Origin of the sequence: Pseudonocardia alaniniphila (assembly GCF_022524485.1) — a bacterium.
Taxonomy (GTDB): Bacteria; Actinomycetota; Actinomycetes; order Mycobacteriales; family Pseudonocardiaceae; genus Pseudonocardia; species Pseudonocardia alaniniphila.
This window is the reverse complement of sequence record NZ_JAKXMK010000017.1, coordinates 1-225,840: the sequence shown is the minus strand read 5'-3', so window position 1 is coordinate 225,840 and position 225,840 is coordinate 1. Positions and strand designations below refer to the sequence as shown.

At 70.8% G+C, this 225,840-nt stretch carries 229 protein-coding genes, 1 tRNA gene and 1 riboswitch (1 of these 231 only partly in view); of the genes, 101 read left to right on the top strand and 129 right to left on the bottom strand.

The features are described 5' to 3' along the window. The 4 genes in view from MMF94_RS21315 to MMF94_RS21300 are tightly spaced (at most 35 nt apart) and all read right to left on the bottom strand, a layout consistent with a single transcriptional unit that may run on beyond the window. A protein-coding gene (locus tag MMF94_RS21315; RefSeq protein ID WP_241038870.1) for a RecB family exonuclease crosses the window boundary here: on the bottom strand, positions 1-286 show its 5' end (the start). Its footprint begins 560 nt before the window's first position; 286 of the gene's 846 nt are visible here — the first part of the coding sequence; the start codon lies at positions 284-286; the stop codon falls past the left edge of the window. Between the two features lie 35 nt (positions 287-321). Beyond that, the gene (locus MMF94_RS21310; protein ID WP_241038869.1) at positions 322-1,194 is read right to left on the bottom strand and encodes a PHP domain-containing protein; all 873 of its coding nucleotides are present in this window, start codon (positions 1,192-1,194) and stop codon (positions 322-324) included. A 20-nt stretch (positions 1,195-1,214) separates the two neighbouring features. Further along, a complete protein-coding gene (locus MMF94_RS21305; protein WP_241038868.1) occupies positions 1,215-1,754 on the bottom strand; it encodes a PH domain-containing protein in 540 nt (179 codons plus the stop codon). Between the two features lie 4 nt (positions 1,755-1,758). Next, positions 1,759-1,998 (bottom strand): hypothetical protein, encoded by a 240-nt coding sequence (locus tag MMF94_RS21300; protein ID WP_241038867.1) that lies wholly within the window; start codon positions 1,996-1,998, stop codon positions 1,759-1,761. Between the two features lie 23 nt (positions 1,999-2,021). Between MMF94_RS21300 and MMF94_RS21295 the strand changes: the two genes are divergently transcribed. Continuing rightward, on the top strand, positions 2,022-2,417 hold the full coding sequence (locus MMF94_RS21295) for an NUDIX hydrolase (protein ID WP_241038866.1): 396 nt from the start codon (positions 2,022-2,024) through the stop codon (positions 2,415-2,417). Between the two features lie 16 nt (positions 2,418-2,433). On the opposite strand, the gene MMF94_RS21290 is transcribed toward MMF94_RS21295, so the two are convergent. Further along, positions 2,434-2,937, bottom strand: a complete 504-nt coding sequence (locus MMF94_RS21290; RefSeq protein WP_241038865.1) for a MaoC family dehydratase — start codon at positions 2,935-2,937, stop codon at positions 2,434-2,436. Positions 2,938-3,213: 276 nt separating this feature from the next. On the opposite strand from MMF94_RS21290, the gene corA reads away from it, so the two are divergent. Both corA and MMF94_RS21280 read left to right on the top strand, forming a co-directional pair. Next, entirely contained in the window at positions 3,214-4,308 is a 1,095-nt protein-coding gene (gene corA / locus MMF94_RS21285) for a magnesium/cobalt transporter CorA (protein WP_379660232.1), read from the top strand. A 77-nt stretch (positions 4,309-4,385) separates the two neighbouring features. Then, complete coding sequence (locus tag MMF94_RS21280; protein ID WP_241038864.1) at positions 4,386-5,378, top strand: Rieske (2Fe-2S) protein; 993 nt, start codon at positions 4,386-4,388, stop codon at positions 5,376-5,378. 4 nt (positions 5,379-5,382) lie between these two features. Here MMF94_RS21280 and MMF94_RS21275 read toward each other — a convergent pair whose 3' ends face one another. From MMF94_RS21275 to MMF94_RS21265, 3 genes are all read right to left on the bottom strand, one after another. After that, the gene (locus MMF94_RS21275) at positions 5,383-6,993 is read right to left on the bottom strand and encodes an AMP-binding protein (RefSeq protein ID WP_241038863.1); all 1,611 of its coding nucleotides are present in this window, start codon (positions 6,991-6,993) and stop codon (positions 5,383-5,385) included. Between the two features lie 372 nt (positions 6,994-7,365). Next, the gene (locus MMF94_RS21270) at positions 7,366-8,283 is read right to left on the bottom strand and encodes a DMT family transporter (protein WP_241038862.1); all 918 of its coding nucleotides are present in this window, start codon (positions 8,281-8,283) and stop codon (positions 7,366-7,368) included. 236 nt (positions 8,284-8,519) lie between these two features. Further along, positions 8,520-9,356, bottom strand: coding sequence for a class I SAM-dependent methyltransferase (locus MMF94_RS21265; protein WP_241038861.1), 837 nt, complete (start codon positions 9,354-9,356; stop codon positions 8,520-8,522). Positions 9,357-9,455: 99 nt separating this feature from the next. Between MMF94_RS21265 and MMF94_RS21260 the strand changes: the two genes are divergently transcribed. Next, on the top strand, positions 9,456-10,298 hold the full coding sequence (locus tag MMF94_RS21260) for a ParB N-terminal domain-containing protein (protein WP_241038860.1): 843 nt from the start codon (positions 9,456-9,458) through the stop codon (positions 10,296-10,298). 30 nt (positions 10,299-10,328) lie between these two features. Here MMF94_RS21260 and MMF94_RS21255 read toward each other — a convergent pair whose 3' ends face one another. The 8 genes from MMF94_RS21255 to MMF94_RS21220 form a co-directional block, all read right to left on the bottom strand. Beyond that, the gene (locus tag MMF94_RS21255) at positions 10,329-11,585 is read right to left on the bottom strand and encodes an ABC transporter ATP-binding protein (RefSeq protein WP_241038859.1); all 1,257 of its coding nucleotides are present in this window, start codon (positions 11,583-11,585) and stop codon (positions 10,329-10,331) included. Positions 11,586-11,591: 6 nt separating this feature from the next. Beyond that, positions 11,592-12,440 (bottom strand): carbohydrate ABC transporter permease, encoded by an 849-nt coding sequence (locus tag MMF94_RS21250; RefSeq protein ID WP_379660237.1) that lies wholly within the window; start codon positions 12,438-12,440, stop codon positions 11,592-11,594. Then, entirely contained in the window at positions 12,437-13,399 is a 963-nt protein-coding gene (locus MMF94_RS21245) for a carbohydrate ABC transporter permease (RefSeq protein WP_241038857.1), read from the bottom strand. Before MMF94_RS21245 ends, MMF94_RS21250 begins: the two co-directional genes overlap by 4 nt. Continuing rightward, positions 13,396-14,754: an ABC transporter substrate-binding protein gene (locus MMF94_RS21240; protein ID WP_241038856.1), complete on the bottom strand. Its 1,359-nt coding sequence runs from the start codon at positions 14,752-14,754 to the stop codon at positions 13,396-13,398. Before MMF94_RS21240 ends, MMF94_RS21245 begins: the two co-directional genes overlap by 4 nt. Before the next feature lie 170 nt (positions 14,755-14,924). Continuing rightward, the gene (locus MMF94_RS21235; RefSeq protein ID WP_241038855.1) at positions 14,925-15,443 is read right to left on the bottom strand and encodes a general stress protein; all 519 of its coding nucleotides are present in this window, start codon (positions 15,441-15,443) and stop codon (positions 14,925-14,927) included. 191 nt (positions 15,444-15,634) lie between these two features. Further along, a complete protein-coding gene (locus MMF94_RS21230) occupies positions 15,635-16,828 on the bottom strand; it encodes an acyl-CoA dehydrogenase family protein (RefSeq protein ID WP_241038854.1) in 1,194 nt (397 codons plus the stop codon). 154 nt (positions 16,829-16,982) lie between these two features. Continuing rightward, positions 16,983-17,945 (bottom strand): HpcH/HpaI aldolase/citrate lyase family protein, encoded by a 963-nt coding sequence (locus tag MMF94_RS21225; RefSeq protein WP_241038903.1) that lies wholly within the window; start codon positions 17,943-17,945, stop codon positions 16,983-16,985. 170 nt (positions 17,946-18,115) lie between these two features. Beyond that, positions 18,116-18,988 (bottom strand): PhzF family phenazine biosynthesis protein, encoded by an 873-nt coding sequence (locus MMF94_RS21220; protein ID WP_241038853.1) that lies wholly within the window; start codon positions 18,986-18,988, stop codon positions 18,116-18,118. A gap of 267 nt (positions 18,989-19,255) precedes the next feature. Between MMF94_RS21220 and MMF94_RS21215 the strand changes: the two genes are divergently transcribed. Together MMF94_RS21215 and MMF94_RS21210 are read left to right on the top strand one after the other, a co-directional pair. Further along, on the top strand, positions 19,256-20,548 hold the full coding sequence (locus MMF94_RS21215; RefSeq protein ID WP_241038852.1) for a magnesium transporter MgtE N-terminal domain-containing protein: 1,293 nt from the start codon (positions 19,256-19,258) through the stop codon (positions 20,546-20,548). Beyond that, positions 20,541-21,143, top strand: a complete 603-nt coding sequence (locus MMF94_RS21210) for a DUF1003 domain-containing protein (protein ID WP_241038851.1) — start codon at positions 20,541-20,543, stop codon at positions 21,141-21,143. Before MMF94_RS21215 ends, MMF94_RS21210 begins: the two co-directional genes overlap by 8 nt. Here the strand turns inward: MMF94_RS21210 and MMF94_RS21205 are convergent. After that, positions 21,121-21,609, bottom strand: coding sequence for a MarR family winged helix-turn-helix transcriptional regulator (locus MMF94_RS21205; protein WP_241038850.1), 489 nt, complete (start codon positions 21,607-21,609; stop codon positions 21,121-21,123). The genes MMF94_RS21210 and MMF94_RS21205 overlap by 23 nt on opposite strands. Positions 21,610-21,719: 110 nt before the next feature. Between MMF94_RS21205 and MMF94_RS21200 the strand changes: the two genes are divergently transcribed. After that, positions 21,720-22,871: an Mrp/NBP35 family ATP-binding protein gene (locus tag MMF94_RS21200; protein WP_241038849.1), complete on the top strand. Its 1,152-nt coding sequence runs from the start codon at positions 21,720-21,722 to the stop codon at positions 22,869-22,871. 3 nt (positions 22,872-22,874) lie between these two features. Here MMF94_RS21200 and MMF94_RS21195 read toward each other — a convergent pair whose 3' ends face one another. The 8 genes from MMF94_RS21195 to MMF94_RS21160 form a co-directional block, all read right to left on the bottom strand. Continuing rightward, positions 22,875-24,197 (bottom strand): MFS transporter, encoded by a 1,323-nt coding sequence (locus tag MMF94_RS21195; protein ID WP_241038848.1) that lies wholly within the window; start codon positions 24,195-24,197, stop codon positions 22,875-22,877. Between the two features lie 71 nt (positions 24,198-24,268). Then, a complete protein-coding gene (locus MMF94_RS21190) occupies positions 24,269-25,321 on the bottom strand; it encodes an MBL fold metallo-hydrolase (RefSeq protein WP_241038847.1) in 1,053 nt (350 codons plus the stop codon). Between the two features lie 10 nt (positions 25,322-25,331). Further along, a complete protein-coding gene (locus MMF94_RS21185; RefSeq protein WP_241038846.1) occupies positions 25,332-26,585 on the bottom strand; it encodes an aspartate aminotransferase family protein in 1,254 nt (417 codons plus the stop codon). A 74-nt stretch (positions 26,586-26,659) separates the two neighbouring features. After that, a complete protein-coding gene (locus tag MMF94_RS21180) occupies positions 26,660-27,037 on the bottom strand; it encodes a cupin domain-containing protein (protein ID WP_241038845.1) in 378 nt (125 codons plus the stop codon). A gap of 43 nt (positions 27,038-27,080) precedes the next feature. Further along, entirely contained in the window at positions 27,081-27,809 is a 729-nt protein-coding gene (locus MMF94_RS21175) for a GntR family transcriptional regulator (RefSeq protein WP_241038844.1), read from the bottom strand. A gap of 12 nt (positions 27,810-27,821) precedes the next feature. Further along, positions 27,822-28,592: a maleate cis-trans isomerase family protein gene (locus MMF94_RS21170; RefSeq protein WP_241038843.1), complete on the bottom strand. Its 771-nt coding sequence runs from the start codon at positions 28,590-28,592 to the stop codon at positions 27,822-27,824. Continuing rightward, the gene (locus MMF94_RS21165) at positions 28,589-29,356 is read right to left on the bottom strand and encodes a maleate cis-trans isomerase family protein (protein WP_241038842.1); all 768 of its coding nucleotides are present in this window, start codon (positions 29,354-29,356) and stop codon (positions 28,589-28,591) included. The genes MMF94_RS21170 and MMF94_RS21165 overlap by 4 nt, the downstream gene beginning before the upstream one ends. Before the next feature lie 6 nt (positions 29,357-29,362). Continuing rightward, positions 29,363-29,869 carry a DUF3830 family protein gene (locus MMF94_RS21160; protein WP_241038841.1) on the bottom strand — a complete coding sequence of 169 codons (507 nt, stop codon included), beginning with the start codon at positions 29,867-29,869 and terminating at the stop codon, positions 29,363-29,365. 105 nt (positions 29,870-29,974) lie between these two features. Between MMF94_RS21160 and MMF94_RS21155 the strand changes: the two genes are divergently transcribed. From MMF94_RS21155 to MMF94_RS21145, 3 genes are read left to right on the top strand one after another with little or no spacing between them, the layout of a single operon-like run. Then, complete coding sequence (locus MMF94_RS21155) at positions 29,975-30,937, top strand: D-2-hydroxyacid dehydrogenase (RefSeq protein WP_241038840.1); 963 nt, start codon at positions 29,975-29,977, stop codon at positions 30,935-30,937. Continuing rightward, the gene (locus MMF94_RS21150) at positions 30,934-32,373 is read left to right on the top strand and encodes an amidase (protein WP_241038839.1); all 1,440 of its coding nucleotides are present in this window, start codon (positions 30,934-30,936) and stop codon (positions 32,371-32,373) included. Before MMF94_RS21155 ends, MMF94_RS21150 begins: the two co-directional genes overlap by 4 nt. Before the next feature lie 58 nt (positions 32,374-32,431). Then, positions 32,432-32,875 (top strand): nuclear transport factor 2 family protein, encoded by a 444-nt coding sequence (locus MMF94_RS21145; protein WP_241038838.1) that lies wholly within the window; start codon positions 32,432-32,434, stop codon positions 32,873-32,875. Between the two features lie 23 nt (positions 32,876-32,898). Here the strand turns inward: MMF94_RS21145 and MMF94_RS21140 are convergent, their stop codons facing one another. From MMF94_RS21140 to sigE, 4 genes are all read right to left on the bottom strand, one after another. Continuing rightward, positions 32,899-33,306, bottom strand: coding sequence for a sec-independent translocase (locus tag MMF94_RS21140; RefSeq protein WP_241038837.1), 408 nt, complete (start codon positions 33,304-33,306; stop codon positions 32,899-32,901). A gap of 66 nt (positions 33,307-33,372) precedes the next feature. Then, positions 33,373-34,893 (bottom strand): S1C family serine protease, encoded by a 1,521-nt coding sequence (locus MMF94_RS21135; RefSeq protein WP_241038836.1) that lies wholly within the window; start codon positions 34,891-34,893, stop codon positions 33,373-33,375. 103 nt (positions 34,894-34,996) lie between these two features. Next, positions 34,997-35,734 carry an anti-sigma factor family protein gene (locus MMF94_RS21130; RefSeq protein ID WP_241038835.1) on the bottom strand — a complete coding sequence of 246 codons (738 nt, stop codon included), beginning with the start codon at positions 35,732-35,734 and terminating at the stop codon, positions 34,997-34,999. Then, positions 35,731-36,363: an RNA polymerase sigma factor SigE gene (sigE, locus tag MMF94_RS21125; protein ID WP_241038834.1), complete on the bottom strand. Its 633-nt coding sequence runs from the start codon at positions 36,361-36,363 to the stop codon at positions 35,731-35,733. Before sigE ends, MMF94_RS21130 begins: the two co-directional genes overlap by 4 nt. Positions 36,364-36,603: 240 nt before the next feature. Here sigE and MMF94_RS21120 point away from each other — a divergent pair, with 240 nt between their 5' ends. Beyond that, a complete protein-coding gene (locus tag MMF94_RS21120) occupies positions 36,604-37,263 on the top strand; it encodes an O-methyltransferase (protein ID WP_241038833.1) in 660 nt (219 codons plus the stop codon). Between the two features lie 10 nt (positions 37,264-37,273). Here MMF94_RS21120 and glgC read toward each other — a convergent pair whose 3' ends face one another. Then, entirely contained in the window at positions 37,274-38,524 is a 1,251-nt protein-coding gene (glgC, locus tag MMF94_RS21115) for a glucose-1-phosphate adenylyltransferase (RefSeq protein WP_241038832.1), read from the bottom strand. Positions 38,525-38,697: 173 nt separating this feature from the next. On the opposite strand from glgC, the gene glgA reads away from it, so the two are divergent. Further along, positions 38,698-39,855, top strand: a complete 1,158-nt coding sequence (glgA, locus tag MMF94_RS21110; protein WP_241038831.1) for a glycogen synthase — start codon at positions 38,698-38,700, stop codon at positions 39,853-39,855. An 11-nt stretch (positions 39,856-39,866) separates the two neighbouring features. Here the strand turns inward: glgA and MMF94_RS21105 are convergent, their stop codons facing one another. Continuing rightward, a complete protein-coding gene (locus MMF94_RS21105) occupies positions 39,867-40,436 on the bottom strand; it encodes a CGNR zinc finger domain-containing protein (protein WP_241038830.1) in 570 nt (189 codons plus the stop codon). Positions 40,437-40,509: 73 nt separating this feature from the next. Between MMF94_RS21105 and MMF94_RS21100 the strand changes: the two genes are divergently transcribed. Beyond that, positions 40,510-40,683 (top strand): hypothetical protein, encoded by a 174-nt coding sequence (locus MMF94_RS21100; protein ID WP_241038829.1) that lies wholly within the window; start codon positions 40,510-40,512, stop codon positions 40,681-40,683. A gap of 121 nt (positions 40,684-40,804) precedes the next feature. Here the strand turns inward: MMF94_RS21100 and MMF94_RS21095 are convergent, their stop codons facing one another. The 9 genes from MMF94_RS21095 to dapE form a co-directional block, all read right to left on the bottom strand. After that, on the bottom strand, positions 40,805-40,972 hold the full coding sequence (locus tag MMF94_RS21095) for a DUF3117 domain-containing protein (RefSeq protein ID WP_084211001.1): 168 nt from the start codon (positions 40,970-40,972) through the stop codon (positions 40,805-40,807). A 143-nt stretch (positions 40,973-41,115) separates the two neighbouring features. After that, on the bottom strand, positions 41,116-41,682 hold the full coding sequence (locus MMF94_RS21090; RefSeq protein WP_277398780.1) for a DNA-3-methyladenine glycosylase I: 567 nt from the start codon (positions 41,680-41,682) through the stop codon (positions 41,116-41,118). After that, positions 41,675-42,157, bottom strand: a complete 483-nt coding sequence (locus tag MMF94_RS21085) for an SRPBCC family protein (protein WP_241038828.1) — start codon at positions 42,155-42,157, stop codon at positions 41,675-41,677. The genes MMF94_RS21090 and MMF94_RS21085 overlap by 8 nt, the downstream gene beginning before the upstream one ends. Positions 42,158-42,192: 35 nt before the next feature. Then, positions 42,193-42,537, bottom strand: coding sequence for a DivIVA domain-containing protein (locus MMF94_RS21080; protein ID WP_241038827.1), 345 nt, complete (start codon positions 42,535-42,537; stop codon positions 42,193-42,195). 27 nt (positions 42,538-42,564) lie between these two features. Next, positions 42,565-43,494, bottom strand: a complete 930-nt coding sequence (locus MMF94_RS21075) for a glucosyl-3-phosphoglycerate synthase (protein ID WP_241038826.1) — start codon at positions 43,492-43,494, stop codon at positions 42,565-42,567. Positions 43,495-43,727: 233 nt separating this feature from the next. Beyond that, positions 43,728-44,585, bottom strand: a complete 858-nt coding sequence (gene folP / locus MMF94_RS21070) for a dihydropteroate synthase (RefSeq protein WP_241038825.1) — start codon at positions 44,583-44,585, stop codon at positions 43,728-43,730. Position 44,586: 1 nt separating this feature from the next. Then, complete coding sequence (locus MMF94_RS21065) at positions 44,587-45,240, bottom strand: LOG family protein (protein WP_277398779.1); 654 nt, start codon at positions 45,238-45,240, stop codon at positions 44,587-44,589. Next, positions 45,237-46,016: an LOG family protein gene (locus tag MMF94_RS21060; protein WP_241038824.1), complete on the bottom strand. Its 780-nt coding sequence runs from the start codon at positions 46,014-46,016 to the stop codon at positions 45,237-45,239. The genes MMF94_RS21065 and MMF94_RS21060 overlap by 4 nt, the downstream gene beginning before the upstream one ends. A 55-nt stretch (positions 46,017-46,071) precedes the next feature. Then, on the bottom strand, positions 46,072-47,136 hold the full coding sequence (gene dapE / locus MMF94_RS21055; protein ID WP_241038900.1) for a succinyl-diaminopimelate desuccinylase: 1,065 nt from the start codon (positions 47,134-47,136) through the stop codon (positions 46,072-46,074). Between the two features lie 70 nt (positions 47,137-47,206). On the opposite strand from dapE, the gene dapD reads away from it, so the two are divergent. Beyond that, positions 47,207-48,166 (top strand): 2,3,4,5-tetrahydropyridine-2,6-dicarboxylate N-succinyltransferase, encoded by a 960-nt coding sequence (gene dapD / locus MMF94_RS21050; RefSeq protein ID WP_241038899.1) that lies wholly within the window; start codon positions 47,207-47,209, stop codon positions 48,164-48,166. A gap of 4 nt (positions 48,167-48,170) precedes the next feature. Here the strand turns inward: dapD and MMF94_RS21045 are convergent, their stop codons facing one another. Genes MMF94_RS21045 through fdxA form a run of 3 tightly spaced genes read right to left on the bottom strand, consistent with a single transcriptional unit; the run spans position 48,171 to position 50,828 of the window. Continuing rightward, positions 48,171-49,376 carry an MFS transporter gene (locus MMF94_RS21045; RefSeq protein WP_241038823.1) on the bottom strand — a complete coding sequence of 402 codons (1,206 nt, stop codon included), beginning with the start codon at positions 49,374-49,376 and terminating at the stop codon, positions 48,171-48,173. Then, a complete protein-coding gene (gene dapC / locus MMF94_RS21040) occupies positions 49,373-50,470 on the bottom strand; it encodes a succinyldiaminopimelate transaminase (protein ID WP_241038822.1) in 1,098 nt (365 codons plus the stop codon). Before dapC ends, MMF94_RS21045 begins: the two co-directional genes overlap by 4 nt. Positions 50,471-50,501: 31 nt before the next feature. Continuing rightward, entirely contained in the window at positions 50,502-50,828 is a 327-nt protein-coding gene (gene fdxA, locus MMF94_RS21035) for a ferredoxin (RefSeq protein WP_169396823.1), read from the bottom strand. A 113-nt stretch (positions 50,829-50,941) separates the two neighbouring features. Between fdxA and MMF94_RS21030 the strand changes: the two genes are divergently transcribed. Continuing rightward, on the top strand, positions 50,942-51,907 hold the full coding sequence (locus tag MMF94_RS21030; RefSeq protein ID WP_338104279.1) for a GNAT family N-acetyltransferase: 966 nt from the start codon (positions 50,942-50,944) through the stop codon (positions 51,905-51,907). A gap of 10 nt (positions 51,908-51,917) precedes the next feature. Here the strand turns inward: MMF94_RS21030 and MMF94_RS21025 are convergent, their stop codons facing one another. The 15 genes from MMF94_RS21025 to MMF94_RS20955 all read right to left on the bottom strand — a co-directional run bounded on the left by MMF94_RS21025 (position 51,918) and on the right by MMF94_RS20955 (position 71,092). After that, positions 51,918-52,667 (bottom strand): hypothetical protein, encoded by a 750-nt coding sequence (locus MMF94_RS21025; protein WP_241038821.1) that lies wholly within the window; start codon positions 52,665-52,667, stop codon positions 51,918-51,920. Continuing rightward, a complete protein-coding gene (locus tag MMF94_RS21020) occupies positions 52,660-53,058 on the bottom strand; it encodes a hypothetical protein (protein ID WP_241038820.1) in 399 nt (132 codons plus the stop codon). Before MMF94_RS21020 ends, MMF94_RS21025 begins: the two co-directional genes overlap by 8 nt. After that, on the bottom strand, positions 53,051-53,959 hold the full coding sequence (mshB, locus tag MMF94_RS21015) for an N-acetyl-1-D-myo-inositol-2-amino-2-deoxy-alpha-D-glucopyranoside deacetylase (protein ID WP_241038819.1): 909 nt from the start codon (positions 53,957-53,959) through the stop codon (positions 53,051-53,053). Before mshB ends, MMF94_RS21020 begins: the two co-directional genes overlap by 8 nt. Positions 53,960-54,043: 84 nt before the next feature. After that, positions 54,044-55,099, bottom strand: a complete 1,056-nt coding sequence (locus MMF94_RS21010) for an ABC transporter ATP-binding protein (RefSeq protein WP_241038818.1) — start codon at positions 55,097-55,099, stop codon at positions 54,044-54,046. Further along, positions 55,096-56,142, bottom strand: coding sequence for an ABC transporter ATP-binding protein (locus MMF94_RS21005; RefSeq protein ID WP_241038897.1), 1,047 nt, complete (start codon positions 56,140-56,142; stop codon positions 55,096-55,098). The genes MMF94_RS21010 and MMF94_RS21005 overlap by 4 nt, the downstream gene beginning before the upstream one ends. 68 nt (positions 56,143-56,210) lie before the next feature. Then, positions 56,211-57,164: an ABC transporter permease gene (locus MMF94_RS21000; RefSeq protein WP_241038817.1), complete on the bottom strand. Its 954-nt coding sequence runs from the start codon at positions 57,162-57,164 to the stop codon at positions 56,211-56,213. Beyond that, complete coding sequence (locus MMF94_RS20995) at positions 57,157-58,137, bottom strand: ABC transporter permease (protein ID WP_241038816.1); 981 nt, start codon at positions 58,135-58,137, stop codon at positions 57,157-57,159. The genes MMF94_RS21000 and MMF94_RS20995 overlap by 8 nt, the downstream gene beginning before the upstream one ends. Positions 58,138-58,276: 139 nt before the next feature. Continuing rightward, the gene (locus MMF94_RS20990) at positions 58,277-60,025 is read right to left on the bottom strand and encodes an ABC transporter family substrate-binding protein (RefSeq protein WP_241038815.1); all 1,749 of its coding nucleotides are present in this window, start codon (positions 60,023-60,025) and stop codon (positions 58,277-58,279) included. A 227-nt stretch (positions 60,026-60,252) separates the two neighbouring features. Further along, positions 60,253-62,151, bottom strand: a complete 1,899-nt coding sequence (locus MMF94_RS20985; protein WP_241038814.1) for an ABC transporter substrate-binding protein — start codon at positions 62,149-62,151, stop codon at positions 60,253-60,255. Positions 62,152-62,234: 83 nt separating this feature from the next. Beyond that, positions 62,235-64,163, bottom strand: a complete 1,929-nt coding sequence (gene typA, locus MMF94_RS20980; protein ID WP_277398778.1) for a translational GTPase TypA — start codon at positions 64,161-64,163, stop codon at positions 62,235-62,237. Between the two features lie 1,057 nt (positions 64,164-65,220). Further along, positions 65,221-65,532: a hypothetical protein gene (locus tag MMF94_RS20975; protein WP_241038813.1), complete on the bottom strand. Its 312-nt coding sequence runs from the start codon at positions 65,530-65,532 to the stop codon at positions 65,221-65,223. A 609-nt stretch (positions 65,533-66,141) separates the two neighbouring features. Further along, positions 66,142-67,023, bottom strand: coding sequence for a DUF559 domain-containing protein (locus MMF94_RS20970; protein WP_241038812.1), 882 nt, complete (start codon positions 67,021-67,023; stop codon positions 66,142-66,144). 705 nt (positions 67,024-67,728) lie between these two features. Continuing rightward, entirely contained in the window at positions 67,729-68,589 is an 861-nt protein-coding gene (locus MMF94_RS20965; RefSeq protein ID WP_241038811.1) for an NUDIX domain-containing protein, read from the bottom strand. Positions 68,590-68,997: 408 nt separating this feature from the next. Continuing rightward, on the bottom strand, positions 68,998-70,392 hold the full coding sequence (locus MMF94_RS20960) for a sensor histidine kinase (protein WP_241038810.1): 1,395 nt from the start codon (positions 70,390-70,392) through the stop codon (positions 68,998-69,000). A 16-nt stretch (positions 70,393-70,408) separates the two neighbouring features. Continuing rightward, positions 70,409-71,092 (bottom strand): response regulator transcription factor, encoded by a 684-nt coding sequence (locus MMF94_RS20955; RefSeq protein ID WP_241038895.1) that lies wholly within the window; start codon positions 71,090-71,092, stop codon positions 70,409-70,411. 74 nt (positions 71,093-71,166) lie between these two features. On the opposite strand from MMF94_RS20955, the gene MMF94_RS20950 reads away from it, so the two are divergent. The 4 genes from MMF94_RS20950 to MMF94_RS20935 all read left to right on the top strand — a co-directional run bounded on the left by MMF94_RS20950 (position 71,167) and on the right by MMF94_RS20935 (position 74,429). Further along, positions 71,167-72,237 (top strand): LolA family protein, encoded by a 1,071-nt coding sequence (locus tag MMF94_RS20950; protein ID WP_241038809.1) that lies wholly within the window; start codon positions 71,167-71,169, stop codon positions 72,235-72,237. After that, positions 72,234-73,208 carry an ABC transporter ATP-binding protein gene (locus MMF94_RS20945; protein WP_241038808.1) on the top strand — a complete coding sequence of 325 codons (975 nt, stop codon included), beginning with the start codon at positions 72,234-72,236 and terminating at the stop codon, positions 73,206-73,208. The genes MMF94_RS20950 and MMF94_RS20945 overlap by 4 nt, the downstream gene beginning before the upstream one ends. Beyond that, positions 73,205-74,065, top strand: coding sequence for an ABC transporter permease subunit (locus MMF94_RS20940; protein ID WP_241038807.1), 861 nt, complete (start codon positions 73,205-73,207; stop codon positions 74,063-74,065). The genes MMF94_RS20945 and MMF94_RS20940 overlap by 4 nt, the downstream gene beginning before the upstream one ends. A 67-nt stretch (positions 74,066-74,132) precedes the next feature. Next, a complete protein-coding gene (locus MMF94_RS20935) occupies positions 74,133-74,429 on the top strand; it encodes a 4a-hydroxytetrahydrobiopterin dehydratase (protein ID WP_241038806.1) in 297 nt (98 codons plus the stop codon). Positions 74,430-74,435: 6 nt separating this feature from the next. Here the strand turns inward: MMF94_RS20935 and MMF94_RS20930 are convergent, their stop codons facing one another. Beyond that, positions 74,436-75,629, bottom strand: a complete 1,194-nt coding sequence (locus tag MMF94_RS20930) for an MFS transporter (RefSeq protein WP_241038805.1) — start codon at positions 75,627-75,629, stop codon at positions 74,436-74,438. 88 nt (positions 75,630-75,717) lie between these two features. Between MMF94_RS20930 and MMF94_RS20925 the strand changes: the two genes are divergently transcribed. Both MMF94_RS20925 and ppk2 read left to right on the top strand, forming a co-directional pair. Continuing rightward, positions 75,718-76,038 (top strand): ArsR/SmtB family transcription factor, encoded by a 321-nt coding sequence (locus MMF94_RS20925; RefSeq protein ID WP_241038804.1) that lies wholly within the window; start codon positions 75,718-75,720, stop codon positions 76,036-76,038. A 26-nt stretch (positions 76,039-76,064) separates the two neighbouring features. Then, positions 76,065-76,859 carry a polyphosphate kinase 2 gene (ppk2, locus tag MMF94_RS20920; protein ID WP_241038803.1) on the top strand — a complete coding sequence of 265 codons (795 nt, stop codon included), beginning with the start codon at positions 76,065-76,067 and terminating at the stop codon, positions 76,857-76,859. A 9-nt stretch (positions 76,860-76,868) separates the two neighbouring features. Here ppk2 and MMF94_RS20915 read toward each other — a convergent pair whose 3' ends face one another. Further along, positions 76,869-77,657 (bottom strand): carbon-nitrogen hydrolase family protein, encoded by a 789-nt coding sequence (locus tag MMF94_RS20915; protein ID WP_241038802.1) that lies wholly within the window; start codon positions 77,655-77,657, stop codon positions 76,869-76,871. Positions 77,658-77,688: 31 nt separating this feature from the next. Between MMF94_RS20915 and MMF94_RS20910 the strand changes: the two genes are divergently transcribed. Then, the gene (locus tag MMF94_RS20910) at positions 77,689-78,345 is read left to right on the top strand and encodes a GntR family transcriptional regulator (RefSeq protein WP_241038801.1); all 657 of its coding nucleotides are present in this window, start codon (positions 77,689-77,691) and stop codon (positions 78,343-78,345) included. Here the strand turns inward: MMF94_RS20910 and MMF94_RS20905 are convergent. After that, complete coding sequence (locus MMF94_RS20905) at positions 78,317-79,675, bottom strand: MFS transporter (protein WP_241038800.1); 1,359 nt, start codon at positions 79,673-79,675, stop codon at positions 78,317-78,319. The two genes, MMF94_RS20910 and MMF94_RS20905, sit on opposite strands and share 29 nt — an antisense overlap. Positions 79,676-79,777: 102 nt before the next feature. Between MMF94_RS20905 and MMF94_RS20900 the strand changes: the two genes are divergently transcribed. After that, positions 79,778-80,467, top strand: a complete 690-nt coding sequence (locus tag MMF94_RS20900; protein WP_241038799.1) for a DUF2848 domain-containing protein — start codon at positions 79,778-79,780, stop codon at positions 80,465-80,467. Positions 80,468-80,626: 159 nt separating this feature from the next. Beyond that, entirely contained in the window at positions 80,627-81,685 is a 1,059-nt protein-coding gene (locus MMF94_RS20895) for a 3-deoxy-7-phosphoheptulonate synthase (RefSeq protein WP_241038798.1), read from the top strand. Positions 81,686-81,862: 177 nt separating this feature from the next. Here the strand turns inward: MMF94_RS20895 and MMF94_RS20890 are convergent, their stop codons facing one another. The 4 genes from MMF94_RS20890 to gad form a co-directional block, all read right to left on the bottom strand. Further along, positions 81,863-82,561, bottom strand: coding sequence for an alpha/beta fold hydrolase (locus MMF94_RS20890; protein WP_241038797.1), 699 nt, complete (start codon positions 82,559-82,561; stop codon positions 81,863-81,865). Between the two features lie 117 nt (positions 82,562-82,678). Next, positions 82,679-83,287, bottom strand: coding sequence for a DsbA family protein (locus MMF94_RS20885; protein WP_241038796.1), 609 nt, complete (start codon positions 83,285-83,287; stop codon positions 82,679-82,681). 39 nt (positions 83,288-83,326) lie between these two features. Next, positions 83,327-84,712: a chloride channel protein gene (locus MMF94_RS20880; RefSeq protein WP_241038795.1), complete on the bottom strand. Its 1,386-nt coding sequence runs from the start codon at positions 84,710-84,712 to the stop codon at positions 83,327-83,329. 69 nt (positions 84,713-84,781) lie between these two features. Then, the gene (gad, locus tag MMF94_RS20875) at positions 84,782-86,170 is read right to left on the bottom strand and encodes a glutamate decarboxylase (RefSeq protein WP_241038794.1); all 1,389 of its coding nucleotides are present in this window, start codon (positions 86,168-86,170) and stop codon (positions 84,782-84,784) included. Between the two features lie 572 nt (positions 86,171-86,742). Here gad and MMF94_RS20870 point away from each other — a divergent pair. The 7 genes from MMF94_RS20870 to MMF94_RS20840 all read left to right on the top strand — a co-directional run bounded on the left by MMF94_RS20870 (position 86,743) and on the right by MMF94_RS20840 (position 93,904). Then, complete coding sequence (locus MMF94_RS20870; RefSeq protein WP_241038793.1) at positions 86,743-87,930, top strand: LLM class flavin-dependent oxidoreductase; 1,188 nt, start codon at positions 86,743-86,745, stop codon at positions 87,928-87,930. A gap of 21 nt (positions 87,931-87,951) precedes the next feature. Beyond that, positions 87,952-89,319 (top strand): NtaA/DmoA family FMN-dependent monooxygenase, encoded by a 1,368-nt coding sequence (locus MMF94_RS20865; RefSeq protein WP_241038792.1) that lies wholly within the window; start codon positions 87,952-87,954, stop codon positions 89,317-89,319. Continuing rightward, entirely contained in the window at positions 89,316-90,452 is a 1,137-nt protein-coding gene (locus MMF94_RS20860; RefSeq protein WP_241038791.1) for an LLM class flavin-dependent oxidoreductase, read from the top strand. Before MMF94_RS20865 ends, MMF94_RS20860 begins: the two co-directional genes overlap by 4 nt. Beyond that, a complete protein-coding gene (locus MMF94_RS20855) occupies positions 90,449-90,847 on the top strand; it encodes a rhodanese-like domain-containing protein (protein ID WP_241038790.1) in 399 nt (132 codons plus the stop codon). The genes MMF94_RS20860 and MMF94_RS20855 overlap by 4 nt, the downstream gene beginning before the upstream one ends. A gap of 135 nt (positions 90,848-90,982) precedes the next feature. Further along, positions 90,983-91,294 carry a hypothetical protein gene (locus tag MMF94_RS20850; RefSeq protein ID WP_241038789.1) on the top strand — a complete coding sequence of 104 codons (312 nt, stop codon included), beginning with the start codon at positions 90,983-90,985 and terminating at the stop codon, positions 91,292-91,294. 698 nt (positions 91,295-91,992) lie between these two features. Continuing rightward, on the top strand, positions 91,993-92,715 hold the full coding sequence (locus tag MMF94_RS20845; protein ID WP_241038788.1) for a glycoside hydrolase family 25 domain-containing protein: 723 nt from the start codon (positions 91,993-91,995) through the stop codon (positions 92,713-92,715). A 271-nt stretch (positions 92,716-92,986) separates the two neighbouring features. Then, on the top strand, positions 92,987-93,904 hold the full coding sequence (locus tag MMF94_RS20840; RefSeq protein ID WP_241038787.1) for a Vgb family protein: 918 nt from the start codon (positions 92,987-92,989) through the stop codon (positions 93,902-93,904). A gap of 26 nt (positions 93,905-93,930) precedes the next feature. On the opposite strand, the gene MMF94_RS20835 is transcribed toward MMF94_RS20840, so the two are convergent. Further along, complete coding sequence (locus MMF94_RS20835) at positions 93,931-94,680, bottom strand: SDR family oxidoreductase (protein ID WP_241038786.1); 750 nt, start codon at positions 94,678-94,680, stop codon at positions 93,931-93,933. Between the two features lie 65 nt (positions 94,681-94,745). Beyond that, positions 94,746-95,060 carry a DMT family transporter gene (locus MMF94_RS20830; protein WP_241038785.1) on the bottom strand — a complete coding sequence of 105 codons (315 nt, stop codon included), beginning with the start codon at positions 95,058-95,060 and terminating at the stop codon, positions 94,746-94,748. A gap of 13 nt (positions 95,061-95,073) precedes the next feature. Beyond that, positions 95,074-95,143, bottom strand: a riboswitch (guanidine-III (ykkC-III) riboswitch). 320 nt (positions 95,144-95,463) lie between these two features. Between MMF94_RS20830 and MMF94_RS20825 the strand changes: the two genes are divergently transcribed. The 3 genes from MMF94_RS20825 (at position 95,464) to MMF94_RS20815 (ending at position 97,107) form a co-directional block, all read left to right on the top strand. Then, entirely contained in the window at positions 95,464-96,324 is an 861-nt protein-coding gene (locus MMF94_RS20825; protein ID WP_241038784.1) for an arylamine N-acetyltransferase family protein, read from the top strand. Positions 96,325-96,520: 196 nt separating this feature from the next. Further along, positions 96,521-96,718 (top strand): type II toxin-antitoxin system HicA family toxin, encoded by a 198-nt coding sequence (locus MMF94_RS20820; protein WP_241038783.1) that lies wholly within the window; start codon positions 96,521-96,523, stop codon positions 96,716-96,718. After that, the gene (locus tag MMF94_RS20815; protein ID WP_241038782.1) at positions 96,715-97,107 is read left to right on the top strand and encodes a hypothetical protein; all 393 of its coding nucleotides are present in this window, start codon (positions 96,715-96,717) and stop codon (positions 97,105-97,107) included. The genes MMF94_RS20820 and MMF94_RS20815 overlap by 4 nt, the downstream gene beginning before the upstream one ends. Before the next feature lie 83 nt (positions 97,108-97,190). Here MMF94_RS20815 and MMF94_RS20810 read toward each other — a convergent pair whose 3' ends face one another. The 6 genes from MMF94_RS20810 to MMF94_RS20785 all read right to left on the bottom strand — a co-directional run bounded on the left by MMF94_RS20810 (position 97,191) and on the right by MMF94_RS20785 (position 101,697). Further along, positions 97,191-97,562, bottom strand: coding sequence for a hypothetical protein (locus MMF94_RS20810; RefSeq protein WP_241038781.1), 372 nt, complete (start codon positions 97,560-97,562; stop codon positions 97,191-97,193). 2 nt (positions 97,563-97,564) lie between these two features. Continuing rightward, positions 97,565-97,825, bottom strand: coding sequence for a type II toxin-antitoxin system CcdA family antitoxin (locus tag MMF94_RS20805; protein ID WP_241038780.1), 261 nt, complete (start codon positions 97,823-97,825; stop codon positions 97,565-97,567). A gap of 104 nt (positions 97,826-97,929) precedes the next feature. Further along, positions 97,930-98,718, bottom strand: coding sequence for a GNAT family N-acetyltransferase (locus tag MMF94_RS20800; RefSeq protein ID WP_241038779.1), 789 nt, complete (start codon positions 98,716-98,718; stop codon positions 97,930-97,932). A 57-nt stretch (positions 98,719-98,775) separates the two neighbouring features. Next, positions 98,776-99,849, bottom strand: coding sequence for a redox-regulated ATPase YchF (gene ychF, locus MMF94_RS20795; RefSeq protein WP_241038778.1), 1,074 nt, complete (start codon positions 99,847-99,849; stop codon positions 98,776-98,778). 22 nt (positions 99,850-99,871) lie between these two features. Continuing rightward, entirely contained in the window at positions 99,872-100,546 is a 675-nt protein-coding gene (locus MMF94_RS20790) for a LuxR C-terminal-related transcriptional regulator (protein WP_241038777.1), read from the bottom strand. Continuing rightward, positions 100,477-101,697: a sensor histidine kinase gene (locus MMF94_RS20785; RefSeq protein WP_241038776.1), complete on the bottom strand. Its 1,221-nt coding sequence runs from the start codon at positions 101,695-101,697 to the stop codon at positions 100,477-100,479. The genes MMF94_RS20790 and MMF94_RS20785 overlap by 70 nt, the downstream gene beginning before the upstream one ends. A gap of 135 nt (positions 101,698-101,832) precedes the next feature. On the opposite strand from MMF94_RS20785, the gene MMF94_RS20780 reads away from it, so the two are divergent. The 4 genes from MMF94_RS20780 to MMF94_RS20765 all read left to right on the top strand — a co-directional run bounded on the left by MMF94_RS20780 (position 101,833) and on the right by MMF94_RS20765 (position 104,345). Then, positions 101,833-102,429 (top strand): class I SAM-dependent methyltransferase, encoded by a 597-nt coding sequence (locus MMF94_RS20780; protein WP_241038775.1) that lies wholly within the window; start codon positions 101,833-101,835, stop codon positions 102,427-102,429. Further along, complete coding sequence (locus MMF94_RS20775; RefSeq protein ID WP_241038774.1) at positions 102,372-103,058, top strand: DedA family protein; 687 nt, start codon at positions 102,372-102,374, stop codon at positions 103,056-103,058. The genes MMF94_RS20780 and MMF94_RS20775 overlap by 58 nt, the downstream gene beginning before the upstream one ends. Before the next feature lie 81 nt (positions 103,059-103,139). Next, the gene (locus MMF94_RS20770) at positions 103,140-103,829 is read left to right on the top strand and encodes a hypothetical protein (RefSeq protein ID WP_241038773.1); all 690 of its coding nucleotides are present in this window, start codon (positions 103,140-103,142) and stop codon (positions 103,827-103,829) included. 60 nt (positions 103,830-103,889) lie between these two features. Continuing rightward, complete coding sequence (locus MMF94_RS20765) at positions 103,890-104,345, top strand: hypothetical protein (protein WP_241038772.1); 456 nt, start codon at positions 103,890-103,892, stop codon at positions 104,343-104,345. Between the two features lie 4 nt (positions 104,346-104,349). Here MMF94_RS20765 and MMF94_RS20760 read toward each other — a convergent pair whose 3' ends face one another. The 3 genes from MMF94_RS20760 to MMF94_RS20750 all read right to left on the bottom strand — a co-directional run bounded on the left by MMF94_RS20760 (position 104,350) and on the right by MMF94_RS20750 (position 107,104). Beyond that, complete coding sequence (locus MMF94_RS20760) at positions 104,350-105,009, bottom strand: response regulator transcription factor (RefSeq protein WP_241038771.1); 660 nt, start codon at positions 105,007-105,009, stop codon at positions 104,350-104,352. Between the two features lie 150 nt (positions 105,010-105,159). Continuing rightward, a complete protein-coding gene (locus MMF94_RS20755) occupies positions 105,160-106,785 on the bottom strand; it encodes a sensor histidine kinase (RefSeq protein WP_241038770.1) in 1,626 nt (541 codons plus the stop codon). Next, entirely contained in the window at positions 106,772-107,104 is a 333-nt protein-coding gene (locus MMF94_RS20750; protein WP_241038769.1) for a hypothetical protein, read from the bottom strand. Before MMF94_RS20750 ends, MMF94_RS20755 begins: the two co-directional genes overlap by 14 nt. Positions 107,105-107,216: 112 nt before the next feature. Here MMF94_RS20750 and MMF94_RS20745 point away from each other — a divergent pair, with 112 nt between their 5' ends. The 4 genes from MMF94_RS20745 to MMF94_RS20730 all read left to right on the top strand — a co-directional run bounded on the left by MMF94_RS20745 (position 107,217) and on the right by MMF94_RS20730 (position 111,558). Then, the gene (locus MMF94_RS20745; RefSeq protein WP_241038768.1) at positions 107,217-108,776 is read left to right on the top strand and encodes a DNA-3-methyladenine glycosylase 2 family protein; all 1,560 of its coding nucleotides are present in this window, start codon (positions 107,217-107,219) and stop codon (positions 108,774-108,776) included. After that, entirely contained in the window at positions 108,773-109,270 is a 498-nt protein-coding gene (locus MMF94_RS20740) for a methylated-DNA--[protein]-cysteine S-methyltransferase (protein ID WP_241038767.1), read from the top strand. The genes MMF94_RS20745 and MMF94_RS20740 overlap by 4 nt, the downstream gene beginning before the upstream one ends. 195 nt (positions 109,271-109,465) lie before the next feature. Further along, positions 109,466-110,992 (top strand): DNA recombination protein RmuC, encoded by a 1,527-nt coding sequence (locus tag MMF94_RS20735; protein ID WP_241038766.1) that lies wholly within the window; start codon positions 109,466-109,468, stop codon positions 110,990-110,992. Beyond that, positions 110,989-111,558: a DUF6542 domain-containing protein gene (locus tag MMF94_RS20730; protein ID WP_241038765.1), complete on the top strand. Its 570-nt coding sequence runs from the start codon at positions 110,989-110,991 to the stop codon at positions 111,556-111,558. Before MMF94_RS20735 ends, MMF94_RS20730 begins: the two co-directional genes overlap by 4 nt. Here the strand turns inward: MMF94_RS20730 and MMF94_RS20725 are convergent. Further along, positions 111,470-112,444 (bottom strand): 4-hydroxy-3-methylbut-2-enyl diphosphate reductase, encoded by a 975-nt coding sequence (locus MMF94_RS20725; RefSeq protein WP_241038764.1) that lies wholly within the window; start codon positions 112,442-112,444, stop codon positions 111,470-111,472. The two genes, MMF94_RS20730 and MMF94_RS20725, sit on opposite strands and share 89 nt — an antisense overlap. A gap of 100 nt (positions 112,445-112,544) precedes the next feature. Here MMF94_RS20725 and MMF94_RS20720 point away from each other — a divergent pair, with 100 nt between their 5' ends. From MMF94_RS20720 to MMF94_RS20710, 3 genes are read left to right on the top strand one after another with little or no spacing between them, the layout of a single operon-like run. Beyond that, complete coding sequence (locus tag MMF94_RS20720) at positions 112,545-113,138, top strand: lipid droplet-associated protein (protein WP_241038763.1); 594 nt, start codon at positions 112,545-112,547, stop codon at positions 113,136-113,138. Beyond that, positions 113,135-114,463 (top strand): exodeoxyribonuclease VII large subunit, encoded by a 1,329-nt coding sequence (xseA, locus tag MMF94_RS20715; protein WP_241038762.1) that lies wholly within the window; start codon positions 113,135-113,137, stop codon positions 114,461-114,463. The genes MMF94_RS20720 and xseA overlap by 4 nt, the downstream gene beginning before the upstream one ends. Continuing rightward, positions 114,460-114,675 (top strand): exodeoxyribonuclease VII small subunit, encoded by a 216-nt coding sequence (locus MMF94_RS20710; protein ID WP_241038761.1) that lies wholly within the window; start codon positions 114,460-114,462, stop codon positions 114,673-114,675. Before xseA ends, MMF94_RS20710 begins: the two co-directional genes overlap by 4 nt. Before the next feature lie 12 nt (positions 114,676-114,687). Here the strand turns inward: MMF94_RS20710 and MMF94_RS20705 are convergent, their stop codons facing one another. Continuing rightward, entirely contained in the window at positions 114,688-115,344 is a 657-nt protein-coding gene (locus MMF94_RS20705; RefSeq protein ID WP_241038760.1) for a DUF4245 domain-containing protein, read from the bottom strand. Positions 115,345-115,516: 172 nt separating this feature from the next. Between MMF94_RS20705 and glpX the strand changes: the two genes are divergently transcribed. From glpX to MMF94_RS20665, 8 genes are all read left to right on the top strand, one after another. Beyond that, a complete protein-coding gene (glpX, locus tag MMF94_RS20700) occupies positions 115,517-116,593 on the top strand; it encodes a class II fructose-bisphosphatase (RefSeq protein WP_241038759.1) in 1,077 nt (358 codons plus the stop codon). Positions 116,594-116,747: 154 nt separating this feature from the next. Continuing rightward, complete coding sequence (locus tag MMF94_RS20695; RefSeq protein WP_241038758.1) at positions 116,748-117,305, top strand: L,D-transpeptidase; 558 nt, start codon at positions 116,748-116,750, stop codon at positions 117,303-117,305. 77 nt (positions 117,306-117,382) lie between these two features. Next, complete coding sequence (locus MMF94_RS20690) at positions 117,383-118,795, top strand: class II fumarate hydratase (RefSeq protein WP_241038757.1); 1,413 nt, start codon at positions 117,383-117,385, stop codon at positions 118,793-118,795. Positions 118,796-118,923: 128 nt separating this feature from the next. Next, complete coding sequence (locus MMF94_RS20685; protein ID WP_241038756.1) at positions 118,924-120,126, top strand: EAL domain-containing protein; 1,203 nt, start codon at positions 118,924-118,926, stop codon at positions 120,124-120,126. 182 nt (positions 120,127-120,308) lie between these two features. Continuing rightward, on the top strand, positions 120,309-121,445 hold the full coding sequence (locus tag MMF94_RS20680) for an ABC transporter substrate-binding protein (protein ID WP_241038755.1): 1,137 nt from the start codon (positions 120,309-120,311) through the stop codon (positions 121,443-121,445). Positions 121,446-121,454: 9 nt separating this feature from the next. Next, entirely contained in the window at positions 121,455-122,357 is a 903-nt protein-coding gene (locus MMF94_RS20675; RefSeq protein ID WP_241038754.1) for an ABC transporter permease, read from the top strand. Further along, positions 122,354-123,145, top strand: coding sequence for an ABC transporter permease (locus tag MMF94_RS20670; RefSeq protein ID WP_241038753.1), 792 nt, complete (start codon positions 122,354-122,356; stop codon positions 123,143-123,145). Before MMF94_RS20675 ends, MMF94_RS20670 begins: the two co-directional genes overlap by 4 nt. Beyond that, positions 123,142-124,143, top strand: a complete 1,002-nt coding sequence (locus MMF94_RS20665) for an ABC transporter ATP-binding protein (protein WP_241038752.1) — start codon at positions 123,142-123,144, stop codon at positions 124,141-124,143. The genes MMF94_RS20670 and MMF94_RS20665 overlap by 4 nt, the downstream gene beginning before the upstream one ends. A gap of 195 nt (positions 124,144-124,338) precedes the next feature. Here the strand turns inward: MMF94_RS20665 and MMF94_RS20660 are convergent, their stop codons facing one another. Next, complete coding sequence (locus MMF94_RS20660) at positions 124,339-125,142, bottom strand: phosphate/phosphite/phosphonate ABC transporter substrate-binding protein (RefSeq protein ID WP_241038751.1); 804 nt, start codon at positions 125,140-125,142, stop codon at positions 124,339-124,341. Between the two features lie 237 nt (positions 125,143-125,379). On the opposite strand from MMF94_RS20660, the gene MMF94_RS20655 reads away from it, so the two are divergent. The 5 genes from MMF94_RS20655 (at position 125,380) to MMF94_RS20635 (ending at position 130,073) form a co-directional block, all read left to right on the top strand. Next, positions 125,380-125,586: a ribbon-helix-helix domain-containing protein gene (locus tag MMF94_RS20655; protein ID WP_241038750.1), complete on the top strand. Its 207-nt coding sequence runs from the start codon at positions 125,380-125,382 to the stop codon at positions 125,584-125,586. Beyond that, on the top strand, positions 125,583-125,978 hold the full coding sequence (locus tag MMF94_RS20650; protein ID WP_277398776.1) for a type II toxin-antitoxin system death-on-curing family toxin: 396 nt from the start codon (positions 125,583-125,585) through the stop codon (positions 125,976-125,978). Before MMF94_RS20655 ends, MMF94_RS20650 begins: the two co-directional genes overlap by 4 nt. A 40-nt stretch (positions 125,979-126,018) precedes the next feature. Next, on the top strand, positions 126,019-127,536 hold the full coding sequence (locus MMF94_RS20645; protein ID WP_241038748.1) for an ATP-dependent DNA ligase: 1,518 nt from the start codon (positions 126,019-126,021) through the stop codon (positions 127,534-127,536). A 148-nt stretch (positions 127,537-127,684) separates the two neighbouring features. Continuing rightward, positions 127,685-128,524: an SAM-dependent methyltransferase gene (locus tag MMF94_RS20640; protein ID WP_241038747.1), complete on the top strand. Its 840-nt coding sequence runs from the start codon at positions 127,685-127,687 to the stop codon at positions 128,522-128,524. A 109-nt stretch (positions 128,525-128,633) separates the two neighbouring features. Beyond that, the gene (locus MMF94_RS20635) at positions 128,634-130,073 is read left to right on the top strand and encodes a GuaB1 family IMP dehydrogenase-related protein (RefSeq protein WP_241038746.1); all 1,440 of its coding nucleotides are present in this window, start codon (positions 128,634-128,636) and stop codon (positions 130,071-130,073) included. A gap of 40 nt (positions 130,074-130,113) precedes the next feature. Here MMF94_RS20635 and MMF94_RS20630 read toward each other — a convergent pair whose 3' ends face one another. Then, positions 130,114-130,707, bottom strand: coding sequence for a TetR/AcrR family transcriptional regulator (locus MMF94_RS20630; RefSeq protein ID WP_241038745.1), 594 nt, complete (start codon positions 130,705-130,707; stop codon positions 130,114-130,116). A gap of 85 nt (positions 130,708-130,792) precedes the next feature. Between MMF94_RS20630 and MMF94_RS20625 the strand changes: the two genes are divergently transcribed. Further along, entirely contained in the window at positions 130,793-131,758 is a 966-nt protein-coding gene (locus MMF94_RS20625) for a quinone oxidoreductase family protein (protein WP_241038744.1), read from the top strand. 59 nt (positions 131,759-131,817) lie between these two features. Here MMF94_RS20625 and MMF94_RS20620 read toward each other — a convergent pair whose 3' ends face one another. Then, positions 131,818-133,155, bottom strand: coding sequence for a PhoH family protein (locus MMF94_RS20620; protein ID WP_277398774.1), 1,338 nt, complete (start codon positions 133,153-133,155; stop codon positions 131,818-131,820). Between the two features lie 1,081 nt (positions 133,156-134,236). Here MMF94_RS20620 and MMF94_RS20615 point away from each other — a divergent pair. The 3 genes from MMF94_RS20615 to MMF94_RS20605 all read left to right on the top strand — a co-directional run bounded on the left by MMF94_RS20615 (position 134,237) and on the right by MMF94_RS20605 (position 136,430). Further along, a complete protein-coding gene (locus tag MMF94_RS20615) occupies positions 134,237-134,629 on the top strand; it encodes a hypothetical protein (protein ID WP_241038743.1) in 393 nt (130 codons plus the stop codon). Positions 134,630-135,161: 532 nt separating this feature from the next. Next, entirely contained in the window at positions 135,162-135,554 is a 393-nt protein-coding gene (locus MMF94_RS20610; protein WP_241038742.1) for a hypothetical protein, read from the top strand. Positions 135,555-136,040: 486 nt separating this feature from the next. Next, positions 136,041-136,430, top strand: coding sequence for a hypothetical protein (locus MMF94_RS20605; RefSeq protein WP_241038741.1), 390 nt, complete (start codon positions 136,041-136,043; stop codon positions 136,428-136,430). 182 nt (positions 136,431-136,612) lie between these two features. On the opposite strand, the gene MMF94_RS20600 is transcribed toward MMF94_RS20605, so the two are convergent. Beyond that, positions 136,613-137,386 (bottom strand): isoprenyl transferase, encoded by a 774-nt coding sequence (locus MMF94_RS20600; RefSeq protein WP_277398773.1) that lies wholly within the window; start codon positions 137,384-137,386, stop codon positions 136,613-136,615. 122 nt (positions 137,387-137,508) lie between these two features. Between MMF94_RS20600 and trhA the strand changes: the two genes are divergently transcribed. Next, the gene (gene trhA, locus MMF94_RS20595) at positions 137,509-138,180 is read left to right on the top strand and encodes a PAQR family membrane homeostasis protein TrhA (RefSeq protein ID WP_241038892.1); all 672 of its coding nucleotides are present in this window, start codon (positions 137,509-137,511) and stop codon (positions 138,178-138,180) included. A gap of 60 nt (positions 138,181-138,240) precedes the next feature. On the opposite strand, the gene MMF94_RS20590 is transcribed toward trhA, so the two are convergent. The 4 genes from MMF94_RS20590 to mca form a co-directional block, all read right to left on the bottom strand. Continuing rightward, entirely contained in the window at positions 138,241-138,849 is a 609-nt protein-coding gene (locus MMF94_RS20590) for a hypothetical protein (RefSeq protein WP_241038891.1), read from the bottom strand. A 209-nt stretch (positions 138,850-139,058) separates the two neighbouring features. Further along, positions 139,059-141,077, bottom strand: coding sequence for a thioredoxin domain-containing protein (locus MMF94_RS20585; protein ID WP_241038740.1), 2,019 nt, complete (start codon positions 141,075-141,077; stop codon positions 139,059-139,061). A 13-nt stretch (positions 141,078-141,090) separates the two neighbouring features. Then, positions 141,091-141,504, bottom strand: coding sequence for a hypothetical protein (locus MMF94_RS20580; protein WP_241038739.1), 414 nt, complete (start codon positions 141,502-141,504; stop codon positions 141,091-141,093). Positions 141,505-141,525: 21 nt separating this feature from the next. Further along, entirely contained in the window at positions 141,526-142,437 is a 912-nt protein-coding gene (gene mca, locus MMF94_RS20575) for a mycothiol conjugate amidase Mca (RefSeq protein ID WP_241038738.1), read from the bottom strand. A gap of 590 nt (positions 142,438-143,027) precedes the next feature. Between mca and greA the strand changes: the two genes are divergently transcribed. Next, on the top strand, positions 143,028-143,513 hold the full coding sequence (gene greA / locus MMF94_RS20570; protein WP_241038737.1) for a transcription elongation factor GreA: 486 nt from the start codon (positions 143,028-143,030) through the stop codon (positions 143,511-143,513). A gap of 42 nt (positions 143,514-143,555) precedes the next feature. Here the strand turns inward: greA and ilvA are convergent, their stop codons facing one another. Then, entirely contained in the window at positions 143,556-144,806 is a 1,251-nt protein-coding gene (ilvA, locus tag MMF94_RS20565) for a threonine ammonia-lyase (protein ID WP_241038736.1), read from the bottom strand. 92 nt (positions 144,807-144,898) lie between these two features. Between ilvA and MMF94_RS20560 the strand changes: the two genes are divergently transcribed. Then, positions 144,899-145,126, top strand: coding sequence for a hypothetical protein (locus MMF94_RS20560; protein WP_241038735.1), 228 nt, complete (start codon positions 144,899-144,901; stop codon positions 145,124-145,126). Positions 145,127-145,152: 26 nt separating this feature from the next. Here MMF94_RS20560 and MMF94_RS20555 read toward each other — a convergent pair whose 3' ends face one another. Both MMF94_RS20555 and MMF94_RS20550 read right to left on the bottom strand, forming a co-directional pair. Continuing rightward, the gene (locus MMF94_RS20555) at positions 145,153-146,301 is read right to left on the bottom strand and encodes a cystathionine gamma-synthase (RefSeq protein WP_241038734.1); all 1,149 of its coding nucleotides are present in this window, start codon (positions 146,299-146,301) and stop codon (positions 145,153-145,155) included. Positions 146,302-146,410: 109 nt separating this feature from the next. After that, on the bottom strand, positions 146,411-147,775 hold the full coding sequence (locus MMF94_RS20550) for a cystathionine beta-synthase (RefSeq protein WP_241038733.1): 1,365 nt from the start codon (positions 147,773-147,775) through the stop codon (positions 146,411-146,413). A gap of 281 nt (positions 147,776-148,056) precedes the next feature. Between MMF94_RS20550 and shbA the strand changes: the two genes are divergently transcribed. Then, entirely contained in the window at positions 148,057-148,686 is a 630-nt protein-coding gene (shbA, locus tag MMF94_RS20545; RefSeq protein WP_241038732.1) for an RNA polymerase sigma factor ShbA, read from the top strand. Here shbA and MMF94_RS20540 read toward each other — a convergent pair. The 3 genes from MMF94_RS20540 to MMF94_RS20530 all read right to left on the bottom strand — a co-directional run bounded on the left by MMF94_RS20540 (position 148,683) and on the right by MMF94_RS20530 (position 150,897). Beyond that, positions 148,683-149,945 (bottom strand): RNA polymerase sigma factor, encoded by a 1,263-nt coding sequence (locus MMF94_RS20540; protein WP_241038731.1) that lies wholly within the window; start codon positions 149,943-149,945, stop codon positions 148,683-148,685. The genes shbA and MMF94_RS20540 overlap by 4 nt on opposite strands. Continuing rightward, entirely contained in the window at positions 149,942-150,292 is a 351-nt protein-coding gene (locus tag MMF94_RS20535; RefSeq protein WP_379660236.1) for a YciI family protein, read from the bottom strand. Before MMF94_RS20535 ends, MMF94_RS20540 begins: the two co-directional genes overlap by 4 nt. Positions 150,293-150,441: 149 nt before the next feature. Next, a complete protein-coding gene (locus MMF94_RS20530; protein WP_241038729.1) occupies positions 150,442-150,897 on the bottom strand; it encodes a pyridoxamine 5'-phosphate oxidase family protein in 456 nt (151 codons plus the stop codon). A 136-nt stretch (positions 150,898-151,033) separates the two neighbouring features. On the opposite strand from MMF94_RS20530, the gene MMF94_RS20525 reads away from it, so the two are divergent. Continuing rightward, on the top strand, positions 151,034-152,254 hold the full coding sequence (locus tag MMF94_RS20525) for an acetyl-CoA C-acetyltransferase (protein WP_241038728.1): 1,221 nt from the start codon (positions 151,034-151,036) through the stop codon (positions 152,252-152,254). Positions 152,255-152,338: 84 nt separating this feature from the next. On the opposite strand, the gene MMF94_RS20520 is transcribed toward MMF94_RS20525, so the two are convergent. After that, complete coding sequence (locus MMF94_RS20520) at positions 152,339-153,157, bottom strand: Bax inhibitor-1/YccA family protein (RefSeq protein WP_241038727.1); 819 nt, start codon at positions 153,155-153,157, stop codon at positions 152,339-152,341. Positions 153,158-153,256: 99 nt separating this feature from the next. Continuing rightward, positions 153,257-153,838: a hypothetical protein gene (locus MMF94_RS20515; protein ID WP_241038726.1), complete on the bottom strand. Its 582-nt coding sequence runs from the start codon at positions 153,836-153,838 to the stop codon at positions 153,257-153,259. Between the two features lie 118 nt (positions 153,839-153,956). On the opposite strand from MMF94_RS20515, the gene MMF94_RS20510 reads away from it, so the two are divergent. The 12 genes from MMF94_RS20510 to MMF94_RS20455 all read left to right on the top strand — a co-directional run bounded on the left by MMF94_RS20510 (position 153,957) and on the right by MMF94_RS20455 (position 164,620). Next, the gene (locus MMF94_RS20510) at positions 153,957-156,230 is read left to right on the top strand and encodes a xanthine dehydrogenase family protein molybdopterin-binding subunit (protein WP_379660226.1); all 2,274 of its coding nucleotides are present in this window, start codon (positions 153,957-153,959) and stop codon (positions 156,228-156,230) included. Positions 156,231-156,241: 11 nt separating this feature from the next. Further along, entirely contained in the window at positions 156,242-156,697 is a 456-nt protein-coding gene (locus MMF94_RS20505) for a (2Fe-2S)-binding protein (RefSeq protein ID WP_241038725.1), read from the top strand. A gap of 92 nt (positions 156,698-156,789) precedes the next feature. Then, entirely contained in the window at positions 156,790-157,032 is a 243-nt protein-coding gene (locus MMF94_RS20500; RefSeq protein WP_241038724.1) for a hypothetical protein, read from the top strand. A gap of 4 nt (positions 157,033-157,036) precedes the next feature. Further along, positions 157,037-157,729, top strand: coding sequence for an alpha/beta fold hydrolase (locus MMF94_RS20495; protein WP_241038723.1), 693 nt, complete (start codon positions 157,037-157,039; stop codon positions 157,727-157,729). Positions 157,730-157,747: 18 nt separating this feature from the next. Then, positions 157,748-158,224, top strand: coding sequence for an OsmC family protein (locus MMF94_RS20490; RefSeq protein ID WP_241038722.1), 477 nt, complete (start codon positions 157,748-157,750; stop codon positions 158,222-158,224). Continuing rightward, complete coding sequence (locus MMF94_RS20485) at positions 158,224-158,625, top strand: hypothetical protein (protein ID WP_241038721.1); 402 nt, start codon at positions 158,224-158,226, stop codon at positions 158,623-158,625. The genes MMF94_RS20490 and MMF94_RS20485 overlap by 1 nt, the downstream gene beginning before the upstream one ends. A 55-nt stretch (positions 158,626-158,680) precedes the next feature. Continuing rightward, positions 158,681-159,079, top strand: a complete 399-nt coding sequence (locus MMF94_RS20480; RefSeq protein ID WP_241038720.1) for a DUF4180 domain-containing protein — start codon at positions 158,681-158,683, stop codon at positions 159,077-159,079. 555 nt (positions 159,080-159,634) lie between these two features. Then, positions 159,635-160,678, top strand: a complete 1,044-nt coding sequence (locus tag MMF94_RS20475; protein WP_241038719.1) for an ABC transporter substrate-binding protein — start codon at positions 159,635-159,637, stop codon at positions 160,676-160,678. Next, entirely contained in the window at positions 160,675-161,427 is a 753-nt protein-coding gene (locus tag MMF94_RS20470; RefSeq protein ID WP_241038718.1) for an ABC transporter ATP-binding protein, read from the top strand. Before MMF94_RS20475 ends, MMF94_RS20470 begins: the two co-directional genes overlap by 4 nt. Positions 161,428-161,500: 73 nt before the next feature. Further along, complete coding sequence (locus tag MMF94_RS20465) at positions 161,501-162,367, top strand: ABC transporter permease (RefSeq protein ID WP_241038717.1); 867 nt, start codon at positions 161,501-161,503, stop codon at positions 162,365-162,367. A 14-nt stretch (positions 162,368-162,381) separates the two neighbouring features. Next, positions 162,382-163,590, top strand: coding sequence for an amidase (locus MMF94_RS20460; protein WP_241038716.1), 1,209 nt, complete (start codon positions 162,382-162,384; stop codon positions 163,588-163,590). Positions 163,591-163,621: 31 nt separating this feature from the next. Continuing rightward, positions 163,622-164,620 (top strand): acetamidase/formamidase family protein, encoded by a 999-nt coding sequence (locus MMF94_RS20455; RefSeq protein ID WP_241038715.1) that lies wholly within the window; start codon positions 163,622-163,624, stop codon positions 164,618-164,620. A gap of 9 nt (positions 164,621-164,629) precedes the next feature. Here MMF94_RS20455 and MMF94_RS20450 read toward each other — a convergent pair whose 3' ends face one another. Then, the gene (locus MMF94_RS20450; RefSeq protein WP_241038714.1) at positions 164,630-165,427 is read right to left on the bottom strand and encodes a putative protein N(5)-glutamine methyltransferase; all 798 of its coding nucleotides are present in this window, start codon (positions 165,425-165,427) and stop codon (positions 164,630-164,632) included. Between the two features lie 219 nt (positions 165,428-165,646). On the opposite strand from MMF94_RS20450, the gene MMF94_RS20445 reads away from it, so the two are divergent. Next, on the top strand, positions 165,647-166,129 hold the full coding sequence (locus tag MMF94_RS20445) for a nuclear transport factor 2 family protein (RefSeq protein ID WP_241038889.1): 483 nt from the start codon (positions 165,647-165,649) through the stop codon (positions 166,127-166,129). 20 nt (positions 166,130-166,149) lie between these two features. Here MMF94_RS20445 and MMF94_RS20440 read toward each other — a convergent pair whose 3' ends face one another. Both MMF94_RS20440 and MMF94_RS20435 read right to left on the bottom strand, forming a co-directional pair. After that, the gene (locus MMF94_RS20440) at positions 166,150-166,302 is read right to left on the bottom strand and encodes a hypothetical protein (protein ID WP_241038713.1); all 153 of its coding nucleotides are present in this window, start codon (positions 166,300-166,302) and stop codon (positions 166,150-166,152) included. A 13-nt stretch (positions 166,303-166,315) separates the two neighbouring features. Beyond that, positions 166,316-167,830 carry an FAD-binding oxidoreductase gene (locus MMF94_RS20435; protein WP_241038712.1) on the bottom strand — a complete coding sequence of 505 codons (1,515 nt, stop codon included), beginning with the start codon at positions 167,828-167,830 and terminating at the stop codon, positions 166,316-166,318. A gap of 100 nt (positions 167,831-167,930) precedes the next feature. On the opposite strand from MMF94_RS20435, the gene MMF94_RS20430 reads away from it, so the two are divergent. Together MMF94_RS20430 and MMF94_RS20425 are read left to right on the top strand one after the other, a co-directional pair. After that, a complete protein-coding gene (locus MMF94_RS20430) occupies positions 167,931-169,892 on the top strand; it encodes a S9 family peptidase (protein ID WP_241038711.1) in 1,962 nt (653 codons plus the stop codon). 23 nt (positions 169,893-169,915) lie between these two features. Continuing rightward, entirely contained in the window at positions 169,916-171,508 is a 1,593-nt protein-coding gene (locus MMF94_RS20425; protein WP_241038710.1) for a GMC family oxidoreductase, read from the top strand. A 90-nt stretch (positions 171,509-171,598) separates the two neighbouring features. On the opposite strand, the gene MMF94_RS20420 is transcribed toward MMF94_RS20425, so the two are convergent. The 7 genes from MMF94_RS20420 to MMF94_RS20390 all read right to left on the bottom strand — a co-directional run bounded on the left by MMF94_RS20420 (position 171,599) and on the right by MMF94_RS20390 (position 177,435). Next, entirely contained in the window at positions 171,599-172,663 is a 1,065-nt protein-coding gene (locus MMF94_RS20420; RefSeq protein WP_241038709.1) for a hypothetical protein, read from the bottom strand. Positions 172,664-172,771: 108 nt separating this feature from the next. Beyond that, on the bottom strand, positions 172,772-173,572 hold the full coding sequence (locus MMF94_RS20415) for a MerR family transcriptional regulator (protein WP_241038708.1): 801 nt from the start codon (positions 173,570-173,572) through the stop codon (positions 172,772-172,774). Between the two features lie 48 nt (positions 173,573-173,620). Beyond that, the gene (locus MMF94_RS20410) at positions 173,621-173,863 is read right to left on the bottom strand and encodes a helix-turn-helix domain-containing protein (RefSeq protein WP_241038707.1); all 243 of its coding nucleotides are present in this window, start codon (positions 173,861-173,863) and stop codon (positions 173,621-173,623) included. A 145-nt stretch (positions 173,864-174,008) separates the two neighbouring features. Beyond that, complete coding sequence (locus tag MMF94_RS20405) at positions 174,009-174,809, bottom strand: class I SAM-dependent methyltransferase (protein WP_241038706.1); 801 nt, start codon at positions 174,807-174,809, stop codon at positions 174,009-174,011. Positions 174,810-174,872: 63 nt separating this feature from the next. Then, a complete protein-coding gene (locus MMF94_RS20400) occupies positions 174,873-175,508 on the bottom strand; it encodes an SAM-dependent methyltransferase (protein ID WP_241038705.1) in 636 nt (211 codons plus the stop codon). 128 nt (positions 175,509-175,636) lie between these two features. Further along, positions 175,637-176,155 carry a GNAT family N-acetyltransferase gene (locus MMF94_RS20395; RefSeq protein WP_241038704.1) on the bottom strand — a complete coding sequence of 173 codons (519 nt, stop codon included), beginning with the start codon at positions 176,153-176,155 and terminating at the stop codon, positions 175,637-175,639. Positions 176,156-176,193: 38 nt separating this feature from the next. Continuing rightward, positions 176,194-177,435, bottom strand: a complete 1,242-nt coding sequence (locus tag MMF94_RS20390) for an MFS transporter (RefSeq protein ID WP_241038703.1) — start codon at positions 177,433-177,435, stop codon at positions 176,194-176,196. Between the two features lie 130 nt (positions 177,436-177,565). Here MMF94_RS20390 and MMF94_RS20385 point away from each other — a divergent pair, with 130 nt between their 5' ends. From MMF94_RS20385 to MMF94_RS20370, 4 genes are all read left to right on the top strand, one after another. Next, on the top strand, positions 177,566-177,970 hold the full coding sequence (locus MMF94_RS20385) for a GNAT family N-acetyltransferase (RefSeq protein ID WP_241038702.1): 405 nt from the start codon (positions 177,566-177,568) through the stop codon (positions 177,968-177,970). Positions 177,971-178,057: 87 nt separating this feature from the next. Continuing rightward, positions 178,058-178,843: a GNAT family N-acetyltransferase gene (locus MMF94_RS20380; RefSeq protein WP_241038888.1), complete on the top strand. Its 786-nt coding sequence runs from the start codon at positions 178,058-178,060 to the stop codon at positions 178,841-178,843. A 363-nt stretch (positions 178,844-179,206) separates the two neighbouring features. Further along, positions 179,207-180,076 carry an MIP/aquaporin family protein gene (locus MMF94_RS20375; RefSeq protein ID WP_241038701.1) on the top strand — a complete coding sequence of 290 codons (870 nt, stop codon included), beginning with the start codon at positions 179,207-179,209 and terminating at the stop codon, positions 180,074-180,076. An 88-nt stretch (positions 180,077-180,164) separates the two neighbouring features. Next, entirely contained in the window at positions 180,165-181,616 is a 1,452-nt protein-coding gene (locus tag MMF94_RS20370) for a DUF2252 domain-containing protein (RefSeq protein ID WP_241038887.1), read from the top strand. A 52-nt stretch (positions 181,617-181,668) separates the two neighbouring features. On the opposite strand, the gene MMF94_RS20365 is transcribed toward MMF94_RS20370, so the two are convergent. After that, positions 181,669-182,028, bottom strand: coding sequence for an MmcQ/YjbR family DNA-binding protein (locus tag MMF94_RS20365; protein ID WP_241038700.1), 360 nt, complete (start codon positions 182,026-182,028; stop codon positions 181,669-181,671). Between the two features lie 276 nt (positions 182,029-182,304). Between MMF94_RS20365 and MMF94_RS20360 the strand changes: the two genes are divergently transcribed. Continuing rightward, positions 182,305-182,787: a VOC family protein gene (locus MMF94_RS20360; protein ID WP_241038886.1), complete on the top strand. Its 483-nt coding sequence runs from the start codon at positions 182,305-182,307 to the stop codon at positions 182,785-182,787. Between the two features lie 10 nt (positions 182,788-182,797). On the opposite strand, the gene MMF94_RS20355 is transcribed toward MMF94_RS20360, so the two are convergent. Next, on the bottom strand, positions 182,798-183,229 hold the full coding sequence (locus MMF94_RS20355) for a GNAT family N-acetyltransferase (protein WP_241038699.1): 432 nt from the start codon (positions 183,227-183,229) through the stop codon (positions 182,798-182,800). Positions 183,230-183,583: 354 nt separating this feature from the next. On the opposite strand from MMF94_RS20355, the gene MMF94_RS20350 reads away from it, so the two are divergent. From MMF94_RS20350 to MMF94_RS20330, 5 genes are all read left to right on the top strand, one after another. After that, positions 183,584-184,177: a nucleotidyltransferase family protein gene (locus MMF94_RS20350; RefSeq protein WP_241038698.1), complete on the top strand. Its 594-nt coding sequence runs from the start codon at positions 183,584-183,586 to the stop codon at positions 184,175-184,177. 198 nt (positions 184,178-184,375) lie between these two features. Then, on the top strand, positions 184,376-184,651 hold the full coding sequence (locus tag MMF94_RS20345; RefSeq protein WP_241038697.1) for a hypothetical protein: 276 nt from the start codon (positions 184,376-184,378) through the stop codon (positions 184,649-184,651). A gap of 470 nt (positions 184,652-185,121) precedes the next feature. Continuing rightward, positions 185,122-186,414, top strand: a complete 1,293-nt coding sequence (locus MMF94_RS20340) for an IS110 family RNA-guided transposase (RefSeq protein WP_338104286.1) — start codon at positions 185,122-185,124, stop codon at positions 186,412-186,414. Between the two features lie 444 nt (positions 186,415-186,858). After that, complete coding sequence (locus MMF94_RS20335; RefSeq protein ID WP_241038695.1) at positions 186,859-187,062, top strand: hypothetical protein; 204 nt, start codon at positions 186,859-186,861, stop codon at positions 187,060-187,062. 154 nt (positions 187,063-187,216) lie between these two features. After that, positions 187,217-188,047, top strand: a complete 831-nt coding sequence (locus tag MMF94_RS20330) for a tyrosine-type recombinase/integrase (protein ID WP_338104285.1) — start codon at positions 187,217-187,219, stop codon at positions 188,045-188,047. Here the strand turns inward: MMF94_RS20330 and MMF94_RS20325 are convergent. The 5 genes from MMF94_RS20325 to MMF94_RS20305 all read right to left on the bottom strand — a co-directional run bounded on the left by MMF94_RS20325 (position 188,007) and on the right by MMF94_RS20305 (position 192,253). Continuing rightward, positions 188,007-188,080, bottom strand: a tRNA-Leu gene (locus tag MMF94_RS20325). The two genes, MMF94_RS20330 and MMF94_RS20325, sit on opposite strands and share 41 nt — an antisense overlap. Before the next feature lie 11 nt (positions 188,081-188,091). Further along, complete coding sequence (locus MMF94_RS20320; RefSeq protein WP_241038694.1) at positions 188,092-189,399, bottom strand: FAD-dependent oxidoreductase; 1,308 nt, start codon at positions 189,397-189,399, stop codon at positions 188,092-188,094. A gap of 70 nt (positions 189,400-189,469) precedes the next feature. After that, the gene (locus MMF94_RS20315) at positions 189,470-190,042 is read right to left on the bottom strand and encodes a TetR/AcrR family transcriptional regulator (protein WP_241038693.1); all 573 of its coding nucleotides are present in this window, start codon (positions 190,040-190,042) and stop codon (positions 189,470-189,472) included. 94 nt (positions 190,043-190,136) lie between these two features. After that, a complete protein-coding gene (locus MMF94_RS20310) occupies positions 190,137-191,555 on the bottom strand; it encodes an NAD(P)/FAD-dependent oxidoreductase (protein ID WP_241038692.1) in 1,419 nt (472 codons plus the stop codon). A 56-nt stretch (positions 191,556-191,611) separates the two neighbouring features. Then, positions 191,612-192,253 (bottom strand): uracil-DNA glycosylase, encoded by a 642-nt coding sequence (locus MMF94_RS20305; protein ID WP_379660225.1) that lies wholly within the window; start codon positions 192,251-192,253, stop codon positions 191,612-191,614. A gap of 61 nt (positions 192,254-192,314) precedes the next feature. On the opposite strand from MMF94_RS20305, the gene MMF94_RS20300 reads away from it, so the two are divergent. Next, positions 192,315-193,772, top strand: coding sequence for a S10 family peptidase (locus MMF94_RS20300; protein WP_241038691.1), 1,458 nt, complete (start codon positions 192,315-192,317; stop codon positions 193,770-193,772). A gap of 45 nt (positions 193,773-193,817) precedes the next feature. Here the strand turns inward: MMF94_RS20300 and MMF94_RS20295 are convergent, their stop codons facing one another. Then, positions 193,818-194,771, bottom strand: a complete 954-nt coding sequence (locus MMF94_RS20295; protein WP_241038690.1) for a Ppx/GppA family phosphatase — start codon at positions 194,769-194,771, stop codon at positions 193,818-193,820. A gap of 150 nt (positions 194,772-194,921) precedes the next feature. Between MMF94_RS20295 and MMF94_RS20290 the strand changes: the two genes are divergently transcribed. Then, positions 194,922-196,562 carry an acyl-CoA dehydrogenase family protein gene (locus tag MMF94_RS20290; protein ID WP_241038884.1) on the top strand — a complete coding sequence of 547 codons (1,641 nt, stop codon included), beginning with the start codon at positions 194,922-194,924 and terminating at the stop codon, positions 196,560-196,562. A gap of 33 nt (positions 196,563-196,595) precedes the next feature. Here MMF94_RS20290 and MMF94_RS20285 read toward each other — a convergent pair whose 3' ends face one another. The 3 genes from MMF94_RS20285 to eno all read right to left on the bottom strand — a co-directional run bounded on the left by MMF94_RS20285 (position 196,596) and on the right by eno (position 198,995). After that, on the bottom strand, positions 196,596-197,120 hold the full coding sequence (locus MMF94_RS20285; protein WP_241038689.1) for a DUF501 domain-containing protein: 525 nt from the start codon (positions 197,118-197,120) through the stop codon (positions 196,596-196,598). Then, entirely contained in the window at positions 197,117-197,521 is a 405-nt protein-coding gene (locus MMF94_RS20280; RefSeq protein WP_241038688.1) for a septum formation initiator family protein, read from the bottom strand. The genes MMF94_RS20285 and MMF94_RS20280 overlap by 4 nt, the downstream gene beginning before the upstream one ends. Positions 197,522-197,699: 178 nt before the next feature. Next, positions 197,700-198,995 (bottom strand): phosphopyruvate hydratase, encoded by a 1,296-nt coding sequence (eno, locus tag MMF94_RS20275; protein WP_241038687.1) that lies wholly within the window; start codon positions 198,993-198,995, stop codon positions 197,700-197,702. Between the two features lie 204 nt (positions 198,996-199,199). Between eno and MMF94_RS20270 the strand changes: the two genes are divergently transcribed. Next, positions 199,200-199,598, top strand: coding sequence for a tetratricopeptide repeat protein (locus tag MMF94_RS20270; RefSeq protein WP_241038686.1), 399 nt, complete (start codon positions 199,200-199,202; stop codon positions 199,596-199,598). Between the two features lie 11 nt (positions 199,599-199,609). Here the strand turns inward: MMF94_RS20270 and efeB (MMF94_RS20265) are convergent, their stop codons facing one another. From efeB (MMF94_RS20265) to efeU (MMF94_RS20255), 3 genes are all read right to left on the bottom strand, one after another. Beyond that, on the bottom strand, positions 199,610-200,845 hold the full coding sequence (gene efeB / locus MMF94_RS20265; protein WP_241038685.1) for an iron uptake transporter deferrochelatase/peroxidase subunit: 1,236 nt from the start codon (positions 200,843-200,845) through the stop codon (positions 199,610-199,612). A gap of 6 nt (positions 200,846-200,851) precedes the next feature. After that, on the bottom strand, positions 200,852-201,994 hold the full coding sequence (gene efeO, locus MMF94_RS20260; protein WP_241038684.1) for an iron uptake system protein EfeO: 1,143 nt from the start codon (positions 201,992-201,994) through the stop codon (positions 200,852-200,854). A gap of 67 nt (positions 201,995-202,061) precedes the next feature. Next, positions 202,062-202,913 carry an iron uptake transporter permease EfeU gene (gene efeU, locus MMF94_RS20255; protein ID WP_241038683.1) on the bottom strand — a complete coding sequence of 284 codons (852 nt, stop codon included), beginning with the start codon at positions 202,911-202,913 and terminating at the stop codon, positions 202,062-202,064. A 463-nt stretch (positions 202,914-203,376) separates the two neighbouring features. On the opposite strand from efeU (MMF94_RS20255), the gene efeU (MMF94_RS20250) reads away from it, so the two are divergent. The 4 genes from efeU (MMF94_RS20250) (at position 203,377) to MMF94_RS20235 (ending at position 208,303) form a co-directional block, all read left to right on the top strand. After that, complete coding sequence (gene efeU, locus MMF94_RS20250) at positions 203,377-204,210, top strand: iron uptake transporter permease EfeU (RefSeq protein WP_241038883.1); 834 nt, start codon at positions 203,377-203,379, stop codon at positions 204,208-204,210. A 43-nt stretch (positions 204,211-204,253) separates the two neighbouring features. Continuing rightward, the gene (efeO, locus tag MMF94_RS20245) at positions 204,254-205,402 is read left to right on the top strand and encodes an iron uptake system protein EfeO (RefSeq protein WP_241038882.1); all 1,149 of its coding nucleotides are present in this window, start codon (positions 204,254-204,256) and stop codon (positions 205,400-205,402) included. Next, entirely contained in the window at positions 205,399-206,661 is a 1,263-nt protein-coding gene (gene efeB, locus MMF94_RS20240; protein WP_241038682.1) for an iron uptake transporter deferrochelatase/peroxidase subunit, read from the top strand. Before efeO (MMF94_RS20245) ends, efeB (MMF94_RS20240) begins: the two co-directional genes overlap by 4 nt. Before the next feature lie 148 nt (positions 206,662-206,809). After that, complete coding sequence (locus MMF94_RS20235) at positions 206,810-208,303, top strand: alkaline phosphatase family protein (protein WP_241038681.1); 1,494 nt, start codon at positions 206,810-206,812, stop codon at positions 208,301-208,303. 73 nt (positions 208,304-208,376) lie between these two features. On the opposite strand, the gene MMF94_RS20230 is transcribed toward MMF94_RS20235, so the two are convergent. From MMF94_RS20230 to MMF94_RS20200, 7 genes are all read right to left on the bottom strand, one after another. Then, positions 208,377-209,156, bottom strand: a complete 780-nt coding sequence (locus MMF94_RS20230; RefSeq protein ID WP_241038680.1) for a lytic murein transglycosylase — start codon at positions 209,154-209,156, stop codon at positions 208,377-208,379. Between the two features lie 60 nt (positions 209,157-209,216). Further along, the gene (locus MMF94_RS20225; RefSeq protein WP_241038679.1) at positions 209,217-210,170 is read right to left on the bottom strand and encodes a nucleoside triphosphate pyrophosphohydrolase; all 954 of its coding nucleotides are present in this window, start codon (positions 210,168-210,170) and stop codon (positions 209,217-209,219) included. 3 nt (positions 210,171-210,173) lie between these two features. After that, positions 210,174-211,109 (bottom strand): hypothetical protein, encoded by a 936-nt coding sequence (locus MMF94_RS20220; protein ID WP_241038678.1) that lies wholly within the window; start codon positions 211,107-211,109, stop codon positions 210,174-210,176. 81 nt (positions 211,110-211,190) lie between these two features. Beyond that, positions 211,191-211,652 (bottom strand): RDD family protein, encoded by a 462-nt coding sequence (locus MMF94_RS20215; protein WP_241038677.1) that lies wholly within the window; start codon positions 211,650-211,652, stop codon positions 211,191-211,193. Between the two features lie 145 nt (positions 211,653-211,797). Further along, on the bottom strand, positions 211,798-215,370 hold the full coding sequence (gene mfd, locus MMF94_RS20210) for a transcription-repair coupling factor (RefSeq protein ID WP_241038881.1): 3,573 nt from the start codon (positions 215,368-215,370) through the stop codon (positions 211,798-211,800). A gap of 140 nt (positions 215,371-215,510) precedes the next feature. After that, entirely contained in the window at positions 215,511-216,743 is a 1,233-nt protein-coding gene (locus MMF94_RS20205) for a M23 family metallopeptidase (RefSeq protein WP_241038676.1), read from the bottom strand. Positions 216,744-216,910: 167 nt separating this feature from the next. Further along, positions 216,911-220,270: a S41 family peptidase gene (locus MMF94_RS20200; RefSeq protein ID WP_241038675.1), complete on the bottom strand. Its 3,360-nt coding sequence runs from the start codon at positions 220,268-220,270 to the stop codon at positions 216,911-216,913. Between the two features lie 115 nt (positions 220,271-220,385). Here MMF94_RS20200 and MMF94_RS20195 point away from each other — a divergent pair, with 115 nt between their 5' ends. Then, positions 220,386-221,624: a PQQ-dependent sugar dehydrogenase gene (locus MMF94_RS20195; RefSeq protein WP_241038674.1), complete on the top strand. Its 1,239-nt coding sequence runs from the start codon at positions 220,386-220,388 to the stop codon at positions 221,622-221,624. Between the two features lie 138 nt (positions 221,625-221,762). Beyond that, positions 221,763-222,647 (top strand): phytanoyl-CoA dioxygenase family protein, encoded by an 885-nt coding sequence (locus tag MMF94_RS20190; RefSeq protein WP_241038673.1) that lies wholly within the window; start codon positions 221,763-221,765, stop codon positions 222,645-222,647. A 19-nt stretch (positions 222,648-222,666) separates the two neighbouring features. Here MMF94_RS20190 and MMF94_RS20185 read toward each other — a convergent pair whose 3' ends face one another. From MMF94_RS20185 to MMF94_RS20170, 4 genes are all read right to left on the bottom strand, one after another. Beyond that, entirely contained in the window at positions 222,667-222,939 is a 273-nt protein-coding gene (locus MMF94_RS20185) for a DUF2277 domain-containing protein (RefSeq protein ID WP_241038672.1), read from the bottom strand. Between the two features lie 76 nt (positions 222,940-223,015). Next, a complete protein-coding gene (locus MMF94_RS20180) occupies positions 223,016-223,714 on the bottom strand; it encodes an endonuclease domain-containing protein (protein ID WP_241038671.1) in 699 nt (232 codons plus the stop codon). A 273-nt stretch (positions 223,715-223,987) separates the two neighbouring features. Further along, on the bottom strand, positions 223,988-225,013 hold the full coding sequence (locus tag MMF94_RS20175) for an NAD-dependent epimerase/dehydratase family protein (RefSeq protein WP_241038670.1): 1,026 nt from the start codon (positions 225,011-225,013) through the stop codon (positions 223,988-223,990). Between the two features lie 34 nt (positions 225,014-225,047). Continuing rightward, positions 225,048-225,722, bottom strand: coding sequence for a PIG-L deacetylase family protein (locus MMF94_RS20170; protein ID WP_241038669.1), 675 nt, complete (start codon positions 225,720-225,722; stop codon positions 225,048-225,050). Positions 225,723-225,840 lie beyond the last annotated feature (118 nt).

Genomic DNA, 225,840 nt, shown 5'->3' with positions numbered 1-225,840 from the left:
CGGCATCGCGGAAGCCCTCGCTCGTCCAGTGGCGGCTGACGAGCGCCGCCGCCACCCGCGGCGTGCGCTCGGCCGCCGGCAGCGCGAACAGCGCCCGCAACGCCAGGTGCACGACGGCACCGAGCGTGTTGTTCGCCCACGCGCCGCCCCGGGGCGGGGACGGGCGGTCGAGATAGGTCATCCGATACCGGCGGGGGCAGTCGCGCCAGGTGGCGAGGCGCGACGGCGTCACCCGCACGAGCCGGGTGGCCGCGAAGTCGAACCCGAGCTGCACACCGCCGTTCACGCCGAGCACCGTAAACCTCTCCTCGCCCAGCGCGGTCAGCCGGTGAGGATCTCGGCCCCGGTGGCCAGGGACGTCAAGGTCGCGAAGGCGTCCTCGCCGGTGGTCTCGGCGCCGATCGGGATGGTCTTGTTGGTGCCGTGGTAGTCGCTGGAGCCGGTGGGCACGAGCCCGGTGTCGGCGGCGAGGCCGCGTAGGAGGTCGCGGTCCTCGTGCGCATGGTCGGGATGATCCACCTCGACGCCGGTGAGCCCGACGGCCGACAGCTCGACGAGCACCGACGGCTCCACCACCCGTCCACGCTTGCGGGCAAGCGGGTGCGCGAACACCGTGACGCCGCCCGCGGCTCGCACCATCGCGATCGCGGTACGGATCGGGGTGTCGGCCTTGGGCGCGTAGTAGGGGCTCCCGTTGTAGAGCAGCGTCGCGAACGCCTCGTTCACCGACTCCACCACGCCGGCCGTGACGAGTGCGCGCGCCAGGTGCGGCCGTCCGGCGCTGGCACCGGTGGGCAGCAGCGCGAACACCGTCTCGACGTCGACCGGGTAGCCGTCGGCGGCCATCTTCTCGATCATCTTGCGGAGCCGCTCGACGCGCTCCGCCCGCAGACGGGTCTGCTCGGCGACGATCGCGGGGTGCTCCGGGTCGAAGAGGTAGCCGAGGAGGTGCACCGACACGTCACGGTCGCCCCGGCCGGTTGGGCTGATGCACGAGAACTCTGCCCCGCGTACCAGCGTCAACCCCTTGGGTAGGGCGGCTGCCGCCTCCGCCCAGCCCCCTGTGGTGTCGTGATCGGTGATCGCCACGACGTCGACACCCCCGGCCGCCGCGGCCGTGACGAGCCCCGCAGGGCTGTCCGTGCCGTCGGAGGCTGTCGAGTGGGTGTGCAGGTCGATGCGAAGGCTGGCCACGCCCGAGGCTAACCCGCTGGCTACCGCCGCCAGCCCCGCGGTCGGGACAGCATGCCCGTGGCCCGCGTCTTGCCCTTCTCGCCGAACACCAGCTCGGAGAGCGCCTCGTAGACCTCCTCGGGGCGAGGCATGTAGTCGATGCGGTTGAGCGCCTGGATCTGACCCGCGGACTCGACGATCAGAGTGCCGTAACCCATGATCCGGCCGCCGAGCGAGCGCTCGAAGGTGAGGTCGGTGACCTTGCCGAGCGGCATCATGCCGACGCTGTGCACGACGATGCCCTGGGCGAGCATCACGCGCTTGTCGGTGATCACGATGCGCTCGATCCACCACAGGATGGTGAGCACCGTGAACCGCAGCACCGCCACGAGTGCCAGGTAGAACGTCAGGTTGTCGATGAGCACGCTGTCGGGCAGGAAGCGCTCCAGCACGACCATCGCGACGAGGAACAGTGCGGTCTGGGTGACGGGCTTCCACATGAAGGCCCAGTGCTGCCGCACACGGATGACCCGACGTTCGGTCGGGAGCAGGTACTCGTCGATCTCACGGGGGGCGAGCATCGGACTACTGGACGAGCCGGTCGAAGAAGCGGATGCACGCATCCGCACCGTTACGGAGGGTGGTACCGATGCTCTCCAGCGAACCGGCAGCGTTATCCGGCTGGGTGAAGATATAGAAGACGACCAACGCGATCACCAGGAACCCGACGATCTTCTTGAGGTTCACCACACCCACCGTTCTGGCGTAGAAGGACCGGTTGCCACTGATTTGTACCGCACCCGCGTGTCCCAGGGTATCCGGCACGCGGGGCCGTATGGTCGATGGCGATGACCCGAGAAGGTGAAGAAATCCCCTGTGTGGGGGGCTTGACTTTTGACGCCGATGGCAGGCTGCTGCTGATCCAGCGGCGTAACGAGCCAGGACGTGGGTTGTGGTCCCTCCCTGGTGGCCGGGTCGAGCCCGGAGAGGATGACGCCGCCGCGCTCGTGCGTGAGATGGCGGAGGAGACCGGGCTCGTAGTGTGTCCAGGAACACTCGTCGGCCGGGTGCAGCGGGGCCGCTACTCGATCGCCGACTACCTCTGCACCGTGGTCGGCGGCGAGCTACGAGCCGGAGACGACGCGCTCGACGCCCGGTGGTGCGACGCCGCGACGTTCGCCGAACTGCCGCTGGCCGAGCTGCTCATGGAGACACTGGCCGAATGGGGAGTTCTGCCCCGCTGACTTTTCTGCCCGGCACTCAGGTCTGCGGATCCGGCCGTCCCGGCTGCTCCCCGCCGCGCGCCTCGCCGTAGGAGCGCTTCGGCACCATCACCTTGCGCCGGAACGTGCAGACGACCGTGCCGTCCTGCTTGTAACCCCTGGTCTCGACGTGGACGACGCCGCGATCGTCCTTCGACCGCGACTCCGTCTTGCCCAGCACCTCGGTCTCGCCGTAGATCGTGTCGCCGTGGAACGTCGGGCGGGTGTGCTTGAGCGACTCCACCTCGAGGTTGGCGATCGCCTTGCCTGAGACGTCGGGCACAGACATGCCCAGCAGCAGCGAGTAGATGTAGTTGCCGACCACGACGTTGCGCTTGAACTCCGTCGTCTCCTCGGCGTAGTTCGCGTCCAGGTGCAGCGGGTGGTGGTTCATCGTCAGCAGGCAGAAAAGGTGGTCGTCGTACTCGGTGACCGTCTTGCCCGGCCAGTGCTTGTACACGGCCCCGACCTCGAACTCCTCGTAGTACCGACCGAACTGCAACGCCGCCGCCTCCGTTGTCGATATCAGTACGGGAGTAATCTAGCCGTACGGCCGGCCGCGAGCCCCCCGTCGACCCGAAGGGTCGAGGCGCGGACGGTCACCACCACCGGCTAGCAGAGGACCAGGAGGTGAGCGCGGTGCCGACGGCACCCGGTTGTAGTAGTCGCCGCGTTCCCGACATGGCGACCTGCTGACGGTCACCCCGGTCGGGACGCACGCTCCACGCCCGCGCGTACGAGCAATGCACGCGCGTCCCGAACTTCCCGGAGGTACCTCGTGCCGCCCTTGTCCTCACTGCGGCCCGCCATCCGTGCGGCCGGCCGTCTGTCGTCCGTGAAGGGCGGCGAGTCGCTGCTGCCCAAGCTGCACGTCCCGATCTCGGCCTACGTCGTCGACTGTGCCGTCTACGTCGACGGCAAGCGCCTCCCCGGCCGCTGGACGCACGAACGTGCGCTCGACGAGGTCCGCATCCGCGACAACGCCTTCGTCTGGATCGGCCTGCACGAGCCCGACGAGGAGCAGATCACCGGCATCGCCGACGTCTTCGGCCTGCACGAGCTCGCCGTCGAGGACGCCGTGCACGCCCACCAGCGCCCGAAGCTGGAGCGCTACGACGACATGCTCTTCATGGTGCTCAAGACGGTCTGTTACACACCGCAGCACTCACCGGAGCACGAGATCGTCGAGACGGGCGAGGTGATGGTCTTCCTCGGGCCCGACTTCGTGATCACGGTGCGCCACGGCGAGCACTCGTCCCTGAGCGACGTGCGCGCACAGCTGGAGGCCGATCCCGAGCAGCTGGCGCTCGGGCCCGCCGCGGTGCTGCACGCGATCGCCGACCACATCGTCGATGCCTACCTCGAGGTCACGGAGGCGATCGAGACCGACATCGAGGAGCTCGAGACCGAGGTCTTCGAACCCCGATCGGCGGTCGACTCCGAGCAGATCTACGTCATGAAGCGCGAGGTGCTCGAACTGCGGCGCGCCGTCGTGCCGCTGGGGGCGCCGGTGCGGAAGCTGACCGAGGGCTACAGCTCACTCGTGCCGCACGACGTGCGGTCCTACTTCCGTGATGTAGACGACCACATGGTCACGGTCACGGAGCGGATCGCGGGCTTCAACGAGCTGCTCACCACGCTCGTCGACGCGGCGCTGGCGAAGATCACCATGCGGCAGAACAACGACATGCGCAAGATCACCGCCTACGCCGCCATGATCTCGGTGCCCACGATGATCGCCGGCATCTACGGGATGAACTTCGAGTTCATGCCCGAGCTGCACTGGCGCTTCGGCTACCCGCTCGTGCTGCTCGTGATCGGCTTCACCTGTCTGGGGCTCTTCCGGGTGTTCCGCCGCAACGAATGGCTGTGAGACCACCACACACCCACCACTCGACCGGGCCGGGCGATCGACCGGCGGGCTCGGCCTGCCCGTCCTAGCCTGAGGCGGTGAACGAGCACCGTTCCGTCAACCCGCTGCGCCGGCTGCACCGCCCCCCGTGGGCCGAGCAGCGGCCGACGTGGAGCGACGCGGCGCCCGGGCTCATCGCTGCCGCGCTGCAGCGGGCGCAGCGCCGTTCGCCCGGCGGGTGGTTCGTGCTCGCCGGCAGCCGTGAGATCCGTCCGGGGCGCGCGTTCGGCCGGTTCGTCGCCGGTCGCGAGCTCGTGGCGTGGCGCGACGACGCGGGAGCACTGCACGTCGGACCGGGAGCCTGCCCGCACCTGGGAGCCCCGCTGTGTGACGCCCCCGTGCACGAGGGGCGGCTCGTCTGCCGCTGGCACGGGCTTGCACTGGGCGCGTCCGGACGGCCCGGCTGGCGACCCGCACCGGCCCACGACGACGGCGTCCTCGCCTGGGTGCGCCTGGACGACACTCTCGGCCCCGACGATCACCCGTCGGACGCCCCTGTGCTCGGCCCCCGTCCTGCCGACCAGGGGCTCGCCGCCGTGGCCACCGTGATCGGCCGGTGCGAGCCGGAGGACGTCATCGCCAACCGGCTCGACCCGTGGCACGGGGCGTGGCTCCACCCGTACTCCTTCACGGCGTTGCGCGTGCTCAGCGCGCCGCCGCTCGACGCTCCGCCTGCCGAGGACCGTTTCCTCGTCGAAGTGACGTTCACGGTGGGCAAGCGACTCGGTGTTCCGGTGCGCGCGGAGTTCAGCTGCCCTGACGCGCGGACGATCACGATGGAGATCGTCGACGGCGAGGGCGCCGGTAGCGTCGTCGAGACGCACGCGACACCGTTGCGGCCGGATGCCGACGGGCTCCCCCGTACCGCCGTGATCGAGGCCGTGGTCGCCCACTCCGACCGTCCCGGGTTCGGCCACGCACGCCACGTCTTCGGGGCGCTTCGCCCGCTCATCTCCGTGGCCGCCCGCCGGCTCTGGCGCGACGACATCGCCTATGCCGAACGCCGCTACACGCTGCGGGCGCGCAGCTGATTCGCTACTCGGACCCGCGGGAAGCGGCGCGGAGCGCCTTCCGAAGGATCTTGCCCGCCGCGGACCTCGGGATGAGGTCGACGAACTCGACCGCGCGCACCTTCTTGTAGGGCGCCACACGGCAGGCGACGAAGGTCATCACGTCCTCGGCGAACTTCTCCGGTGGGAGCTGCTCCGCGCACTCCCGGCGGACGACGAACGCCTTGGGCCGCTCCTCGCCGTCCGGGCCGGGCAGGCCGACCACCGCCGCGTCCGCGATCCCCTCGTGCCTGAGCAGGAGAGCCTCCAGCTCCGCGGGCGCGACCTGGTAGCCCTTGTACTTGATGAGCTCCTTGACCCGGTCGACTACGTGGAACACGCCGTCCTCGGAGACCGTCACCACATCCCCCGTGTGCAGGTACCCGTCCGCATCCACCGTGGCCGCCGTGGCCTCGGGATCGTTGCGGTAGCCGCGCATGATGTTCGGGCCACGGCAGATCAGCTCGCCCGGCTCGCCCGCCGCGACGTCCGTGCCCGTCATCAGGTCGACGACCCTGGCCTCGACGTTCGGCATCACCACGCCGATGCTCCCGCGGTCGATGTCCGGCCGGTCCACGGGAATGCCGTGTGTGCAGGGACTGGACTCGGTCATGCCGTAGCCCTGCAGGACGGTGACACCCAGCCGGTCGGCGACCGCACCCGCGAGGTCCCGGTCGAGCGGCGCGGCGGCCGAGACGACGATGTCGAGGCTGCTCAGGTCGTAGGAGTCGACGAGCGGGCTGCGCGCGAGCGCGAGCATGATCGGCGGAACCACGTGGATGTGGTCGATGCGGTGCTCGGCGATCGCCTGGAGGAACGCCGCCAAGTCGAACCGTGGCACGGTGACGACGAGGGCTCGGTGCCGCAGCCCTTGGTTCATGATCGCGGTGATCCCGTAACTGTGCGACAGCGGCACCACCGCGAGCAGACGTGCGCAGGGCCCGATCCGGCCGATCGGATCCGACTGCAGCAGGTTGACGGCGAGGTTGCGATGGGTCAGTTGCACACCCTTCGGCAGTCCCGTCGTGCCCGAGGAGTAGGGCAGGGCGGCGAGATCGTCCGGCGCCACCGCCGCGGCGGCCCGGCTGGTGTCGGCACCGCCGACCATCTCGTCGAGCGACGTCTCCGGCACCGCTCCGCGACGCCCGGTCGCTTCACCGAACACGACGATCTCGCTCACCTGCACGCCGTCGTGCACCACGGCCGCCCGGGCCCGGTCCAGGTGCTCAGGCGTGGTGAACAGGATGCGTGCCGCCGAGTCGCGCAACTGGTGGGCGAGCTCGCCCGGCGTGTAGAGCGCGTTGGCCGGGGAGGCCACCGCACCCGCCCCGAGCACCCCGTGGAAGGCCGCTGGGTAGTCGGGCGTGTTCGGGGCGAAGATCGCAGCGACGTCGCCGCGTCCCAGTCCCCGCTCACCGAGGGCAGCCGCCACTCCCGAGACGGTGCGGGTGAGTTCCCCGAAGGTGTATCCCCGCCCGGTGTCGGCGGCGAGCACGGCCGGGCGGTCCGCGTCGGCGGGGTCGAGCTGCCCGAACACGAACTCGTGCAGCGGGACGTCCGGGATGTCCACGTCGGGATAGGGGCTGCGGAAGATCACTGCTGCTTCCTCCTGGGATCGAGCCGGTCCGGGGTCCTGGCCTCGCCTGCGACGTCGTCCAGGACGTCGTCTGGGGCACAGGAGGTGCGGCGGCGATCGGCCTCGGCCCTCGCTGACGGCGACGCTGGTCTCCCGGTGCAGACGACTCCGGCACCCACGGGTTCGGCGCCGGTTCGGAGAGGGCTGTCCGACCGGAACCCGTAGGTTCCGACCCCCTCTGGACAGCCCCCTCTCGCACTGAGAGTCCTGTAGATAGACCCGGGCGTCAATACCCCATGCACAACACAAAGTGCAGGTCAGAGCGGTGCCAACTCCACTTGAACGTCCCGCCGCGTGACCTCAACCCGTCGCGACGAGGCGACGCCGCACGCCTCACGCGCCGCCGCGCTGCGGCTCCGCTCGGTTCCGGCTCCCTGCTCCCGCCAGCACGACCGCGGCCCCGAGGAGCAGCGCCCCCGCGATTCCGGAACCACCCAGCCGATCACCGAGAAGGACCGCGGCCAGCACCGCGGCCGTCAGCGGTTCCAGCAGTGCCATCAACGCGCCGAGTGCAGCCGGCGCGGTGCGCAGCCCGCGGAAATAGCACGTGTAGGCGACCGCGGTGGGGACGAGGCAGAGCGCGAGGAGGAGGCCGACGGACCGGGCGTCGGGCACGAACGACAGGCCTGACGTGGCGAGGGTGACGGGGACCAGCAACGCCCCACCGATGGTGAACGCGAGACCGGCGGTGGCCGCGTCGTCCAGGTCCGGAACCGGCCGCTCCGCGATGAGCGTCATCGCGCTGAAGCCGGCTGCGGCGAGCACCGCGAACGCGACGGCGATCAGCGCGTGGCCTGCGGGCGTCGTGCCGTGGCCTGCGGGCAGCCCGACGAGCATGGCCAGACCCAGCATCGCCAGAACGACCCCCGTCACCTGACGCCGGCCCGCCGAGCGGCGGCGGGCCAGCAGCACCAGCACCGGCGACGAGCCGATCGTCACGAGCGTGGCGAGGCTGACCGAGGTCAGGGTGACGGCCGTGAAGTAGGCGGCCTGGAAGAGGGCCGCGAGTCCAGCGGTGACGGCGATGCGCCGCCACGCGGCGCGGCTGCGAGGCAGCGGGCGCCCGCTGACCCGGAGGTATCCGACGATGAGCAGCCCTCCGATGCCGAGCCGGTAGGTCGCCACCGCGAACGACGAGAGGCCTGTGGTGTCGGCCAGCATGCGACCGAGCAACCCGCCGGTACCCCAGAGGACCCCGGAGAGAACGAGAAAGGACACCCCGGAAACCGGGGTGGTGCGAACGATGGGCATGACTGTGCTGCGCTCCTGCGACAGAGGAAGGAAGGGGTCGCGGAAGCGGGGCCGATCCAGGCGCGTTGCCGGCGCGAGGCGCCGGTGGCCGGACGACCGTGGAGCGCACGTCGCCCCGGCGGGGCGAGTGCGGAGGCGGCCCCGCTAGGAGCGGGGCGGCGGGGTGATCGGGAACATGCGATGCACGGCCCCCACGCTAGTGATGCCGATCCGCAGGAGGCACGCCGATTTCGGCCTCAGGCGCCCGTCGCCGGCGGCGTCGCCTCGATGCCTGCGGGCGGCGTGGCGGCGTCCGGATCGATCGATGGGGCGGCGGGGGCATCGTCGATCGCCGTGTCGTCGACGGCGGGTCGCCGTCCGAGGAACGTGTACACGATGTGCTGCTGCCAGCCCGGCACGGTCTGCACCCGCAGGTCCTCGAAACCGGCCGCGGCCAGCCGCTGGCAGAGAGCCGGCACGCTGTCGAACTGCATGACGCTGCGCCACAGGTACCGGTACAGGTCGGCGGAGCCCGCGCGGATCTTCCCCATCGGGATGATCACGCCCCAGCAGACCGCGGTCCAGACCGCACGGCTGCGCAGCGAGTCGCGCACCGAGTACTCGTGCACGGCGATCGGCGCGCCCGGTCGGAGCAGGCGGTAGAACTGGCGCAATGCGGCGTCGCGGTGCACGAGGTTGCGCACCAGGTAGGCCGCCAGGATGCCGTCGTAGGGCCCGATGATCCCGGTCATCGCCAGGTTCTCGACGTTGCCGTGCACGAACTCCACATTGGACGGCCAGGTCTTCGCGCGGGCCTGCGCGAGCATCTCGGCCGACGCGTCCACGGCGGTGATCTGGGCCTCCGGTGCCCCCTCGAGAAGCGCCGCCGTGGATGCGCCGGTGCCGCAGCCCAGGTCGAGCAGCCGCAGCCCGGCTCCTTGATTGGGAATTCCCATCCGTCTCACCGACATCCGCAGGTGCTCGTGGTAGCCGCGGTTGGCGGCGACGAGCTTGTCGTAGGACCGGGCATGGGCGTCGAACGAGCGCGGTACACCTCCGCGCTCTACGGGACTCGGCTTCGACGAGGAGGACACACTCAGCATCTTCGTGCATACGGCCCCACCGTGGCCACGACCCGTACGCTGCCGGCGTGGTCCGCGCTCCGGCAGCGACCCCCGCGTGAGGAGGCGTGCATGCCCGCCACCGGCTTCCCCACCGCCGACGCCGAGAACGACTTCCTGCGGGTCCGCCGGAGGCAGGTGCTCTCCCGGCTCGCGGCATGGCTGCGGCGCGAGCCGGACGACGTCAACGAGATCCTGCCCTTCGACGAGGTCGTGGCGGCGTTGGGCCGCACCGGCGAACGCCGAATCGGTCTGCAGGTCGTGCCCCTGGACGCGATCGTCGGCAGCGTCGACAGGACGCGTGACTTCGATCGCTTGTTCCGGCCACGGTCGCAGCGCACCCGGGAGCGATGGGAGCGGCTGGCACGGGCGCAGCGGCGCGGCGAGGCGATCCCGCCGATCGACGCCTACAAGGTGGGCGAGCTGTACTTCGTGCGCGACGGCCACCACCGCGTCTCGGTGGCGCACGCGCTGGGACTGCGGTCGATCGACGCGTTCGTCACGGAGGTGACCACCACGATCGACGCGACCGGGATCTCGCGGCGCGGTGATCTGATCACGAAGGACCTCCGCCGCGTCTTCCTCGATCGGGTTCCCCTGCCGGGCGCTGCGCTCTGCACGATCCTCGTCACGGACGCGTGGTCGTACGCCGAGCTCAGCGAGACCGTCGAGGCGTGGGGCTTCCGGCTGATGCAGCAGGAGGCCCGCTACCTCGACCGCGAGACCGTGGCCCGCCGCTGGTACGCCGAGGAGTACCGCCCGGTCGTGCGGATGCTCGGGCAGGCCGACCTCATCGGCGACCGCACGGAGGCTGAGGCGTATCTGCACCTGGCGTGCCAGCGCTACCGCCTGATGCGCACGCACCGCTGGGACGACGACGTGGTCGACCGGCTGCGGGCCGACCCGGGCAAGTGACCGGGCCGGCCGCTCCGCCGTGTGGCGGCCTCAGCTCCCGGCGTCGGAGGCGACCGTGCTCTCGGCAGCGGCCGTGCTCGCCGCCGGCTGCGCCGTGCCCGTGCCCGTGCCCGAGGTCAGGTTCTTCCCGCTGGACGGGTCGAAGACCTGGATCTTGGCCGTGTCCACCCACACCTCGGCCCGCTCGCCCTCACGGACGCCGGACGTGGCCGCCAGGCGGGTGACCAGCGTGCCGGTGTCGCCGCCGGGCACGTCGGCGGTGCCGGCATCGGCGGCGAGGTCGGCGAGGTCGTCGGACATCGCCTGCTCGCCCTCGATGCTGAAGTAGGCGAACTTGTCCGAGCCCATGGACTCCAGCACGTCGACCTGGGCGGTGAATACCGACCCGCGGGCGCGCTGGTGGTCCTCGACCAGCGACGCGTCCTCGAAGTGCTCGGGCCGGATACCGACGATCACCTCGCGCGCCGAGCCGGCGTCCTCGAGGGTGCGGCGCAACTCGTCGCTGAGGACGAAGTCGCCCAGCGCGGTGCGGAACGACCCCTCCTCCAGCTTCGCGGGCAGGAAGTTCATGGCAGGCGAGCCGATGAAGCCCGCGACGAACAGGTTGGCCGGCGTGTCGTAGAGCGTCTGCGGTGACCCGACCTGCTGCACGATCCCACCGCGCATCACGACGATGCGGTCGCCGAGCGTCATGGCCTCGGTCTGGTCGTGCGTGACGTACACGGTGGTGGTCTCCAGCCGCTGCTGGAGCTTGGAGACCATCGTGCGCATCTGCACGCGCAGCTTGGCGTCGAGATTGGACAGTGGCTCGTCCATGAGGAACGCCTTGGGGTTGCGCACGATGGCGCGACCCATCGCCACGCGCTGGCGCTGACCGCCGGACATGTTGGCGGGCTTGCGGTCGAGGTGCTGGGTGAGGTCGAGGATCTTCGCTGCCTCCTCGACCTTGCGGTTGATCTCGGCCTTGTCCACCTTGGCGATCTTGAGCGGGAAGCCCATGTTCTCGCGCACGGTCATGTGCGGGTAGAGCGCGTAGGACTGGAAGACCATCGCGATGTCGCGATCCTTGGGCGCACGCTCGTTCATGCGCTCGCCGCCGATCCGCAGTTCGCCCTCGCTGATGTCCTCCAGCCCGGCGATCATGTTGAGCGCCGTGGACTTCCCGCAGCCGGACGGCCCGACCAGGATGATGAACTCGCCGTCGGCGATCTCGATGTTGATGTCGTCCGCGGCGACGGTGCCGTCGGGATAGCGCTTGGTGATGTGGTCCAGAACGATGTCAGCCACGAGATCTCAGCCCTTCACTGCGCCGGAGGTCAGGCCGGCGACGATGCGCCGCTGGAACAACAGGACGAAGATGATGATCGGAATGGTGAGCAGCACCGCCGCAGCCGCGATCGACCCCGTCGGCTCGGCGAACTGCGAGGCACCGGTGAAGTTGGCGATCGCCACGGTGGCGGTCTGGGACCGCAGCGTCGAGGTCAGCGAGATCGCGAAGAGGAAGTCGTTCCAGCAGAAGATGAACACCAGGATCGCCGTGGTGAACACGCCCGGCGCGGCCAGCGGGACGATCACCGAGCGAAACGCCTGAAGCGGAGTGGCACCGTCCATCTTGGCGGCCTTCTCGAGCTCCCACGGGATCTCGCGGAAGAACGCCGAGAGCGTGTAGATCGCGAGCGGCAGCGCGAACGTGATGTAGGGCAGGATCAGTCCGGGCCAGGTGTCGAAGAGCCCCACCGCACGCTCGATGTCGAACAGCGGTGAGACCAGCGAGATCTGCGGGAACATCGCGATCAGCAGCGACACTCCGACCAGCACCTTCTTGCCGGGGAAGTCGAGTCGGGCGATGGCATAGGCCGCCATCGTGCCGATCACCACGGCGAGCACCGTGGCGATGATCGAGATGCCGATCGAGTTCACCAGCGCCCTGGTGAAGATGTCGAGCGAGAAGATCTGCGCGTAGTTGTCCAGCGTCCAGCTGCGCGGGATGAAGTTGCCGTCGGTGATCGTGTCGGTGGTCTTGAACGAGAGGCTCAGGATCCACAGCACCGGGATCAGCGCGTACAGCACGACCACGAAACCCGCGATCCCCCACCAGACCCTCGCGCGCGGATCGCCCGTCGTCGTGGTGGCCATCTCTATCGCCTCCCGCTGGGCTCGGAGCCCGGCGCCGCGGCGCCGAAGAGCTTGATGAACAAAAGGGCGATCAGAGCGACACAGATGAAGATCAGCACGCTGATCGCCGATCCGATGCCGAGGTTGAAGGCCTTGAACAGGTTGTCGTAGCCGAGCATCGACACCGATCCGGTGCCGTTCGAGCCCTGGGTGAGGATGTAGATGTTGTCGAACACCCGGAACGCGTCGAGGGTGCGGAAGAGCAACGCCACGAGGATCGCGGGCTTCATCATCGGCAGGATGATCTGCGTCAGCCGCTGCCACGGGCCTGCGCCGTCCACCTGAGCGGCCTTGAGCAGGTCGTCGGGCACGAGCGCCAGGCCTGCGAGCAGCAACAGCGCCATGAACGGGGTGGTCTTCCAGACCTCGGCGAGGATCACGATCGCCAGCGCCGACCCGAACTCGGTGAGCGGTGCGCTGCCGCCCGGCAGCAGGGCCGCCAGGTAGCCCTTGTCCGGCGTCCAGGCGAACTGCCAGCTGAACGCCGCCACCACCGTGACGATCCCGTACGGGATCAGGACGACCGTGCGCACGAGGCCACGGGCCACGAGCGTGCGGTGCATGATCAGCGCGAGCGCGAGCCCCAGCACGAACTCGATCGCCACCGAGACCACCGTGATCAGCATGGTGACGCCGAACGCCTGCCACCAGTAGCCGGACGTGAGGACGGTGACATAGTTGGCCAGCCCCACGAAGGCCTGCTCGGCGGGGAACCGCAGGTCGTAGCGCTGCAGCGAGAGCCACAGCGCGTACCCGATCGGGTAGGCGGCGACCAGCACGATGATGATCACCGCGGGGGCGCACAACAGCAACCCGAGATTCTGCTCCGCCCGCTTGCCCTCCGACAGCTGCGCCTTGGTGGGTTTCTGCGGGCGGCGCGTCTCCTGCTCGGTGGCCGCCGCGAGAGCACCACTCTGGATGGTCATGGCACCAGCCCTTCGGAGTTGGCCGCGCCCCGGACCTGGTCGACGAGCTCCGGCACGGCGGTGGCCGGGTCGATCGCCGCGGGCGGGTTGAGCAGGTCCGAGAGCACGATCGAGATGCTCGTGTATCCCGGCGTCAGCGGGCGGACGCTCGCGTTGTCGAGCGAGTTCTTGATCGCCTCCCACGCGGGGTACTCGGCCTGGAACGCGGGGTCGGTGTAGAGGTCGGCGAGGGTGGGGGGCACCCCGCCGTCCACGGCGTTGCGCAGCTGGTTGTCGCGGTTGCGCAGGCACTGGATGGCCTCGAACGCCAGATCGGGGTGCTCACCGGTGGTGCTGGCGGCGAGGTTGATGCCACCGATCGTGGGCTTGGCCGGCCGGCCGGGATCGACACTCGGGTAGGGGGCCCAGGCGAACTCGTCGACCACACGGCGGCCGGTGTCGGCGGTGGTGGGCTTGCCCTGTGCGTCGATGAAGGTGCCGCCGCCCCCACCGTCGGGTGGCGGGGTGTGGATGGAGGCATAGACGAACGGATAGTTGACCTGGAAGGCGGCCGTGCCCGCCTCCATGGCCAGCCGTCCGTCGTTCTCCTTGTTGACCGACAGCGACGGGTCGGAGCCGGGCGCCGATGCCACGCGCTGCATGATCGACAACGCCTTCTGCGCCGCGTCGCCCTGGCCGAGCAGCACGTTGCCCCCTTCGTCGACGATCTGGCCCCCGGCACTGGCCAGCAGCGTGTTGAACCAGACCACGAGGCCTTCGTACTGGGCGGCCTGCACCTCGATGTAGGACGGGAGGCCCTGCTGGGCGAGCCGCTCGGAGGCGGCGATCATCTCGTCCCAGGTGGCGGGCGGTGTGGGCGAGAGATCCTTGCGGTACCAGAGCACCTGCGTGTTGGTGTTCAGCGGCGCGGCCCACAGTGCGCCCTGGTAGGTGGCCGTCTGCAGGGGCCCCTCGAGCGTGCCCTGGCGCACCTGCGCGGCGACGTCCTCGGGGAGCTTCTCGATCCACCCGGCCGCCGCGAACTCCGCGGTCCAGGTGACGTCGATACCGACGATGTCGACCTCGGGGTCGCCTGCGACCAGGCGCCGTGCGAGCTGGAGTCGCTGGTCGTCAGCGCCCTTGGCGAGCCCGTTGTAGACGACGGAGTAGCGGCCTCCGGACTGGGCGGTGCAGTCCTGCGCCGCCTCGCTGTACTGCGTGGCGCCGTCGGCGGGACCGTAGAAGTTCAGAACAGGGGGGCCGGTCGATCCCGAACCGCACCCCGCGACCGCGGCTGCCGCCAGCACAGCGCAGACCCCGGCGATGAGTGGTCGGCGCCGTGATCGTCGCGACTCCGGACGCACCGGATCCCGCATTCGTGCTCCCGTCCCGGCCGACGGTCGAGGTCGGCCACGTCGCCCATCGTGTGATGCCGGTCACCCTGCGCACCGGATGATCCGAACCTAGGCGCGTGACGCGCAGCCCGCAAACGGGGGATGCGCTCCGAGACGGGAACGAGATGTAGTGCTCTGGCGCCCGCCAGAGGTCAGGCGGGCTTGGTGCCCATCGCCAGTTTGGCCAGGAGTTCGCGGGCCTTCTCGGCGTTGCGCGGCTGGCACAGGACGTCGTACCGGCCGGCCACCATCTGGCTGGCCGAGGTGAAGTCGCGGCGTCCCTTCGAGGCGCCGTAACCGACCGCCGCGAAGACGAGGCCGAACACGATACCGCTGGCCAGACCCACGAGGATCGGCCCGAAGGACGAGCCGCCTGCGGTGAACAGGCTGAGCAGCAGGCCGACGAACAGACCGAACCACGCACCGGACGCGGCGCCGGAGACCAGTACGCGGCCCCAGGTGAGACGGCCGATCACCCGCTCTACGAGCATCAGGTCGACACCGACGATGGTGACGTCCCGGACAGGGAAGTCCGCATCGGCGAGATGGTCGACGGCCCGCTGTGCCTCCTCGTACGTGGCGTAGGAACCCACCGGCCATCCGGTGGGCGGGGTCGGCAGATTGGGCAGGCCGGGCGCGGTGCGCGCGGGGCCGCCGAACGGTGTGGTCACGGGGCCTCCTCTAGCTCGATGTCGGGACTCCTGGCGGTCATGGGTCCACAGCATGCCAACGCCAGAACCAGGGACGAAGTGCCCGTTCCCCGGATGATCACACGAAACCGGGGCTACCGGTGCCCTGGAGTGTCACGACGTGGTCTCGACGACCACCTCAAGTCTCCGCCGACCCTGCCGCAACTGCAGAATCAGCGGAGTTTGTACTCCTTCAGCAGCCCCCTGCTGATGATCGTCTTCTGGATCTCCGACGTGCCCTCGCCGATCAGCAGGAACGGCGCCTCCCGCATGAGCCGCTCGATCTCGTACTCCTTGGAGTACCCGTAGCCGCCGTGGATGCGGAACGACTCCTGCGTGACCTCCGCGCAGTACTCGCTGGCCAGCAGCTTGGCCATGCCGGATTCGACGTCGAACCGCTCCCCGGAGTCCTTGAGCCGTGCCGCGTTGACCATCATCAGGTGCGCGGCCTCGACCTTCGTGGCCATCTCGGCCAGCTTGAACGCGATGGCCTGGTGCTCGGCGATCGGCTTGCCGAAGGTGCTGCGCTGCTGCGCGTACTCCACGGCGAGCTCGAAGGCACGGATCGAGATGCCGCACGCGCGGGCCGCGACGTTCACCCGGCCGACCTCGACACCGTCCATCATCTGGGCGAAGCCGCCGCCGCGTTTGCCACCGAGGATCTGGCCGGCCGCCACACGGTGGCCCTTGAACACCAGCTCTGTGGTGTCCACGCCCTTGTAGCCCATCTTGTCGATCTTGCCCGGCACGACGAGCCCGGGAGCGACCTCGCCGTAACCCTCCGGCTTGTCGACGAGGAAGCAGGTGAGGTTCTGGTGGGGGCGGTCAGCGCCCTCGTCGGTGCGCACGAGCACGGCCGTGAGGTTGGACGTGCCACCGTTGGTGAGCCACATCTTGGCGCCGTCGATGACGAAGTCGTCACCGTCGGCCACGGCCTTGGTCTTGATCGCCGCCACGTCGGAGCCCAGATCCGGCTCCGACATCGAGAACGACCCGCGCACCTCGCCCGTGGCCATCCGGGGCAGGTAACGCTGCTTCTGCTCGTCGGTGCCGTGATGGGTGATCATGTGCGCCACGATGAAGTGGGTGTTGATCACTCCGGAGACGCTCATCCACCCGCGGGCGATCTGCTCCACCACCAGCGCATACGTCAGCAACGACTCACCGAGCCCGCCGAACTCCTCCGGGATCGTGAGCCCGAACAGGCCCATCTCCTTCATCCCGTCGACGATGTCCTGCGGGTAGGTGTCGTCGTGCTCGAGAGCGGTGGCGTGCGGGATGATCTCCTTGTCCACGAACGTCCTGACGGTGGACAGGATCTCCTGCTGGATCTCGGTGAGACCGGCGGTCTGGGCGAGCCGGGCCATGGCGTTCCTCCTGGCAGGCGTCTCGGGCCACCGGGGATGCAGACGTCCCGGCGCTGGACTGGTGGTGAAGAAGTATCCCCCTGCATGACATACCGAGCACATGGTCGGGATGTGAACGTCCTCACCAGAGTCCGGATGAGGACGGCCGGCCTGGTCAGGACTCCGGCGGGGTCCAGCGGTCGGTGCGCTGCATGCCGGCGGCGCGGCCCTTGCCGGAGATCACGAGCGCCATCTTGCGGGACGCCTCATCGATCATCTCGTCGCCGATCATCGCGGCCCCCCGCTTCCCGCCCGCCTCCGAGGTGTACCAGTCGTAGGCGTCGAGGATGTTCTCGGCGTGGTCGTAGTCCTCCTGCCGTGGGCTGTAGGTCTCGTTGGCCGCGTCGATCTGGCCGGGGTGCAGCACCCACTTGCCGTCGAACCCGAGCGCGGCGGACCGCCCGGCCACCCGGCGGAACCCGTCGACGTCCTTGATCTGCAGGTACGGGCCGTCGATCGCCTGCTTGTCGTGCGCCCTGGCAGCCATGAGGATACTCATGAGGATGTGGTGGTAGGCGTCGCCCACGTCGTAACCCGGGGGCTGCTCCCCCACCACCAGTGACTTCATGTTGATCGACGCCATGAAGTCGGCCGGGCCGAAGATGATCGTCTCCACCCGCGGCGACGCCGTGGCGATCGCGTTGACGTTGGTGAGGCCGAGCGCGTTCTCGATCTGCGCCTCGATACCGATCCGCCCGACCTCGTAGCCCATGGTCTTCTCGATCTGGGTGATCAGCATGTCGAGCGCCACGATCTGCTGGGGCGTCTGCACCTTCGGCAGCATGACGGCGTCGAGGTTGGCGCCCGCCCCCTCGACGACCTCCGTGACGTCCCGGTAGGTCCATTCGGTCGTCCAGTCGTTCACCCGGACCACACGCAGCCGCTCACCCCACCCGCCCTCGTTGAGGGCCGCGACGATGGTCTTGCGGGCCTCCGGCTTGGCCAGGGGCGCACACGCGTCCTCCAGGTCGAGGAACACCTGGTCGGCGGGCAGTGTGCGGGCCTTGTCAATGAACTTCTGGCTGGAGCCGGGCACGGCGAGGCAGGACCGGCGGGCCCGGATCCCCGTGCCGGCCACACCCTCGCCGGACCGCGCAGGAGTGGCTGCTGCGTTCGCGGGCTCGTTCACGGGCGACTCCTTGTCGACGTCGGCATCGAGACGGCCGGGTTCCGACGATGCTGGCACGTCGCCGCCGGATGTGCGGGGTGGGGTGATCCGGTTCTCACCGGTCGGGTGGCTGACCCCCGTCAGGGAAGGGCGAGCAGCTCGCCACGCGCGATGGCAACCACCCCGCCGCGCACCGACGTCGCCTGCGCCACACCACCGGCTGCCTGCACGACGACCGCCAGGTGCGACGGTCGTCCGATCTCCGCTCCCTGCGCCACGAGGAAGCCGGACTGCCCGTCGGCCGGGAGCACCCCGCGGTCGACGAGGAACACACCGAGCGCCACGGCCGCCGACCCCGTGGCGGGGTCCTCGGTGACGCCGGCTTCGGGGGCGAACATCCGCATGTGGGCCTGCCAGGCCGTGCGGTCGTAGGACACGACCGCGACGCCCACGAGATCCGATGCGAGTTCGCGCAGGGCCGCGGGGTTCGGCACGACGGCACGCGCCACGGCGTCCGCGCGCACGGGAAGAACGGCGTAGGGCACGCCTGCCGCGGCCACGCCGGCCGGCACCCCGGGCTCGACGTCTTCGGGGCGCAGGCCGACCGCGACCGCGAGCGCCGCACCGTCCAGCACCGGCCCGACGACGGGGGCGCCGCCGCTCACCTGCGCACCGTGCGTGTCCACGTGCACCGGCAGCAGCCCGGCCCCGCACTCCTGCACGACGTCGCCGGTGCTGATGAGGCCCTTCTGCGCGAGCAGCCATGCCGCGCCCACGCTGGGGTGACCTGCGAAGGGCAACTCCTTCGCGGGCGTGAAGATGCGCAGCCGGTAGTCGGCCTCTGCGGTGGTCGGCGGGAGCGGGAACGCGGTCTCCGAGAGGCCGAACTCCGCGGCGATCGCCTGCATCTGAACGGACGAGAGGTCGACGCCGCCGTGCACCACCGCGAGGGGGTTGCCGGCGAACGCGGCATCGGTGAAGACGTCGAGCACGTCGTACCGCATGGGGATCATGGGTGCAGTCTGGCCGACGCCCGCCCGGCGCCGACGGAAAGCCCGGTGGGCCGAATACAGCGCGGGCGACGCCGGTCGACGAAGAGATCGGCAATCAAAACCCGCCGAAATGTGATGGCGGCAGGCCTTATGCCCGTCTACCAATCGTAATATTCGAGCCCACCGCGCCAGGTCCGGGGTGCTCGACCACGCACTCGAGCCCTGTCGAGACGCACCGAGAGCACGTCGTACCGAAACGGGATCCGGAATCCGCCCTAGTCTTTCCCTGTGAGCACCGAACGCATCTTCGTCGCACGCCTGAGCGGGCTGGCCGTTTTCGGGCCCGACGGCGAGCGCATCGGCAAGGTGCGCGACCTCGTGGCCTCGTTGCGCGTCGATGCCGGCCCGCCGCGCGTGCTCGGCATGGTGGTCGAGCTTGCCACCAGGCGGCGGATCTTCGTCCCGATGCTGCGGGTCACCACTATCGACCCGAGCGCCGTCACACTCGCCACGGGGCGGGTCAGCCTGCGTCGCTTCGCCCAGCGCCCGAACGAGACGCTGCTCGTCGGCCAGTTGATCGACGCCCCGGTCAAGCTGGCCGAGAGCGGCGAGGAAGCCGTCGTCGTCGACGCCGCGATCGAGCCCAACCGCAGGCGGGACTGGGTGGTCGGGCGGCTCGCTTTGCGCGCGCGCCGCCACGGCTTCGCCCGGCGTGGACCGGTCCAGGTCGTGGAATGGAGCGCTGTCACCGGTCTGTCGCTCTCGGACCGGCAGGGCACCGCCGGGCTCCTGGCCGTTTTCGAGACGATGCGTCCCGCGGACGTCGCGACCGCGCTCTCCGAGCTGCCCGCGAAACGCCAGCACGAGGTGATCGACGGCCTCGACGACGAACGGCTCGCCGACGTGTTCGAGGAGATGTCCGAGCATGAGCAGCGCAAGCTGCTCGGGCACCTCGACTCCGAGCGCGCCGCCGACGTGCTCGAGGCGATGTCACCCGACGACGCCGCCGACCTGCTGCACGAGCTGCCCGACGCCGACGCCGACGCGCTGCTGGCGCTGATGGAGCCCGACGAGTCGGCCCCCGTGCTCAGGCTGATGAGGTACTCGTCCGACACCGCGGGTGGTCTCATGACCCCGGAACCGATCATCCTGCGCCCGGACGCCACGGTGGCCGAGGCACTGGCCCGGATCCGCAACCCCGACATTCCGCCCGCGCTGGCGAGCATGGTGTTCGTCTGCCGCTCCCCCTCCCAGACCCCGACAGGGCGCTACCTGGGGTGCGTGCACGCGCAGCGCCTGCTGCGGGAGCCTCCGTCCGAGCTCGTCGCCGGGGTGGTGGACGCCGAGCTGGCGCGGCTCACCCCGGACGCGACACTCGGCGAGATCACCCGCTACTTCGCCGCGTACAACCTGGTGGCGGGGCCCGTGGTCGACAGCGAGGACCACCTGCTCGGGGCCGTCACCGTCGACGACGTGCTCGACCACCTGCTCCCGCCCGACTGGCGCGACCGGCTGAACGACCCCGACGTGGCGTCGGACCGGGAGCCCGACGACGCTGAATCCGAGGTGGCGGATGCCTGAGATCATCACGTCCCGCAGGCTCGACCAGCCGCGCAGCAGCAGGACCCGCTTCGAGGTCGACCCGGACTGGTTCCCCCGGCTGTCGGAGCGCATCGCCCGCTTCCTCGGCACCGGCCGTTTCCTCGTGATCCAGAGCCTGATCGTGCTCGTGTGGATCGCGTTGAACCTCTCCGCCGTCGCCTGGCGCTGGGACCCTTACCCGTTCATCCTGCTCAACCTGGCCTTCTCCACGCAGGCGGCCTACGCGGCGCCCCTGATCCTGCTGGCGCAGAACCGGCAGGACGACCGTGACCGCGTGTCACTCGAGGAGGACCGCGCTCGCGCGGCACAGACGAAAGCCGACACCGAGTACCTCGCGCGAGAGCTCGCCGCCCTGCGGATCGCGTTGGGCGAGGTGGCCACCAGGGACTACCTGCGTAGCGAGCTGGAGCGGCTCGCCGACAGGATCAACGGGAAGACCCATCCGGACAGGGCTGCGCCGGACAAGGCTCGCCCCGACAAGGCTCGCCCCGGCCGGACGAGCACGGATCGGTCCCGGCGTGGCCAGGACACCGATGGGGCCGCGGCCACGGTCACTCAGCCAGCCGACGACTGATCCGTTCCAGGGCGCCGAGCTCCTCACCGTCCAGTTTCTCGACGAAGTACCGCACGATCCCGTAGAGATGGGTGCGCGACGCCGTGCGCAGGCGGAGCAGGCCGGCCTGGGTGAGCTCGGCGGCGACGCCGCGCCCGTCGCTCTCCACCGGGCAACGCGCGACCAGGCCGGACTTCTCCAGCCTGTCCACCAGCCGCGTCACGCCGGAGCGCGACAGGAGCACGGCATCGGCAAGCTCCGTCATCCGCAGCCGCCGGTCGGGAGCCTCGGCGAGCTGCACCAGCACGTCGTACGCCGCGAGCGAGAGCTTCTGCTCCGCTACCAGCTCGGTCTCCAGAGCGCGGGTGATCGTGGCGTGTGCCCGAAGGAACGTGCGCCACGAGTCGAGCTGCTCGCGGGTGGGTGAGTGGCGTCCCGTCCGCGCAGGGGTTTGGGCGGGCGGCGCGTGGGCGGCGGTGTCCGTCACGGCGGACGATGCTACGGACGTCGCACCGCAACAGCACAGACGTAACATGGAAACGGTCGTGGCAAGGTCACGTGCAAGCAAAGTCGCAGGAAGGTGCAGCGGAACCTCTGATGTCCACCACCGGCAACACCACCACCACCGAGCAGGCCGTGCATGCGGCGCTCGCCACCGTCGACGACCCGGAGATCCACCGCCCGATCACCGAGCTCGGCATGGTGAAAAGCGTCGTGGTGCTCGCCGACGGTCGTGCGCAGATCGGGGTGTACCTCACCGTCGCGGGCTGTCCGATGCGCGACACGATCACCAAGCGGGTCACCGCAGCGGTGTCCGCCGTCGAGGGCATCACCGGTGTCGACGTCGAGCTCGACGTGATGAACGACGAGCAGCGCACCCAGCTGCGCCGCGGCCTGCGCGGCGACTCCGCCGAGCCGGTCATCCCGTTCGCGCAGCCCGGCTCGCTCACCCGCGTCTACTGCGTGGCTTCCGGCAAGGGCGGCGTCGGCAAGTCGTCCGTCACCGTCAACCTGGCGGCTGCGATGGCGGCCAAGGGCCTCTCCGTCGGTGTGGTCGACGCCGACATCTACGGCCACTCGGTGCCCCGGATGCTCGGCACGTCCGCGCGGCCCACCAAGGTCGAGAACATGATCATGCCGCCGCAGTCCCACGGCGTGAAGGTCATCTCGATCGGCATGTTCACCCCTGGCAACGACGCCGTGGTGTGGCGCGGCCCGATGCTGCACCGCGCGCTGCAGCAGTTCCTCGCCGACGTGTTCTGGGGCGACCTCGACGTCCTGCTGCTCGACCTGCCGCCCGGCACGGGTGACATCGCGATCTCCACGGCCCAGCTCGTGCCGAACGCGGAGCTGCTCGTGGTCACCACACCGCAGATGGCTGCGGCCGAGGTGGCCGAGCGGGCTGGGTCGATCGCCCTGCAGACCCGCCAGCGGCTCGCCGGCGTCGTCGAGAACATGTCGTGGATGGAGCTTCCGGACGGCACCCGCATGGAGGTCTTCGGTGCAGGCGGCGGCCAGACGGTGGCCGACTCCCTCACCCGCACCCTGGGCGCCCCGGTACCGCTGCTCGGTCAGGTGCCTTTGGAGACGCGCCTGCGCGAATGCGGCGACTCCGGCACCCCGATCGTGCTGTCCGAGCCGGAGTCACCGGCGGCCGTGGCCCTGCGCGGGGTGGCCGACAGGCTCACCACGCGTGCGCGCGGGCTCGCGGGAATGAGCCTGAACATCAGCCCGGTCCGCAAGCAGTAGCCCTCAGACCGGAGCAGATGCCGGCACCGTGCCGTCCAACACCTCGTCCTTCGTCTCGGGAAGGACGAGGACGCACAGCACGCTGAGCAGGCCCAGTGCTGCCAGGTAGATCCCGACACCGATGCCACCGAACGCCGCGGTCAGCGGCGGCGCCACGATCAGCGGAATGGCGCCGCCGACGATCCCCGCGAGGTTGTAGCCCATCCCGGCCCCGGTGTAGCGGTACCGGGCGGCAAAGATCTCCGGCAGGTAGGCGGCGGCGGGCCCGTAGGGGATGCCGACCACCACCATCAGCAGCACCATCCCGGCCACGAAGGACACGGCGTTGCCCGGCTGCATGATCACGAAGGCCAGCGGCCCGGCCACCACGGCCAGCACGTTGCCGACGAGGATCACGCGCCGCCTGCCGTACCGGTCTGACCACAACGCCGAGAGCACACACGTCGCGGCGAACACGAGAGCGCCGATCAGGGCGCCGACGAGCACCGTCGGCCGGGAGAGCCCGAGCACACCGTGACCAGGGGTGGAGCTCGCATAGCTCATGAGGTACACCGAGCCGATGTAGAAGAACGCGAAGATCATGGTCAGCGTGCCGCCGGTCAGCAGGACCTCGCGCCACTGGTGGCGCAGCGCCGTCGCGAACGGCAGGCGCACCTGTTCGTTGCGTGACTCGACCTGACGGAACACCGGCGTCTCGTCGACCTTCAGCCGGATGTAGAGCCCGACGGCGACAAGCAGGATGCTGATCAGGAACGGAAGCCGCCAGCCCCACTCCCGGAACGCCTCCGGGCTCAGGGTGAGAGTGGTGGCGAGGAAGGTCACCGAGGAGAGCGCCAGCGCGATACCCGGGCCCAGCTGCGGGAACATGCTGTAGAGCCCGCGCTTGTGCGCGGGGGCGTACTCCGTGGTGAGCAACGCGGCACCCGCCCACTCGCCGCCCACGGCGAGACCCTGCAGGGCACGCAGCACCACGAGGACGACCGGCGCGAGCACGCCGATCATCTCGGCGGAGGGCAGCAGGCCGATGGCGAACGTCGACAGCCCCATCAGCAGCAGGGTGGCGACCAGGGTGCGCTTGCGCCCGAGCCGGTCGCCGAAGTGGCCGAAGAGGATGGAGCCGACCGGCCGGAAGAAGAACGCGACGCCGAACGTCGCGAACGCAGCCACCGTGCCTGCTGCCGCCCCGAGCGCCGGGAAGAACACCGGCGCGAACACCAGAGCGGCGGCGGTGCCGTAGATGAAGAAGTCGTAGAACTCGATCGTCGTGCCCGCGAACGACGCGATCGCGACCCGGTGCATCGGCACCGCGGTGTCCTTGCGGGTCATCGGGCACCTCCCGGAGTGGAAGCGCCACCGTAACCGAGCAAGTGTGATCTACACCACAGCTGCCGAGATGCTTACGCCGCGAGGCGGTACGTGCTTCCGCTGCTGCTCGGCAGCCAGGCGTCGGGCAACGCCGCGGCCAGCGCGTGCTGCGCCCGCCAGCCCGTGCAGTGGCCCGGCGCCACCATCGCCGGGGCCAGCTCGATGAGCGCGGCGACCGTCGGCGGGATCACCGGCTCGAAGAACGGGCCGCTCAGGTGCAGGCCGCCGAGCAGCGCGTGCAGGCGGTCCACCCCGGTGAGCCGTTGCGCGTGCCGCACGATGTTGATCGCGCCGGCGTGCCCGCAGCCGGTGAGCACCACGAGCCCGCGGTCACGGACGTTCACCACCAGAGCCTGGTCGTCCGGCACCAGGGCGTCGTGCTCCCAGCCGGAACCCGTCCACGCCTGGTGGGGCGGCGGCATCCCGCGCTCGTACTCCGTGGTGCGGTCGACCTCCCCGGTGATCAGCACGCAGTCGTCGACCAGCAGCGACGGCTCCCGGCGCTCGACCACCTCGAAACCCTCTCCTTCCAGGGCGCGCCTGCTCAGCGTCGGCATCTCGAAGATGTGGTTGTTCGGCAGGGACAGCCGTCTGCGCGTCCAGGCGCCGGGGTGCAGCACCATCGGCAGTGCCCGCGCCCCGCGCCGCCCGGCGAGCCCGACCAGGCCCCCGGCGTGGTCGAAGTGGCCGTGACTGAGCACCACGCCGTGCACGTCGGACAGGTCGATGTCCATCCGCGACGCATTGGTGACCATGCCGTCGACGCTCAGCCCGGTGTCGAACAGCAGGGTGGTGGTGCTCGTGCCACGGCGCACCGTGACGAGCGCGGCGAACCCGTGCTCGGCACGCAGGCCCGGGTCGGTGCGGCTGCCCTCGAACTGTGCGGCGGGCTCCCAGGCGAGACCAGGGCTCACCCGGGAAACCCGCTCGTCGCTGCCCAGCAGTGCGTCGAACATGTTGTCGACGAGCGTGGTGATCCGCACCTCGTCCACCGGCTGCAGCGCGATCGGATCGACCGCGGCTCCCTCGGCGAGCCGCGGAGCGGCAGCGAGCGCCTCCGCCGGACCCCCATGTTCGTCACACATGCAGGAAACGCTACGCGGCGGCGCGCAGCGCCTCAGCCCACATCCCGATCGCGTCGTCGACCTGCGCGGCGGTGACGATCAGCGGCGGGATCATCCGTACAACGTTCGCGTACGGCCCACACGTCAGCAGCAGCAGCCCGAGCTCGGCGGCCGCGGCATGGGCACGGGTGGCGGCGGCGGTGTCGGGCGAGCCATCCGGCGTGCAGAACTCGTTGCCCACCATGAGGCCCAGTCCGCGGACGTCGGCGACCCGTGTGTGGTCGGCAGCCACCTTGCGTGCGCCCTCCAGCAGGCGCACCCCCTGCTCGGCGGCGTTGGCGACGAGACCCTCCTCCTCGATCACGTCGATGGTGGCGAGCGCCGCGGCGCAGGCCACCGCGTTGCCGCCGTACGTGCCGCCCTGCGAGCCCGGCCACGCCTTGCTCATGAGCTCGGTGGAGGCCGCGATCCCGGAGAGCGGGAAGCCGCTGGCGAGGCCTTTCGCCGTGATCAGGATGTCGGGACGGACGCCCGGCGTGTGCTCGTGGCCCCAGAACCGGCCGGTCCGGCCGAAACCGGTCTGCACCTCGTCGGCGATCAGCAGGATCCCGCGTGCGTCGGCCCGTTCCCGCAGGCCGGCGAGGAAGGCGGGTGGGGTGGGCACGTAACCGCCCTCCCCGAGCACCGGCTCGACCAGGAAGGCCGCGACGTCGGCAGCGGGGGCCGCCGTGACGAGAAGCCGGTCGAGCTCACGCAGGCAGAACGCGACGGTCTCCTCCTCGTTCCAGCCGTAGCGGAAGGCATAGGGGAACGGGGCGAACTCGACGCCGCCCATCATGGGCCCGATGCCGGCCCGGATCTTCGCTCCGGACGTCGTGAGCGCGGCCGCGCCCATCGTGCGCCCGTGGAAGCCGCCCTCGAAGGCGACGATCAGCGGCCTGCCGGTGGCCTGGCGGGCCAGCCGCACCGACGCCTCGACCGCCTCGCTGCCCGAGTTCGCGAAGAACAGGCTGTCCAGTCCTGCCGGCAGCACGTCTCCCAGGCGCTCTGCGAGCCGCAGCAGCGGCTGGTGCATGACGGTCGTGTACTGGCCGTGGATGAGGGTGGCCACCTGCTCCTGAGCCGCCGCAACCACACGGGGATGGCAGTGGCCCGTGCTGGTGACGCCGATGCCGGCCGTGAAGTCCAGGTAGCGACGCCCCTCCGTGTCGATCAGATGGACGCCCTCACCTCGGGCTGCCAGCACCGGTGTGGCCTGCGTCAGAGCCGGGGACAGCTGAGCCATGCGCCCTCCTCAAGGATTGTCAATTGTCGACAATCAGGGAGCATAGTCCCCCCGCCCGGAATCCGGGAGCGCTGCTACAGCCACTCCGTGATGAAGTGATCGTTCGCGTGGATGTTGGTCATCACCAACCGCGCGGTGCCGATGTTGGTGAACTTGTGCGGGGTCATCGGCGGGACGACGACGACCTGGCCTGAACGGACGACCTGCACCCGGCCGGCCACGGTGAACTCCGCCTCGCCACCATGCACCACGAACGTCTCGTCGTAGGGGTGCTGGTGCAGCGCAGGCCCGGCCCCTGGCTGGTCGGTGCTGACGAGGATGACGGAGACGGTGCCGCCGTGGTCGCGGCCCTCGAACTGGCCGGTCATGGCCCCGTCCACGAGAAAGGTCATCGGCGCTGCGGGAGCTGGGACGGCGTCGGAGATGCTCATGCCCGAGTTGACCACGGCCACCGCCGGAAGTCATCGACCGCCGGACGCCCCGCGGTGGTGCGGGTCAGGCGGGAACCGCGGGCGGCGGCGTGGCCGTGGCGATCGACGGCGGTTTGGCCGGGGTGAGCGACGGCGCCGCGGCGCGCGGCGCGAGGATGCGCTCCACCGCGTCGGCCATGTGTTCCTCCAGCACCACGGCCAGTCGCTCGGCGTCGCCGTCGCGCACGGCATCGCGCAGCTCGCGGTGCTCGGCCAGCAGCGCGTCGGCCGGTGGCGCGGTGTCCTGCAGCGCGGCCAGGCACATCCTGGTCTCGACGAGCAGCGCGTCGGCCATCCTCAGCAGCCGCGGGCTGCCCGACGCCGCGACGAACTCGGCGTGGAACGCGTGGTCGGCGTCCGCCAGGGCGACGGGGTCGTCCGCGACCTCCTCCATCGCATCGAGAGCCGCGGTCAGGCGGTCGGCGGCAGCGGCGCGGTCACCGGCCATCACGAGCAGGCCGGCGGCGCGCTCGACGGCGGTGCGGGCCGTGTAGACGTCGCGCACGTCCGCCTCGTCGAGGTCACGGACGAAGAGCCCGCGGTGCCGTTCGCTGCGCAGCAGCCCCTCGGCGACCAGCCGCTGCATCGCCTCTCGCAGCGGACCCCGGCTCACGCCGAGCCGCGTGGCGAGCTCGACCTCACCCAGCTGGGCGCCTTGCGGCAGGGTGCCGCGCATGATCGCTTCCCGGATCCGGTCGGCGACGATCGCGGCGGTGGAGCGGCGCTCCACCGGCTCCAGATCACTCAGGTCCACCCGGTCCTCCCATCACGCCCGGCTGGTCGAACCGGTGGCGGTGTGGGCGAACAGGCTACCCAGCCCGGCGCGCGGGGTGTCGGCACCCGCGAGCCGCAGACCCTGCCAGATGCTCACCTGGTTGGCCGTGAGCACCGGTTTGCCGACGCGGTCGTCGAGCGCGTCGAGCTGCGCGATCGTGTGCAGCGCGGTGTCGGGCAGCAGCACGGCCTCCGCGTCGGCATGGTCGGCGGCCGCCGCGAACTCCAGCACGGCGGCGGGCGGGAGCGTGCCGACCTCGGCCGCTGTGACGATCCCGCGCGTCGACAGCGAGAGCACGTCGATGCCTGCGCCGGCGAGGAACACCACGAATCGCTCCGCCACCTCGTCGGGATAGGTGGCGCCGATCGCGACCCTGGTGACGCCGAGGCGCGCGCAGGCGTCGACGAAGGCGAACGAGGTGCTCGACGCCGGCACCCCCGCCACCGCCTCCAGCGCAGCGACCTGCGCGGCTGCACCTTCACGACCGAACACGAAGCTCCCGCTGGTGCATGCCCACATCACCGAGTCGAGCGGGCCCGCCCCGCTCTGCTGCAGCGCCCTGACCCCCGCGGCGAGGACGTCGTCGGCGCCGATGCCCAGCAGCGCGTCGACGCGATGGGCGTCCTCGCGCATCTCGGTGTGGACGAGCGGCAGCCGCACCGCCGGTGTACCGAGCAGCGTCTCCGCGCACGGGTAGTCGTCCTCGGCGGAGTAGCCGGGGTAGAGGATGCCGACAGCCACTGTCGGTGCAGGTGAGGTCATGCCGCTCCCGGTTCCAGGTGGGGCACCCCGGCGCGCAGCAGACGTCCACCACCGATCGCCTCCCGGCCCATCGACCGCAGCGCAGCCCACATGGTGACCTGGTTGGCGGTGAGCACCGGCTTGTCGAGCGCCAGCTCGAGCGGCTCGATGAGGTCGTAGCTGGGCAGGTTGGTGCAGCTGATGAACAGTCCCTCGGCGTCGTCGGCGTCGACGGAGCGCACGATCTCGACGATCTCGGCGTAGCTGACCCGCCAGATGTTGCCGAGCAGCCCCAGCCCCTCGCAGGACACCGTCTGCACCCCGTGCTCGACGAGGTAGTTCACGAGCCTGCGCGTGACCGGCTCGACGTACGGCGTGGCGATCGCGAGTCGCGTGATTCCGAGGACCTTGAGCGCGTCGATCAGCGCCCCGGACGTGGTGCAGGCCAGGGGCGCTCCTGCACCCACCATCGTGCGGCGGAGCACCTCCTCGCCCGCGGCGCCCTCGACGAAGCTGCCCGACGTGCACGCATAGGCGACCACCGCCGGTTCCGGTGTGAGGACATCACGCGTGGCACGGCGCAGTGCGCGCCGGTCGCCACACGCCACCGCCATCTCGACGGTGACCGGTGTGGTGAAGAACGGGAGCCTCGTGAGGTAGAGCGAGACGTCCTCGGGGACCCATCGCCACAGTTCGCGGTCGAGCGCGAAGTCGAAGGGTGCGACCACGCCGATGCCGTGCTGATGAGCAGGCTCGGCGAGCCCCACCGACAGCTCGGTGGGCATGGCTGCCTACCGGATGTCCGGATCGAAACGTTCGTACGTCAGCCGTTCGCCGGCGCTGCCCGAGCGCCACACGTCGTGGCACGCCTCGGCCATCGGGGCGAGGTCCTCGACGATCGTGGCGAAGACGTTGCCGGGGACCCAGCCGACGTCGCCGTTGATCAGGAGGTTGTTGCGGCCGTAGAAGATCGCGAGGTCGATGGCGCCGTCGTCGGCGTCGATTCCCTGGTCGGCCTTGAACGCGGCGTCGAGCATCCCGCCTGCGAAATCGAACAGGCAGACGTCGCCCGGGATCGGGGTGACCGTGGGGTTCTCGCGGCCGATCTGCGCGAAGCGAGGCACCATCGTGTACACCTCGTTGCGCGCGTACTTGGCATGCTGGGCCTCGCCGCCGAGCGGCCCGTCGGCCAGCGCGTCCCAGACCGCGGCGCAGGTGCGCGGAGCATCCTTCTCGAGCAGCTCTGCCACACACGAGACGCCGCGGCGAGCCAGAGTGATGCGGAGGAACTTCGGCATGAGCGACTCCATCCGACGGGTCCCGCAACACCGCGGATTGTTGACAATAATACGAGAGCTTCCTAGCGTGTCAACAGTCGGCCTCCGACTGGGAAGGTATCCGTTTTGCCCGTTTCCCCAGGTCAGCGGTCGCACCCGACGATCACGGTACTGCACGCGGGGGATCGCCCGCCCGGCCTCGAAGGCGACGAGGTTCGCTTCGCGACCGACAAGACGCTCAGCGACGCCCTTCCCGGCTCCGAGGTGCTACTCGTCTGGGACTTCACCTCGGACGCGGTGCGTCACGCGTGGCCCGCGGCGGACGCGCTGCGCTGGGTGCACACCGCCAGCGCCGGCGTCGACCGGCTGATCTTCCCCGAACTGCTCGACTCCGCGGTGACGCTCACCAACTCCCGCGGCGTCTTCGACGGGCCCATGGCGGAGTACGTGCTCGGACTCGTGCTGGCGATGGCCAAGGACCTCCCCACCACCTTCGCCGCCCAGCAGCGGCGCGAGTGGCGCCACCGCGACAGCGAGCGCGTGGCAGGCACCTGCGCGGTCGTCGTGGGCGGCGGACCGATCGGACGCGCGATCGCCCGGATGCTCACGGCCGTCGGCATGCGGGTGGAGCTGGTCGGCCGCAGCGCGGCGGAGGGGGTGCACGAGGCGGGTGCGCTCCCCGGTCTGCTGCCCCGTGCCGACTGGCTCGTGCTCGCGGCGCCGCTGACGGATGCCACCCGCGGCATGCTCGACGCGGCCGCGCTCGCCGCTCTGCGCCCGTCGGCACGCGTGATCAACGTGGGCCGCGGCGGGCTCGTCGTCGAATCCGACCTGGTGGACGCGCTGCGCGGCGGACACATCGCCGGCGCCGCCCTCGACGTCTTCGCGGGCGAGCCGCTCCCTCCGGACAGTCCGCTGTGGGATCTCCCCGGCGTGATCGTCTCGCCGCACATGTCCGGCGACGTGCTCGGGTGGCGCGAGGAGCTCATGGAGGTGTTCGCCGAGAACCTCGCCCGCTACCGCGCGGGAGAACCGCTGCGCAACGTCGTCGACAAGACCTTGGGCTACGTGACCGGAGGAACGTCATGAGTGGAGCGACCGCGGGCGCCGTCGGCGGTGGGGCGATCGGTGATCGGTCCCGCTCGGCCGCCGACCTCACCGCCACCGAACTGCTGGCCGCCTACCGGGCGGGCGAGCTGTCCCCGGTGGAGGCGACCAGGGCGGTCCTCGACCGTGTGGCGGAGCGGGACGGCGAGGTCAACGCCTTCTGCCTGATCGACGAGAACGCGGCGCTCGCGAGTGCCGCCCGGTCCGAGGAGCGGTGGGCACGGGGCGAGCCCGTCGGCTTGCTGGACGGCGTACCGGTCTCGATCAAGGACGTCCTGCTCACCGACGGTTGGCCGACGCTGCGTGGTTCCCGCACCATCGACCGGAACGGACCGTGGAACGTCGACGCGCCCTCGGTGGCCAGGGTGCGCGACCACGGCGGCGTGCTGTTCGGCAAGACCACCACGCCGGAGCTGGGCTGGAAGGGCGTCACCGACAGCTCGCTCACCGGGGTGACGCGCAACCCGTGGAATCCGGACCGCACCGCGGGCGGCTCCTCCGGCGGCAGCGCCGCAGCGATCCAACTCGGTATGGGACCGCTCAGCCTGGGCACCGACGGCGGCGGCTCGGTGCGGATCCCGGCCGGGTTCTGCGGCATCACCGGGCACAAGCCCACCTACGGGAGGGTGCCGGCCTACCCGGCGAGCCCGTTCGGCACACTCGCCCACATCGGGCCGATGGCCCGCACCGCTGCCGACGTGGCGCTGCTGCTCGACGTGATGTCGGGCGTCGACACACGGGATCCCTGGGCACTCGCGCCAACCGACTCGGCGGTCGCCGCGCTGGACACACCCGTCGCCGGGCTGCGGGTGGCGGCCAGCCCCACGCTCGGGTACGTCGACCTGCACCCCGAGGTCGCGACAGCCTTCACCGCCGCGGTCGCGGTGTTCCGTGCCATGGGAGCCGAGGTCGACGAGGCCGACCCGGGATTCGGCGACCCGGTGGAGGCCTTCGAGCTGCTCTGGTTCGTCGGCGCCGCGAAGTCCATGGCGCACCTGGGGCCGGCGGAGCGGGCGACGATGGACCCCGGGCTGGTCGAGAGCGCCGAGCGGATGGCCGGTGCCACAGCCCTGGAGTACGTCGACGCCATGGCCGTGCGCAACGATCTCGGCACGCTGATGGGCGAGTTCCACTCGCGCTACGACCTGCTGCTCACCCCGACGCTGCCGATCCCGGCCTTCGAGGCGGGCGTGGAGGTCCCATCGGGGTGGCCGCGCAAGCGCTGGACGTCGTGGACGCCGTTCACCTACCCGTTCAACATGACCCAGCAGCCGGCGGCGAGCGTGCCGTGCGGATTCACCTCGGACGGCCTGCCCGTCGGACTGCAGATCGTGGGACCGCGCCACGCCGACAACGCGGTGCTCGCGGCCGCCCATGCCTTCCAACAGGCAGCCGGGCCGGGCCGGGCCGCCGGCTGACCGGCGCGACGTCCGATTACCGCCGGATCCGTCCGGCGCGAGCGGCCACGCTGGCGCCATGAGTGCCACGGCGACCAGCGAGGCGATGACCGTGTTGACGGGGATGTACGCGGCCGAAGCGGAGTATCTCGCCGCAGGCGGAGCAGGCGCGGCGAGCTTCGAGCCGCTCGCACCGTTCTTCGCCCCGGACGTCGTCCTGCATCAGGCCGAGGCGCTCCCGTACGGCGGCACCTGGCGCGGCCACGAGGGCATCGAGCGGTTCTTCGTCGCGATGAGCAGGACGTGGGAGGTGTTCGAGATGCTCCAGCAGGACTACCTGGCCGTGGACGTACCGGTCGTCGTGCTCACGCAGGTCAAGGCGCGAGCCCGCGCCACCGGCCGCGAACTCCGCTTCCCGATCTTGCAGACCATCGCCGTGGAGGCGGGCCGCATCACCGAGATCCGCCCGTTCTACTGGGACACCGCCGCTATCGCTGACGCAGTCGCCCCGCAAGGGAGATGACGCTCAGCTCATCAACGGGGTGATCAGGTGGCGTCCGGGTCGATCGGGGGCCGCTCGTTCTTCGACAGCATGGGACGCGACGGAGGCGCGGCCGGATGAGGCTGCGGGGTGCCGTTGCTCGCCGACAGGCCCGGTGCGGGCGCGAATCCATTGGGCTTGGGATCCGGGTCGTCCAAGAGCGCGCGCCGCACGGCGTTGCGGGGATGGAGATCCCTCAGCCCACGCAGTTCCTCGAGCGGTTTGCGCAGCTCGTCGAACTCCGGGCCGAGCTCGCCACGGAGCTGATCACGCGCCCCGTTCGCGAACTCCCTGACCTGCCGCACCGAGCGGCCCACCCAGGCCGCGGCGGACGGAAGCCGCTCGGGACCGAGGATGAACAGCCCGGCCACGACCAACACGAGGATCTCGCCCCAGCCGACGCTGTCGAACACGAGACCATCGTACGGGCGCCATACGTCCGGTGGGCGAACACGATATGAGCAGCGCGGCCTTTACGGTCAGTCGGAGGAGAGAACCACTGACACGGTCAGCGGCCTGCCCTCCCTGATCAGCTCGACCGGCACCGAGTCGCCCGGGTTGTGCTCCCGTACCGCGACGACGAGCTCGTCCGCGCCGGCGATCGGCCGGTTCCCCACCTTGACGATCACGTCGCCCTCGACGATCCCGGCGGCGGCCGCCGCCCCGCCCTGCTGCACGTTCTGCACCTGAGCACCGTCGGTGGTGCCGTCGGTGACCGACCGGGCGTTGATCCCGATCTCGGCGTGGGTGACCACGCCCGTGCGGATCAGCTCGTCGGCGATCGCGCGGGCATCGTCGATCGGGATGGCGAAGCCCAGGCCGATCGACCCGCCCTCGCCAGTCCCGACGCTCCGGATCGCTGTGTTGATGCCCACGACGGCGCCGGTGGAGTCGACGAGTGGACCACCCGAGTTGCCGGGGTTGATGGCGGCGTCGGTCTGGATCGCGTCGATGACCGCGTTGGCGTCGGCTCCGCTGCTGTCGAGCCGCACAGGGCGGTTGAGCGCGCTCACGATGCCGTCCGTGACGGTGCCGACGAGCCCGAACGGCGAGCCGATGGCGATCACGCCGTCGCCGACGACCAGCCCTGCCGACGAACCGATCGTGGCGACGACGGGGTTCGCGACGTCCACCTTCACGACGGCGAGGTCGGTCTTCGGGTCCCGCCCGACGATCCGCGCAGGGCTACGCGTGCCGTCGTGGAAGATCGCCTCAATCTGCGCGCCGTTCGCGTCGGCGGCAGGGGCGACCACGTGGTTGTTCGTGAGCACGTAACCCGCCGGGTCGATGACGACGCCGGAGCCCGTGCCGCCCTCCTGGCCGACACGAATCTCGATCGACACGACGGCGGGCACGGTGCGGGCCGCGATGTCGGCCACCGAGCCGGGCGGACGTTCCTTCGCCTGGAGGGTCTGCGTGATCGTCGGGTCGGGATCGGTGAGGCCGTTGGCACCTTCGGCCGTCAACCGGCCCACGAACCCGCCCGCCGCACCGATCAGCACCGCGACGATGGCGAGGGCCGCCAGTGCCCGTGGATCCACCCGCTTGCCGAACAACAGCTCCCGCACGCTGAGCCGCGCACCCTCACCGGCAGGCGCGGAAATCGGCGCCTGCTCCGATGCGGCGGGCGGACCGAGCGCGACGGGGCTCTCCGGGTCGCGCCACGGGTCGCGGTCGGCGCCGTCGGCCCAGAAGGCATCGTCCGGTCCTGAACCGTTCCCACCAGCGCCCGGCGGCCGCTGCAACGCGGGCGTGTCCGGTGCCGGCCGGCCGAAGGCGCTGGCCAGAGCGGCGGGCGGAGGTGTGGCGAGAGAGGGGGACGAGCCGTTCGACGACTCGGACAGCGGGGCGGCGAAACCGCCGTCGACGCCGTCCGGGCGCCCGAACACCGCGGCTGCGCCGGGATCGACGGGGACGCGTTCCAACGGGCGTGGCCCGAGCCGTGGGGGCTCGTCGCCCGCGCGATCATTCGAACGCGTCACCGGGCTGCGTTCGTCCATCGCGCTGCAGGCTCCTGAGGTGTGCCGACCGTACCGCTCACCACCCTGCCCCAGCGGCGGTGAAGTCCGCGTAGCCAGGACGGGTCACGTCGCCGAGTACCGGTCAGGGCAGGCCGTGGAACGAACGCGGAAGCACGTCGAGCCGGTTGCGGAGGTAGTCGCTGTCGGTCTCCGACGTCTTCTCGGGACCCAGTGGAACAGCGCGCTCCAGCCGCATCTGAGCGTCCAGGACTCCGGCGCCCTCCGTGTCGACGACGCTCGCGGTGCCGCCGCTGAGCACTGTGCCGCCGAAGGCACCGCTCGCCGGGGGTGTCGCCGGGCCGCTGGACGCGGAGGGCAGGCCGTAGGCGAGCGCACCGAGGGCGAGACCGGAGACCGCCACGCCGGTGCCGACGCGGATGCGGCGTTGGACCGGGGAGCGTCCGGATGACCTGCGATGCACGCTGTGTGCGGTGGCCGTGCCCTGGGCAGGGTCGGCGTCGACCGCCATCTGCGTGGGGTCGGGCACGGGGCGCAGTACAGAGACGAACTGGCCGTCAGAGGTGACGGCGAGCCCGGGCGGCGCCGGCGGGAGCGTGGCACTCTCCGGGATCGAGCGCAGGGTGCGCAGCAGCGCGGACGGCAGCATGGGCCCGCCCGCGGTGCGCAACGCCGAACGGATCTGCATCTGGGCGATGACCTGGGCCTCGCACTCTGCGCACCGGGCGATGTGCTGGGCTGCCCGCGCGTGAGCACCGTGGGAGAGCTCGTCGTCCACGTAGGCGACGATGGCGTCCGACGACAGATGATCCTGCCCCCAGTTCGGGGGCGTCACCGTGATGCGCCAGCGCCCTTCACTCACCCGTGAACCTCCTCCAGCACTCCTGCGTTGGAGCCTCCCGCGACAGCGGCACCGTCACGCACCCCGAGCGCACGGTGGCGTTCCAAGGCGCTGCGGAGAGCGGCCCGTCCACGGTGGATCCTGCTTCTCACCGTACCCAGCTTTACGCCCAAGGTGGCACCGATCTCCTCGTACGACAGCCCCTCGACGTCACACAGGACGACGGCGGCGCGGAACTCGGGCGGCAGCTCATCGAGCGCGGCCTGCAGTACCGGGTCGAGGTGGGTCTCGGAGAAGACCTGCTCCGGCTCCGGGCCACGGCCGGGCAGCCGGTCCGAGTCCTCGGGCAGGGCCTCCATGCGGATGCGCGAGCGACGCCGCACCATGTCCAGGAACAGGTTGGTGGTGATGCGGTGCAGCCAGCCCTCGAACGTGCCGGGCTTGTAGGCCGCGAGCGACCGGAACACCCGGACGAACGTCTCCTGGGTGAGGTCCTCGGCGTCGTGCGGGTTGCCGGTGAGCCGGTAGGCGAGGCGGTAGACCCGATCCGCGTGCTCCCGGACGACGTCATCCCAGCTGGGCGGGGTCCAGTCGACACCTTCACCAGGCAGCACCGTACCGCTCATCAGCGTGGCGGAGCCGTCGGTCATCGTGGGTCAACCTCCTGCGGCGGGTGTGCCTCCGACCAACGAAGCGCCGGACGTGTGCATTCCCCGGCCCCCCATCGGTCGACGACCCCGACCGATGCAACCTACCGTGCCTGATGGCCTTGAAGAGGGTGTGAGAGTCGACTGAGAGAAACCTGTGAAACTTCAGGCGACCCGGAGGCCGACACACCCGACGGTCGGGCCCACACTGCGGGAAAGAGCCAGCACAGTAGCCTCTTGACCATGACCGGCCGCCCGGACAGCGCTCCCGACCCGTGGGCGTTGCGCGAGCACGTCGAGGGGTACCTCACGGAGGACGACGTACTCGTCGCCACGCGGGCTTCTGCGGCACGCCGGGGGAGCGCCCCTGTCGGGCCCGGAGCGGGCGCCGGGTTGCGCTTCCTCGCTGCCAGCACCGCCGCGCGAGCGGTCGTCGAGATCGGCACGGGGGTCGGCGTCAGCGGGCTGTGGCTGCTGCGCGGAATGTCCTCCGACGGTGTCCTCACCTCGATCGACATCGATCCGGAGAGCCAACGTGCCGCCCGGCAGGCGTTCACCGCCGCCGGGTACGGGCCGTCCCGGCTCCGGCTGATCAACGGGCTCGGCCTGGAGGTGCTGCCCCGGCTCACCGACGGCGCGTACGACCTGGTGTTCGTCGACGCCGGCACCGCCGACCAGCCGCGCTACCTCGACGAGGCCGTCCGCTTGCTCCGCGGCGGTGGCATCGTCGCACTCCACGGCGTGCTCACCGCGGGCGTGCTCGAACCTGACGCCTCCGACGCTGCCACCGTGGCGCTGCGCGAGGTGGCCCGCCAGGTCCGCGACGACGACCGCCTGGTGCCGGTGCTGCTCCCCCTCGGCGCAGGCCTGCTGGCCGCGGTGAAGGCCACGCCGCACGCCTGAGCGCTGAGGATCAGAGGGCGGTGGCGCCCTTGCCCAGCACGACGACGCCGCCCTGGCTGACCGTGTACCGGGCCCGGTCCAGGCCGAGGTCCACGCCCACGAGCGCCCCGTCGGGGATCACGACGTTCTTGTCGAGGATCGCTCCCCGCACTACGGCTCCGCGCCCGACCCGCACCCCGGGCAGCACCACGGAGTCGGACACCTCGGCGCCGGCGTCGATGCGCACGCCGGGACTGATCACCGAGCGCCGGACGATGGCGCCGGAGATGATCGTGCCCGCGCCGACGATCGAGTCCTGGGCGATGCCGCCCTCCACGAACTTGGCGGGCGGCAGGGGCGCCATCGCCGTGCGGATGGGCCACCGGTCGTTGTAGAGGTTGAAGATCGGGTGGACCGAGACGAGGTCGGTGTGCGCCTCGTAGTACGCGTCGACGGTGCCGACGTCACGCCAGTAGCCGGAGTCGCGGTCGGTGGCACCCGGCACCACGTTGTCGGCAAAGTCGTAGACCGCTGCGTCACCCTGGCCCACCAGCCTCGGGATGATGTCGCCGCCCATGTCGTGGTCGGAGTCGCCGTCCTCGGCGTCGGCACGGAGGGCGTCGAGCAGCACCTCCGTGGTGAAGATGTAGTTGCCCATCGAGGCGAACGTGACGTCCGGGTCGCCCGGTACCGACGGCGGGTCGGACGGCTTCTCCAGGAAGTCGGTGATGCGGCCGTCGGGGTCGGACTTGATCACGCCGAACGCCTTGGCCTCGGCGCGCGGCACCCGGATGCCCGCGACCGTGACCCCGGCACCGCTCTCGATGTGGCGGGCGAGCATCTGGCCCGGGTCCATCCGGTAGACGTGGTCGGCGCCGAAGACCGCGATGTAGTCGGGACGCTCGTCGTAGACGAGGTTGAGGCTCTGGAAGATGGCGTCGGCGCTGCCGGTGTACCAGCGCCGGCCGAGTCGCTGCTGCGCCGGCACGGTGGTGATGTACTGCCCGAGCACGCTGGACAGGCGCCACGTCGTGGAGATGTGGCGGTCCAGCGAGTGTGACTTGTACTGCGTCAGCACGCAGATGCGGTGCATGCCCGCGTTCACCAGGTTCGAGAGCACGAAGTCGATCAGCCGGTAGTGGCCCCCGAACGGGACGGCGGGCTTGGCACGGTCGGCGGTGAGCGGCCAGAGCCGCTTCCCCTCGCCACCGGCGAGCACGATCCCGAGCACATTGGCGGCCATCGCGCGCGGCGAGGCGAGTGACAGGCGGGCGGCGGTCATTTCGGCGCTCCGTGGGAGGGCACAGGGCCCTGGCCTGCCGGCAGCATCGTCACGCCGCCGACCCTAGTGCTCTCCCACCGTGGCGGGCCACCGGAGGAAGCGTCCAAAGAGCGAACATTCATGCCTCGGATGGACCCATTCCGATTGCCGGTGAATGGCCTAACGTCCCGGGTGTGCGCATTGGCCTGCTCACCCGCGAGTACCCCCCTGACGTCTACGGAGGAGCCGGCGTGCACGTCGAGCACCTCGTGCCGGCGCTGCGCGAGCTCGTCGGCGTCGACGTGCACTGCTTCGGCGAGCCGCGCGCCGGCCGGCCGGACACGTACGCGCACGAGGTGCCGAGCGTGCTCGCCGGAGCGAACCCCGCCCTACAGACGCTCGGCGTCGACCTGTCGATGGTCGCGGCCCTCTCCGAGGTCGACCTCGTCCACTCCCACACCTGGTACGCGAACATGGGCGGGCACCTGGCCAAGGTGCTGCACGAGGTGCCGCACGTGGTCACCGCGCACTCGCTGGAGCCGCGCCGGCCGTGGAAGGCCGAGCAGCTCGGGGGCGGGTACCGGCTCTCGTCGTGGGTGGAGCGCACGGCCTACGAGAACGCCGACGCCGTGATCGCGGTGAGCGACGGCATGCGCCGCGACGTGCTCGACTGCTACCCGGCACTGGACCCGGCGCGGGTGCATGTGGTGCACAACGGCATCGACACCGTCTTCTACCACCCCGATCCCGGCCGCGACGCGGTCCGCGCGGCCGGCGTCAACCCGGACCGGCCCAGCGTGGTGTTCGTCGGGCGCATCACCCGGCAGAAGGGTCTCGCCCACCTCGTGGCCGCGGCTCATGAGATCGACCGCGACGCCCAGATCGTGCTGTGCGCCGGAGCCCCCGACACGCCGGAGATCGCCGAGGAGACCGAGAAGGCCGTCGCCGAACTGAGCGCAGCACGGTCCGGGGTGGTGTGGGTGCGCCGGATGCTGCCCACCGCCGACGTGCGCCAACTGCTCTCCGCCGCCACGGTGTTCGTCTGCCCGTCGGTGTACGAGCCGCTCGGGATCGTGAACCTGGAGGCGATGGCCTGCGGCACCGCCGTGGTGGCCTCGGACGTCGGCGGTATCCCGGAGGTCGTGGCCGACGGCGAGACGGGCCTGCTCGTGCACTTCGACGAGCACGAGGTCGAGAAGTTCCGCACCGGTCTCGCCGGGGCGGTGAACACGCTGCTGGCACACCCGGACCGGGCCGCGGCGATGGGAGCGGCGGGGCGGGCGCGGGCCGAGCGGCAGTTCTCGTGGGAGCAGGCCGCCGCACGCACCGTGGAGATCTACCAGGGGCTGTAGGCCGGTCGCCGTCAGCGCGAGCGGGTGCCGGCGGCGCGCGCCCTGGCCCGGTGCGCGGCCACCGCGGAACGGTTGGCGCACGCCGGCGAGCAGTAGCGGCGGGCGGCGTTGCGAGACGTGTCGGCGAACACCTTCATGCATCCCTCCGCAGCGCAGCGCCCGTGCCGGTCGATGCCGTACTCGGACACGAGCATCGCCAGCGCGAACGCGGTGCTGGCGCGCAACCGGTCCACGACGTCCGCCTCGGGCGGCGAGTAGTGCAGATGAAAGCCCTGTCCGTCGTGGTTGGACAGGTGTGGCTCGACCCGGACGTCGGCGAGCAGCGCGTTGACCGCCACGGCGGCCTCCTCGACGTCCGACACGTCGAACACCGTGCGCAGCCTGCGTGCCCACGCGCGCAGGGCGGGCTCCACCGATGCCGGCGCTCCCCCGGCGAGGTAGCCGTTGGCCACCAGCACCGTCCTCATCCGGTCGGGCGACTCCTCGTCGACCTCCGGCTCCTCGACCCGGCTCGCGGAGACCTCGTTGACGAGCTCGACGGCTGCGCCCAGCGCGTCACTGCGGTAACCGATGAAGTTCACTGGCCTATTACACCCCACCCGAATCCGCTGTAACCTCTCAAACGAGGATACCTATTACAGGAGGGCGGCGCCGATGCGGTGCGAACGCTGTGGATGGCCGGTCGACGAGGCGGTGATCCTGTCCACCCACTCCACGTCTCAGGGGTGGGTGCGCTACCGGCGCTGCGTCTGCGGCACAGTCTCGATCCAGCTCGTCACGCTCGACGGGCAGAGCGGCACGCTGGCCGAGGCGGCGGGCCGGCGGTAGCGCGCTGCATCCAGGGTCGCCGACACGCACAACGCAAACGGCACCGGCGGACGGGTGCGGGACCGTTCGCCGGTGCCGTTCGAGAGAACCGGGCACCCCCCTCGCGCGGGGCTCGTGCTCGTCAGCCAGAGGCGGCCTTCAGCGCGTCGCCGAGGTCGCTTGCCTCCTCGGCAGACATCTCGACGACCAGGCGGCCGCCACCCTCCAGGGGGACGCGCATCACGATGCCCCGACCCTCCTTGGTCACCTCCAGGGGACCGTCGCCGGTCCGGGGCTTCATCGCCGCCATCTCCTGCTCCCTCCGTCGTCGTTTGCAGGGTGCGCCGCTGCGCCGGGGGAAGCGCGCGGCGGGGATGCTGCGAACATCTTTCCTCATCCGCCGGACAGGGGTGTAACCGGAGCGATCAACTCCCCGATGTGTGCCCGGAGTGGTCACAGGGACGAGGCACGCCAACACCCTGCGACATGATCGTCGACGAGCCCGGCCGCCTGCATCAGCGCGTAGCACGTGGTGGGCCCGACGAACCGCATTCCGCGCCTCTTGAGCTCCTTGGCCATCGCCGTGGACTCCGGCGTGGTGGCGGGCACCTCGGCGAGCGTGGCCGGGCGTGCACGGACGCCCGGATCGGGTGCGAACGACCACAGCAGCTCGTCGAGCGGCCGGTCCAGTTCCAGCACCTGACGTGCGTTGTGCACAGTGGCCTCGATCTTCGCCCGGTTGCGGACGATGCCGGCGTCGGTCAGGAGCCGGGCGACGTCCGCGTCGCCGAATCGCGCCACCACAGCGGGGTCGAAGTCGGCGAACGCGCGGCGGAACGCGGGCCGTTTGCGCAGGATGACGAGCCAGGACAGCCCGGACTGGAACGCTTCGAGGCTCAGCCGCTCGAACAAGGCGTGGACGCCGTGGAGCGGGCAGCCCCACTCGTCGTCGTGGTAGGCGATGTACTCCGGGGCGCTGCCGGCCCAGCCACAGCGAACCCGTCCGTCCAGCTCAGGCACCGGCGCGATACCTCGCCTCGCATAGCCGCGCCAGCCGCTGCAGGGAGTGGGCGACACCTGCGCGGAACGCGGGCCGCACGAGCGGCCAGCCCCACCGGCCGAGGGAGCCCAGCGGCAGGTCGAGCAGCTCCGACCACAGGACCCTGGACCGGGTGGGTGACAGCTCGATGACCTCGAACACCCCGTCGCCACGCACCACCTTGCCGGTGTGCCGCACGACGCAGCGCCGGGGCCCGTTCCCGGGGGGCTCGGTCCACTCGACGATCTCCATGGTGTCAGTGAACCCGAGGGGTCCGACACCGGTGACCGCGCGCAACCGCGCACCCTGCTCCCGGCCGTCACCTCCGCTGATGACGTGGACCCTCGTGCCGAGCATCCACTCGCCCTGCGCCTCCCAGTCCGTGACGGCACGCCACACGGCCTCGGCCGGCGCCTCGACGTCGACCGGCACCGTCAGCTCTCTCCGGGAACTCACCGCGCGCCCAGGCGCTGTATCAACCGCAAGTTCGCTCACCGGTCCCCGTCGCGCCACAGCCCGGTGCCGGCCAGCTCCGCCTCCAGCTCGGCGACCCGGGCCAGCAACCCGTCGCGTTCCACCCCGGCGCGGTCCAGCTCGTCGGCCAGCCGGTCGAGCACCCAGTCCACCTCGTCCATCCGGTAGCCACGCAGCGCCTGTTGGAACCTCAGCTCGCGGACGTCCTCACCGTCGAGTTCACCGGCCGGCAACCGGGTGGGCGTGGCGCCCGGAGGCAGCGGGGCCAGCTCCTCGCCACGCCCGAACACGACCGCGGCCAGCCCGAACACGGCCGCAGCCACCGCCGCGACGACCAACAGATAGATGAGCGCGGTCCCCACTCGGGCAATCAGACCACGGAGGCCCGGTCAGCGCACGAGCACCTCGCGCATCGGGGGTCGCTCGGTAAGGCCGATTTCCGTAACGGACGGCAACCATTCGCGGTCCACCTGCAGAAACTGCGTGATCGCCGCACCCGTGTCGGGCACTCCGCAGCGGGTGAGCGCGGCCGCGAGGATCTGCCGCGCCATCACCCCGAGCTGCAGCAGCGACCGGTTGCGGTGCTTGCGCACACCCAGATTGACCTGCGCCAGCGCATCGAGGCCCGCCGTGGCGTAGGTGTCGAGCAGCAGCCCGATCTCCACGCCGTACCCGGCGGCGAACGGCACCGACTCGAGCAGTTCCCGCGTACCGGCGTACTCCCCGCCCAGCGGTTGGACGACACCGGCGAGCTCCGGTCGCAGCGCCGCGAGCAGTGGCCGCACGAGAAGCTCGGTGACCCTGCCGCCGCCGCTGTCCACCTCCGTGGTCTCCAGCCGCAGCGGACGCCGGTAGAAACCCTTGACCAGCGCGACGCCGGGCTCGGTGAGCAGCGGGCCGAGGAGCGCCGGGACGAACCCGGCGTCGAAGTCGACCAGATCGGAGTCGAGGTAGCAGATGATGTCGCCCGTGGTGGCGGCCAGCGATCGCCACAGCACCTCACCCTTACCGGGCACGGGCGTCAGGTCCGGGAGCACGTCGGTGCGCAGCACCACCGTGGCGCCTGCCGCGGCCGCGACCTCGGCCGTGCGGTCGGTCGACCCGGAGTCGGCGACCACCAGCTCGTCCACCAGCGGCCTCGGGCCCAGTGTCAGCGGCACGATCGCAGCGACGATCGCTCCGACGGTGGCCTCCTCGTCGAGCGCGGGCAGCACGACGGAGACCCGCCTGCCCTCCTTCGCGGCCACCAGCTCGTCGACGCGCCAGGCCGGTTCCTGCCACGTTCGACGGACGAACCACTCCTCGGTGATGCGGTCCATTGGACCCTCCTGCACGGTCGAAGGGGCAGCCTCGTTGCCATGACGCGGTCGGTGCCGGTCGGACGGCCGGTTGCGGACGACGCGGGCCGGTCGCGCGGCGCGCGAGCACTTCGAACCAACGGGTTGATACCCCGCGATCGGCGCGGTCATGCCGACGGTAGGTGGCGAAACCGCAACCTCGTGCTACGAACACGTTTCCGGTTGAGGCAGGTTTGCGATCTGCTGGTGGTTGCCTAGGCGAACGTCCGGGTGACCCGTTCCGGCACGCGATGACCGGTGATCGAGGCGACCATGTCGACGGTGCGCCGCGCCTCCATGACGTTGTGCACCCGGAAGATCTGCGCTCCGTGCCATGCGCAGATGGCCAGCGTGGCGAGCGTGCCTTCCAGGCGCTCGTACTTCGGGAGCCCGAGGGTCTCGCCGATGAAGTCCTTGTTCGACGTGGCCACGAGCACCGGCCTGCCCAGCGCCACCAGCTCGTCGAGCCGGCGGGTGAGCTCCAACGAGTGCCAGGTGTTCTTGTTGAAGTCGTGGCCCGGGTCGAGGATGATCCCGTCCTCCCGGACCCCTGCGGCGCGGGCGCGCTCGGCAAGGCCGACGAGGTAGCTCGTGACATCGCCGACGAGATCGGGGTAACGGACCCGGCGGGCATAGGTGCGCGGGGTGAGACCACCCGTATGGGTGCAGACGACCGCCGCATCGAACTCCGCCACGACGTCCACCAGCTCGGGGTCGTACCCACCCCAGGCGTCGTTGATGAGGTCGGCACCCGCGGGCAACGCGACACGTGCGACCTCGGCCCGCCAGGTGTCGACGCTGATCACGATGTCGGGATGAGCCGACCGCACGGCGGAGACCAGCCTCTCGACACGTGCGATCTCCTGGCTGGGCGTCACGTCCTCGCCCAGGCCGGCCTTGACCCCACCGATGTCGATGATGTCGGCGCCCTGCCCGACCATCTCCTCGACGTGGTCGAGCGCGCGTTCGAGCTCGTAGTCGCGCCCGGCGTCGTAGAAGGAGTCGGGGGTGGCGTTCACGATGCCCATGACGAGCCGCGCGGAGCTGTCGACGACCCGTGAGCCGAGGCGCATGTCAGGTCTCCTCAGGCTTCCAACAGGCGTCGAGGGCGGTGGTCACGTCGGTGGCGACCACGAGCCGCGACAGCGCCTCCGGCCGCACGAACCCACGCTCCCCCAGCCCGCGCACCCAGTCCAGGAGCCCTGTGTAGTGGCCGTCCGGGTCGAGCAGCACCACGGGTTTGGCATGCATCCGCAGATAGCCCGCGGTCCAGACCTCGAAGAGCTCCTCGCACGTCCCGATCCCGCCGGGCAGGGTGAGGAACGCGTCGGCGTGCGCCTCCATGAGCGCCTTGCGCTCACGCATGGTGTCGACCAGCAGCAGCTCGTCGGAGTCGTGGTCGGCCCACTCGAGCTCCACCAGCGCACGCGGAATCACCCCGGTGGTGCGTGCCCCGCCCGTTCGTGCCGCCGCACCGACCGCGCCCATCATGGCCGATCGCCCACCGCCGGACACCAGTTCCCAGCCGCGCGTGGCGATCTCCCGGCCCACCTCCGCGGCGAGCTCCAGGTAGTACGACGGGATGCCCTCGATCGAAGCGCAGTAGACGCAGACGGCGAACGAACCCTGCTTACCCGGTGTCGACCTTTCGCTCGCAAGCTCGCCCGGTGCCGACGTCTCGCTCGCAAGCTCGCCCGGTGCCGACGTCTCGCTCGCAAGCTCGCTCAATGCGCTTCCTCCCACGCCCGCCACGCCTCCTGAACGATCTTCACGGCGTCGTCGACGTCGTCGGTGACGTGCAGGAGGGACAGGTCCTTCTCACCGACCTTGCCGCTCTCGTGCACGGTGCCCGAGATCCAGTCGTAGAGCCCGCCCCAGTACTCGCTGCCCAGGAGCACCACGGGGAACTTGGTGACCTTCTTCGTCTGCACCAGGGTGAGCGCCTCGAACAGCTCGTCGAGGGTGCCGAAGCCGCCCGGCAGGCAGACGAACGCCTGCGAATACTTGACGAACATCGTCTTGCGGGCGAAGAAGTAGCGGAAGTTGATGCCGACGTCGACCCAGTCGTTGAGCCCCTGTTCGAAGGGGAGCTCGATGCCGAGCCCGACGGAGAGGCCGCCCGCCTCGGAACAGCCCTTGTTCGCGGCCTCCATCGCACCGGGGCCTCCCCCGGTGATCACCGCGAACCCGGCCTCCGCCAGCGCCGCACCCAGCTCCTGGCCCTGGGCGTACTCGGGATGGTCGCGAGGGGTGCGGGCGGACCCGAACACGGTGACGGCCCGAGGCAGCTCGGCCAGCATGCCGAAGCCTTCGACGAACTCGGCCTGGATGCGCAGCACCCGCCACGGGTCGGTGTGCACCCAGTCGCTGGGGCCGCGGGAATCCAGCAGCCGCTGGTCGGTGGTTGAGCTCTCGTTGCGGTACTCACGTCGCAGTACCACGGGGCCCCGTTGCTTCTGCTCGGGCTGCGTCCTGTCGGAGCTCCCGTTCCCCCTCGCGGTCATGTCAGTCAGAGTAATGAGATCCGTACCGTCCGCGCCCGCACCCGCCCACCGGCTCTCAGGGAGCCAGGAACCGCCGCAGGACGGCCACGGCGTCGGTGATCTGCCGCGTGTCGACGTGCTCCTCGCGGGTGTGCGCGAGGTTCGGGTCGCCGGGCCCGTAGTTCACCGCGGGGATGCCGAGCGCAGCGAAGCGCGACACGTCGGTCCAGCCGAACTTCGCCGACGGCGTGGCGCCGGTCGCCGCGATGAACTCGGCGGCGGCGGGCTCCGTCAGGCCGGGCAGCGCACCGGGCGCGAGATCGGTGACGGCCAGCTCGAACCCGTCGAACACCTCGCGCACGTGCGCCTCTGCGGCCGCACCGTCCCGGTCGGGTGCGAAGCGGAAGTTCACCGTGACCACGCACTCGTCGGGGACGACGTTCATGGCCACGCCACCGTCGATCCGGACGGCCTGCAACCCCTCCCGGTAGACGCAGCCGTCGATGTCGACCTCACGCGCGGTGTAGGCGTTCAGACGCTCGAGCACCGCGGCCGCGGCGTGCACCGCGTTGCTGCCGTGCCACGACCGTGCCGAATGGGCGCGCCGCCCGCGCGTGGTGATCTCGGCGCGCAGAGTTCCCTGGCAGCCCGCCTCCACGCCCGCGTTTGTCGGCTCGGCCAGGATCGCGAGGTCGGCGCGCAGCCAGTCGCGGTGCTCGCGCTCGATCCGGTTCAGCCCGTTGCGGGCGGCCTCCACCTCCTCGCAGTCGTAGAACACGAGCGTGAGGTCGTGGCGCGGGTCGGTGAGGGTGGCCGCGAGGTGTGCGAGTACCGCGTCCCCGGACTTCATGTCCGTGGTGCCGCAGCCGTAGAGCAGCTCGCCCTCGCGCCTGCTGGGCACGTTGTCGGCGATCGGCACGGTGTCGAGGTGACCGGCGAGCAGCACCCGCCGCTCGCGCCCGAGGTTCGTCCTGGCCAGCACCGCGTCGCCGGAGCGGAGCAGTTCCAGATGGGGAGCCTGCTTCTGCAACGCCAGCTCGACGGCATCGGCCAGCGTGGCCTCGTCGCCGGAGACGCTCGGCACGTCGACCAGCGCGGCGCACAGGTCGATGGGATCGGAGGTGAGGTCCAGCACGGGGATCGTCACGAACGGCGACGCTACCTCCAGAGCCGTCGGGCGGCCCGCGGTCACCGCCCCGTGCCGGATACCGTTGGCCGCTGTGAGCACCGCACCGCGCCGGGAGGGCGCCTCCGGTACCGGCCTCGCCACCGTCACCGTGCCCACCGACGGCACCGAGGGCGTCGTCCTCGACACCTGGTTCCCCGCGCCGGCACTCGGCGGGCAGGCACCGGACGTCGCGGCCGACCTCGAGCACCTCGTGGGCACCGACGAGGCACGCCGGGTACGCACCGTCGTGGTCCGCACGGCCATCGAGTCGCTCGCCGACCCGCCTGCCGACCCGCACGACGTGTACCTGCGGCTGCACCTGCTCAGCCACCGCATCGTCGCACCCCGCGAGGCGAACCTCGACGGGGTCTTCGGGCTGCTCGCCAACGTCGTGTGGACCGACCAGGGTCCGTGCGCGGTGCCGGGCTTCGAGCTCACCCGCGCCCGCCTGCGCGCCCGCGGGCCGGTCACCGTGCTCGGTGTGGACAAGTTCCCCCGGATGGTCGACTACGTGATCCCCACGGGCGTCAGGATCGCCGACGCCGACCGGGTGCGGCTGGGAGCGCACCTGGCCGAGGGCACCACCGTCATGCACGAGGGCTTCGTCAACTACAACGCGGGCACGCTCGGTGCGTCGATGGTCGAGGGGCGGATCTCGGCGGGCGTCGTCGTCGGTGACGGCTCCGACGTCGGTGGCGGCGCGTCGATCATGGGCACCCTCTCCGGGGGCGGCAAGGCGGTGGTGTCGGTGGGCAAGCGGTGCCTGCTCGGGGCCAACGCCGGGATCGGCATCTCGCTGGGTGACGACTGCGTGGTCGAGGCCGGGCTGTACGTCACCGCGGGCACCAAGGTGGTCCTCCCGTCCGGGGAGACGGCTGCCGCCCGCACCCTGTCCGGGCAGGACGGCATGCTGCTGCGCCGCAACTCGGTGACCGGCGCCGTCGAGGTGCTGGCCCGCACCGGTGAGGGGATCGCACTCAATACCGCCCTGCACCACAACTGACGGGTCAGGCGACCGGTCGGTCGCCGATCCGCCAGATCGCCCAGGCCTGGAGCGCGGCCGCGGCCAGCAGCACCGCGATCGCGGCGGGGAAGCCCTTCGTGAGGTCGATCAGCACTCCCATCAGCAACGGGCCGAGGCCCGCGCTGATGTACCCGACACCGAGCGCGAGCCCGCTGGTGGCCGCGTTCGCCGCACCGTCGGGTGTGCGCCAGGCGATCACGGTGAGGCCGAGCGGGAATCCGGCCCCGACCCCGATGCCCAACAGCACCGCCCACATCCACGGGACGGCGGTACCCGGCATCGGAAACAGCATCACGCCGAGCGTGCCGACCGCGACGCAGCCGAGCGTCAGCCCGGCCCAGAACCGCCAGCGCCGGTGCCGCTCCGCGAGGGTCGGGGCGATGAGAGCAGCGGGGATCTGCGCGACGCTCCACACGGCGAGCAGCAGGCCTGCGCGTTGCGGGCTCCAGCCGTGCGACTCGTAGTACGGCGGCAACCAGGTGATCCAGCCGTAGAACAGCAGTGATGTACCGGCCTGGTAGCAGGCTGCGATGCGGGCGAACCCGTGGCGCCATGGCAGCGGATGACGTACGGCGGTCCGGTCGGGCGCGCCCACGCGCCGCGCCACCGGCACCCAGATCACCACGGCGAGCGCAGCGGGCACGGCCCACACCGCGAGCGAGAACGACCAGCCCCCGAGCGCCGCTGCCAGCGGCACGGCCACGGCGCTCGCGACCGTGGCGCCGATCGCCATCGAGACCACGTAGCCGCCGGTGACGGCGCCTGCCCGCTCCGCGAGATGTTCCTTGACGACACCGGCGAGCAGCACGCCGGCAAGCCCGATACCGAGCCCGACCAGCAGGCTCCCCACGATCAGCGAGGCCAGCGCCGGAACGCCGCGCACCACGCTGCCCAGCGCGAGGATCACGACGGAGACGCCCAGAGCACGTTCCCGGCCGAACCTGGCGCCCAGCGCGGAGCCTGCGAAGGAGCCGACAGCCATCATCAACACGGCGGAGGCCTGCACGAACCCCGCGACACCCGAGGACGTCCCGAGATCTTCGCGGACGGTCTCCAGAAGGGGTGGGTAGCCCGCCAGGGCCGCACGGAGGTTCACCGCGAGGGCGAGCAACCCGAGCAGCACGACGGCCGGCCGGACTGTTCCCGCTCCGGCCCCGCTGGACGACGTTGTCCCGGAGCCGGTGGTCACGCCGCTGGTAACCGCTCCGCCGCCGCCGCGATCCGCTCGTCGGACGCGGTGAGGGCGACCCGCACGTGCTGGGTTCCGGCCGGCCCGTAGAACTCGCCTGGCGCCACCAGGACACCCTGCTTCGCCAGCCTGTGCACCGTCAACCGGGAGTCCTCCCCCGCGGTGGCCCACAGGTACAACCCGGCCTCGGAGTGGTCCACGCGCATGCCGGCGGCCTCCACCGCGGCCCGCAGCGTGGCCCGGCGCCGGACGTAGATCTCGGCCTGCGCCGTCACGTGCGCGTCGTCGGACGTCGCGGCGGCCAGCGCCGCCTGCACCGGCCGCGGGACCATCATGCCGATGTGCTTGCGCAGCTCCAGCAGGCTGGCGACCAGCGCTGGGTCACCCGTGACGAACGAGGCGCGGTAACCGGCCATGTTCGAGGTCTTCGACATGGAGTGCAGGGCCAGCAGGCCCTCGTGGGAGCCACCGCAGACGTCGGGATGCAGCACCGACACCGCACGCTGTTCGGCGGGCGCGAGCGAGAGGTAGCACTCGTCGGACGCCACCACGGCTCCGCGCTCGCGGGCCCACTCCACGACCTTGCGCATGTGCTCGGCCGGCAGCACCCGCCCCGTCGGGTTGGAAGGAGAGTTCAGCCAGACCAGGGCAACCCGCTGCGGACCCAGCGCGATGGTGGAGTCCGAGCGGACGAAGTCGGCACCGGCCAGCCGGGCACCGACCTCGTAGGTCGGGTAGGCCAGCTCCGGGATCACGACCGTGTCGCCCGCACCGGCGCCCAGCATCGTCGGCAGCCAGGCCACGGTCTCCTTGAGACCGATCGTGGGCACGACCGCGACCGGATCGACCGTGACGCCGAACCGGCGGGCCATGGCGCCCGCGATCGCCTCGCGCAGTGAGTCGGGTCCGTGGGTGGTCGGATAGCCGGGGACGTCCGCAGCCGGGCCGGTGAGCGCTGACCGCACCACGTCCGGAACGGGGTCGACGGGAGTGCCCACCGACAGATCCACGATCCCGCCGGGGTGGGCCTTGGCGAGCTTGGTGTCCTCGGCGAGGGAATCCCAGGGAAAGTCCGGGAGGTCGATCTTCACCATGCTGCAGCGGCTGTCACAGGTTCGAGTCTCCTCACTCGTCGTGCTGCTGCGGCGGCAGGCTCAGCGCGGGCTCGACGTCGCGCTCGACCTTGCCGATCTTCGACGCACCGCCGGGCGAGCCCAGCTCGTCGAAGAAGTCGACATTCGCCTTCGTGTACGCGCTCCACTGCTCGGGGACGTCGTCCTCGTAGTAGATCGCCTCAACGGGGCAGACCGGCTCGCACGCTCCGCAGTCGACACACTCGTCAGGGTGGATGTAGAGCATCCGGCCGCCCTCGTAGATGCAGTCCACCGGACACTCCTCGATGCACGCCTTGTCCAGTAGGTCGACGCAGGGCTCGGCGATCACGTAGGTCACGGGTGGTCCTCCACTCGGGCGTTCAGATGGGTTCCAGTATGTCCCGGCTGCCGTTTCGAGCGGGAGTCGGGGGAGTGTGACGAGGCTCGTACCGGCAGGCGGATCCTGGACAGATGGCGCTGGTGGAGATAGCGAGCGAGCTCATCGGCGAGCGGGTGTCGCTGCGGTACCGGATCGGCGACCGCGACGGCAGGCCGCTCTACACCGACGCCGTCGGCGAGCTCCGTACGGACGGCCCTGGTGCGGTGCTGGTGGAGACCCGGCGCGGCCCCGTCCGCGTCGAGCGCGCCGCCGTGGTCGCCGTGCGCGTCGTGCCACCCGCGCCACCACGACGGGCCCCGCTTGCTGCGGTGACACGGCTCGAGGCCCTCTGCGCGGACGCCTGGCCCGCCGTGGTGGACCGGCCGCTCGGTGCCTGGCGCCTCCGCGCCGCGGACGGCTTCACCGGCCGGGCCAACTCCGCGCTCGCGATCGGGGACCCGGGGATGCCCGTCCCGGCGGCCCTCGACGCCGTGCGCGCCTTCGCCCGCGAGCACGGGATACGGGCACGCGTGCACGTCCCGGTGGGCTCGCCGTGGGACAAGGCGGTGGCGGCCGAGGGCTGGGGGCTCGACGTGGCACACGAGAGGGGCGCTGAGGTCGCGGTGCTGGTGGCGCCGCTGCGGGGCACCCTCGACCCGCGTGTGGAGCTGCCCGAGCGTCCCTCCGACGGGTGGTGGCGGCTGGCGCTCGGCGCCCTCCCGACGGCTGCGCAGCGGCACGTCCTGGATCCGGGCGGCGATCCTCGCACCGCGTTCGGCCAGATCACCGGCCCGGACGGGACGGTCATCGGGTCGGTGCGGGCGACCGTGGTGGAGGACCACCTGCACGTGTCCGTGCTGGAGGTGGCACCGGCGGCACGGCGGCAAGGGCTCGCGACGGTGTTGCTCGCCTCGGCGGCGGAGTGGGGCCGCGAGCACGGCGCGCGCTGGGCAGTGCTGCAGGTGGCGCTGCACAACACGGGGGCGGTGGCGCTCTACGACCGGCTCGGCTACGTGGAGCATCACCAGTACCGCTACCTCGTGCCCCCGGCCGGCTGAGGCTGCCTGGTCACCTGCTCTGCAGGCGCTTCTCGGCCTCACGCGCCGCCCGCTTGAGCCCCGACCACTCACCGAGGTACTTCCCCACCGCTCCGACCACCGGCAGCATCCCGAGGCCCTCGTGCAGGAAGTTCCCGTGCGGGCGCTTGTCCAGCTCGTCCTCCACGGCGAGCAGGGCTCGCCCGAGCCGCCATACCGCGTTCGCTACGCGCCTCACCGTGGGCGGTCGCCCCGGATCGTCGAGGTCGCCGGTCAGTTCGGCGGCGCGCGCGTCGGCAGCGACGTCATCCGCCGTGCTCGGCGGCCGCACCGTCAGATCGCGCTGGAACATCACCCCGCCCAGCAGCTTCACGAGCTCTTCCTCGTCGTGGACGCCGTGCTCACCCGCGATCGCGACGAGCAGCAGCCCCTGCCCCGCGGCGCCGAGCACCTTCGACAGCGGCAGCCGGCTCAGCCACGCTCCGCCCAGCCCGGGAACAGCGGCGACCAGGGTGGTGAACCGGCCGACGCGATGCACCCACCAGCGCGAACGGGCCGGGACGCCCATCGCAGCCCATGCCGCGGTGCCGGGCACCTCGACGGCGGCCACCATGTCGAGCAGCTTCTCCCCCAGTCCGCGCTCGCCGTTGTCGGAGGACAGCACGCGCGCCCGCAGATCGAACGGGTCGGACTCGCGCAGGCCCGTGAGCACCGGACGGGTCGCGCGCACGAACGGCCGTAGCACCGCGACGATCGCCGAGTCGGGGATCGCCTCAGCCACCGTTCCTCCCGTGCTCCGAGTTGAGCACGCTCCGCAGGGCCCACAGCCCCGCCCCGATACCACCGATGACCAGCAGGAGCGATTGCCACGTGGCGGGCAGCATCACGTCACCGCCCGGACCGGTGAGACCGAGTACCGCGACTGCGACCACCCACGCCAGCAGCGGCGCCCCCGCCCGTGACGGCCGTGGGTCGACCTCGGCGGCCCGGAACACGAGCCACGGCACGATCAGCACCGAGAGCACCACGCCCACCGGCACCGGCACACCACCTGCGTAGAGCGGCGTCAGCACCAACCCCAACGCGCCCAGCAACACGCCGTCGAGGACGAGCAGCCCGAGCACGGCGCCGTCGGACGTCGTGGGCGGCCCAGGCTTCACGGGCTCACTCATCGCCGTCGCCGGACCCATCGCCGGCACCGGCATCGGCGAAGAGGTCCTCGATCAGATCCTTCGCGGGCCCACCGGCGTCGTCGGCCGCCACGTACTCCTCCACGTCGAGCAGCGGTTGGGCAACGAGGTTGCTCATGGCGAGCGCGATGACGTCGCCGCTGTCCCAGAGCGCGATCTGGGTGGCGTGGGCCCGCATGGCCGCGATTCGTGCCCGGCGCTGCCCACTGACGTCGACGCGCGCGCTGATCGCCTTGTCGGGCACGCTGGGCAGCTCGTCGGGCACTGGCAGGCGGAACGGCAGCCCGGTGGCCGTGGCGAGTGTGGCCAGCCCGGCGTCGAGTGTGGAGCGGGCGATCACGCTGAAGTACAGTTTGGCCGGCACGCGCGCCACCGCGGCCACGGTGATCTCGTGGGCGCGGACGTGGTCGGGATGGCCGTAGCCGCCGTCGGCCGCGTACGTCACCACCACCTGGGGGCGCACCTCGTCCAGCACCGCGACCAGCGCGTCCACCTGTTCTGCGAACGACTCCGGGCGCGCGAACGCCCGCGGATGCAGGTGCTCCGGTGTGGCGGCACGGACACCGTGGCCTGCGAGTGCCATGCCCGAGTCGCGCCAACGCCCCACGCCGCCGAGGAACCGGTGGTCCCGCACGCCCAGTGCGGCGCAGGCGCCGGCGAGCTCACCGATCCGGTAGCCGCCGAGCTGGTCGGACTCGTCGGGGGCGAGCAGTGCGAGCTCCGGCGGGATCACCTCGCCCTGCTCGCCGAGAGTGCAGGTCACCACGGTGACCGAGGTGTCCGCCTCGGCCGCGTAGCGCGCGATCGTGCCGCCGGTGGCGAGCGTCTCGTCATCCGGGTGGGCGTGCACCAGCAGCAGCCGGCGCCGGGGAACGAGCGTCACGAGCGCACTCTACGGGCGGCCCCGGCGGTGCGCTGATCACGCCGCCCGCCGGGCCCCGTCGCCGGTCGAACGCTCGCTCCCACGTCAGATCAGGCTCTTGCGCTCCGCGTAGTGGCACGCAGCCGGGTGGCCCTGGCCGCGGTCCACCAACTGCGGGATCTCGTCCACACACCGGCTGCGCTCGGCGTCGCTCAGCTCAGCGGCGAACTTCGGGCAGCGCGTGCGGAACCGGCACCCGCTGGGCGGGTCGGCCGGGCTGGGCACGTCGCCGACCACCGTGATCCGCTCCCTGGCCCGCTGCTTGCGCGGGTCGGGCAGCGGGATCGCCGAGATGAGCGCCTGGGTGTAGGGGTGTGCGGGGCCCTCGAACAGCTCGCTCGCCGTGCCCGTCTCCACGATCCGCCCCAGGTACATGACGGCGATCCGGTTGGCGATGTGGCGCACCACCGACAGGTCGTGCGAGACGAACAGGTAGGACAGGCCCAGCTCGGCCTGCAGCTCGTCGAGCAGGTTGAGCACGCCCGCCTGGATCGAGACGTCGAGGGCGGACACCGGCTCGTCGAGCACGAGCACCTTGGGCCGCAGGGCGAGCGCACGGGCCACCCCGATCCGCTGGCGCTGCCCGCCGGAGAACTCGTGCGGGAACCGGTTGCCGTGCTCGGGCTTGAGCCCGACCGTGCGCAACAGGTCCTGCACCGCGGTGCGTCCGCCCCGGTCGTACCGGTCGTGGATGCGCAGCGGCTCGGCCACGATCTCGTTCACCGGCATCCGCGGATCGAGCGACGCGTAAGGGTCCTGGAACACGATCTGCAGGTCCTGGCGCAGCGCGCGCATCTTCTTCGGCGGCAGCGTGGTGAGGTTGGTGCCGTCGTAGAGCACCTCGCCCGACGTGGCCTCGATGAGATTCAGGACCATCCGCGCCGTGGTCGACTTGCCACAGCCCGACTCGCCGACCAGCCCGAGCGTCTCGCCACGACCGAGGTCGAACGACACGTCACACACGGCGTGCACCGTGCCGACCTGGCGGCGGATGAGACCCGTCGAACGGATCGGGAAGTGCTTGACCAGGTTGCGGGCCGACAGGATCGGCTCGGAACCGGCAGGGGACGAACCACCCTGGTCTATCGCCGGCGCTGTCATGCTTGCCCCTCGTCCTCGCTCACGAAGTGCGCGAGCGCCTCCGTGTCGACCACCTCGGTCTCGAACACGTCGCCAGGGCTCGCGCCGACGAGGGCGTCGGAGCGGTGGCAGGCAGCGAGGTGACCGGGCCCCGTGGTGATCTCCAGGTTCGGCTCGACCTCGTCGCAGATGGCCACGGCCAGCGGGCAACGCGGGGTGAACGGGCACCCCGGCGGCATGTTGACCACGGAGGGCGGCGAACCCTCGATCGGGGTGAGCCGCTCGCTGGGCCGGTCGAGCCGTGGCAGGCTGCCCAGCAGCCCGAACGTGTAAGGCATCCGCGGGGTGTAGAACACGTCCTCCGCGGTGCCGACCTCCACCAGCTTGCCCGCGTACATCACCATCACGCGGTCGGCCTGGCCTGCGATGACGCCGAGGTCGTGCGTGATCAGCACCATCGCGGCGCCGGTCTCCTGCTGCGCGAGCTGCAGGGCGTCCATGATCTGCGCCTGCACCGTGACGTCGAGCGCGGTGGTGGGCTCGTCGGCGATGATCACGTCGGGGTCGTTGGCCATCGCGATCGCGATCACCACGCGCTGGCGCATCCCGCCCGACATCTCGTGCGGGTAGTTCTCCAGGCGCTGGCGCGGGTTCGGGATGCGCACCGTGTCGAGCAGTTCGGCGGCCCGGTCAAGGGCGGCGGCCTTGCTGACGTCGTGGTGCGCGCGGACGGCCTCGGCGATCTGGTAGCCCACCGAGTACACCGGGTTCAGCGACGTCATGGGGTCCTGGAAGATCATCGCCACGCTGCGCCCGCGCACCGTGTTCAGTTCCGACTCCGGCGCGCCCAGCAGCTCCTTGCCCCGGAAGCGCACCGAACCCGACACCTGCGCGTTGCCCGGCAGCAGCCCCATCACCGCGAGCGAGGTGACGGACTTGCCGGAGCCGGACTCCCCGACGATCCCGAGGACCTCTCCGGCGCGCAGCCCGTAGCTGACTCCGCGCACCGCCTGCACCAGGCCGTCGTCGCTCGGGAAGCCGACGGTGAGGTCGCTGACCTCCAGTACGAGCTCGTGTGCGGCACCGTTTCGCCGAGTGGTCGCGGTGGTCGAGACGGCGAGGGGGTCCTCCGTCACTGGCGCACCTTCCTCTGCTGCGGGTCGAGCGCGTCGCGCAGACCGTCACCGATGAAGTTGATGGTGAGGGCGATCAGGATGATGAACAGCCCGGGGAAGTAGAAGAGCCACGGCCGGGTGGTGAGCGCCGTCTGTGCCTGGCTGACGAGCAGGCCGAGCGACGTGTCGGGGGTCTGCACGCCGAAGCCCAGGTAGGACAGCGCCGTCTCCAGGAGGATGGCGAGCGCGACGAGAATCGTCAGGTTGACCAGAATCGCGCCGAGCGCATTGGGCACGAGGTGACGCACGATGATGCGGGTGTTCGTGGCACCGAGCGCTCGGGCGGCTTCGATGTACTCCTTCTCCCGCAGCGACAGCACCACTCCGCGGGAGACGCGCGAGACGTACGGGGCGTAGAGCACCGCGATGACCAGCGCGATGAGGTACCAGGTGCCGCCGAAGTTGTGCGCGAGCATCGCCGCCACCGCGATCAGCGGCAGGGTCAGCACAAGGTCGGCGAGACGCATGAGCAAGGAGTCGGTGCGGCCACCGAAGTAGCCCGCGAGCGAACCCCAGATGGTGCCGACCACCGTGGCGAACACCGCGACGGACACCGCCACCTGCAGGGAGATCCGGGTACCGCGCAGAACCTCCGCGAACTGGTCCTTGCCCACGGAGTCGGTGCCGAAGGGGTGGTCGAGCGACGGGGGCTGGGAGTTGTCCGGGGTGATGTCACCCGCCTGGTAGTGCCAGAGCCACCCGCCCACGTAAGCGAGCAGCACCAGGAACACCAGGACGACGAGGCTGATCATCGCTGCCCGGTGCTGCAGGAACCGCCGCAGCACCAGCTGCGCCTGGCTGCGCTCGGCCACGGTGAACTCGCGCTCGGCCGCACGCTCCCGGCCGGGGCCGGGGCCGGGGCCGGGGGCCGGCACGGGCGGTGTCTCCGGCGTCGGGGCTACCTCACGCATAGCGGATCCTGGGGTCGAGTACGCCGTAGAGCAGGTCGGCGATCAGATTGAACAACACGACGATGACTCCGGTGAGGAGCAGCCACGACGAGGCGGCGTAGACGTCCTCGGTGCGGATGGCGTTCAGCAGGAAGTCGCCCATGCCCTTCCACTGGAAGACGGTTTCCGTGACGACCGCGCCACCGATGATGGAGGCGATGTCCAGCGCGGTGACCGTGGTGAGCGGGATGAGCGCCGTCCGCAGAGCGTGCTTGACCATGACCGTGCGGCGCGAGAGCCCCTTCGACCGGGCCAGCCGCACGTAGTCGCTGTTCATCACCTCGAGCATCGAGGCGCGCGTGAACCGGCTCCAGGACGCGTAGGAGATCAGGGCGAGCGCGATGGTGGGCAGCACCATGTGCCCGAGCACGTCGACGATCTGCGCGCCGGTGCCCGCTGGTGGTGGGATCGACGTAGCGCCGATCGTGTAGATCACCTGGGCGTCGACGGCCTTGTTGAACTCGATCCCGCCCTGCTTGAGCAGGATGGCGAGCCAGAACGACGGCATGGCGAGGAACAGGAAGCCGAGGAACGTGGTGGTGTAGTCGGTGGCCGTGTACTGCTTCACGGCGCTCAGCACACCTACGACCACGGCGAGGATCAGCGCGATCACCATCGCGAGCGCGATCAGCCGGATCGTCACCCAGAACCGGGTGCCGAGCTCGGCACCGATGTTCTGGGTGGAGATGACCGACGGGCCGAAGTCTCCGTGGAGCAGACCGCCCAACCAGGAGAAGTAGCGAGGGATCAGCGGCTGGTCGAGGTGCAGCCGCGCCGTCTCGGCGGCGATGACGTTGGGGGGCGCCGGTGGGTTCCTCTCCAGGAGCGGCGCCAGTGGGTTGCCGGAGCTGACGCCCAGCGCGAACACGATGAACGAGGCGAGCAGCAGGATCGGGATCGATATGAGGATCCTGCGCACGGCGAAAGCGAGCATGGAGGTCGTCCTGCTTCTTCCGGGCGGGAGGGCGGCCGGTGGGCGGCTGCAGGTGAGCACCGCCCTTGTTGACTAGTCAAGGCTACGACCCGGTGGGGTACCCGTGACGGCCGGCCGTCACGGGTACCCCACGGGTAGGTCAACTGGAGGTCTTGATGCCCCACTCCGACAGGTTGTAGGTGATGCCGTCGAGCGAGGAGTTGTTGCGGACGTTGCCGATATTGTTCTGCACCGCGGCCAGCGTCGGCTTCTGGTACAGCGGCAGCACGTACGCGTCCGCGGACAGCATCTCGTCGGCCTGGTTGAGCTTGGCCGTGGCCTCGGACGGGTCGGTGGACGCCGCCGCCTCGTTGATCAGCTGGTCCATCGCGGGGTTCTGGTACTTGCCGTAGTTGCTGCCCGAGTTCGACAGCCACAACTGCTGCGCACCGCCGAAGGGGTACGGCGACTGGATCCAGCCGAACACGATCACGTCGTAGTCACCCGACGAGGTCGTGTCACCGAGCGAGTCGGTGGTGGTGATGTCGATATTCACACCCAGCTGCTTGGCGTAGCCGGCGAAGAGCTCGCACTCGTTCTGCCGCACGGCGTTGCCCGTGGTGTAGCGCATGCGCAGCGCCGGGACGGCCTGGCCGTCCGGGGCCACCAGCGCGGTGCCGACGCCGGTGTAACCCGCGTCGGTGAGGATCTTCTTCGCCGCCTCGATGTCACCGGTGCCCTGGCCGGTGGCGGTGATGTTGTCCTGGTAGCCGTCCTGCTGCGGGATGAACATGTGGTTGTTCAGGGGCTTGATGTCCTTGTTGAACTGCCCCACCGTCTTGTCGATGATCTCCTGGCGGTTCACCGCAGTGAACAGGGCCTGGCGCAGCGCCTTGTCGGCCAGGAACTTGTTCTGCAGGTTGAAGTCGAAGTGCTCCCAGGACAGACCCTGCCCCTGGTACTGCGAGACGTTCGGGATCTGCTGCAGCTGCGACACGAGGTCAACCTGCGGCTGCGGGAACAGCACCTGGACCTCGTTGTTCTGCAGCGCGATCGGCTCCTGTGTGGCGTCGGTGATGACCCGGAGGATGACCTGGTCCAGCTTGGGCTTGGTAGCGCCGTACCACTTCGGGTTGGGCACCAGCGTCAACGCCACGTTGTTCTGCCAGTTCTGCACCTGGAAGGCACCGCCGGACCAGTTCGGCACGGTCGCACCGAAGTAGTCGAACGCCGCCTTCAGGCCGGCCGGGGTGTTGAGGTCACCCTGCTGGGCACCGATGTGCGCGGGGAAGAGCGGGGCGTTCGAGCCGAAGAGGCTCTGCCAGTCGGTGTAGGGCTTGCTGTACGTGACGGCGACCGTCTTGCCGCCGTCGGAGCCGACGACACTGGTGACGAGGTCGTACCCGCCGTTGCCCGCCGTCTCGCAGTCGGGGCAGTCCCTGGTGTTCTGCCACTTCCAGTTCATCACGAAGTCGTCGGCCGCGATCGGCGTGCCGTCGTTCCAGACGGCCTCCGGCTTGATCTTGTACGTGACGGTGAACGGGTTGTCGCTGGTGACCTCGGCCGACGAAAGCAGGTCGGCGTTCATCGTCGACTTGAGGTCGGGCGCCGTGTAGAACGTGTACGGGGTCAACGGCCTGGTGGCCATGCCCGTCCAGTCGACGTTGCCCTCCGAGGAGATGACGTTCCAGTTGTCGATGTTCTTCTCGGACGCAACGGTGACCGTCCCGCCCTGCTGCAGCTGGTCGGCCGGCACCGAGTTGCAGGTGTTCGGGCTCGTCGCGCAGTCGGCGTAGACCCCGCCCTCCGAAGCGTCCTCACTCCCCCCGCCACCGCCACCGCACGCGGCGAGCACCAGCGCCGCCGCCGCGACCACCGCGGCAAGGGACGCAGCCCTCGTTCTGCTCATCGATTCCTGACCTCTCATCTACGGGACCGTCCTGGTCGGACGCTCGCATGCGCCAGGCGACTGACCCGGGTCATGTCGTCGAACCGGGCGTACCGACCCAGGGCACGGTAGGAACCGAGGTCTCACCCGTCACCCGAGGTTCACTGATCGTGATGAAAGGGTGATCAGGGCTGAACACACCGACACAATCAGATTACTTAGCGGTAACCCGTTCGGGGCGCATCATGTCACCCGTTCGTGGCACGCCAGCGCTGGGCCCCCGTCAATGGACCAGTGGACAGCGGCCCCGGAGTGACGCCAGTAGCCGCATCGGCCGCAGGTGTGCTGACGACCAGATTCTCGGGCTGGAAGAGCGGAAGAGCAGGCAACTGTGCCCACAGCACTCGTTCCACAACCGCCGCCGTGGTGGGCCGCGGGTCGGCCGACACCAGCTCGTCGAACAACGGCTGGAGCGCCGGGAAGCAGAAACCTGTCGGTGAACGGGGTGGATCGGGCACGAGCGCCGTGGGGTTCGGGCAACCGAAGTCCGACGCCAGTTCGGTGCCCAGATCGCCTCCGACCGTGCGCGGAAGGATGATCATGTCCGCCTCGACACTCCCGCCCGACGACGACGGCGACGGCGTCGATGTAGGCGACGAGGTCGGGTCGGACGCCGAAGTCGTCGGCGCGGCCGGAGTCGTCGGCGCGGCCGGAGTCGTCGAAGGAGTCAGCCGCGCGGCCCGCGGCACCGGCTGCAACTGGGTCGGGGCGGAGGTGGCGGATTCCGGCGTCGAGGTGGGCGTCGGGGTCGGGGTCGGGGTCGGCGTCACGGCCGGCACCTCCGACTGCCCGAACAGCTGCACGCCGGGTGGGGCGATCACCGTGACGTCGATCCCGGCCGCGTTCAGTTGCGCCGCGATCACCTGCGCCACACCCACGTCCTCGGGCCGTTCGGCAGCGGCCGCCAGCACGAGCTGGACCGGCTCACCGGCGAGGTCCCAGCGCCCCGTGGACGCGTCGCGCTTCCAGCCCGCCGCAGCGAGCAGCTGGGCCGCCGCCACCGGATCCGGGCGGAGCGGGGCGTCGGGAGGTGCGGTGGACGCGTAACCCGGCTCGGAAGGCGCGAGCCCGAAGGAGTCGGCCGGTAGCGCCTCTGGGGCCACGGTGTTGCGTAGCGCATCGCGGTCGACGAGGAACGCGATGCCGCGTCGTGCTCGCGGGTCGGACAGCGGACCGGAGTCTCCGCGCATGCCGAGCTGCGTGACGACGGGCTCCGGCGCGGGCTGCAGGTGAGGGGCGGGCTGCAGCCCCTGGAGGGCCGTCCGGATCGCCGGGGTCGATTCGGGCAGGGCCACGTCGACCTCGCCGCTCGCCAGGCCGGCGGCCAGCACCGGCCCGTCCATCCTGCGCAGCACGAGCCGGTCGAGCACCGTGGGCGTGTCCCAGTAGAGGTCGTTGCGATCCAGGACGATCTCACCGCGCGCCCGGTCCACCGACGAGATGCGGAACGGCCCGCCCGAGGCGGGTAGCCCGTCGCTGGTGGCTCCCGTCCACGAGCCCGGCGCGTCCTTGAGGATCGCCGCGGGCAGCAGGCCCGAGAAGAGGGTCTTCCACGCCGGGTAGGGCTGGGAGAACACGACGTCGACGGCCTTGCCACCGGCGCGCGAGCGCACGTCGGTGATCAACCGGTAGCCGGCGGCGTCGGCGACGCCCGGCTCACTGCGCATCCGCTCCCAGAGATAGACGAAGTCCTCCGCCGCGATGGGGGCGTTCGACGACCAGGCCGCCTCGAGGTTGAGCTCGTAGTTCACCGTGAACGGCGCGGTGGAGATCACCTTCGCGCTCGTCGCCACCGTGGTGTCGAGCTGCAGGACGCCGTTCGCGTCCGGGCGGAACACCGACGGCAGCACGAGCGTGGACAGCGCCGTGGTGACCGGCGACTGGTCGGCGAGCAGGTGCGGGTTGAACCCCGCACCCAGCTCGCTCACCCCGACGACGAGCTTGGTGGGCTCGGGCTGCGGCGACGGGACCGGCGCAGGCGGAGGTGGGGGCGCGACGGGGCTGTTCGTGCACGCCGCCAACAACACGGCGAGCAGCAGGAACAGCCCCACCCCCGTACGCCGTGCGAGCGGAACGTGCACCGACACCCTCGACCTCCACCTGGTCCGGCGAGCACTCCGCCCGCGGGCGGCCATCCTCGCACCGTCGCCGGGTGGCGCCGACCGGGCGGTCAGGAGACCGACCGGGCCCGCGAACGCTGCCGGGCCCGTGTGTGCGAATCGAGTTCGACCTTGCGGATCCGCACCGACTCCGGCGTGACCTCCACGCACTCGTCGTTGGCACAGAACTCGAGCGCCTGCTCGAGGTTGAGCACCGTCGGCGGGGTGAGCTTCACGAGCTCGTCGCCGGTGGAGGAGCGCATGTTCGTCAGCTTCTTCTCGCGGCAGATGTTGACCTCGAGGTCCTCCGCACGCGTGTACTCACCGATGACCATGCCGTTGTAGACGAGCGTGCCCGGCCCGACGAACAGCACGCCTCGGTCGGCCAGCTGGTCCACCGCGTAGGCCGTGACGGGCCCGGAGCGGTCGGAGATCAACGATCCGCGCAGCCGGGTGCGCAGCTCGCCGACCCACGGGCCGTAGCCGTCGAAGACGTGGCTGGCGATGCCGGCGCCGCGGGTGATCGTCAGGAACTCGGTGCGGAAGCCGATCAGGCCCCGCGACGGCACCCGGTAGTCCATGCGGACCCGCGTCTCGCCGTGGACCATCTGGTTCAGCTCGCCCTTGCGGCTGGCCAGAAGCTGGGTGACGGCGCCGAGGTGTTCGGTGGGCACGTCGCAGGACAGCTGCTCGAACGGCTCGTGCAGCTTGCCGTCGACCATCCGCGTGACGACCTCGGGCTTGCCCACGGTCATCTCGAAGCCCTCGCGGCGCATCGTCTCCACGAGCACGGCCAGCGCCAGCTCGCCGCGGCCCTGCACCTCCCAGGAGTCGGGACGCTCGGTGGGCAGGATGCGCAGGGAGACGTTGCCGACCAGCTCGGAGTCGAGCCTGCCCTTCACCTGGCGGGCGGTGAGCTTGGTGCCCGGGTGCTCGTCACGGCCCACGAGAGGCGAGGTGTTGATGCCGATCGTCACCGAGATCGCCGGCTCGTCCACGTGGATGCGTGGCAGGGCCACGGGGTTCTCGGGGTCGGCGAGGGTGTCGCCGATCGTGACGTCCGGGATGCCGGCAACGGCCACCAGATCGCCTGCGCTCGCCGACTCGGCCGGGACGCGGGTGAGCGCCTCGGTCCGCAGCAGCTCGGTGATCTTGACGCGCGTGACCTTGCCGTCGGAGGTGCACCACCCGACCTGCTGGCCCCTACGGATCACGCCCGCCCGGACCCGGCACAGCGCGATGCGGCCGAGGAACGGGGTGGCGTCGAGGTTGGTGACGTGGGCCTGCAACGGAGCGTTCGGGTCGTCAGCGGGCGGCGGGACCGTGGCGGCGATCACGTCGAAGAGCGACTCGAGGCCGGGCTCGTCGGGCAGGTCGCCGTCGGCCGGCCGCGTGCGCGACGCACGGCCCGCGCGCCCGCTGGCGTAGACGACCGGGAGGTCGAGCAGGAGGGCGGTGGTGGCCTCGTCGAGGTCGAGCTCGTCGGCCAGCTCCAGGAGGAGCTCGAGGCTCTCGTCGACGACCTCGGCGCACCGGGCGTCCGGCCGGTCGGTCTTGTTGACGACCAGCACGACGGGCAGGCCTGCGGCGAGCGTCTTGCGAAGCACGAAACGGGTCTGCGGTAGCGGGCCTTCGCTCGCGTCGACGAGGAGCACGACGCCGTCGACCATGGACAGCCCGCGCTCGACCTCGCCGCCGAAGTCGGCGTGGCCGGGGGTGTCCACGACGTTCACGGTCATGCCGTGCCAATTGATCGCCGTGTGCTTGGCGAGGATGGTGATGCCCTTTTCCCGCTCCAGGTCGCCGGAGTCCAGGACCCGGTCGACGAGTGCGGCACGCTCACCGAACGCGCCCGAGGCGCGAAGCATGGCGTCAACGAGAGTGGTCTTGCCGTGGTCGACGTGCGCGACGATGGCGACGTTGCGGAGCGAGGAGCCCGTCCCGCGGGTCTCGCGAGAACTGTCCGCGGGGGCCGCGAGAGTAGATGCTGCTGTGCTCACGATTCAGGATAGCCCGGCCGACACCCTGGTCCGCCGCGGGAGTGAGCGCAGCCTCAGCTGCCCTGGGCGGCCCCGATCCGCGATCCCCACCCCCTCGCAGCACCGCGCGCCGGCGCAGTGCCGCGCCGAGCGGCCGCAGCGGCACACGTCAGCTGAACCGATTCGGCCGCCAACGCGCCGAACGGCCACGGCCGGAGGCCGGACGGTCCCCACCGGGCGTCGCGGCGTGCGGGCGCCGGGACACGGTGACCGGCCGACCGGCCGCGGTCGCCGCGGAAGGCCGGCACCCGCGGGCTCGATTCGCCGCTCCTCGGGGTGCAAGACGTGTCGGATATCACCCTTTGGCGAGGCTGCCGGGGCCGCATCGGGTGTGATCCACACGCCGCCTCGCGGCGATCAAGCGTGCGGCCCTTGCGGCCGACCCCGAGCCGGAATCGCCCTCCGAACCGACGCATCCCACGAGCTCTCGCACGTGGGCGGGCTCATGATCAACGTTTCGGGCCATGCAACGGCACTAAAACCGGTTCCCGACCCCCAACCGGTGATCATGAGAAGAACGAGGCCAGGCCGGTGATCCGCCGGCCAGGGCCGGGAACTCAGCAACCCCCAACTCAGGCCCCGCCTGCCCAGCACCGCCCGTGATCAACGTTTCAGGCCCCGCAACGACACATGACCCGGTTCCCGACCCCGAACCGGTGATCATGAGAAGAACGAGGCCCGGCCGGTGATCCGCCGGCCAGGGCCGGGAGCTCAGCAACCCCCAACTCGGGCCCCGTCTGCCCTGTCCAGCCCATGATCAACGTTTTGGGCCCCGCAGCAGCACATGACCCGGCGTGTGACCCCCAACCGATGATCATGAGAAGAACGAGGCTCCCTGCCGGTGATCCGCCAGCCGGGGCCAGCAGCTCAGCAACCCCGAACTCAGGCCCCGCCTGCCAGCACCGCCCGTGATCAACTTCCCAGAACCCGCAGCAGTGCACGACCCGCCTTCCTCCGTTGATCAACACTTCGGGCCCCGCGGCAGTGCATGACCCGACAGCCGGTCCCGAACCGATGATCACGAGGAACGGAGCGCGCTGCCCCGGCCGCCGTGGGCGCGCTCATCGGCGATGCGCGCAACATCGGGCACACGCCCGAGCGGGGTCTTCTTGATCAACCCTTCGGGCCCGGCAGCAGCAAATAACCCGGCCGCTGCTCCCAAGCCGATGATCACGCGGAATCCACCTGACCCCGGCCGGCGGTGCAGCGTTCGAAATGGACGGCGACCGGTCGCCAGCAGGACCTCGCACAGCTCGCGGGCGGCCGTGTCGCGACCGTCGCGGATCTCGCCCACGACCGTGGCGATCGCCGCCTCGAGCCAGGGACGCAAGCACCCTGCTCATCGTCGGAGCCGTCACAGCCTCCTCGCGCGCGAGCTCCGAGAGCCGCAGCGGCCCGTGCTGTTCCACCCCGCGGGCGACATCGAGCCGGCCATCGCCCTCCGAACCGATGCGCCCCACCAGCTCCCGCACGTGGCGGCCCCGTGGTCAACCCTTCGGGCCCGGCAGCAGCAGATAACCCGGCCGCCGCTCCCAAACCGATGATCACGAGGAATCCGCCCGACCCCCGACCGGCGGTGCAGCGTTCGACATCGACGGCGACCGATCGCCACCGGCAGGCGACATCGAGCCGGCCATCGCCCTCCGAACCGATGCACCCCACCTGCTCTGGCACGTGGGCGGCCCCATGATCAACGTTTCGGGCCCTGCAGCAGCACATGACCCGGTTCCCGACCCCCAACCGGTGATCATGAGAAGAATGGGCGTCCGAGGCCCCGGCGAATGGACCGGCGCCGTGCCGAGCCGGGGTCGTCCCGCTGACATTCCGCCGGCCACCCGAGATCTCCTCCATATCGACCCCGCCCGTCCGGTACAACCCATGATCAACGTCTCGGAACGCTCAGCAGTGCACGACCCGGTTCCCGGTACCGAACCGATGATCATCCGGGCACAGCGAGGGCGCGCTCGACCTCGTGAGCGATCTCGGCGAGCACGGCCTGCGGCCTGCTGGAGAGGTCGTGCCAGGTGTAGCGCAGGATCGTCCAGCCGTTGCGGACCAGGGTGTTCTGGCGGCGCTTGTCGCCCTGGCTCCGTTCCGCGTCCATGTGCCACGCCCACCCGTCCACCTCGATCGCCACCCGGGAAGCGGGGAAGGCCACGTCGATCAGGTAACCGGCGGCCGGGAAGCTGCACTGCCATCCCGTGGCGCCCGACTCGCGCAGCATCGCCACCAGCAGACGTTCCGCCGCGGACGCCGACCGGTCGGCGGCGGCCACCAGCATCCGCCTGGCGCCGGCCGAGCCGTGGGAGCCGAGGTTGCGGCAGTAGGCCCGGTACACCGCCGGGAACCCGACCCGGCGCTGCAGCGCCCGGTCGAGCAGCAGGCTCCCCCGGTCGCCGAGCTCGACGGCCGCCTCGAGCGCGGTCAGCGCGCAGGCGGTGACGGCGAGGCCGCGCTGCTCGACGACGTCCTCCGCCGCGAGCTCGCGGCGCCGCACGTTCACCCCGGGGCGCCGGCGCGGGTGCCGCAGCCGTGGCACCGTGACGGCCACCGTCATCGGTGGCTGCTCGACCATCCCGTGCCACCAGGCGGCGGCGAGGCCGCAGAGGACGGAGCCGTCACCTGCCCAGAGCGCCGCCGCACGGACCCTCACCTCGTCGTCGTAACGATGGCCGCTCGCGAGGTAGATCCGGGGATGCAGCGGCCGCCAGCGCCGCAGCCGCAGCCGGTGGTCGACGGCTTCGCGGGAGAGCCCGGCGAGCAGTGCCTGGTCACGGGCGATCACTCCGGCCTGCCGGGCGAGGATGCTGTCGATGGACATGCCGCCACCGACGCCGGCCGCCCCGCGCCGGTTCCGGATGTGGCCACGCCCGTTGCCATCGGGAACACGCCGGCTTCGGGACACGACCGCAGCCTCGGTCTCGCACGATCTGTCGCGCCGCGGCTGCATCCATCCGAGCGCGCGCCGAATCGGCGGTGGCGCCCGCGGCGCTGTCCTCGCCGGTCGGACACCCTTCAACGCGGAGCTGCCCCCGCCAGCCAGATGCCCGCAGACCGCGGCAGCGTCTCCCGCAGGTCAGGCACCCAAGACACAGCGCTGTCCTCGCCGCTCAGCGCTGCCCACGCTGCGCCGCCCCTCGCCTGTCAGGCGCCCTCCGCCACGGCGCTGCCCCCGTTGGCCCGCCAACTGCGGCAGCGTCCCGCAAGTCAGGCACCCAAGACACAGCGCTGTCCTCATCGCTCGGCGCTGCCTACGCTGCGCCGCCCCTCCCGTACCAGACGCCCTCCGCCACGGGCCGTCCCCGCCAGCCAGAGGCCCTCTGCATGCCCTGTCTTCGCAGGTCAAGCTGCCCGACCGCGGTGCTTGACCGCGGGTCCCACGCCCCCACCGCGGCACTGGCCCGCAGTCAAGCGCCCTCCACCGCTGCCAGGTCAAGCGCCCGCTCAGCACCCGCCCAGGCCAGTCAGCCGCCACCCGCGCGGCACAGCCCCCGCCAGGCGACCCCACGCGCCACTGTCCCGCCGGTCAGGCACCCTCCACCGCGGCGACGCCCGAGCGCAGGAGGGCGGCGAGGTCGGTGAGGACGGCGCGGTCGGCGTCCACCCAGTCCACCTCCGCCAACTCGTCCTCTCCTACCCAGCGCACAGCGGCGTGCTCCAGCGCCTGCGGGTCGGGCGCCGCGGCGTCGAGTTCGGCCGTGTGCACCCGGAGCACCCCGGCGTCGATCGGCAGGTCGGTACCGAGCCGCCCGGTCACGCGGACCGCGGTGGCCAACTCCTCGCGGCACTCCCGCACCACGGCGTCCGGCTCCGTCTCCCCCGGCTCCACTCGCCCACCGGGTAGCTCCCACCGGCCGACGAGGGCCGGCGGACGGGTCCGCTGGGCGATGAGCAGCAGACCATCCCGCAGTAGGGCGGTGGCGACGACCACCGGTGCGGCGACGAGGTCAGCCGCCCGCTCGACGAGCACCTCCGAGCGCACGGCGAGGATCCGCAGCATCAGCCTGCGCAGCAGCACCACGTCGGCGACGCGGCCCAACAACCCGAGCGGCGACGTCCACTTCAGCTCGTCGAGGACGAGGGTGCCTGCCCCGGTCGGGGTGAGGGCGACGGTGTGGGTCAGCTCCCGCAGGGGGCCTGCGACCAGCGTCGACGTCATCCCGGCGGGCGAGACCGCCTCGATCCTGGTTCGTACCGGGACCCGGACACCCGGCCCGATGCGCGTGCCGACCCGGATCACGTCGCCCGGGGCCAGTAGTCGTACAGGCGCGCCGAGGCGGTGGCCACAGCGTTGCAGGGCGGCCGCGGCCACGTCGGCGTCCCTGAGCAACCCAGCCACCGTGCGGGCAGGAGCGTCGATGAGAACGGTCGACCGGAGTACGGGCACCCTGCGATGTTCCCAGCGACCGGGTAGGCGTGTCCGGGCCGCCTGCCTCTGCTCCGAGCTTGTCCGGGCTCCCGGCGCCCGGGAGCAACTCACCCTCCAGAACCGCGACTCGCGGAGTCTCCAACCGGCCACCCGCCCCACCCCGAACCCACCCGGGCTCCCAGCGCCCGGGAGAACACACCCTCCGGAACCGGCGACCGCGAGATCTGCGGCCCGCCACCTGCCCCTGCTCCCGATCTGACGGGGCTCCCGTCACCCGGGGCAACTCACCCTCCAGAACCGGGCGACCCACGAGATTCGCGGCCGGCCCCCTGCCCCTACCCCGGGTCAGTCCGGGCACCCAGCGCCCGGGGCAGCTCACCCTCCGGAACCGGGCGACTCACGAGATTCGCGGCCGGCCCCCTGCCCCTACCCCGGGTCAGTCCGGGCTCCCGGCGCCCGGGGCGGTTCGTCCTCCGGGCGCCGGGAGCTCGCGGGGTCCGGGGCCGGCCAGCGGACCTCGATGCGGGCCCCGCCGGACGACGACGCACCGGCCATGACGGAGCCGCCGCGGCCTCGCACGAGCGCCGCCACCAGCGCGAGCCCGAGCCCGGCGCCCCCGCCCGCCTCCGGGGACAGGCGCAGGAACCGGTCGAAGATCCGCTGCCGATCGGCCTCGGGGATGCCCGGGCCGTCGTCCTCCACGAGCAGCCGCACCGACCTGCGCGCCGGCAGCACGCCGATCCGCACCAGCGAGCGGGCATAACGACGTGCGTTGGCGATGAGGTTGTCCAGCACCAGCGCCACCTCCGACGGGCTGGCGAGGGCGTGGGCCGGGGTCGGGGCGACGAGTTGGAGGACGGGTTCGTCGGCGCCGCTGCCCTTCGTCCGTTCGATCGCCGCGCGCGCGGCGGCCACCAGATCAACCGGCTCCGCCGCCGGCCGCTGCCCTGCGTCGGCGCGGGCCAGCGCGAGCAGGTCCGAGAGCAGCGTCGAGAGGCGTGCCGCCTCCTCCGCCACCGACTGCAACGACTCCTGGGAGAACTCGGGGTCGGGGTGTGCGACCGCCACCTCCGCTTGCGCGCGGATGGCCGCCACCGGCGACCGGAGCTCGTGGGCGGCGTCGCCGGTGAACCGCTCCATCCGGGCGACGGCCTCGTCACGCCGGGCCAGGAGGAGGTTGATCTCCTCGGCCAGGGAGCGCAGCTCGTCGCGCGGCAGGGGAACGGGCAGCCGCTCACCCGGGGGCAGCACGGCAGCGGCGGTGCGCATCCGGTCGACCGGCCGCAACGCGGCTCTGGTGGCCACCCACGCGGCGAGCACGACGACGGCCGCCACCAGAAGGGCGCCCACCACGAAGCCCACAGCGGCATGCGCCAGCAGGGTCACCCCACCCACGATGTCGGCTGTCACCACGACGAGGCGGGTGGAGCCGTCGGGTGTCACGGCGCTGATCGCGAGCCAGCGGCGCAGCTCCTCGAGGTGCCCTGCGGTGATGGCCTTACCCGCCGCGAGATCCCGGATCTGCGCTGGGCGCAGAGGCAGGGGTGGGCCGCCGTCGACCGGCTCACCTGCGCTGTCGACGACCCGCACCTCCGGGGTTCGCACCGCGGTGGCGGGAGTCCCGGTCGCCAGCTGCACCGCGGTGCCGTGGGCCACGCCCCGCAGCTCCGCGTCGGCCGCGCCGATCATCGTGCCGTAGAGCAGGCCGACGCCCAGCCTGCTCAGGCCCAGCAACGCGATGAGGGCGACGACGCCCACGACGGTGGTGATCCGGAACTGCAGAGTCCGCGAGCCCCACCACTGCCGCAGTCGCCGGCTCACGGTGGCCCGCCGGCGTTCATGGCGATTCGACGATGTAGCCGAATCCGCGCACCGTCTTGAGGACGTGCCCGGCCCCGACCGCGTCGAGCTTGCGGCGCACGTACCCGACGTACACCTCGACGACATTGCGGCTGGCCGCCTGCTCGTCACCCCAGACCAGGCGCAGCAGCTCGTCCTTCGCCACGGCCGTGTCGGGCCGGCAGGCGAGCGCGTGCAGGAGGGCGAACTCCCGCGGTGAGAGCTCGACGACAGCTCCCTCCCAGCTGACCGCCCTCGTGATGGGGTCGACGATCAGCGGCCCCAACCGGACGCGCTGCCCGGTGCGCCCGAGGGTGGCGTTGCGCCTGCGCAGCATCGCGCGCAGCTGCGCGACCAGCACCACGAAGGCGAACGGCTTGACGAGGTACCCGTCGGCGCCGAGGTCGAGGCCGTCGGCCTGGTCGAACTCACCGTCCTTCGCCGAGAGCAGCAGCACCGGCGTGTCGACGCCGGCCGCACGCAGCTGCTCGAGCACCCGATACCCCGACAGCCCCGGAAGGATGATGTCGAGCACGACCGCGTCGAAACCTCCGGTGAGCGCGGCGCTGAGGGCGGACGGACCGTCCGCGAGCGCCACGACCTCCATGCCTTCGGCCGTCAGTCCGCGTGCGAGGGCCGTCCGGATACCCGGTTCATCATCGACCACCAGCACGCGTGCCATCACTGTCCGACGCTACCGGGCGGCGAGACCATCACCTCAGAACACTCTCAGCACAAATGAGTCACGCTGTACGCATGTCAGATCGGAGCAGGACGGGTCGCCGGGGCGGAGGTCACGCCAGGACGACCGGCCGCGTGGCCGGGGCGGTCGTCGCGGTAGCCGGGGCGGTGGGGCTCGCGTTGCTGGCCCTGCCCGCCGGTGCGGGGGCGGCGCCCGAGTTGCCGCCGGTCACGCCGGAGGAGTTGGTCAGCTCGGTGCTGAAGGCCCGCCCGGGCCCGTTCGACGGCACCGTCACGCTGGACAACCAGCTGGGCCTTCCGGCCCTGCCGAACATGCCCGCCGCCAGCAGCGGCACGAGCACCGTGCGGGTGTGGTCCGACGGCGACGGTCGGGGCCGGGTGCAGGTGCCTTCCGACTCGGGTGAGCGCACGCTCGTCTCCGACGGCTCGACGCTCTGGTCCTGGAATTCCGCGGACCGCACTGTCGTCCGGTCCACCGAGCACGCGGAGCGGCACACCAGCGGGCCCGACACCACCACCGACCCCACGGCGGCCGCCACCATGGCGCTCGCCGCGCTCCGGCCCAGCAGCACGATCGACGTCGACGGCACCGCGGAGGTCGCGGGCCGTCCTGCCTACGAGCTCGTACTCGCCCCGCTGCCGTCGGAACGGACGTTGCTGCGCGAGGTGCGGATCGCCGTCGACTCGGCCACGCGCGTGCCGTTGCGGCTCACCGTGCTGGCCAACGGCTCGTCCGACCCGGCGCTGCAGCTCGGCTTCACCGACGTCTCATTCGGCGCGCAGGACGGCTCGCTCTTCACGTTCACCCCGCCGCCCGGCGCCACGGTCGAGGATCGGGAGCCCCGAGCCGAGCACGAGAAGGCGAACGGCACCCGGCCCACGGTCGTCGGCGACGGCTGGGACTCCGTCATCGTCACGAAGGCGCCGGCACGCGACTCCGCCCGAGCGGAGGACCGCCGCCCCGGCGCTCCCGACCTGTCCACGCTCGGCACGCCGGTCAGCGGACCGTGGGGCAACGGACGGTTGATCACCACGACGGTAGGCGGGGCGATCATCACGGATGACGGCAGGGTCGCCGCCGGTGCCGTGCCGGAGCAGGTCCTCTCCTCGGCTCTCTCCGCGTGACGAGCGCCCCCCGACTCGACGCTGCGCCGGTCCGTCCCACCGCCGAGCTTCCCGTGGCCGCGCGCGCCGTCGGGCTGCGCAAGGTTTTCGGCCGCACGGTCGCCGTCGACGGGATCGACCTGGAGGTCCCGGCCGGTTCGGTGCTCGGGATGCTCGGACCGAACGGTTCGGGCAAGACCTCGCTGATCCGCATGCTCCTCGGCCTCACCCGGCCCACCGCCGGCACCGCCGAGCTGCTGGGCCACCCGATCCCGGAGGCATCGGATCACGCATTGCCGCAGGTGGGCGCGCTCGTCGAGGGGCCGGGCTTCCATCCGTTCCTCTCCGGCCGCGAGAACCTACGCCGGGTGGCAGCGGCCGAGCCCCTGCTCAGCAGCGGACAGATCCGTGGAGCGGTCGACGCGGCACTGGAGCGCGTCGGGCTGGCAGGCGCAGCGGACCGACGGTTTCGCGCCTACTCACTCGGCATGAAGCAGCGCCTCGGCCTGGCCTCCGCGCTGCTGCTCCCCCGCGCCCTCGTCGTGCTCGACGAGCCGACCAACGGCCTCGACCCCGCCGGCACGCGCGACGTCCGGCGCATCATCGCGGAGCTGCACTCCGGTGGGGCCACAGTGATCGTTTCCTCGCACCTGCTGGCCGAAGTGGAGGCCACCTGCACGCACGTGGCCGTTCTGCAGGCGGGCTCGCTGGTCGCCGCGGGAGAGCTCGGCAGCCTGCTGCAGGCGGGCACGGGCGGGCTGCTGATCGCCACGCCGGACGTCGATCTCGCGCTGCGCACACTGCGCGGCGCCGGTGCCACGGCCTACCGGGCCCAGGGCGACGAGCACGCGGTGATGGTGGACGACGGCGGGCCGCCTGCACAGGACGTGATCGCCCTGCTGGTGCGCGCCGGTGTCGCTGTGCACGAGGCTCGCCGTGACCGCGCCAAGCTCGAGGAACTGTTCGCCCGGCTGACGGAGGAGCCGGCATGACCGGAGCCGTTCTCACCGCCCTCCCCGGGGACGCTCCGCGGAGCGCCCCCTTGGGCCGGCTGCTCGGGGCGGAGCTGCGCTGGGTGCTGCGGCGCCCGCGCACCCTCGTGATGCTCGCGATCTTCGCGCTGGTGCCTGTGCTGATCGCGATCGGTGTCACCGTCGCCGACCGCAACACCGGCGGGGACGACGGCCTCATCAGCGCGGTGGCCGGCAACGGGCTGGTGCTCCCGGTCGTGGCGATGACACTGACCCTGGCGCTCCTGCTGCCCCTTGCCGTGGCGATGGCGGCGGCCGACGCGATCGCGGGCGAGGCGGCACAGGGCACGCTGCGCGGGCTGTTGATCGCCCCGGTCGGACGGCTGCGGCTGGTCACGATGAAGGCGTTCGGCGTACTCGTCGTCGCCACGCTCGCGACGCTGGCGCTCGCTGTCGTCGGTGTGGTGGCCGGGCTGGTCGTGGTCGGAGGGGCGGACGGTCAGCTCGTCACGCTCTCCGGCACCACCGTCGGCATCGGGGAGGCGCTGGCCCGGGTGGCCCTCGTGGTCGTCTGGACGGTCGTGCAGCTCGCGGCGGTGGGCGCGGTCGCGCTGGCGATCTCGTCGTACACCGAGCACCCGCTCGTCGTGATGGCGTCGGTGCTCGGCGGGCTGATCGTCTTCGGGGTCCTCTCGGCGATCCCCGCCCTGGACTGGCTGCAGCCCTACCTGCTCACCAGCGGCTGGAGGGCCGGCGCCGACGCCCTGCGCGACCCCCTCCCGTTCGGCGACCTGGTGCGGAGCTCGCTGCGTGCCCTCTGCTACATCGCGATCGGCGCCGGCCTGACCGTCCATCGGATGCTGCGCCGCGACGCCTGACAGCCCACCCGCACGAGTCGCCCGTTTCCCGCGCGCGAGTCGCACCGCGGCGGGCAGGATGCTCGTCATGGCCGAACTCCTGGACGACTCCGCGATCACCGCCGCCCTGGCCGACCTGCCCGGATGGGAACGGGAGGGCAACGCGATCGTGCGCACCGCGAAGCTGCCGTCGTTCCCGGCCGCGATCACGGTCGTGGACTGCGTGGCGGAGATCGCGGAGACCCGTGACCACCACCCGGACATCGACATCCGCTGGCGGACGCTCACGTTCCGCTGCTCGACACACTCGGAGGGCGGGATCACCGAGAAGGACACGGCGCTGGCCGCGTCGATCTCGGAGCAGATCGACGCGGCCGGCACCTGAGCTCCGCTATTCGGCAGTGGCCAGCCCCGCGCGGGCGGGCACCCGTTCCGTCCCCGCCACGGTGCGCCGGCGGCCGAGCTGCAGTGACAGCAGCAGGACGATCACGACGAGCACGAGAGCGGCGGCCACCAACGGCAGCAGCAGCATGCCGCCCATGCCGATCACGGTGCCGCCGACCACGCCGGCGAGAGCGGTACCGAGGTAGATCGCCGAGGCGTTGAGCGACAACACCAAGCCGCCGGTGGGCGCGAGCTCCAGCAGCAGTGACTGCACCGGGGGGTTGAAGGCCCAGCAGAACACGCCCCACAGGGCGAGGACCACGGCGGCGCCCACCACGGTGCTCGCCGTGAGCGACAGCACCGCGACCGTGACGCCGATCCCGGCGAGCACCGCGAAGAGCGTGGGCACGGTGCCGAACCGGTCGGCGGCACGACCGCCCCACGTGTTCCCGACCATCGCCCCGATGCCGTACACGAGCAGCAGGAGCGCGATCGTGGCGCCGTGGATGCCGGCTGTGGCGTTCAGCAGCGGCGTCACGTAGATGAAGACGACCATGGCGGACAGCACACCGATCACGGTCATCGCGAGCACGGTCAGTACGCGCCGGTCGGCGGCGACGGCGAAGCGCTCGCGCAGCGGCACCGCCTGCGGTGGCGCGATCCGGGGCAGGCAGAACGGCACCGCCGCCGCGACCAGCGCGCTGACCACGGCCACCGCTGCGAACACACCGGCGTAGCCGATGCTGGAGCCGAGCAGATCCCCCGCCGGAACGCCGATGGCGAGCGCCAGCGTCAGGCCACCGAACACGAGTGCGACGGCACGGGCGCGCTGGGCGGGCGGGAGCAGCGCGGTGGCGACGAGGGTGGCGGCCGGCGTGTAGGCGGCCGCGCCGAGCGCGGCGATGATCCGGCCGGCGATCAGCACCGGGTACGTGGTGGCCAGGGCGGAGAGCCCGTTGCCGACCGCGGCGACGACGAGCGCGGCGAGCAGCACCGTGCGGCGGTCCCAGCGCGCGGTGACGGTGGCGAGCAACGGGGCTCCGACGGCGTAGGCGAGCGCGAAGGCGGTGGCGAGCTGGCCGGCGGCGGAGAGCGAGACGCCGAGCTCCCCGCTGACGGCGGGCAGCACGCCCGAGACGACGTAGGCACTCGTGCCGACGGCGAACGCCCCGGCAGCGAGCAGGTAGGTACGTGCGGACATCTAGCGGGCCTTCCCGGCAAGCGGATAGTTCGACGGAGAACGTACTACGAAACTCGTCGAACTACGACGCTCGTCGTACTATTCCCGCATGCCCACCGTCGAGCACGCGCTCCTCCCGCAACCCTCGCGCCACGAGATCCGGATCGAGCAGGTGTTGCAGGCACTCGGCGACCCCGTGCGGCTGATGCTCGTGCGCGCGCTCGCCGCCGCACCCGAAGGCGTAGCCTGCGGCGCCATCCCGCTGCCCGTCACGAAGTCCACCCGCACCCATCACCTGCGGATCCTGCGCGAAGCCGGTGTGATCAGCATGCGCGCGGAGGCCACGCGGAGGATCACCACCTTGCGCCGCGACGACCTCGACGCGCGTTACCCCGGACTGCTCGATGGAGTGCTCAGCGCTTCGCACTGAGGCCCGTGACCTGGCACGATGCCCTGATGACGCGCCTGCCTCGCAAGCCGTACGAGAAGGAGCTACTACGCCTGCAGGGTGAGCTGGTACAGATGCAGGAGTGGGTCCGCACCAGCGGCGCCCGGCTCGTCGTGATCTTCGAGGGGCGCGACGCCGCCGGCAAGGGCGGGGCGATCAAGCGGGTGACCGAGTTCCTCAACCCGCGGATCTGCCGCATCGTCGCCCTGCCTGCGCCGTCCGAACGCGAGCGCACGCAGTGGTACTTCCAGCGCTATATCGAGCACCTGCCCGCCGCCGGGGAGATCGTGCTGCTCGACCGCAGTTGGTACAACCGCGCAGGCGTCGAGCGCGTGATGGGCTTCTGCACCCCCGAGGAGTACACCCGCTTCCTGCGTCAGTGCCCCGTGTTCGAACAGCTCCTCGTCGAGGACGGGATTCTCCTGCGCAAGTACTGGTTCTCCGTCAGCGACTCGGAGCAGGAACGCCGCTTCCGTGGCCGGATGGAGGATCCGATGCGGCAGTGGAAGCTCTCGCCCATGGACCTCGAATCGATCACCCGATGGTCGGAGTACTCCCAGGCCAAGGACGAGATGTTCGCCCACACCGACGTCGCCGCCGCTCCGTGGCTGGTGGTGGAGGCCGAGGACAAACGCCGCGCGCGGATCAACATGATCGCGCACCTGCTCGGGAGCGTCCCGTGGCAGCCCGTGCCCCCACGCGTCCTGGACTTCCCGGACCGGCCACCGCTGCGCGGCTACCGGCGTCCGCCGCGCGAGCTGTTCCGCGAGGTGCCCGACCACGCGGCCAAGCTCGTCAACTGAGGGCCGCCGTCAGAATCGGCGGTTGGCGAGCACCGGCACGGTGCGCCGGGCCTGGTGCACCTGCTCGATGTCGAGGTCCGCGACCAGCAGGCCGGGCTCGGCACCGATCTGGTCGACGACCGCTCCGAGAGGGCCGGCCGCGAGGCTCGCCCCGATCCCCGTCGGCGCGCTGCCCGGGTCGCGTCCCGCCGTGACCGGATCGGCCTGGTCGCACGCGGCGACGAACGCGGTGCTGTCGAGGGCCCTGGCCCGGACCAGCAGGTCCCACTGTTCGCGCTTGCCGGGACCGGCACCCCACGACGCCGGCACGACGATCACCGAGGCGCCACTGCTCGCGAGCTCCTGGAAGAGCCCGGGGAAACGCAGGTCGTAGCAGGTGGCGAGGCCGACCGTCACGCCGTCGACGGTGATGCTCACGGGCTTCGTGCCGGGCGCGACGGTGCGTGACTCGGCGAACCCGAACGCGTCGTACAGGTGGATCTTGTCGTAGGAGGCCTCGACGCCGTTGCCGGTGGCGATCAGCGTGTTGAAGACGCGGCCGTCGTCGGCGGGGGTGAACATCCCGGCGACGACGGTGATGGCGGAGTCGGCGGCGATCGCCCGCACCCGCTGCGCCCACGGACCGTCCAGCGGCTCGGCGATCGGGCCGAGCGGCACGCCGAAGCAGCACATGGAGGCCTCGGGGAAGACAACGAGGTCGGCCCCCTCCTCCTCCGCCTGGCGGGTGCCGTCCTCGATCAGGCCGAGATTGTGCGCCGGATCGGGTGTCGACAGGATCTGGGCGAGCGCAATGCGCACAGGGAACCTCCGATTAATGTATACATGTTGCATGCAAGCTGCGTCGGCGCCCCTCGAGTCGGGGCGCGAACGCGCCTACCGCTACCTGCGGGAGACGGTGCTGGTCGATCCGGCGGTGCAAGGAACCTTCCTCAACGAGGTAGGGCTCGCCCAGGCCGTCGGCGTTTCGCGCACACCGGTGCGCGAGGCCCTGCTGCTGCTCGTCTCCGAGGGTCTGGTCGAGATGGTGCCCAAACGCGGAGCGTACGTGCCTCCGCTGTCCGGGCGGCAGATCAAGGAGCTGATGGAGCTCCGCGCCCTGCTGGAACGACATGCGGCGTCCGTCACACTCGTCACGGGCACGGTGCCGCTCGCCGCCATGCGCGAGGCGCTCGCGGAGCAGGAGCAGCTCGTCGACCCCATCGACGCCGACACCGCGAAGGTGTTCATCGAGTGGGACCGGCGCTTCCACCAGTCGCTCATCGACGCCGCCCGCAACGACCTCATCGCACGCACCTACGCGGGCCTGCGCACCCGCCAGATGCGGGTCGGGGTGGCGGCCCTGTTCCGGGCCACCGACCGGCAGCATGCGGTGTGCGTGGAGCACCGTCAGATCCTGGACGCGCTCGAGTCCGGCGACGAGACGGCCTCCCACGCGGCGATCGAGGACCATCTGCAGATCACGTTGCAACTCTTCCTGGAGGCGTGACCGGGGAGCCGGGCACGAGGTAGGCCTCCTCCTCCGCCCGGTCGGGATCGCGGCCCATGGCCAGCCCCGCCAGCGTGAGCAGCGACGCCACCAGCACGTACACCGCCACCGGCACCCACGTCCCCCAACTGCTGAGCAGGGCCGTGAACACGAGCGGCGCAACGGCACCGCCGAACACCCCGGCGATCGTGTACGCGAGTGAGCTGCCCGTGTACCGCAGCCGGACGGAGAACTGCTCAGTGATGAACGCGGCTTGCGGCCCGTACATGAACGAGTGCAGCGCAAGGCCGACGACGACGCCGATGATCAGCAGCAGCTCGGAGCCCCCGCTGATCGCGGGGAAGAACACGAACGGCCAGACGGCCGCCCCCGCCGCAGCGATGCCGTAGACGAGCCTGCGGTTGACCCGGTCGGAGATCGCGCCCGCCAGCGGGATCGTCGCGAGCTGGCACGCGGAGCCGATGAGGATCGCGGTCAGCACCGAGCCGCGGCTCATGCCGAGCACGGTCGTGGCGTAGGTGATCACGAAGACGGTGAAGAGGGCGTAGCTGACGTCCGGACCGATCCTGCTGAGCACGCCGGCGAGCAGCGGGCGCCCCTGGGTGCGGAACACGTCGCCGATCGGGGCCGCGGGCTGGTCACCGCGCTCCTTGATGGCACGGAAGACCGGGGTGTCCTCAAGCTTGAGCCGGATCCACAGGCCGAAGGCGACGAGCACCGCCGACAGGAGGAACGCGATCCGCCAACCCCAGGAGAGGAACGCCTCGTCGGACATCGAGACGGTGAGCAGGGCGAGGACGCCGTTCGACATCAGGTTGCCTGCGGGCGGCCCGATCTGGGCGGCCGAGGACCAGAACCCCCTCCTGCGCGGATCGCCGAACTCGCTGGAGAGCAGTACCGCGCCGCCCCACTCGCCGCCGACGCCGACGCCCTGGGCGAACCGCAGCAGCACCAGGATGATCGGCGCGGCGGCTCCGATCGTGGCGTAGGTCGGCAAGAGGCCGATCAGGAACGTGGCGACGCCGATCAACAGCAGGGTCAGCACGAGCACCTGCTTGCGACCGATGACGTCGCCGAGGCGGCCGAACACGAAGCCGCCGAGGGGGCGCGAGACGTAGCCCACCGCGTACGTCGAGAACGCCAGGAGCGTGCCGGTGAGCGGGTCGGAGCCGGGGAAGAACAGCTGCGGGAACACCAGGGCCGCGGCGGCGGAGTAGACCGCGAAGTCGTACCACTCCAGGGACGTGCCGGTGAGGCTCGCGATGAAGGCCTTCGCGAGCGAGCGCCGGTCGACCTCGGGTGCTTGTGACCCGGGCCTCGGATCGGGCATGGGGTTCTCCTGTCCGTGGGGGCGGTGACGGGCGACACGGTCGCGGGAGCCGCAATACTTGCTGTATACAAGCGGCATGCGCAAGCCCTCCGAGGATCTTCGATGAGCGACCTCGTTTTCGACCTGCCCGACGGCACCACCGTTCCTGTCACCGTCACCCGGCTGCTCAACGCCGGCTATGCGGGCCGCGAACAGGAGGAGGTCGCGGCCCATGTCGCCGAGCTGGCGGAGCTCGGGATTCCTGCTCCAGCGGTCACGCCCGCCATGTATCCGGTGGCGCCCTACCTCGCCGCGCAGGCCGACAGCGTGCCGGTGCAACACGGGCGGACGTCCGGCGAGGCCGAGTGGGCGCTCGTCGTGGCGGGCCCGGCGCCGGAGGACCTGTTGCTCACCGTCGCGTGCGACCACACCGACCGGGAGCTCGAGGTGCACGGCGTCGCATGGAGCAAGAACGCCGGGCTCGACGTGCTGGGCCGCGGCGCGTGGCGGCTCGTCGACGTCGAGGACCATCTCGACGAGCTGCATCTGCGGGCGTGGGTGGCGAATGAGGACGGTGCCGAGCAGCTGATCCAGGACGCGAAGCTCGCCGCTCTGCTGGCGCCGCGGTACTGGCTCGACGAGCTGGCCGAGCTCCTGGTGCCCGGCACGGTGCTCCTGTCCGGGACCGTGGCGATGTTGCCTGGCGTCGACCAGTTCGCCGACCGCTGGCGGGTGGAGCTCGCCGACGCGAGCACCGGCAGCACGCTCGAACTCGCCTACCGGGTGGAGCGGATGCCGGAGCCGATCGGCTAGAGTCGCGCCCGTGCAGCGCCAGTACTGGTTTACCGCTCCGGCCCGTGACGGGTCGGCGGGCGAACCGCTGCGCTGACCTTTTCCCCACGAGCCGGACGACGAACCGGCTCGGCGCGAGATCTCGGCGGGGCGGTTCGCCTGAGAGAGAGCGCCCACGTCATGCCCCTCACCGCCGTCCCCGCCCTGGACGAGCATCGCACCGCCCACATCAGCCCGCTGCTGTCCCCGTCCCTGCTGCGTCACGAACTCCCGATCGACGACGCCGTGGCCGAGACGGTGACACGCAGTCGGGCCGAGGTCGTCGACATCCTCGACGGCCGGGACGACCGCCTGATCGTCGTCGTGGGCCCGTGCTCGATCCACGACCCCGAGGCCGCACTCGACTACGCCCACCTCCTCGCCGAGCACACCGAGAAGGTCTCCGGCGAGCTGCGCGTCGTGATGCGCGCCTACTTCGAGAAGCCGCGCACGACCGTCGGGTGGAAGGGCCTGATCAACGACCCGGGCCTGGACGAGACGTTCGACGTGAACACCGGCCTGCGCACGGCACGGCGGCTGCTGCTCGACGTCTCGGCGCTCGGCCTCCCCGTCGGGTGCGAGTTCCTCGACCCGATCACCCCGCAGTTCCTCGCCGACGTCGTGAGCTGGGGCGCGATCGGCGCCCGCACGGCCGCGAGCCAGGTGCACCGCCAGCTGTGCAGCGCGCTGTCGATGCCCGTGGGCATCAAGAACTCCACCGAGGGCGACGTCCAGGCCGCGGTGGACGGGATCCGCGCCGCCGCCGCGAGCCACGTCTTCATGGGGATCAACCGCGACGGCCTCGCCGCCCTCATCACCACGACCGGCAACCCCGACTGCCACGTCATCCTGCGCGGCGGCTCCCCCGGCCCGAACTACGACGCCGCCTCCGTGGCGGCCGCCCTCGGCCGGCTGCGGTCGGCCGACCTGCCCGAGCGCGTGATCATCGACGCGAGCCACGGCAACAGCGGCAAGGACCACGTCCGGCAGGCAGAGGTGGTGCGGGACATCGCAGGCCGGATCGCCACGGGTGAGCCGGGCGTGGTCGGCGTGATGATGGAGAGCTTCCTCGTCGCCGGCCGGCAGGACCTCGGCCCGAACATGACCCGCGGGCAGAGCATCACCGACGCCTGCCTGGACTGGGGCACCACGGCGAACCTCCTCGACGAACTGGCGGAGGCGGTGGCGGCGCGGCGCTGACCTGCCGTGAGATCGACGCCAGCGCTCTCCGGCGTGTCCTGGAGCGCGCTGGCGTCGATCTCACCTCGCCGTCACTTTCGTCAGGCGGCGTTGTAGGAAGCGGGGTCGTCCGGCCTGGCCTGGATCAGTACTACGACAACCGGGGAACGCCAGGATCGACACGCCCGGCCGGAAATCTCAGGACAGATATCCCTCCAGCCGGTCGGCCAGCTCGCGGGGCCTGCTGAGGGCGAGAAGGTGGCCGCCGGGCATCTCGTCGACGGCGATGCCGAGCCGCTCCCGCACCAGCCGCCGTTGGAACTCCAGCGGGAAGAAGCGGTCGTCGCGGCCCTGCAGAAACCGGGTCGGAACGTCCGGCCACTTCTCGAGCGGCCACGGCTTCTCGAACGGGGTGCCCGACTGCTCCGGCTGAGGCTCCGCGAACACGACTGTCCTCACCTCGTCGGGGACGTCGTGGAAGAACTCGACGAGCGGGTCGAACGCGCCCCCGGACGGGCGCCCCTCGCTCGCCGCGTACGCAGCCGCTGCGGCGGGCTGCCCGGTGTTCTCCCACCACTGCCCCGGTGACTCGCCCGGTGCGGGCACCATCGCGTTGAGCAGCACCACCAGCTCGACCGGCGCCCGCTCGCAGACGAGCGGGGCGGTGAATCCGCCCATCGACTGGGCCACCAGGACGATCCGGTTCCGGTCTCCGATGGCGGTCACCACGGCGTCTGCGTACTCCGCGAGCCCGGCCGAGTCGTCGGCGGCGGGCAGGCCCACGGCGATGGCATCGCGTCCCCGCTGACGCAGCTCCTCGACCAGCCGGTACCAGTAGGTGGCGCTTCCACCCGCGCCCGGGATGAGGACGAAGGTGGGGCTCGATCGATCGTTCATGCACGTTCCTCGCTGTCGGGCTGCTCGTCCGGTCCGCTGAAGAGACAACCGAAGCAGCGAGAACTCATCGGTCCCGCACGCGGATCGAGCTCACCGGCTCGTCCAACGGTGCAGCGGTCAGCGCGGGATCGACGTGTGCTTGAACTCGTTCAGCTCGGGCCAGCCCGTGAGCATGTCGACCACCCGCTCCACCGCCCGTACGGAGACGGCAGGGTCCGCGCCGGCCGGGGCCCGGTCCATCAGCCGGACGAACGCCGCCTGGTCGCCCGCGACGAACGTCGGCACGCCCCACACCGAGTGCGACTTCGCGAACTCCTCGTGCTCGGCACGGACCGTCGCGATCGCCGTCCCGGAGTCGATGCGCTCGAACACCTTGTCAGCGGCGACGCCGTGCTCGTTCAGGGTGCGCGCCACGACCTCGCGGTCGTTCAGATGCAGGGCCTCGTCGTGGCGCACCGCGAAGAGAGCGCGATGGACCTCGGGGAACCGCTCGGGGAACTCGTCGCGAACGACGACACCCGCCTGCAGCGCGAGCAGTCCTGAGTCCTCCTCCCACCTGTCCCAGACGTCGGGCTCGCCTTCCTCCACGTGCACCTGGCCGAGCGAGAACGCCAGGTACCGGACGTCCCAGTCGGCGCCGGCGGCCAGGCCGGTGAGGATGTGCTCGTGCGCGTTGCGCGCGAACGGGCAGCGGTAGTCCCAGGTCACGGCGAATACAGAGCTCATGACGGGGGATCGCACGTTCATGTCCCGCGTATTCCCGGTTCAGGTGGATCCGGACCGTTCGGGCGCGCTCTCCGCGGTGGGTCCGTCCACGGCAGGCTCACCGGTGGAGGGTGCTGCCGACGCCGGTGGAGTGAGCCTGGCTGTCACCACGTGCGCGACCACAACCGCGACGATGACCAGCGGCATCGCGGCGATCCCGTCCGATCCGAGCAACAGCGTGGCCAGCAGGACCGACGTCAGCGGGAGCCTCAACATCGCCACGCACATGGCTCCGATGCCGACGGCCACCCCGGCGACGAGCGGGAGACCCGGCAGATGGGACAACGCGATGCCGGCCGCAGCTCCCATGTACATGGCGGGGAACGTCGGGCCGCCCCGGAAAGCGCTCAACGACACGCTGTAGGCAAGCCCCTTACAGGCCAGCAGTAGCAGGAGGCTGCCCACCGTGTAGCCGGCGTGGTTCCCGAGCAGCGGGCCGAGCTGATCCTGCCCGGAGAACAGCACATCGGACCAGCTCTTGCCGGTGACCGCCGTGTACAGCACGGCGCAGCCCGCCACGACGAGACCGGCCACGGGCGTCAGGAGCAGCAGTCGCCGCTCGATGTGTGGCCGCATCAGCAAGGCCAGCCGGCGGATCCCGGTGGCGGTGAAGGCGGCCGCGACTCCGATGGCGATCGCCCAGCCGAACGCGGCGCCGGTCGGCCGGTCGAACGGGGGGAGGTCGGGCAACGCCAACGAGAACGTCCCGAGCCCGGTCAGCGAGTCCAGCCCGATGAAGATCAGCGAACCGACGCCGGCGGCGAGCAACCCCGGGACGAGTACGAGCCCGAGCATGGCTCCGCCGAGCCCGGAGGCCTCCATCAGCAGGAACGCCCCCAGCAGCGGTGAGCCGAGCAAGGTACTCACCGACGAGAAGCTGCCCGCTGCGGCGACCACAGCGGCGGTCTGCGCGGGTGCTCCGCGGCGGACCAGGCGGACCGCGCAGACCCCGAGCCCGCCGCCGAGGGCGATGAGCGGGGCCTCGGGCCCGAGTACGACACCGAAGACCAGGGTGGCGAAGGCGGCGGCCAGGACGCCGGGCAGCTCCCGCGGGTCGGGGGCACCGCCGGCGTGGAAGCCGTCGGCGGGCGAACGGCCACCGCGCCCGGGTAGGTAACGGATCACGACGGCGACCAGCACGGCACCGATCAGTAGCGGTGGGATCGGCCACCACAGCGGCGCCTGGCCGAGACCCAGCGCGGGTGGCAGATCCCGGAACAGCCACCGTTGCAACGCCGAGACGAGCGCCAGGAAGCCGTAGGCTGCCGCGGAGATCGGGATCCCGACGAGTGCGGCCAGCCCGAGGAGCTGTACGTAACTGCGGCTGCGCAGGAGCTCCGTGGGGTCAGGGGACGCCGCGGGGGTGGCAGGTCCGGATGACGCCATCTCCACCTCCTCGCCTCGCCGGCTGTGCGACCGCCTGGCGCGCCGTGCCTCCCGGCAGACCTGCCGCCGTCAGGTGTGGCTGAAGCCGCCTTGGGTAGCGGTGGTCCGTGGTGGGTCCGCCGCGAGGTGGTCGGTGGCGCCCTTGACGGCGCCGACCAGGGCTTCGGCCAGGTCGTAGCTGAAGCCTTCGCGCACCACGACCCGCATGACCGCGATATCGGCAGCGGCGTCGGGCATCGTGTACGCGGGCACCTGCCAGCCCCCGGTCCGGAGCCGTTCGGAGACGTCGAAGACGGTGTAGGGCGCGGAGCCCGCAAGCCGGAACGCGAACACCGGGATCGCGCTGCCGTCGCTGATGAGCTCGAACGGCCCGAGCGCCGCGATCCGGGACGAGGTGTGCACGGCGAGGTCGCGCAGCGACTCCATCACCGTGCGGTAGCCGGAGCTGCCCAGCCGCAGGAAGTTGTAGTACTGGCCGATGATCTGGTTGCCGGGCCGCGAGAAGTTCAGGGTGAACGTAGGCATGTCCCCACCCAGGTAGTTCACGTGGAAGACAAGGTCCTCGGGCAGGTCCCGCCGGTCGCGCCAGACGACGAAGCCGACCCCGGGATAGACCAGCCCGTACTTGTGCCCCGAGACGTTGATCGATTTGACCATCGGCAACCGGAAGTCCCAGACCAGGTCGGGATGCAGGAACGGTGCGACGAAACCGCCGCTGGCGGCGTCCACGTGCACCGGGACGTCCTGACCGGTCGCGTCGTTGTGGGCGACCACGGCGTCGTGGATCTCCTGGATCGGCTCGAACTCACCGGTGTAGGTGGTGCCGAGGATGGCGACGACGCCGATGGTGTTCTCGTCGATCCGCGCGACCACCTCGCCGGGGGTGATCACGTACCGGCCGTGCTGCACGGGGATGTAGCGGGGCTCGACGTCCCAGTACCGGCAGAACTTCTCCCAGACGACCTGGACATTGGACCCGAGGATCAGGTTGGGCCGATCGGTGGACTGGCCCGCGGCGGCTCGGCGCGCCCGCCACCGCCACTTCAGCGCCATCCCGGCGAGCATGACGGCCTCGCTGGACCCGATGGTCGACGTGCCGACGGCGTCGCCGTCCTCCGGCGCGTTGAACAGGTGCGCGACCATGTTCACGCAGCGCCGCTCGATCTCGGCGGTCTGCGGATACTCGTCCTTGTCGATCATGTTCTTGTCGAAGGCCTCGGCCATCAGCCGGTCGGCCTCGGGTTCCATCCACGTCGTCACGAACGTGGCCAGGTTCAGCCGCGAGCTGCCGTCCAGCAGCAACTCGTCATGGATCAGCTGGTAGGCGGCCTCCGGGCGGGCCCCTCGTTCGGGCAGCCGGTACTTGGGGATGGGCTCCAGGTCGAGCCGATGACTGTAGGGCGGTGCCACCGCCGACTCGGCCTCCGGGTCCTTTCGCGACAGATGCCGATGAACCATGGGTCCTCCTGCCAGGCGTCGGAGAGCGCTGCCGGCGGCCGCCCCTCCGCCAGGCTCACCGCTCGTACGGCACGGTCAGGCGCCCATCGTGAGTGCCCGACGGCCCGGTGCCGACACCCGAGGCGGGTGAGTGACGCGCGGAGCGCGGGTCCGCAACGTCGAGGCAAGCCCGGTCTCCCCGGAGAGCCCGCCCCGACCGATCACGTGTGACGCGGGCAGCCCGTGGTTGAAAGCACCGGGCCGAGCTACTTACAGTCGTTGTACGGCCATGACTGGCCGCCCATCCGGATTGTCGGACCACCCGGCTCGGCATCGCGCAACCCGCACGCCGGGGTGCGGGAGTCCCACACCGGGAGCGACGGAGGCTGTGGTGCGCGCACGCCTGTCCTTCTGCGCGGCTCACCGGTTGCACGTCGACCTCCTCCGGGTGGCCAGCGCGAGCTGTCGGAGCTGACTGCTCCGCCCATCCGCTCATCGAGCCCGTGGGCGACGACCAGGACCTTGTTCCAGTGCGCGTCGCACGACCGCGGCATTCCGGCCGGCTCGTGGGTGCGCCGCATCGCGGAGGAGCGATGACCACCTTGGCACCGTCCACACTGCATCTCGCCGTTGCGCTCGACGGCACCGGCTGGCACCCGGCCTCGTGGCGGGAACCCGGCGCGCGGCCGTCCGAGCTGCTCACGGCCGCGTACTGGACCGACCTGGTACAGGAGGCCGAGCGCGGGCTGCTGGACTTCGTGACGATCGAGGACTCGCTCGTCCTGCAGTCCGATCACCGGTTCAGGCCGGACGAACGCACGGACCACGTCCGGGGGCGGCTCGACGCGGTGCTCGTCGCGGCCAGGGTCGCACCGCTGACCTCTCACATCGGGCTCGTCCCGACCGCGGTCGCCACTCACACCGAGCCGTTCCACCTCTCCAAGGCGATCGCCACCCTCGACTACGTCAGCACGGGCCGCGCCGGGGTCAGGGTCCGCGTCTCGGCCCGTCCCGACGAGGCCGCGCTGTTCGGCCGCAGGGGGTTCCCACCCGTCCGGCTCGAGGACGACGCGCTCGCCGGGCTGTTCGACGAGGGCGCGGACTACGTCGAGGTCATGCGCAGGCTCTGGGACAGCTGGGAGGACGACGCGGAGATCCGCGACGTCGCCACCGGGCGGTTCATCGACCGGGACAAGCTCCACTACATCGACTTCACAGGCGCGCAGTTCTCCGTCCGCGGGCCGTCGATCACGCCGCGGCCACCGCAGGGCCAGCCGATCGTCAGCGCACTCGCCCACCGGACCGTCGCCTACCGGCTGCTCGCCCGCTCCGCCGACCTCGGCTTCGTCACCCCGCAGACCTGGACGGACATCGACGCGATCCTGCGGGAGATCCGCACCGAGCAGGCCGCCGCGGGCCGCGCGGACGACACCGTGCACGTGCTCGGCGATGTGCTGGTCTTCCTCGACGAGGACCCTGGGGAGGCCGCCGCCCGCAGGGCTCGCCTCGACGACCTGGACGAAGCCGTGCTCCGCAGCGACGCGCGGATCTTCACGGGCACCCCGGTCCAGCTCGCCGACCTCGTGCAGGAGTGGCACGAGGCGGGGCTGAGCGGCGTGCGCCTGCGTCCGGCCGGTGTCGCGCACGACCTGCCGCTGATCACGGGTGGCCTGGTCCCGGAACTGCAGAGCCGCGGTGCGTTCCGCACCGCCTACGAGGCGGACACCCTGCGCGGGTTGCTCGGCCTGCCCCGTCCCGCCAACCGGTACGCGGTGGCCTGAGGCCACGTGGAGAGGACAACGATGAACCGGCCCCGCAAGCAGATCCACCTCGCCGCCCACTTCCCCGGCGTCAACAACACCACTGTGTGGAGCGATCCGGACGCAGGAAGCCACATCGACTTCAAGTCGTTCGTCCACTTCGCACGTACGGCGGAGAGGGCGAAGTTCGACTTCCTCTTCCTCGCCGAAGGGCTGCGGCTGCGCGAGCAGAACGGGGTGATCTACGACCTCGACGTGATGGGCCGCCCGGACACCTTCACGATCCTCGCCGCCGTGGCCGCCGTCACCGAGCGGCTCGGGCTCGCGGGCACCATCAACTCCACCTTCAACGAGCCCTACGAGGTCGCCCGCCAGTTCGCCTCGCTCGACCACCTGTCGGGGGGCCGGGCGGCCTGGAACGTCGTGACGTCGTGGGACGAGTTCACAGGCGAGAACTTCCGCCGCGGTGGCTTCCTCCCCCAGGACAAGCGGTACCTGCGCGCGAAGGAGTTCCTGGCCGCGGCCAAGGAGCTGTGGGACTCGTGGTCGGGCGGGGAGATCGTGGCCGACGCGGCGTCGGGCACCTTCCTCTCCGACCCCGACGCCGGGCGCTTCCTGATCACGTCCGACCAGTTCGACATCGGCGGCCGGTTCAGCGTCCCGCGCAGCCCGCAGGGCCACCCGGTGATCCTCCAGGCCGGCGACTCGGAGGAGGGGCGCGAGTTCGCCGCGTCCGACGCCGACGCGATCTTCACGCGGCACGGCACGTTGGAGGCCGGTCGGGCCTTCTACAGCGACGTCAAGAGCAGGCTCGCGAAGTATGGCCGATCCCCGGAGGACCTGAAGATCCTCCCCGCCGCGACGTTCGTGCTCGGCGAGACCGACGCCGAGGCCCACGAGAAGGCCGACGTGATCCGCCACCAGCAGGTGAGCGGGCAGACCGCGATCAAGTTCCTCGAACAGCTGTGGAACCGCGACCTGTCGGCCTACGACCCGGACGGCCCGCTGCCGGAGATCGACCCGCTCGTCAGCGAGAACCACATCTCCCGCGGGCGGGCGAGCGTGCGCCAGCACCGCGACCCGATCACCACCGCGCGCGAGTGGCGTGCCCTCGCCGAGGAGAAGGGGCTGTCGATCCGGGAACTGATGGTCCAGGTCACCGCACGGCAGTCGTTCGTCGGCACGCCTGCGCAGGTGGCCGACGCGCTCGACGAGTTCGTACAGACCGACGCGAGCGACGGCTTCGTGCTCGTCCCGCACATCACGCCGGGCGGGCTCGACGAGTTCGCCGACACCGTCGTTCCGCTGCTGCAGGAGCGAGGGGTGTTCCGCACCGAGTACGAGGGCACCACGCTGCGCGAACACCTGGGGCTCCGTCCCGTCCCCGCCCGAGAAGGAGTCCGGTCATGAGATTCCAGATCCTCGACATCGTCCCGCACACGCCGCACCCGGTGACCGGGGAGATCATCAGCGTTCACGAGCGGCTCGAACGCGTGGTGGAGACCGCGGTGCTGGCCGAGCGCCTCGGCTTCGACTCCTACGCCGTCGGCGAGCGGCATGCCGGCGAGTTCGTGTCGTCGGCCCCCACGGTGCTGCTCGGGGCGCTCGCCAATGCCACCGACCGCATCCTGCTCAGCACTGGTGTCACGGTGCTCTCGCTGCTCGACCCGGTGCGCGTCGCCGAGGACTACTCCACGATCGACCAGCTCTCCGGTGGGCGGCTGGAGATCGTCATCGGCAAGGGCAACGAGGACAAGCACTTCCCGCTGTTCGGGCTCCAGTTGGAGAGGCAGTACGAGTACCTCACCGAGAACTACGAACTGCTGCGCCGGCTGCTGCGTGAGGAGAACGTCTCCTGGACGGGCACCCACCACGCCGACCTCGACGGCGTCACCACCTACCCGCGGCCGTTCTCGGGCCCGTTCCGCATCTGGCACGGCTCCGCGACCTCGACGGCAGCGGTGGACCTCGCGGCCAAGTGGGGCGACCCCCTCTTCTCCGCCAACGCGCTGCAACCCCGCGAGAACTACCTCGTGCTGATCAACCGCTACCGCGAGCAGCTGGAGGCCAACGGGCACGACCCAGCCGTGGGTTACGTCGGCTCGGGCTCGGGCGGGCTCTTCCTCGCGGACACCGACGCGAAGGCGATCGAGCAGTACCGCCCCATCTACGAGGGCATCGCCGCCAAGATGCGGGCCAAGCACGCAGGGGACAACCGGCCGGGCAAGGCCACCTCGTTCGCGACCATCGAGGAGGCCATCGCACACGGCCCCGCGCTCGTCGGCACCCCGGAGCGGGTGGCGGCGAAGATCCTCGATTACCACAAGGCCTACCACCACGACGTCCAGTCGGTCTCGGTGTTCCCGATGCTGCCCTACGCGCAGCAGCACGAGGTGCTCACACGGTTCGCCGAGGAGGTGGCACCGCTGGTGCGCCGCGAGGTCTCGACCACTCTCTGGGGACCCGACGACCCCGGCCGCGCGGCGGGCTTCACGGCCGTCGACCACAGGCAGGCCGCTGACCAGCAGGGAGCGGGAGCATGACCGACACAGCCCCCACGCTCGAGGAAGCCGGTGCGCTGGCTCCGCTCGTCCCGCCCGCCGAGGCTGCGAAGCGGGTCGAGGCGGGCGCCCTCCTCGTCGACGTCCGCAGCGCCGGGGGACGGGCCGGCGCCGGCGAGATCCCCGGTGCGACGGTGGTGGACAAGGCCGCGATCGACACCGCGTTCGATCTCGGCTCCGCCACCCACCTTCCGGCGGTCACGTCGCTCGACACCCCGATCGTCGTGATCTGCGGTTCGGTACTCGGGTCCGGCCCCTCTGCGGCTGCGCTGCTGGCCAAGGGCTTCCACGACGTCGTGCACGTCGAGGGCGGGTTCCCGGCGTGGAAAGCGGCCGGCCTGCCCGCGCAGGAGCCGGTGACTCCGCAGGAGAGCTGACCCCGGCCACCGCAGCCGCGCTCGAAACAGCGCGGTGATCGGTACGTTGGCGGTCCTCTCACCCGTACCCGGAGGCCGCAGTTGCACTCACCGAACGTTCTCGTCGTCGGCATCGATCCGCGTGCGGTACCCGGGATGGACGCCGACGCCATAGAAGCCGCCCTCGAACAGGGGAAGAGCGAGTTCGAGAAGCGAGGAGTTTCGGCGGATCTCTGTCTGGTCGGTCTCGACGGGACTGCCGAGGCGAAGATCGTGGACCAGCTGACCCGGAACTCCTACGCCTGCGTCGTCGTGGGCGGTGGAATTCGAAAGCCGGAACCGATGCTCCCGTTCTTCGAAAAGGTGGTCAACCTGATTCGGCAGCATGCGCCCGACGCAGCCATCGCCTTCAACACGAGTCCGGTGGACAGCGCCGAAGCGGCGGCGCGCTGGATCGCTGTTCCATAGGCCGCGCTCCGCTGCGCGATCTCCGCGGCCGCCGCTCACTCGGCCCACTCGGCGCGCGGCGACGATCCAGACCGCGAACCCCCGTTTTCCGCAAGACTTGCAGCGGCCGATGATTTTCAGTTCGAGACATTTTCGAATTGAAAAGAATGAAGGCTACAGCTGCGTTCGATATGTCCATCCTGCGCCATTCGCGAGGCCCATGAATTCGGTGAAATCGAGTCAGGTGCGCAGTTCGGGTCGGTTCGCCGGCGGACCAACTCTCCACCCCTGCAACACGCAGGAGCGCAACGTCAAGTATCACATGAAATGAGACACGCTTTCGCTGCCCCGAGCACCGGCCGGGCTTAGCCTCATGGTCATGATTCGGTCCAGGCGGCTGCGGCTGTGCCGGCACGTCCGCGACTCGTGACCCGATCAGGATCGCGATGGCGGAAAGACCGCCCGCGCACAGTAAGCAGTAGAGGAATGGGCGAATGCTTCTGACGCTGGCCCAGAGGTTGACGCGAACGGTCGTGATGGTGGTCGCGCTGGCGATCATGGCCACCGGACTTGTTGCGTCGACCGCTTGGGCCGAGACGCCGCGCGGCCGCGCCGGTACTCATCCCCCACCCCCGAGCCGCTCCCACAGACCTCCTGGCGGCACGCCCCGCCACGACACCGCAGTTCCCCTCACTCGCCGCGTTTCCCCGTCGGGCGACATGGGCCACGACGTGTCCCACCCGCAGTGCGGTGTAGCGCTTCCCACGGACGACGGCTCTTTCGGCATCGTCGGGATCAACGAGGGGCGCCCCTTCACCACCAACCCCTGCATCAGTGCCCAGTATCAGTGGGCGAAGGGCACTCCGTACGGAGCCGGGGTCTACCTCAACACCAGCAATCCGGCACCGGGCGGCGCCGGTTACTGGCCACGGTCGGGCAGCCAGGATCCGGTGCTGTGCATCGACGCCCGCTCCACAACCGACGCCGGGTGCACCTACGACTACGGCTGGCACGCTGCCGCCAACGCACTCAGCGCGGCCATGGCCGTCGACCGGGGCATGACACAGCACACGTGGTGGCTCGATGTGGAGATAGAGAACCGGTGGGGCGGCAACGGCATGTCGAACACCGCGATGGTGCAGGGGATGAACGACTACCTGCGCAGCCACGGCGTGGCCGAGGTCGGGCTCTACTCGACCGGCTACCAGTGGCGCAAGATCACCGGCGGGTACACCGCGTCGACGGCTGCGAACTACCGGACGGCGTGGAAGCCACAGTTCACGCCGATGTACTCCCTCGACAACGCGCCACTGTGGCTCGCGACGTACACGGACAGCAACGCCGCAAAGACGATGTGCACCACGAGTTTCACCGGTGCCAAAACGAGATTGGTCCAGTACGGAGAGGACGAAGGGGGCTTCGACACCAACCTCGTCTGCTGACCGTCCGCTCCTCGATCAACGGGACTCTCGTCGCGATCCGCGGCGAGAGTCCCGTTCGCTGTCCGGCCCTCGACTTTCTCCAGGCAGCGAAAGACGATTCCGCCATCAATGGGTGTAGCAGTTTCGCAGATTCTGAATGACATCGCCCTTCTCGCGATCCGCCGATGAGACCGAGAGCCGCGCGGGCATAGCCGTCGGCGCGAGTGAGCGGCTCCCGGATCAACGCGACACGGGTCGCATTACAGTCGCACCCCAGAGAAGGGGGACGGGAGTGTCGATCACCGAGTACGAGGTGGGGCCGGGCGCCTATGGCGTCGCCATCGATGCGGACGGCGGGGTGTGGACCACCTTGGTCGAGCTCGGCGAGCTGGCACGGCTCGGCACGGACGGCCAGGTCGACCGCTTCGCGCTCGACGCCGAGCAGAGCCGCCCGATGGTGCTGATCACCGGTCCTGACGACGCGATCTGGTTCAGCCGGGGCGACGGCAGAATCGGCCGCGTCGACGCCGACCGCACGATCTCCTCGCTGCCGGTGCTCACCCCGACGGGCATGCCCTACGGCCTGTGCGCCGGTCCGGACCGGACGCTGTGGTACACGCTGCTGGCCGGAGACCGGATCGGCCGGATCGCGTTCGACGGCACGACCGACGAGTTCCCGCTGGCAGCGGGCAGCATGCCCGGCCCGATCACCGCCGGACCCGACGGTGCGCTCTGGCTCACGCTCAACCAGGCCGACGCCATCGGACGGATCACTCCGGCGGGCGAGGTCACCACCTATCCGCTACCGACGCCCGGCGCGGCTCCCGTCGGGATCCATGCGGGACGGGACGCTGTGTGGTTCGCCGAGATCGGCGCCGGCCAGATCGGACGGATCCGTCCCGACGGCCGGATCGACGAGTTTCCCCTGCCCGACCGATCCTGCCGTCCGCATGCGGTCGCGGCCACCGTGGACGGGGGATGCTGGGCGACGCTGTGGGCCGGCAGTTCTGTCGTCCGGCTCGATCGCGACGGCCGGATCATCGCCGAAGCGAGCTTCACCCCGGGAGCCGAACCGCACGGCCTCGCCATCGCCGCCGACGAGTCGCTGTGGGTCGCCCTCGAATCAGGCTCGCTGGCACACGTCATCGAGCGGGACGACTCCCCCGCCCTGCCCCTGATCACCCACCGGGACACTGCCACCGCGGGGTGAACAGCCGCCCTGATCGGACGTCGACGTCAGGCTTGTCGTTGACCTGCGAGCCACTCGTCGAAGGTTGTCGGCGCGATGCGAGCCCCCACGCCGGGCAGCAGCACATTGCCTGCCATCGCCGGGCCGTGCAGCGCCGCCCACGTCGGCACGAGCTTCACCGTGCGGCCGCGCGCGTCGTTGGTGCGCCGGGCCATGTCCACCAGGTCCTGCGTCTCGGGCCCGGCGACATCGACATATCGCCCCTGCGGCTCACCCACCGCGACCTCGGCGAGGATGTCGGCCACGTCCGCGGGGGCGACCGGTTGCACGAGCAGCGGCGCGATCGTGGCGACACCGTCCTGCTCGGTCAAGCTCGCCGCCATCTCGGCGAAGCCGTGGAACTGGGTGGCCGGCACGATCGTCCACGCGACCGGTCCCGCAGCGACGAGGCGCTCCTGCTCCTGCTTGCCTGCGTAGTGGGCATTGCCCTCGACGCGATGGATCCCGACGATCGAGAGCAGCACGTGGTGGCGCACACCGGCACGCGCCTCGGCGGCGAGCAGGATCCGCGTCGTGGTGGCGAAGTACGCCACCGACCCGGCCCGATCGGCTGCCGGCGCATTGGTGACGTCGATGACCGCCTCGACACCGCTCAGGGCATCGTCGAGCCCGTCACCGGTCGTCAGGTCCACCCCGAGCGACCGGCTGATGCGCACGGCGTCATGCCCGTCGCGTTCGAGGGAGCTGACGGTGAGGGAACCGATGCTCCCGGTCGCGCCGGCGACTGCGATCCGCACGATGTTCTCCTCTTTCCTGCCGCGCGTCGTCCGGCACAGCTTGCAGCAGCGAAGTTGCAAGCCGCCTAGTGGAGTGACTTCAGGCCGATGACGCAGCCGATGATGCCGAGAAGGAAGACGACTTTGAGCGCGGACACGGACTCTTCGCCGGTTCCCATCGCGTAGGCAACGGTCGAGGCGGCCCCGATGCCGACCCAGACGGCGTAGGCAGTGCCGACCGGCAGGGTGCGCAGGGCGTAGGCGAGCCCGCCCATGCTCACGATGAGCGCCACGACGAAGACGATCGAGGGGGTCAACCGCGTGAAACCGGCAGACTTCCCGAGAGCCGTCGCCCATACCGCTTCGAAGACCCCGGACACGATGAGCACCAACCAAGCCATCACAGGCTCCAGAAGGTCGCCGTCTTGTCGCGATCTGGGTACGGCGCCGCTCGTCCAGGAAGCCCCGCTCTCAGGAGCCCGACCCGAGCGTCTCAAAGACCGCGCGACGGGGCAACGTCGCAGCGTGGTGGCCTCGGTCTCCAGCCCGCGCGGCATCGCCATGCCGCGGACTGGAAGGCCCACCGTTAGTGAGAGTGACAGGAGAAGCTCGCAATGAATGCGTATCCCTTCACCGAATAATGCGAAGTATGCCCGGGCTCGGACTCGTCGACTCCGGCTAGAATCGAGCATGCCGCGGGCACCTCGACATGGCATTCAGCTGAGCGCGAAGAGTGGCCCGACGGAATAACGGCGATTCGGACAGCCGGTCAGGCACATATCCACACCGCCGCGAGGAGGGTCCGTGAGCGTCACCGCGACAACAGCCATCGACTTCGATGTCGCCGCCTACCTGCACCGAATCGGCCTGTCCGGCGCGTGGGACGGAGAACGCCCTCCGGCGGACCTCGCGACGCTGGCACGGATCGCCGCTGCTCACGGGCAGGCGATCGCCTACGAGAACCTGGACAAGTTCACCGGTCGCGAGACGCACCTCGACCAGGCATCCTTGATCACCAAGATCGTCCGCTCACGTCGCGGTGGCGGGTGCTACGAACACAATCTGCTTTTGCGCGGTGTGCTCGACGCCCTCGGCTACACCACCACCCTCCTCTCCGGGAGGGTGATGTGGAGCCGACCGGCCGACACGCCGATGCCCCCGCGCACCCACATGCTGCTTCTCGTCGAACTGCCGAATGGTCCCCACATCGTCGATGCAGGTTTCGGACTCAGACTCACCGGAGTGCTGGCACTCGAGCCGGATACGGAGCAACCGACACCCCACGGCCTTCTTCGCCTTCGGCCCGATGGATCTGCGTTCGTGCTGGAGGCTCTGCTCGGCGGTCGCTGGATGGCGCTGTACCGGTTCGACCTTGCCGAGACGTACATGGCCGACATCTCGATGAGCAACTTCTACAACACGCATCATCCCGATTCCATGATGGTCGGGGGTCTGTTGATCGGCCGCGCCGACACCGACCGCCGCTACGCCCTCAGTGGCCGCAGGTCCACCGGGCTGAGCCTCGCCGTGCACCACGTCGACGGCCCCAGCGAACGCCGCACGCTGGAGTCACCCGCCGCTATCCGTCGTGCCCTCGAGGATCAGTTCCTCATCGACCTCTCCGGCCTGCCCGACCTCGACCGCGCCCTCGCGACGCTGTTCTGATCGCAAGGTTTTCCCGCATCCGATGCGGCCTCGCTGACCTGGTGACGCCCTCCGCACGATCGAGGCACGGCAGCCTTCCGGATGAATGGCCGGACACCGACCGGAGCCGCGGCTGGTCGCGACGCAGCGCGTGTAGCCTCTCTTAACGCTTGCCGTGTAGGGCTACTACACTTATGCTCTGCCTAAGCCTCCGAAGATGAAGTACACCGAGGTCACACGGCGACTACGCGACCACGACGTCTACTTCGTCCGCGAGGGTGGCGAACACGAAATCTGGCGTTGCAACTGCGTCGGCAAGCACCAGACCGCAGTACCCCGCCACGAAGTGTCCTCGTACGTGATCGGCAAGATCGGCCAGCAGATTCCCTGTCTCGGGAAGGAGTGGTGGCGGTGACCCCCACCGAAGCACGCACCTACACGGTGCAGGCGTTCCGCGACAGCGGTCTGTGGGTGATCGAGGTCCCCGAGATCGACGCCGTCGGACAGGCACGCACCCTGGCTTCCGCGGCCGACACCGCACGAACCTTGATCGCGCTCTGGCTCGACGTCGACCCCGAGACGATCTCCGTCGAGATGGACTACTCGCGGATCGACCCCGACGCCCTGACACTCATGAACCAGGCACGGGCCGACCAAGCCAGGGCAGAGGCCATCAACAGCGAGGCAGCCAAGACATGGCGCCAGGCAGCGCGGAGACTGGTTCGCGATGACCATCTGAGCTTGCGGGACGCGGCCATCGTCCTCGGGGTGAGCTATGGCCGCGTGCAGCAGCTGGTCAGCTAGCCGCAGCTCATAGCCCAACGGTCAGACGTCGAAGCGGAACTCGACCACGCACCGCCACGGACCACCATGACAAGCGCGTCTCGCTAGACCCGGACGACCGCCACGGTCACAGGCCGCGCCTTGACGAGCGTGTCGAGGTCGCCTGGGTCGCTGGTCAGAATCTGGTCACCCGGCCGGGCGAGCAGGGCGACCGATGCGTCGACGACATCCGAGCCGCCGGCCACCTTGAGCAGTTCGCCGGCTGACCGCGCCACATCCAGGTCCATCGGAACGACATCGATCATGGCCAAGGCGCGGGCCAGGTGTACCTGGCGGGCACCGTCACGCCACGCCTGCGCCACAACCGGCGCCATGGTGACCAGATCCGCCCTAGCCCTTCGACCGAGGGCGATCAGGCCGGCAACACGTCGATCCGACCGGTCGACCCCGATCAATGCCCCGGCGTCCAGCACCATCCTCATGCGACTGTGCGCGACGGGCTCGGCGGGATGTAGGCCACCCCGGCCTCCGCGGCGATCTCTCGCAGCTCAGCCTCGTCGAACGCTCCGTGCTCGGCCTGGTACTCCACCAGCCAGGCATCGATCAGGCGCCCACGCACCCACGTCTCCAGCGCCTCGGTGACCACAGCTGAGAACGGAACCCCGGCCTCCTGGGCTACTCGCTGCGCAGCCAACCGCACCTCGGCAGGCAGCGAGACCGTGACCCGATCCGAACTCATACGCGACATCATACTCATGTATGAAGGCCCGGGCGATGGAGCATCGGGCGCTGCACCTCCACGGTGAGGCGGAACTCGACCACGTTGCGCGGCCGCACAACCTCTCAGCGCCGCCACACGTACGGCGTCGTCGTCGACACCTTCACGAGACCAGAGCGTTCGAGGATCGGACGGGAGTACTCGGTCGAGTCGCTGTATATGAGCGTCTTCCCGCAGGCGAGCGCGGATCGGGCGCGCGCCGCCGTCAACGCACGGTAGATACCCCGACCGCGCCACTGCGCCAGTGTCGCGCCTCCCCAGAGCCCGGCGAAGTCGCTGCCTGCGACCGGTTCGAGCCGGCCGGCACCGACCATCCGGCCCTCTGCCTCGGCGACCCACAACTCCATCCCGTCACCGAGCGCGAGCCGGCACAGCAGCGCGTCAGCGGTCCGTTCGGAGGCCCGTTCACCGAATGCCTCGTCCTGCATCGCGCTCATGGCGCGGACGTCCGGCTCCTCGGTCACCCGGCGCAGTGTGACGTCCTCGGGCAGAGGTGGCTCGGCTGTCAGAGCCGCGGCGTTACCGACCATGATCGATTCGGGCTCGTCCGGAACGAACCCGTTGCCCACCAGCGCCTCATGGAGCCCGGGGGCGTGGTCGTGGCCACGTGTCTTCCACTCCACCCGTTCGATCCCGGGATCGGCCTGGTAGTGCGTCAACACCTCCGGCACGAGGCGGGCGATCTCGCCGACGTCGGCTCCACCGAGGTCGCGGTAGGTCACGAACCCCCGTCCGCCGCCGAAAGTCACCAGACGCAGCGGGCCGCGACGGGTGACCGAGACCGCGCCGGGTGTCTCGGCATCGGTACGCAGCTGCTCGTCGTACGCCTGCAAGAGAAGCGTCGTGCCCATCATCGCGATCACGTTTATGACCCGCGGCCGAAACTACAAGCCGGTTACGGAATCGCCTCGTTACACGTTGAAGCGGAACTCCACCACGTCCCCGTCGGCCATGACGTACTCCTTGCCCTCCATCCGCACCTTCCCCGCCGCCTTGGCCGCGTTCATCGACCCGGCCTCGACGAGGTCGTCGTAGGAGACGATCTCGGCCTTGATGAACCCGCGCTCGAAGTCGCTGTGGATCACCCCGGCCGCCTGGGGGGCGGTGGCGCCCTTCTTGATCGTCCAGGCCCGTGACTCCTTGGGCCCTGCGGTGAGGTACGTCTGCAGGCCGAGCGTGTGGAAGCCGGCACGGGCGAGAGCGTGCAGGCCGGGCTCGTGCTGGCCGATCGACTCCAGCAGTTCGCGGGCGGACTCCTCGTCCAGCTCCAGCAGTTCCGCCTCCACCTTGGCGTCGAGGAAGACGGCGTCGGCGGGGGCCACGAGCTCGACGAGCTCCTTGCGCTTCGCCTCGTCGGAGAGCACGCCCTCGTCGGCGTTGAAGACGTAGAGGAACGGCTTGGTGGTGAGCAGGGTGAGCTCGCGCAGCGGCTCGGGGTCGACGCGCGCGGCGAACAGCGTGGTGCCGCCGTTGAGGATCTCGACCGCCCGCTCGGCGGCCTCCAGCACCGGGCGCCGGTCCTTCTGCATCCGCGCCTCCTTGGTGAGGCGCGGAACCGCCTTCTCCAAGGTCTGGAGGTCGGCGAGGATCAGCTCGGTGGAGATCGTCTCGATGTCGCCCGCGGCGTCGATGCGCCCGTCGACGTGCACGACGTCCGGGTCGTCGAACACGCGCACGACCTGGCAGATCGCATCGGACTCGCGGATGTTCGCGAGGAACTTGTTGCCCAGCCCCGCACCCTCGGATGCGCCCTTCACGATGCCCGCGATGTCGACGAACGACACGGTGGCCGGCACGATCTTCGCCGAGGCGAACATGCGGGCCAGCACGTCGAGGCGCGGGTCGGGCAGCGACACCACACCGACGTTCGGCTCGATCGTGGCGAACGGGTAGTTCGCTGCGAGGACGTCGTTGCGGGTCAAGGCGTTGAACAGCGTCGACTTGCCCACGTTGGGCAGGCCGACGATGCCGAGGGTGAGTGACACGGGAGTCCAGGGTAGTCGCGGGTCAGCGGGCTCCGGGTGCCGCCTGCAGGTACGTGAGCACGGCCCGCACGCGGCGGTTGTCGTCGTCGGAGGGCGGCAGGTCGAGCTTCGCGAAGATGCTGCTGATGTGCTTGCCCACCGCCTTCTCCGTGACGAACAGCGCAGCGGCGATCGCGACGTTCGAGCGGCCCTCGGCGACGAGCTCCAGCACCTCCCGCTCACGTGCCGTCAACCGGGTGAGCGGTGCGGAGCGGCGGCCGAGCAGCTGGCCGATCACCTCGGCGTCCATCGCGGTGCCACCCGCCGCCACCCGGCGCACCGCCTCGACGAACTCCTCGACCTTTCCCACACGGTCCTTCAGCAGGTACCCGACCCCGCCTGCCTGGTCGGCGAGCAGTTCGCGGGCGTAGAGCTGCTCGACGTACTGCGAGAGCACGAGTACCGGCAGCCCCGGGACGTCCCGGCGTGCCGCGATCGCCGCCACCAGGCCCTCGTCGGTGAAGGTCGGCGGGAGCCGCACGTCGACCACCGCGACGTCCGGACGGTTGCGGACCAGCGCCTCACGCAGCATCGGGCCGTTGTCGACGGCCTCCACGACGTCGAAGCCGTTGGCGGTGAGCAGCCGGATCAGACCGTCGCGGAGGAGGACGTGGTCCTCGGCGATGACGGTCCTGAGTCCGGCGGGGGCAGGGCGCACGGCAACTCCATCGTGATCTCTGTGGGGCCGCCGGGCGGGCTGCTGACGTGCAGCGTCCCGTCGAAGGCGGCGAGGCGGCGCTCGATGCCGCGCAGGCCGGTGCCGCGACGGGGATCGGCGCCGCCGCGGCCGTCGTCGCCGACGAGGACGGTGAGCCGGCCGCGTGTGTAGCGGGCGCGCAGCCACGCCCTCGTCGCACCCGAGTGCCGTCCGACGTTGGCCAGGGCCTCGGTCGCGGCGAAGTACAGCGCCGACTCGACCGGGGCCTCCGGCCGCGCGGGCAGGTCGAAGTCGAGCGCGACGGGCACCGGGCACAGCAGGGAGGCGGCCTCGAGCCCGCCGACGAGACCGCGGTCGGCGAGCACCGGCGGATGGATGCCGCGGACGAGGTCGCGCAGCTCGGCAAGTGCTTTACCTGCGTCGGCGCGCGCCTCCTCCAGCAAGGAGGCGGCCCGGTCGGGGTCGGAGCGGACGGCCTGGGCGGCGAGTCCCAGCGCCATGCCCACGGCGGCGAGCCGCGCCTGCGCCCCGTCGTGGAGGTCGCGCTCGATCCGGCGCAGCTCGGCGGCCTGCGCGTCCACGGCCGCCGCACGCGACTCCGTGAGTTGCTCGACCCGCCGGGCCAGCGTCGTGTCGGGAGCCAGGAGGAGGCGGACCAGCAGAGCGAACCCGCGCACGGCCCACGGCACCGTCCACCAGATCACCGCCACGAGCACCAGAACCGGGAGCGTCAGCACCGAGAACGGGCCGTTCGCACCGATCGCGAGGCTCGAGACCGCCGCGAGCAGCGCGTAGAGCACCCAGAAGACGACGATGCCCGCCACGGCATGCGCGCCGAGCCAGACGACATCCCGGCCGTTCTGCGGGTCGCGCAGGCAGGCCAGCAGGTCGCGCCATCCCCACCCGGGCTCGGAGCAGTAAGAGGCGACGAGCTCCACACGCAGAACGCGTCCGGCCTCCTGGCGGTGCAGGTCGGCGAGCACGCGGCTGGCGCTGAGGGCGCCTGCCACCACCGGCACGCCGAGCCCGAGGACCGGCACCAGGACGAACCCGGTGACCAGCGCGAGGAGCAGCACCAGCGCGATCAGCGCCGTGACGATCGAGGCGAACAGCCGGCCGGCGGCGAGCAGCCAGTTCCGGATGCTCGTCACGCGGGCCAGTCTGGCCGATCACGGACGGCACGTGCAGTAGGGCTGGACCCACCTTCCACTGTCGGGCCGGCCCGCCCACGCACAGGCGGTCCAGCCACATGGTTCTGTGGCCCCGGCGGCGCGAGTGTGATCGCCATGACCGCATGGACCGACCACCGCACCTTCCTGCGCCGCGCGCTGCGCAGGCCCGCCCTGATCGGGGCGCCCGCCCCGACCGGCCCCACACTCGCGGCGGCGATCGCAGCGGTGCTGCCGGCGACGGGCGCGCCGACCGTGGTGGAGCTGGGCGCGGGCACCGGAGCCCTCGCCCCCGCGATCAGCGCCAGGCTTGCCCCCGGCGCCAGGTACCTCGCCGTCGAACTGGACGCCGAACTGGTCGCGCACCTGCGGCATCGGATGCCGTGGCTGCACGTGCTGCAGGGTGACGCCGCGGACCTCCCGGCACTGCTCGCGAATGCCGGCGTCGGGCCCGTGGACGCGATCGTCTCGTCGCTGCCGTGGACGCTGGTGCCTCCGCAGCAGCAACGCGAGATGCTCGCCGGGATCGCGGCCACCCTCGCCCCCAGCGGCGTCTTCACCACCATCACGACCCTGACCGCGCTGCCGACGCGGGTGCGTGAGCTGCGACGCAGCCTGGAGGCCACATTCGGGGAGGTCGTCGCGACGGAGCCGGTATGGCGCAACGTGCCACCGTCGAGGCTCTTCGTCTGCCGCGGCCCCCGGGCGTGCTGACGGCGCTGCTCGACACGGTCGCGAACTGGCCGGCAGCGGCGGTCCTCGTCGTCGCGGCGATCGTGCTGGTGGTCGAGAGCGGCACCCTCGTCGGCGTCGCCCTGCCGGGCACGACGCTGCTGGTCGCGCTCGGGCTGTGGTCGCACATCCGCCCCGACGCGCTGGTGCCCGCGATCGCGATCTCGGCCGCAGCCACGGTCACCGGCGCCCATATCGGATGGTGGCGGGGCCGATCCGGCCGCGGAGTACCGGCACTGGACGGGGACGGCCGCCATCGACGCGTGATCCGGGCCGGCACGGCCCGGGCGCACCGATGGCTCGCGGGCCGCGGGACGGTGGCGACGGCCGCCCTACTCGCCAGCGGGCACTGGGCTGCTGCGGCCCGACCGCTCATGCCACGGGTCGCCGGCGGGGCGGGAGTGCCGTACCGGATCGCCGGACCACCGCTGATGATCACGGGCACCGCGTGGGCCGCGACCCTCGTCCTGCTGGGAAACCAGGTCGGGCCGCACGTGCTGACCCAGGTCGGGGCGGTGCCGCTGGTGGTCGTGGCGCTGCTGATCGGAGCCTTGGTGCTGCACTCGCGATGCCGCCACAAGAGCATCGCGGTGGGGTCGGCCGTTCGGTAGAGTGCCGCTCACCCAGATGAGCTAGACCAGATACGGACCGTGTTCGGCCCTCCGGAGCCGGCCGACCCGCGGAGGCAGCCCGTGCGTTCGACCATCAGGATCCTGCTCGCCGCCGCCGTCGGGGCCGCCGTGGTCGCGAGCGGGGGTGCGGTGTTCACCCTGGCCACGCCGTCCCCCACGCCTGCGGCCGCCACGCAGGCGGTCGCCGCCCCGAAGCCCAGCCCGAGGGCCGCCGCCGCACCTGCCGCGGCTGCCGAGGCGCCGGCCCCAGCAGTGGCCGCGCCCGCGCCGGTCGCAGCACCAGTGGTCGAAGCCGTCGAGCAGCGGGCTTCCGCCGCCACCGAGCGCGTGAACAGAAGCGTGAAGCGGCAGCAGCAGGACGTGGTGCTGCGCAAGCCTGCCGTCCGGTCCGAGGCAGACGCACCGTCGCGCCGGGCCGAACCTGCACCCCAGAGGCCCACTGCGAAGGCCTCCGCCCCGGCCAAGCCCCGGGCTGCTGAATCCGAGTCGGCCGAGCGCAAGAAGCCGGAGCGGAGCACGGCTGCCCGCAAGCCCTCCCTCGACGATGCGCGCCGCGTCGAGGAGCGTCTGCGCAAGATCGTCGTCATCCCCCGGACCGACGACGACGAGCGCCGCACCGTCGGCAGGCTGATCGACGGGATCACCCGTCCCGTGCTGGGCACCTGCGAGCGACTCCCGGTCGTCGGCGGCCTGGCGTGTGGGGGAGGCGGACTCCTCACCGGTGTCACCCGTTCGGGTGGTATTGGCTAACACCCGTCGCTCTGCGTCGATGGTCCAGATGGATCTGGTCGGCGTGTAATGGGGGAAATCGTGGCTTTCTCGTCCCGGGTGATGCTCGCGAACTCGGTGATCGGGGTCCTGGCCGCCGGTAGCAGCGCAGTCCTCACACTGGCGCCCCCCAGCGCATACGCGGCGGTGAAGGTGCCCGACTTCGACAGCCATGCCGCGGCCCCCACCCCCGTCGGCGCCACTGGTGCGCCGGCCATCGTGCCCCCCGTGACGGGCGCGCAGATCGCAGGTCTCGCCCTGGCCCCGGCCCGCGACCGGGTCAACGCGATCATCGCCGAACGCCGGCAGGCCGCAGCGGCGGCCGAAGCAGCGAGGGCGCAGGCCGCCAGGGCCGCCGCGGACCGGGAAGACGACGAGCACCAGGCCGACTCCAGGTCGGGTGCAGACCGTGGCGACGAGACCTTCCGCCGGTGGGCGGCCCAGTTCCGGGCGGCGTGCGACAGCGGGCGCGTGCACGGCGAGATCTGCACCAGGTGACGCCTCAGCCGTCGAGCCGGTAACCCATCCCCCGTACCGTCACGATCCGCTCGGCACCGAGCTTCCGCCGCAGGTAGCGGACGTAGACGTCCACCACGTTCGAGCCCGGGTCGAAGTCGTAGCCCCACACGTGGCTGAGCAGCTGCTCACGGGAGAGCACCTGCCCGGGGTGCCGCAGGAACGTCTCCGTCATCGCGAACTCGCGGGCAGACAGATCCACCGTGCGCCCACCCACCCGCGCCCGGCGGGTGCGCAGGTCGAGCTGGAGCCCGCCGTGCGTGAGCACCGTGGGTTCGGCGGTCCGGTCGGTCGCGAGCCGCAGCCGCACCCGGGCCAGCAGCTCCTCGAAGCGGAACGGTTTGGGCATGTAGTCGTCGGCGCCGCCCTCCAGCCCGGCGACCGTGTCCTGCACGCTGTCACGCGCGGTCAGGACGATCACGGGCATCGGGCAACGCTCGGCCCGCAGCTTGCGCAGCACCGCGAAACCGTCCATTCCCGGTAGGCCGATGTCGAGCACCATCAGGTCGAACCCACCGGTCATCGCGTAGTCGTAGGCCGACGGGCCGTCGCCGACGACCGTCACGGCGAAGCCGTTGGCCGACAGCCCCTTCTCCACGAACGCGGCGATGCGCGGCTCGTCCTCGGCGATCAGGATGCGGCTCACGAGTCCTCCTCGCTAAGGCTCGTCGGCCGCGTTCGCGGGGCTGCTGCGCCGGATGGTGAGCTCACAAGCTCGCTCACGAGCCCTCCCCGCTGACGCCCGTCGGCCGCGTCCACGGGACTGCTGCGCCGGATGGTGAGCTCACAAGCTCGCTCACGACGCCACCGGGTGCGGGACCGGTGGCACCACGACGGTGAACGTGGCGCCCGCTCCGGGCACGCTGTCCAGCAGCACCTGGCCGCCGTGCGCCACGGCGATGGCCCGGACGATCGACAGGCCCAGACCGGCGCCGTCGGACCGGGGGCCCGCCGCTGCGCCGCGGGCGAACCGCTCGAAGATCCGTGCCCGGTCGGCGGCGGTGATGCCCGGTCCGGTGTCCGAGACCCAGAACCGCAGCAGGCCGCCCGCGAGCTGCGAACCGATCGCGATCCGGTCGCCGGGACGCGTGTAGCGGCACGCGTTGTCGGCGAGAGCGACGATCGCCTGCGTGATCCGCTGCGGGTCGAGCACGGCGTCGACCCGGGCGACGGTCTCCAGCACGAACTCCCGCTCGCCCAGCCGCGCGACCTTCTCGAACGCGTCCTCGGTGAGCTCCCCGACGGCCACCCGTTCGAGCTGCAGAAACGCCGGCTGCTCCGAGCGCGCGAGCAGCAGCAGGTCCGACACCATCCGGTTCATCCGGCCAAGCTCGTCGTCGACCAGCGCGATCGTCGAGGCGACGTCGGAAGGATCGGCGGGATCCAGCACCTCGAGGTGCCCGCGCACGATCGTGATCGGCGTGCGCAGCTCGTGGCCGGCGTCGTCGACGAACCGGCGCTGCGCCGCCACTCCCATCTCGACGCGGTCGAGCATGGCGTTGACCGTGCGCACCAGGTCGCCGAGCTCGTCACGCTCGCCGGGGTCGGGGATGCGCCCGGACAGGTCGGTGTCGGTGATCGTGCGAGCGGTCGCGGCGACGTCACGCAGCGGGCGCAGGATGCGCCCGGCGACCAGCCAGGCTCCCGCCGCCGCGCCGAGGAGCGTGATGCTTCCGACCAGCAGCATGAGCCGGGCGGCGCTGTCGGCACCCGCGCGTTCGGCGTCGGCGAGGTAGGCGGCCACGATCACACCGCGCGACGGGTCACCCTCGAGCGAGACCGGGATCGCGAGGTAGCGCACCTCCCCCGCCACCGGGCTCTCGTAGCGCCCGTCCCGCGGCTCCGGCACGGCGGCCACCAGGCTCGCGAACTCCGGGTCCCGTGCAAGCACCTCCGGTGTGCCCGGCTCCTGGCGGCTCTGCGAGCGGTACGCGCCGTCGACATAACCGAGGAACTTCTCGTTGGGCCGCGCGATGTTGTACGCGATCGCTTCCCCGATCACGTCGCCAACGGTCGCGAACGGCAAGCCGGTGCGCGGGTTGATCCCGGTGGCCGTCAGCTCGGCGAACTCGTCCACTTCGGACCGAAGCGCGTCCTCCATCCGCTCGTCTGTCGCCTGGATCAGCAGCCGCCACGTCACGAACGTGACGACGGCCAGTGCGCCGAGCACGAGCAGGAGGACCCAGCCGATGATCCTGGTCCGCGCCGTCCACAGCACCGCGCGCAACCGCGGGGGAACGGCTCGGCGCAGCACAGCGGTGTCCGCGTCGGCCCGGAGGTCCGTGCGGTCGAGCATCGCGGGCATCGGCGTCCTCGTCGTGGCCTCCGGGGCGCCGGCCCGATCGGTGGGGCGCCGGTGCGGTCCATCGTCGCCGAGATCGGGTCGGGGGCGCAGCTCGGCGGGGCGATCAGTCGTCGTCATCGCGCCCGTCGTCGCCTCGCCCGTCGTCGCGCCCATCGTCATCGCCCGGTCCGTCGTCGCCAGGCCCGTCGTCACCGCGGCCGTCGTCGTCCCCGGCGCGGACGGGGGGCGGCGGGGCGACGTAGCCCTGAGGGTCCGCAGGTGGCTGCTCGGGTGGGCGCACGCCCGGATCGGGGGCGGCGGGGGCCTGCACGGTGATCGGGTCCAGGGGCTCGCCATCACCCGTCCGCGCCGAACCCAGCGCGGCCACGCCGACCACGACACCGATGACGAGCAGCACGGTGGTCACGATCGTCAGGGGGAGGCGCACAACGCCCATGCTGGGCAGCGCAGGTGACCATGACGTGAGACGGAGATGAGAGGACTCTCATCTGCCGTTCGCGTCCGATTCCCGCCAGTGCGAGGACGTTTGCGGTGGCAGAGTCGACGCCGTGTTACTCGATGAGGAACGTTGCTACCGCGCCGTCGCCGCCCGCGACGCCCGCTTCGACGGGCAGTTCATCACCGCGGTACGCACGACCCGGATCTACTGCCGGCCGTCGTGCCCGGCGATGACGCCGAAGCGGGCCAACGTCGAGTTCCTGCCCACCGCGGGCGCCGCACAGCAACGCGGGTACCGCGCCTGCCGCCGCTGCCAGCCCGACGCCGTGCCCGGCTCGCCGGACTGGAACATCCGCGCCGACCTCGCCGCGAGGGCCATGCGGCTGATCGCCGACGGCGTGGTCGAGCGCGAGGGGGTCGTAGGCCTCGCCACCCGGCTCGGCTACTCCGAGCGTCATCTCAACCGGGTGCTCACGGCCGAACTGGGAGCCGGGCCGCTCGCGCTGGCCAGGGCGCACCGGGCGCACACCGCACGGCTGCTGATCGAGACCACGCCGCTCGCGATGGCCGACATCGCGTTCGCGGCAGGCTTCGCCAGCGTCCGGCAGTTCAACGACACCGTGCGCGAGGTCTACGGGGTTCCGCCGACCACGCTGCGCACGGAGGCAGGCCGCCGCCGGGGAGCGATACCTGCCGCGGCCGGGACGCTCGTGCTGCGGCTGCCGTACCGCCCGCCGTTCGACGGCAACGGCCTGCTGTCGTTCTTCTCCGCGCGCGCCCTGACCGGCGTCGAGTCCGTCGTGGACGGGACGTACCGGCGGACGCTGCGGCTGCCGCACGCTGCCGCGACCGTGGCGCTGGACCTGCAACCCACCGTGCCCGGCAACGGCAGTCGACGTGCCGCCGGCGCCGAGCACGTCGTCGCAACCGTGCGCCTGGGCGATCCGCGTGACCTCGGCCCCGCGGTGGCCCGTCTCCGCCGCCTGCTCGATCTCGACGCCGACCCGCTCGCCGTCGACGCCCTGCTCGGGGCCGACCCCGCGCTCGCGCCGTCCGTGGCCACCACGCCCGGGATCCGGCTCCCGGGCAGCGTCGACAACGTGGAGACGGCCCTGCGCGCGGTGCTCGGACAGCAGGTGTCGGTGGCGGCAGCCCGGACTGCTGCGGTCCGGCTGGCCGCGGCGCTGGGCGAGCGGCTGCCCACCCAGCTCGTCGGCGCGGCCGACGACCCGTCCGCCGACACCGCGGACCTCCTGTTCCCGACGGCCGCCACGATCGCCGAACGCGGCGCCGAGGTGCTCACCGGGCCGGCCACGCGCATCGCGACCGTGCTCGGGCTGGCCGAGGCGATGGCGGACGGGTCCCTCGTACTCGACGCCGGGCGCGACCCGGCCGAACTGCGGTCGGCGCTCGTCGCCCTGCCCGGCATCGGGCCGTGGACCGCGGGCTACCTCGCGATCCGCGTGCTCGGCGATCCCGACGAACTTCTCGCCACCGACCTCGCGGTGCGCCGCGGGGCCGGTGCGCTCGGTCTGCCGTCCGACGCCGGACGGCTCGTGGCCCACGGCGAGAACTGGAAGCCGTGGCGCTCCTATGCCGCGATGCACCTGACGCGCGCCTCGGCCCTCACCCCCACAGCCACCACTCGAAAACTCCGGAGGACTTCATGAACGCCATCTGGTCCACGTTGGACACCCCCATCGGACCGTTCACGGCCGTCGTCGACGAGGACGGGGCCGTCATCGCCTCCGGCTGGACGGCGTCGCTGGACGAGCTGGTCCCGCAGATCCACCCGACACTGCGGCCCACCGAGCTGGCAGAAGGCGATCTCGGCGCCGTCGGCGACGCCATCGTCCGCTACCACGACGGCGATGTGTCCGCTGTGGACGACGTGCCGGTGAAGCAGCGGTCCGGCGAGTTCCTCGAGCACGCCTGGGACGTGCTGCGCACGATCCCGGCAGGCGCCCCCGTCACGTACACGGAGTACGCGGCGAAGTCCGGCCGCCCCGCCGCCGTGCGGGCCGCGGCGTCGGCGTGCGCGCGCAACGCAGCGGCGCTGTTCGTGCCCTGCCACCGCGTGCTGCGCACCGACGGCACCCTAGGCGGCTTCCGCTGGGGCTTGGAAGCAAAGCGCTGGCTGCTGAACCACGAGAGCCACCGCTGACCCCGCACGAAGAGAGCGTTGTGGAGCCGTAGTGCTGTTGGGGCGCGGGGCCTGACGGCACTACGGCTCCACAATGCTCACCGGCGAGTAGCTCGACCATCTGTTCGACCGTTCACCGATTCGTGTCGCTCGTTGGACCCGCGGTTCGGCGAGTCTGCCCGGTTTCCGTCGGAGGCCCGGTGCACGCTGATCGCCGTGGACACCGCCGCCGTCTCCGTGCTGCTCATCGGCCTGATCGTCGGCGCCGTGCTCGGCGCGGGCGTCGTCTGGTTCCTCGTCACCTACCGCTCCCGGATCGCGGCGGCTGAGGCCGGGCGGGCGGCGGCCGATGCCTCCGCGATGGCGCGGGCGGATGCGGCCGGGCTGCGCGCCGAACGCGCCGGGCTGCTCGAACGGCTCGACGACCTCATCGAGCAGCACGAACGGGCCACCGAACGGCTGCGCCGTGCGGAGTCCGAGGCGGCGGCGGCCCTGGCGGCGTTGCAGAGCGAGCGCGAGGCGGGGGCGCAGCGCGAGCAGCTTCTCACCAGGCGCGACGCCGAGCTCCGGCAGGCCTTCCAGGCGCTCTCGGCCGACGCGCTCGCCCGCAACAACGAGCAGTTCGTCGCCCTCGCCGAGGGGCGGATCAAGGAGGCCACCGCGGCTCTCGCCGCCAAGGCCGAGGGCGACGCCACCACCCGCGCCCAGGCAATCGCACAGCTGCTCGACCCGGTGGCGTCCACGTTGCAGCGCGTCGAGGGCCAGCTGCGCACGGTCGAGAAGGAGCGCGAGTCGGCGTACGCGGGGCTCCGCGAGCAGGTCAGCGCCATGCGCCTCAGCTCGGAGCAGCTACAGCACGAGACGAAGGCGCTGGTCAACGCGTTGCGCGCGCCCCAGGTGCGCGGCCGGTGGGGTGAGCTGCAGCTGGAGCGGATCGTGCAGCTGGCCGGGATGGTCGAGCACTGCGACTTCTCCACCCAGGTCACCGGGCAGGGCGAGGACGGCGGCGTCCGGCCGGACATGGTCGTGCACCTGGCCGGTGGCAAGCAGATCGTGGTCGACGCGAAGGTGCCGTTCGCGGCCTACCTCGAGGCCGTCGAGAGCCGCGACCCCGACGTGCACCGCGAGCGTCTCGCCGCCCATGCCCGGCAGCTGCGCCAGCACGTCGACGCGCTCTCGGCCAAGAGCTACTGGGCGGCGTTCGAGCCGTCGCCGGAGTTCGTCGTGCTGTTCGTGCCGGGCGATCCGTTTCTGGAGGCCGCGATGCAGTCCGATCCGGCGCTGCTGGAGCACGCCTTCTCGCACAACGTCGTGGTCGCTACGCCCACCACCCTCATCGCCCTGCTGCGCACCGTCGCCTACAGCTGGCGGCAGGAGGCGCTGGCACGCAACGCCGCCCAGGTCCACCAGCTCGGCAAGGAGCTCCACAGCCGCCTCGCCACGATGGGCACCCACGTCGCCAAGCTCGGCCGCAGCCTCGACTCGGCCGTCGCCAGCTACAACCAGACGGTGTCCTCGCTCGAGGCGCGTGTGCTGGTCACTGCCCGCAGGTTCACCGACCTCGAGGTCGCCGGCGACGAGATCGCAGCACCGGCCCAGGTCGAGCGGGCTCCGCGCACCGTGGCCGCGCCCGAGCTGGTGGCCTCGGCCGACGACTCGCTGGTCGCGCTGCACGAGCTCGCCCGCGGAGAACGACCCGCAGGCGAAGGCCGTCCGGAGGGCAGAGCTACCGTGACGAGGTGACCAATCGCGGTGAACGGGGCGCGGGCGGCAGGTGGCCGATGAGTGACCGGTCGGTGATCCCCAGTGTGCTCGGGATCCCACCCGTCGCGGCGGTCGGCGTCGGCGCTGCGCTCACCGCCATCGGCGTGATCGGCGACCTCGTCCGCATCGGCAGCCTCGGCATGGTCTTCGCCGTCTGCTACATCGCCGGATGTGTCCTCGCGATCGGGTGGGTGCGGCGCGACGGGCTATTCGGGCCGATGGTCCAGCCGCCGCTCCTGGTGGCCGTGGCCGTGCCGGTCGTCGTGCTGCTCGCGGGCTCGCCCAAGCCGGGCGCCGGGGTGGCCGAGCGGCTGCTCGTGGTGGGCGCGCCGCTGGTCAACGCGTTCCCGACCATGGCGTCGACCACCGGCATCGTGCTGGTCATCGGCCTGGTCCGGCTCATCGTGCAACGCCCGCTCGACGCCCCGGCCGCCACCGCGCCCGAGGAACCGCCCGTCAGCCCGCGGCGGAGCTCTGCTGCGGGCCGCGGGCGGGGCGCAGCTCGCGGGGCAGCGAGAACGTCAGGGTCTCCTCGGCGGTCGTGACCTCGTCCACGGAGGCCCAGCCGCGCTCGGCGAGATGGTCGAGCACGCCCCGCACCAGCACCTCGGGCACCGAGGCGCCGCTGGTGAGCCCGATCGTCCCCACGCCCTCGAGCCAGCGCTCGTCGATCTCCCGGGCGTAGTCGATGAGGTAGGCGGCGCCTGCGCCTGCCTGCAGCGCCACCTCCACCAGCCGCACCGAGTTGGACGAGTTGCGCGACCCCACCACCAGCATGAGATCGCACTGGGCGGCCATCGCCTTCACGGCGACCTGGCGGTTCTGCGTCGCGTAGCAGATGTCGTCGCTCGGCGGGTTCTGCAGCGAGGGGAAACGCTCGCGCAGCGCGCGCACCGTGTCCATCGTCTCGTCGACCGACAGCGTGGTCTGCGACAGCCACACCACCCGCTCCGGATCCCGCACGGTCACGCCTGCCACGTCAGCGGCCGTCTCGACGAGCTGGATGTTCGCCGGCGCCTCACCCGAGGTGCCCTCCACCTCCTCGTGGCCGTGGTGGCCGACGAGCAGGATGTCGAAGTCCTCGCGGGCGAAGCGCTTGGCTTCCTGGTGGACCTTGGTGACCAGCGGGCAGGTGGCGTCGATCGTGCGCAGTTGCCGCTCGCGTGCCTGGTCGCGGACCGCAGGGGACACACCGTGGGCCGAGAACACCACGAGTGCACCTTCGGGCACCTCGTCGGCGTCATCCACGAAGATCGCGCCGCGCTCGGTGAGCGTCTCGACGACGTGCACGTTGTGGACGATCTGCTTCCGGACGTAGACCGGCGGGCCGTACTGTTCGAGCGCCTGCTCCACGGCCTCGACGGCCCGGTCGACGCCTGCGCAGTATCCGCGCGGCTTGGCCAGCAGGACGCGCTTGTTCGCTCCGGACATGGGCCCCAGCCTACGGGCCCCTCCTGTTCTCGCAGACGTCACGCATCCCCCCGAAACCCCCAGGCTGCTCCCTGCGGCCGGGCAGAGGAGACTGGGGGTCATGAGCCCGCTGCCGCTGCCGGTGCGGCTTGCCGCCGGCCTTGTCGCCACAGCCGTCGAACAGGCCCGTGACCTGCCCCGCCTCGTTGTCGAGTTCCCCGTCACCGCCGTGAGCCAGGCCCTGCAGGCGTCGATGCGCGTGCAGCAGAAGGTCACCGAGCTGGCCATCAAGGGCGATCGCGCGCTGGGGACGCTACGTCCCGTCGAGGAGCGGCCGGCATGGGCCGTCTTCGACGACGAGGAGCCGATGGAGCGCAACGGCGCGAGCACGGTGAGCACGCTGCACCAGCGGTCCGTGCGCGACGCCGTCGTCACGCTCGCAGCCGATCCGGCCCAGCCCGAGGCACCCGTGCAGACGGCCGCCGAGGTCGCGGCGGAGACCGCCACAGACGCGGCGCCTGCGGACGACACCGCGACGGGCCCGAACGTCCTGCCCGGCTACCGGGACCTGACGATCCCGCAGCTGCGCGGCCGGTTGCGCCACCTCACCGTGGAGGACCTGCAGGCGCTCCTGGACTGGGAGACGGCCCACGACAACCGGCCACCGTTCGTCACGATGCTCTCCAACCGGATCACCACGGTCAAAGAGGGGTGACCCACCCGAACTCGGCCGACCAGCCGTGGCCGGTCCGCACGGTCGCCAGGAAGATCGCCGAGTGGGTCGACCGGCTCGGGGCGGTGTGGGTGGAGGGCCAGCTCGCCCAGGTCACCGCACGTGCCGGCACCGGCACCGCCTTCCTGGTGCTGCGCGATCCCGCCGCTGACGTGTCGCTCCAGCTCACGGCACCGATCGGGCTCGTCCGGGACGGCGGGCCCGCGGTGGCCGAGGGCAACCGGGTCGTCGTCCACGGGAAGCCGTCGTTCTTCCTGGGCCGCGGCACGCTGAACCTGCGAGTCGACGAGATCCGCGCCGTCGGCATCGGGGAGCTGCTCGCCCGGATCGAGCGGTTGCGCAAGCTGCTGGCCGCCGAGGGCCTCTTCGACCCGGCGCGTAAGCGGCGGCCGCCGTTCCTGCCCGGCTGCATCGGCCTCGTCACGGGCCGGGCGTCGGCGGCGGAGCACGACGTCGTGTCGAACGCGACGGCACGGTGGCCGTCCGTCCGGTTCCGGATCGAGCACACGGCCACGCAGGGCGCGCTGGCGGTCCCGCAGATCGTCGACGCGCTCGGTGCGCTGGACCGCGACCCTCAGGTCGACGTGATCGTGCTGGCCAGGGGCGGCGGCAGCGTGGAGGACCTGCTCCCGTTCTCCGACGAGACGCTGTGCCGCGCGGTGGCGGCCTGCCGCACGCCCGTCGTGTCGGCGATCGGCCACGAGCCTGACACCCCCCTCGTCGACCACGTCGCCGACGTCCGGTGCTCCACGCCCACCGAGGCCGGGCGGCGGCTCGTGCCGGACCTGGCGGAGGAGACGGCCCGCATCGCGGGGCTGCGCGACCGGGCGCGGCGCGCGCTGGCGGGATGGGTGGACCGCGAGGAACGGCTGCTCACAGCCTTGCGCGGGCGTCCTGTGCTGGCCGACCCACTGCAGGCCATCGACGCGCGTGCCGCCGAGGTGGAGCGGCTGCGCGAGGCTGCCCGGGCGTGCCTGCTACGCGGCCTGGACCGCAGGAGCGCCGACCTGGAGCACGTCCGGGCGCGGTTGACCACACTCGGGCCGGCCGCCACGCTGGCGCGCGGTTACGCGGTGGTGCAGCGGTTGTCCGACGGCGCCGATCCGGGGACGGTGCTGCCCGTGCTGCGGTCGGTCAGCGAGGTCGGGCCAGGCGATCGGCTGCGGATCCGGGTGGCAGACGGGGCGGTCACCGCCGCCGTCGGGGACCACACGCACGCAGGGGGCGCTGATAACGAGGCCGTGGACAGTGGCACGGCGAAGCCGCCGAGCGCCCGCCCACGCAGGAGGAAGGCGAGCACGACATGACCGAACAGCCTGGCGTCGACGGGCTGGGTTACGAGCAGGCCCGCGACGAGCTCGCCGAGGTGGTGCGCACCTTGGAGACCGGCGGTCTCGGCCTGGACGAGTCGGTGGCTCTGTGGGAGCGGGGCGAGGCGCTCGCCCGGCGCTGTGAGCAGCAGCTGGCCGGAGCGCGCGAACGCGTCCAGAAGGTGCTGGATCCGCCCGCCTCCGACTGACGTAACCGCAGGTCAGCGCGGGAGCGGGGGCGCGCCGGCTGCCGCGGCGGCCAGGGTGCGGAACTCCTCCTCGTTGCCGCTGCCTGTGAGCAGCATGCGCACCGGGCTGCCACCCGGCGTGGTGACCTCCGTGATCCAGACGGGCTCGGCACGTGCCGCCGCGCTGCCCTGCCCGCCGTAGACGACCCACTGCTGCCCGTCGACGTCGACGGGGCCACGTCCCGGGACCGGCGCCTGCCCGGCCGCCGTGGTGAGCAATGCCGCCTCGGAAGCGTCGCTCTGCAGTAGCTGCAGGTAGCGGCCGCCTTGCGTGACGTACCCGGAGCGGACGGCCTGGCCACCCCCGGTGACGGGGTCCTGGTCCACCGAGTTCACCCGCCAGCCCGCCGGCACCGCCGGATCCCGGACGGGGAACGGCATGAGCGGCGCGAGCCTGCCCAGCTCGGCCGGCGCATCGACGACCGGGACGGCGCCGGGGTCGATGGACGGCCCGGTGGGCGCGAACGACCACGACCCGGACAGCGCGCCGAACCCGATCACGATGAGCACGAGAACGCCCAGCGCCACGAGCATGTCCCGCATGGTCATCGCCGACCGCGGCGGCTTGGACGGCGGACCCGCGGTGGGGCCCGCGGACGGCCGCGGCGTCGGATCCGGCTGGGAGGTCACGCGTCCCATCCTCCCAGCACGTGCGGATCGTCTCAGCCGCAATGGTTTCGGACTGTTGGACAACCGTTGATGCGACCGATCTGCCAGGATCAGAAGCAACCCCGAACGGCCCCCCGCGAGCACCGCGCGTGCTCGCCACGGGGGAGCAGCCACGGGGAGAAGGAGGCCGTAGATGAGTTCGGCGGAGGACGCCAGCACCCCCCGCGAGCGGCGCCGTGAAGCGCCCGACCGCAACCTGGCGATGGAGCTCGTGCGCGTCACGGAAGCCGGCGCGATGGCCGCCGGGCGCTGGGTCGGGCGCGGCGACAAGAACGGCGGTGACGGCGCGGCCGTCGACGCCATGCGCCAGCTCATCGGCACCGTGTCGATGCGCGGGGTCGTGGTGATCGGGGAGGGCGAGAAGGACGAGGCGCCCATGCTCTACAACGGCGAGGAGGTGGGCAACGGCGAAGGCCCGTGGTGTGACGTCGCGGTCGACCCGATCGACGGCACCACCCTGATGGCCAAGGGCATGCCCAACTCGGTGGCCGTCCTCGCTGTGGCCGAGCGTGGAGCGATGTTCGACCCGTCCGCGGTCTTCTACATGGAGAAACTCGCCGTGGGGCCGGAGGCGGCCGACGTCATCGACATCACGATGCCCGTGGCGGAGAACATCCGGCGGGTGGCGGCGGCGAAGCAGACCGACATCACGGACGTCACGGTGTGCGTACTCGACCGGCCGCGCCACGAGTCGCTGGTGAAGGAGATCCGCCGCACGGGCGCGCGCATCCACTTCATCTCCGACGGCGACGTGGCCGGAGCGATCTCGGCTGCCCGCCCCAACACGGGTGTCGACCTGCTCTACGGGATCGGCGGCACGCCCGAGGGGATCATCACCGCGGCGGCGATGAAGTGCATGGGCGGCGCGATGCAGGGCAGGCTCTGGCCCAAGGACGACGAGGAGCGCGCCAAGGCCGTCGACGCGGGTCACGACCTGGATCGGGTGCTCACCACCGACGACCTCGTCCGCGGCGACAACGTGTTCTTCTGCGCCACCGGCATCACCGACGGCGACCTGTTGCGCGGTGTGCACTACCGGGCGGGCGGGTGCACAACGCAGTCCATCGTCATGCGTTCGAAGTCGGGTACCGTCCGGATGATCGACGGCTATCACCGGTTGACCAAGCTGCGCGAGTACTCCTCAGTGGACTTCGATCTGTCCGATGAGCAGCTGGCCGCAGTGGAGCACTCCGCCCCACCACTCCCGTAGCCTAATTTCGAAACGCACCATTCCGTAATGGAATCGTCAGGGCGTGGGACCGCCATCACGGTTGATCCGCGCGAAGCCGACACGGAATGCTTCGTATAGCTACAGAAGCGGGGGTTGAGCGACCCGCCCGAGGGTCGTCGATTGGGGTTCGTCCATGCGTGCACTCAAGCTCCTCGGTCTCGCCGGGGCCACGGCCGCTGCAGTTTTCCTGGGGAGCGCTGCGGTCGGAGCGGCTCCCGCCGAGGCCTCGATCAACCTGCCCAGCCCGGCGGTACCCGCTCCTGTGCACGCACCACCGCCGGGCGCTCCGGGAGCGAACGCACCCGCCCCGGACAGCGGCAACCTGGCGCCGACGGCGGCCGGCACGCCGTGCTCGTCGAGCGCCAGGGCATGCCTCGACCTGTCCACCAACCGCGCCTGGCTGCTACAGGGCGGCAAGATCCAGTACGGCCCGGTGCCGGTCACCCACGGACGCAAGGGCTACCTCACCCCGCCGGGCACGTTCCGGGTGTCGTTCAAGGACATGAACCACAAGAGCTCGCTGTTCAACAACGCCCCGATGCCGTACTCGGTGTTCTTCAACGGCGGCGTCGCCTTCCACCAGGGCAGCCTCCGGCAGCTCTCCCACGGGTGCGTCCACCTCTCCCGCCCAGCCGCCCAGACCTTCTTCAACACGCTGCAGACGGGCGACGTCGTGCAGGTCGTCCCGTAAGAGCCCACGAACGGTCGCACCGTGCCGTCGAGCACTCCTCGATGCGCGCGGCCCGACCGGCGAGAACACTGGGCCACATGAGCGACGACGCCGAGGCCGGGTTCCGCATCGAGCACGACACGATGGGCGAGGTGAAGGTGCCCGTCGACGCCCTGTGGCGGGCCCAGACGCAACGTGCGGTGGAGAACTTCCCGATCTCCGGCCGCGGTCTCGAACGGGCTCAGATCCGCGCGCTGGGACTGGTCAAGGGCGCTGCCGCCCGCGTCAACGGCCGGATCGGGGTGCTCTCCCCCGAGATCGCCGAGGCGATCGCCGCCGCCGCCGACGAGGTGGCAGCAGGCAAGCACGATGCCCATTTCCCCGTCGACGTGTTCCAGACCGGGTCGGGCACGAGCTCCAACATGAACGCGAACGAGGTGATCGCTTCCGTCGCCGCCCGTGCCGGTGTCGACGTGCACCCGAACGATCACGTGAACGCATCGCAGTCGTCGAACGACGTGTTCCCCACCACGATCCATCTCGCCGCCACCGAGGCGATCGGCGCCGACGTGATCCCCGCGCTGGAGCACCTCGCAGCCACCCTGCGCCGGCGCGCCGCCGAGTGGGCCGACGTCGTCAAGGCCGGGCGCACCCACCTGATGGACGCCGTGCCGATCACGCTGGGCCAGGAGGCGGGCGGCTGGGCGACGCAGGCCGAGTACGGGGCCGCCCGGCTGCACGACACCCTCACCCGGCTCGGACAGCTGCCGATCGGCGGCACCGCGGTAGGCACCGGCCTCAACGCACCGGACGGGTTCGGCGCGGCCGTCGTCGAGGAGCTCCGATCGGCCACCGGGCTGGAGGTGCTGTCCGAGGCGCCCGACCACATCGAGGCCCAGGGCGCGCGCGACGGTCTGGTGGAGGCCTCCGGAGCGCTCCGCACCGTGGCCGTCTCGCTGTTCAAGATCGCCAACGACATCCGCTGGCTCGGCTCGGGCCCCCGCACCGGGCTCGCCGAGCTGCACCTGCCGGACCTGCAGCCGGGCAGCTCGATCATGCCGGGCAAGGTCAACCCCGTGATCTGCGAGGCCACGATGATGGTGGCCGCCCAGGTGATCGGCAACGACGCCACGGTGGCGTTCTCCGGCAGCCAGGGCAACCTCGAGCTGAACGTCATGATGCCGGTGATGGCACGCAACGTGCTGGAGTCCGCGCGGCTGCTCGCCGCCGTGGCCCGCCTGCTGGCGGACAAGGTGGTGGCCGGCGCCGAGGCGGACGTCGAGCGGGCGCGGGAGTTCGCGGAGTCCTCGCCGTCCGTGGTCACGCCGCTCAACCGGTACCTCGGATACGAGGAGGCGGCGTCGATCGCGAAGCAGTCGCTGAAGGAGCGCAAGACGATCCGCGAGGTCGTGCTCGAACGCGGGCACGTCGACGCAGGCAAGCTCACGGCCGACCAACTCGACGCCGCACTGGACGTCCTGACGATGGCGCGGGGAAGCAAGACATCTTGACCGATCGGGCGCGAAATATCACCCGAAGGGTTCGAAGCCTGTAGCCCTCGGTGATGATTCATCCGATGTTCACCCTTCGCGCTACGCCACGTGATTGAGTTCCCTCACGCGCAGCGGGAGGGGGCCTGATGAGCGATCACGGCAGGTTCACGTTCGAACCGCTGCTCAACCTCGTGAACGGGCGGCCCGTTGGCATGGAGGTGCGTCGCGCCCAGGCGCGCGACCAGGTCCAGGTCGTCGCGCGCCAGTCGGTGTGGGGCACCCGGCAGCTCGCCGAGTTCGACTCCGGCATCGCGATCGCCTCGGTGCTGGCAGGCACCGGCTACGACGCCACGGTGCCGCTGCACGTGGATGTACTGGCGGACACCGTGGTGACGGCCCGCCGTCGCGTCACCCAGCTGCGCTCGTCGCTGCAGAAGCGCGAGCCCAGCGGGTTCACGCCGCCGATCCTGCTGGAGATCAACCCGGCACTCTCGGCGGCACCGCCGGACGCGCTCGCCGAGGGAGTGGCAGAGCTGCGGGCCGACGGCTTCGGCATCGGCTTCGACGCGGTGAGCCGGGGCTTCGGGCTCGACCTCGTCGCCGAACTCGAACCCGATCTCGTCAAGATCGACCCCGGGCTGGTGGCACGGCTCCCGCACACGCCTCGGGCGCGCACCGTCGTGCAGGCGCTGGTCGAGGTCTGTCACGCCGTCGGCGTACGCGTGTCCGCCACCGGCGTCAGCACCCCGGACCAGCTCGCCGCGGTGCGCGACCACGGCGTCCCCTGGGCGCAGGGCCCGCTGCTCGCCGAACCCCGCAGGCGCCCGTCGACGAGCGGGATCCTGCTGCCGGTGGAGCTGATGCCGCAGGCCCACGCGGCGCGGCAGCCGTCGCAGCACGCCCCCGTCACCGTCGGACAGCAGCAACCCCAGCAGGTCCGCCACACCCTGGCCGACCTCGCGCAGGCCGCGGTGGCCCTGCCCGAGACGGCCACCGCCGAGAAGGTCCGCCAGGCGCTGGCCGACCACCCGCAGGCCGGCAGCGTGGTCCTGCTCGACGCGAACGGCCGCCCCAGCGGCTTCCTCGACCGCAACCGCTTCATGCTGGCGATCTCGGGTCCGTTCGGCCGCGCGCTGTACGCGAACAGGCCTGCGATGGCGCTCGCCGAGCAGCCGCGCACCATTCCGACCACTGTGGACGCCCGCGGCGCGCTCCAGTTCTGCCTCTCCGGTGACCGCAGCCGCAGCTACGACGACCTGGTGCTGCTCGACGGCAACCGCGTCTGCATCGGCATCGTGCGGGTGACCGACCTCGTGCAGGAAGCGGCGGGGAGCCCGTCGGCCGCCTGAGCCGCTCTGCGTCCCAGCCTTCGTGGCAGCGCTGCCGACAGGCCGCGACCTTTCCGTGACGGTCTCGCAATGCGTCAGTATCCGCTGATACATGCCCCGGATGGATGATCTCCACAAACCGGAAACGTCAACAGCGCAGGCTGCGGCGTCCCCATCGGGTGATCAGGGAAAAGGAGCTCCCCATGACCGCACGCCGCGTACTGGTGGCCGCGATCGGCGCCGCGCTGGCATTGAGCGCGGCCGGATGCGTGAGCTCAGGTGGCTCGGACAGTCCGGCTGCCGAAGGCGGCACCGGCTGGGCCACTGCCGCCTCGGCGCAGGCACGCGGAGGGTTCGACGCCCTCGTCGCCGCCGCCAAGGCCGAGGGCCAGCTCAACGTCATCGCGCTGCCGCCCGACTGGGCCAACTACGGCGCGATCATCAAGACCTTCGGCGACAAGTACGGCATCAAGGTCAACTCGGCGAACCCCGAGGGAAGCAGCCAGGACGAGATCAACGCCGTCCAGCAGCTCGGCACGCAGGACCGCGCCCCCGACGTGCTCGACCTCGGGCAGTCCTTCGCCACCGGCAACACTCCCCTGTTCGCGCCGTACCAGGTGCAGACGTGGGACTCGATCCCGGACGGCAACAAGGACGCCGGTGGCGCCTGGGTCAACGACTACGGCGGCTTCATGTCCATCGGCTGCAACGCGAAGCTGGTGCCGACGTGCCCCGCCACCTTCGCCGACCTGGCCAAGCCGGAGTACGCGGGCAAGGTGGCGCTCAACGGCGACCCCACGCAGGCAGCCGCCGCGTTCGCGGGCGTCTGGGCGGGAGCGCTCGCCAACGGTGGGTCGCTCGACGACATCGCCCCCGGCGTCGAGTACTGGGGCAAGCTCGCGAAGAGCGGCAACCTCCTCAAGGTCGACCCGACGCCTGCCACCATCGAGAGCGGCCAGACGCCGATCGTCCTCGACTGGGACTACCTGAACGTCGCACAGGCCGACAAGGTGAAGGCGTCGTTCGAGTGGAAGGTCGCGGTGCCGTCCGACGGCCTGTTCGCGCAGTACTACACGCAGGCGATCAACAAGAACGCCCCGCACCCGGCCGCGGCGCGCCTCTGGCAGGAGTTCCTCTACTCCGACGAGGGCCAGAACCTCTGGCTGGCGGGTAAGGCCCGCCCGGTGCGTCTCGACGCGATGACCCAGGCCGGCACCGTCGACAAGGATCTCGCCGCGGCGCTCCCCCCGGTGAGCGGCCAGCCGGAGTTCCCGACCCAGGCCCAGACCGACGCGGCTCAGAAGGTCGTCGCCGAGGGCTGGTCCGGTGCAACCGCATAAGGAGCAGTGATGACAGCACTGCTCGAGGCCCCCGCCGCGCCCCCGGAACGGGTGCGCGCCACCCGGTCCTGGGCCGCGGCGCTGGGGCTGGTGCCGTTCCTGGGCTACATGCTGGTGTTCCTGGGCGGCCCACTCTTCTTCGTCATCAACGGCGCATTCGCCGACGCGGACGGGCGGCCCACGCTGGCCAACCTGGTGGCGTCGGTGAGCGAGCCGCAGTACCGCGCGGCGTTTCTGTCGAGCCTGCTCATCTCGGCCGTCACGGCCGTGATCGGCGCGGTGTTCGGCACGTTCCTCGCCCAGGCCGTGCTCACCGGGCGCCCCGACAGCCCGTTGCGCCGGATCGTGGCCACCGCGTCCGGTGTGCTCGCCTACTTCGGCGGCGTGCCGCTCGCCTTCGCCTTCATCGCCGCACTCGGCCAGACGGGGCTCGCCACCGTCTTCCTGCGCGGCATCGGCATCGACCTGTACGCGGGTGGGTTCCGGATCGACTCCCTCACCGGTCTGGGCCTCACCTACGTCTACTTCCAGGTGCCGCTGATGGTCATCCTGATCACCCCGGCCCTGGAGGGGCTGCTGCCGCAGTGGCGTGAGGCGGCGGAGAACCTCGGCGCGTCCGCGTGGACGTACTGGCGCCACGTCGCGCTGCCGGTGCTCGCGCCCGCGCTGGGCGGTGCCACGCTCGTGCTGTTCGGCAACGCCTTCGCGGCCTACGCCACGGCGCTCGCCCTCACCAGCGGCTCGATCCCACTGCTGCCCACGGCGATCGCGTCCGCCCTCTCGGGCAACGTGCTCGCCAACCAGCAGAACGTGGGGCTCGCGCTCGGCGTCGACATGGTCGTCGTGATCGCGCTCGTGATGGTCGGGTACCTGCTGCTGCAGCGCCGGGCCGCCCGCTGGAGCGCCAGATGAGGCGGCGGCGCTGGCGCGTCGTCGTCCTCACGATCGCGGCGATCTACTTCCTGGTGCCATTGTTGTCCGCAGCCGAGTTCAGCCTGCGGATCCCCGGCGGTGGCTACGGCGTGGGCAACTACCTGGCGATCGCCGGTGACGACGTGCTGCTCACCGCGCTGTTCACGTCGTTGCAGATCGCGGTGCTCACCGCAGTGGTCGTGCTCGTGCTCGTCGTGCCCACAGCGGTGTGGGTGCGGCTGCGCTTCCCCTCGGTGGCCGGGCTGCTGGAGAGCGCCACGATCCTGCCGATCGTCGTGCCACCCGTCGTGATGGCGGCCGGCATCGCGTTCGTCCAGGCCAATCTCGGCGGCCCGGTGTTCCGCACCCTGTTCGCGTCCTCCACCACCGCGCTCACCCCGTTCTACGTGGTGCTCGCACTTCCGTTCGCCTACCGGGCGGTCGACAACGGGCTGGCGGCGATCCCCCTGCGCACGCTCGTGGAGGCGGCCCGCAACCTGGGTGCCGGGATGGCGTCGGCACTGGTGCGCGTGGTCCTGCCGGCGATCCGCACGGCCGTGCTCGGCGCCGCGTTCCTGACGCTGGCGCTCGTGCTCGGCGAGATCGTCATCGCCCGCATCCTGCTCTACACCGACACCTTCCCCATCGCTGTCGTCGAGGTGGGGCGCAGCGCCGCAGGCGTTTCGGTGGCGTTGTCGCTGGCCAGCCTGCTGCTCACGTGGTTGCTGCTGCTGGCGGTGTCGTTCGCCGGTGGCGGCCGCACCCGTTCGAGGAGGACCTCCGCATGACCGACGTCATCACTGCACCGCAGGCGACGGATCGCGGCACCGCCGTGGAGTTCCGCGCTCTGCGGCGCAGCTACGGCACCACCCACGCCCTCGACGGGCTCGACCTGGCGTTGAAGCCCGGCGAGCTGCTCGCCCTGCTGGGCCCGTCCGGGTGTGGGAAGACCACCGCGCTGCGGCTGCTGGCCGGCTTCGACACCCCGACGTCCGGCCAGGTGCTGATCGGTGGCAAGGACGTCACCGGCATGCCGGCGTCGAAGCGCGACACCGGCATGGTGTTCCAGGCCTACAGCCTCTTCCCCACGATGACGGCCGCCGAGAACGTCGGGTTCGGGCTGCGCATGCGGCGCGTGGGCGCGGCGGAGCGGGCTCGGCGGGCTGCCGAGCTGCTCGAGGTCGTCGGGCTGGGTGACCGGGGTGGCTCGTATCCGCACGAGATGTCCGGCGGCCAGCAGCAGCGCGTGGCACTCGCCCGCGCGCTGGCCGTCTCCCCGTCGGTGCTGCTGCTCGACGAGCCGCTCTCGGCGCTGGACGCCCGGGTGCGCGTGCAGCTGCGCGACGAGATCCGCCGCGTGCAGCTCGCGGAGGGCATCACCACGCTGTTCGTCACCCACGACCAGGCAGAGGCCCTGGCCGTGGCCGACCGGGTGGCAGTGCTCAACAAGGGCAGGCTCGAGCAGGTGGACACCCCGCAGGAGGTGTACAACCGGCCCGCCACGGAGTTCGTCGCCGAGTTCGTCGGGGTCACCAACCACGTCCCCGTCGAGGACGGCGACCGGCCGCTGATCCGGCCGGGTGCGCCGACGCGTCAGGTGCGGCCGGAAGGGCTCGCCGTCGGAGACCCCGACGGCTTTCCGGGCACCGTGCTGACCAGCACGTTCCTCGGTGCGGTCACCCGGCTGGTGGTCACCAGTGAGGTCGGCGAGCTGATCGTCGACGTCACGAGCCGACCGGGCCTCCCCGGCGCCGGGGAGCCGACCACGGTGACGCTCGCCCCCTGACCCGCACGGTCGCCGCCACCCGTCTCCTCCGGGTGGCGGCGACCGTCCGAGGTCAGGATCCGGTTGTGCAGTTCTTGTTCTTGGTGATGGCGCAGACCTGGCGGATCGGGTTGTAGAACGCGTCGTTCACCGGCGCGTAGCCCCAGGTACCGCTGGCCCCGAACGCGCAGTCCTGCCCGCAGAAGCCGTTGGCTTTCAGGTAGTCGATGTTCGCCTTGTTCTGGAAGCGTCGGTCAGCTCCGTCTTGAGCTGAGGTGAGAGCGAGTTGCTGATCGCCACCGGCGAGCCCGGGATGATGTCGGAGCGCCAGAGGACGGTCAGCTGTCCGGGATTGAGCTGACCCGACTGCGGTAGGACCGTGTCGACCATCGAGTCGTCGGCGAAACCGGCGTCGCACCGTCCGGAAAGAACTTCGAGCGCGGATGCGTCGTGACCGCCGGCGAAGATCGGTTGCACACCCGTCATCGGGTTGATCCCGTTCCGGAGCAGTTCAGCGGACGGATACAGGAAACCGGACGTCGAATCCGGGTCGACATAACAGATCTTCTTTCCGGAGTAGTCCTTGATCGACTTGATCGGTGACCCGGCCTTCGTGATCCCGTAGGAGTGGTATCCGGGTGCCTCGCCCTTGTGGTCGATCGAGGCACCGACAGCCGTGATGTCGGCGCCCTGCTCCTTGGCGAGTACGTACGACAGCGGGCCGTACTCGGCGATCTGGACCTGCCCGGCGAGCTGCGCCTCGATCACGGCGGCGTAGTTGGTGGCCTGGTGGAACTCGATCTTCTTCCCGGTGACCTTGGAGAGCATGTCGAGGACGGGCGCGTACCGCTGCTGGATCCGCGTCGTCTGCTCGCCGGGAACCGCGGAGAACACGAGAGTGTCGGGGTCGGAACCTCCCGCTCCACTCTGGGAGGTGGAGGCGCTCGCGCCACAGCCGGCCAGGAGTGCGAGGAGCACAGCGGCCAGGGCCGGCAACGCGCGGCGGAGGGTGCGGTTCATCGCGGTCGGTGACCTCCCCGCTCACAAAGGGTCGATGGCGCAGAAGGGAGGGCAATTCGATTCGGGGTCGCCTGGAGGTCCGGCATGGGCCGAGCGTCCGAGCCGGTGATGCTGGCGCGCGGTCCGGTGGGTTGCGTAGAGCGGAACGAGGACCAACGCTTCCGAACCCATGCCCGCTCAATTCGGCGTGCTCGCGAAGCCTCCCGCTCGCCGGTATCACACTGGTATCGTTTACAGATGGCCATGACACTGCGGCTCACGGAAGACGAGGCCGAGGCCCTGCGCGCGCAGGCCGAGATCGAGCACCGCTCCATGCAGGACGTCGCCCGCGAAGCCGTGCGCGAGTACATCGCCCGCCACGCGCACCTCTCCCGGGTCCACGGCGCGCTCGAGGTTCTCACGCCTCGCTACGAGGAGCTTCTCGACCGGCTCGGCAAGGCGTGACGGAATTCCTCACGCTCGAGTCATTGATGCAGATCGCGCGGCAGGCTGTCCCGGGCAGACCCGAGGTGCGTGACTACGGGCTGCTGGGGTCCGCGCTCGCGCGGCCGCAGGCCACCGTGTTCGGGAAGGACGCCTATCCGAGCCTGCACGGCAAGGCGGCCGCGCTGCTGCAGTCGCTGGTGAGCAATCACGGCTTGGTCGACGGGAACAAGCGGTTGGGGTGGCTTGCCACCGCCACCTTCTTGTGGATCAACGGCTATGACGTGGTGGCGACCGACGACGAGATCTTCCGGCTGGTCGTCGGGATCGCCGCGAGGGATGCGCCGCTCGACGACGTCGACCACATCAGGCAGGAGCTCGTCCGCTCCACCCAGCTCAGGCCGTCCTCGTAGCGGGCGCAACCTGCGCGGAATGTCGGTGTGCGCTGTCAGGATGGGCCACGTGTTGCTCGCCGACGTCGTCGCCGCATCAGCGGAGGTGGGGGCCACGCGCTCCCGCACCGCGAAGGCGGCCACCCTCGCCGCCCTCCTGCGCCGGGCCGAGGGCCACGAGGTCGAGCCGGCCACGGCATGGCTGGCGGGTGAGCCACGGCAGAACCGTCTCGGCACCGGCTGGCGCACCCTCGTCGCGATCGACGCTGCTCCGGCGGCCGAGCCTCGGCTGGAGGTCGCCGGGGTCGACGCCACCCTCGACGCGCTGGCAGCCACCACCGGCGCCGGTTCCACGGCCCGCCGAACCGCGCTGCTCGCCGAGCTGTTCGGCGCCGCCACCGCCGACGAGCAGGAGTTCCTGCGCCGGCTGCTCACCGGCGAGCTGCGTCAGGGCGCCCTGGAGGGCGTGATGCTGGAGGCGGTCGCCGCGGCGGCCGAGGTGCCCGCGGCCGCGGTCCGGCGCGCGTTCATGCTCTCCGGCCGGCTCCCCGCCACCGCCCGGCTGGCGCTCACCGAGGGAGTCGCAGGTCTCGATGCCGTCTCGCTGCAGGTAGGGCGGCCGGTGCGGCCCATGCTCGCCTCTCCCGCCGCCACTCTCGATGCCGCTCTGGCCGAGATCGGGCCGCGCGCAAGCGTCGAGTACAAGCTCGACGGCGCTCGTATCCAGGTGCACCGCGAGGGCGACGACGTACGGGTCTGGACTCGTACGTTGCGCGAGATCACCTCCAGCGTCCCGGAGCTCGTCGAGCTGGTGCGATCGCTGCCGTGCCGTTCGGTCGTGCTCGACGGGGAGACACTCGCGTTGCGCGACGACGGCCGCCCCCGCCCGTTCCAGGAGACGATGAGCCGGTTCGGTGCGGCTGCGGGCGAACTGCTGCTCCAGCCGTTCTTCTTCGACTGCCTGCACCTCGACGGCACCGACCTGCTCGACGCACCGCTCGCGCAGCGACTCGACGCCCTCGACACCGCCGTCGGCAGCCACCGCATGCCCGGTCTGATCGCGCCCACCGGGGAGGAGGCCGCCGCGCTCCTCGACCAAGCCATAGCGGTAGGCCACGAAGGTGTCATGGTCAAGTCGCTCGACGCGCCCTACGCCGCCGGGCGCCGCGGCCGGGCGTGGCAGAAGGTCAAGCCGGTCCACACGCTCGACCTCGTCGTGCTCGGTGCGGAGTGGGGCCATGGCCGCCGCTCCAACCAGCTCTCGAACATCCACCTGGGCGCCCGTGATCCCGACGGCGGCGAGCCGATCATGGTCGGCAAGACGTTCAAGGGGATGACCGACGAGCTTCTGGCATGGCAGACCAGCACGTTCCCGGCCCTCACCCGGGAGCGGTCCGCCCACGTGGTGCTGCTGCGGCCCGAGCTCGTCGTCGAGATCGAGCTCGACGGCGCCCAGCGCAGCCCTCGCTATCCGGGTGGTGTGGCGCTGCGGTTCGCCAGGGTGCTGCGTTACCGCCCGGACAAGACTCCCGCGGAGGCCGACACGATCGACGCGGTCCGCGCGCTCCTGCGCGACTGACGCTCGGCGGGCAACAACGTTCTACTGAACGTATACGCCCCAGCGCGTGCGTCGAGGTATGTCGACGGTGCATGATCGGCATCGAGCGGGCCATCCGCTTCGGCGTCGGGGCTGGGCGCCGGCTCAATCTGTCAGCCGGAGGAGAAGTATGAAGCACGACCGGGCACCCGGTACCGAGAACCGCGGGCTGGACGGCACGGTGCCGCTCCCGGAGATCGACCTGAACATGCCCTCCGTCGCACGCGCCTACGACTTCATCCTCGGCGGCAAGGACCACTTCGAGGTCGACCGGCGCGCTTCCGACGCGCTCTACGCCGCAGTCCCCGAGACAGGCGATCTCGCGAGGTCCGGCCGCGATCTCATCCGCCGCACGGTCACCCACCTCGTCGCCGACCTCGGCATCCGCCAGATCATCGACATCGGCTCGGGCCTGCCCACCGTGGGCAACGTGCACGAGATCGCCCATCGCGTCGACCCCAGCGTCCACGTGGTCTACGTCGACAAGGACCCGATCGTGCTCGCGCACGGCCGCGCGCTGCTCGCCGACGAGGAGCGCACCACCGTGATCACCGCCGACATCCGTGACCCTGACGCCATCTTCGACAACCCCACCACCCGCGATTTCATCGACTACGACAAGCCGTACGCGGTGCTGGCGGTGAGCATCCTGCATCACCTGCACGATGAGGACGCCCTGGTCACGGCGGAGGCGCTCAAGGCACGCCTGGACCCCGGCGCCTATCTCCTGCTCGCCAACTTCGTCGACGACGACGAGCCGCGGGCCAAGGAGCTGGAGCGGGCGTTCCTCGAGGGCGGACTCGGCACGGGTCGCTTCCGCACCTGGGCCGAGCTACGCCGGTTCAACGAGGGCCTCGATCTGGTCGAGCCCGGCCTGGTCTACGCCAACGACTGGCACCCTGACGACGAGACGCCCGTCGACAGCGCGGTGCACACGCTCTTCGCCGCTGCGATGGGCCGCAAGCGCTGAGGCCAGGCACCGTTGCCACCGCTGTGACGTGCGGCGACGGCACCGCAGCGGTCGATCCGGCGCACGATGGGAAGCGCAACGCGCCGTACGCGCGTACCGTTGCCGTTTCGTGCGATTCCTCGAGGGCAAAGAGCCCCACCACGACCTGACCTACGACGACGTGTTCCTCGTTCCTGGCAGGTCATCCGTGGCGTCGCGGTTCGACGTCGACCTCACCACCGCCGACCGCTCGGGCGCCACGGTTCCGGTCATCGCGGCCAACATGACATCGGTCGCCGGCAGGCGGATGGCCGAGACGCTCGCCCGCCGGGGCGCGCTCACCGTGCTGCCGCAGGACGTGGCCTCCGACGCGGTCGCCGAGATCGTCGCGTGGATCAAGGCCCGGCACCCCGTCTGGGACACGCCGCTCGTGCTCACGCCCGCCGACGCCGTGGCCGACGCGCTCAACCTGCTGTCCAAGCGGGCTCACGGCGCGATCGTCGTGGTCGACGAGGACGGGCGTCCGGTCGGCACGGTCGACGAGGCCGCGTGCACCGGGGTCGACCGCTTCACGCGAGTCGGAGACGTGCTCGACGCCTCGCCGCTGACGCTGCCGCTCGACACTGCGCCCCGTGATGTGTTCGACGCCCTCGGCGCACGGCGGGTGGCCCTCGGCCTCGACGCGGACGGCCGCCTCGCCGGATTGCTCACCGGGCTCGGCGCGCTGCGCGCGGCGATCTACTCCCCCACGCTCGACGCGCGGGGGCGGCTGCGCACCGCGGCGGCGGTCGGCATCAACGGTGACGTCGCCGTCAAGACGGAGGCGCTGCTGGAGGCGGGGGTGGACGTCGTCGTCGTCGACACCGCCCACGGCCACCAGGACAAGATGCTCGACGCTCTGCGGGCCGTCCGGAAGGTGGTCGCCGGCGCGGGCTCGGCGGTCCCGATCGCGGCAGGCAACGTGGTGACGGCCGCGGGCGTGCGCGACCTCGCGGACGCGGGCGCCGACATCGTCAAGGTCGGCGTCGGCCCGGGTGCGATGTGCACCACGCGCATGATGACGGGCGTCGGGCGACCGCAGTTCTCCGCGGTGCTCGAATGCGCCGAGGCCGGGCGCCACCACGGCGTCCGGGTGTGGGCCGACGGCGGAGTGCGCCATCCTCGTGACGTCGCCCTCGCCCTCGCCGCCGGCGCGTCCGCGGTGATGATCGGCTCCTGGCTGGCCGGCACCTTCGAGTCACCGGGCGACCTGCTGCGCGACGAGAACGGGCAGCCCTACAAGGAGTCGTTCGGGATGGCGTCCAAGCGCGCGGTCGGCGCTCGCACCCGCGACGAGGGCAGCTTCGAGCGGGCGCGCAAGGCCCTGTTCGAGGAGGGCATCTCGAGCTCGAAGCAGTTGCTCGACCCGGTCCGTCCCGGCGTGGAGGACGTCCTCGACAGCATCTGCTCCGGCGTCCGCTCGGCGTGCACCTATGCGGGCGCCCGCACTCTCGACGAGTTCCACGAGCGAGCCGTGGTGGGCGTGCAGACGATGGCCGGCTTCATCGAGGGCACACCGCACGGGTTGTGACGGATGGCGGCGGCTGAGGCGTTCGTAGCCGCCGCGAGGGTCACGCCCCGTCGGCCGGGGCGTCCAGCAGCGCTGTTGCCGTGGTGCGCAGCGCCGCGGCGAGGCGCGCGGTCTCGCCCGACGTCACGAGCTGCACCACGACGTCGCTGCGCAGCCCGCCCAGCAGGACGTGGCTGAGCAGCTCGGCGTCGAGGTCGGGGCGAGACTCCGCGAGGAGCCCGGTGATGTGCCCGTGCCAGAAGACGTGCAGTGGATGCGGTCCGTCCTGCTCATCCTCCGTCGGGTGCGTGACGGTCGCGTGGTCGAGCGCCGCCATCAGGCCGATGTTGCGCGAGACCAGCTCGACGAGCGCGTCGAGGAAGGCCAGGAGCCGCTCGCGGGGCGGGGCGCCCGGCCCGAGCGGCGGTGGCCCGGAGAGCACCGCTTCGTGCATCGCGAACGCCCGCTGCTCGGCGAGCGCGACCATCAGCCCCCTGCGGCTGCCGAACCGGTGGAAGACAGTGCCCTTGCCGACACCGGCAGCGGCGGCGACCTGCTCCACCGAGACCTGATCCGGACGGTGGACGGCGAGCAGCTCCTCGGCCGCCGCGAGGATCAAGCGCCGGTTGCGGGCAGCGTCGGCACGTTCGCGCACGTAGGACCTCCTAGCAAAGTGGACCGCAGGTCCAGTACGCTCGATCTTGACCACCGGTCCAGTTAGTCCACGAGCAGGGGAACAGATGCGCGCCATTGTCATGCACGAGCACGGAGGGCCTGAGGTCCTGAGACTGGAAGACGTCCCCGAGCCCGTCCCGGGGGCCGGCCAGGTGCTTCTCCGCGTCGAGGCCGCAGGAGTCAGCTACCACGAGACAGCCATGCGTGCGGGCACTTTCCCCATGTCCGTGCCGCTCCCCGCGGTCTTCGGCTTCGAGGCGGCGGGCACGGTCGAGGCGGTGGGCGAGGGCACCGACCCCGGGCTGATCGGGCAGCGCGTCGTCGCCCTCGACACCTCCCACGGCGGCACTTACGCCGAGCGGGTCGCCGTGCCGGCCTCGGCGATCACGCCGATCCCCGAGGGGCTGAGCAGCGCCGACGCCGTCACCTTCGCAGTGCAGGGATCGGTGGCGCTGGCACTGTGCGTCGCGGGGCAGGGCCAGCACGAGGAGACCGTGCTCGTGGAGGTCGCGAGCGGGCTCATCGGCGGATACGTCACGCAGCTCATGCGGGCACACGGCGTGCGGCGGATCGTCGCGACCGCGGGCGGCGCCGCCAAACGTGACCTCGCGCTGAAGGCGGGCGCGGACGTCGTGCTCGACCACACCGATCCGGACTGGCCCGACCAGGTCGCCGAGGCCGCGGGCGGCACGGTCGACCTGGCCTTCACCTCGATCGGCGGCGCGACGACAGCGCGCTACCTCGACGCGATGACCCCCGGCGCCGGCCGGATCCTGCTGTACGGGCTGCTCGCGGGTCCGCCGGACATCGCGCCGATCGACCTGCTGGCCCGCGGGCTGACCCTGACGGGTTGCAGCGGCACAGGCTGGATGGAGCGTCTGACGACCGGACGCAGCCGGGCGCTCGCGCTGGCGGCCGACGGGATGCTCACGCCCTCGGTCGCCCGCACGTTCGCCCTCGAGGACGCCGCGGAAGCCCATCGGCACATCGAGTCCCGGGCGGCGCGCGGCAAGCTCGTTCTCGCCCCCTGAACACCAGCGCCCTCCCACCGCCGCCAACGGCGGGAGGGCGCCTCTCCGTCAGGACCGCATCAGGCGGCCGGACCCTCCAACATCTCGGTCACGAGCGCGGCGATCGGGCTGCGCTCGCTGCGGGTGAGCGTCACGTGCGCGAAGAGCGGGTGGCCCTTCAGCTTCTCGATCACCGCCGCCACGCCGTCGTGCCGCCCGACACGGAGGTTGTCGCGCTGCGCGACGTCGTGGGTCAGCACCACGCGGGACGCCGTACCCAGCCGCGACAACACCGTGAGCAGCACGTTGCGCTCCAGCGACTGCGCCTCGTCGACGATCACGAAGCTGTCGTGCAGCGAGCGACCGCGGATGTGCGTGAGCGGCAGCACCTCCAACATGCCGCGGGCGATGACCTCCTCCAGCACGTTCTGGCTGACCAGCGCGCCGAGCGTGTCGAAGACGGCCTGCGCCCAGGGCGCCATCTTCTCGCTCTCGCTGCCCGGCAGGTAGCCGAGCTCCTGCCCACCCACGGCGTACAGCGGACGGAAGACCACTACCTTGCGGTGCTGCTGGCGTTCCATCACAGCTTCCAGACCGGCGCAGAGCGCGAGCGCCGACTTTCCGGTGCCTGCCCGGCCACCCAGGGAGACGATCCCGACCTCGGGGTCGAGGAGCAGGTCCAGGGCGACCCGCTGCTCGGCGGAGCGACCGTGGAGCCCGAACGCCTCGCGGTCGCCGCGGATCAGTCGCACCCGCTTGTCCGCCGTGACGCGGCCGAGCGCCGCCGAACCGCCACCCGTGAGCCGCAGGCCGGTGTTGCACGGCAGGTCGCGAGCAGCGTCGTGGTCGATGACTCCATCCCGGAACAGGGCGTCCACGTCGGCAGACGTCACGTCGAGGTCCGTCATGCCGGTCCACCCGGACGGCACCACGTCGAGGGCGTGGTACTCGTCGGCCTGGAGCCCGACGGCAGCGGCCTTCACCCGCAGCGGCATGTCCTTGCTGACCAGCACCACCTCTCCCCGGCCTTCGAGCTTGCGCTCCGCGGCCAGGTTCAGCGCGCAGGCGAGGATGCGGCTGTCGTTCGAGTCGGTGCGGAATCCGGCCGGCAACACCTCCGGGTCGGTGTGGTTCAGCTCGACGTGAAGCGTGCCCCCTCCGGAGCCGATCGGCACCGGTGCGTCCAGACGGCCGTGCTCGATACGCAGCTCGTCGAGCATGCGCAGTGCCGTGCGGGCGAACCATCCGAGCTCCGGGTGGTGCCGCTTCCCCTCCAGTTCGGAGATGACCACGAGTGGCAGCACCACCTCGTGCTCGTCGAACCGGGTCATCGACCACGGGTCGGCGAGCAGAACGGAGGTGTCGAGGACGTAGCAGCGGGTGGTGTGCGAAGCGGGGGCAGTACGACGGTCTGTCACGAAGGCTCCTCGCTAGCGCTCGTCGCAGCCGAACCCCGAGTCGTCTGAGGCGACTCGGGATGAGCGGCCGACGATTGCTCCCTGGTGGGCGCGGCACCGCGCCCACGTCACCGGTGGGCCGGCCGGCCCTGGCCCGGGCATTTCCGGCGGCCTGACGTTCGCCGCCGTCCACGCCCGCGAGGGCCGGGTGCCGGCCCCCTCGGGTGCAAGTGACACCACGACCAGGGCCTCCCGAGCGGTCCGCATGGGGTACGGCCCGCTGATGAGAACGCTACCGGCGGTCACCCCGGTCCGGTCAACAGCAAGACCGTGTCGAGTCGTCCGCTAACGGCAAGATCTCCCGTAACGGACTACCGCTTACCGATGGGACGACACCGCCTGTCGTGATCTTTGGCACTTTGGTCCGATTGATGAAGTTTCCGTGCTAGATGGCCGGTCGAGCCGCACGGCGCCGGCCTAGCGCCTCGCCAGCCAAATGGAGCAACTGGCGCAGACCTCACCCGCCGAGGTGGGGATCGCAGGACCGGAGGTCGCCAGGCCCGGACGAGCGGGCCCTCCGCCCGGACCTGGTAGGGGCCCGATCGGATCCGGATACCGCGCCGGTCCACAGGTCATGATCGCGGATGGCGACGGGACGACCACGAGGGCTGCACGCACCTGGCGCGGGAGCACGTCGTCGGGCCCGCGGAGAGGCACCATGCGGGTACATGGTCGTGCACACTCCTCGGGTCAGGAGGACGACGTGGACGCATCCGGCACACCGGGACGCCCAGTGGCACCACCAGCCGAGCTGTGCAAACGCCTCGACCGCCCGAAGGATACGCACTTTCAAGGTGATAAGCGATCACACATCGTGGCCCTCATCGCCGGACCGACAGCCGGGGAGCAGGCTTCCAGGCCCCCGAAAGAAGGCGTAACCAAACTTTGCGTCATCGATTCACACGATAGTTGTAATGAAATTGTTGCAGGCTTGGTCCAGCCGCTAGTTTTCCGCTCGATCAGCGAAGGCTCCCCGTCACGTCGCTGACTCTGAATGGGGATCGGCTCCGGTCGGCTCCGATGACTCAACAGGAGATGAACTGTGCTGAAGAAGGCTGGAATTGTCGTGGCTGCCGCCACTGCCGGTCTGCTCGCCGTGGCCCCCCTTGCCTTCGCGGGCGACAGGGGAGACGACTCCGACCAGCGCTCGGAGTCCAGGAGCGCCAGCTCGACGGTCGGGCTCTACGACATCGACTACGAGAACGACTCCGCCGAGTGCCTCACCCTGAACAACGCGACGTCCACCGCCGACAACGCGGCCACCTCGAACACCTTGGCGATTCTCGGCTTGGCGACGAGCACCCTGACCCAGACGCTCACCCCGGCCGCCACTGCAGCCCAGACACCACTCCAGACCGCGAGCTGCAACAACTTCACCTTCGAGGACAACCGCGAGGACAACAGCACCGCTGTCACCGGCTCGCTCAACGGGTGATCCTCGCCTGAGGGCAACCCGCCGAAGAGGGCCCGGACCTTGTCGGTCCGGGCTCTCTTCTCTGCCTGACACCATGCCTGCGAGAAGACCGCTCGCGAGAGGAGCCATCGGGGGGATGCCATCGGCCCGAGTCGATTCCCCAGCGAGCCGCCGGCCGCGTACCGGCAACCCGAGCGCCCGTGCGGCTGCACAAGTCGCAGGAACTCGCGGGCCCATTCGCCGCGGCGTACCTCCGGGAGGGCAAACACGCTGCGTGTGCAGACAAAAGGATACGCGCCCATGCGGGTGATGAGCGATCACGCATCGTGTAGATCAGCAGCCGGCCCACGGAGTCGGTGGTCGCGGAACACCCCCGAAAGAAGGCGTATCCGAAACGTAGAGTAATTGGTTCATACGATCGTGTCAGGAATTTGTTTCACCCCGACTCTGGCCGCTAGATTTTCGGCGGTCAGCGAGGGCTCCCCCCATCACACCGCTGGCTCTGAATGGGATCGGCTCCGGTCGGCTCCGATGACTCAACAGGAGATGAACTGTGCTGAAGAAGGCTGGAATTGTCGTGGCTGCGGCCACCGCCGGTCTGCTCGCCGTGGCCCCACTGGCCTTCGCGGGAGACAAGGGCGACTCCGACCGCGGCTCGGACCGCGGGAACTCCACCGCGTCGGTCCGGTACGTCGATGTCGACGCGGAGAACGACTCCGCAACATGTGCCTTCCAGAACGACGCCCAGGCCGCCGCCGAGAACTCGGGCACTACGAACACCTTCGCACTGCTCGGTGCGGCGACGAACGTCCTGACCCAGGCGATCGCCCCCGTCACCACCGCGGCTCAGACCGTCACTCAGATCGCAAGCTGCAACAACATCACGTTCGAGGACAACCGTCAGGACAACAGCAGCACCGTCGAGGACTCGCTCAACAACGGGTGATCCTCGCCTGATCTCGAACTGCACGAAGCGGGCCCGGACCATTTCGGTCCGGGCCCGCTTCTGCTTGGGGCCTGACTTCTTTCCGCGGCGGACGGGCCGCGCCGGCTGGCGAGCCGGCCCGGTCCAGCAACCCGCACGATCCGAACGGCTCGGGTCAACCTGCATCGCCCGCCCCGTCGGCACGCCCCTCAGACGCTTTCGCACCGCGCACGCTGCGAAAGGATACGGACTCAGGCGAGTGAATCACGGTGACACATCGTGAAGCGGATCTCTTCTCCACCCAATAGGCCACCAGACGAAACACCTCCAAAGAAGGCGTAACCAAACGTAGAGTGATCGCTTCACACGATCGACGTATGCGATTTGTTCCGGCACCGCCCCATTGCTACATTTCCCTTGGTCAGCGAGGGCTCCCCCCGTCACGCCGCTGACTCTGATGAGGATCGGCCCCTGGTCGGCTCCGATTGAATCAACAGGAGATGAACTGTGCTGAAGAAGGCTGGAATTGTCGTGGCTGCGGCCACAGCCGGTCTGCTCGCCGTGGCTCCGCTGGCTTTCGCAGCGGACCGGGGCGACTCTGACAACGGCCAGCGCGGGGGCAACGCCCCGTCGTTGTCGCTCTACGACATCGACCTGGAGAACGACTCCGCCGAGTGCGCGTTCATCAACAACGCGCAGGCCGACGTCACGAACGACGGCACCTCGAACGTTTTCGCCCTCCTCGGTGCGGCGACGGGCGCCCTGACCCAGACGATCGCCCCGGTGACCACCGCGACTCAGACGGTGACCCAGACCGCGAGCTGCAACAACCTCACCTTCGAGGACAACCGCCAGGACAACAGCAGCGCCGTCACTGGCTCCTTCAACGACGACTGACCGTCGATTGATCGAGGCCTGACGCCGGCTACACGTAGGCCGGGGACGTCGGGTCGCATCCGCTGAATGCCCTTCTGACTCGGTGACGGACTTGCCAAGAGTCCGTCACCGGTCGGAAGGGCATTCGCCTTGTACGGAGCTACACCGCGCCAGCTGTTCTCGCAACGGGGATGGCTGCCGGATCAGGAGCCGAAACGACGGTGGCGGGCTGCGTAGTCACGCAGGGCACGCAGGAAATCGACGCGTCGGAAAGCGGGCCAGTAGGCCTCGCAGAAGTAGAACTCCGAGTGCACGGACTGCCACATCAGGAAGCCCGAGAGCCGCTGCTCACCGGAGGTGCGGATCACGAGGTCCGGATCCGGCTGGCCCGACGTGTACAGGTGGGCCGCGATGTGGTCGACGTCGAGCACCTCGGCGAGCTCCTCAATGGAGGTGCCCGACTCCGCGTGCTGGAGCAGGAGCTTGCGCACCGCGTCGGCGATCTCCTGGCGTCCGCCGTAGCCGACGGCGATGTTCAGCTCGAGCCCCGTGCGTCCGACGGTGCGGGCAGCCGCGGCGGAGAGCTGGTGTGCCATCTCTGACGGCAGCAGTTCGAGCGCTCCCACGATCCGCAGGCGCCAGCGGGTGGCCGGTCCGGTCAGGTCGTCGACGACGCCGGTGATGATCTCGAGGAGCGGTTCGAGCTCCTCCGCCGGGCGGTTGAGGTTGTCGGTCGAGAGCAACCATAGCGTCACGACCTCGACGCCGGCCTCTTCACACCACTCCAGCAGATCGGAGATCTTGGCGGCGCCGGCGCGGTGGCCGTCGTTGACGTCGGCGTATCCCTCGCCGCGCGCCCATCGCCGGTTGCCGTCGAGCATCAGGGCGACGTGCCGCGGTCGTTCTGCCGGCCCTCTGGCCAGCTCGAGGCGGAGCTTGCGTTCGTACAGCGAGTACAGCACGTCACGGACGCCCACGGGCAGTCAGCGTACGCCCGGGGCCGTCACCCCCTTCGACGCGCGGTCCACCTGGCATCCTGCGGTTCACCGCCGGTACATGAAGGCGTCGACGCAAGTGCCGTAGCCTCGATCAGGTGAGCATGCGGACCGTCCCCGTGCCTCCCGGCGCGCCGCTGGTCAAGCCACGTATGCGCGGGTGGCTCCACTTCTGGTCGTTCGCCGTGTCGATCGCGGCGTGCGCCACGCTGATCGCCGTCTCGGCCGCACTGGTGGGGTCGTGGGCCGCCCTCGCCACCTCGGTCTACAGCGTCACGATCCTCGGCCTGTTCGGCACGAGCGCTCTCTACCACCGCCGCACCTGGCGCACACCGCGCAGCCGGGCCGTCATGCGCAGGCTCGACCACTCGATGATCTTCCTGTTCATCGCGGGCACGTACACGCCGGTGGCTGCGCTCGCGATGGACCCAGGCACAGCACGCTGGGTGCTCATCCTGGTCTGGGCGGGCGCGTTCGCCGGCGTCGTACTGAAGACGGTGTGGCCGCACGCCCCGGCGTGGGTCGGCGTGCCCATCTACGTCGCGCTCGGGTGGGTGGCCGTCTTCGTGCTCCCCGCGATTCTCACCGGCGGTGGAGTCGCGGCGCTCGTGCTCATCCTCACCGGTGGCCTGCTCTACACCGTGGGGGCGGTCATGTACGCGACCCGCAAGCCGAACCCGTGGCCCGCCACGTTCGGCTACCACGAGTTCTTCCACGCGGCCACCGTGCTCGCCGCGATCTGCCACTACATCGCGATCTGGCTGATCCTCTTCTGAACCCGGCCACGGCCCGCGAGCCGTCCCGTCCGTTCGTGCGGCCGACCCTCGAGGGGTCGGTCATGCGCCGTCGTTGCCGGTCGGGCCCTTCGCACGCAGCTCGTCGACCTTCGCCATCGCCTCGCGCAGCTCGTTCAGCCACTCGTCAGCGTGCTGCCCGACCAGCCGCACCGCCCAGGCCAGCGCGTCGGAACGAGAGCGGGCAACGCCCGAGTCGACCAGCGTGTCGAGCACGATGCGCTCCGGCTGGCGCAGCCGCGTCATCACCGGCACCGAGGCGACGGTGAACAGCTCGACGGTGCTCCCGAGGCGGGCGCCCCAGGCCACCTTGCGCTGGTAGCGGTGCTCCGCCTGGCGAGCGATCTCGATGCGCTCGTCACGCGTGGACTCGCGGAAGCGCGAGATGCGCCCCGCCACCGCCGCTGCCCGATCCGCCCGGCCTGCCTCCGTGTCGGGGAACTCGGTGTCGATCGCGGGAAGCTCCCCCACGATCAGGATCTCCTCACGGTCCACCGTCACGTCCGGGGCGTCGACGAACCACGCGTCGGGCAACCGCCCCTGCAGCCATGCCGCGGCGTCGTCAGCACCGGGAAGGTCCGCCTGCTGCCAGCCACCCCTGCCAGGCCCGCGGCCACCTCGGCCACCGGGCCCGTGCCACCCGCGATGCATCCGTCCAGACATCTGCTCCACCTCCACTGCCGTGTTCGATTACGAGATTACACAGCAACAGCAGTGCGCCGCAGAGTTTCACGGTGGGTGAACCGGGCCGCCCACCCGATCGGGGGAATCAGTGGTGAAACAGACAAATCGTCCGCTGCTCACGTCCTCCTCGGGAACCGGGCGGCCCCCGAGGTATGGCGGAGCTCGCGAGGCGTGGGTCAGGGGCGTAGGCCGAGGCTCGCTGTGAGCTCCTCCGTCGCCGTCACGGGGCGGTCGCAGACGAAGCCCCGGCAGACGTACGCCGCGGCAAGGCCGTCGACGAGGGGACGGTCGGCGAGCAGCGGGACCCCGGCCGCTCCCGGCTCGCCGGGCACGATGACGGTGCCACCGGCGGCGATGTGCCGGGCGTGGGCGAGCAGTGCGTCCCGGCTCGCGTCGCCGTCGGGTCCGACGACCGCCACCTGCAGCGGCCCGCGCACCATCGCCTCGGCCGCGGTGAGCCAGTGGCCGGCGAACCGCGGGTGGTGCTCGGCCAGCGTGCCCGCCCCGCGTAGCCCCTCCTCGGCGGCGTCCCGGTACCGGGCCGGGTCGGCCACCAGCACCGATGCCGTCAGCAGGGCCGATACCGTGGCCGAGCTCCCGCACGGCGTGGCGTTGTCGGTGAACTCGCGCGGCCGGTGCAGGAGCGTCTCGGCGTCGTCCGCCGTGTCGTAGAAGGAGCCGGGACGCTCCGGGTCGGCGAAGTGCTCGAGCGCGACGTCGAGCAGTTCGGTGGCCGCGGTGAGCCAGCGTGGCGAGCCGGTGGCCTGGTGCAGTGCGAGCAGTCCCTCGGCGAAGGAGCCGTAGTCCTCCAGAACCCCGGCGGCGGTGCCGACCGCCCCGTCCCGCGACGAGCGGCGCAGCCGCCCGTCCACCAGGTGCAGCCGCAACAGGAGATCAGCGGCCTCGGCCGCAGCGTCCACCCAGTCGGGACGATCGAGCGCCGCGCCACCCTCGGCGAGCGCGAGCATCGCCATCCCGTTCCACGCTGTGATCACCTTGTCGTCCCTGGCCGGCTGCGGGCGCATCTTGCGTGACGCGAGCAGCGCGGCGCGGACTCGCTCCCAGCGCTCGGGGTCGTCGGGGTCGGCCAGCAGTTGCAGCGTGGAGGAGCCGTGCTCGAACGTGCCCCGCTCGGTGACGGTGAGCAGGGTCGCGGCCCAGTTCCCGTCGTCGTCGCCCAGCACCTCGCGCAGCTGCTGCGGCGTCCACGAGTAGGTCAGTCCCTCGACGCCGTCGGTGTCGGCATCGAGCGCCGAGGCGAAGCCGCCCTCCGCGGTGCGCAGGTCGCCGAGTAGGAACGCCGCCGTCTCCTCGGCGATGCGGCGCGGGAACGGCTCTCCCGTGATCCGCGCGAGGTGCGCGTAGACCCGGAGCAGCAGCGCGTTGTCGTAGAGCATCTTCTCGAAGTGCGGCACGATCCACTGGGCGTCGACGCTGTAGCGGGCGAAGCCGCCTGCGAGCTGGTCGTACATGCCACCGCGGGCCATCCGCTCGCAGGTGAGCGCGGCGGGGCGCAGCACGTGCTCGGCTCCGGTGCGCTCGTAGTGGCGCAGCAGGAACTCCAGCGCCATCGACGGCGGGAACTTCGGTGCCCCGCCGAATCCGCCGAACCGCCCGTCGAACATCTCGATGAGGGTGTCGGCGGCCCGCTCCAGGGACTCCGGACCGACGGGCGACGGAGGCAGCGCCGCGGCCGCGTTGTCGGCGAGCCGGGCGGCGATCTCCCCGGCCGAGCGGCGCACGCGCTCGCCGTCGTCGCGCCACGCCCTGGTGACGGCGTCGAGGAGCTGGCGGAACCCCGGCATGCCGGCGCGGGAAGTGGGCGGGTAGTAGGTGCCGCAGTGGAACGGCTCACCGGCAGGGGTGAGGAAGCACGTCATCGGCCATCCGCCCTGGCCGGTCATGGCCTGGGTGGCCGCCATGTAGACAGCGTCGATGTCCGGGCGCTCCTCCCGGTCGACCTTCACCGCCACGAAATCGGCGTTGAGCTGCTTGGCGGTGGCCTCGTCCTCGAACGACTCGTGAGCCATGACGTGGCACCAGTGGCAGGCCGCGTACCCCACGGACAGCACCACGGGGACGTCCCGGCGAGCCGCCTCGGCAAAGGCCTCGTCGGACCACTCCCACCAGTCGACGGGGTTGTCGGCGTGCTGGAGCAGGTACGGGCTGGTGGCTGCGGCGAGCCGGTTCGGCATGCCGTCAACCCTGTCAGGCCCGGCTGCCCCCGGCATCCTCTGGGCGGCGTTCGGCCTCGCCCGCCCCGTGCTCGGCCCCGTTCTTCTTGCCGTTGGCCGTGAGTTGCGCCTTGTCGTCGTCGGCCTCGTCGTCCGCCGGCGCCTCGGGCTCGTCGCCTGCCTTGTCCGGCTCGTCCTCGGCGGGCCCGAAGCTGGACGGCAGGCGCCGGAGCCGCTTGGTCATCGACCGGATCAGGAAGATCGTGACGATCGCCAGCAACACGATGACGACGAGCGCGACGGGCGAGGCCTCGCCGAACTCCGGGCCCTTCCCCGGCGGGGGCGCGGGGTCCTGCGCCGGCACCGCCATCACCACGGGCACGACCGGAGCCGAACCACTCCCCTGGATCAGGAAGGGCTCAGCCACAAGCGGCGCGACGGGACTCACCCGAAGAACGGTACGCGCCGGTCAGACGGCCGGGCGCACCGCCACCCCGGCGTCGACACCGGCGAACAGATCATCCTCCGGAGTGGGTGAATCGACGAAGCTGCGGACGAGTTCGTAATCCTCCGTCGGCCACACCTCCCGCTGGATCTCCAGCGGTACGAAGAACCAGCGGCTCGTGGGGTCGATCTGCGTCTCGTGGGCGAGCAGGGCCCTGTCACGCACGTCGAACCAGTCGCCGCACTGCACCCGGGTGGTGACGCGCTCCAACGCATCGGGGCGGTCGGCCCAGTTCTGCAGCCACTCGTGGTACGGCGACTCGAGACCGCGGGCGAGCAGCGCCTCGTGGAACAGCACCATGCGCTTCTTGGAGAAGCCGTGGGAGTAGTAGAGCTTGAGCGGCTGCCACGGCTCGCCGGTGCCGGGGTACAGGTCGGGGTCGCCTGCAGCGTCGAAGGCCGCCACCGAGATCTCGTGGCAGCGGATGTGGTCGGGGTGCGGGTAGCCGCCGGTCTCGTCATAGGTGATCACGACGTGCGGGCGGAACTCGCGGATCAGGGCCACCAGCGGCCTCGTGGCTACCTCGAGGTCCTGCACCGCGAAGCAGCCCTCCGGCAGCGGCGGCTTCGGGTCGCCCTCGGGGAGACCGGAGTCGACGAAGCCGAGCCAGCGGTGTTGCACGCCGAGGATCTCGGCTGCGCGGGCCATCTCGGCACGTCGCACCGCCGGGAGATCGTCAAGCACGCCGGGCCGGTCCATCGCCGGGTTGAGGATGCTTCCGGCCTCGCCACCCGTGCAGGTGACGACCATGACCTCGTGGCCTTCCTCGACGTAGCGCGCCATGGTGGCGGCACCTTTGCTGGACTCGTCGTCGGGGTGCGCGTGCACAGCCATGAGCCGCAGAGGTCCCGAGTTGTGCAGTGCTAGTGAGGACATGGCGGTCGCTGCGGTCCTTCCGGTCGAACGTGCGTCGGACAGATCATCGGGACAGATCATCTACCGGAACGATGGTGTCAGATCAGCCCGACAACCTGTTCCTTCCTGGTCAACACCGATGGCCCCCACGTGCTTCCCCTCCGGTTCGCGATCTCCTCGTGGTGGCTCCCTGTGACCACCTCCGTGCCCGCTTCGTAACGCTGTGCAACCGAGCGAACGGGCGCCCGACGGGCGGCACGCCCGGGATGCCGAACTGCGGCGGAGAGACGCCCGGCACCGCTACCCTGAGCGGTCGCCCCGACCCCCATCCGGCCGCAGCCACCGGTCGACCTCGGTGTCGTAGGGTCACTGACCTGCGGCGATGACGTCGCCGGGAACTTCCCGAACGCCCCAACCGTTCGTCGAATAGCTGCGACGAGCGGCTGCCACCGTGTTACCGTGAGCCGACACGGCCCGCAGGCGGGTCGTGTTTTTCCTTACTCGGGGCTAGTGCCGCCTTCGAGAACGGGGCCGCGCACCGGCGGTGCCCGACCCCGCGGGCGAACGGTCCGTGGCTGCATGGACCGCGACAGGCTGGAGGAGTGATGACCGTGACGGAAACCCAGGTGACCTGGCTGACCCAGGATGCCTACGATCGGCTCAAGCAGGAACTCGATGAGCTGATCGCGAACCGCCCCGTCATCGCTGCTGAGATCAACGCCCGCCGAGAAGAGGGCGACCTCAAGGAGAACGGCGGCTACCACGCCGCGCGCGAGGAGCAGGGCCAGCAGGAAGCGCGCATCCGCCAGCTTCAGGAACTGCTCCGCACCGCGCACGTCGGCACGCCGCCCACGTCGTCCGATGTCGCCGCTCCCGGCATGGTGCTGAAGATCCGCTACGACGACGAGGACACCGAGACCGTGCTGCTGGGCTCCCGTGAGGAGGGCAGCCACGGTGACCTGCAGGTGATCTCCCCGAACTCGCCGCTCGGAGCCGCGCTGCTCGGTGCGCGGGTCGGCGAGTCACGCGAGTACCAGTTGCCCGACGGCGGCAACATGAAGGTTGCGCTCGTGTCAGCGGAGCCGTTCCGAGGCTGATCCAGCACTCGACACCCCCGACCACATCGCACGGATCGCGGTTCAACGCGGCCCGGCCACCTCGACCACGTTCTGGCCGGTGCCGCGCAGCGCTTCCACCAGCTCCGCGCAGTGGTCGGGGCCACGAGTCTCGAGCGCCAACGCCACTTCCACCTCTCCCAGTGGGAGCGTGCCCGAGATACGTGAATGCTCGACGTCCAGCACGTTGGCGCCGAGTGAACCCACGTGTGCCAAAAGCTCGGCGAGCGCGCCGGGCCGGTCTCCGACGCGTACCCGCAACGACAGGTAGCGGGCGGCGGAGGCCATGCCGTGCTGGATCACGTGCAGCAGCACGAGGGGATCCACGTTCCCGCCGGACAGCACGGCCACAGCAGGTGTGGCGAACCGGCGCGGATGCTGCAACAGTGCGGCCACCGCTGCCGCTCCTGCGGGCTCCACCAGCAGCTTCGCGCGCTCCAAGCAGTGCAACAGAGCTTGGGAGAGGGCGTCGTCGTCGACCGTCATGATCTCGTCGACGAGGCTCGCCACCTGCGGGAACGTCACCTTCCCCGGCTGCCCGACGGCGATGCCGTCGGCGATCGTGCGCATGGACTCCAACGCCAAGGGCTCGCCTGCGGCGAGGGACGGAGGCCAGGCGGCGGCGCCGGCGGCCTGCACCCCCACCACCGTGACGTCGGGGCGCTGCTCCTTGACCGCGGCCGCGATGCCGCCGAGCAGGCCGCCTCCACCGGTGCAGACGAGCACGGTGCGCACGTCCGGCACCTGTTCGAGCAGCTCCAGCCCGACCGTCCCCTGGCCGGCGATGATGTCGCGGTGGTCGAACGGGTGCACGAAGACGGCCCCGGTGCGTTCGGCGAACTCAGTGGCCGCGGCGATGCTGCCGTCGATCGTCTGGCCGACGAGATGCACCTGTGCGCCGTAGCCACGAGTGGCGCCGACCTTCGGGATAGCCGCCTGTTCGGGCATGAAAACCGTGGCCTCGATCCCGAGCATCTGGGCGGCCAGGGCCACGCCCTGTGCATGATTGCCTGCGCTGGCGGCCACCACCCCATGGGATCGCTGCTCGTCATCCAGACGGGCGAGCCGCGTGTACGCGCCACGGATCTTGAACGACCCGGTGCGCTGCAGGTTCTCGCACTTCAGCCACACCGGACCACCGCACATCTCCGACAGCGCGCGGGACCCGGCCATCGGCGTGGGAGAGACCACCCCCCGCAGCAGCTCAGCGGCGCTACGAACGTCCGCGAGCCCGACGGGCGGCGCGACGGATCCGACGGTGACCATGTCACCCATCCTCGCACCGTGGAGGCGAGGGCCCACGCCCCCCGGTAACCTGTGAACCAGTGGGTAGCGGCATCCGACGGAGCCGCTGGCGGGGAGGTCGGATGACTCGGCTGCGGGCGATGGCACCGTTGTTCGTGGCCGCCGTGCTGGCGGCGGTGGCCGTCGCCACGGTTGAAGGTGCAGGCTGCGACGATCCGGGCCGCTACGAGCTGAACGCCGACGGTTACGAACTGGTGGGCGGCTGCATCGCTCCTGGCGACCTCGTGGTGCCCGAGCCCGCCCAGCAGCCACCCACCACCGCCGACCTGGACACCCCGGCGAAGAGCTGACCCGCCGAGGTGCCGCCGCCCACGGCTCAGCGGGTGGCGGTGTCCAGCGCTTCCCGGAGGTCCTCCGCGAGGTCCTCGACGTCCTCGATGCCCACCGAGAGCCGCACCAGGTTGGCCGGCACCTCCAGCGCCGAACCCGCCACCGAGGCGTGGGTCATGGCGCCGGGGTGCTCGATGAGCGACTCGACGCCACCCAGCGACTCGGCCAGCGTGAAGAGGGTGGTGGCGCCACACACCCGCAGCGCCGCCTCCCGGCCACCCGCCACGGTGAAGGACACCATTCCGCCGAACCGGCGCATCTGCTTCGCCGCGACCTCGTGGCCGGGGTGCTCGGGCAGGCCGGGGTAGAGCACGCGCTCGACGCCGGGGTGCCCGGCGAGCAGCTCGGCGATGCGCTCCGCATTGTCGCTGTGGCGCTCCATGCGCACGGCGAGGGTCTTCACCCCGCGCAGGGTGAGCCACGCGTCGAACGGGCCGGGGACCGACCCCACCGAGTTCTGGGTGAAACGCAGCCGCTCCGCGAGCTCGTCGTCACTCGTGACGAGCGCGCCGCCCACCACGTCGGAATGGCCGCCAACGTACTTGGTGGTGGAGTGCAGCACGACGTCGGCGCCGAGACCGAGTGGGTTCTGGAGGTAGGGCGACGCGAACGTGTTGTCGACGACGAGCCGCGCGTCGGCCGATCGGGCGATGTCGGCGAGGGCCGCGATGTCGGCGATACCGAGCAGCGGGTTGGTGGGGGTCTCGCACCAGATGGCACGGGTGGTCGGCCGCAGCGCCGCACGCAGCGCGTAGATGTCCGAGAGGTCAGCCGGTGTGTACTCGATCCCCCAGGGCACCAGCACCTTGTCGACGAGCCGGAACGTGCCGCCGTACGCGTCGTGCGGGATGACGATGTGGTCACCCGGGCGCAGCAGCACGCGCAGCAGGACGTCGGAGGCGCCCATTCCGGAGCCGAACGCGAGTGCGTGGCGCCCGCCTTCCAGTGCGGCGAGGCACTCCTGTAGCGCGGTGCGGGTGGGGTTGGCGCTGCGCGAGTACTCGTAACCGCCGCGGAGCCCACCCACCCCGTCCTGGGCGAAGGTGGACGACTGGTGGATCGGTGTGATCACCGCACCGGTCGTCGGGTCCGACTCCTGGCCGGCGTGGATGGCGTTGGTGGAGAAGCCGCGCATGTGAGCACGCTACGCGGACCGCGGCCGGCCCCGGCCGCGCGGTGGCCCCTCTCGCCGGAAAGCCACGTCCACGCCATCCGATGGCGTGAACGTGGCTGGTGGGCCGGGGTCAGCTGCCGAGGAAGGCCAGCACGTCGGAACGGGTCACGACGCCCGCAGGCTTGCCGTCCATGAGCACGAGCGCGGCGTCGGCTGTGGCGAACGCGCTCATGGCCGTGGCCAGTGCCTCACCGGCGCCGATGGTGGGCAGTGACGGCGACATGTGCTTCTCCAGCCGGTCCGACAGCTGCGCCCGGCCGGTGAACAGCGCGTCGAGCAGGTCGCGCTCGACCACGGCACCCGCCACCTCCGCGGCCATGACGGGCGGCTCCGCCCGGACCACGGGCATCTGCGAGACCCCGAACTCGCGCAGGTACTGCACGGCGTCGGCCACGGTCTCGTTCGGATGGACGTGCACGAGCGCGGGAATCGCACCGTCCTTGCGACGCAGCACGTCGCCGACGGTGGCGCCCTGCGCCGGGGGCAGGAACCCGTAGCTCGCCATCCAGGAGTCGTTGAAGACCTTGCCGAGGTAGCCGCGGCCACCGTCGGGCAGGAGCACGACGACCACAGCGTCGGCCGGGAGCTCGCGCGCGACGACCAGCGACGCCGCCACCGCCATTCCGCAGGAGCCGCCGACCAGCAGGGCCTCCTCGCGGGCGAGCCGACGGGTCATGTGGAACGAGTCGGCGTCGGAGACCGCCACGATCCGGTCGCAGATGTCCTTGTCGTACGTCGTCGGCCAGAAGTCCTCGCCGACGCCCTCCACGAGGTACGGACGGCCACCGCCGCCGCTGTACACCGATCCCTCGGGGTCGGCGCCGATCACCTGGACGCGGCCGCCGGACGCCTCCTTCAGGTAGCGGCCCGTGCCGCTGATGGTGCCGCCGGTGCCGATCCCGGCCACGAAATGGGTGATCCGGCCCTCGGTCTGCTCCCAGATCTCCGGGCCCGTGCCGAAGTAGTGGGACTCGGGATTGTGCTTGTTGGCGTACTGGTTCGGCTTCCAGGCGCCCTCGGTCTCGGCGACCAGCCGGTCGGAGACGCGGTAGTAGGAGTCGGGGTGGTCCGGCTCGACGGCGGTGGGGCACACGACGACCTCCGCGCCGTAGGCGCGCAGCACGTTGCGCTTGTCCTCGCTCACCTTGTCCGGGCAGACGAAAACGCACTTGTAACCGCGGCGCTGGGCGATCATGGCGAGGCCGACGCCGGTGTTGCCCGACGTGGGCTCGACGATCGTGCCGCCGGGACGCAGCTCCCCCGATGCCTCGGCGGCGTCGATCATCCGTAGCGCGATCCGGTCCTTCACGCTGCCGCCCGGGTTGAAGTACTCCACCTTGGCGAGCACGGGCGCGGCGACCCCTTCCGCGACCGTGCCGAGCCGGACGAGCGGGGTGTTCCCGACCAGGTCGGTGACGTGCTCGACGTAGCGCATAACTCAATGGTCGCACCCTGGGCGCCGAGCGCCTCGCCGGTGCCGCACGACCTGCGACGTGGGAAGTTGCGCAGAGCCGAATGGTTGCACGTTCAGTCGTCCGGCCGATCGGGAGCACAAAACGTGGCGAACGGACTAGTCTTCCCCAACACGGGACGAACCTCACCGACCGAGCGGGCCGCGGCCGGTTGATCCGACGACTCCCGAGAGTGGCCGGGGCCGTGCGGTCCCGCCGACCCGGCCGTTCCCGGCCAGGACCGATGAGCAGGAGGGGCGCACCGGTGCCATCGGTCGGCGACGACGTCTACGGGGTCGAGGATCGCGACCGGGCCGAGGCTCAGCGCCTTGCCATCCGTGACGCCGAGCTGGACGAGCTCGCGAGGCGCGCCGCCACCGGCCACAAGCGCTCACTGGAGCAGCTGCTGGACCAGGTGCGCCCGTTGATCGTGCGGTACTGCCGCGCACGGATCGGCGTGACGGTCGGCATGGCCACGCCCGACGACGTGGCGCAGGACGTCCTGATCGCGCTCTACAACGCGCTCGAGCGCTGGCGTCCCGGCGAGACGCGGGTGATGGCCTTCGTCTACGGGATCGCGAGCAACAAGGTGGTGGACGCGTTCCGCGCGGCCGGGCGTAACCGCTCCATCCCCACCGACACGCTCCCCGACTCGGCCGACGCCGCTGCCGGCCCCGAGACGATCGCCGTGCTCGGCACCCAGATCGCCGAGCTGCGCCACCTCCTCGACCAGCTCCCCGAGCACCACCGCGAGGTGCTCGTGCTGCGGATCGCGCTGGGCCTGAGCGCCGAGGAGACCGCCCGCACCGTCGACTCCACGGCGGGCGCCGTGCGCGTCACCCAGCACCGGGCGCTCACCAAGCTGCGCCAGCTCGCCGCCGAGCGGCCCTCCTAGGAACGTGTCACCTCGCGCAACCTGCGCTCCAGGTAGGCCCGCTCCGGTTCGTTGCCCACGAGCTGAAGCGCCCGCCGGTAGTCGAGCGCGGCGTCGCGGTGGCGGCCGAGCCTGCGCAGGAGGTCGGCGCGTGCGGCGGGCAGGAGGTGGTAGCCGCGCAGCCGCTCGTCGTCGGCCAGGGCGTCGACGAGCTCGAGCCCGGCTGCCGGACCGTCCCGCATCGCCACCGCCACCGCCCGGTTGAGCCGCACCAGCGGTGACGGCGCAACGTCGCCGAGCACGTCGTAGAGGGCCACGATCTGCGGCCAGTCGGTGGTGGCGACGTCCGCTGCATCGTTGTGCAGCGCCGCGATGGCCGCCTGCAGCGCGTACTGCCCGGGTGCGCGGTGGCGCAGCGCCTCGACGACGAGCCTGCGTCCCTCGGTGATGCGATCCCGGTCCCAGAGCGACCGGTCCTGCTCGTCGAGCAGCACCAGGTCGCCGTCCGGGGTGGTGCGGGCGGCTCGCCGGGCGTCGATCAGCAGCATCAGAGCCAGCAGCCCCGACACCTCCGGCTCGCTGGGGAGCAGGCCGTGCAGGATCCGGGCCAGCCGGATCGACTCGTCGGCGAGATCGGCCCGTAGGAGCTCGGGCCCAGCGCTGGCCGCGTAGGACTCGGTGAAGATCAGGTAGATGACACGCAGCACGCCCGGGAGCCGGCCGGGCAGCTCGAGCGCGTCCGGCACACGGAACGGGATGCGCGCCGCTTGGATCTTGCGCTTGGCACGCACGATGCGTTGCGCCATCGTGGCGGTCGGCACGAGGAACGCGCGGGCCACCTCGGGCGTGCCCAGCCCGGCGAGGCACCGCAGGGTCAGCGCAGTCTGTGCCTCGATCGGCAGGGCCGGATGGCAGCAGGTGAAGAACAGCCGGAGCCGTTCGTCGGGGACGTCCTCGTCGCCCGTTACGCGGTCGGCGACGCCCTCACGCTCGGCCTCTGCCTGCATCACGGCCAGCCGGGCGGCGTAGACCTTGTCCCGGCGCAGCCTGTCGACGGCCTTACGGCGCGCGGTGGTGAGCAACCACGCGGCGGGCTTCCCGGGAACCCCGTCGACCGGCCAGTGTTCGAGCGCGGCGGCAACGGCCTCGGAGGCGACCTCCTCGGCCAGGTCGAGATCGCCGAACTGGCGTACGAGAGTGGCGAGCAGCCGGCCCCGCTCCTCACGGCTTGCCGCTTTCTCTATGGCAGCTTCGACGGAGCCGGCTGCCGCCGGGGTCACGGTGCGTCGAACTCCAGGATCGGCCGAACCTCCACCTTCCCGCCGCGGCGGGAGGCGGGGCAGCGAGCCGCCCAGTCGAGTGCCGCGTCGAGGTCGGGGGCGTCGATCAGGTAGAACCCCCCGAGGATCTCGCGTGTCTCGGCGAACGGCCCATCGGTGACCACACGCTCGCCGTTGTCGCGGACCTGGACGGTGGTGGCGGTCTCCACGCCCTGCAGCGCTTCGCTCGCCACCTTCACACCCGCGTCGATGACGGCCTTCTCGTAGGGCCAGTACTCGTCCATCTCCTGTTGAATGGCCTCCTCGGTGGGGGGTTCGGTGGGCTGGGCACCGTAGAGCAGCAGCATGTACTTCACGGGAAAGCTCCCTGTCGTCGTCACGGGGTCGACATGGGTGGCCGGGGTGCCACCACAGCATGACGACGAACGACCCCGGGCGATATCGACAGGACCGGTACATCTGGCCCCAAATCGATCATCAGTCCCCGTACCGGGCGCTATTCCCGTTCGATCCGCCGCAGTCCGCGCGCGGGTGTCCAGGTCTCGATCACCAACATGCTGGCGGCGTCGTTCAGGCCCGTGCGGACCACCTCGTCGATCTCGGCGCGGAACAGGTCGCCGGACATGTCGCCGTCCACGTCACCGGCGTGGAACGCCCGGCCGGCGATCTTCGCGTCACCGGACCAGGCCGCCTCGTTGCCCTCCACCGGGTCCTCCGAGGCGCTGTGGAGCGCGAACCGCGGGTCGCGGCGCAGGTCGGCGCCCTTGCGCGCCCCGGGCATCGACCCGAATGTCAGCTCTCCGTCGGCGAGCTGCGCCTCGATCCCGGAGATGCGCGGCGAGCCATCCGAGCGCAGCGTGGCGATGGTCTTGTGCTTGTGCGCGTCGAAGATCTTCCGTACGCGGGCGGCGAACCCCGGCTCGGCGATCTCGACGTCCCTCCATGTGGCCATACCGGGATCATGGGGCCAGAACCTGACAGCTCGGGTCAGGTTCACCCGGGCATGGTCACATCCGATTTGATCCCCTGATGCGGTTACTCGCGGGTATTCTCCGGCCGGTAGCCACGCCCAGTACGAGGAGAAGACGATGCCCGAAGCCGTGATCGTCGCGGCGGCTCGATCCCCGATCGGCCGCGCCCACAAGGGATCGCTGACCACCATCAGACCCGACGACCTGACCGTCCAGCTCGTGCGCGCCGCGCTCGCCCAGGTGCCACAGCTCGACCCGTCCGAGATCGACGATCTCATCCTCGGCTGCGGCCTGCCCGGTGGTGAGCAGGGCTACAACATGGCACGGGTCGTCGCGGTGCTGCTGGGCTACGACAGCCTGCCGGGCACCACGATCACCCGCTACTGCTCGTCGTCGCTGCAGACCACCCGCATGGCTCTGCACGCGATCCGGGCAGGCGAGGGCGACGTCTTCATCTCCGCCGGAGTGGAGACGGTGTCCCGCTTCACCAAGGGCAGCTCCGACTCGTGGCCCGACACGCGCAACCCGATCTTCGGGGACGCCGCGGACCGCACAAGGCACATCGCCGAGAACGGGGCCGACTCCTGGAGCGACCCGCGCCCCGACGAGCACCTGCCCGACGTCTACATCGCGATGGGCCAGACGGCGGAGAACGTCGCGCTGCTCAAGGGCATCAGCCGCGAGGAGATGGACCACTTCGGCGTCCGCTCGCAGAACCTTGCCGAGAAGGCGATCGCCGACGGGTTCTTCGCCCGGGAGATCACCCCCGTCACCCTGCCCGACGGCACCGTGATCTCCGCCGACGACGGCCCGCGCTCCGGCGTCACCTACGAGGCGGTCAGCCAGCTCAAGCCGGTGTTCCGGCCCGACGGCCGCGTCACCGCGGGCAACTGCTGCCCGCTCAACGACGGCGCGGCAGCGCTCGTGATCATGTCCGACACGAAGGCGGCCGAGCTGGGTGTCACGCCGCTGGCCCGGATCATCTCCACCGGCGTCTCCGCGCTGTCGCCGGAGATCATGGGCCTCGGCCCGATCGAGGCGTCGAAGCAGGCGCTGGGCCGGGCAGGCATGACGATCGACGACGTCGACCTCGTCGAGATCAACGAGGCGTTCGCCGCGCAGGTCATCCCCTCGGCCCGCGAGCTGGGCATCGACGAGGACAAGCTCAACGTCAACGGCGGCGCGATCGCACTGGGCCACCCGTTCGGCATGACCGGCGCGCGCATCACCACCACGCTGATCAACAGCCTGCGCACCCACGACAAGCAGATCGGTCTGGAGACGATGTGCGTCGGCGGCGGGCAGGGCATGGCGATGGTGCTGGAGCGCCTCAGCTGACCCGCGAGACGCACAGCGGCCCGGCAACCCTCTCGGGGTGCCGGGCCGCTGTCGTGACGGGGTGGTCCGGGACGGACCCGGACGTCACTCCTGGCGCAGGTAGCTCAGCAGGCGCAGGATCTCGATGTAGAGCCAGACCAGCGTGGTCATCAGGCCGAACGCGATGTACCAGGCGAACTTGGCCGGGGCGCCGTCACGAACGGCGCGGTCGGCCATGTCGAAGTCGAGCAGCAGGCTGAACGCGGCGACACCGATGCAGACGATGCTGAACAGGTAGCCGAGCATCGTGGGCTCCCGCACCCCGAGACCGCCGGGGATGAAGAAGCTGAAGATGAGGTTGAAGAGCGCCAGCACCGTGACGCCGATGAGGGCGCCCATCAGCCACTTGGTGAACTTCGGGGTGACCCGCACCGCGCCCGTCTTGTAGACGACGAGCATGCCGACGAACACGCCGGCGGTGCCGATCACGGCCTGCAGGCCGATGCCCTGGAACTGCGTGCCCGACAGCTCGAGCGCACCGGTGATGCCACCGAGCGCCACGCCCATGGCGGCCGAGTAGATGAGGACGAGCGCCGGGTTGGTGCTCTGCTTGAAGATGACGATCAGTGAGACGACGAGCCCGATGATGAACGCCGGGAGCACGAGCCCGTAGAGCCCGCTGATCGCGGTGAGCACACCGGCGACAAGTGCGATGCCGGCGTTGAGCGCGGTCTTCGTGACGACGTCATCCATCGTGAGCGGACGCTCACTGACACCGGCACGCCCGTATCCGACCTGCGCGGCCTGGGCGTCGCCATAGGCGGCCGCGCCACCCATCGCGCCGCCCTGGCGGTCGAACGTGGCGTATCCGCCGCCCTGCCCGGTGGGCAGGTTGCGGAACGCCGGGTTGCTACTGGTGCGCACCTGTTCCTCCTCGGAAGCGTCTCGGGCATCCATGCTGTTCAACGCCGAAGCGGGCCACGGCGTTCCCCGTACGTAAAGGCGACTTTACTGTGTTTCGGGTCAAGCTGCGGCAGCCCCGTCCTGCGGTGGGTCGAGAGCGATGCCTGCGTCTTCCAGGGCGGCTTCGGTGAGCAGTCGTGCGAACGCGCGATCGGGGCCGGCGGCCGAGGCGAGCGGGGCGTCGACGTCCACCAGCCCGCAGGCCTGCAAGAGCGTGTCGTCGTAGGCGGCGAGCACCGCAATCCGGCGGACCTGGGTGTTCTGCGTGCGATCGCGCACCTCGCGGCGCAGCCTGCGGAGGTTGGCGACGACGCGCTCGAGGGACGGCCCCACCGGGGCGACGGTGCGGCGGCGGCGAAGCTCGGCCACCCACTCGATCGCGGCAGGCGCGAGCCTCGCGGCCACCCAGAACAAGATCGTCGGCGCGGCGGCCACGAGCAGGTAGAGGAGCAGTCCCACCAGGACCGGACGGTCGCCCGTCACCTCCCCGAGGTTACCTGCCGGACAGCTGCGGCGGATCGTCCGGACGAGCCTGAGCTGCACGACGAGCCGGATGGTCAGGTTCCTCACACCTTCGACGTTTCCGATCTTCATCGCCGTCGTTTGGTAGCACGAGGCCTTGATCATCGTGATCCCGGCCACTGTCCGACCGTGCCGCCACCGGGCCCGACCGGTGGCTCTTCAGGCGCCCGACCCCGCACGACCACCGAACTCGACCCCCGACGAGGGGCACACCGTTGTGCCCTCAGGAGGAGCCCGGATGGCCAGTCCCACCACCGACGACCCGATGCGCGGCCGCCACCGCACCGTGCAGCCCGGTCTGCGCGACACCGTCTTCGGACGGCGGAAGTTCCTCGTCTACCTGGCAGCGGGATCGACGCTCACCGTCGCCGCGAAGCTCGGCATCGACACCCTCGCCCCCGGGTCGGCGTCCGCCGTTCCGACACCCAGCCTCCCTCAGCCCGCCGATCTGCAGGACCTCGGTGACGTCCTGATCCTGTCCGGCAAGCCCACCGAGGCGCTGCTGTTCACCGTCGAGATCACCGAGGACGGCCGGGTGCGTGCCGAGCTGCCCCGCATGGAGGTCGGCCAGGGCCTGACGACGGCCGTCGCGATGCTGGTGGCCGAGGAGCTCGACATCCCGCTCGACCAGGTCGACATGCCGCTGGCGCCTGCCCGGCCCGAGCTGTTGTTCAACCAGCTCACCGGAGGGTCGAACTCGATCCGGTCGGTCTACGGCCCCGTGCGTGCGGCCGCTGCAGGGGCACGTGCCCGGCTGCAGGCCGCCGCGGCCGATCGGTGGGGCGTGCCCGTGGACGGGCTCCGCACCGAGAACGGCCGAGTCGTCGCCGACGACGGCCGCAGCGCGGGCTACGGCGAGCTCACACGCCTCGCCGCGACGCTCCCGATCAGTGAGCTGGTGGCCCGGCCCAAGCCTCCGTCGAAGTTCACGCTCGTCGGCACGCCGCAGCCGCGGGTGGACGCCCGCGCCATGGTCACCGGCGCCTTCACCTACACGCTCGACATGGACATCCCGGGCGCCACCCCCGCGATGGTCCGGCGGCCGCCGACGATCAACGGCACGGTCGACGAGGTGCACAACGAGGACGACGTGCGGGCCATGCCCGGCGTCCTCGACATCGCGGTGATCGAGACCGGCGTCGCCGTCGTCGCGGAGACGTTCGGGCAGGCTCTGGACGCGGTGACGGCGCTGGACGTCAGCTGGGGCTCCGGCACGGTCGACGACCTGTCGGACGAGGGCATCAGAGACGCGCTGCGCAAGACGACGCTGCCGCTGATCCCCCCGATCTCGCTGCCGAACCAGATGGACTTCGAGTTCGACTGGGCCCCGATCAGCCACGCACCGATGGAGACCAACTCCGCGGTTGCCGACGTCCGGGGCGGAAAGGCCGAGATCTGGGGCGGCATGAAGTCGCCGATCGTCGCCCAGCAACAGATCGCCAAGGAGCTCGGCCTCCTGCCCGGCAACGTCACCTGCCATGTGGTGCAGTCCGGCGGGTCGTTCGGGCGCAGGCTGTTCTGGGACGGCCCGCTGGAGGCGGCGCGGATCTCGAAGGCCACCGGCCGGGTCATCAAGCTCATGTGGTCGCGCACCGACGACATGCGCCACGGCCGCGCCAGACCGGCCGCCCACCACCGCTTCCGGGCCACCCTCGGACCCGACACCGTGCTGCGGCTCGAGCACCACACCGCGTTCGTCGAGACCGACTGGACGCACGGCCTCGGCGAGATCCTGTCCGCGACCGCGGCGGAGCTTCCGGGCGGCAACTTCGGCTTCGCGCAATCCGTCTTCATGCTCACCGTGAAGAGCCCCTACAACTTCGGGGCCGTGGAGCAGGTGCTCACGGAGGCGCCCATCAAGATGCACACGGGCGCGTGGCGCTCGGTGTACTCGGTGAGCTCGCGGTGCGGCGAGGAGATCGTCGTGGACGCCGTGGCGGAGAAGCTCGGCAAGGACCCTTACGAGTTCCGTCGCGCGTTCCTCAAGAGCGACGCGCAGCGGGCGGTGCTCGACAAGGTCGCCGAGGAGGGCGACTGGGGCCGCTCCATGGACGACGGCTTCGCCCAGGGCATCGCGTTCCACGAGGAGTACCGCTCGCGCACCGCGTGTCTCGTGGAGATCGACGGCCGCGACCCGCACGCCCCGCGCGTGACGAAGGCCGTGATCGCCGGTGACTACGGCCTCCCGATCAACCCGCGAGGGCTCAAGGCGCAGCTGCTGGGCGGTCTCACGGACGCGATCTCGGTGACGTTGCAGGCCGGCCTGCACATCGACAAGGGGCTGCCGCTGGAGGGGAGCTACTCGCAGTTCCACTACGCGCGCCAGGCGAACTCCCCCACCGACGTGCAGATCTTCATCCTGCCTGGCGATGGCGAACCGGGCGGGGCGGGCGAGCTGGGCATCCCCGCCGCGGCCGGCGCGATCGCCAACGCCTACGCCCGCGCCACGGGCATCGCCCCGCGCAGCTTCCCGATCAACTTCCCGGTCGACTTCGAGCCGTTCCCCCGCTAGGAGGCCCCGCCATGCCGAGCTACAGCTTCACGGTCAACGGTCGCGAGGTGACCGTCGACGCCCCCGCCGACCTGCCCGCACTCTGGGCCCTGCGCGACAAGCTGGGGATCACCGGACCGAAGTACGGGTGCGGGATCGACGTGTGCAAGGCCTGCACCTCCCATTTGGACGGGGAGGCGTTCAACCCGTGCGTCACCCCGGTGTCGGACGTCGAGGGGCGCGAGATCACCACGATCGAAGGGCTCGCCGACGGCGATCAGCTGCATCCGGTGCAGGAGGCCTGGCTCGAACAGGACGTCGCCCAGTGCGGCTACTGCCAGCCGGGCCAGATCATGGCCGCGGTGGCCCTGCTCAACCGCACCAGCGACCCGACGGACGAGGAGATCGACGAGATCGAGAACGTCTGCCGGTGCGGCACCTACTTCCGCATCCGCGAGGCGATCAAGAGCGCCGCAGCGAAGATGTGACCGGGCCCGGCCGGCGAATTGATCGTGCGGGATGGAGCGCGCCCGCATAGGCTCCCGGCCGGAAAGACCGGCTCAGATCGGAGGTGAGCCCGATGTGGGCGTTCTTGTCGGCGCGATTGCGGATGTGGCTGATCCTGGCGGTCGCGGCGCCGCTGCTGGGCTGGCTGCTCGGGCGTATCGGCGACCTCATCGAGGCACGGCGAGGCCCGAACACGGTGAGCCGGGTGCTGAAGACCGGCCGGGAGTTCCTGGGCCGCCGTTCCCGAGGCCCGCTCGCTCCCCGGCGGGCGGCCGATCCGATCGGGGTTCGTGACGCCGGCGTCCCGAAGCGTTGATCACGTGACTCGATTCGTACTGGTACACGGCGCGTGGGGTGGCTCGTACGGCTTCCGGTTCGTCCGGCGGCTGCTGCACGCCGACGGCCACGAGGTCTTCACCCCCTCGCTCACCGGCATCGGCGAGCGGTCGCACCTGACCGGACCGCACGTCGATCTGTCGACGCACGTGCTCGACCTCGTCAACGTGGTGCGCTACGAGGACCTCGACGACATCGTGCTGCTCGGCTACTCCTACGGCGGCATGGTCGTCACGGGGGCGCTGGACCACATCGGCACCAGGGTGCGCGAGCTCGTCTACCTGGACGCGTTCGTCCCCGCCGACGGCGACAGCCTGGCCACGCTGACCGGTGGGGGCTTCGGCAATCCGGCGTCGGACATCGGGGCTCCCTGGCTCGTGCCACCACCGAAGCGGGAGTACGACGACCCGGCGGCTGCGGAGTGGTCGAACCTGCGCCGCACCCCGCAACCGGTGGGCACGCTCACCGAACCGGTCCGGCTCTCGACCCCGCTGGAGGAGCAGCCGTTCGGCCGCACGTACATCCGGGCGACCGTGGATCCCGGGGCCGCCTTCGAGACGCCGGCACGGCGCGCGCAGGAGAGCCCGGCCTGGCGCTACCACGAGATCGCGACGAACCACATGATCCCCGAGAACCGCCCCGCCGAGCTCGCCGAGCTGCTGCGGGACCTCGCGTGAGCCGACTACGGTCAGATCATGGCTGAGGACTCCGTGCACCGGTACCAGGCAACGTGCTCGTGGTCCGGCTCCACCGCCGCGGGCTACGAGCACTACGGCCGGTCGCACCAGGGCGCCGCCCCGCCGGCCGCCCCCGAGCTCACGCTGTCGTCCGACCCGGCGTTCCGCGGCGACCCCACGCAACTCAACCCGGAACAGCTCGTGGTGCTGGCCGCGGCGTCCTGCCAGCTGCTGTCGTTCCTCGCGGTGGCCGCGCGGGCCCGGCTGGACGTGCGTGACTACCACGACGAGGCCACGGCCACGATGCCCGAGGCCGACCGCCCGATCCGGCTCGCCGAGATCGTGCTGCGGCCGCGGATCCAGCTCGCCGCGGGCCCGACCGAGGACCGCGTCCGGCACCTCGTGGAGGTCGCGCACCGCGAGTGCTTCATCGCCAACAGCCTCGCCACCCCGGTGCGCGTGGAGCCGGTGATCGAGTTCGTGAACGTCGGTTGATGCGCACCGCAGGGATCACCGCCCTGCTCGCCGTCGCCACATTCGTGCTGTGGTGGGCGGTGTTCCCGGCCGACTGGAGCGTGGTGCCCACGCGCGACCCGAACACTCTCGCCTCACCGGTGCGCACGGGGCACTGGGCCGGGGCAGCAGCCGGGCTCGCTGCCCTGGCAGGAGCCGCCGGATACGTGCGCGGGGTGCTGGTGGCATTGGCGGGCGTCGCCCTACCGGCGTTCGTGCTGTTCTGCGTCTACAGCGCGAGCGCCGAGGTCGTCGGCGCCAACCTCTGGGCCGTCGGCGCCCTGTTCCTCGCCCCTCCCCTCGTCGCGGGTGTGGCGGCTGCGGCCGCGCTCGGCGCGCTGGTGCGCCGACGGCGGATCCGCCCGCCTACCACGACGGCCTGACCGAGGCACCGGAAATTCACGAGCCACGGTCCCTCGCATCACCGAGACTGTGCGCATGAGCGCTGGGCATGTGGCCGACACCGTGACGAACATCCGCGGCACGCACGTCCTCGCCTGCGCTCCCGGCGGACCCAAGCTCCGCACCAGCGCCGACGCCCTCGAGGTGATCGGCGAGGCGCTGTACCAGCGGGCCGAGCTCGTCGTCGTCCCGGTCGAACGACTCGACCCCGGGTTCTTCACGCTCTCCACCGGCATCGCGGGCGAGATCGTCCAGAAGTTCGTCAACTACCGGCTGCGCCTCGCGGTGCGCGGCGACCTGTCCGAGCTCCTGGCCGGGAGCGCGTCGCTGCGTGCGTTCGTGGTGGAGTGCAACCGCGGGCGTCACCTGTGGTTCGTGGCCGACGACGCCGAGCTGGGCGACCGGCTTGCCCGCAAGCCCGCCCCGGCGGAGTGAACGGCGAAAAGGCTCCCCGCTGACACAGCGCCCGCGGCAATGACGGAATCGCCCGTGCCGATCACGGCCGACATTCCGCCCCGGTTTCGAGAGTTGCGGTGGTCACACCGGCCGGAGCCGGCCCGGATCCGGTGGCTCGCGCCGGACCGGACCGGACCGGTGGGCCGCCGGCCCATATGAAAGCTCGAGGCAAGGCGACGCCAGAGGGGCAGAGAATCCCCCGGTCGAATCCCCGATGCTCCGGCCGCTCGACCTCCATCACCCCCATCATCCCTGATCCTGAGCCTGATCCAGGACTCCGCCCGTCCGACGAACGGCAGGGTCGGGCGGCACGAAAAGGAGCCGGACCACAGCGATTGCCACCCTCTCAGCAATTCGCGGCTCAATTCTCGAGCAGGCGAGAAGTGTTACTACAAGGCATCCCCTGAAACTCGGCAGTCACATGAGTTTAACTCGACTTCCGTTGCCACGTACCAAAGGATCGGATCCGGCGGGTCGTCCGCCGGATCTGGTTCTCGTTTTCTGGCTGGGGGATTGGTGTCCGTTAGGTGGAGAATGCTCGACCATGCGCCCCGCGGCGCTCTCCGCCGACCGTGGCTGGTGGCGCTCGCGCTCGTCTCGGCGCTGGCGCTGGCCGCGTGCGGTTCGGGTGGCACGCCGGCCGCCACCTCGGCGAACGGCACCACCACCGTGAACCTGTCCGAAGCGGTGCACAACCTCGGGTACATCGACCTCTACGTCGCCCAGCACGAGGGCTACTTCACACAGCAGGGCATCACCCTGAACCTGTCCGCGGCGGGCGGCGACTCACAGGCGTTCGCGGCGGTACTGGGTGGCTCGGCGCAGTTCGCGCTCGGCGACGCTACGCTCGCGGAGATCTCCCGCGAGAAGGGAGGGGACGGGCTCGTCCTGGCCGAACTGGTGTCGCGTGCCCAGTACTTCGCGGTCTCGAAGAAGATCAGCACGCCGTTCACGGATCCCAAACAGTTCGCGGGGCTGACCTTCGTGACGTCACCGCCGCCGAACACCAACCACAGCGTGCTCACCAACAGCATCGTGCAAGCGGGGCTGGACCCCACCAAGGACGTGCACATCACCACGGTGTCGCCGGGCACCGAGATCGGACCGGTGCTGGCCGGCCAGGCGGACGTGGCGGTCGCCTACGAGCCCAACGTCGACATGGCCGTCGTGCAGGACGGCGCCCACGTCCTCTACAGCTGGGCCGACGCGATCGGCGAGTTCACCAACACGGGCCTGCAGGCCAGGGAGAGCTACGTGCGGGCCCACCCCGACGTCGCCCAGAAGATCGTCACCGCGCTGCAGATGGGCGCGCAGCACGTCTACCAGGACCCGGACGACGCCAAGGCGATCGCGCGCACGGAGTTCCCGAACCTGCCGCCCCAGGTGGTGGACGCGGCCATCCAGCGGCAGATCGACAACCACATCCCGGCCGAGAGCACCGTGGTCTCCCAGCAGGGCTGGTCCACACTGATGAACCTGGGCCGCCAGCTCGGCAACTGCAGCTGCAACGTGCCGTTCGACCAGATCATCGACAACAGCTTCGCCCAGCACGCCAGTGCCACCGTGCAGGGGCAGTGAGCGCCACCGTGACCACCACCGTGGCGCTGAACGACGTGACCGTCCGGTTCGGTGACTACACGGCGGTCGAGGGCGTCTCCTTCGAGGTGCCCGCCGGCTCGTTCGTATCGATCGTCGGGCCGAGCGGGTGCGGAAAATCCACGCTCCTCAACCTGGTCGCGGGCCTGGGCGAGCCCGCGAGCGGCTCCGTCCACAACGCCGTGCTCGCCGAGGGCCGGCGCATCGGATACATGTTCCAACGCGACCTGCTGCTGGACTGGCGCACGGTCACCCAGAACGTGGCACTCGGCCTGGAGGCGCAGGGCGCACCACGCCGTGAGGCCCGTGCGAGGGCCGGCGAACTGCTGCCGACCTACGGCCTCGCGGGCTTCGAAGCCTTCTACCCGTGTCAGCTCTCCGGCGGGATGCGGCAGCGCGCGGCCTTCGCCCGGACGATGAGCATCGAGCCCGCCCTGCTGCTGCTCGACGAGCCGTTCTCGGCGCTGGACTACCAGACGAAGCTGAAGCTCGAGGCCGAGCTCCTCCTCGGGTTCCGGCGGTCCGGCGGCACGGCGGTCCTCGTCACCCATGACATCGACGAAGCCGTCGCGGTGTCGGACGTCGTGCTCGTCATGTCCGGGCGTCCCGGCCGGGTCGCCGCGGTCCACGAGGTCCCGTTCGCGGCTACGGGTCTCGCACCGGTCGAGGTGCGGAAGATCGACGGGTTCGGCCACCACGTGCGCGCGATCTGGCAGGAGATCGAGTCGTGATGTGCGAGATCACGCGCGAACCGATGGCACAGCGCCTGTGTGACGCGCCGGCCGAGCTCAGCGAGGGCCTGCGATGACCGCTGATCAGGAACTGTCCCGGGCGGCGGCACCCGAGCTCCCGGCGGCGCCGCGGCCAGCGGGCAGGCAGGATGCGGCCGGGCGGCGGCATCGATCGCTCTGGGTGGCGATCGTGCTCGACGTCGTGTTGCTGGCGATCGGGCTGGCGTCCTGGCAGTTCGCGGTCGACGCCGGCTCGGTCAGTCCGTTGCTGTACGGGAGCCCCGAGCTCATCTGGCAGACCGTCGTGCGCGGCCTCGGGTCGGGGGCGATGCTCCACGACGCCGCCACCACCGCGGTCGAGGCGTTGTGCGGGTTCGTGATCGGCAACGTGATCGGAGCGGCCGTGGGCGTGGGGCTCTGGTGCTCGCGGCTGGTGGAGCAGATGCTGCGGCCCGCCATCGCCCTGCTCGGGGCCACCCCGATCGCTGCGCTGGCGCCGATCGTCATCGTCTGGGCCGGCACCGGCGTGTCGTCGAAGGTGGTGATGTCGGCTGCGTCGGTCGTGGTGACGGCGCTCGTACTTGCCTTCGACGGGGCACGCGGCACCGACCCGCTGCAGATCCGGATGCTGCGGTCGATGGGGGCGCCCACCCGGCGGGTGTTCCGGCTACTGGTGCTGCCCTCGTCGCTCACGAACATCTGTGGCGGCCTGCGGCTGACGGCCGGACTCGCCTTGATCGGGGCGATCATCGGGGAGTTCATCTCCTCGGACTCCGGGCTGGGCCACGCGATCCTCATCGCCGGGAGCCTCTATGACGTGCCCACCGTGTTGGCGAACCTGATCGTCGTGGGGCTTCTCTCTCTGGTGCTCCTGGCCGCGGTCGGGAGACTCGAGCGCGTGATCCTGCGCTGGCGCTTCCTCGCGATGGCAGGACGGTGAGGAGAGAGATGACGGTGAGCGATCAGCTCGAGCGGGTGCGCGACCTGGACCGGACGGTGCGTGCCTTCACGTGTGTCGGCACGTCCCGCGGCCCGTCGGACGAGCGGTCGAACGCGATAGCGGTGGGCGTCAAGGACCTGTTCGACGTCGCGGGCCTCCCGACCGGGCTCGGCACGACCGCCGTGCCCGCCCGGCAGGCCACGAGCACCGCCGCAGCGGTCACGGCGCTACAGAACTGGCGTGCGGTGGTCGTGGGCAAGACCGTGACCAGCGAGTTCGCCTACTTCGGCGCGAACGCCACGCGCAACCCGTGGAACCCCGCCTTCAGTCCGGGCGGTTCCTCCAGCGGATCTGCCGCCGCGGTCGGAGTCGGTCTCGTGCCCCTGGCGATCGGTACGCAGACCAACGGTTCGGTCGTCCGCCCCGCCGCGTACTGCGGTGTCGTCGGGTTCAAGCCCACCTACGGCGCGATCCCCACCGACGGGCTGTGGCTCTACGCGCCCAGCATCGACACGGTGGGGGTCTTCGCCCGCACCGTCCGGCTGGCCGGCACCGCGGCCGACGTCATGTCGGGGGGCGAACTGAGTTTCGACGCGACCTTGGCGCCTCGGGAACCCGCGGAGCTGCGGATCGGCGTCGTCCACACGCAGGACTGGTCGGTGACCAGTGCCGAGATGCGCGCGGTGCTGGACGGGACGGCTCGGCAGCTGGCCGACGCCGGCGCCCGCGTCACCGAGTCGACCACCCCGCTCTGCGGCGACGAAGGGCTGTCGCTGCACCGCACGATCTCGGAGTTCGAGGGCGCGGCCGCAATCGGGCGGCTCGGGATCGATCGAGTCGACCTCGTCGGTGAGAAGGTCCGCGAGATGCTCGACCATGCCGCCACGATCAGTGCCGACGCGTATCAGCAGGCGCAGGAGCGGCGCGCCGAGCTCGTCACCGAGATGGACGAGGCGCTGTCCACCGTGGACTTCCTGCTCACCGTTCCCGCCTCCGGCACGGCCCCGCCCGCGGGCGACAACGGCGACCCGCGCTACTGCACCAGGTGGAGCCTCGCCGGCACGCCGGCGATCTGCCTGCCCGCGGCGCTGGGAGAGCACGGTCTGCCGCTGGGGGTTCAGCTCGTCGGCCGGCGGGGCTCCGATGCCCGTCTGCTGAATTGCGCGCGGTCGGTGGAGGAGCTGCTGGCCTTCGCGCCGAACTACAAGCGCCTCGACCGCTAGTCGGCTCACGTCACGAACAGCACGGAGGACCATGGACGTCATCGAGTTCGCACCGACCCCCGAGCAGTACGGCTGGAGCTTCGGCGGAACGGCCCCGATCCGGCGGGTCCGGCCCGGGTCGGTGCTGCAGCTGTGGTCCGATGACGCCTTCGCCGGCCGGCTGCGCGACACGAAGGACCGGGCGAGCGCGCTCCTGGACACTCGCTACACCAACCCGCAGACCGGCCCGTTCTTCGTCGAAGGCGCTGAGCCCGGTGACACCCTCGCGCTGCACTTCGTGTCGATCGAACCCGCCAGGGACTGGGGCGTGTCGACCACCCTCCCCCTGTTCGGAGGCCTGACCGGCACCACTCGCACCGCCACGCTGCAGGATCCGCTCCCCGAGCTGACGTGGGTGTACGAGATCGACTCCGCCGCCCGCACGGTCACCTTCAACGCCAACGAGTCCGACCATCGGATCCTGCTCCCGCTGGAACCGATGCTGGGCACAGTCGGCGTGGCACCGGAACGGGGCGAGGTGCGCTCCACGGCCGTGCCCGACACCTTCGGCGGCAACATGGACACACCCGAGATGCGGGCCGGAGCCACCTGCTACCTCGGCGTGAACGTCGAGGGGGCGCTGTTCTCCATCGGCGACGGACACGCCCGGCAGGGTGAGGGCGAGAGCTGCGGGGTCGCCGTGGAGACCGCGATGAACGTCACCATGATCGTCGACCTGATCAAGGGCGGAGCCCCGGCCTGGCCACGCATCGAGGACGACCGTCACCTCATGACGGTCGGCTCGGGCCGACCGCTGGACGACGCCTGGCGCGCCGCCCAGGTCGACATGATCGGCTGGCTGGGCGGCCTGCTCGGGATGGGCAAGATGGACGCCTACCAGCTGCTGACGCAGATCAGCGAGTCGCCGATCGCGAACATGGTCGACCCGAACTTCTCAGCCGCGGTCAAGGTCGCCAAGGACCTGCTGCCCCCGATGCGGGCCTACGGCGGGATGCACCAGCACCTGCGGGAGCTCGCCGCCGGGCTCTGACCAGCGCCGTCAGTCGGGCATCGTCCCGATCACCACGGTGGCGCTCAGCTCGTCCGAGCAGGCCACCCGCGCTCGGAGCCCGTGCCGGACGAACGCGTCGGCGGTGTGCGGCGCCTGCTGCTCGCTCGTCTCGATCAGCAGGTGGCCACCCGGCGCCAGCCATTTCGGGGCCACGGCGACCACGCGGCGCTGCACGTCGAGCCCATCCGGCCCGCCGTCGAGCGCGACCCTCGGCTCGTGCAGACGGGCTTCCGGTGGCATCAGGCCGATCGCGTCGGTGGGCACGTAGGGCGCGTTGGCCACCAGGACGTCGACGCGCCCGCGCAGCGCCACGGGCAGCGGCTCGTCGAGATCGCCCTCGTAGACCAGGCCGCCGACAGGGCCGAGGTTGCGGCGTGCGCAACGCACGGCGGCCGGGTCGACATCGGCGGCGTGCACCTCGACGGGGATCGGTGCCGCAGCTATCGCGGCACCCACCGCACCGGTGCCGCAGCACAGGTCGACGACCACGGCCCCGGGCCGCAGGAGGTCGACCGCCTCGTGGACGAGGAACTCCGTGCGGCGGCGTGGGACGAAGACCCCGGGATCCACGGCCACCCGAAGACCGCAGAACTCCGCCCAGCCGAGCACCTGCTCGAGCGGCAGGCCCGCGATGCGCCGCTCCAGCATGACTGCGAGGTCGGACGGGGTAGGGGCCGCGGAGAGGAGCAAGCGCGCCTCGTCCTCGGCGAACACACACCCGGCCGCGCGGAGCCGGCTGACGATGTCGGACGCGGGTTCGGGGAGAGAGGGGGGTGAGATCGACATGGGAGCCTTTCGCGATACCCGCGGCGCCCCCTCGGCGACTTCGGTCGGGTCAGCTGCAGGGGCGCGAGGCGGGGAGTGCCCAGCCTGGACGAGCGGTGATGGGTCCCACCTCCTTCGGCCGTCACGTCCTGCGTGCGGCGTCAGCCTAAACAGCGGCCCACACCCCGACCAATCGGGTTCGAACCACAGCCTCGCCCACCTAGTGTCGCAACGGTGACCATGCCCTCATCCGGCACACCGGCCGATCCGGCTTCGAGCCACCGGGCCATCGAAAACCTCATCGCCACCTACGCGGAACTCGTGGACGACGGCGACTTCGCGGGTGTCGGCCACCTGCTCGCCGACGCCACCTTCATCGGGCGGGACGTGCCGATCACCGGCCGGGACGCCATCGAGGCGATGCTCAGAGATTCGCTGATCGTCTACGAGGACAGCACCCCTCGCACCAAGCATCTCGTCACGAACATCATCGTGGAGGTCGACGAGGAGGCGGGCACAGCGGGCGCCCGGTCGTACGTCACCGCGCTGCAGGCGCTGCCCGACCTGCCCCTGCAACCCATCGTCAGCGGCCGATACCACGACCGCTTCGAGCGCCGCGACGGGAGATGGCGCTTCGTGGAGCGGCGCGTGCACATCGACCTGGTCGGAGACGTGAGCTGCCACCTTCGCCGCACAGCGGCCGAGGCGATCACGCAGCGGTAGGGCATGGCGCGAAGCCGCCGTCAGGCCAGAGCGTTCGCCATCTCCTCGCGCAGGATCGCCGCCATCTCGGTCGGCCGGGACAAGAACGGTGAATGGCCGGATCCAGTACGGGCGGCGGTGAACGATGTGGGCATCGACAGGGCCCGCCGGGCGATCGCGCGCAGGCTTCGCATGGCGGGTTCGTGACTACCCGAATGCGGCGTGCGAGGCCTTGAAGAAGTCGGTCGGGTCGTACTGCGTCTTCACGGCACGCAATCTGGCCAGGCTGGACCCGTAGTAGGAGCTCACCGAGCGGCCGGCCTCGATGTAGTTGACGTAGCCGCCGGCCGAGGCACCGGCCACGGCGCGATGCCCGGAGGTCAGGAAGTTCTGCGCCGCCCGAAGGGCCGCGGCGGACGGGTGGGCCGGGAGGCCGGAGTACCACTGGATGACGCCGAGCGCGGAGCGCCATGGCCACGCGGCACCACCTTGCGGCTGTTTCGCCGCTTGACCGCCCAGCGGGTCCAGGATCGCGGACGCGGGCACCTTCGCCCGTGCGGCAGCCTTCACCACGGCGAGCAGCCGGGTGACCGTCGCCGCGTCCATGGGACCCCGCAGGACGTCGGAGCCTGCGAGGAATCCCGTTCGCGCGCTGGTGGTCCCGCCGCCCAGGTACGTGACCGCCTGCATGTGGGTCTTGACGGTGATCGATCGGCTGGTGGCCTTCGCCCCGACGAACGACTCCAGTTGCTCGGCCGCGGCCGCGGCCGAACCCGTGGTGGACACGCCGACAGCATGGATCGACAACGTTCCGCTGCTCTGGGCGTCGATGTGGAAGTTCGCCCAGGCCGTCGCCGGAGCCTCGTGCGCGAATCGCTGCCAGCCCCGCAGCGCCGCAGTCGCGGCCTCCTCCGGCCAGGTCAGTGTGAAGAATCCGAGCCTGCTCGCGGGGATCGTGGCCAGCCGGAACGACGTGACGATGCCGAGGTTGCCTCCGCCTCCCCCGCGCAACGCCCAGTAGAGGTCCGCGTCCTGCGTGGGGTCGGCGGTGTGGGCGACCCCATCGGCGGTGACCACCTGCATCGACAGGATCCGATCGCTCGTCAGACCGTAGGTGCGGGTGTGGACTCCCATCCCGCCGCCCAGGGCCAGACCGGCGACACCGACGGTGGGACAGGTCCCGGTCGGGAGGGATCGGCCGTCCTTGTCCAGCTGCGCGTGGACGTCGTACAGCTTCGCACCGGCGCCGACGGTCACCACGTCGTCGGAGTAACCGACGCTGCTCATCGGTCCGACGTCGACGACCAGCCCGCCCGCCACAGTGGAGGCTCCGACGTAGGAGTGCCCACCGCCCTTGGGGACGCAGACCAGTCCGTTCTGCCGGGCGAACAGGATCGACTCGCGCACATCGTCGGTGCTTGCGGCCCGGACGACGGCAGCCGGCTGGATCGAGTCGAACTTCGGGTTGAACAGCTGGTGGGCGGCGGGGTACCCGCTCTCACCGCGCAGGAAGAGCGTGCCGTCGAGGCCGCTCCGCAACCCGTTCCAGTCGGGCGCGGCCGCGGCGGAGAGGGTCGGACGGGCCGCAGCGGGACTCGGTCCGGCTGCGACAGGGCTGGGCGGTACGGCCGTCGCGGATTCGTTGTCGACGCAGCTCGCGAGAGCGGCGAGAGCCAGCACCCCGCCGGCTTTGAGAGCGGTGCGACGGTCGATTCTCGTCACGATCGACGGGCTCCTCCCGCATGGCTGCCCTTGGTCGCCGACGTAGCGGACGACCTACTGAGTGGCGATCCTGCTCCTGCGTGCCTGAAAGGATCAGTTGATGTTCGCCACACCGCCCCGAGCGGAACTGAGTGACGAGTTCGTGGTCGATGGCAGCACGCCGTCCACACCGGTGCTGTCGCCGAACGGCCGATGGGTCGCGTTCATTGTCACCCCTGTCGGGCAGGCGGACGAGCTGCCGGTCAGCGCATTGTGGATCGCACCGGCCGATGGGAGCGAGCCCGCGCGGCAGCTCGCCGGGGGCGCCGTGCAGGTCTCCTCGCCGCGATGGGCACCGGATTCACAGTGGCTCTTCTTCCTCTCGGACCGGTCGGAACGCGGCACGGCGCAACTGCAGCGAATCCGCCCTGCCGGTGGTGATGCCGAAGCCCTCACGGCCTGGAAGAGCGGAATCCACGATCACCGCCCGCTGGCCGAGCCCGACGTGATCGCCGTCATCGCAGGCGACGAACCGACCGATGAGGACGAGCGGCGGGCCGAGCAACGCGACGACGCCGAGGTATGGGGTGAGCGCGTGCGCTTCTCCCGGCTGCGGTTGCTCGACCTGCGGACCCGTGAGATCAGAACTCCGGAGGCGCTCGGCGACCGGCACGTCGTCGAGGTGGTGCAACGACCCGATGGTGGGCCGCTGGCGGTGCTCACCTGGTCCACGCCTGATCCGGACCCGGGCCTGCTGGAGACCGGACTCCACCTGCTCGCAGTGGACAGTGGGGCGGCACGGGACCTCGGCCCTGCGCAGGTGGAGGCATCGTCTCTTGTCTGGTGGCGCGCTGATGCAGGCTGGCACCTGGCGTACCTGGCGACGACCCCACCCGGTCTGGTCGGAGGTACCGCGGTGTTCGACGTCGCCGTGCCCACCGGCGGGAAGGCAGGCGAGCACCGCAACCTGACTCGCGGAATGAACATCTGCCCGTTGCAGCTCGTCCAGATCGACTCCGGTGCGCCGCTGGCCCTGTTCGCCGACGGCCTGGACACCGCGATTCACCGGCTCGACCCGGCCGATCCGCGGTTCGTGGAGATATCCCGCGCCCAGGGTTTCGCGAGGTTCCTGACCGCGAGTGGACGCGGCGATGTCGTCGCCGCCGTGGTGAGCACGTCCTACGAGCCCCGGGACGTGCACGCCGGGTCGCCGCTGGGGCCGCTGGTGCGGATCAGCGATACGAGACCCGAACTTCGGGATGTCCGGTGGGGCGTGCAGGAGCGGCTGTCCTACGCGGCATCCGACGGACTGGTGCTCGACGGCCTCCTGATCCTCCCTTCGGGAAAGTCTCGGCAGGACGGCCCATTTCCCCTCGTCACGCTGATCCACGGCGGCCCCTACGACCGGCACGCGGACCAACTCCAGCTCGCCTGGGATCCCTCCGGGCAGTGGTTGGCGACGGCGGGGTACGCGGTGTTCCTGCCGAACCCACGTGGTGGCCAAGGGCATGGTCATCAGTTCGCCGCACGCGTTGCGGGCGCAGTCGGCGTCGACGAGTGGACCGACGTTCTCACGGGGATCGACATGTTGGTCGCCGACGGCGTCGCCGACCCGGACCGGCTGGGCATCGGGGGCTGGAGCCACGGCGGTTTCATGGCCGCGTGGGCGGTCGGACAGACCGATCGGTTCAAGGCCGCGTTCATGGGAGCGGGTATCAGCGACTGGGGAATGCTCGCCGCGACCGGCGAGTGGGGGCGGTTCGAGGCCGCGCTCGGCGGCAGCACCGGCTGGGAGGGAACGGGCCCCCACCAACACGACAGGCTGAGCCCGATCTCGTTCGCCTCGAAGATCCGCACGCCGGTGTTGATCATGCACGGCAAGAACGACACGAATGTCCCGATCGCACAGGCGGAGTTCTTCCACCGCGCGCTTCGCCGGTTCGGCGTCGAGCACGAGTACGTCGTCTACCCGAGAGAGAACCACTCGATCCGCGAGCGCAACCACCAGCTCGACATACTCCGGCGTTCGCGCGAGTGGTTTGACCGATGGCTGATGAGAGGTCCGGACGCGCCGTCGAGTTGAGCCGACGCCGGACGAATCGGCAGGTGACCGGGTTCACCGGGCGGGCCGAATCCGATCGGCCCGGTGGCACGGTGGAGCTCGTCCGGGGTTCGGCCGGGGGAGGTCGGGTGGCGTTCGACTACATCATCGTGGGCGGCGGTACGGCAGGGTGCGTGCTCGCGTCGCGGTTGTCCGAGGACCGCGCGGTGCGGGTGCTCCTACTCGAGGCGGGTGCTCGTAGCGGGCCACCGGCGATGGCCGATCCGGCGATGTGGTCGACGCTGAAGGGCACGGAGGTCGACTGGGCGTACGAGACCGTGCCGCAGCGGCGCCTCGGTGGTGTCGTGCTGCCGTGGCCGCGGGGCAAGGTGCTCGGCGGCTCCAGCGCGATCAACGCGTCGCTGCACACGCGCGGCCACCGCGACAGCTACGACGCCTGGGCGGCGGCCGGGGCCACCGGCTGGGACTACGCGTCGATGCTGCCGTTCCTCAAGCGGGCCGAGCACGCGGTCGGGGTCGGCGATCCCCGTGACCGGGGAGTGGACGGGCCGACGACGGTTGCTCCGGGCGAGGCCGAGGAGCCGTTGTGGGATGCGATGTTCGAGGCCGCGGTCGAGGCGGGACATCCCGTCGCCGAGGATCTCAACTCCGGTTCGGGCGAAGGAGTCGGCTGGAGCGAGTTCACCGTGGTGCACGGCATGCGACAGAGCGCGGCCGATGCCTACCTGACCCCGGCGCTGGACCGGTCGAACCTGGACGTGATCACGGGCGCGGCCGTGCGGCGGCTGGTGTTGCACGGCGACCGGTGCCGGGGAGTCGAGTACACGGTGGACGGTGAGCCGCGTTCGGTCGAGGCGGAGCGTGAGGTCGTCCTCGCGGCGGGCACGATCGCATCGCCGCAGCTCCTGCTGCTCTCCGGGATCGGACCCGCGGCGCTGCTGCGCGAGGCCGGCATCACCGTCGTCGCAGACCGGCCGGGGGTCGGAGAGAACCTGCACGAGCACCCGCAGGCCGGGGTGGCCTACCGCGCGCCGGGGCCCCTGCACGCCGCACAGTTCGCGCGCCGGCCGCAGGTTCGCTTCCGCAGTGATCCTGCAGGCCCGGTGGACGCGCAGATGATCTTCATGAGCTTCCCGGCCGGCGCCCGGGGGATGCCGGGACAGGGCGATGGGTTCACGGTGGTGAGCGCGCTGACGACGCCGGCCAGCCGTGGTTCGCTCCGGTTGAACCCGGCGAAGCCCGAGGGATCACCACTGATCGACCCGAACTACCTCGCCGACGAGCGGGACGTCGACCGCATGGTGATCGGGCTGCAGCGGGCCCGGGAGGTGGGAGAGGCGAAGGCGCTCTCGGCGTGGCGTGACCACGAGCTGATGCCCGGCACCGCGGCACAGGACGACGCGGCGCTGCGCGGTGCGGTGCGCCAGAACGCGGGCACCCTCTTCCACGCGGTCGGGACCTGCCGCATCGGCACCGACAGCGGGGCGGTCGTGGACCCGCAGCTGCGGGTGCACGGCGTCGATGGCCTGCGGGTCGCCGACGCCTCGGTGATGCCGTCGATCGTCTCGACCAACACCTGCGCCACCGTGCTCGCCATCGCCGAACGAGCGGCCGCGCTGATCACGGGGAACTGCTGACCCTCCGTCGGCTGGTCGACCGTGCACACCCGATGGCCTCCGTGCACACGTCATGACGTGTGCACTGAGGCTCGGAGGTGTGCGCGGCCGTCAGGAGGGGATCCCGTCCGACTGGGCGCTCAGCGTGCGCTGCAACTCGCCGTACAACGTCTGATAGCCGGGGGCGCCGAACGCGGCAGTGGCGTGGTGGAGGGCATCGAAGACCGCGACCGCGGGATCCGGGTGTGCTGCGGCGGCGAGCGCGGGAAACGCCATGGCCTGTTGCAGGCAGGCGGAACTCTGCTCGTCCGGGGAGGTCACCACGCTCCGCGGCACCCGCTCGTCGGCCCACAGCGATTGCCAGGCCTTCTGCTCGTCGTCGAACGGCGCGGGCAACCGCTCGGCGGCGTCCAGCGCGGAGAGCCCGGATGCGATCCAGTCGATCGACTCCAGGCCCGCCTCGGCCATCGTCCGTCGGGCAGCCCAGCGCGCGAGCGCCTTCTGCTGCGCGGGCGTGGCGGCGGCGATGGCCTCGGCGAGCGGGCGATCAAGCAGCACCAGCGTTCGGGCGGATGGCACGTCGCCGAGCGGCCCGGGAGGGCGGGCGCCACGCCAGAGCAGCCTCTCGCGTATCCGGCGGTCGTGTTCGATCTGCCGCTGCCGCGGCTTCGTGGCCTCCGCGCGGCGGGCGCGCACCTGCTCCGGCGTAGGTGCGCTACGCGCGTAGTCGTGCCAGTACAGAGCCACAGCACCGGTCTGGCGCAGCACCCGATCCTGGTCCGCCGGGGCGGGCCAGAACTGCAGGAGGTAGCGATCGATCTCGGGTTCGCCCGCGCGGCGGACGTCTGCCGCCTTACCGGCATCCATTCCGGTCGCGCAGTACCGCACCCGGTAGACGTCCGGCGCCAGATCCAAGGGTGCGGAGCTGCCGCCTGCCCAGCCGCACAGCACGACCGGCGAGCGGGGCACGGGGAAGGACACCTCGACGACCTCCTCCCAATCCGGCACGTCCGGCGGCGCGTCATGCGCCTCGACGACGAATGGAGCCGACCCGGTGTGCAACCCGGTGACCAGGAACAGCAGGCCTGGCTCACCCGCACCGCAGAGCCCGTTGCGCTGCCCGGCGAAACACGCCGCCAGATCCGACGTGTCGGCCGGTTCATCCCCTGCCTCCACGGTGGCCTGGCTATAACTGACTCTCACGTCACCCCGGAACAAAATCCGCATTTCGCCAGTCTGCACATTCCCCCGCTACCTACCGCAGGGAGCCGGCCGGACTCGCGATCAGCGGGAACAGGTCTCCCCCGCTGCCGACAGGTCCTGGTCGAAGAGCGCGGCGACCAGCGGTTCGGCGCCCTCGGGAGCACGGGCAACCTGTTCGATGTGCGCGCCGGCGAATGTGAGCCGGAAGGAGAAGAACGGGCAGCATTGCTGCTCAGCCACGATGAGCTGCGCGAGTGCCGCCGCTCGCTCCGCCGGCAAGCGCGCCGCGCGCCCTCCGTCGGGCAGCTGTTCGACCTCAGCGCCGTCGAGCAGCCGGCGCCATTCCTCGATCCGATCGCCGTACGCACTCCCGTCCAGAGAGCAGGCGATCGGAGCGCGTTCGTGCTGCTCGGCCGTCGTCGGAACGGCGACCGTCGCTCGGCGGCCCAGTGGAGGAGCGGGCGCACCGGCGGGGAGGTCGGGCGGGAACGAACACGCCGGATCGCACGGTCCGTCGTTGGCCGGAAGCTCGCGCAGGTGGGTCAAGGTGCCAGTCAGTCGACCACGGAAGATGCGCAGGTCGTCGATCCTGTCGTCCGCCGCGGCCACCTGCGCGGTGATCAACATCTGCAGCTCGTCACGGACGCTGCGGCACACGCCTCTGTCCCACACGGTCAGCAGGTCGCGGATCTGATCCAGCGGCAGCCCCAGGTGCTTGGAGGCGGTGATGAACTGCACCCGTTCCAGGTCGGAGTCGGTGTACTGCCGGTAGCCGGAAGAGCTCCGGGCCGCGGGCAACAGCCCCTCCTTCTCGTAGAACCGCAGCGTCGTCGCCGGGACACCAGCACATTCGGCGAGCTGGGATATCCGGTAAGTGCGCACCTATCGACGGTAAGCCTTCCACCCGACTCGAAGGTCAAGCTCGATTCATTAGGCGATGAAGCCGAGTGCCCTCATGTAGATCGCGAACGGCGGCTTGGCCGGGATCACGCGCCCGGCTTCGAAATCAAGGATGTCGCCTGCTGCGACGTCAGTGCGTCGCGCCAACTCCGCAGCGCTGACGCCCTGGGTCTCGCGCGCCTCACGGAGGACCAGCCCCAGGTCTTCGGCGTCCTGCTCAGGCGTCGGGCCAGGCGCGCCCGCGAATGCACGTGATCCGTCCAGCGATGACATCTGTTCTCCTCCGCGTACCGGCGACAGCGGGCCTCACTGTGCCGTGAATCCCGGAACCCGTGCACGAATGAGATGGATGCCGGCGACGGGAGGCGCGCGTCGTACGCTAAATGGCCGGTGGGACTCGAACCCACGCCGAGAGCTATCAGGGCATGTTCGCGACGACGAGATGGGTCGCGCCGGCGATCGGGCCCGTGGGCACCGGCGGAAGGCGACCGTAGTTCGCTCCTGGTGCGCCCGGGACAACGATCGTCTCGAGTTGCCAGCCGGCGGCATCGAGCATGCCGGCAGGGTCGTCCGAGCCGAAGGGCGGCGGCAGGCCGTGGGACGCGCAGTGGTCGCGATACGGCTGCATGGCCGGCCCATTCAGACCGGCGGCGCCCATGATGTCGGCCAGGAGCCTGCTGCCGGCTGCGCTCATACCGGCGACCTGGCCGAGCAGCGAATGAACCCCCACCTCGCCCAGGTAGAAGAAAAGTCCCTCGGCGATCCACGCGGTCGGCAGGCTCGGGTCGAAGCCGGCAGCGTTCAGGGGCGCGATCCAGTCGTCGCGAAGGTCCGCGGCGACGACACGACGATCACATCTGCTGGGCGTCTCGCCGAGAATCTGCTGCTTTCGGGCAAGGACCTCGGCACGGTCGACCTCGAACCAACGAAGACGGTGCGGAACGTCGAGCCGGAACGGACGAGTGTCCAGCCCCGCTCCGAGCAACACCACTTGGTCGAGGCGCCCCGACATCGCAGCCAGGACGGCGTCGTCGAACCACCGGACCCGTACCGGGATGTAGGAGTTCTCCTGCCCGGTCGCATCCTCGCTGCGGGCCATCATGGTGAACCCGAGGTCACCGGCGAGGTCTGCCGCGAAGACGTCGACGAACAGCGCATCCTCGCGCCGGGACTCCCGCGCCCGCGTCGCGGCGATCCAGTGAGCACTCGCCGCAACCACGATCGCGAACGGTACCGCTGTCGATACCTCGTGGGGGCCGGCAACCGATTCGGTCAGGCGGGGTCAGTCGGTGCGGCGGATCAGAAGGACGTGGTCAACGACCTCAGCGGTTTGTCCGCCGGGTCCGGTGGCCATCCGGCGGGGCGCGTCCGCGCGCTCGACGGTCCACTGTCCGGGGTCGAGGTCGAGGGCATCCGCGATCTCCAGCGGGGACGGGAAGCGGGTGTCCGGGTCCTGGTTCCACGACCAGGGTGCGATCGAGCCGTGGTCGACGACCAGCAGCCGCCCGCCCGGGGACAGCGCATGTGCGGCGGTCCGCAGGACGCGCGCGCGGGGCAGTTCGAACGAGGTGTGCAGGTAGTGCGCTGACACGAGATCGAACCGGCCGGCGGGGAAGCTCTCCGCCAGGTCATGCCGCTCCGCAGTGATTCGATCGGAGAGCCCGAGAGAATGTGCGCGATCCGCCAGCCGGTCGGTCGCGACGGCAGAGATGTCGACTGCCGTCACTCGCCAACCCCGGCGGGCGAGCCACAACGTGTCACCGCCGGGACCACAGCCCAGGTCGAGTGCCTCGCCCGGGGGCAGGTCAGCGGCGATCTCCGCGAGCCGGTCGTTCACCCCGGGTTCTGCGGTCGGGGCGTTTCCTCGGTAGAGCTCGTCCCAGAAGCGGGCGGGTTCGTCAGTGGCGGACGTGGACACGGGTGCTCCTCCTGTTGCGCTGGTAGAAGAAGCTTTCCTGCAGCCACACGAACTGGCACGAAACTTTGCCGGACCAGCAAATCGGGGGCCGGCGGTCGGATCCGTCTGCGGGCTCTTCGGCGCCTGCGTCAGCGGCCTTGTAGCGGCACCGTCGGTGGATCGATCGCCACCCAGTACCGCCGGGCAGGCCCCAAATCGGTGTTGCGTATGCCCTCCAGAACTCCACCGTGGCGCTCGATGACCCGTGCCGACGCGGTGTTGCCGTCGGCGCAGACGATCAGCACCCGGTCGAGCCCGATCGCCCTGGCCGTCGCCAGTATCTGTGCCAGCGCCCAGGTCGCCAGCCCACGCCCCCTGGCCGATGGACGGATGCCGTAGCCGACCTGCCCCACCTCGAGCGCGCCATCATCCAGCCGGTGCCGCAGCGCGATGGCACCGAGGAGGTCGTCACCCTCGACGATCCACCGGTATGTCGAGTCCTGCTCCCCCTGCAGGCGCCGCACCCAGGTCTCGAACCCGTCCGGCGTCTCGACTGTGTCCGAGGCGAGCAGGCCGAATCCGTCTTCGTGGGTTCCGGGGCCCCAGTCGTCGCGAGCTGCCCGCCATGCGCTGTAGAGATGCGTCGTCGGCTCGACCAGTTCCACCATGCGACGACCGTAGTGATCGTCGAACGTGAGCCTGGATCTCATGCTTCGTCACCGACCGGGACGGGTCGCCGCCACCGTCGCAGCGCAGGATGCGTCCCAGCGATCACTGCCACCGCCAGCACGCACGCCAGTCCGCCGCTGACTGCCGATGCCGAGGCCGACACCAGGCCTGCGACGAGCCCGGCCCGCGCGTCGCCGAGCCCCGGCCCGCCCGCACCGACCGCGTACTCCACCGAGCTGATCCGGCCGCGGAACCCGTCGGGCGTCTCGAGCTGCACGAGAGTGCCCCGCGAGATCACCGACACGGTGTCGGCAGCTCCCGCGACGGCCAGGCACGCCAGCGTGGCTGCGAGGCCGTCGACCAGGCCGAACCCGGCCAGCGCCAGCCCCCAGACCCCGACAGAGCCCAACATCACCGCACCGGGCCGTGCGGCGCTGGTGACCGCACCGGACAGCAGCCCGGACGCCGTCCCTCCGACCGCGAGTGTGCTGAGGAACAGCCCGAGCGTGTGTGGATCGCCCCCGAAACGCTCCTGGTTGATCACGGGGAACAGTGCGATCGGGATCGCGAGGACGGTGGCGGCCAGGTCGCTGGCCAGCACCCCGCGCAGCGCCGGGCGCCGCCACAGGAACGCGAGCCCCTCGCCGGTCGCACGCAGCCCTGCCCGCGCCGCGCCGCCCTCGGGGCGCATCGACGGCAGCCGGGCCACCCCGTAGAGCGAGAGCAGGATTGCGATGGCGTCGATGGTGTACGCCCAGCTCAGGCCCCACCGGGCCAGCACCACCCCGGCCACTGCCGGGCCGGCCAGCATCGCCACCTGGAACGCGACGTGGTCGAGAGCCACCCCCGCGGCGACCTGGGACGGCGGCAGCAGCCGGGGCAGAAACGCCCGCCGCGACGCCGTGCCCAGCGCGGTGCACGACGTCTTCGCCGCGACCAGGACGAGGACCAGCGCCGCCGACCCGATCCCGGCCACCGCCTGCGCAGCCAGCAACCCCGCCGAAACGACCGCGCCGAGGCTCGTCAGCAGCACGATGCGGCGGCGATCGAACGTGTCGGCGATCGTCCCCCCGAGGAGGCCCAGCACGATCGTCGGGACCGCCGTGGCGACGCCGATCGCACCTGTCCACAGCGGACTGCGGGTGAGCTCCCACACCTGGTAGAGCACCGCGACCACAGCCATCTGCCCGCTGAACTGGATGGCCGACGTCCCGATCCAGAGCCGCCGAAACGCCGGCGACGTCTGCAGCGGGCGGACGTCCAGAAGCCCCTTGCGCACTACGTCTCCCGCCCCTGCAGTCCAGTGATCAACGGCGCGACCAGTGTGCAAGCGACCACCGACAGAACCGGTCCGATCTTCGAAGCGATGCTCGGTGCGAGCGGAGCCGACCTGGTTCGATCATGGGCAGGTGTTCACGACGGTCGCTCATCCGCCCCTGCCTGATGACTACGTCCGCCTGCGTGCATCGGTGGGCTGGCCGAGCCCCGATCTCGAACGATGCGCACAGGCGTTGGAGGCATCGGCTTTCGGCGTCACCGCCTATGACGAGGCAGGCCGCGCCGTCGGAATGGGGCGGGCTGTGGGTGACGGCCTGTACTACTTCCTGGTCGACGTCGTCGTTGAGCCGGCAGCGCAGGTGCGAGGACTCGGCGCGCGGATCATGGACGAGTTGAGCGGGTGGGCGCGTGCATCAGGCGCTGCGCACGTTGCGTTGGCGGCCGATGCCGACGTGACGCCCTTCTATGGACGTTGGGGCTTCGTGCAGGGGTCGACTGCCTATCTACGTCTACGAGGCCACGACCGTTCGGTGTGAGTACCGGCGTAGCCGCCCCATCACGGGCGGAGGCGAGCCATTCTGCGTGGTACGACGGAACGGGATCGAGACTGGGAGACGCCGGTGATGGAGCTGACGGCCGATGAGGTGACCGATCTCGTCGAGCAGTTCTGGTCGCTGGGCGGCGAGAGTGTCGATCTCGGGCTCGGTCGGCTGGTGAGGTCACCGGCCGCTCCGGGCCATCCGCTCGGGAACTTCCTCACCTCGCTCAGAGTCGGCTCCGAGGATCAGCTCGTCTCGCTCCTGGCCGACGTCGAAGCGATCACCGGCGCACCATGCCGACGGGTCCTGATCTCGCCGCGGACTCCACCCACCGTCGAAGCACTCCTCGTGCTCAACGACTGGTCGCTCGACACACAACTTCAGCTCGTGCTCCCGGCGTCGGTCACCGTCGGCCCAGCGGCCTTGATGTTGGAAACCGCCCGAGACGACGAGGATTGGCGGGCCATCGAGGAACTGTTCAGGATCGACCACATCGAGGAAGACGGCCGAGCCCGGCGCGCGGAACGACCCGTCTCGGAGACCCATGCGGCGTTACTCCTCCGACGGAGTCTTCTACCGGCCACCTACTTCGTCGCGCATCGAGATTCCCGGACGGTCGGGTGCATCGGAGTGTGGACTCGCTCTGATGGCGCAGCCATGATCGAGGACGTCTTCGTGCACCCCGAGGCGCGTGGCAAGGGGATCGCGAGCGAGATGCTGCGCTTTGCGGTCGGAGCCGCCCGCCAACGGGGTTCAGGGCCGGTCCTGATCGGTGCCGAGGTGGACGACACCCCGAAGCGCCTCTACGCCCGATTCGGGTTCCGGCCCATCGCTGTCACGCGCAGCTACTCGGCAAGCCGGGCCGGGTAACCTGCCCGAGCCGCCGCCGGGGGCCGGTCCGCACCATCCCTCAGAGACTCGACAAAGCACGAGACCGCATCGAGAACCGACGGGGTGCTTTTATCATAAGACCCTTCGTGAGTTATCCACTGCGGACCGTCAGGTCTGTCGACGACTAGCGCTGCTGTACGGCGTCAGCCACGAACCAACAGCCGAGTTTGTAAGCGTACGACGACCGCTCGACGAGTCATATCTGGACGTGGCCCGCCCCGTCTCGGAGGACCATAATGCAGTACTCCTAGGCAGTTCGGTGATTTTGCTCCAAGCGCTACCTGCACACCAGCACGCGCACGCCTTCAGGTGTCCACGTCAAGCGACGCAGGCAAGTGTGAGATGACCAGCCAACCAGACGAGCTAGCCCGGCAATCTGCGACAGATCGGCAGGAGCTCGGCCACGCCGACGTCGCCCTGCGATCAATCGGGCAGCCGAACTCCGTGGCCAGCCAGTTCGACTTCTGGAACGACAGCTACGAGGGACGGCGCCTGTTCTCCGAGCTACTGGGCACCTTCTTCCTGGTCCTCGTCGCCGTCGGCGGCGGAATGGTCAACGCCCGTTTCGGTGGCGATGCGGTTCCGTTCGGTGCGCTCGTGGTGGCGCCGGCGCTGATGGTGGCGGCCGTCATCCTGTTCATGGGCACGGTCTCCGGCGCGCACCTCAACCCAGCGGTGAGCGTTGCCTTTGCGCTGCGCGGCGACTTCCCGTGGAAGCGCGTGCCCGCGTACATCGTGGCCCAGTTCATCGGCGCCATACTCGCGACGCTGCTGCTGTGGGCGCTGATCGGCAAGCAAGGCGACGCGGGCCTGACCCTGCCCGGTGCCGGCATTTCGACGACCACTGCGATGCTGTGGGAACTTGTCCTGACCACCGGCCTGGTGAGCGTGATCCTGGGCACCGCGTCGGGGGCCCAGCAGATCGGGCCGCTGGCCGCTATCGGTGTGGGCAGCTACATAGCGCTGGCCGGGCTGTGGGGGGCGCCGGTCAGCGGTGCGTCGATGAACCCTGCCCGCTCGATCGGTCCCGCCCTGGTGCTCGGCGACTGGACGTCGTGGTGGGCGTACGTGGCCGGGCCGGTGGCGGGCGCGGTAGTCGCCGTGGGTTTCGCCTACGTCCTGCGCGGTCGCGGCGGCGGCCGCAGCGGTGTGGGGGCAGCGCAGGGCACGCTCGGCACGGGCTGGCGCGTCGGTCCCGAGCCGCGCCCCTGAGCCGATCGCAGGTAGGGGTTTCCGATTCGTGGCGTGAGCGGGTCATGGCCCCTCCTCGCATCAGAACGAGCAACGGAAAGAGGTGGCCATGGTCGTAACGAGTGCAGGTGACGTTCGAGCGCCCGGCAAGGGCAATGCGCAGACCCAGAGCGCGAGGCAGTTGACTCGTGCAGATCGGGCGGCCCGGGGAAAGGATGCTCGGGCCTCGGCCCCGCTGGAGGCGCACGCGGAGTTCACGCCGGATGGATCACGAGATCCGATCGGCCTCCTGCTGGAGCAGGCAAAGAGCCGGATACCGGAGTTGGTACCGGTCCGCCACGGGCGGATGCTGGTATCGCCGTTCGCGTACTTCCGTGGGGCGGCACTTCCGATGGCGGTCGATCTGGCGGGAACGCCGACGTCGGGGCTGCGAGTGCAGTTGTGCGGCGACGCACACCTGTCCAATTTCGGGGCATTCGCGTCGCCGGAGCGGCGGCTCGTCTTCGATGTCAACGACTTCGACGAGACGTTGCCCGGGCCGTTCGAGTGGGACGTCAAACGGCTCGGGGCAAGCCTGGCCGTGGCGGGCCGCGACAACGAGTTCAGCAGGAAGGCCCGCCGAACGGTTGTCCTCTCGGCGGTCGAGGCATACCGGACTGCGATGCGGGCGTTCGCGGAGCAGCACTTCCTGGACGTGTGGTACGCGCACCTGGATGTAGCAGCCACCCTCGGTGAAGTGAGGTCGCAGATGAAGCGGAAACGCGTAAAGCTCACCGAGAAAACGCTGGCCAAGGCACATACCCGAGACAGCATGCAGGCGCTGAACAAACTCACGACCGTGGTCGACGGGCGGCGGCAGATCATCAGCATGCCTCCACTGATCGAGCCGATCGAGGAGATCTTCGCCGATGTTCAGGTCGCGAAGATCTATGAGGTCGTCCGCGCGGTACTGGGCAAGTACCGGCGCACTCTGGAGTCCGACCGCAAGCACCTGCTCGAGTACTTCACGCTGATGCAGGTGGCCCGCAAGGTGGTCGGCGTCGGCAGCGTCGGCACCCGCGCCTGGGTCTTGCTCATGGATGCCGAAGACGGCACCGAACCGTTGTTCTTGCAGTCCAAGGAGGCCCAGCCGTCGGTGCTGGCGGCCTTCTGCGGGCGCAGCCAGTACAGCAACGAGGGCGAGCGGGTGGTCGTGGGGCAGCGACTGATGCAGGCCGAGAGCGACATTCTCCTCGGCTGGACCCATGTGGTCGACCCGGACGGCACAGATCGCGACTATTACGTTCGCCAGCTGAAGGACTGGAAAGTCTCTGTGCCGATCGAATCGATGATTCCATCTGGCATGAAGGTGTACGCCCATATGTGCGGGTGGACCCTTGCCCGGGCGCACGCCCGATCCGGCGACCGCTTCGCCCTGGCCGCCTACCTGGGCCGCTCCGCCAAGTTCGACAACGCGATCGCCGACTTCGCGGAAACCTACGCCGACCAGAATGAACGCGACTACGCCGCGCTCCAAGCCGCCGTGAAGGACGGCAGAGCCGAGGCGACCACCACAATCTGAGCCTCCTGCTCGACGCCGCCGGCATCGCGCCGCCGGCGGCGGAGTCCGGGGTTCAGCCCGGGCCGTTGGGATGGGTGAGGTCGTACGCGCGGGAGAGCTTCTGGGGGACGACCATGCGCCAAGCGTCGACCACGAACTCGCGAGCTTCGACCGGATCCAATGCAGGAAGGTCGGCGTGGACCCAGTTGAAGCGCATATCCGCCGCCGACGGCATGTGGAACTTGTGCGGCCCGCTCGCGACGAGCGCCGCCCGCTCCTCCTTGGGGAACGCGAAGCCCATCACGCTCTCGTCCAGGGAGAACGCCACGTAGACGATCTGCTTGACGCGGAACTTCAACCTGCCGCGTACATACACCTGGTACGAGCGCTCCAACTCGGTGCCCAGCGGCCGAACGTCCTCGATCACCGCCATGGCCGGAACCCATTCGTCAGGACGCGGGGCAGGCCCCTTGTCCGCACGCCGTCCACTTCCCCCACCTCGCTCGGCCTGGTCCCATCCATCGGAATCCGCTCCTCGTGCGTCGCGTACACAAGGATGACCGCGACGGCGGGCCGGAGTCATCGGTTGTGGCGTTCGTCCGTTCGGTAGTTGCCCAGCTTCGGCACGCGCTCGTCGAGCTCGCGCCCCGGCTCTTGACCTCAACCCGGCTTCACGATGGACCGTGCTGGTGACAGTCCGGCTGACGTGATGGAGAAGCAGATGCCAGTCCCGACGATGGGCGTGACCGAACTCGTGATCGAAGTGCGTGATCTTGCGGCGTCTGAGCAGTTCTACACCGGCGTACTCGGCTTGCCGGTCATAGGACGTTGGGAAGGAGAGGCGTTCCGAGGGCGGGAAGCCGTCTGGCTGCAGTCGGGAAGCCAGACCCGCATCGGTCTGTGGAAGCCACAGATCGGCATCGCCGGCTCGCGGGGCGGCGCGCATGTTCACTTCGCGATGACCGTCGCGGAGGGCGACTACGACGCGGTTGTCGCCCAGATCCGTTCCCATGGAGTGCACGTCGACGAGGTCTACTTCGGCGACGATCCAACAGCGCCGGGACAGCGGTCGGCCTACGTCACGGATCCCGACGGGCACGTCGTCGAGTTCTGGACGCGCAACGGCGCGACGCAAACGGCGGCAGGTCCCCCGCACGCCAAGGGCCCGGACGTACAAGGTGTCAATGGGTAGCCCCGCAAAGCTACAAAAGCTTCCGGAAATAGGTCGCACTCTCTTCGTACCCGATGGCCAGGTAGAAGTCGGCTGCTCGACGCGTCGCGAGTGCAACCAGCCTCGCGCCCGCGTCGAGGGCTCGGCGCTCGAACTCCTCCATGAGCAACGCTCCCACCCGCTGCCGCCGCTGCCCAGCCTGGACCGCGATCTCCTCGACCCACGCGACCCTGCCGTTGGCGTAGAAGGCAGGGTGAGTGAAGCCGAGGACGTAGCCGCTGACCTTGCCATCAGTCTCCGCGACGAGCAGCAGCGCGTTGTCGGCGGCCACCAACTCGCCGAGGCTGCGCCGGAAGCTCTCCCGCTCGACGGCGAAGGAGGTGGCCATCTCCGCGGCCAGCGAGTAGACCGTCGGCTCGTCCATGAGCGTGGCCGCCCTGATGATGGTCTGTCGTGCCGTCACGGCATGACGCTAACGCCTCAGAAGATCAGCATTCGCCCTGAAGCGCAGGGCCGGGCACGCCAGCTCTCAGCAGCAGCTCGATCACGCCGAAGAACGTCGGAAGAGCACGCATTGTCAGCTCGTCACGATCACCTGCAGTGAACCCAGGAGTGGCGCTGGCGGGAGCGCTCACGACAACAAGGGTGGGAAGTGAAGCAACCAGGCCACGTCCGCGCATCACAAGAAGACGATGCCGCCACGCCGTGGCCAGATTTACAGAGCGCTGTCATACCGCCTCTGACCGGCGTCCGAAGCGGCGACAGGTGCGGGCGGAGCCAGCGGTGCTCGTCGGCCCGCTGCACCAGACTGCTGATCGTGGATCAGCGTGCCCGTTTCCTCGACCTCGTCCAGCGGAACCCGATCAATGGGGCGATCCTCGACCGCGGGCCGGCCCTCGGTGTCCTGGACTGGTGGCTGACCGCCGGGGCGGTGTTCCAGACCGTGTGGAACGTCCTGGACGGCCGTAGCCCCGGCGCTGGGATCGCCGACTACGACTTGTTCTACTACGACGCATCGGACCTGTCCTACGAGGCCGAGGACGCGGTGATCCGCAAGGCCACCGCCCTGTTCGCTGACCTCTGCGTGACAGTGGAGGTCCGCAACGAAGCGCGCGTGCACCTCTGGTACGAGTCGCGCTTCGGTGTCCCCGGAGTGCGGTTCACCAGCTCAGCTGATGCCATCGACCACTTCGCGTCGACCACCTGCTGCTTCGGCGTGTCTCGGACGCCCAGAGGTGAGCTGGTCGACTATGCGCCTCACGGGTACGCGGACCTGTTCGCGATGCGGGTACGTCCAAATCCGCTGTTGGCACCGCGGGCGGTTTACGAGGCGAAGGCTCAGCGGTGGCAGCACGAGTGGCCGGGCCTGGTCGTGGAGCCGTGGCCCGACTCCATGGAAGTGGCCGGGTAACCGCGTCGGTGGGCACAGGTGTCCACCAGACACAGCTGGACAGCACAAGATCACCCGACAGGTCGGTTGTTTCTGGTCAGCGTGCGATTCTGCTGGTTGTGGCAGGGTGCCCCCAGTGGGACTCGAACCCACACTGGAACCCTTTTAAGGGGTAGCTCCATGCGGGCCGGTCGTGCCCGCTGGCCTGCGGAAACCGCCATGCCGCGCGACCCGATCCGCGAACTTCGGGACGTATTTGGCATGGCCTGCTTTACTGGCTTCGTGCTGTGGCTCTGGCCGACGATTGCAGTGGTGGTCGTGGCCGTCCTTATCAGCGCCGCAGCACATGATCGTCGGGCTCGCCGCCGCGGGCACGTCCTGAGGAGCGATGCCGCCGCCGTCGTCCGCCGAACCCGTCGCCATATCCGCGACGCGCAGCGGCGCGACCCGTTCGATAAGAACCTGAGGCGCGGCTACACACCGCCGGATCCCTGAGCAGTCGCAGCGGATTTACAGTGGGCTGGCAAACCGCGCCTGACCTGCGATGGAGCAACGTCTCCCCTGTGTGCGTCCGTGCATAGTCCGCGCCGGCCGTTGTTGCCCTCGCATACCGGGTCCTGGTGGTGATCTCCTAATGACTGTCGAGCGGCCGTGTCAGGAGACGCCTGGTGATCTCCACGGGCTGTGAGCCCTCTCGCGAGACGGGTGCTCTGACACGGTCGCTCGCTGGGCGTTGCAGTAGCTGGGACACGAGATCGGCGTGTCAGCGTCATATCCGCGGCGCGGCGCGGTGAGGTCCTGATCGTGGTTCGAGCCCGCCCGCACAGGGCGCCCCTCCGTCACTCCAGAGCCTCGAGCTCTGACGCGAACCTGGGACCGTGCGGGTCGTCCGGATCGCGGACGGCTCATCGGAGGGAAGGCCAGCGAGCCTTGTCATTAGGGCGCCGCGCGACCCGGCCAGGGAGATGACCAGCACAAACAGCAGACCCGAGGTAGGTGAGGACTTGAGAGTGTTCTGCGGGATCGACTGGGCAGAGCGTCATCACGACATCGCCCTGATTGGCCAGGACGGCGGCCTGATCGCCAAACGGCGCATTAACGACGGGCCGGACGGGTTCGACGAACTGACCGCCATGCTCACCGCCGCTGGTGACAGCGTCGAGGATTCGATCCCCGTCGCGATCGAGACCCCGCGTGGGCTGCTCGTGGCTGCCCTGCGCGCGACCGCCCGCCCGGTGTTCGCGATCAACCCAATGGCAGTTGCCCGATACCGCGAGCGCCACTCATTCGCGCGGGCGAAGTCCGACCACGCCGACGCGATGACATTGGCGAACATCCTGCGCACAGACTCCCACGCTCACCGCAAGATGCCCGCCGACACCGACCTCGCCCAGGCCATCGCCGTACTGGCCCGCGCGGCGCAGGACGCGATCTGGCGACGCACCCGAGCCACCCTTGAGCTGCGATCGCTGTTGCGCGAGTACTACCCGGGCTTCCTCACGGCGTTCGCTCGCGCCGGCGGCAGCGGCGTCACGAACCTGGCCGGTTCCGACGCCCGCCACGTCCTCGCGCTCGCCCCATCACCGGCCGCCGGAACCCGAATCAGCGTCGCGCGCATCGCAGCGGCGCTACGTCGGGGCGGGCGCAAGCGCGGCGCCCACATCCGAGCTGCAGCAATCGCACAGGCGCTACACGCTCCGCAGCTACGCCAGCCTCCACTGATCGAACAGGCAATGAGCCGCCAGGCGCTCGCATTGCTGACGACGCTGAACGCAGAATGCGACAACGCCGAACAGCTCGGTCAGGCCTCAATCGAGGCCTTCCGCAGCCACCCCGACCACACCATCATCACCAGCTTCCCCGGGCTGGGAGAACTCACCGGAGCCCGAATCCTCGGCGAGCTCGGCGACGACCGCGCCCGTTTCACCGACGCACGGGCGGTCAAGGCCTACGCCGGCTCCGCTCCCGTCACCCGCGCCTCCGGCCGCAACACCGTGATCATGAGGCGCCAGGTCAAAAACAACCGGCTCGCCGCCGTCGGCTTCGTCTGGGCCTTCGCCACGATGGCCAGAACCGGCCCACCCAAGGACCACTACGACCAGCGACGAGCCCACGGCGACCGCCACGCCGCCGCCCTACGACACCTGTTCAACCGCATGATCGGCCAACTCCACCACTGCCTACAAACCCGCCGGTCCTACGACCCGGTCAAGGCTTTCCCCGAACGAGCACCACAACCACAACCATCCCCGGCTTGACCCTTAGCAAGATCGGAGGTCTCGCGGCGCGGGCTCGTCCCTGCCGGGCCGAGGGGTGGGGTGCAAGGTACTCAGTCCAGCCTTGCGCCCCACCCCTCGGGCTGGCAGCCGTCTCGGCGCGCCGTGAGGAGATCACCACCCCTCCGCACTCCGCTGATCTCCGAAGCGGTGTCGGGTGTGGGCGGAGCCCACAGGGTTCGATTCCCTCCATCGTCACTCTCTGGCAGCATGGGGCCATGGCTCCGATCCGAAAGGTCCATGCCGCGTAGGCGACCGGCCCAAGTACGGGCTCGCAACCGTCGTCAGCGACACCCCACGCCGATTCACGGCGTTCCGCTGTCCACCAGCCGCGCTCTCGATCGGCTCGACCGGCCCCACCTTTCGTCCGGCTGGGTCCGCAGCCATCTTTTCACGTGGCGCGACGTAGCTCGAAAACCGCCCTCCATGCTGCAGGGGGAGAATAACGACCTGGTTCTGTACGTCGGCCCCATCGCCCGGGAGGCGCTCGAACAAGCGGTGTGCGCTCTACCGTTGCGTCAGCGCGCACCGCTCCGTCGCCAGATCGCCAAGCTCGACCTGTTGTTCCTGGACAAGACGCTGAACAACCCCCTCGCGCATCCGTCGCCCTGGTGGTTCCGCCGCTGCTGAGCGCCCTCTGAGGACCGAGAGCACACCCTCTGGCGCCTCGGGGGCCGGGTAGCCGGCCGAGTTCGCGGTCGAACGACGGCTCCTCACTCAGAACCCGATCACCAACCTTGCGTGGAAGGCGCCGCGGACCGTTCAGACCGTCGACCGGCGCGTCGTGGTCAACCCGGTGCAGGCGCGCGCACTCCTGGACGCCGTTGCGGCGCAGGAGCCGAGTGGGGATCGACTGGTCGCCTTCTTTGGAGCGATGTACTACGCGGCGCTGCGACCGGGCGAGGCGTCGACGCTGCGGAAGGCGAACCTCGCGCTGCCCGCTGAGGGGTGGGGCGAGCTGCTGTTGGAGTCGTCGACACCAGAGGCTGGCGCCTCGTGGACCGACAGTGGGCGGCGGCGTGAGGAACGGCAGTTGAAGCACCGTGCCCGTGGCGAGACTCGGATCGTGCCCTCGCCACCGGCGCTCACGGCCCTTCTGCATGCGCACTTGGAATCATTCGGCACTGGCCCGGACGGGCTGCTGTTCCGCGGTGTGCGTGGTGGACAGCTGGCCGAGAGCACCTACTGCCGTGTCTGGCGGAAGGCTCGCGTCGCCGCTCTGACGGAGGACGAGGCGGCCTCACCATTGGCACGCCGGCCTTACGACCTCCGTCACGCTGCCGTCTCGACGTGGCTCAATGCGGGCGTGCCCTCCACGCAGGTAGCGGCCTGGGCCGGCCACAGCGTTGGGGTGCTCCACCAGATCACGCGAAGGTCATCGTCGGCCAGGAGGACGCGGCTCGACGTCGGATCGACGCGGTACTCGGTGGCTACTGATGGCCGAAACTTCAGCACGTATTCAGCACAGACAGCCGGTGATCACAGGTGCCCACCAGACACAGCCGGACAGCACAAGATCGCCCGACGGGTCGGTTACTGCTGGTCAGACGGCGATTCTGCTGGTTGCGGCCGGGTGCCCCCGGTGGGACTCGAACCCACACTGGAACCCTTTTAAGGGGCCTGCCTCTGCCGATTGGGCTACGGGGGCGCGCCTACAGCCTACGGAGCGGGCACGGGCGGTCCCGCTGTGGCACGCACGCGTTCCCACGCCCTGGGAGCGGCGGGATCGGTGGGGCCGGGGGCGAACGTGCGCCTGCGCAGGGCGGGCACGGCCGCGCACATCCTGAACCAGCTGCGTGCGGCCGTCGTCGCCACGGCGCCATGGGACAAGGCCAGGTCCTTCTGCTTCAGAGCGAAGCGGACGGCAGCAGCGCCGTAGTCGCGCATATCGCACTCGTATTCGCTGATCGCCGCCAGCGTGTCGCGCTCACCACGGGCCGCCGCGCCCAGCTCGCGGCTGAGCAGATGGGCGTCGCGCAGCGCCGTGTTGCCGCCGAGGCCGCCGATCGGGGGCATGAGATGGATCGCATCGCCGATGACGGTGACCGGTGTGCTCGGCCACGCCGGGCCTGGCTCCGCGTACCGGAAGGCGACCGCGCCGCGGCTCGCCGGGTCCGACTCGGCCAGCGCCAGCCGCAGCTGTGGGTGCCAGCGCGCGACGAGAACGTCGACCACGGCACGCAGCGCGTCGTCGTCGAGTTCGGTGACGTCGGGCGGGAGCAGGTCGGGGTGCGTGACCAGGGCGCACAGCACGTACGGCCGCGCGGCCGTGCCGGGAGGCGGCTCGAAGACCGAGGTGAACAGGAAGCAGGGCGCGTCGACGTGGACGATGTTCATGCCTGTGCAGAGCCGTGGCGGCAGCGCGCTGCGCACCTCGTCGGTGAGCCAGATCTTGTGCGCGATCCCGACCGCGCCTGCAGGGGCCGCGTGCACCTGCGGCAGGTACTGCCTGCGAACCCGGGATCCGGCGCCGTCCGCCCCGACGAGCACATCGCCCACCGCGGTGCGCCCGTCGGCGAAACGCGCCAGCACCGTGCCGTCGTCGCGCTGCTCGTAGCCCACGAACTCGGCGCCGAACTGCACGACGTCCTCCAGCCCGGTCAGCAGCAGCCGGCGCAGCGTGGGGCGGTCGGCGGCGTAGTGGCTCTCCGCCGGGTCCTCGGCGCCGGGATACATGATCGACTCCTCGACCACCAGCAGCTCTCGTAGCTGCTCGGTGAGCCAGCCGAAGTCGCCCGCGCGCCCCGCCGTCGCGAGGAACTCGTGCCACACCGCGTCGGGCAGGCAGGCGTGCAGAGCCCTCGCGCCCACCGGGTTGATGTGGATCCGATAGCCCTCCCACCGGCTCCCGACGGCCGCGTCCCGCTCGTGGACGGCGACCTCGACCCCTGCCCGGCGCAAGCCCTGCGCGAGGCACAGGCCACCGATGCCGCCCCCGATGACGATCACTTTCCCCGGCCCGCTCATCGCACGCCCTCGCTGCACTCGGCCGACGCTTCGCGAAGGCGCTGTGTCGATGATTCACTCGCAAGCTCGCTCATGGCCTCTCCCCCTTCGCGTGATCCTGCGCCCCGTCGATGAGGAGCGCCTCGAGCTGCCCGAAGACCTGACCAGCCACCTCGGGCACGAGCCGTGCACCCTTCACCGCCGCGATCACGAGCTCCGCGCCGGCAGCAGCGTCGACGGGCACCGACCACGAACCGTGCGCCACGCCCTCGGCCAGCACCGTCGTCAGCACCTCGCGCCAGCCGGCCTCGTGCCGAGCCATGGCGGCGGCGACCGCCGGGTCGCGGCGAGCCCGCAGGTCGAGCTCGACCGTGACGGCGAACAGGTCCGGTCGATCCTCGATCAGCCGGCACAAGGCCTGCAGGTGCTCGCGCAGCGCGACAGCCGGGTCCGGCCCCTGCGGCGCGGTCGTCCAGAACTGGCGTGTCGTGTACTCGGCCACGGCGTCGACGAGGTCCTGCTTCGTGGCGAAGTGGTGGTGCAGTGTCGAGTGGTCGATGCCGACGTCCTCGGCGACCTGCCGCAGCCGCAGGCCCTCGAAACCCGCTTCCGCCACTCGCCGGTACGCGGCGACGACCAGCTGCTCACGACGGTCGCTTCGCACTCCACCAACCACTTGGTTGAGTCTAGGGCGGAACCCTCGCAGAAGAAAGGCCCGCTCCGGAGAACCGGAGCGGGCCTGTCGAGGCTCGGGAAGGTCAAGCCCCTCGTCTGATCCCTGGCGTGACGGCCTCCTCGCCCTGGCCTGCGCCGGCAGGCGCACCCGCCTGTTCGGGTCCAGGCCGCTGTGCAGGTGGGGCCGGTGGCGACGACGGGTTCGCGACGCGATGGAACTCGGCCCTCGGGTCGTTGATCTGCCCCAGCGCCACGACCTCCCGGCCCAGGAACAGAGCGCCCGTCCAGTCGACGAGGATGCGGACCCGGCGGTTCCAGGTGGGCATGCGGCTCACGTGATAGGTGCGGTGCATGAACCACGCGATGATCCCGCGCAGCTTGATCCCGTAGATCTCCGCGACGCCCTTGTAGAGCCCGAGGCTCGCCACCGACCCGGCGTAGCTGTGCCTGTACTTGGTGAGCTGCCTGCGCCGCAGGTGCGCCACGATGTTGTCGGCGAGGACCTTGGCCTGGCGCACGGCGTGCTGCGCCGACGGGCTGGTCTTGGCCTCCGGGTCGTCCTTCGACAGGTCGGGCACCGAGGCGCAGTCGCCGGCGCTGAACACGTCGGGCATGCCGACGACCTGCAGTTCGGCGGTGCACTCGATCCGGCCCCGGGCGTCTCGCGGCAGGTCGGTGTGGTCCAGCATCGGGTTGGGCTTGACGCCCGCGGTCCAGACGATCGTGTCGGCGTCGAACTCGTTGCCGTCGTCGAGGACGACGTGGCCGCCCACCATCGACTTCACGCGGGTGTCGAGGTTGACCTCGATGCCGGCGTCGAGCAGCCGCTCGACGGTGTAGCGGCCCATCTTCGGGCCCACCTCGGGCATGATCCGGTTGGCGGCCTCGACGAGCACCCAGCGCAGGTCGTCAGGAGTGATGTTCTCGTAGTAACGGGTGGCGTAGCGGGCCATGTCCTGCAGCTCGGCGAGCGCCTCGATCCCGGCGTAGCCGCCGCCCACCACGAGGAACGTGAGGAAGCGCTTGCGCAGTGCCGGGTCGATGGTGGTGGATGCGGCGTCGAGCCTCGACAGCACGTGGTTGCGCAGGTAGATGGCCTCGCCGACGGTCTTGAACGCGATGCCGACCTCAGCCAGGCCGGGGACCGGGAGCGTGCGTGCCACCGAGCCCGGCGCCACGACGAGGACGTCGTAGCCGACGGTCGTCAAGTTGCCGGCGGCGAGCTCGGCGGTGACTTCACGGGTGGCGTGGTTGATGCGGGTGACCCGGCCGGTGAGGTGGTGGCACTTTCTGAGCACCTTGCGCAGCGGGACGACGACGTGCCTCGGCTCAATCGATCCGGCGGAAGCCTCCGGCAGGAACGGCTGATAGGTCATGTGCGACTGAGGGTCGATGACGGTCACCTCGGCTTCCCCGCGTCGCAGCTTCTTCTGCAGCCGCAGGGCCGTGTACATGCCGACGTATCCGCCGCCTACCACGACGATCCTGGTGTTGCGCGCCATGCCTCCAGGGTCCCACCCTCACGGCGGCTTTACTCCTCCGAAGCACGTGATAACGGCTACCTCTTCTCAGGTATCTCCGCTGCTCGGGCCGCCTGACGGAGGACGTCCTCCAGCATCGCGGGGGTGAGCTTGCCGGTGAAGGTGTTCTGCTGGCTGACGTGGTAGGAGCCGAAGAGGTGCAGTGGCCCTCGATTTCCGGCCAGCTCGACGTGAACCCCGTGCCCGAACCGGGGACGGGGACGCGGAACGACCCATCCCGCGTCTGCGAGCACGGGCAGCAGCGCCTGCCAGCCGTAGGCGCCCAGCACCACCGCCGCACGCGGGCGCAGCAGCGCCAGTTCGGCACGCAGCCAGGCGCCGCAGGTGTCGCGCTCGCCCGTTGTCGGCTTGTTGTCGGGCGGCGCGCAATGGACGGGGGCGGTGATCCGGGTGTGGAGGAGCTCGAGCCCGTCGCCGCGGTGCACAGCGGTCGGCTGGTTCGCCAGGCCCGCCGCGTACAGCGCCGCGAACAACACGTCGCCCGACCGGTCGCCGGTGAACATCCGGCCGGTCCGGTTCCCGCCGTGCGCCGCCGGTGCGAGCCCCACGATCAGCAGCGGCGCGTCCGCCGGACCCAACCCCGGCACGGGACGTCCCCAGTAATCCTGATCACGGAACGCCGCACGCTTCTCCCTGGCCACCAGCTCGCGCCAGGCCACCAGCCGAGGGCATTCCCGACAGTCGACCAGTGCCGCATCGAGATCACCTAGGGTCTGATATGTGAGCGAGGAGAGCGCACCGGAAACGCCCGCACCGCCCGTCGACGACCTCGTGACCACGTCTCACACGTTACGCACGCCCACCGGCGAACTGGCGTACACGGCAACCGCGGGCCGGGTCGTGCTGCGCCACGAGAAGCACACCGACGGCACGTTCGACGGGTACGAGCCGCGGGCCGAGGTGTTCCTCGTCGCCTACACACTCGACGGCGCCGACCCCGCCACCCGACCCGTCACGATCGCCTTCAACGGCGGGCCCGGTTCGTCGAGCGTGTGGCTGCACCTCGGGCTCTTCGGGCCGCGCCGGGTCGTGATGGGCGACGCCGGAGCCCTCACCCCGCCGCCGTGGGGGCTCACCGACAACCACGAGTCGCTGCTCGCGCACTCCGACCTCGTGTTCGTCGACCCCGTGTCCACCGGCTACTCGCGCACCGTCACCGGCGGGAAGCCCGCCGACTTCCACGGCTACACCTCCGACGTCGAGACGATCGGCGAGGTGATCCGGCTCTGGGTCACGCGCAACGAGCGGTGGCTCTCGCCGAAGTTCCTGGCCGGGGAGTCCTACGGCACGCTGCGCGCCGCGGCGCTCGCCGAGCACCTGCAGGACCGGCACGGCATGTATCTCAACGGCCTCATGCTGATCTCCAGCGTGCTGGACATGGGATCGATCCGCTTCACCGAGGGCAACGACCGGCCCTACCCGCTCTTCCTGCCCACCTACGCGGCGATCGCGCACTACCACGGGCTGCACCCGGGACGCGAGCTGCACGAGGTGCTCGCCGACGCGGAGGAGTTCGCAGCAGGCGACTACCCGTGGGCCCTCGCCCGGGGCTCCCGGCTCGCCGCCGCCGATCTCGACCGGATCGCCGGGCGCCTGGCCTCCCTGAGCGGGCTCGACGAAGGCTACGTGCGCCGGGTCCGCCTGCGGATCGAGCACCACCGCTTCTTCCGGGAGTTGCTGCGTGCCCCCGGCCGCACCGTCGGCCGGATCGACGGCCGCTTCACCGGCTGGGAGGACGACGGTGGCGGTGAGAAGCCCAGCTACGACCCGTCCATCGCGGCGATCACGGGGCCGTACACCGCAGCGTTCAACTCGCACGTCCGCAGCAGCCTCGGCTACGTCAGCGACCTGCCCTACGAGGTGCTGAGCGGGCGCGTGCAGCCGTGGTCGTACAAGGAGTTCGAGGGCCGGGCGGTGTCGGTCGTCTCGAAGCTCTCGGCGGCGATGCGCCACAACCCGCACCTGCGCGTGCACGTGGCCTGCGGCTACCACGACGGGGCCACGCCGTACTTCGCGGCCGAGCAGGTGTTCGCGCAGCTCCCGATCCCGGACGAGCTGCGCGACCGCATCGAGGTCCGTCACTACGAGGCCGGGCACATGATGTACGTGCACGAGCCCTCGCGGCTGGCGCAGTCGGAGCACCTGGCGGCGTTCGTCACGGCGGCACCGGAGTCGTGATCGCGGGGCCGGGCCGGTGGTCCGCGCCCGACCCCGCTGCGTGTGTCAGGCGATCGAGCGCGCGATGCCGTCGAGGATGTCGTGCTCGCTGACCACCATCCCGGTGACGCCTGCGCGATCGTTCAGCTCGCGGGCCAGCACGTCGACGATGAGGGCACCGGCGCCGATCACGTCGATCCGGCCGGGGTGGATGGCACCGTGGCTCTTGCGCTCCTCGCGGGACATGCCCAGCAGTTCGTCCGCCACCCGGTGCAGGTCCTGGTTCTCCAGCCGCGAGTGGTGCACCGCTGCGGCGTCGTACTCCTCCAGGCCGAGCGCCACGGCCGAGAGCGTGGTGATCGTGCCCGCGACGCCGACCCAGGTGCGCACGCCCTCCACCGGCACCGCGTCGAACGCCTCGTCGAGGATGCCGGTGGCCACCCGGCGGGCCTCCGCCACCTCGTCAGCCGACGGCGGGTCGCCCGCCAGGCAGCGTTCGGTGAGGCGGACGCTCCCCACGTCCACCGACCGGGCGGCCTGCACGGTGGCCTTCCCACCGTCCAGGGTCCCCACGACGAGTTCCGTGGAGCCGCCGCCCACGTCGGCGACGACGAACGGGCCGTCGCCGGGATCGAGGTCGCCCACCGCTCCGACGAACGACAGGTTCGCCTCCTCGTCCCCGGAGATCACCTCGGCGTCGATGCCGAGCGTGTCCTGGACCATGCCGAAGAAGTCCTCACGGTTGCGGGCGTCGCGGGTGGCGCTGGTGGCGACCATCCGCACCCGCTCGGCGCCCTCCCGGCGGATCACCTCCGCGTAGTCGACCAGCGCCGCGCGCGTGCGATCCAATGCCTCCGGTGCGAGCTTGCCGGATGCGTCGACACCCTGACCTAGCCGGACGATCCGCATCTCGCGATGCACGTCGCGCTGCTCGGTGGTGCCGCCGTCCCCGGTCGTGATGTCGGCGACGAGTAAACGGATCGAGTTGGTTCCGCAGTCGATGGCGGCCACGCGCGACATGCACTCTCCTTGGTCCGGCTCACACGGCGACAGCGGTCACCGTACGCGGGGAGCCGGATCGCGGACGGCACACGACGGGAGGTACGCGACTACCCTCGCAGCGTGGTCGACCAGCGCAGCTCCACCGCCCTGTCCGTCCCCCCGGAACTCGTGACCGTCACCGAGCCGGGGCCGACGGACCACGGCACGCACCGCGTCGAGAACCAGCCGCCACCGCTCTCCGGGCACGACCCGCTGGCCTGCGACCCGGCGTTGACGGATGCGGTCGGCCGGGAGGGCGCGCAGACGGCGCTGCCGGATCTCGGCCGTCTGGGTGCGCTGATCACGTCACCCGAGGCGCAGGACCACGCGCGGCTGGCCAACGTGCACGAACCCGTCCTGCGCACCCACGACCGGTACGGCCATCGCATCGACGAGGTCGAGTTCCATCCGTCGTGGCACTGGCTGGTGGGCACCGCGGTCGAATGGGGGCTGCACGCCGCACCGTGGGTGGACGAGCCCGGCACCGGGGCGCACGTGCGGCGAGCCGCGGGCTTCTACCTGATGAGCCAGCTCGAAGCGGGCCACGGCTGCCCGATCTCGATGACCTATGCCGCCGTCCCCGCGCTGCGCCACGACCCCGTGCTGGCCGCGGCCTACGAACCGGGCCTGGTGTCCACGTCCTACGAGTTCGGGCTCGCCGACCCGGCCACGAAGGCCGGGCTGCTGGCCGGCATGTCGATGACCGAGAAACAGGGCGGCTCCGACGTCCGCGCCGGCACCACGGTCGCCACCCCGTCGGCGGACGGGACGTACCAGCTGGTCGGGCACAAGTGGTTCACCTCGGCCCCGATGAACGACCTGTTCCTCACCCTTGCCCAGGCTCCCGGCGGCCTCACGTGCTTCGTGCTCCCCCGCGTCCTACCCGACGGCACCCGCAACGCCATCCGGCTGCAGCGGCTCAAGGACAAGCTGGGCAACCGGTCGAACGCCTCGGCCGAGATCGAGTACACCGGCGCCACGGGCCGGCGGCTGGGCGACGAGGGCCGCGGCGTCGCCACGATCATCGAGATGGTGTCGATGACGCGGCTGGACTGCGTGCTGGGCTCCGCAGCGCTCGTCCGGGCCGCGCTGAGCGAGGCGGCGCATCACGTGGCGCACCGCAGCGCCTTCGGTTCGCGGCTGGCCGACACGCCTCTGATGCAGGCCGTGGTCGCCGACCTGGCGCTGGAGTCCGAGGCCGCCACCGCGCTCGCGCTGCGGCTCGCCGGTGCCGTGGATCGCGACGAGCGTTCGCTGCTGCGGCTCGCGCTCCCGGCGTCGAAGTACCTGGTGTGCAAGCGCGCGCCCGCGGTGGTGGCCGAGGCGCTCGAGTGCCTCGGCGGCAACGGCTACGTCGAGGAGTCGGCGCTCCCACGGCTCTACCGCGAGGCTCCGCTCAACTCGATCTGGGAAGGCTCGGGCAACGTCACGGCACTCGACGTCCTGCGCGCCGTGAGCCGCAATCCCGACTCGGTGGATGCGGTGCTCGCCGAGGTGGACGTCGCCGGAGGCGTGGACAGCCGGTTCGACCGCGCCGTCCGCGCGCTGCGCGCCGAGCTGCACGAGCGTGAGGCACGACGGGCCCGGCGGCTCGCCGAGCTGCTCGCTCTGTGCCTGCAGGGATCGCTGCTCGTGCGGCACGCGCCGGAAGAGGTCTCGTCGGCATTCCTGGCTGCGCGTTTCGACGCCGACGGCCCGTGGCGCACCGCGGGCACCCTCCCCCAGGGCACGCCCGCAGCAGCGTTGCTGGAGCGGGTCACGCCTGGTTGAGCCGATCCGTGCCGTTCGTTCTGACGGACACCGCTACGCAGGCGGGCGCGAGCAGGCGCTCGCCTGCCACCACTCCCCCAGCTCGGCGAGCGCCTCGTCGCCGAACGGGTTCACGCCCGGGCCGGCCGCCAGCGCGTGCGCGACGCACACGTGCAGGCACTTGACGCGGCTCGGCATGCCACCGGCGCTGACGTCGGTGCCCAACGGCTCGATCGCGTTGCGTTCGGCGAGGTAGGACTCGTGTGCCCGCTGGTATGCCGCGGCGAGCTCGGGGTCCTCGGCCAGCCGCTCGGTCATCTCGCGCATCCGGCCCTCGGCCTCCAGGCGGCTGACCCAGGAGTTCAGCCGAGAGCAGGTGAGGTAGTAGAGCGTGGGGAACGGGGTGCCGTCCTCCAGCCGGGGGGCGGTCTGCACCACCGCCGGGTGCCCGCACGGGCAGCGGTAGGCCACCGCGCGGACGGCACGCGGGACCCGTCCGAGCTGGGCGGCCACGGCCGCGAGGTCCTCCTCGCTGATGCCGGGAGCGGAAGCAGGCCCGCGCGGCGTCGACGGGCTCATCGCGAACCCTCCGCGACCTCGCGCCACAGCTGGCGGTACCACGGCATGGCTGCCCCGGCCTCGCCGGCGCCTGTCAGGTCCGGGCCGGACGGCAGCTGCACGACGTAGGGAACCTCCCCGGGCAGGACGTAGCCGAGCCGCGTCCTGGCCTGGGCGGCGACCTCAGCAGGATCCGACAGCCGGGCGCGTTCCTTCGACAGCTCGTCCACCTCGGCGGCGAGCGCCTGCTGCTGCTTGGTCACGGCGGCGAGCTCCTGCCGCTGGGCGACGAAGTTGCGCAGCGGGACCGCGACAGTGAGTGCCAGCGCGCAGACCACGAGGGCCAGCACCGCTGCTCGACGCGTGGTGGACAGCCCGAGCATCCCCGTGGTTGCAGCAACCACACCGCGGGTGCGTGCCACCCGGTTCAGCTTGGGCTCCCTGTTCCGCCGCCGCGTCGCTCCCGTGCCGGCGCCGCGGCGAGGCGATGTGCGGGGAGTCCGTTCGCCCCGTACCCGGGTTCGTTCCTCGACCATCGCGCCGCCTCAGGCCTGCTTCACGGGCGACTCGCGCACGGGAACGGGGCGACTCGCGTGCACGTCAGGCTCCTGCCTCCGCCACCGTGAAGCGCGGGAAGGCGAGATCGCCCGCGTACCGGGCGGCGTCGCCGAGAGCTTCCTCGATGCGCAGGAGCTGGTTGTACTTCGCCACGCGCTCCGACCGTGCCGGCGCGCCCGCCTTGATCTGCCCGCAACCGGTGGCGACGGCCAGATCGGCGATCGTGGTGTCCTCGGTCTCGCCGGAGCGGTGGCTCATCATGCAGCGGTAGCCCGACGAGTGCGCGAGCGTGACGGCGTCGAGAGTCTCCGACAGCGTGCCGATCTGGTTGACCTTCACCAGCAGCGCGTTGGCCGCACCCCGGCTGATGCCCTCGTCGAGCCGCTCGGGGTTGGTGACGAACAGGTCGTCGCCCACGAGCTGCACGCGGTCGCCGAGCGCATCGGTGATCGCGACCCAGCCGTCCCAGTCGTCCTCCGCCAGTGGGTCCTCGATCGACACGAGTGGGTAGGCGGAGACCAGCTCGGAATAGATGGCGATGAGCTCCTGCGAGGAGAGCTTCTTGCCCTCGTAGGCGTAGACGCCGTCCGAGTGGAACTCGGTGGCCGCCACGTCGAGCGCGAGGGCGATGTCCCGGCCGAGCTTGTACCCGGTCTTCTCCACGGCCTCGGCGATGAGGTCGAGCGCCGCGCGCGTGCCCGGCAGGTCGGGCGCGAAGCCGCCCTCGTCGCCGAGCCCGGTGGCCAGGCCCTTGCTCTTCAGCACCGACTTGAGCGCCTGATAGACCTCCGCGCCCCAGCGCAGGGCCTCGCGGAAGGAGTCGGCCCCGACCGGCGCGATCATGAACTCCTGCACGTCGACGGAGCTGTCGGCGTGGGCGCCGCCGTTGATGATGTTCATCATCGGCACGGGAAGCACGTGGGCGTTCGGGCCGCCGACGTAACGGAACAGCTCGAGCCCGGCCGACTCGGCGGCCGCCTTGGCCACGGAGAGCGAGACGCCGAGCAGCGCGTTGGCGCCGAGGCGCGACTTGTCGGGCGTGCCGTCCAGGTCGACGAGCCGCTGGTCGACGAGCCGCTGGTCGACCGCCTCCATGCCGGTGAGCTCGGGGCCGATCTCGTCGAGCACCGCGGCCACGGCCTTCTCGACACCCTTGCCGCCGAACCGGAGCGGGTCGCCGTCGCGCAACTCGACCGCTTCGTGCTCACCTGTCGACGCCCCCGACGGGACGGCCGCGCGGGCCAGGGTCCCGTCGTCGAGCGCAACCTCGACCTCCACCGTGGGGTTGCCCCGCGAGTCGAGGATCTCGCGTGCGCCGACCTGCTCGATGACCGCCACCAGTGCTCCCGTCCGGGCTCGTTACGACGCCTGTGCGCGCTCAGCCAGGGCTGGGCGCGGTGTCCGGTGGCTCAGCGTAGTCGTGGAGGGTTCCCGATCGACGCAGGAACTCGCCACTGGGCGCAGCGTCCTCCGTAGTTCGCCCCTGCGTCCCATGTCAACCCCTCGCAGATCGCGTCCCGTACACCTAACGTAGGGACGACCATGACGAGCCAGCCCGCGTCCGACGGCCTGTTCGAATCTTTCCGCCGGGCAGAGATGTTGATCGCCCGGAGCCGTCCGCTGGACGCGCTGCAGGCGCTCGGCCCCGTGCTCGAGAGCCAACCCAACGACGCCTCGGTGCATCTGCTCGCCGGTCGCGCCTACCTCAACTCGGCCCAGCTGCACCGCGCCGAGGAGGCCTTCGCCCGCGTTCTCGACCTCGACCCGTCCGACCACTACGCCCGCTTCGCGCTCGGCAAGGCGCTGCAACGGCAGGGACGTCTCGCCGAGGCCCAGGCACAGCTGAAGATGGCGGCCGCCATGGACCCTCGCCCGGAGTACCAGGAGGCGCTGGGAGAGGTGCTCGCCCGCATCGCCGTGGAGGGCGCGGAACCGGCCTGACCCGAGGCGGTTCACGCTTCGAACAGCCCGCTGCCCCAGTAGTCCCCGTCCCGGGTCATGCCGGGCGGGCACACGAACAGGCCCGACGCGACGTGCTGGATGTACTCGTTGAGCGCGTCGTTCGCGCCCAGCTTGCGCTGCAGCGTGACGAACGTGGCCGGGTCGGACTGGAAGCTGATGAAGAACAGCCCGGCTTCGAGCCCACCGGTACTCGGGTCGATCCCGTCGTTGAAGGAGTATCCGCGGCGCAGGATCCGCAGGCCGTTGTTGTTCTCGAAGGCGGCCAGCCGGATGTGGGCGTCGTCCGGGATCACGTGCGTGCCGTCCGGGCCGGTCGCGGCGAAGTCGGGGGTGTCGAACTCATCGGTGCCCGTGAGCGGGGCGCCGGCCGACTTCGTCCGTCCGAAGACCGCCTGCTGGTCGGACAGGAGGTCGCGGTCCCAGTTCTCGACGAACATGCGGATCCGCCTGGCCACGAGATAGGTGCCGCCGCGCATCCACGCCTGGTCCGTCCCGTCGCCGATCCAGACGTGCTGGTCGAGTGCGGTCGTGTCGTCGCCCCGGATGTTGCGGGTGCCGTCCTTGAATCCCATGAGGTTGCGCGGGGTGGACTGGCCCGCGCCCGTCACGGAGGTGCGGCCGAAGCCGAGCTGGGTCCACCGGTTGACGACGGTGCCACGGCCGATCCTGGCCAGGTTGCGGATCGCGTGGAACGCCACCTGCGGGTCGTCGGCACAGGCCTGCACCGCGATGTCCCCGTTGCTGCGGGTGTTGTCCAGCAGCTCGCCCGGCAGCGCGGGCAGCGGCTGCAGCGCCGCCGGACGCCGGGCGGCCAGCCCGAACCGGTTGTCGAACAGCGACGGCCCGAACCCGATCGTCATGGTCAGGCGCGACGCCGTCAGCCCGTCGGCCTCGCCCGTGTCGGCGGGGGGAACGTCGGACGTGGCCGAGTCACCCGGCACGGGCGCGCCCCGGGTCATCGCCTCGGCCGCGGTCGTCCAGCTCTGCAACATCGAGACGAGGTCGGCACGCTCGGTGCTGGTGACGTCGAACGCCGCGAAGGCGAGCTGGTTCTGCACGTCCGTGCTGATCCCGGCCTGGTTGGCGCCGCGGAAGGCCACGGTGTCGGCAGCAGCGGACGCGGATGCCGCCGCCGAGATCGAGGTGCCCGCGATCGCAAGGCCGGCGCCGGCCACGCCCGCGCCGGCGAGGCTGCCGAGGAACCGACGTCGCGATAGTTCCGCCATGGCGCCTCAGACCACCTTCCCCGACACCTGGGACAGCGGCTCGGCCAGCGCGTTGACCGCATCCGCGAGCTGACGCCGCTGGTCCTGCGGGACGGTGCTGTAGTCGACGTAGGCGTTGCCCTGCTGGTACTTCGCGAGGCCGGACGTGACGTCGGTGAAGCGCGCCTCGAGCTGCTGCGCGAGCTGGGGGTCCTTCGCCGCGAGCGCGGGCTGGAGCAGCTCGAAGGCCTTGCGTGCACCGGCGATGTTGGCGGCGAAGTCCCACAGGTCGGTGTGCGAGTAGCGGTCCTCCTCGCCGGTCACCTTCGACGTCGACACCTCGTCGAGCAGGTCACTGGCACCGTTGGCGAGCTGGGCAGGCTGGTAGGTGGCGGTCGCAACGTTCTTCTGCAGGGTGGCGACGTCCGCGTCGAGCTTGTCGGCCATCGGCGTCATCCCGGCGAGCGACTTGTCCTCCCAGAGCGCCTTCTCGATGCGGTGGAACCCGGTCCACTGGGCGGGGTCGTCGACGTCGTTGACCCGCGCGTCGATGTCCGGGTCGAGATCGCCGAAGCTCTCGGCCACCGGCTCGATGCTCTCGTAGTGCGTGCGGGCCGGCGCGAACAGCGACTCCGCCTTGGGGATGTCGCCCGCCCGGACGGCGTCGTCGAACGCCTTCGTGGCCGGCACCAGCGCGGCGACCTCGGAGACGACGTAGTCGTGGTAGTCCTGCGTCGCCTTGGCGAGCGAGGTGTCGGCAGGCGCTGCCGGTGCGGCGCCCCCGCCCGTCACGGTGAACGTCGAGGTGTCCTGCGCGGCGCCGGGGCAGTACATCGTGTAGGTGCCCGGGTCCAGCCGGAGGGCGAAGTTCCCGTTGAGGCCCTCGGTGATGTTCTCCTTCTCCCCGAGGATCCTGCCGTTGCTCTGCAGCTCGGCCTCCGTCACCTTCGCCGTGCCGGCGTTCGTGACCGTGAACGTCACCGGGCCTGCCGCCACCGAGGCGGGCGCAGGCGCACAGCCCTGGTCGGACAGTGCGACCTTCACCTCGGTCTGCTGCTCTCCGCCCGGCGCGGCGCCCGAGTTGCCACTGCCTCCGCAGGCGGCGGCCAGCAGGCCGACCGAGAGCGCGGCCGCGACGGTGCCCAGCGCGCGCGGGCGAAACGATCTCATGAACATGCCATCCTTCGGCGACGAAAAGAGAGGGACGGGTGGATCGAGGCGATCATCCGCAGGGGGTTCACCCGCGGGTCGGCTCCGGCTCGGGGGTGGGCGCGGGCTCCGACGCCCGGCGCCGCGAGGCCGGTCCGCGCTGCGGCCAGAGCACGTGGACGAGCATCGGCACCGCGTAGACCAGCCAGATCACCGCCTCCACGATCGTGGGGAACGGCTGGATGCCGAGCACGCCGGTGAGCAGCGACGAGATCGGCGTGCCGGGCTGCACGAGCCACGAGAGGTCGGCTGCCTGCTGCTGACCGAAGTTGATCCAGCCCGCCTCGTGAGCGGTGTGTGCAGCGGTCATGAGCAAGCCTGCGGCGACGATGACGAGCACTGCACCCGTGATCCGGAAGAAGCGGGCCATGTTCAGCCGGACACCACCGCGGTAGATGCCGTAGCCGAGGACGACCGCGATGATCACGCCGAGCAGCGCGCCGCCGCCCGCTTCCAACGGGGAGGTGCTGGCCTGGAACGCCGCCAGCAGGAACACCACGGTCTCGAAGCCCTCTCGGAGCACCGCGAGGAAGGCCATCCCGACCAAGGCACCCGCCGAGCCTCGGGCCAGCGCGGCGGTGGCCGACGACTCGAGCTCCGCGCGCATGTGACGGGCGTGGCGCCGCATCCAGAGGATCATGTAGGTGACCATGGCGACGGCGAAGAGCCCGATGAGCGTCTCGAGCCCCTCCTGCGCCGCCTGCGGCAGGTCGGCGGTGAGGAGTTCGAGCGCGACCCCGACGGCCACGCAGATGAGCACGGCGATCCCGACGCCCACCCACACCTGACGCAGTGCGTCCCGACGACCCTGGTTGGCCAGGAAACCGGCGATGATCCCGACGATAAGTGCCGCCTCGAGACCTTCCCGAAGGCCAATCACAAAGGTCGCCAGCACAGCATCAACCCACTTTCGAAAGGGCGGGCAGGGGAACGATCGCAGGCTTGCCTATCCGGCGTTCAAGTTAGGTTGGCCTGAGCTGCCGTGTCAAACAGCGCGGCTTTCCGAGTAATTTGCACAAATTAATCGAATCACCGGAACAGGATCATCAGGATCGATCGCTCGGAGCGGCCATCGCAGAGCGCAGCCCGCGATGCAGCGCCGGCGCGGCAGCACGCCGCAGTCCGGCCCGGCGAACCGAGGCCGGCCTGTCGATCTCGGTCGTTCGTAACGATCGAGCATCGCGCCACCCCTAAATCGCCATGAAAAGGACTATTCGGGCTGGCCAGACGGCCCGACGCGGATCACGCTCCGCCGCACCTTTCCTCCCAGCTGTACTGAGGCTACCCTCGGCCCGATTGAGGCCAAGCTGGCCTAATAAGGCCGTGTGGAGAAGAGGATCCCATTGCTCGGGAACGCCCTGATCGGCCTCCGGGAAGGCCTCGAAGCCGCCCTGGTGGTGAGCATTCTCATTGCGTTCCTGGTGCGTACCGGGCGCCGGTCCGTTCTTCCGAAGGTGTGGCTCGGCGTCGCTATCGCGGTGGCCATCAGCGTCGGCGTCACACTCGCATTGACCCTTACACAGCAAGCTCTCACATTTCAGGCGCAGGAGGCGTTCGGCGGCGGCCTCTCGATCATCGCCGTCGGTTTCGTCACCTGGATGATCTTCTGGATGCGGCGGGCCGCCCGCTCCATCTCCGCCGAGCTCCGCGGGCGGCTGGAGAGCGCCATCCAGATGGGCTCCACCGCCGTCGTCGTCATGGCCGCGCTCGCGGTGGGCCGAGAGGGCCTCGAGACGGCGGTGTTCTTCTTCGCCGCGGCCCAGGCTGCGGGCGAGACCACCGAACCGCTCATCGGGTTCCTGCTCGGCATCGCCGTGTCGATCCTGCTCGCCTACCTCATCTACCGCGGCGCCGTCACGCTGAACATGGGCAAGTTCTTCACCGTCACCGGCGTGCTGCTGGTCTTCGTGGCGGCGGGGATCCTCGCCTACGGCATGCACGACCTGCAGGAGGCCGCCATCCTCCCCGGGCTCGACACGCTCGCGTTCGACGTCAGCGCGGCCGTTCCGCCGGACTCCTGGTACGGCACCTTGCTCAAGGGGATCTTCAACTTCTCGCCCCAGACCACCGTGCTCGAGGCGATCGTCTGGGTCGCCTACGTGGCCGTCGTCCTCACCCTGTTCGTGCTGCCGCAGCGCAGCGCCCGGCCTGTCGCGTCAGCCCCCACCACATCGTGACCGTTCTTCGTGATCGCCCCCCTTTCGATCGTCTAGGAGCATGATGTCCCGCAGAGCTCGCGCCGGGCTCCCCGTGGCCGCCCTCGCGGTGGCCGCCCTCGCCGGCTGCACCAGCACGGCACCGGCCCCCACCACCGGCGGCGCGGCTGCCGGCGGCCCCATCCCCGTCCGGGCCGCGGACGACGCCTGCGAGGTGGGCGGCGCCGAGGCACCCGCGGGCACCATCACGTTCGCCGTGAACAACACGGGGAGCAAGGTCACCGAGTTCTACCTGTACGGCACGGGCGACCGGATCATGGGCGAGGTCGAGAACATCGGTCCGGGCCTCACCAGGCAACTCATCGTCGAGGTGCCCGACGGCGGCACGTACACCACGGCGTGCAAGCCGGGCATGGTCGGCGACGGCATCCGGGCACCCTTCACCGTCACCGGCACGGCCGCGCGCTCCGTGGACGAGAACACGAAGCTCGCCGAGGCCACCGCCGGCTACAAGCGCTACGTCACCTCGCAGATCGACGCGCTGGTCCCGAAGACGCAAGAGTTCGCCGACGCCGTCAAGCGCCAGGACGTCGAGGGCGCCAAGGCGCTGTTCCCGGTGTCGCGCACCTACTGGGAGCGCATCGAGCCCGTGGCGGAGTCCTTCGGCGACATCGACCCGAAGATCGACGGCCGCGAGGACGACGAGCGCGACCCCGGCGTCGCGTTCACCGGCTACCACCGCCTGGAGAAGGACCTCTGGGTCGACGGCCTGCAGCCCGACTCGCCGGCGATCGCCGACCAGCTGATGGCCGACATCAAGGACCTGCAGAGCCGCGTGACCACCGTCGAGCTCACGCCGGTGCAGCTCGCCAACGGGGCGAAGGAACTGCTCGACGAGGTCGCCACCGGCAAGATCACCGGCGAGGAGGACCGCTACTCGCACACCGACCTGTGGGACTTCAAGGCCAACGTCGAGGGTTCGCAAGGGGCCGTCGCCGCACTGCGCCCGGTGCTCGACGACAAGGACCCGACCCTCGGCCCGACGCTCGACGAACGCTTCGCCGCCGTCGACACCCTGCTCGAGGGATACCGCGCGGGCGACGGGTTCGTGCTCTACACGCAGCTCACGCCGGACGACACGCGCAAGATGTCCGAGGCCGTCGACGCGCTGGGTGAGCCGGTGAGCCAGGTCGCCGGGGTCGTCACGTCGTGAGCCCGATCTCGCGACGCCGGCTGCTCGGCTGGACGGGCGCCGGGGCCGCGCTGGCCGGGGTCGGCGCGGCCACCGGCTTCGCTGTCGGCTCGACCGGCGGCGGGACCGACGCCCCCGCGAGCCCCGGCGTGGTGCCGTTCCGCGGCGATCACCAGGCCGGGATCATCACGCCCGCGCAGGACCGGCTGCACTTCGTCGCACTCGACGTCACCGCTGACGACCGCGACCGGCTGCGGGCGCTGCTCCAGAAGTGGACCACCGCGGCGGAGCGGATGACGGCGGGCGCCGAGGCCGCGCCGGGCGGCGCGGTCAACCTGAACCCGCAGGCCCCGCCGTCCGACACCGGCGAGGCGCTCGGGCTGCCCGCCTCGTCGCTGACACTGACGTTCGGGGTGGGCGCGTCGTTGTTCGAGAAGGACGGCGTCGACCGCTTCGGGCTGGCGGCGCAGCGTCCCCCGGGCCTCGCGGAGCTGCCGAGCTTCACCGGCGACCAGATCGACCCCGCCCTCTCCGGCGGCGACCTGTGCATCCAGGCGTGTTCCGACGATCCGCAGGTGGCGGTGCACGCGGTGCGCAACCTCGTCCGGATGGGCTTCGGCACCACCTCGGTGCGCTGGTCGCAGCTGGGGTTCGGGCGCACCTCGTCCACGTCCACGGAGCAGGCGACCCCGCGCAACCTCTTCGGCTTCAAGGACGGCACCCGCAACCTCAAGGCCGAGGACTCTGCCGCCCTCGAGCAGCAGTTGTGGGTACAGCCCGGCGACGGACCGGCGTGGCTCGAGGGCGGCTCGTACCTGGTGTCCCGCCGGATCCGCATGCACATCGAGATCTGGGACCGCACGTCGCTCGCCGAGCAGGAGGTGATCATCGGGCGGACGAAGGGCGAGGGCGCGCCGCTCGGGGCGGCCGCGGAGTTCGACCCGATCGACTTCGGCGCCACCGGGCCCGACGGACAGCCGCGCATCCCGGCGGACGCACACATCCGTCTCGCCTCAGCGGAGTCGCTGGGGGGCACGAAGATCCTGCGGCGGGGCTACAACTTCGTCGACGGCAGCGACGGGCAGGGGCACCTCGACGCCGGCCTGTTCTTCCTCGCGTTCATGCGCGACCCGCAGGCCCAGTTCGTGCCGATGCAGAGGGCGCTCGCCAAGTCGGACGTGATGATGGAGTACATCGAGCACACGAGCTCGGCCGTGTTCGCGTGCCCGGCCGGGCTGGGCGAGGGTGACTACTGGGGGCGCAGCCTGCTGGAGCCCTGATCTCCGCAGCAGACGTTCGAGCGGCCGGCATCCCGCTTCAACTGGAGTTCAGCTCGCGTCATCACCGCATGAGCGCCGACGTCGATCATCGCGACGAAGGTCCGGTGCATGGTTCTGAACCGACACGCACCGTCCCGAAATTACGGCAATGAGTGAGAACTCGGACTCCTCCGGCGCGCCCACCCGGATGACCCGCCGTCGGCTGCTCGGCTCGGCAGCGGCGGCCGGTGGGCTCGCGGCCGCCGGACTCGTTCTGCCCCGGAACGTCCAGCGGGCGCTGGCGGCACCAGAGCCCACGAACCGACGACTCGACGACATCCGCCACGTCGTGATGCTCATGCAGGAGAACCGCAGCTTCGACCATTACTTCGGGATGCTCGCGGGAGTCCGCGGGTTCAGCGACCCGAACGCGATGAAGATCGCGGGTGGTCGCTCGGTCTTCGAGCAGCCCGACCCGGGTAACACCGACGGCTACCTGATGCCCTACCGGCTCGACACACGCACCACGGCCGCGCAGGCGATCCCGTCGATGAGCCACGAGTGGACCGTCCAGCACCAGGCGCTGAACGGCGGCAAGAACGACAACTGGTTGCCGGCGCACCGGGCCTCCGACGGCGACACCACGGGTGCGTTCACCATGGGCTACTTCACCCGCGAGGACATTCCCTTCCAGTACGCCCTGGCCGAGGCGTTCACCGTTCTCGACGGGTACCACTGCTCCGTGCTGGGACCCACAGGACCGAACCGGCACATGTGGATGGCGGGCACCATCGACCCGAACGGCGAGGCCGGGGGGCCGTCCCTCACGACCTCCGCTCCCAACGCGGCCTACTCGTTCACGACCTACCCCGAGCGGCTCACCAAGGCCGGGGTGTCGTGGCGGATCTACCACGACCCCGGCTCGACCACGGGTCTGCCGTCGATCCAGCACATCAAGCAGTACTACGAGGCGAAGAAGGGCTCCGACCTCTACGAACACGCGATGGCCCCCACCCCGGTCGGCCAGTTCGAGTACGACGCGATGAACGACAAGCTGCCCACCGTGAGCTGGATCCTGCCGCCGTCGGACTTCGACGAGCACCCGGCACACCTGCCGGCGGCCGGCGCCACCTTCGTGGCCGCCAAGATCGATGCGATCGCGGCCAATCCCGAGGTGTGGGCGAAGACCGTGTTCATCCTGTCCTACGACGAGAACGACGGGATGTTCGATCACGTCGTGCCGCCCACCCCGCCTCACGGCACGCCGGACGAGTACGTGACCAAGACGTCGGTGACGGGCGTGGACGGCGGCAACCTTCCGGTCGGGCTCGGCTTCCGGGTACCCGCGGTGGTCGTCTCCCCGTGGACCGTGGGCGGCTGGGTCAGCTCGGAAACGTTCGACCACACCTCGCAGCTGCTGCTGCTCGAACGGCTCACCGGAGTCGTCGAGACGAACATCAGCGTGTGGCGGCGCAAGAAGGTCGGCGACCTGACATCCGTCTTCCGCTTCGACAGCACGGAGAAGCCACCGACGCTCCCCAGCACCACGGGTCGGTACAACCTGGCCCGATACGAGGCGAAGCGGCTGTCCATGCCCGCCCCGCCGATCGGTAAGCAGCGCATGCCCGACCAGGAACGAGGAGACCGTCGGCAGGTGCCATAGGCCGCGGCGGATTCACCGGGTGGACGAGCGGCGCGTTCGCACCGACCTGCCGTTCGTGCAGGTCAGGCCGTGCTCACGGCGCGACAGCTCCCGCATACCGGTCGGCCGCGGCCCACACCAGCCGCGCGTAGGAGACCGACCGGTTGTAGGTCATCACCCCGGCCCACCAGCCCGCGCCGCTCGCGGTGTCGCGCCCGCCGGCGCAGAGGTAGGCGGCTGCGCCCGCGGCGGCGTCGTCGATCTGGAACGGGTCGCGCACGCCGTCGCCGTTGCCGTCGGCGCCGTAGCGATCCCAGGTGGTGGGCAGGAACTGCATCGGGCCGACTGCGCGGTCGTAGGTGGTGTCGCCGTCGAGACGGCCGCCGTCGGTGTCGCGGATCTCCCGCACACCCTGGGATCCGTCGAGCGGCACCCCGATGATCGCGGGCCTGGACATGCCGTCGGGGTCGAGGTTGGCGCGGCCGAGCTGGCCGTGGTCGGACTCGACACGACCGATGGCCGCGAGCGTGGTCCAGGAGAGCCGGCAGGCCGGCGTCTTGGCCCGCTCCTCCATCTCGGCCTCCGCATAAGCGCGCAGCGCGCGGGCGGGGACACCGCTGCGCGCCGCCGTGTGCGAAGACCAGGCCGCGAGGTCGAGACCGGCCGCGAGGGCCGGGGGCTGCGGCACGGGCGTGCCCTGGCCGACGTCTGCCGGCCGCAGTCCGTCGCCACGCCGGGCACCCTGCCCGTCGTCGTCGATCGCCGCGATCCCGGTCAGTACCACCGCGACGAGCCCGACACCCGCCAGAACGAACGCGATGACGATCGCGGCGCTGCGCCGACGGGGAGCACGGGGAGCTTTCCGCACGGCCACTCGATCAGGTTAGCCAGACCGGGCGCTCGCTGATCATGACGATTCTCGGCGAATCCGCGATCAGCTTCCCTGGCGCGGCCAGTGGCGCCGCCACGCCGCCGCGTCGAGGGCGTGCGGATCCTCGCCGTCGGCCGCCGCGTTGCGCTCGGCGATCCGGACGTGATCGACGAACCGCCGGGCCGCCGCACGCAGCTCGGCCTCGGGATCGATGCCGGCGAGCTTCGCCGAGGCAGCGGCCGCGAACAGCTGCTCCCCCACGCCCCGGCCGGCAGGCAGCAGCTCGGGAGGCAGCCCGGCGCGGGCGGTGCGACTGGTCAGCTTCGCCGCGAGCGCGGCAGCAGGCTGCCCGAGGGGCACTCCGTCCACACTGGACTCCCGCTGCTTCTCCGCGCGCTTGAGCTCCTCCCAGCGGTGCTCCTGGCGCTGGGCCGAGTCGATCTGCTCGGTGCCGGCGAACACGTGCGGATGCCGCCCGACGAGCTTGGCCACGAGGTCGGTGGCCACGTCGTCGATGTCGAACGGCGCGCCCACCTCGGTGGGGTCGGACTCGGCGGCGATGCGGGCGTGGAACAGCACCTGCAGGAGCACGTCGCCGAGCTCCTCGCGCATCGCGTCGCGGTCGTGGTCCTCGATCGCCTCGTAAAGCTCGTAGCACTCCTCGACGAGGTACTGCAGCAGGGAAGCGTGGGTCTGCTCGGCGTCCCACGGGCAGCCGCCGGGCGAACGCAGCCGATCCATCACGGCCACGGCGTCGAGCAGCGCGGCACCGGGCGGCTCCGGCGCTCTGACCACAGTGTCGGCCGACGGGATCGTGGGGTGCTCCTGATCGGTGGTGAGCAGGACCCCACCGTCCGGGACGTCCTCGCCGCGGGACGCTCCTGCGGCGGCGACCACCTCGTCCGGGACCGTCCGATCAGCGACGACGAGCGCTGCGTCCCGCAGTGCGGGCAACGCGGCTGCGGGCACGGCGTGCGGCGCGCGAACGGAGAGGACGACGACGGTGCGCGACGCCACCGCTCAGCCCACTGTGGCGGTGCCGGGAGCGGGGGCGGGCGCGGCCACCGGTGGCAGGACCATGCCCGTCTGCTGCCCGTCGGCGACGACACGGAGCTGGATCGGGTCCCAGACCCCGTACCGCGGGTTCACGCGGACGCCCAGCTTCTCGGCGTCCGGCTGGAGCAGCCGCTCGCCGATGGTGGTGAGCTGTGCCTGGCTCATGTTGTTGACCGCGGCAGGGTCGGACGGGGCGTTGGTGCTCCGCTCGGTGACCTTGAACACGATCCAGGTGCTTTCCTGCGGGCTGGGCTGGAAGGCGACCACCCCGCCCACGGGAACGCCGAACAGCACGCTGCCCGCCTCGTTCGGGTTGGTGGCGGCCTGCACGGTGGTGCCCCGCTCGGCAACCCGGGGATCGGTGAACAGCGCGTCGGCCGCGGGGCCTCCGTGCTGCAACGTCTGCGCCTTCGCCTCGGCGTCGGCGCGGGACGTGGCCGCCACCAGGTCGACCGTGACCGCGAGCCCGGCCACCGAGCGCTTCGCGAGCTCCGCTGCGATGAGGTCGTCGCGCACCCGCTGGCGGAGTGTCGCGTGGTCGTAGAGCGAGCCGTCGACGATCGCGTCGACTCCACCGCTGCCGGCGAGCTCGGCGTCGATCTGGGCGTCGGTGACGACGACCCGGTCCGCGGCGGCCCGCCGCTGGAGCAGGTCGTGAATCACCTCGCGGGTGACGATGCTGCGAGACAGGTCGGCGGTGGTGCCGCCCTGGGCCGTGATCCGGGCGATCTGGTCGGTCTTGCTCAGCGCCACGTCGAGCTGCGACTGGACGCGCGTGAGTGGCACCGCGTCGGCGCCGATGATCACCGCCGATCCCGCCTGATCAGGACCGCTGCACCCACCGATCACCGCGCCCAGGACCGCTACGGCCGCTGCGACGCGCCCTACCTGCATGCGCACCGCCACACTCTTTCACGGCCGTCTCACCCGTCCACCGGCGCCCGTGCGTTACGCGGGACATCGCCGACCGGGCCGTCACGCTCAGAGGTCGGCCTGCACCACGAGCGTGCGGCACATCTTGTCGGCGAAGGTCTGCTTCTGCTCGTCCCACAGCGGCCACGCGTACCCGAGAAGGAAGGGGATCGCGTCGAACAGGTGGGCGATCTGGCGACCGACGGCACGCCGGAACCCGACGGGCTTCCCGGTCGCCGCGCCGACGAGCCGCACCCCGAGCGCGCGCTTGCCGAGGCTCTGCCCCGTGCGGCCCTGGCAGTACCCGCTGTTCCACAGCACGAAGACGACGGCCACCACGGCCGAGATCGCGTAGACGACCAGCGCCAGGGTGCGGTCGCGGGGGATCAGCGCGGCGATCAGCACGGTGAAGAGCAGACCCATCGGTATGCCGACGTCGATGAGGAAACCACCGACCCGCTGCCCGTAGGTGGCGGGCACGGGCACGTACTGCGCCCGCTGTGACGGCTGGGCCGCGAGGGGAACGGACAACGCAACGCTCCGGGGGATCAGGCCCACCCCAGGGCCGATCCCGGGTGAGCTTCTGCTGGAACCTCTCCCTGGACCCGGACAGTGTTACGAATTCGGCCCGACTCGTACCCGACCGTGCAACACCCGGTCGGGTACGAGTGCCGGCTCAGACGGGCGCAGGCACCCTGGTCGGGGCCAGTACATCGCGCAGCAGAGTGGTGCACCAGTCCAGAAGCTCGGCATCGCGCAGCGGCGTCCCGCCGATCCGGCCGCTCTCCATCGGCCGCGGCACGACCACGGCCCGCGTGGCAGCCCGGTACGTCGCCTTCGGGTGCAGCCGCTTGAGCCGCAGCTGGGCCGAGTCGGGCAGATCGACCGGGCCGATCCGGATGCCGTTGCCCCCCACCGCCACCTCGGCGACGCCGAGCGTGCGGCAGGTCTGGCGGAACGCGGCGACGGCGAGCAGGTTGCGCACCGGCACGGGCGGCTCGCCGTAGCGGTCGGTGAGCTCCTCGACGATCGCCTCCAGAGCGGCGGCGTCGCCCGCCTCGGCGATCTTGCGGTAGACCTCCAGCCGCAGCCGCTCCCCCGTGACGTAGTCGTGGGGGACGTGCGCGTCGATCGGGAGGTCGACCCGCACCTCCGCGAGCTGCTCTTCCTCCTCGCCGTCGCCCGCGCCTGCCGCCTGCCGGAAGGCGGCCACGGCCTCGCCGACGAGCCGGATGTAGAGATCGAACCCGACGCCCGCGATGTGGCCGCTCTGCTCCGCGCCCAGGATGTTGCCCGCACCGCGGATCTCGAGGTCCTTCATCGCCACGGCGGCGCCCGCGCCGAGCTCCGAGTGCTGGGCGATCGTCGCGAGCCGGTCGTGGGCGGTCTCGGTGAGCGGGTGCTCGGGCGGGAAGAGGAAGTACGCGTACCCACGTTCGCGCCCGCGGCCCACCCGGCCACGCAGCTGGTGCAGCTGCGAGAGACCCAACGTGTCGGACCGCTCGACGATCAGCGTGTTGGCGTTGGAGATGTCCAGGCCGTTCTCCACGATCGTCGTGCAGACGAGAACGTCGAACTCGTTGTGCCAGAACCCGTTGACCGTGCGTTCGAGCAGGTCCTCGTTCATCTGGCCGTGCGCGATCGCCACCCGCGCCTCGGGCACGAGCTCGCGGATCCGCCGCGCCGCACGGTCGATCGTCGACACGCGGTTGTGCACGTAGAACACCTGGCCGTCGCGCAGCAGCTCACGCCGGACCGAGGCGGCGACCTGCTTCTCGTCGTAGGCGCCGACGTAGGTGAGCGTGGGGTGACGGTCCTCGGGCGGTGTGGCGATCGTGGACATCTCGCGGATGCCGGCGAGGCTCATCTCCAGCGTCCGTGGGATCGGCGTCGCACTCAGCGTGAGGACGTCGACGTGCGTGCGGAGCGCGGTGATGTGCTCCTTGTGCTCCACACCGAAGCGCTGCTCCTCGTCGACGATCACGAGGCCGAGGTCCTTCCACCGGACGCCGGTCTGCAGCAGCCGGTGGGTGCCGACCACGATGTCGACGGTGCCCTCGGCGAGGCCCTCCACGGTCTGCTTGGCCTCGGCGGGGTCGGTGAAGCGGGAGAGTCCCTTCACGGTGACGGGGAAGGCGCGCATCCGGTCGGAGAACGTCTGCAGGTGCTGGGTGGCCAGCAGCGTGGTGGGCACGAGCACCGCCACCTGCTTGCCGTCCTGCACGGCCTTGAACGCCGCGCGCACCGCGATCTCGGTCTTGCCGAAGCCCACGTCACCGGAGATCACACGGTCCATCGGGACCGGGCGCTCCATGTCCTGCTTGACCTCCTCGATCGCGGCGAGCTGGTCGGGCGTCTCGGTGAACGGGAAGGCGTCCTCCAGCTCGCGCTGCCACGGGGTGTCCTTGGCGAACGCGTGGCCGGGCGAGGACTGGCGGGCGGCGTAGAGCTGCACCAGCTGTGCCGCGATCTGACGGACGGCCTTGCGGGCGCGGCCCTTCGTCTTGGCCCAGTCGCCACCGCCGAGCTTGTTGAGCGTGGGCACTTCACCACCGACGTAGCGGCTGATCTCGTCGAGCGCGTCGGTGGGGACGAAGAGCCGGTCGGCGGGCTGGCCCCGCTTGGACGACGCGTACTCCAGCACCAGGTACTCGCGGGTGGCACCGCTGACCGTGCGCTCGCGCATCTCGACGAACTTGCCGATGCCGTGCTGCGAGTGCACGACGTAGTCGCCGGGCTGCAGCGTCACCAGGTCGACGGCGTTACGCCGCTTCGACGCGAGCTTGCGCGGCTCGGTGCCCGCCGCCCGGTTACCCGTGAGGTCGGCCTCGGTCAGCACGACGAGCGCGCTGGCCGTGGCCGTGAAGCCCTCCGTCAGCCGCCCGCAGGTGACCGTGACCAGGCCCTTCTCGGGCGGCTCCGTCAGCCGGTCCACGAGCGTGGCCGGCACGTCCGCCTCACGCAGCTGCTCCAGCGAACGCTGCGCGGTGCCCTGGCCACCGACGACGAGCACAGCGGTGCCACCGGCGGTGACGTGGGCGCGCAGGTCGACCAGCGCCCGGTCCGTGTCGCCGCGGTAGGACTCCACCTCGTGCACGGCCGGGGCGAGGGCGTCCTCGCGCCCGCTCAGCAGCGGGCTCAGCGTGAGCACCGGCCGTCCCGTGGCGGCGGCGTGGTCGAGCACCTCGTCCAGGTCGCGGTAGGCAGACGCTCCGACGTCGATCGGCGCGGCCCCGCCCGTGCCGGCCGCGAACCAGCTCGCCTCGAGGAACTCGTGCCCCGTACGGACGAGGTCGGCGCTGCGGGTGCGGATCCGCTCGGGGTCGGCGAGCAGTACCGGCGACCCCGCGGGCAGCAGGTCGGTAAGCAGCTCCAGCTCGCCACCGACCAGCGCCGGAACGAGCGACTCCATGCCCTCCGAGGGGATGCCCTCGGCCAGGTGCTCCAGCAGCTCGCGCAGCGGCGGGTTGTTCTCGTGGGTGCGCGCGAGCTCCGCGGCTCGGGCGCGCACCGGCTCGGTGAGCAGCAGCTCCCGGCAGCCCGGCGCCACCAGCTCCGCGACGGCAGCGACCGAGCGCTGGTCGGCGACGGCGAAGTAGCGCAGCTCGCTCACCTCGTCGCCCCAGAACTCGACGCGGACGGGGTGCTCGGCCGTGGGAGGGAAGACGTCGATGATGCCACCGCGCACCGCGAACTCGCCGCGAGCGGTCACCATCTCGACGCGGGTGTAGGCCAGCTCCACGAGCCGGACGAGCAGCGCGTTGAAGTCGGCGGTGTCCCCCACTCGCAGCTGGACGGGGTCGAGCCTGCCCAGGCCCGGCGCGATCGGCTGGATGAGGCTGCGCGCGGCGGTGACCAGCACACGCGGCGCGGTCTCGGGGCGGGCCAGCTTGCGGAAGAGCGACAACCGCCGTCCGACGGTGTCGGGGCGCGGGGAGAGCCGCTCGTGCGGCAGCGTCTCCCAGGACGGGAGGACGGCCACGTCGTCGCGCCCGAGCAGGTCGGCGGCAGCGGCGCCGAGGTCCTCGGCCTCCCGGTCGGTGGCGGTGACGGCCAGAACGGTGCGCCCGGCGCCGCCGTCGTCCACCGGTGAGCCGAATGCGGCGGCGAGGATCGGACGAAGCGCGGACGGTCCTTCGATCCGCAGCGCGGGCATCTCGCCCACCACGGGTCGCACGTTGCGCGCCGCATCGAGGACAGCGCGCAGATCGGGGTCGGAAAGGGAGGAATGAAGCAGACCGGAGAGCATGGCCACGGTTCGAGATACCCCTCGCATGGCAGGAGCTGGGCAGCACAGACAGACCCCTACCCGGGACTGGCGCCCGGTGGGGCCTCGGCTTCCAGGCTACGCCCGGGACCGGGCACGCCCGCCCGGGGTCGGGATCCGCGTCAGGCCCGGGGGAAGCTGACGACCACCCGGTCCAGCGGGTACTGGTCGCGGTGTGCGCCGTCGCTCGGCGTGGGCTGCACCGGAAGGGGCTGGGTGGTGTTCTCCAGCTGGTCGAGAGCCTGGGTCGAGGCGATCTGCCCGGTGACGGTGAAGGAGTCGATGACGTAGGGGACGCCCTCCGACTCCACCGGCGACGCCCCGTCCATCACGTGGAAGTGCAGGTGCGGTACCGAGCTGTTGCCGCTGTTGCCGACCAGGCCGATCGGGTCCCCTCGCGCGATCCGCTGCCCCTCCTCGACGCGCAGCGAGCCCGCCTGCATATGCGCGTAGAGCATGTAGAGGCCGTCCTCGATCGCCACGATCACGCTGTTGCCGTCGGCCTTGTCGAGGCTGATGCCCGCCGGGAGCTCGCCCGGCTCCTGGTCGGGAAGGCCGTCGATGACCTTGACGACGGTGCCGTCCGTGGCAGCGATCGCCTGCTTCCCGTAGATCGTGTAGTCGGAGGGGTCATCCGGGTCGTCCCCGGTGACGGTCCGGCCTCGCGCGTCGAGTTGCTCCCAGTCCACCGCGAAGCGCTGGGCGAACCAGAACCCGTTGTCGACCGACAGCCCGGCCCGGCGATGACGCACCGAATCGCAGCAGCTGTCGGCCGCGATGTAACCGGACCCCGGGACGAGCGGCGGCCCCAGCACCGGCACCGTCGCGTCGCTCACCGTCACCGCCACCGACTTCGACGTCACGCCCTCCGGCGGGAACCCGGGCGCCGTCACCGTCACCCGGTTCTCGAGCCGATCGGGGATCTCGGCACGCGTGGCGAACTCCAGCGTCATGAAGAGCATCGCGATCTGACCGTCGCCGATCCCGGTGACGCCCGACCGTGCGCTCGGCAGGGCGAGAGCGGGCGGGATCTGGGCCGTGTCGAGCGTGTAGAGCACCACACCCGCCGGGCTGCGCACCTCGACCCGGGTGGGCGTGAGCATCAGCGACGTCATGTTGCGCAGGTTCAGCTCGTAGGTGGCGATGAACTTCCCATTCGAGGCGGCGAACGGGATCGTCGGCTCGAACGTCGAGACGATCAGCGGCGACAGCGCGGTGGGAAACTCCGAGCCACGCAGCTCGCCCGTGATCGGGCTGTGGCCGCGCTGCATCGGGACGCGCGGGGGAGGCGCTGTGCACGCCGCAATCAGCACGAGACCCAGCGCAAGCAGCGCCGTCGATCGCCGCGACGTCACGGGTGCACCCCTCCCACCAGCACACACTCGTGATGACCAGCCCGAATGTGAGCAGCGGCGCCCGACCCTCACCCGATCGGTCCCCCACATGCGCGTTCACCCATCGGCACGAGCGGCACTCCCGTCCGGCCCTGTCGGACGGGAGTGCCGCGCGTACGAGGTGGCCGTCAGGGGCGGGGCGGCAGCTCCGGGCGGCGGCGGCTCGGCCGGGTGGCCACGTCGGGCGGACGCACCGCGGGCTGCTCGGCCAGCGCCTCCAGCGCCATGTCGACGGCCCGCTCCAGCTGGGGATCACGCCCGGCCACCCAGTCCTGCGGCGCGATCACCACCTCCACGTCGGGGTCGACGCCGTAGTTCTCGACGTTCCAGTTCGTGTCGTCGAACCAGAACGCGTACCGCGGCTGCGTCACGCGCGTGCCGTCGACCAGCCCGTAGCGCCCGTCGATGCCGATCACGCCACCCCAGGTACGCACGCCGACAACCGGGCCGATGCCGAGCCGCTTGATCGCCGCGGTGACGATGTCGCCGTCCGAGCCGGACAGCTCGTCGGCCAGGGCGACGACGGGGCCGCGCGGGGCGTCCTCGGGGTAGGTCGTGGGCTGGCGATGCCGCGCCAGGTCCCAGCCGATCACCTTGCGCGCCAGCTTCTCCACCACCAGCTGCGACGTGTGCCCGCCGCTGTTGCCGCGGACGTCGAGGATCAGGCCCTCCCGGCTGGTCTCGCGGCTCAGGTCCCGGTGCAGCTGCGCCCAGCCCGGCGCCATCATGTCGGGCACATGCAGGTAGCCGAGCCTGCCCTCGGACCGGTCGGCCACGAACGCCCGGCGGCCGGCCACCCAGTCCTGGTAGCGCAGCGACGTCTCGGACGACAGCGGCTTGACCACGACCCGGCGCACCGTGCCCGCGTCATCGCGGTCCGGCCCGGAGCGGACGGTGAGCTCCACCAGCTCGTCGGCCCGCGACACGAGCAGCGGCGCAGGTCCGTATGCAGGGTCGACCGGCTTGCCGCCGACCTCGAGGATCACGTCGCCGGGGCGGACGTCGACACCCGGCCCGGAGAGCGGGCTCCTGGCAGCGGGGGCCGACGTCTCCGGGGGCAGCACGCGCACCACGCGCCACCCGTCGTCGGTGGGCTCCAGGTCGGCGCCGAGCAGCCCAGGCTGCCCCGAGTAGTCGCCCGCCGCGCGTCCGGACACGTAGGCGTGCGACGTGCCGAGCTCGCCCTGCAGCTCCCACAGCAGGTCGACGAGGTCGTCGTGGCTGCCGACGGCGTCGACGAGCGGCCGATACCGGGCCATCTCCTCGGCCCAGTCCACGCCGGCCATGTCCGGCGCCCAGAAGTGGTCGCGCATCAGCCTGCCGGCCTCGTCGAACATCTGCCGCCACTCTGCGGTGGGGTCGACAGTGACGACGATCCGGCGGGTGTCGATCTCGAACTCGTCGGCGTCGCCCTCACCGGGCGTCGAGGAGTTCGGGCGGTCGGTCCGCAGCACACGCAGCGTGCCACCGTCCCGGACGACGAGCCGCGTGCCGTCGCCGCTCACGGCGAAGCCGCTGATCGGGTCGGCGATCACGTCGAGCTTGCGGCGCACCAGGTCGTAGCGCTCCAGCACCGGCCGTTCGGCCTTCTGGTCGGTGCCCGCGCGGGTGTCGCCGAGCACGCCGGAGACGGGGACCCGGTACCAGAGCAGGCAGTCCTTCCCCGCTTGCATCCCGCTGTAGCGCGCCGCGACGACGGGCACGGGCACCACTCGGTCGGCCAGCCCCTCGACGTCCACCACCACCTCGGGCGGGGTGTCGTCCTTCTTCTTCTCCGGCTTGGCCTTGCTCTCGGCGGCGGCGTCCGGCTCGGCCGACGGGTCCGTAGCCGCCGGCGCGGGCAGGTCCGACGGCCCCTCCTCCCCCGGCGAGACCGGACGCCCGTCAGGACTCGCCCCGAACGGGGAGGGCGTGCGGGCGGCCAGCGGAACCAGGAACGGACGCCACGACGCCGGGAAGGTGAGGTCGAAGGAGTGCTCGTCGTAGATCGGGTCGAAGCTGCGGCGTGACAGGAAGGCCAGGTACTTGCCGTCGGAGGTGAACGTCGGATCCATGTCCACGAACCGCGGCTCGGTGACGGCCACGAGCGTGTCGTCGGCGAGCCGGGCCATCATGATCCGCGTCAGGCCGGACTCGACCGGGTCGCGATAGGCCAGCCAGGCGCTGTCGGGCGACCAGCAGAGATCACTGATCTCCCCGTCGGCTCCTCGCGCCAGTTCACGCAGCTCACCTTCGCGGTCGCCGGTGAGCTCCAGCACCAGGAGCCGCCCGTCGTGCGCGGCCAGCGCCACCTTCGACCCGTCGGGGGCCGCGGCCAGCGCCAGCACGCGACCGACCTCGCCGACCCCGTGACGGCGCAGCGGTGCCGCCCCATCGGCACGCTCGTCGAGCGGGGCCACGCAGACGGCGTCCTCGCCTTCGACGTCGTCCACCCACACCACGCGGTCATCGCCGAGCGGCCACGCCAGCCGGGCCCGGGCACCCGGTTCCGCGAGGAGCGTGCGGGCGGGCCCGTCGCGGTGGGTGAGCCGGTGGACGGTGCCGCGCACCAGCGCGATGCTCGTGCGACCGGTGCGGTCGGGCGCGGCCGACGTGAGCTCGTCGGCGGCGCGGATGCGGAGCGGTTCGCGGGCCGTGCGCGGGCCACCGAGTCGCACGTCGAGGCGCCGGGGCTCGGCGGCGTCGTCGAGCGAGTCGAGGATCCAGAGCTCGCCCGCCGACTCGAACACGACCCGCTCGCCGTCGGTGCTCGCGTGCCGCACATAGAACGGCGGCGCATCGGGGCCGCCGTGGTCGGTGTGGCGCCGCAACCCGGATCCGTCCGCACCGAGCGAGTAGATGTTGCCCCAGCCCTCGTGGTCGCAGATGAAGGCGATGCGCCTCCCGTCGCCGGAGCCGACGAGCATCGGGGCCGCCATCTGCCCGTCGAGATCGGCCGCGAGCCGCACGAACTGCCCGGACCCGGTCGCGTCCCACCACAGCTTGCCGGCCGTGCCGCCCCGGTACCGCTTCCACCAGGCCATGTCCCGCGACAAGACGCTGGTGACGATCACGATCGGGCTGCCGTCCGCGACCAGTGCGACGTCGGAGACCGGTCCGAGGTCGAGCCGGCGCGGCGTGCCACCGCCCGGCGGGATCGCGTAGGCCCAACCCCGCCGGGACGCCTGCCCCACCGTGCTCACGGCGAGCACATCTCCGTCGGGCGTCCACCCGACCACGTGCGCACGTGGGTCGGCCCAGTAGGACAGCCTGCGCGCGCCGCCACCGTCGATGTCGCTGACGAACACCTCGGGCGCCCCGTCCCGCCAGGATGTCCACGCAACCCGCGTGCCGTCCGGCGACAGGCGAGGATGATCGACCGGCACGTCGTCGGCGGTGAGCCGGTAGGCCCTCCCACCTGACACCGGCGCAGTCCAGACGTCGTTCTCGGCGACGAAGACGAGGGTGTCCGCGTGCAGGTGGGGGAAGCGGAGGTAACTGCGGGGCATGGTCCAGACGGTAGCGATCATCAGAGTCGACAGGGAGCCGTAGATCGACCCGTTCGCAAGCGGATGGGCGTTTTGCACACCGCGTCCTCACTCGGGCGGCGGCAAGATGAGGCTCATGCTGCGGACCACGGCCAGCCGCTTCGTCGTCGCAGCGGTGGCCGCTGCAGCGCTGGGGCTCACCGGATGCACAGCGCCCGACGCCGCGACCTCGGGCGAGACCGGCAGCTCCTCCGCGCCGGTCTCGGCCCCCACCCCCCTCGCCCGCACCGGCACGCCCGAGCTGCGGGCAAGCGTCGTCGCGGGAGGCCTGTCGCACGTGTGGGACCTGGGATTCCTCCCGGACGGACGCGTGCTGCTGACCCAGCGGGACGGCCGGATCGCGATGCTGTCGAGCACGAAGCCCGGGGCCACCGTCACGCCCGTCGACGCCGATCAGTCCGATGTGTACGTCCGGGGCGAGGGCGGGCAGATGGGGATGGTCGTCCACCCCGACTTCGCCGAGACCCGCCGATTCACCACGTGCCAGACCCATATGGAGGGAAGCACCCCCACCGACGTCCGGCTGGTCACCTGGCAGCTGTCCGCCGACGGCAGGGCCGCCACCAGGGTCGCCGACCCACTGGTCGGCGGGATGCCGATCAACCCGTCGGGCCGGCACTCGGGGTGCCGCCCGACGCTCGCCTCGGACGGCACGCTGCTCGTCGGCACCGGCGACACCGCGCGCGCCGCCATCCCGCAGGACCTGACGTCGCTCGGCGGCAAGGTGCTCCGCATCGACCTCGCCACCGGCGGGCCCGCGCCCGGCAACCCGTTCGCCGACGCGGGCAACCCCGCACAGCGGCTCGTCTGGAACTACGGCCATCGCAACGTCCAGGGCGTCGCCGTCGATCCGCGCTCCGGAGCGGCGTACTCGGCCGAGCACGGCCCGACCACAGACGACGAGGTGAACCTCCTGCGTGCCGGCGCCAACTACGGCTGGGACCCGTCCCGCGGCGGCACCGTCGGGGGGTACGACGAGTCCGTGCCGATGACCGATCTCCAGCGCTTCCCCGACGCCGTGTCCGCCGCGTGGAGCTCGGGCAGCCCGGTGGAGGCGGTGTCCGGCGCGGCGTTTCTGAGAGGTCCACAATGGGGTGATCTCGACGGAGTACTCGCGGTGGGCGCACTGCGCGGACAGAAGTTGCTGCTCATGCGCCTGGGCGCGGACGGTAACGTCGCTCAGGTGACCATTCCGCCCGCGCTCGATGGCGCGTTCGGCCGGCTGCGGGCCGTCCGGCTCGCACCCGACGGGGCGCTCCTGCTATCAACATCCAACGGCGCCGATGACCAGGTACTCCGCATCGATCCGGTATGACCGTTTTCGTCGGCGACTACTACGATTCCTAGTGGCGCATGCCTACTAACTTCCTTCGTAGGACCGACCTGTCCTGGTCGTACGGTAACCTCCATCCGCGAACTTGCAGGGCATTCGACCGGAGAAGCGAGGAATTGCGTGATCACGCTCTATCTGAACCGTCAGATCGCCGACGACCGCCGACGTGAGTCGCTGTTCTCCGGCGATTTCTACCTTTACACCGGGTTGCCCGGCGCGGCCGGTTTGGTGAAACACGCCGAGAACCTCATCGCCGAGACGTTCGGCGACCTCGATCCCGAGCGCGCCCAGTTCGAGATGAGCGTCGAGGAGTTCATCAGCCGGGTGGGCCCGCTCAAGTCCGAGTTCACCAACGGGCAGCGCACCAAGGAACTGTGCCAGCAGTTCGCGGTGGACTTCGGTGTCGACCCCGACCGCACCTACTTCGACATCCCCCGGCTGCGCGTCATCCCCGCGGAGAACTACCTCACCGCCGGCGTCAGCTACAACTACAAGGCCCACCGCGACATGTGGTACGGCCACCCGCAGCAGCTGGTCAACTACTGGACCCCGGTCTTCCCCGTGGTCGGCGACAACGTCATGAGCATGTACACCGACTACTTCGACAAGCCGGTGAAGAACGGCTCCAACCAGTACGACTATGACGAGTGGGTGGCCAAGCACCGCCACGCCGCCGCCGAGAAGACCACCACCGACGACCGGCCCCACCCGCTCCCGCTCGAGGAGATCGAGTCCCGCGGCGAGATCCGGATCGCGGGGGGCGCGGGCGATGTGATGATGTTCTCGTCCAACCACCTGCACGCGTCGGCGCCGAACCTCTCCGGCGTCACCCGCTTCTCCTACGACCTGCGCACCATCAACATCGACGACGTGCGTGCTGCCCGCGGCCCGCGCAACGTCGACAGCGGTGCCACCGGCACCACCCTCGGCGACTTCCTGCGTGTCTCCGACCTCGCGCCGCTGAAGGCCGAGGAGTTCGCCGACGCCATGGCCGCCTCTCAGTGATCTGCGGCCGCCGCGCGCCTCAGCCAGTGGCGTAGCGCGCGGCGGCGCGTTCACGCGCCTTGGCCGCCTCCACCTCGCGGTTCTTCGGGGGCGCCGAGGTCACGAGTTCGTCCAGCAGCCGGTGCGTCGCGGCGGTGACCGCCTCCACGGCCCGGGCGAACGCCTCCTCGTTGGCCTGCGACGGCGAGGTCGACCCGCTGACCTTGCGCACGTACTGCAACGCAGCCCCGTGCACCTCATCCCGGGTGGCAGGCGGCTCAAAGTTGTGCAGGGTCCGTATATTCCGACACATAAACCCAATCCTGCAGCATTGCGGAGCCCTAGTGCTGCTGCAGGGCGCTTCAGACAGCAGTACGGCTCCTACCTGCTCATGCCGCGGGGATTGCCTGCCTTATCGTTCTGATCAGTCTTCGCCCGTCGCGGAGTAGTGGGGCTGTCACGAAGACCACGTCCCAGCCTGCCGCGTGCACGCGATTGAGGCGGTCACGGTCGCGGTTGAGCGCCCACGTCTCGCCGTCACGCCAGTCGCCGTCGTACTCGATGGCGACCTTGTACTCAGGCAGGGCGAGATCCACGCGTGCGATGCGACCGCCCGCGTCGTGGATCCAGTACTGCGGCACCGGAGCAAGACCGTCGAGCACGAGGTGGACGCGGAGCTTGGACTCCGGCAACGACTCCGCCCTCGGGTCGGCCAGTTCGACGGCGCGCCGGGCTACGACGATGCCGTTGTCGGACCGCTGCGCCACCATCGTCGCGACGGCCGCGTATTCGACCAGCCGGGCGCGCAGCACAGCGTCCAGATCAGCTACGGCATCAGGTAGGGCACGGCCGAGCAGAAGGTCGAGGGCGAGCCGCATCGGTGTGGCGATCCGACCGCCGGCCCAGGGCTCCCACTCCACGGGCTCGATTCCGGTACGCCGCACGTCCAGCCCACCGCGATGCCCGAGCCGCATTTCCGGCGGCGCGAGGACCTGCACGTCGTCGTCGCGCCAGCAGAGGGGCACGCCCCTGATCGTGGCTGCTGACCGACCGGTGATCACTGCCCCGGCCGGTAGGGCGAGAGCCATCGCCCGGCACCGTAGCTGGTGGGTGATCTGCCCCGACGAGACCGTATAGACGTCGCGGCAGAGCCGCCGTACCGAAGGCCCGCGCAGCTGAGCGCGTGTGAGAAGCCCGCTGGCCACAGCCTCGGACCCACGAAAAACAGCGGGAAGCACCATGCACAAAGGCTGGCGCAAAAGCCGCAGACGAGCGAACGCCCATCCACAGCCCCAGCGTTGTGGAGCCGTAGTGCTGTCAGAACCCGCGCCCCAACAGCACTACGGCTCCACAATGCTGTGTTAGTGCTGTACGCGCATTGTCGCGTCCAGCTCGCCTGCCTTTTGGCGGGCGTTCAGGACTGCCAGGCGGGTGAACTTGTTGTCGAACGCGTCCTGTGTCAGGCCGCGCTCGCGGTACTCCTTCGAGAGCTGCTGAGCGCCGTCCGGGATGGTCCACTTCGCCTCGAACTCGAGCTCCTTGCGTGCCCGGGAGAAGTCCACCCGGTAGGAGCGCGGGTCGTTTCCGGCCTCGCCGGTGATCTCGAGGTCGGAACCCGGCACCGCCTCCACCACGGCCTGGGCGATCTCGGCGACGGTGCGGTTGTTCTTCTCGGTGCCCACATTGAACGCCCGTGCCCGCACGACGTCGGCCGGCGCGGCGAGCCCGGCGAGCACAGCGCCCGCGATGTCCTCGGCATGAGCCAGGGGACGCCACGGGGTGCCGTCGGAGAGCACGGTGACCTTGCCGGTGAGGATGGCCCGTCCGACGAGGTTGTTCAGCACGATGTCGGCGCGCAGCCGCGGGGAGAACCCGAACGCGGTGGCGTTGCGCAGCGAGAACGGCACGAAGTCGCTGTCGGCGAGCTCCGCCAGGTCGTCCTCGACTCGCACCTTGGAGATCGCGTACGGGGTGACCGGCTTGAGGGGCGCGTCCTCGTCCACCAGCTCGTCGCCGGACTGAGCGCCGTACACCGAGCAGGTCGACGCGTAGGCGAAGCGGGAGACGCCGGCCTCCTTGGCCAGGCGGGCGAGCCGGGTGGAGGCGTGGTGGTTGATGTCGTAGGTGATCTCGGGGGCCAGCGAGCCCAGCGGGTCGTTGGAGAGCGCCGCCATGTGGACGACGGCGTCGAAGCCTTGCAGCTGCTGGGCGGTGACGTCCCGCAGATCGGTGCTGAGCCCGGGAACGTCCGGGGTGTCCAGCGAGCCGAGCACGCACTCGGCGAACAGGCCGCTGTCGAGCCCCGTCACGTCGTGGCCTGCCGCGGTGAGGATCGGGGCCATCACGGTGCCCAGGTAGCCCTGGTGACCGGTCAGCAGAACTCGCACGGGGATCCCTTCGAGTGGTTCGTATGGGCGGGGTTCAGTCCACCGGGTGGTCGACCCCGGTGAGAGGCGCGACTCCGAGCACGAGCTTCGACGCGTGGAACGCCTCGGCGTACCGCGCATGGCACTGCACACCGCGGATGCGGGCCAACCCTCCGAACGTCTCGGCGTCGAACCAGCTGCGGTCGCGCTGCGAGCCGTAGTGCTCGTGGAGCTTGGCCACCTTCTCGCGCAGCACCGGCTCGGCAAGGGGCAGGTACACGGTGGGCTGAGCCAGGTCGCTCTCCCACTTGAGGATCTCGTAGCCCAGCGTGAGGTGGTCGCGGAAGACCGTGGGCACGAGCTTCGCGAGCGTCCGGTGGTCCTGATGGGCGTCGTGCGGCGACGGCGCGAAGATGATGTCCGGTTCACCGAGGGTGCGCAGCTCCTCGATGGCGAGCTTGGCACGCTCCCAGCGCGTCGGGACGCGACCGTCGGGTAGGTCGAGGACCGCGACCTCCAGCGCGGCCCCGGGGCAGAACGCCGCCAGAGCCGCGCGTTCTTCCTCTTCCCGCAGCGAGCCGCCCCCGGTGAGGACGAGCGCGGAGACGGTGACGCCGGGATGCGCACGGCACAGCTCGATGAGGGACCCGCCGGCGCCGATCGCGATGTCGTCGCAGTGGGCGCCGAGCAGCAGGATCCGGTCGATGCGCTCCGGCAGCAGGCTCAGCACGATCTCATCGCTCGATGTTGGCGTCGTTCATTGCCGCGATTGTGGCCTGCAGAGGGTCGCGGTCGCCTGTGCTGTTCTCCCAGAGCATCCAGGGCCGGGTACCACCCTGGTAGGCCGC

Excerpts from the sequence above, each read along its gene's own strand:
- MMF94_RS20855 (WP_241038790.1), top strand. The coding sequence starts at position 90,449 with ATGACCGACACAGCCCCCACGCTCGAGGAAGCCGGTGCGCTGGCTCCG.
- trhA (WP_241038892.1), top strand. The coding sequence starts at position 137,509 with ATGCGGACCGTCCCCGTGCCTCCCGGCGCGCCGCTGGTCAAGCCACGT.
- MMF94_RS20485 (WP_241038721.1), top strand. The coding sequence starts at position 158,224 with ATGCGCACCGCAGGGATCACCGCCCTGCTCGCCGTCGCCACATTCGTG.
- MMF94_RS20365 (WP_241038700.1), bottom strand. The coding sequence starts at position 182,028 with ATGGCGGTGATCGAGGACGTTCGGCCGCTGGGCACCGAGTTGGAGCGC.
- MMF94_RS21150 (WP_241038839.1), top strand. The coding sequence starts at position 30,934 with ATGAGTGGAGCGACCGCGGGCGCCGTCGGCGGTGGGGCGATCGGTGAT.
- gad (WP_241038794.1), bottom strand. The coding sequence starts at position 86,170 with ATGGTTCATCGGCATCTGTCGCGAAAGGACCCGGAGGCCGAGTCGGCG.
- MMF94_RS20295 (WP_241038690.1), bottom strand. The coding sequence starts at position 194,771 with ATGTCGCGCGTGGCCGCCATCGACTGCGGAACCAACTCGATCCGTTTA.
- MMF94_RS20410 (WP_241038707.1), bottom strand. The coding sequence starts at position 173,863 with ATGTCATCGCTGGACGGATCACGTGCATTCGCGGGCGCGCCTGGCCCG.
- MMF94_RS20660 (WP_241038751.1), bottom strand. The coding sequence starts at position 125,142 with ATGAACCGCACCCTCCGCCGCGCGTTGCCGGCCCTGGCCGCTGTGCTC.
- MMF94_RS20940 (WP_241038807.1), top strand. The coding sequence starts at position 73,205 with ATGACCGGAGCCGTTCTCACCGCCCTCCCCGGGGACGCTCCGCGGAGC.
- MMF94_RS20475 (WP_241038719.1), top strand. The coding sequence starts at position 159,635 with ATGCTCGACCATGCGCCCCGCGGCGCTCTCCGCCGACCGTGGCTGGTG.
- MMF94_RS20345 (WP_241038697.1), top strand. The coding sequence starts at position 184,376 with ATGCCGCGCGACCCGATCCGCGAACTTCGGGACGTATTTGGCATGGCC.
- MMF94_RS20845 (WP_241038788.1), top strand. The coding sequence starts at position 91,993 with ATGGGCCACGACGTGTCCCACCCGCAGTGCGGTGTAGCGCTTCCCACG.
- MMF94_RS20185 (WP_241038672.1), bottom strand. The coding sequence starts at position 222,939 with ATGTGTCGGAATATACGGACCCTGCACAACTTTGAGCCGCCTGCCACC.
- MMF94_RS20445 (WP_241038889.1), top strand. The coding sequence starts at position 165,647 with ATGCCCTCATCCGGCACACCGGCCGATCCGGCTTCGAGCCACCGGGCC.
- MMF94_RS20490 (WP_241038722.1), top strand. The coding sequence starts at position 157,748 with ATGGCTGAGGACTCCGTGCACCGGTACCAGGCAACGTGCTCGTGGTCC.
- MMF94_RS20675 (WP_241038754.1), top strand. The coding sequence starts at position 121,455 with ATGACAGCACTGCTCGAGGCCCCCGCCGCGCCCCCGGAACGGGTGCGC.
- MMF94_RS20380 (WP_241038888.1), top strand. The coding sequence starts at position 178,058 with ATGGAGCTGACGGCCGATGAGGTGACCGATCTCGTCGAGCAGTTCTGG.
- MMF94_RS20555 (WP_241038734.1), bottom strand. The coding sequence starts at position 146,301 with ATGCGCGGCTTCTCCACCAACGCCATCCACGCCGGCCAGGAGTCGGAC.
- MMF94_RS20905 (WP_241038800.1), bottom strand. The coding sequence starts at position 79,675 with ATGCCCGATCCGAGGCCCGGGTCACAAGCACCCGAGGTCGACCGGCGC.
- MMF94_RS20850 (WP_241038789.1), top strand. The coding sequence starts at position 90,983 with ATGGACGCCGACGCCATAGAAGCCGCCCTCGAACAGGGGAAGAGCGAG.
- MMF94_RS20990 (WP_241038815.1), bottom strand. The coding sequence starts at position 60,025 with ATGAGCAGAACGAGGGCTGCGTCCCTTGCCGCGGTGGTCGCGGCGGCG.
- MMF94_RS20180 (WP_241038671.1), bottom strand. The coding sequence starts at position 223,714 with ATGGCTCTCGCCCTACCGGCCGGGGCAGTGATCACCGGTCGGTCAGCA.
- ppk2 (WP_241038803.1), top strand. The coding sequence starts at position 76,065 with ATGACGCGCCTGCCTCGCAAGCCGTACGAGAAGGAGCTACTACGCCTG.
- MMF94_RS20880 (WP_241038795.1), bottom strand. The coding sequence starts at position 84,712 with ATGGCGTCATCCGGACCTGCCACCCCCGCGGCGTCCCCTGACCCCACG.
- MMF94_RS21020 (WP_241038820.1), bottom strand. The coding sequence starts at position 53,058 with ATGAGTGAGCCCGTGAAGCCTGGGCCGCCCACGACGTCCGACGGCGCC.
- MMF94_RS21195 (WP_241038848.1), bottom strand. The coding sequence starts at position 24,197 with ATGACCCGCAAGGACACCGCGGTGCCGATGCACCGGGTCGCGATCGCG.
- MMF94_RS20755 (WP_241038770.1), bottom strand. The coding sequence starts at position 106,785 with ATGACGACGACTGATCGCCCCGCCGAGCTGCGCCCCCGACCCGATCTC.
- MMF94_RS20995 (WP_241038816.1), bottom strand. The coding sequence starts at position 58,137 with ATGCTCGCTTTCGCCGTGCGCAGGATCCTCATATCGATCCCGATCCTG.
- MMF94_RS20860 (WP_241038791.1), top strand. The coding sequence starts at position 89,316 with ATGAGATTCCAGATCCTCGACATCGTCCCGCACACGCCGCACCCGGTG.
- MMF94_RS20625 (WP_241038744.1), top strand. The coding sequence starts at position 130,793 with ATGCGCGCCATTGTCATGCACGAGCACGGAGGGCCTGAGGTCCTGAGA.
- MMF94_RS20270 (WP_241038686.1), top strand. The coding sequence starts at position 199,200 with ATGACGAGCCAGCCCGCGTCCGACGGCCTGTTCGAATCTTTCCGCCGG.
- MMF94_RS20320 (WP_241038694.1), bottom strand. The coding sequence starts at position 189,399 with ATGAGCGGGCCGGGGAAAGTGATCGTCATCGGGGGCGGCATCGGTGGC.
- MMF94_RS21010 (WP_241038818.1), bottom strand. The coding sequence starts at position 55,099 with ATGACAGCGCCGGCGATAGACCAGGGTGGTTCGTCCCCTGCCGGTTCC.
- MMF94_RS20810 (WP_241038781.1), bottom strand. The coding sequence starts at position 97,562 with ATGGTGCTGGACGCCGGGGCATTGATCGGGGTCGACCGGTCGGATCGA.
- MMF94_RS20665 (WP_241038752.1), top strand. The coding sequence starts at position 123,142 with ATGACCGACGTCATCACTGCACCGCAGGCGACGGATCGCGGCACCGCC.
- MMF94_RS21030 (WP_338104279.1), top strand. The coding sequence starts at position 50,942 with ATGGCGCTGGTGGAGATAGCGAGCGAGCTCATCGGCGAGCGGGTGTCG.
- MMF94_RS20440 (WP_241038713.1), bottom strand. The coding sequence starts at position 166,302 with ATGCGAAGCCTGCGCGCGATCGCCCGGCGGGCCCTGTCGATGCCCACA.
- MMF94_RS21260 (WP_241038860.1), top strand. The coding sequence starts at position 9,456 with ATGCCCGCCACCGGCTTCCCCACCGCCGACGCCGAGAACGACTTCCTG.
- MMF94_RS21305 (WP_241038868.1), bottom strand. The coding sequence starts at position 1,754 with ATGCTCGCCCCCCGTGAGATCGACGAGTACCTGCTCCCGACCGAACGT.
- MMF94_RS21100 (WP_241038829.1), top strand. The coding sequence starts at position 40,510 with ATGCGGTGCGAACGCTGTGGATGGCCGGTCGACGAGGCGGTGATCCTG.
- MMF94_RS20870 (WP_241038793.1), top strand. The coding sequence starts at position 86,743 with ATGACCACCTTGGCACCGTCCACACTGCATCTCGCCGTTGCGCTCGAC.
- MMF94_RS20430 (WP_241038711.1), top strand. The coding sequence starts at position 167,931 with ATGTTCGCCACACCGCCCCGAGCGGAACTGAGTGACGAGTTCGTGGTC.
- MMF94_RS20370 (WP_241038887.1), top strand. The coding sequence starts at position 180,165 with ATGGTCGTAACGAGTGCAGGTGACGTTCGAGCGCCCGGCAAGGGCAAT.
- MMF94_RS21120 (WP_241038833.1), top strand. The coding sequence starts at position 36,604 with ATGACCGGCCGCCCGGACAGCGCTCCCGACCCGTGGGCGTTGCGCGAG.
- MMF94_RS20680 (WP_241038755.1), top strand. The coding sequence starts at position 120,309 with ATGACCGCACGCCGCGTACTGGTGGCCGCGATCGGCGCCGCGCTGGCA.
- MMF94_RS20970 (WP_241038812.1), bottom strand. The coding sequence starts at position 67,023 with ATGTCCATCGACAGCATCCTCGCCCGGCAGGCCGGAGTGATCGCCCGT.
- MMF94_RS20585 (WP_241038740.1), bottom strand. The coding sequence starts at position 141,077 with ATGCCGAACCGGCTCGCCGCAGCCACCAGCCCGTACCTGCTCCAGCAC.
- MMF94_RS20465 (WP_241038717.1), top strand. The coding sequence starts at position 161,501 with ATGACCGCTGATCAGGAACTGTCCCGGGCGGCGGCACCCGAGCTCCCG.
- MMF94_RS20865 (WP_241038792.1), top strand. The coding sequence starts at position 87,952 with ATGAACCGGCCCCGCAAGCAGATCCACCTCGCCGCCCACTTCCCCGGC.
- efeO (WP_241038882.1), top strand. The coding sequence starts at position 204,254 with ATGTCCCGCAGAGCTCGCGCCGGGCTCCCCGTGGCCGCCCTCGCGGTG.
- dapC (WP_241038822.1), bottom strand. The coding sequence starts at position 50,470 with ATGGTGAAGATCGACCTCCCGGACTTTCCCTGGGATTCCCTCGCCGAG.
- mca (WP_241038738.1), bottom strand. The coding sequence starts at position 142,437 with ATGTCCTCACTAGCACTGCACAACTCGGGACCTCTGCGGCTCATGGCT.
- MMF94_RS20910 (WP_241038801.1), top strand. The coding sequence starts at position 77,689 with ATGCAAGCTGCGTCGGCGCCCCTCGAGTCGGGGCGCGAACGCGCCTAC.
- MMF94_RS20800 (WP_241038779.1), bottom strand. The coding sequence starts at position 98,718 with ATGATGGGCACGACGCTTCTCTTGCAGGCGTACGACGAGCAGCTGCGT.
- MMF94_RS20950 (WP_241038809.1), top strand. The coding sequence starts at position 71,167 with ATGTCAGATCGGAGCAGGACGGGTCGCCGGGGCGGAGGTCACGCCAGG.
- MMF94_RS20645 (WP_241038748.1), top strand. The coding sequence starts at position 126,019 with ATGGGCCACGTGTTGCTCGCCGACGTCGTCGCCGCATCAGCGGAGGTG.
- efeB (WP_241038685.1), bottom strand. The coding sequence starts at position 200,845 with ATGGCGGAACTATCGCGACGTCGGTTCCTCGGCAGCCTCGCCGGCGCG.
- MMF94_RS21245 (WP_241038857.1), bottom strand. The coding sequence starts at position 13,399 with ATGACCATCCAGAGTGGTGCTCTCGCGGCGGCCACCGAGCAGGAGACG.
- MMF94_RS20935 (WP_241038806.1), top strand. The coding sequence starts at position 74,133 with ATGGCCGAACTCCTGGACGACTCCGCGATCACCGCCGCCCTGGCCGAC.
- efeO (WP_241038684.1), bottom strand. The coding sequence starts at position 201,994 with ATGAGATCGTTTCGCCCGCGCGCGCTGGGCACCGTCGCGGCCGCGCTC.
- MMF94_RS21220 (WP_241038853.1), bottom strand. The coding sequence starts at position 18,988 with ATGATCCCCATGCGGTACGACGTGCTCGACGTCTTCACCGATGCCGCG.
- MMF94_RS20780 (WP_241038775.1), top strand. The coding sequence starts at position 101,833 with ATGACCGCATGGACCGACCACCGCACCTTCCTGCGCCGCGCGCTGCGC.
- MMF94_RS21295 (WP_241038866.1), top strand. The coding sequence starts at position 2,022 with ATGACCCGAGAAGGTGAAGAAATCCCCTGTGTGGGGGGCTTGACTTTT.
- MMF94_RS21240 (WP_241038856.1), bottom strand. The coding sequence starts at position 14,754 with ATGCGGGATCCGGTGCGTCCGGAGTCGCGACGATCACGGCGCCGACCA.
- MMF94_RS20590 (WP_241038891.1), bottom strand. The coding sequence starts at position 138,849 with ATGCATCGCGGGTGGCACGGGCCCGGTGGCCGAGGTGGCCGCGGGCCT.
- MMF94_RS20340 (WP_338104286.1), top strand. The coding sequence starts at position 185,122 with ATGACCAGCACAAACAGCAGACCCGAGGTAGGTGAGGACTTGAGAGTG.
- MMF94_RS20710 (WP_241038761.1), top strand. The coding sequence starts at position 114,460 with ATGACCGAACAGCCTGGCGTCGACGGGCTGGGTTACGAGCAGGCCCGC.
- MMF94_RS21165 (WP_241038842.1), bottom strand. The coding sequence starts at position 29,356 with ATGCCCACCGAGCTGTCGGTGGGGCTCGCCGAGCCTGCTCATCAGCAC.
- glpX (WP_241038759.1), top strand. The coding sequence starts at position 115,517 with ATGAGTTCGGCGGAGGACGCCAGCACCCCCCGCGAGCGGCGCCGTGAA.
- MMF94_RS21230 (WP_241038854.1), bottom strand. The coding sequence starts at position 16,828 with ATGGCCCGGCTCGCCCAGACCGCCGGTCTCACCGAGATCCAGCAGGAG.
- MMF94_RS20695 (WP_241038758.1), top strand. The coding sequence starts at position 116,748 with ATGCGTGCACTCAAGCTCCTCGGTCTCGCCGGGGCCACGGCCGCTGCA.
- MMF94_RS20740 (WP_241038767.1), top strand. The coding sequence starts at position 108,773 with ATGAACGCCATCTGGTCCACGTTGGACACCCCCATCGGACCGTTCACG.
- MMF94_RS21095 (WP_084211001.1), bottom strand. The coding sequence starts at position 40,972 with ATGGCGGCGATGAAGCCCCGGACCGGCGACGGTCCCCTGGAGGTGACC.
- MMF94_RS20640 (WP_241038747.1), top strand. The coding sequence starts at position 127,685 with ATGAAGCACGACCGGGCACCCGGTACCGAGAACCGCGGGCTGGACGGC.
- MMF94_RS20670 (WP_241038753.1), top strand. The coding sequence starts at position 122,354 with ATGAGGCGGCGGCGCTGGCGCGTCGTCGTCCTCACGATCGCGGCGATC.
- MMF94_RS20925 (WP_241038804.1), top strand. The coding sequence starts at position 75,718 with ATGCCCACCGTCGAGCACGCGCTCCTCCCGCAACCCTCGCGCCACGAG.
- MMF94_RS20805 (WP_241038780.1), bottom strand. The coding sequence starts at position 97,825 with ATGAGTTCGGATCGGGTCACGGTCTCGCTGCCTGCCGAGGTGCGGTTG.
- MMF94_RS20890 (WP_241038797.1), bottom strand. The coding sequence starts at position 82,561 with ATGAACGATCGATCGAGCCCCACCTTCGTCCTCATCCCGGGCGCGGGT.
- MMF94_RS20750 (WP_241038769.1), bottom strand. The coding sequence starts at position 107,104 with ATGGGCGTTGTGCGCCTCCCCCTGACGATCGTGACCACCGTGCTGCTC.
- MMF94_RS20480 (WP_241038720.1), top strand. The coding sequence starts at position 158,681 with ATGAGCGCTGGGCATGTGGCCGACACCGTGACGAACATCCGCGGCACG.
- MMF94_RS21160 (WP_241038841.1), bottom strand. The coding sequence starts at position 29,869 with ATGCCGAAGTTCCTCCGCATCACTCTGGCTCGCCGCGGCGTCTCGTGT.
- MMF94_RS20395 (WP_241038704.1), bottom strand. The coding sequence starts at position 176,155 with ATGGTGGAACTGGTCGAGCCGACGACGCATCTCTACAGCGCATGGCGG.
- MMF94_RS20360 (WP_241038886.1), top strand. The coding sequence starts at position 182,305 with ATGGAGAAGCAGATGCCAGTCCCGACGATGGGCGTGACCGAACTCGTG.
- MMF94_RS21185 (WP_241038846.1), bottom strand. The coding sequence starts at position 26,585 with ATGGCTCAGCTGTCCCCGGCTCTGACGCAGGCCACACCGGTGCTGGCA.
- MMF94_RS20655 (WP_241038750.1), top strand. The coding sequence starts at position 125,380 with ATGGCCATGACACTGCGGCTCACGGAAGACGAGGCCGAGGCCCTGCGC.
- MMF94_RS20535 (WP_379660236.1), bottom strand. The coding sequence starts at position 150,292 with ATGCTGCTGCTCTACGGTGCCCAGCCCACCGAACCCCCCACCGAGGAG.
- MMF94_RS20310 (WP_241038692.1), bottom strand. The coding sequence starts at position 191,555 with ATGGCGCGCAACACCAGGATCGTCGTGGTAGGCGGCGGATACGTCGGC.
- MMF94_RS20335 (WP_241038695.1), top strand. The coding sequence starts at position 186,859 with ATGCTGCAGGGGGAGAATAACGACCTGGTTCTGTACGTCGGCCCCATC.
- MMF94_RS20560 (WP_241038735.1), top strand. The coding sequence starts at position 144,899 with ATGACTCGGCTGCGGGCGATGGCACCGTTGTTCGTGGCCGCCGTGCTG.
- MMF94_RS20530 (WP_241038729.1), bottom strand. The coding sequence starts at position 150,897 with ATGGCCACATGGAGGGACGTCGAGATCGCCGAGCCGGGGTTCGCCGCC.
- MMF94_RS20285 (WP_241038689.1), bottom strand. The coding sequence starts at position 197,120 with ATGAGCCCGTCGACGCCGCGCGGGCCTGCTTCCGCTCCCGGCATCAGC.
- MMF94_RS20955 (WP_241038895.1), bottom strand. The coding sequence starts at position 71,092 with ATGGCACGCGTGCTGGTGGTCGATGATGAACCGGGTATCCGGACGGCC.
- MMF94_RS20685 (WP_241038756.1), top strand. The coding sequence starts at position 118,924 with ATGAGCGATCACGGCAGGTTCACGTTCGAACCGCTGCTCAACCTCGTG.
- MMF94_RS20375 (WP_241038701.1), top strand. The coding sequence starts at position 179,207 with ATGACCAGCCAACCAGACGAGCTAGCCCGGCAATCTGCGACAGATCGG.
- ilvA (WP_241038736.1), bottom strand. The coding sequence starts at position 144,806 with ATGGGTGACATGGTCACCGTCGGATCCGTCGCGCCGCCCGTCGGGCTC.
- MMF94_RS21000 (WP_241038817.1), bottom strand. The coding sequence starts at position 57,164 with ATGCGTGAGGTAGCCCCGACGCCGGAGACACCGCCCGTGCCGGCCCCC.
- MMF94_RS20725 (WP_241038764.1), bottom strand. The coding sequence starts at position 112,444 with ATGTCCGGAGCGAACAAGCGCGTCCTGCTGGCCAAGCCGCGCGGATAC.
- MMF94_RS20690 (WP_241038757.1), top strand. The coding sequence starts at position 117,383 with ATGAGCGACGACGCCGAGGCCGGGTTCCGCATCGAGCACGACACGATG.
- MMF94_RS21060 (WP_241038824.1), bottom strand. The coding sequence starts at position 46,016 with ATGACCGCGAGGGGGAACGGGAGCTCCGACAGGACGCAGCCCGAGCAG.
- MMF94_RS20895 (WP_241038798.1), top strand. The coding sequence starts at position 80,627 with ATGCCCCTCACCGCCGTCCCCGCCCTGGACGAGCATCGCACCGCCCAC.
- MMF94_RS20830 (WP_241038785.1), bottom strand. The coding sequence starts at position 95,060 with ATGGCTTGGTTGGTGCTCATCGTGTCCGGGGTCTTCGAAGCGGTATGG.
- MMF94_RS21270 (WP_241038862.1), bottom strand. The coding sequence starts at position 8,283 with ATGCCCATCGTTCGCACCACCCCGGTTTCCGGGGTGTCCTTTCTCGTT.
- MMF94_RS21210 (WP_241038851.1), top strand. The coding sequence starts at position 20,541 with ATGCCTGAGATCATCACGTCCCGCAGGCTCGACCAGCCGCGCAGCAGC.
- MMF94_RS20820 (WP_241038783.1), top strand. The coding sequence starts at position 96,521 with ATGAAGTACACCGAGGTCACACGGCGACTACGCGACCACGACGTCTAC.
- MMF94_RS20200 (WP_241038675.1), bottom strand. The coding sequence starts at position 220,270 with ATGCCCCGCAGTTACCTCCGCTTCCCCCACCTGCACGCGGACACCCTC.
- MMF94_RS20235 (WP_241038681.1), top strand. The coding sequence starts at position 206,810 with ATGAGTGAGAACTCGGACTCCTCCGGCGCGCCCACCCGGATGACCCGC.
- MMF94_RS21190 (WP_241038847.1), bottom strand. The coding sequence starts at position 25,321 with ATGTGTGACGAACATGGGGGTCCGGCGGAGGCGCTCGCTGCCGCTCCG.
- MMF94_RS20930 (WP_241038805.1), bottom strand. The coding sequence starts at position 75,629 with ATGTCCGCACGTACCTACCTGCTCGCTGCCGGGGCGTTCGCCGTCGGC.
- MMF94_RS20500 (WP_241038724.1), top strand. The coding sequence starts at position 156,790 with ATGTGGGCGTTCTTGTCGGCGCGATTGCGGATGTGGCTGATCCTGGCG.
- sigE (WP_241038834.1), bottom strand. The coding sequence starts at position 36,363 with ATGACCGACGGCTCCGCCACGCTGATGAGCGGTACGGTGCTGCCTGGT.
- MMF94_RS21200 (WP_241038849.1), top strand. The coding sequence starts at position 21,720 with ATGTCCACCACCGGCAACACCACCACCACCGAGCAGGCCGTGCATGCG.
- folP (WP_241038825.1), bottom strand. The coding sequence starts at position 44,585 with ATGCGCCTCGGCTCACGGGTCGTCGACAGCTCCGCGCGGCTCGTCATG.
- MMF94_RS20720 (WP_241038763.1), top strand. The coding sequence starts at position 112,545 with ATGAGCCCGCTGCCGCTGCCGGTGCGGCTTGCCGCCGGCCTTGTCGCC.
- MMF94_RS20900 (WP_241038799.1), top strand. The coding sequence starts at position 79,778 with ATGAGCGACCTCGTTTTCGACCTGCCCGACGGCACCACCGTTCCTGTC.
- mfd (WP_241038881.1), bottom strand. The coding sequence starts at position 215,370 with ATGCTCTCCGGTCTGCTTCATTCCTCCCTTTCCGACCCCGATCTGCGC.
- MMF94_RS20505 (WP_241038725.1), top strand. The coding sequence starts at position 156,242 with ATGCCGAGCTACAGCTTCACGGTCAACGGTCGCGAGGTGACCGTCGAC.
- glgC (WP_241038832.1), bottom strand. The coding sequence starts at position 38,524 with ATGACCGCCGCCCGCCTGTCACTCGCCTCGCCGCGCGCGATGGCCGCC.
- MMF94_RS20510 (WP_379660226.1), top strand. The coding sequence starts at position 153,957 with ATGGCCAGTCCCACCACCGACGACCCGATGCGCGGCCGCCACCGCACC.
- MMF94_RS20450 (WP_241038714.1), bottom strand. The coding sequence starts at position 165,427 with ATGTCGATCTCACCCCCCTCTCTCCCCGAACCCGCGTCCGACATCGTC.
- MMF94_RS21075 (WP_241038826.1), bottom strand. The coding sequence starts at position 43,494 with ATGGACCGCATCACCGAGGAGTGGTTCGTCCGTCGAACGTGGCAGGAA.
- MMF94_RS20885 (WP_241038796.1), bottom strand. The coding sequence starts at position 83,287 with ATGAGCTCTGTATTCGCCGTGACCTGGGACTACCGCTGCCCGTTCGCG.
- MMF94_RS20775 (WP_241038774.1), top strand. The coding sequence starts at position 102,372 with ATGGCGCAACGTGCCACCGTCGAGGCTCTTCGTCTGCCGCGGCCCCCG.
- MMF94_RS21145 (WP_241038838.1), top strand. The coding sequence starts at position 32,432 with ATGAGTGCCACGGCGACCAGCGAGGCGATGACCGTGTTGACGGGGATG.
- MMF94_RS20525 (WP_241038728.1), top strand. The coding sequence starts at position 151,034 with ATGCCCGAAGCCGTGATCGTCGCGGCGGCTCGATCCCCGATCGGCCGC.
- MMF94_RS20195 (WP_241038674.1), top strand. The coding sequence starts at position 220,386 with ATGCTGCGGACCACGGCCAGCCGCTTCGTCGTCGCAGCGGTGGCCGCT.
- MMF94_RS21170 (WP_241038843.1), bottom strand. The coding sequence starts at position 28,592 with ATGACCTCACCTGCACCGACAGTGGCTGTCGGCATCCTCTACCCCGGC.
- MMF94_RS20550 (WP_241038733.1), bottom strand. The coding sequence starts at position 147,775 with ATGCGCTACGTCGAGCACGTCACCGACCTGGTCGGGAACACCCCGCTC.
- MMF94_RS21135 (WP_241038836.1), bottom strand. The coding sequence starts at position 34,893 with ATGGACGAACGCAGCCCGGTGACGCGTTCGAATGATCGCGCGGGCGAC.
- MMF94_RS20455 (WP_241038715.1), top strand. The coding sequence starts at position 163,622 with ATGGACGTCATCGAGTTCGCACCGACCCCCGAGCAGTACGGCTGGAGC.